This is a genomic window from Antiquaquibacter metalliresistens (assembly GCF_029211225.1).
Classification (GTDB): domain Bacteria; phylum Actinomycetota; class Actinomycetes; order Actinomycetales; family Microbacteriaceae; genus Rhodoglobus; species Rhodoglobus metalliresistens.
The window spans coordinates 333,475-501,201 of the sequence record NZ_JARGEM010000003.1 but is presented as its reverse complement, the minus strand read 5'-3'; the positions used below and the strand labels follow the sequence as shown (position 1 = coordinate 501,201).

The window sequence follows — 167,727 nt, the reverse complement described above, 5'->3', positions numbered from 1 at the left end:
ACCTACGAAGCCGCCTACGCGGCGACCGCGTCCGCTACCCTCGCGGAAGCGGCATAACCGAACCGACACCGTGTCCACGATCAAGGGTCAAGGCCCGAATTCGGGGCGGCAACTGTTCGCCCCACTGACACAGTCTCAGTACCAGCATGGTGCGCAAAAGATCAGGTAGAAGGTTGCCCGGAAGCCGGACGCCCACCGGAACTCCTGCCGCGGAATGACACACCGGTGCCGACGCGTGCGGTTCCGGCAGGCGGACATTCCCGTAAGACCCACCCGAGAAAATGCCCGATCAAGGGACGCTATACGCTACAGCGGATCCGGTGATGAACTACTCGCCGGGTCCGGCCAGTCTGCTTACTTACCCGTGCCCCGCGCGTGGGTGTTCTTCGTGTGGGCGAGGCTGTCGGAGTCGCTGCCGGTTTCGATGTTGTTGCCACCGAAGGTGAGACGGTCCACGATCGCAGCACAAAGCGCGGATCAGTGAGAGTCTTCGTTCAGGCGGAGAACGAATCGAACCCCAACGGGTTCCCCACGAAGCTGGTCGGACTATCTCGACTGTGACCGATCTGCGGGCGGTGATTGACTCCTTTGACGCACAGCGATAGCACGCGGTCTAGCCTGGGCTCCCCCGGCGAACGATCAAAGCCAATACGAGAATCCTCGGTCCGGAAGTTGTAGACGTGACCGTCGACGGTCACGCCCAGCCCGTACCTGGAGTGCATGGAGCAATGGCGCGAGTACCCGCGCACCTCTATGGCATGAGCAATAGCCCTGCAGGAACGCCACCCGGATCGCCCATCGCTTTCCCCCTCGCAGTCATCACGGTCAGCGAGCGCGGAACCATGAACGTCAGCTGCAATGGGCGCGACTTCCCGCCTCCAACGACGGATGCCTCTTGGAGTCGGGCACGCTTTGGTGATCTTCTCGACGCAATCTCCGAACACCGCTCTCGCACCGTTCGAGTTGAGGTGCACGAGTTCGATGGCTCGGTGTTCACCGACATCGTCCATGCGGTGCGACGAGAGCAAGCCATCGCGGACGTTCAGTCGCCCAGCACGATACGGCGAGCGCGTCATCGCCCACCGGATCAGCTGATCGAGGTCACCGGGTCCGGATTCGTCCCTGGCGAGGATGTCACCGTCGCGCTGTCGGTCTCCAGTACTGAAGGATCCGCTGACGGGAGCGCTCGTGCGGTGATCGATGTGAGGCAACTCGTGGATCACCGATCGGAGATATTGCTCATCGGACGCGTCTCCGGCGTCATCGTCACCGAATCTTTGCGATCGTGAGCACCCCAGACGGTCAGGGTCGGGGTTTCGGCGATGAGTTGACCAACTTCCTGATGATCGCGTTGATCGCAGTCTTCGGGGTCGCCGTCGTCTTGCGGGCTGCGGGTTCCGTTGCGGCATTTCTCTCTGGCGCTGCGCAACCTCAGGTCGGGATTGCAGGCGGGGTCGCCCTGCTGTTCAATCCGACGAACCCGGCCGAGGTGCTGCAGGCGCACGATCTGAATGCAATTCTCTACTGGTCGATTGCAGTACCGCTGCTCCTCATTCTCGGCAGCGCTATCGGGTGGGCTTGGGTCCGTTGGCGTCGGCACTCACACAACGTCGATACCGATCCACGTCGGCTCGCGGGAACTGCCAGCAGTCACGAAGTCGTAACCAGTGCGTCGGCGAAGGCGCTCCTGCGCCGAGCCGTGACGCTTCGCCCTTCACTGGAACAGCCAGAACCCGCGGACGTGGGCTACCTGCTCGGGCGCTCGCACGGCAAGCAGGTGTGGGCCAGCGTCGAAGACTCGATCCTTCTCATCGGCCCGCCGCGTTCGGGTAAGGGTCTGCACATTGTGATCCCGGCGATTCTCGATGCGCCGGGCGCAGTGGTGACGACGTCGACCCGGCCCGATAACCTGACGGCAACGATGCGCGCACGCGAACGGGTCGGTCCGGTCGCCGTCTTTGATCCTCAGCATCTTGCTGAAGGCGTCTCCTCGGGGCTGCGGTGGTCGCCCATTCGGGGGTGTGAAGACCCGCTGACCGCGATGATTCGCGCGACGGGTCTCGCTGCGGCCACCGAGCTGTCAGCTGGCGGCGTCGAGGGTGGAGGATTCTGGGAGGGAAAGACGCGCATCGCTCTGCAGGCGCTCCTTCACGCGGCCGCGCTCGATCATCGAAGTCCGGCTGAGCTGTTCCGATGGACTCTCGACCCATCGGCAGCCGCCGAAGCTGTCGCCATCCTGACGGGCTCATCGCTGGCAGCCACGGGGTGGGCAGATTCGCTGGAGGCAACGCTCGACGCCGACCCGCGCACGCGCGACAGTATCTGGCAGGGTGTTTCGCTCGCATTGTCGGCGCTGGCCGACCCCAGAGTGCTGGATGCTGTCAGCCCGGCGGAAGGCGAGCAGTTCGATCCCGAGAGTTTCATCCGTGACCGTGGCACGCTTTATCTTTTGGCGACCGGCGTTGGGGCCGGAAACAGTGCAGCTCTCGTCGCAGCTCTCGTTGAAGACCTTGTCGAGACCGCCCGTCGCATGGCTGCTCGATCACCCGGCGCACGGCTCGACCCGCCACTGCTGTTTGCGCTTGACGAGATCGGAAACCTTGCGCCGCTACCTTCGCTGCCCACACTCATGGCGGAAGGAGGGGGCACAGGCATTACAACGATGCCGGTGCTCCAATCCCTTGCTCAGGCGCGGGACAAGTGGTCAGAGAACAAGTCGGCAGCGATCTGGGACGCCAGTATCGCGAAGATCATCCTCGGCGGCGCCTCGAACTCACGAGATCTCCAAGACCTTTCCACGCTGATCGGCGAACGCGACGAGTTCACCGACTCCGTCACGCTCGGTGACCATGGCTCGCGCTCGAACCAGCGTTCCATCCGTCGCGTACCGATCCTGCCGCCCGACCGCATTCGCATGTTGCCGTTTGGCACCGGGGTCATCTTGCTCCGGTCGGCGCCCCCCATCATCACTGACCTCCACCCCTGGCCCAAGCGCTCCGACGGCCAACAGCTCAAAGCAGACCGTGCGGCAGTTGAGTCGCTGTTGGAACGCCCTGCAACGCCATGATCCGCGCTGGGGCGCAGCGCGCACCTGTCTGTTGCAGCAGCCATCACATCCGATGGCCACCCCAACAGATCAAGGAGTCGTCATGTCCATCGACACCCAGCAAGCCATCACAGGATTCATCGCGACCGAGCCCCGTCTGACCTACACCGAGGACGGCACCGCGCGGTTCTACGCGCGGATCGGCATAGAGCATTCGCAGCAGACGCCAGACGGAAGTTTCACGCAGCTCGACCCGTCCTTCCACGACATGAGTGCCTTCCGCCGCGCAGCCGAAGAAGGAGCCGCGCGATTCCACAAGGGCGACAAGTTCATCGCCACCGGGCGCGTGCGCGAGTACAGCTACGAGAAGGATGGCCAGAGCGTCGCAGCCGAGGAGTTCATCGTGTCCCGCTTTGGTCACGACGTAGCGCGCACCCAATACGAGGTCGATCGCGGACCCCATCGCGACAGCAACATGCGTGAGTCGACCGGTCGTGATGCCTCCCCTTTTGAATCCCCCGCCCGAACACGAGCGCAGTCAGATGTCGCTCCTGCGGTCAGCATCTGAGCAGGAGCGGTCATCATGAGTGACTTCGTTCCCACAGCTGAAGCACACGAAGGGCGCGACGAAGATGACTACGACGAATCGCTGGTCGCTGAACCACCGCATCCGATCAACTGGAATCTCCTCACCGCGAACGACGCGGAAGTCGAGTGGCTGGAGCTGAATCGCTGGGTCGACTGGCTCCGCCGCAGGTACGGACTCCCAGCCGCAGTGATCCCGCCCTACTGGCATCGTCACCCCGAGCTCGTGTGGGAGCTGTCAGCGCTGCATCTGCACTGGCTGTGCGCCTACGACCCCAACCAAAACGGATCCGCACCGCTGGGGTGGCATCGCGACTTTGCGGATGCTCGCCTCCGCCTCCGGGACTGGGTAGCTACTTCCGGGACTCGACTCGATCGTGATCGCCCCACACGGCAAGCCACCTGGCCCGGGGAAGAGCCGCCTACTCCCTCCGAAGAAGCGATGATCACCGACCGGGAAGCCGACTTCGTTGAGTTCGTCGTTGATGACGTTCAGCGACGTCAAGCGGCTGAGGACGAGTTCTACCGTTCGCTCGGCGATCCTCCGCAGGAGGAGTCATGAGCAACGCAGCCGAAGCGACCGCGCCCGTCTCGCCATTGCTGGATAGTCGAGAAGTCGCCTCGTACCTGAAGGTCTCCGAATCGACACTGTCTCGATGGCGCTCCGCGGAGACCGGACCACCATTCATCAAGCTCGGCGGTATTGCCCGGTACCGGCTCGAAGCGATCGACGAATGGCTGCAGAAATTGGAGCCGCACCATGGCTCGCCCAACTGAGCCAATGCCTGAGTCCTCACCCCGACCGGTGCCGCCGATCGGGGTGAGGATCTCCACCGACATGGAACGACGCTCCTACGGGATTCGAGCGCGGGCACGCTGGACCGATCCGCTCAACAAGCAGCGAGTGATCCGTACCGAGATCGTGAAAGACGAGGCAACCGCACGGGCATTCTTCGAAACGCTCCGGAACTCTTCGGTCAAGGGCATGGACATCTCCATGACCCTCCTGGAGTTCTTCACCTCGATCGACGATCGATGGGCACGAGGCCTCGATATGACCTCAACCGGCGACAACTACCGGTACGGTCTTCGGCTCCGAGTGCTCCCGGCGCTCGGCCATCTGCCCGTCACGCAGATCACGGCTGGAATGATCGACCGCACGATTGATGACTGGGAGAAGCAGTACGGCGCATCGACGATCAAGAACACCATCGCGCCACTCGTGCGGGTGCTCGACGAAGCCGTTCGCGATGGCCTGATCACAATCAATCCCGCCAAGCACCGTGCGAAGCGGAGTCTCCACAGAAACGCCTTCCGAATCCAACCGGCCGAAGATGCTGCCCCGCGCACGCACGCGATCCCTGACCTGCAGAAGCTGAACCAGCTCGCCTCCGCCTGCGGCACCGTCCACCAGTCCTATTCAGACTTCGTGATGCTCGCCGCTCTACTGGCAGCACGTTCTTCAGAAGTCTCCGGACTTCAAGTCGGAGACGTGGACTTCACAAAGAACCTCGTCATCATCAGACGACAGGTCTTTCCCGGCAGGGGCGGCCTCATCACCAAACCAACCAAGAGCCGCAAGGAGCGTCGCGTGCCGATTCTCGACCCACTCCGGCCGGTCCTGAAACGACTCTGCGCGTTCAAGCAAGCGGACTCACCACTCCTCGTCGGTCCACGGGGCGGCTTCCTCACGACGGCCACCGTTCGCGACGCCACCAGCTGGGACCAGGTTGTTGCTGACCTCGGCCTGCCGAACCTCACCCGACACGGTCTCCGACACACCGGCGCCACCTGGCTCGCCGACGCCGGGGTTCCCCTCCATGTCCTCCAAGAGATCCTCGGACACGCCTCAATCGAGACCACTCGCGGCTACCTCCACCCCGATGACCGCCACCTCGCCTCCGCCGCAGAACAGGCCAACGCCTTCCTCAGCAGAGACACTCCTCGGAACCCATCGCGACGATCACGGCAGGGCACGGGACGCGGGCTATGAGCGGCTCCGTCGCCGATTTTTACCGTTCTGGTCCCCTTTTGGTCCCCTTATCCACAGACAGGGCATCGCGACGGATTCTGTCATCCACAGGTCGACCACGCCTACCTGTCCAGGGGGACCAGAGGGGGACCAGAGAAAACGACGTTCAGAAACAACAAATCCCTGATGAAAATTGCTTCTCATCAGGGATTTTCTGTCGGGCTGACAGGATTTGAACCTGCGACCCCTTGACCCCCAGTCAAGTGCGCTACCAAGCTGCGCCACAGCCCGTGGCATCATTTTTCAGTTGTTCGGGCCGACCGAAGAGTGGTAAACCACTTAACCCCCAGTCAAGTGCGCTACCAAGCTGCGCCACAGCCCGTGACAACCCGTCGAGTCTAGTCGATGCGAGGAGGGTCGTTGTGCGTGCAGAATGGGCGGGTGCTGCCACGATTCATGCGACCCGCCGTGTCCGCGATGTCGCGCACGTGGGTGTTCCGCACGGTGGGGCCCCGGGTGATGCCGACGCTGGAGCGCGGGGCGCGGGTGTTCACGCGCGGACGCACGCCGATCAGCGGGGCGATCGTGCCATCCCTGGTACTGCACACGCTGGGAGCCAAGACGGGTGAGCCGCGGCGCATCGAGCTGATGTACTGCCCCGACGGGGTGGACATGCTCGTCACCGGCAGCAACTTCGCGCGCGACACGCACCCGGCCTGGACGTTCAACCTGCTCGCCCACCCCGACGTGTTCGTCGAGGTGAAGGGCAAGCGCATCGACGTGACCGCGGTGCCGGTGCCTGCGGAACTGCGCGAGGAGACTTGGGTGCTGCTGGAACGCAACTGGCCCGGATATCGCGGCTACGAGCGCACGGCCGGTCGCGAACTGCGCATCTTCCGTCTCACCCCGCGCTGAGTTCACCCGATGTTCGCGCGAGGCGAACGCATCCGGGCCGAAACCGCAACACCGATGTCGGGGGAATACGACAGGATGTTCACAACGTTCACTTCCGAGCGGGCCGGGCTGCCCGCATCCCCATTCCTCGCTCCATCTCCACCACTCAACACACCGACGGGACCGTTTTGACCGATCACGCCATGTCCACCCAGCCAGAGACCGAACTGGCTCCAGACCACCGCGGCCGCAACCGCCTCGTCATCAACCTCATGCTCGTGGCGACCTTCGTCGTCTTCCTCAACGAGACCGTCATCGGTGTCGCCATCCCCAAGATCATGGTGGCGCTCGACATCGAGGAGAGCACCGCGCAGTGGCTGTCCACCGCGTTCATGCTCACGATGGCCGTCGTCATCCCCACCACCGGTTGGCTCATGCAGCGCCTGAGCACCCGCACCGTGTTCATCCTGGCGATGAGCCTGTTCACCGCCGGCACCGCGATCGCCGCGATCGCACCCGGCTTCGAGGTGCTGCTCGCGGGCCGCATCGTGCAGGCCTCCGGCACGGCGATCATGATGCCGCTGCTGATGACCACCGTGATGACCCTCGTGCCGCCGCACGAGCGCGGCAAGACCATGGGCAACATCTCCATCGTCATGTCGGTGGCACCGGCCGTCGGCCCCGCCGTCGGCGGACTGATCGTGCAGGCGCTCGAGTGGCGCTTCATCTTCATCCTCGTGCTGCCGATCGCCATCTTCGCGCTCGCGCTCGGCGCCGCCCGGGTGAAGAACGTCACCGAGCCGCGCACGGTGCCGCTCGACGCGCTCTCGGTCGTGCTCTCCGCGTTCGCGTTCGGCGGGCTGATCTTCGGGCTCTCCAGCCTCGGCGAGGCCGTCTCCGGGCACGCACTCATGGCACCGTGGATCCCCCTGACGGTTGGCGGCGTCGCGCTCGCGCTCTTCATCCTGCGCCAGGTGCAGTTGCAGCGTCGGGAGCAGGCCTTCCTCGACCTGCGCACGTTCCGGGCCCGCGGATTCAGCGTCTCCATCGTGCTGATGGTGATCATGATGGGTGCGCTGTTCGGCACCATCATCATCCTGCCGATCTACACGCAGGACGTGCTCGGGCTGGAGCCCGCCGTCAGCGGCCTGATCCTCGTGCCCGGCAGCCTCATGATGGGCTTCGCGGGGCCGATTATCGGCCGGCTCTACGACAAGGTCGGCCCGCGACCGCTCATCGTGCCCGGCGCGATCATCGTCAGCGCCGCACTGTGGACCATGACCACCTACGGCGAGAACACGCCGTGGGGCCTGGTGCTCGCCCTGCACATCGTGCTCTCGGTCGGGCTCGCGCTGATGTTCACGCCGCTGTTCACCACGGCGCTCGGCTCGGTCAAGCCTGAGCTGTATTCGCACGGCTCCGCCACCATCGGCACCGTGCAGCAGCTGGCGGGCGCGGCCGGCACCGCGCTGTTCATCGCGCTGCTGACCATCGGCAAGGTGGGCGCGGCCGAAGCGGGCGCAGGGGATGTCACGGCCCTGGCCACCGGAATCCACACCGCATTTCTCGCCGGCGCGATCATCTCGCTGGCGGCGATCGTCGCGGCATGGTTCGTGCCGAAGCCCGAGAGCGAGTTCGGCCCGCAGCCCGGAGCGCACTGACGTCGGCGGGCGTGCCCGGCCATGCGCTGGGCACGCCCGCCATTCCGGGCACGCCCGCTGTTCCAGGCACGCCCGACCCTCACTCCTCGCACCCGACGTCGCACCCGACGTCGCGTGGCCACACGTCGCTCGACCCGCCTCGCCGGCGTTCCCTCGCCTCGCCCGGCCCACGCATCACGCACGTCGTCGCGACTCTCGCTTCGCCGACCCACGCCTCGCACACGTCGGCGCGACTCGCCGTACTCAGGACTGTCTCCTGAGTTCGGTACCGCGACGTGGCGTCTAGTGCTGCGGCGCCGCGGGTGTGGTGCGGATCTGCGGTCGCCGTGGTGGACGCTGAGCGCCGAATGCGGGCACCGCGCGCAGATGTTCAAGAGCTGTACTCAGGAGAACGTCCTGAGTTTCGCGAACGATCTCAGGGCATGCACCGGGCACCGGGCACGCGCTGGGTGCCGTGCCTTCCCGACGTGCCGACTCACGGCCCCAGACCGAGTGTGCGCGACCGGTCCGGCCCGCTGCGGGATGCGGGCCCGAAACAGCCCTAGACCAAGTGCTCCCGCAGCGCGGGCCACGACGCCGCGAATCCGGGGTGCAGCGGCATCCCGGCCACGTCGTCCAGCCCCACCCACGCCAGCTCCTGGCTCTCCGCGTCGGCGATCACCGGCTCGAAGAACTCGGTCGCCTCCACAATCACCGTCGTGTAGCTCCAGAATCCGAGGTCGTGCACGGACTCGTGGATGACCCGCAGCCCATCCCGAGGCACGGTCGCCTCCTCCGCGGCCTCACGCACCGCCGCATCCACCGCCGACTCGTCGAGTTTGCGCGCTCCGCCGGGCAGGCCCCAGGTGCCGCCGAAGTGGCTCCAGACCGCACGCAGTTGCAGCAGCACGCCGGCATCCCGATGCCACGCCAGCAGCCCCGCGGCCCCGAAACGTCCCCAGAACTTCTCGCCGTTCGGGCCGTGCACCCACTCGTCGCCGAGCTCGTGCTGCCTGCGCGGCAGGTTGTTCGGGGCGCCGCTCACCGCTTGCGCCTCTCACGCACCCGCATGTTCACGTTCACGGGACTGCCCTCGAAGCCGAAGATCTCCCGCAGCCTCCGCACGATGAACCGGCGGTACTGCGGGTCGAGGAAGCCGGTCGTGAACAGCACGAACGTCGGCGGGCGGGTGGCCGCCTGGGTGCCGAACAGAATGCGCGGCTGGCGCCCGCCGCGCACCGGGTGCGGGTGCTCTTGGGTGAGCTCGGCGAGCAACGCGTTGAACTTGCCGGTGGGGATGCGCGTGTCCCAGCTCGCCAGCGCCACCTCGAGCGCGGGCACGAGCTTCTCCAGGTGCCGGCCGGTCTTCGCGGAGATGTTCACGCGCGGCGCCCAGGAGACGTGGGCGAGGTCGCGTTCGATCTCCTTCTCCAGGTAGATGCGGCGTTCCTCGTCGAGCAGGTCCCACTTGTTGTAGGCGATCACGAGGGCGCGACCGGACTCGAGCACGAGGTCGATGATCTTCAGATCCTGCACGCTGATCGGCTCGGTCACGTCGATGAGCACGACGGCGACCTCCGCCTTCTCCAGCGCCGCACTCGTGCGCAGCGTCGCGTAGAAGTCGGCACCCTGTGCCAGGTGCACGCGGCGGCGGATGCCGGCGGTGTCGACGAAGCGCCACACCTTACCGCCGAGCTCGATCTGCTCGTCCACTGGGTCGCGCGTGGTGCCGGCCATCTCGTTGACGACGACCCGCTCCTCCCCCGCGGCCTTGTTCAGCAGGCTCGACTTGCCCACGTTCGGTCGACCCAGCAGCGCCACGCGACGCGGCCCGCCGACCTCCTCCTTGGCGACCGCCGAGACCTCCGGCAGCACCGTGAGCACAAGGTCGAGCACGTCGGCGACGCCCCGGCCGTGCAACGCGGAGACCGGATGCGGCTCGCCGAGCCCCAGGGACCACAGCGCCGCCGCCTCCGGCTCCTGCCGGACGTCGTCCACCTTGTTGGCGACGAGGATCACGGGCTTCTTCGTGGAGCGCAACAGCCGCACGACGCGCTCGTCGGTCGCGGTGGCGCCGACCGTGGCATCCACCACGAACAGCACCGCGTCGGCAAGGTCGATGGCGATCTCGGCCTGCGCGGCGACAGCGGCGTTGATGCCCTTCGCGTCGGGCTCCCAGCCGCCGGTGTCGACGATCGTGAAGCGCCGGTTGTCCCATTCCGCCTTGTAGTTCACGCGGTCGCGCGTGACGCCCGGGGTGTCCTCCACGACCGCCTCACGGCGGCCCAGAATGCGGTTGACGAGCGCGGACTTGCCCACGTTCGGCCGGCCCACGATCGCGAGCACGGGGAGGGCGGGCAGGTAGACGATCGCGTCGGGGTCGTCGGTCGCGGCGTCCAGGATGTCGAGGTCTTCGTCGTCGAGGTCGTACTCGGCAAGCCCCGCCCGCAGAGCGTCGGCGCGCTGCGCGGCCTGTTCGTCGTCGAGCGAGCGCACGCGCTCGGCGAGCTCGGTGTCGAGCTCTGGGAAATCGTCGTCCTCGTCGTTCACGAGGCCTCCTTCACGAGGTTTACGACGGCCTGCACGGTTGCGTCGAAGTCGAGATCGGTCGAGTCGAGAGTCGTCACGCCGGTTGCTGCTGTCATGAAGTCCACCACACGTGAGTCCTGTTGGTCACGCGCGGCGATCGCCTGGCCTGCCGCGGCGGCGTCCGCGCCGGTCAATTCCGCGGATCTGCGGGCGGCCCGCGCCTCCTCCGAGGCGGTCAGCAGGATGCGCACGGTCGCGTCCGGAGCGACGATCGTGGTGATGTCCCGCCCCTCCACCACGATGCCGGGCCGCGGGGTGCCCGCGATGATGTCGCGGAAGATGCCGGTGAGATGCGCGCGCACCTCGGGGATGCGCGCGACCGCGCTCACCCGGGCCGTGACGCGCGGCTCGCGGATGTCGCCGGTGACGTCCTCCGCACCCACGCGCACGAAGTAGCCGTCGGGATCGGTGCCGATCGCGTAGGCGAAGCCGGGCAGCGCCTCCACCACCTCGGCAGCATCGAGTGGGTCGAGACCCTGTTCGATGCAGTACCAGGCGAGCGCGCGGTAGGCCGCGCCGGTGTCGAGGTAGTCGAAGCCGAGCACGCGCGCCGCGGCACGCGACACGCTCGACTTGCCACTGCCGGCCGGTCCGTCGATGGCTACCACCGTGGTCATGCGTACGCCTCCGCGATCTTCCAGCCGCGCGCCGTCAGCTCGGTCGCGAGCCGCTGCTCGACCTCCGGCAGCACGGCGATCTCCGCCAGGCCCACCTGCGCGCCCGGCGAATGCTCCAGGCGCAGGTCCTCCATGTTCACACCGAGCTCGCCGATCTCGGTCAGCAGCCGGGCGAGCTCGCCCGGCCGGTCGTCGACGAGGATCACGAGCCGACTGAAGTGCTTGGCCTGCCCGTGCTTGCCGGGGATGCGCGCGACCCCCGTGTTGCCTGCGGCGAGGGTCTGCGCGATCGCCCGGCGGGCGCCGGCGGCCTCGGGGTGCTCCAGTGCGGCGAGCACGGCATCCAGGTCGGCGCGCAGCGCGGTGAGGATCTCGGCGACGGGGGCCGCGTTCGCGCCCAGGATCTGCACCCACAGTTCGGGATCGCTGGCGGCGATGCGGGTGGTGTCGCGCAAGCCCTGCCCGGCGAGACCCACTGCCGCATCGCTCGCGCCGGTCAGTCGGGCGGCGAGCAGGCTCGCGACCACCTGCGGGGCATGCGAGACCAGTGCGACCGAGTCGTCGTGCTCCTCGGTGCTCATCGACACCGGGATGCCCCCCAGCTCGAGCACGAGGTCTTCCACCGCACGGCGGCGTGCCCCCGCCCCACCGGTGATCACCCAGGGCCGCCCGAGGAACAGATCGGCGCGCGCGGAGATCGCTCCCCCGCGCTCCCGGCCGGCCAGCGGATGGCCGCCGATGTACCGCGCGACGTCGGCGCCGGCCGCTTCGAGCTCGGCGAGGATGCCGGACTTCACGCTCGCGACATCCGTCACCGTGGCGTTCGGCCAGGCCGCGAGTTCGGCGGCGATGACCTCGGCCGCGGCATCCGGCGGCACCGCGACGACGACGAGTGCTGGGTCGTCCCCCGCGGCGGCGGCGCGACCGGCGCCGTAGTCGATGGCCAGTCCCAGGGATGCCCGGGAGGCGTCGTGCAGGATCACGTCGACCCCGCGCGCGGTGAGGCCGTGGCCGATGCTCGCACCCAGCAGTCCGGCGCCGACGACGCGCACCTGAGCGTCGATGCGGCTCTCGGTCACTGCTGGTCTCCGTGCGGTCGGGGTTCGGCCTCCCTCGCGATGGTGAGGAGTTCGCCGAGTTCGAGTGTAGTGAGGTCGCGAGTGCGCCCGATCCCGAGGCTGCCGAGGTGCAGCGGCCCGAAGGAGCGGCGCACCAACTCGAGCACGGGGTGTCCGACCGCGTCGAGCATACGGCGCACGATGCGGTTGCGACCGGAGTGCAGGGTGATCTCGACCATGGAGGTGCCGCCGGATGCCGGGGCCAGCATCCGCGCCTTGTCCGCGGCGATCGGGCCGTCGTCGAGTTCGATGCCCTTGACCAGCTTCGCGATGGTCTGCGCGCTCACCGCGCCGGAGACCTTCGCGATGTAGGTCTTGGCGACGCCGAAGGAGGGGTGGGCGAGCACGTGGGCGAGCTCGCCGTCATTGGTGAGCACCAGCAGGCCGGACGTGTTCGCATCGAGGCGTCCGACGTTGAACAGCCGCTCCTCGTAGTCACGGGTGAACTCGCGCAGGTCGGGTCGGCCGCTCTCGTCGGCCATCGAGCTGACCACGCCGACCGGCTTGTTCAGCATGATGTAGCGCCGAGTGGGGTCGAGCTGGATCGCCGTGCCGTCGACCGTGACGCGATCGGTGGGCAGCACCCGGCGGCCCGGCTCGCGCACGACCGCGCCGTTCACGCTCACCCGGCCCTGGGCGATGAGGTCCTCCGAGGCGCGCCGGGATGCCACACCCGCCGCCGCCATCACCTTCTGCAGTCGCTCGCCCTCCGCCGAGGCACCGAGCCCGCTAGCGTCGCTCATCGAAGCCTTCCGAACCGTCTTCGAGCAACGGCGAGATCTTCGGCAGCTCGTCGATCGAGTTGATGCCCAGCTGCACGAGCAGCAGATCGGTGGTCTCGTAGTGGATCGCGCCGGTCTCGGGGTCGGTGAACGCCTCGGTGATGAGCCCGCGGCCCAGCAGCGTACGCACCACCGAGTCGACGTTGACGGCGCGGATGGAGGCGATCGCGCCGCGGCTGATCGGCTGCTTGTAGGCGATCACGGCGAGCGTCTCGAGCGCGGCCTGACTGAGTCGGCTGGGGCTCTGGGTGAGCACGAAGTCCCGCACGATGTCGTCGTGCTCGGCACGCACGTAGATGCGCCACCCGCCGCCGACCTCGCGCAGCTCGAAGCCGCGGCGCGGCCCGCCGGCCTCCCCGTCGTAGTCGGCGACGAGTCGTTCGATGGTCTGCCGCACCGCGGGCACGGGCGCGCTCAGCGCGGTGGCCAGCGAGACGAGGGTCTGCGGCTCGTCCACGACCATGAGGATCGCCTCGAGCGCGCGCTCCAGGTCGGCTGCGGTGCGCTCGGGGGCGTCGATCTCGTCAGTTTCCATAGTCCGCTCCGAGGTTGGCGAGGCTGTCGTCCGACCAGTGCTCGGCGGACCAGTGGATGGTCAGGTCGCCGAGCGGTTCCAGCTGCTCGAATCCGATGAACGCTCCACGGTACAGCTCGAGCACCGCGAGAAAACGCGCGATGATCACGCCTTTCTGGTCGGCGCCGGCGATCAGCTGCCGGAACGTCATCGGCTCCCCGCGTCGCAGCATCGCGACCACGTGGGCGGCCTGTTCGCGGATGCTCACCAGTGGCGCGTGCAGGTGGTCGAGTCCGACCGAGGGGATCTCCCGGGGGGCGAAGGCGAGCGCGGCAAGCGCGGCGAAGTCGTCCACCGTGAGCGTCCAGACCAGCTCCGGAGTCTGGGTGCGGTACTGGTCTTCGAGCCGCACGGAGCGCACGTGACGCGTCGACTCGGCCTCGAGGTGACCGTGGAACCACTGCGCGACCTCCTTGAACGCGCGGTACTGCAGCAGCCGGGCGAACAGCAGGTCGCGCGCTTCGAGCAGCGCGACATCCTCGGCGTCCACGAGTTCGCCCTGCGGCAGCAGGCCCGCCACCTTCAGGTCGAGCAGGGTCGCGGCGACCACGAGGAACTCGCTGGCCTGCTCGAGCTCCTCGTCGGTGTCGAGACCGTGCAGGTAGGCGATGAACTCGCCGGTCACTTTCGACAGCGACACCTCGGTGATGTCGAGCTCGTGCTTGGCGATGAGCGAGAGCAGCAGGTCGAACGGACCGTCGAAGTTGGACAGCGAGACGGAGAACCCGGCAGCTTCGGCCTCGGCGCCGCCCGCGTCATCCACTCGCGTGTCGCTAGGCGACGGCGCCACGGTGGATCAGTTCTCTGGCCAGTTGGCGATAGGACTCCGACGCCGAATGGTCGGGGGCGAAGCTCGTGATCGGCGTGCCCGCGACGCTCGCGTCCGGGAACTTCACGGTGCGCCCGATCACCGTCTCGAGCACCTCGTCGCCGAAGGTCTCGACCACCCGGTCGAGCACCTCGCGCGAGTGCAGCAGGCGCGGGTCGAACATGGTGGCCAGGATGCCGTCGAGCTTGATCGCGGGATTGAGCCGGTCTTTGACCTTCTCGATCGTCTCCACGAGCAGGGCGACGCCGCGCAGCGCGAAGAACTCGCACTCCAGCGGGATGAGCACGCCGTGCGCGGCGGTGAGGGCATTCACCGTGAGCAGACCGAGCGAGGGCTGGCAGTCGATGAGCACGACGTCGTACTGGTCGCTCACCTTGCGCAGCACGCGGGCGAGGATCGTCTCGCGGGCGACCTCGTTCACGAGGTGCACCTCGGCCGCGGAGAGGTCGATGTTGGCCGGGATCACGTCGAGGCCCGGGGTAGCGGTGTGCACGATCGCATCGGCCGGGTTCGCGACCGTGCCCAGGAGCAGGTCGTAGATCGTCGGCACGTCGTGGGTGGGCACGCCCAGGCCCGCGGAGAGCGCGCCCTGCGGGTCGAAGTCGACGGCGAGCACCCGCCTGCCGTACTCGGCGAGCGCGGCACCGAGGTTGATCGTGCTCGTGGTCTTGCCGACCCCGCCCTTCTGGTTGCACAGGGCGATCACGCGCGCGGGGCCGTGGCCGCGCAGCGGCGGGGGCTCCGGGAACTTCGTCTGCGGACGGCCGGTGGGCCCCATCACCACGGGCGCTTCGGGTGCCGACGCCTCGAGCCCCGGCAGTACCGCCGAGTCGTCGCGTTGGGCCGTCATGCATCGAGTGTACGTCCGCGCCCCCGGCGTACCCCGGGCGCACACGCGCGGGGTGCACGGGGTCGTCTCACCCTCTGGTTGAGGTTTGGACTCGGTATCCGCCCGTGCCCTTGCCTGTCGCTGCAGCACTCACCGCGCCCGCGGGTGCGACACCTGGTACATGTCGCGCAGGGTGTCGGCGGTGACCATCGTGTAGATCTGCGTCGTCGCCACCGAGGAGTGCCCGAGCAACTCCTGCACCACGCGCACGTCGGCACCGCCGGCCAGCAGGTGCGTCGCGAACGAGTGCCGGAAGGTGTGCGGCGAGATCTCGATGCCGAGCTTCGCGCGCTCTGCCGCCGCCCGGATGATCAGCCACGCGTTCTGCCGCGACACCCGCTGCCCGCGCACTCCCAGGAACAGCGCGGGCGTCGCCACACCGCGCACCGACAGCACCGGCCGGGCCCGCACGAGATAGGCCGCGATCGCCGCCTGCGCGAAGCTGCCGACCGGCACGATGCGCTGCTTGCCGCCTTTGCCGAACAGGCGCACGACATCCGGCTCGATCATGTCGTCGACGTTCAGCGCCACGGCCTCGGAGATGCGCGCTCCGGTCGCATAGAGCAGCTCGAGCAGGGCCTTGTCGCGCAGCGCCACCACGTCGTCGCCATCGGTGGCGGCGAGCACGGCGGCCATCTGCTCGATCGAGATCGCCTTCGGCAGCCGCATCGGCAGCTTCGGCGGCTTGGCATCGGCCGCGACATCCACCTCGACGATGCCCTCCTCCGCGAGGAACCGATGCCAACCGCGCACCGACGAGAGCATGCGGGCGACGGATGACGCGGCCAGCGGCACCTCGCGCGTGCGCAGTTGCGCGGCGAACCCGGTGACCTCCGCCGCGGTGATCGCCTCGGGCGCCGACACCGACCGCTGCGTCAGCCACTCGAGGTACGCCTCGAGATCGCGCCGGTAGGCCTGCACGGTGTTCGCGGAGAGCCCGCGTTCGATCGCGACATGCCGCAGGTACTTGTCGACCGCGACCGCGAGCTGCATGGCGCCGCTCAGATCCCGCGGTTGAGCGGATGCCACGGCCACGGCGCGTCCGCGGGCGCGAGCGTCGACCACTCGCGTGCGCGGCCCGCCTGCGCCGCCAGCAGCGCGATGGAGGTGATCGCGTTCTGCACGCGCCGCTCGAGCACAGCATCCACCGCATCGTCAAGGCTCACCCACCGCAGCTCGATGCCGGCCTCCTCCTCGGTGCGGGCGTGCACCTCGGGGGCCGCGCTCAGGCCGCGGGCCAGGTAGACGCGCAGCACCTCGGAGTTGCCTCCCGGCGAGGTCCAGAAGTCGCTCAGCACCGCCCAGTGCTCGGCGACGAGGTCGGCCTCCTCGGCGAGCTCGCGGCGCGCCGCCGTCAGCGGCGGCTCTCCGGCGATGTCGAGCAGGCCCGCCGGCAGTTCCCAGTCGCGTGCGCGAATCGGATGCCGGTACTGCTTGATGAGCAGCACCTGCCCCTCGTCGTCCATCGCCAGCACGGCGACCGCACCGGTGTGCGCGACGAACTCGCGCACGATCTCGGCGCCGTCGAGCACGAAGCGCTCGCGTCGCACGTCCCAGACGGCACCCTCGAACACGCGCTCGCTCGAGAGCACATCGACCTCGACCGGGTCGTCTTCCAGCGGCGGCCGCTCAGACATGCACGTGCTCAGACATCCGCCGACTCGGGCACCTCGGGCACCTCGAACAGCCGGCTCGCCTGCTGGCGCTCCAGTGCCGCGGCGACGAGCCCGCGGAACAGCGGGTGCGCCCGGTTCGGGCGGGAACGCAGCTCCGGGTGCGCCTGGGTTCCAACGTAGAAGGGGTGCACCTCGCGCGGCAGCTCGACGAACTCGACGAGGGTGCGGTCGGGCGAGATTCCGGAGAACACGAGTCCGGCATCCGCGATCTCGTCGCGGTAGGCGTTGTTCACCTCGTAGCGGTGACGGTGGCGCTCGGCGATGCGCTCGGAGCCGTACAGTTCGGCCACGATCGACCCGGGTGCCAGCGCCGCCTCATAGAGGCCGAGCCGCATGGTGCCGCCGAGGTCGCCGTGATCGATGATGTCCACCTGCTCGGCCATCGTGGCGATCACCGGGTACTCGGTCTCCGGGTCGAATTCGCTGGATGACGCGCCGGTCAGCCCCGCGACATCCCGCGCATACTCGATCACCATGCACTGCAGGCCCAGGCACAGCCCGAGGGCCGGAATGCCGTTCTCGCGGGCGAACTTCAGCGCCCCGAGCTTGCCCTCGATGCCGCGCACACCGAAGCCGCCCGGTACGACGATGCCCTCGAGGTCGGCGAGCGAGCGCGCAGCGCCCTCCGGGGTCTCGCACTCGTCGGAGGGCACCCAACGGATGTTGACCTTGGCGTGATTGGCGAAGCCGCCGGCCTTCAGTGCCTCGGTGACCGAGAGGTAGGCGTCGGGCAGGTCGATGTACTTGCCGACGAGGCCGATCGTCACCTCGTAGGTGGGGTCGTGCACCGTCTTCAGCAGGTCGCGCCAGCCGTCCCAGTTCACCTCGCCGGCGGGCAGACCGAGCTGCTCGATGATGTACGCGTCGAGGCCCTGGGCGTGCAGCATGGTGGGGATGTCGTAGATGCTCGGCACGTCGACGGCGTTGACCACGGCGGCCTCATCCACGTCGCACATGAGGGCGATCTTGCGCTTGTTCGATTCGGAGACGGGCCGGTCGCTGCGCAGCACGAGCGCGTCGGGCTGGATGCCGATGGAGCGCAGGGCCGCGACCGAGTGCTGGGTGGGCTTGGTCTTCTGCTCCCCCGAGGCGTTCATGAACGGCACGAGGCTCACGTGCACGAAGAACACGTTCTTGCGGCCGAGTTCGTGGCGCACCTGCCGGGCCGATTCGATGAACGGCTGGCTCTCGATGTCGCCGACGGTGCCGCCGATCTCGGTGATGATCACGTCGGGGGCGGTCTCGCCGTTCGGGCCGGGTTGCGCTTGCAGTCGCATCCGTCGCTTGATCTCGTCGGTGATGTGCGGGATGACCTGCACGGTGTCGCCGAGGTACTCGCCGCGGCGCTCCTTCGCGATCACCTGCGAGTAGATCTGGCCGGTGGTGACGTTGGCGGCCTGATCGAGATTGATGTCGAGAAAACGCTCGTAGTGGCCGATGTCCAGGTCGGTCTCGGCGCCGTCGTCGGTGACGAAGACCTCGCCGTGCTGGAACGGGTTCATCGTGCCCGGGTCGACGTTCAGATAGGGGTCGAGCTTCTGCATGACCACTCGTAGTCCGCGAGCGGTGAGGAGGTTGCCGAGACTGGCGGCGGTGAGGCCCTTACCGAGAGAGGACACCACCCCACCGGTGACGAAGATGTGCCGCGTTGTGACCGTGTCCGTTTTGTTCACCACGGGGTTTCATCCTATCCCGACAGATCGTCGCGGTGCACCGACGCGCGGTGCGCCGTGGGCGAAACCCGGTGCACACCCCACGATCAGACCTGAGTAGCATTCACCCATGAGACCGTACCGGTTGGCGACACTCCTCGTCGCGCTGCCGCTGCTGGCGGGCTGCACCACGAACGTGGCCACGACCACGACGCCGGGCGTGCCGGAGGGCCTCGACGCCGACCAGAGCCTGCTCAACGGGCTGCCGCTGGCCGCCTGGCTCGACGACGAACGGGCGGCCCTCGCGGTCGTCACCTTCGGCTCGAGTTCGTGCCCACCGGTCCCGACCTCGATCGCTCGCACGGATGACGCCACCATCACCATCTCGTTCGTGCGCTCCCCCAACACGCCGTGCACCGCCGACCTCGCCGCGACGACGCACGAGTTCGCCACCCCCGACGGCATCGCACCGCAGGTCGACGTCACCGCCGAGCTGAACTTCGAGAACAATCAGGTCTACACCGTGCAGGTGCAGGGGCGGTAGCGCTCAGCCCGCGTGCGCGGCATCGAGCAGCTCGCGCGCGTGCGCCAGCGCCGACTCGGAGCCAGGCTGACCGGAGAGCAGTCTCGCCATCTCGGCGGTGCGCTCCTCCGCGTGCACGAGCCGGATGCTACTGGCCGTGACCGACCCGTCCGTGCCCTTCTCGACCACCAGGTGGTTCGTGGAGAACGCGGCCACCTGGGCGAGGTGGGTGACCACGATCACCTGCGCGGTCTGCGCGAGGCGGGCCAGCCGTCTGCCGATCTCGGTGGCGCTCGCCCCGCCGACACCGGCATCCACCTCGTCGAAGACGAAGGTCGGCACCGGGTCGCTCGCCGCCAGCACGACCTCGATCGCGAGCATCACCCGCGAGAGCTCGCCTCCCGAGGCACCACGACCCAGCGGCCGCGGTTCGGCACCGGCGTGGGGCTGCAGCAGGATCGAGATCTCGTCGCGGCCGGTGACGCCGAACTCCCGCTCGGCGACCTCCACGACGATGCTCGCGTCCGGCATCGCGAGGGCGCCGAGCTCGGCCGACACGGCCTCCTCGAGACGCACCGCCGCCGCACGACGCAGCTCGCTCAGGCGATCGGCCAGGGCCGCGAGTCGCTCCCGGTCGGCTTCCACCTCGAGCCCGAGGCTCTCGATGCGATCGGAGTCGCTGTCGAGCTCGAGCAGCCTGCTGCTGCCCGACTCCAGGTAGTCGATCACCTCGTCGAGGCTCGAACCGTACCGGCGCATGAGCCCGTTGAGCACGGCCCGACGCTCCTGGATGCCCTCCAGTTCGCGCGCGCCATCCGTGTCGAGGGTGCCCAGGTAGCTCGACAGCTGACCCGAGATCTCAGAGAGCGCGAAGGATGCCGCGGTCGCCGTCTCGAGGATCGCACCGAGCGCGGGGTCGTGGCCCACCATCCGCTCCAGGGAGCGCCGTGCGGCATCGACGAGGGCGAGCGCATCCACGGCCTCACCGGCGCTGAGCTCCTGGCTGGAGATCGCCTCCCGCGCCTCGGTCGCCGCGATGCGCAGGTCTTCGACGTTGGTGAGCCGTTCGGCGAGCTCGGCGAGCCGCTCGTCCTCCCCGCGCTCCGGGGATGCCGCTTCGATCTCGGCCATCGCGATGCGCAGTTCCTCGGCCTCACGCGCCCGCCGATCGCGCTCGGCGACCAGCACGTCGAGCTCGCCACGGTGTTCGTGCCAGGTGCGGTATGCGGCGGCGTAGTCGGAGAGCACGGCGGCGAGCTCGGGCCCGCCGAAGCGGTCGAGCGCCTCGCGCTGTGCGACCGTCGACCTCAGCCGAACCTGGTCGGACTGACCGTGCACCACCACCAGCTGGCGCCCGATCTCGTTCAGCACGCCGACGGGGGCGGCGCGGCCGCCGACCGTGGCGCGGCTGCGCCCCTCCGCCGAGACGGAGCGACCGAGGATGAGCTGCGCCCGGCCGTCGCCGGTCTCGTCGAGGTCACCGCCGGCATCCCGCACCCGATCGGCGACGGCGCCGGTCGCCGGCACCACCCAGTGCCCCTCGACGACGGTCTGCTGGCTGCCCGAACGGATCGCCGCGCTGTCGGCGCGTTCGCCGAGCAGCAGGCCGAGCGCCGTGACGACCATGGTCTTGCCTGCACCGGTCTCGCCGGTGAGCGCGGTGAAGCCCGGGCCGAGCGGCAGGCGGGCCTCGCCGATCACGCCGAGGTCCCGGATGGAGATCTCCTCGATCACGACGTCGACGCCTCCTCCCCGACGGGGCCGCGCCAGCCGTGCACGGGAAGATTGAACTTGCGCACCAGACGATCGGTGAACGGGCCCTGGTTGAGACGCGCGAGGCGCACCGGCACCGGTGAGCGCCGCACGACCACGCGAGCGCCGCGCGGCAGGTCGCGCGTGCGACGACCGTCGCACCACAGCACTCCCGTGCCCTGGGTGCGATCGAGCACCTCGACGGCGAGGGAGGAATCGGGGCCCACCACCAGCGGGCGGCCGAACAGCGCGTGCGGACTCAGTGGCACCATGAGCATCGCGTCGAGGGCGGGCCACACCACGGGGCCGCCGGCGGAGAAGGCGTAGGCGGTCGAGCCGGTCGGGGTGGACATCACGATGCCGTCGCAACCGAACGAGGTGAGCGGTCGACCGTCGACCTCGATCACCACCTCGAGCATCCGCTCGCGGCTCGCCTTCTCGACGGTGGCCTCGTTGAGCGCCCAGGTCTCATAGACCACCGCGGCGTCGACCTTGACCCGCACCGAGAGCGTCATGCGCTCCTCCACGAGGTAGTCCCGGGCGAGGGCGCGCACCACCGTCTCGGTCAGGTCTTCGCGCTCGCTCTCGGCGAGGAAGCCCACGTGACCGAGGTTGACGCCGAGCAGTGGGGCGGAGCATCCACGGGCGAGTTCCGCCGCGCGCAGGATCGTGCCGTCGCCGCCGAGCACGATCACGAGCTCGAGGTCGCCGATCTGCACGCGGTCGCCGAGCAGGTCGACCGGGCCGAGATCCGGCGCCGAGGCCATGATGCTCGAGAACTCGTCCTGCGAGAGCACGGGGGTCAACCCCGCGGCGATCAGCTGCCGGCACACCTCGATCGCGGCGTCGAGCGAGTCACCCCGCCCGGTATGCGCGACGACGAGGATGTGGCGATCGGATTCCATCGAACCACTCCCATCACGCGACCGCGGAAACCCGCGCACTCCATTCTGTCTGATCGCCGCCGGGCCCGGCAGCACCGCGACCAATCTGCGCCGAGCCTCGGGGCGTCCGGCGCTGGGGAGGACTAGCGGATCGCGGCCACGATCGCCGCAGCGAGGTCGTTCGGCCTTGTGAACTGGGGCCAGTGCCCGGTGGGCAGATCGACGAGCTCAAGGTTGCGCATCGACGTGAGCTCGCGGATCCACGACCGGTGCTCGGCCATGAACTCGCGCATCGCGGCGCTCGGGACCGAGCAGCAGATCACGGTGGTCGGCACGTCGTATCGACGCTCGTCGGTGAGCCTGAGCGGGTCGATCGCGACGTGCTCGGCCTCCGGGATCGCCCGCGCCCGGAACTGCTCGCGCAACTCCGGCGTGAGGTCGATGAGGTCGCTGTCGTCGAACGCGCCCCACTCCGGCAGCGGCACCTCCCCGTGCTCGGCGGGCAGCTCATCGTTGATGATCGCGCCGTCGCCGGTGGGCCAGGAGTCGACGTAGATGGCGCGCGCGACGAGATCGGGGCGGGCATCCGCCGCCGCGTGGATCATCGGTCCGCCGCCGGAGTGCCCGACCAGCACCACGGGCCCGTCGGCGGCGTCGATGCGCGCGATCACGGCATCCACGTTGTCGCGCAGGGTGATGCTCGAACGGTCGGCGGCGCGAGAGTGCATCCCGGGGCGGGTGAGCGGCTCGGCGACGTGGCCGGCGGCCTCGATGCCGCCGATGACGTCATCCCACGACGATGCGTCGAGCCAGAATCCGGGAACCAGGATCACCCTCATGCCTCGACGCTACGCCGTCGCGCCGACATCAGGTGAGCGCGGTGACCCTGGCCGCCCACTCGGTGGGGTTGACGCCCCCGGTGCTGAGCCAGGCCAGGTACTCCCGGTTGCCCGCGCCCCCGGCGATCGGGGAGGCGATCACGCCCGCCGTGCCGAGGCCGAGGTCCCAGGCGGCCCAGAGCACGCCCATGACCGCATCGTCGCGCAGTCCCGAGTCGTGCACGATGCCCTCGCGGATGCCCGTACGCCCGACCTCGAACTGCGGCTTGATCAGCAGCACGAAGTCCGGCTCGACCCCCACGGCGCCGACGACGGCCGGCAGCACGAGCTTCAGCGAGATGAAGGACACGTCGGCGACCACGAGGGTCGGCAGCTCGCCGCCCCCCATCTGCTGCAGCCCCGCGGCATCGAGCTCTCGCACATTGAAGCCCTCGATCACCACGACGCGCGGATCCGAGCGCACGAGCGGGGCGAGTTGCGCGTGTCCGACGTCCAGTGCGATCACGCGACGCGCTCCGCGCTCGAGCAGCACCTGTGTGAAACCGCCGGTCGAGGCTCCGACGTCCAACGCGAGCCGCCCCGACGGATCCACTGCGAAGGCGTCGAGCGCGGCGATGAGCTTGTGCGCGGCGCGGCTGACGTAGTGGTCGAGCCCCGCGAGCACGATCACCGCGGACTCCGCGACCTTCGCCGACGGCTTGAGCACCGGCACCCCGTCGACGGTCACCAGGCCGTCGGCGATGAGCTTCGCCGCGACGGTGCGGGAGCGGGCGAGACCGCGCTCGGCGATCGCCGCGTCGAGCCGCGTGAGCTCAGGCAGACGCGTCGCCGCCCTCGAGGATGTGCTGCAGCTCGTCGTGCACCTGTGTGTAGGCGGCGGCTCGCGACTCCAGCGGCTGATCCTCGATCAGGCGCAGGCGCGAGAGCAGCGCGTCGGTGTCGGCCTCGTCATCCATGCGTCAAGAATAGAGTTCCGGCGGCACCTGCAGCGCATAGATCGCCATGCCGGAGTTCCAGATCGCGGCGGCGCCGGCACGCAGCAGGTCGATGCCCTCGCCGCGCTCCACCGTGAGCACCTGGCCGTCGCGGCGCACCGCGGCCCCGCCCACGATCGTCAGCCCATCGCGCTCGACGGTCTGCGGGTACTCCTCATGCAGTCCCCGCAGGTCTTCGAGCAGGTAGGTCGGGCGCTCCTGCGGCACCGCAGCGAGCACCTGCTTGGCCTGGTCGATACCGGTGAGCACGAGCGCGGAGCGGATGCCTGCCCGGTTCGCTCCGAGAATGTCCGTGTCGAGGCGGTCGCCGACCATCAGCGCCGTCGTCGCCCCGAAGCGCGACATCGCCTCCCGGAAGATCGCCACCTCGGGCTTGCCCGCCACGACCGGCAGTCGCCCGATGGCCGTGTGCACCGCGGAGACGAGCGTGCCGTTGCCCGGCGCGGTACCGCGCGCCTGGGGAATGGTCCAGTCGGTGTTCGTCGCGACCCACGGGATGTCGGCACCCGCGCCCTGCAGGGCGAATGCCGCCTCGGCCAGGTCCGTCCAGCTCACGTGCGGGGCGAATCCCTGCACGACCGCGGCCGGACCGTCCTCGGCCGACGCGGTGACGGTGAAGCCCGCGCGACGCACCTCGCTGACCAAGCCGTCGCCGCCGACCACCAGGATCGTGGATGCCGGCGGCACCAGCTCGGTCAGCAGCGCCATCGCCGCCTGCGGTGAGGTCACCACGTCCGTTGGCGCCACGTGCAGCCCGAGGCCTGTCAGATGCTCGGCCACCGAGACGTCGGTGCGCGAGGCGTTGTTCGTGATGTAGCCGACACGCACCGGCGGGCGAACTGCGTTGATGCTCTCCACCGCGTGGTCGATCGCACCGGGCCCCCGGTAGACCACGCCGTCGAGGTCGGCCAGCAGCAGGTCGACACCGCTCAGCGGGGTCGGACTCATTGCTCGTCCTCTTCGGGATGCTGCGCGAGCTCCTCCTCGATCACCTCGATGATCTCGTCATCGTCCGAGCCGAGCGCCGCGGTCGCGATGTCCGCGCGGCGGAACCACTCGTCGGCCTCCGACTGCCGGCCGAGCTCCTCGAGCACCGTCGCGTAGGCGTCGAAGAGACCGGGGCTGTACGAGAACGCGGTCGACGGGTCCAACTGCGGAATCTCGAGTTCGCGCAGTGCGGCCTCGGCATCCCCGAGATCGAGGCGCGCGCCCGACATGGCGATCGCGAGCTCGACCTGCACCGGCACCGGCAGCGAGGCGCGCGGCACGGAACGCCCGAGTTCGAGCGCACGATCGGGGCGACCGAGGCCGCGTTCGCTGTCCACCATCATCGGCAGTTGGTCGTCGCGGCCGGAGATCCGACGATAGGTGCGCAGCTCGCGCAACGCGAGGGCGTAGTCGCCGGTGGCATAGGCGGTGATCGCGAGGGTCTCCCGCACGATGCCGATGCGCCCCGCGCGCCGTGCCGCCGAGATGGCGTGCTGGTGGGCCAACTGGGGGTCGTCGTCGATCAGGCGCGCCACCATGGCCAGGCGTCGCGCCACGATCTCCTGGTTCTCGGGCGCGAGCGTCTTCAGCTCGTTGCGGGCCAGGCGGTCCAGGTCTTTCGCGGTGACCTTGTCCGGGATCGGCGGATCGTCGTGGCGGGTGCGCACCGACTTCGTGCCGAACGGGTCCGGATCCGGTCGGGACTCCGGGATGCTCGCGCGGGCGTCATTGCGCGCCGGCTTGCCATCGCGGGTCCACAGTCGCTGCTCCCCCGCCCGGGCGGGTCGACCGTCGCGCCCCTTCGCCCCGGCCGGGCCGCCGGACGTGCGCTCCCGCCCTCCGGCTGGCCTTCCGGTGCCGGTCGGCTTGCCGCCGCCCGGTCGCCCATCGCGCGACGCGCCCGAACGTGGCGCACCGGAGCGCGGCGCGTCCGAACGCGGCGCACGGCCGCCGTCCCTCGCACCATCCCGACGCGGGGGTCGGTCGTCGTTCTCGTCCCGTGGTGGCGTCTGGCTCACGTGATCTCCTGGTCGTTAACGCAAAATGGCCACCCATTGCTGGGTGGCCATTTCACAAAGAAGTCCGGCGGTGTCCTACTCTCCCACAAGGTCCCCCTTGCAGTACCATCGGCGCAGAGAGTCTTAGCTTCCGGGTTCGGAATGTAACCGGGCGTTTCCCTCTCGCTATGGCCGCCGAAACACTATTGATCTATCAATCGTTTCTGGCCAGTTCAGTCGAAGACCGTGTCTTCTCCCTAGCTGGGCGCAGTTCCCGTCCGTAGATCGGGAACCACAAAGTGGACGCAAGCACAACTCATTTGTCTCTCACCTGGCAAGCCAGGCACTGGACGGAAGTGTTATCAATTTATCGGCTTATTAGTACGGGTCAGCTACACGAGTCTTTAGTCCTCGCTTCCACATCCCGCCTATCAACCCAGTAGTCTAGCTGGGAGCCTCTCGACCGAAGTCATGGAAATCTCATCTTGAAGCCGGCTTCCCGCTTAGATGCTTTCAGCGGTTATCCGTTCCGAACGTAGCTAATCAGCGGTGCTCCTGGCGGAACAACTGACACACCAGAGGTTCGTCCATCCCGGTCCTCTCGTACTAGGGATAGCTCTTCTCAAATTTCCTGCGCGCGCAGAGGATAGGGACCGAACTGTCTCACGACGTTCTAAACCCAGCTCGCGTACCGCTTTAATGGGCGAACAGCCCAACCCTTGGGACCTACTCCAGCCCCAGGATGCGACGAGCCGACATCGAGGTGCCAAACCATGCCGTCGATATGGACTCTTGGGCAAGATCAGCCTGTTATCCCCGAGGTACCTTTTATCCGTTGAGCGACAGCGCTTCCACAAGCCACTGCCGGATCACTAGTCCCGACTTTCGTCCCTGCTCGACTTGTCAGTCTCACAGTCAAGCTCCCTTGTGCACTTACACTCGACACCTGATTGCCAACCAGGTTGAGGGAACCTTTGGGCGCCTCCGTTACTTTTTGGGAGGCAACCGCCCCAGTTAAACTACCCGCCATGCACTGTCCCTGAACCGGATCACGGTTCGAAGTTAGATATCCAGAGTGACCAGAGTGGTATTTCAACAATGACTCCACCTGAACTAGCGTCCAAGCTTCACAGTCTCCCACCTATCCTACACAAGCCACACCGAACACCAATACAAAGTTGTAGTAAAGGTCACGGGGTCTTTCCGTCCTTCTGCGCGTAACGAGCATCTTTACTCGTAGTGCAATTTCGCCGAGTTCGCGGTTGAGACAGCTGGGAAGTCGTTACGCCATTCGTGCAGGTCGGAACTTACCCGACAAGGAATTTCGCTACCTTAGGATGGTTATAGTTACCACCGCCGTTTACTGGGGCTTAAATTCGCAGCTTCGCTTGCGCTAACCGCTCCTCTTAACCTTCCAGCACCGGGCAGGCGTCAGTCCGTATACATCGTCTTGCGACTTAGCACGGACCTGTGTTTTTAGTAAACAGTCGCTTCCCACTGGTCTCTGCGGCCTTCAAACGCTCCGGAAGCAAGTTCCTTCACGCCTCAGGCCCCCCTTCTCCCGAAGTTACGGGGGCATTTTGCCGAGTTCCTTAACCACGATTCTCTCGATCTCCTTGGTATTCTCTACCTGACCACCTGAGTCGGTTTGGGGTACGGGCAGCTAGAACCTCGCGTCGATGCTTTTCTTGGCAGCATAGGATCACCGAATTCGCCCGTGAGGGCTATGCATCAGATCTCAGGCTATGTGAGAGACGGATTTGCCTATCTCTCGCCCTACGTCCTTACACCGGGTCAACCATCGCCCGGTACGGCTACCTTCCTGCGTCACACCTGTTAATACGCTAGCCGCACCAGCATGGGGTCGAGCGTTAGACCGGTCGCTTCACCCCGAAGGGATCCGTCGTCCGGGTTAGGACTCTTAGCACTACTGGATTAGCTTGGGCGGTTCTTCGCCGGTACGGGAATATCAACCCGTTGTCCATCGACTACGCCTGTCGGCCTCGCCTTAGGTCCCGACTTACCCAGGGCGGATTAGCCTGGCCCTGGAACCCTTGGTCTTTCGGAGGACGGGTTTCTCACCCGTCTTTCGCTACTCATGCCTGCATTCTCACTCGTGTGGCGTCCACGGCTGGTTTACACCGCCGCTTCACTCGCCACACGACGCTCTCCTACCACTCCGTGCGCCTGGACACTAGGTGCCTGGCTATTACACGAAATCTACAACTTCGGTGGTGTGCTTGAGCCCCGTTACATTGTCGGCGCGGAATCACTTGACCAGTGAGCTATTACGCACTCTTTCAAGGGTGGCTGCTTCTAAGCCAACCTCCTGGTTGTCTGTGCAACTCCACATCCTTTCCCACTTAGCACACGCTTGGGGACCTTAGTTGGTAGTCTGGGTTGTTTCCCTCTCGACGATGAAGCTTATCCCCCACCGTCTCACTGCTGCGCTCTCACTTACCGGCATTCGGAGTTTGGCTAACGTCAGTAACCTTTTGGGGCCCATCAGCTATCCAGTAGCTCTACCTCCGGCAAGAAACACGCAACGCTGCACCTAAATGCATTTCGGAGAGAACCAGCTATCACGAAGTTTGATTGGCCTTTCACCCCTATCCACAGCTCATCCCCTCCATTTTCAACTGAAGTGGGTTCGGTCCTCCACGACGTCTTACCGTCGCTTCAACCTGGCCATGGATAGATCACTTCGCTTCGGGTCTAGGACCAGCGACTCAATCGCCCTATTCAGACTCGCTTTCGCTACGGCTACCCCTCTCGGGTTAACCTCGCCACTGATCGCTAACTCGCAGGCTCATTCTTCAAAAGGCACGCTGTCACCCCTACTAAGGAGGCTCCAACGGTTTGTAAGCAGACGGTTTCAGGTACTATTTCACTCCCCTCCCGGGGTACTTTTCACCTTTCCCTCACGGTACTTGTCCGCTATCGGTCATCTGGGAGTATTTAGGCTTACCAGGTGGTCCTGGCAGATTCACACGGGATTTCTCGGGCCCCGTGCTACTTGGGATACTTCTCGGGCCATTGCTACATTTCGACTACGGGGCTGGCACCCTCTATGGCGTGGCTTTCAATCCACTTCGTCTATATAACGTTGTAACCCTTGCGGTACGGCAGTAACCGCTGAAAAGTCCCGCTACCCCGACCATGCAACGCCTGCCGGCTATCACACATGATCGGTTTGGCCTGTTCCGGTTTCGCTCGCCACTACTAACGGAATCACGGTTGTTTTCTCTTCCTGTGGGTACTGAGATGTTTCACTTCCCCACGTTCCCTCTACCCGCCCTATATATTCAGGCGGGAGTCATCAGGTCGTCTTGCAACGCCTGACGGGGTTTCCCCATTCGGAAATCCTCGGATCAAAGTTCTGTTATCAACTCCCCGAGGCTTATCGCAGATTCATACGTCCTTCTTCGGCTCCAGATGCCAAGGCATCCACCGTCTGCCCTTAGAAAATTGATCTCACATGAGTTTTGGAATCGATCGCCGACGACTTGCGTCGCCGGAGATTGACCAATGATTGTCGTCGCAGCTCCGAAGAGCTGCGCCTTGATCATCATTTGAGAAAACGATCTTTCGATCGCTTTCTAAGATGCTCGCGTCCACTGTGTAGTTCTCAAAATACGGGCGGTACCCCGTGCGCCTGACTCGTGTCTTTCGACAACTCATGGTCAGTCACAACAAGGTCCAGAGGTCCGTTCCCGCTCTCTCGAGCGAGGCCCGGTCCCTCAGGACCCAACAGCGTGCAGAAGGCCAGGTGCGTCATCCGGATCCGTTCCTATCCCCCGAAGGAGACGTACTGAGAGCCGAGGTCTGCGCCTGGCCACAATGTCAATGTTCCACCCATGAGCGCTGCCTGACCCGAACAGGTCAGTGCAGCTTGGCAGTTGTTATCTCCCTGTATACAGAGGAGAACTGCACGTGCTCCTTAGAAAGGAGGTGATCCAGCCGCACCTTCCGGTACGGCTACCTTGTTACGACTTAGTCCTAATCACCGATCCCACCTTCGACAGCTCCCTCCTTGCGGTTGGGCCACTGGCTTCGGGTGTTACCGACTTTCATGACTTGACGGGCGGTGTGTACAAGGCCCGGGAACGTATTCACCGCAGCGTTGCTGATCTGCGATTACTAGCGACTCCGACTTCATGAGGTCGAGTTGCAGACCTCAATCCGAACTGAGACCGACTTTTTGGGATTCGCTCCACCTTACGGTATTGCAGCCCTTTGTATCGGCCATTGTAGCATGCGTGAAGCCCAAGACATAAGGGGCATGATGATTTGACGTCATCCCCACCTTCCTCCGAGTTGACCCCGGCAGTCTCCTATGAGTTCCCACCATGACGTGCTGGCAACATAGAACGAGGGTTGCGCTCGTTGCGGGACTTAACCCAACATCTCACGACACGAGCTGACGACAACCATGCACCACCTGTTTACGAGTGTCCAAAGAGTTGACCATTTCTGGCCCGTTCTCGTATATGTCAAGCCTTGGTAAGGTTCTTCGCGTTGCATCGAATTAATCCGCATGCTCCGCCGCTTGTGCGGGCCCCCGTCAATTCCTTTGAGTTTTAGCCTTGCGGCCGTACTCCCCAGGCGGGGAACTTAATGCGTTAGCTGCGACACAGAAACCGTGGAATGGTCCCTACATCTAGTTCCCAACGTTTACGGCGTGGACTACCAGGGTATCTAATCCTGTTCGCTCCCCACGCTTTCGCTCCTCAGCGTCAGTTACGGCCCAGAGATCTGCCTTCGCCATCGGTGTTCCTCCTGATATCTGCGCATTCCACCGCTACACCAGGAATTCCAATCTCCCCTACCGCACTCTAGTCTGCCCGTACCCACTGCAGGCTGGAGGTTGAGCCTCCAGTTTTCACAGCAGACGCGACAAACCGCCTACGAGCTCTTTACGCCCAATAATTCCGGATAACGCTTGCACCCTACGTATTACCGCGGCTGCTGGCACGTAGTTAGCCGGTGCTTTTTCTGCAGGTACCGTCACTTTCGCTTCTTCCCTACTAAAAGAGGTTTACAACCCGAAGGCCGTCGTCCCTCACGCGGCGTTGCTGCATCAGGCTTGCGCCCATTGTGCAATATTCCCCACTGCTGCCTCCCGTAGGAGTCTGGGCCGTGTCTCAGTCCCAGTGTGGCCGGTCACCCTCTCAGGCCGGCTACCCGTCGTCGCCTTGGTGGGCCGTTACCTCACCAACTAGCTGATAGGCCGCGAGTCCATCCTTGACCGAAATTCTTTCCACGCGCAGAAGATGCCTTCGCGCGTCGTATCCGGTATTAGACGTCGTTTCCAACGCTTATCCCAGAGTCAAGGGCAGGTTACTCACGTGTTACTCACCCGTTCGCCACTAATCCACCAGAGCAAGCTCCGGCTTCATCGTTCGACTTGCATGTGTTAAGCACGCCGCCAGCGTTCATCCTGAGCCAGGATCAAACTCTCCATAAATGTTTGATTGCTCGAGACGCAAGCGTCTCGGCACATCTAGCGCCACCCGCATCCGGAATGGGATGTCGAGGTGACAAGTTTGAAACTGACAAGAGACAAACATCATTGCTGACATTTGCTTGTTGTCTAATCTTTTTCCAAAGGAATCTCTTACGCGGTTCTCAGCTAGAAACTGAGCCTACGCACGAGGTTTTTGGCATTTGACATTGTGCACGCTGTTGAGTTCTCAAGGATCGGGCGCTCCTGACACGTGACCTCACGGCCACGTTCTCAGGGCAACTGCTCAAACCTACCACCGGGGGTCTCGGCGTCTTTCGACGCACCGGAACCAGGGGTTCCGGCTGACCGCACCAGGTGGGTTTTCCATCTTAGTCACATCGACAGCTTCCTACAAGAGGATTCGCTGTGAGCGATTCGGATTCGGTCCCGCTTGAGGCCGGTGAGCGCTTCCGCTCTTCCGCACCTTTGGGGTGACAAGGGATTACATTACGCGGATTGTTGCGGCTCGTCCAAATCTGGCTGCATCCCGGGCGTGTCGCGCTCTCGTTCACTCCACGAAGACGCCCGCGAGGGTCTTCTTTCCGCGCCGCAGCACGACCATGCGACTCGACGAGACGGCGCTCTCCAGCGTTGCCGCCTCATCCTCGACCTTGCGGTTGTCGAGGTAGACACCGCCCTGCGCGATCGCGCGACGGGACTCCCCCAGGCTCGAGGTCAGGCCCGTGTCCACGAGCAGCTGCGCCACCGTGGTCGTGGCCGGCGAGGTGGTGTTGGGCAGCTCGCGCAACGCCGATTCGAGGGTCGCGGCATCCAACGCGGCGAGATCGCCTTGCCCGAACAGCGCCTCTGCGGCCGCGAATGCCGCCAGCGTCGCGGCCTCACCGTGCACGAGCGTCGACACCTCGCGGGCGAGCACGCGTTGCGCCTCGCGTTTGTGCGGTTCGGCGAGCACCGCCACGGCGAGCTCGTCGATCTGGGCGCGGCTGAGGAACGTGAAGACCTTGAGCCGGTCGATGACGTCGGCGTCGTCGGTGTTGAGCCAGAACTGGGTGAATGCGTAGGGACTGGTCATCGCGGCATCCAGCCAGACCGCGTTGCCCTCCGATTTGCCGAACTTCGTGCCGTCGGAGTTGGTGATCAGCGGGGTGCCGATCGCATGCACGCTCACCCCCTCGACCCGATGGATGAGATCGGTGCCGCTCGTGAGATTGCCCCACTGGTCGCTGCCCCCGGTCTGCAGCACGCAACCGTAGGCGCGGTGCAGCTCGAGGAAGTCCATGCCCTGCAGGATCTGGTAGCTGAACTCGGTGTAGCTGATGCCGGCATCGGAGTTCAGTCGCGCACTCACCGCCTCCTTCTTGAGCATCGTGCCCACTCGGAAGTGTTTGCCGATGTCGCGCAGGAACCCGATGGCGCTCAGCGGCGCCGTCCAGTCGAGGTTGTTGACCAGCCGGGCGGCGTTGTCACCCTCGAAGCTCAGGAACTTCGCGACCTGGGCCTGCAGGTAGCCGACCCACTCCGCCACGGTCTCCTCGTCGTTGAGGGTGCGTTCGGCGGTCGGGCGCGGGTCGCCGATCAGTCCGGTGGAACCGCCAACCAGACCGAGGGGTTTGTGGCCGGCCAGCTGCAGCCGGCGCATGAGCAGCAGTTGCACGAGATTGCCCAGGTGCAGACTCGGCGCGGTCGGGTCGAAGCCGCAGTAGTACGTGATCGGCGGCCCCGCGAGCAGGGCCTTCAACTCGTCGGTGCTCGTGGACACGTGCACGAGGCCACGCCAGAGGATCTCCTCCCAGATGTCCTCGAAGGTCTCGTCGTTTTGCTGCGGTGTTGGCACGGATCAACCGTAGCGGAGGCTCGCCGCCATCCCCGGTGGCCTCGGGCGGTACACCCACGTGACGAGCACGACGGAGATGATCATGAGCAGGAACCAGGAGACGAACTTGGTGAGGGAGACCGGCTCCCAGCCGCTCTCCTGGTTGGGGTAGATCCACGCGTTCGACCAGGTCGCGACGTTCTCGGCGATCCAGATGAAGAACGCCACGAGCGCGAAGGCCGCCAGCAGCGGCATCCGGAACCGGGCTCGGAACACGCGAACGTGCATGACGCACCGGCCGAAGACGGCGACCACCGCGGTGAGCAGCACCCAGCGGGCGTCGGGGATGACGTGGTGGGAGAAGAAGTTCGCGTAGATCAGCGCGGCGAGGATCGCGGTGATCCAGCGCGGTGGGTAGCGATCGAAGCGCAGGTCGAACAGTCGGTAGACCCGCACCAGGTATGAGCCCACCGCGGCGTACATGAAGCCGCTGTAGAGGGGCACCGCCCCGAGGTGCAGCACGCCCCCGCCCTCGTAGCTCCACGAGCCGACGTCGGTCTTGAAGAGCTCCATGGCCGTGCCGACGATGTGGAAGAGCACGATGACGATGAGCTCTCTCGGGGTCTCGAGTCCCGAGAGCACCATGACGACCTGGATGACGACGGCCGCGATGACGAGGAAGTCGTTGCGGGCGAGGGCCGCGTCATCCGGGTACCAGAACCTCGTGGCCACGAGCACGACCAGGAGCGCGGCGCCGAAGACACACGCCCAGGCCTGTTTGGCCCCGAACACGAGGAACTCGACCAGAAACGACCGGGCGCCCCGCAGGGGCGGCGCGCCGTCGAGCACGCGATGGGCCAGCGCATCGATGCGTTGCTCGACGTGGGTGAAGCGGGCCATGCTGTCCAGTATCCCGGGTAACGGCAAGCCGCCTGCCTTGACTTCTCTGAATCAAGTCCTTAGCCTTGATCTACAAGGAATCAAGTTTCCAGCCTTGAGATGGGATCCGGATGTTCGTCGTCACCGCAGACCAGATCAACAGCCGCCACAGCGTGGATGCCGTTGCCGAGGTCATCGAAGGCCTCAGCGCAGAACTCGGCGAGGGTCTCACCCTCCCCCCGGACCGCAGCGCGGGCGACGAAGTGCAGCTGCTGACCGCCGACGCATCGACGGCGCTGCGAGCCCTGCTGCTGCTCACCCGCACCAGGCGATTCAGCGTGGGCCTCGGGGTCGGAGCGGTGCGCCGCCCACTCGGGAACAGCATCCGCGAATCCACGGGTGAGGCGTTCATCGCCGCACGGACCGCCGTGGGACGAGCCAAGGGCAAGCCGAGCCGATTCGCAGTCGAGGGCGCCGAATCGGCCGCGGACGTCGAGGCGCTGGTCGACCTGCTGCTGCTGCTTCGCAACCGACGCACCGAGGAGGGCTGGCAGCTCTACGACCTGCGGGTGGCCGGGCTCACGCAGGCCGAGGCGGCGAAGCGCTTGGCGATCTCGCCGCAGGCGGCCAGCGATCGGGCCCGCGCCGCCGATCTGAAGGCTGAGTTCGCCGCGACGGCGCCCCTGGCTAGGCTCGTAGCCAGGCTCGGGGAGGAGACGTCATGACCATCGCAGTGATCGTCGCCATCGCTGCGACGCTCGCCCTGGTGATCGTCGCCCTGGTCACGAACCGGCAGTGGTTCGTGCTGCCCGCGGTGGCCGTCGTCGCCGTCGTGATCGTGCTGTCGCTCGCGCTGCCGTTCCGCGCCGAGGGCGCATGGCTGTCGATCGCCGTCGCCATCGGTCTGGCCGGCCTCGGTGTGCTCGGCGGCAGCCCCATCGTGGGTCTCGTGCTGCGGTTCGCGCAGGGCGGCGTCGAGCTCGGCGACCACGGCGGCATCGTGGTGGACGACAGCCGCACGACGCGCAAGGAGATTCTGCGGGGCGGGGCGACCATCGGCATCCTGGAACGCCTGGCCCTGATCGGCGCGGTCGTCGCCGGCCAGGCCGCCGCGATCGCGATCATCGTGGCCGTCAAGGGCCTCGGGCGCTTCTCAGAGCTCGACGACAGTCAGGCGCGCGAGCGATTCATCATCGGCACGCTCACCAGCCTGATCTGGGCCGGGGCGTGCGCCGCGGCGATCATGCTCGCCGCCTGAACGCCGGAACAGCGGGCTAGAACAGACTGAACCCGTTCGCGAAGGCGAACCCGAGCGCGACCACGATGATCAGCACCGCGACGACGATCACGATCGTCTGCCCGCGCTTGGTCATGCCACGACGCCACCAGCCCGGGTCCTGATCCTTCTGCAACGTCATGTCGTGCTCCTTGTCGTGAGGCTACGGATGCGAGCGGTCAACTCCGCGCGCTGCTCGGCGACCCGCACCGGCGCTGTACCGCCCACCCCGTCGCGGGAGGCGACGGAGCCTTCCACGGTGAGCACATCCCGCACCTCGGCGCTCAGCAGCGGCGACACCGCCCGGTACTGCTCGTCGGTGGGCTCGTGCAGTTCGAGTCCGTGCTCCTCGCAGAACCGCACGAGCGCGCCGGAGATCTCGTGCGCCTCGCGGAACGGCACGTGGCGGCGCACGAGCCAGTCGGCGACGTCGGTGGCGAGCGAGAAACCCTGCGGAGCCAGCTCGGCCATGCGGTCGGTATCGAAGCGCAGCGTCGCGACCATGCCGGTGAAGGCGGGCAGCAGCACCTCCAGCGTCTCGACGGAATCGAAGACGGGCTCCTTGTCCTCCTGCAGATCGCGGTTGTAGGCCAGGGGCAGACCCTTGAGCGTCGCGAGCAGACCCGTGAGGTTGCCGATCAGGCGGCCGGACTTGCCCCGCGCGAGCTCGGCGATGTCCGGGTTCTTCTTCTGCGGCATGATCGACGATCCGGTCGAATACCCGTCGTCGAGCCGCACGAACCCGAACTCGCGCGTGTTCCAGAGGATGATCTCCTCGGCGAAGCGCGAGAGGTCGACGCCGAGCTGCGCGGCGATGAAGGCGAACTCGGCCACGACATCCCGACTCGCGGTCGCGTCGATGGAGTTCTCGCTCGGCCCGCTGAGCCCGAGCTCGGCGGCCACCAGGCGCGGGTCCAGCCCCAGGCTCGACCCGGCGAGCGCGCCCGCGCCGTAGGGCGAGGTGGATGCCCGCACCCGCCAGTCCCGCAGGCGCTCCAGATCCCGTACCAACGGCCAGGCGTGCGCCAACAGGTGATGGGCCAGCAGCACCGGCTGCGCATGCTGCAGGTGCGTGCGGCCGGGCATGATCGCTCGCTCGTGCTTCTCGGCCTGGGCCGCGATCGCGTCGACGAGATCGACCACGAGATCGCCGATCACCGCGGCGTGGTCGAGCAGGTAGAGCCGGATGAGGGTGGCGATCTGGTCGTTGCGGCTGCGGCCGGCGCGCAGCTTGCCTCCGAGCTCCGCACCGGCGAGCTCGATGAGCTGGCGCTCGAGGGATCCGTGCACATCCTCGTCGGAATCGAGCGGCTGCAGCGTGCCCTCCGCGAGTCGGCCCTCGAGGGTGCGCAGCGCATCCGTCATCGCCTCGAGCTCCTCGGGCGTGAGGTAGCCGGCGGCCGCGAGCGCGGCGGCGTGCGCCCGCGATCCCGCGAGGTCGTAGCCGGCGAGCTGCCAGTCGAAGTGCGTCGACCGGCTCAGGCGCGCGAGCTCGGGCGACGGTCCGCTCGCGAAGCGTGCGCCCCAGAGCGAGCCTTCGCCGGTCTTCGCCACGGTCTAGCCCTTGAGGTCTCGACGGGCCGAGATCTTGGAGGGCAGCGACCAGATCTCGATGAAGCCCTTCGACAGCGACTGGTCGAACGTGTCACCGGTGTCGTAGGTGGCCAGCGAGAAGTCGTACAGGCTCTCCTCGCTCTTCTGCCCCGTAACGGTCGCCCGGCCGCCCTGCAGCTGCAGACGGATGTGGCCGCTGACGTGCTCCTGCGTGTGATCGATGAACACGTCGAGGCTGCGCTTGAGCCCCGAGAACCACAGTCCGTCGTAGACGAGGTTCGCCCACTCGGATTCGACCCCGCGCTTGTAGCGGTTGACGTCGCGCTCGAGGGTGAGCGACTCGAGCGCCTCGTGCGCGGCGATCAGGGCGATCGCGCCGGGGGCCTCGTAGACCTCGCGGCTCTTGATGCCGACGAGCCGGTCCTCGACGACGTCGATGCGACCCACGCCGTGCTTGCCCGCGTAGGCGTTCATCACCTCGACGATGGCCAGCGGCGAGTACGGCACGCCGTTGACGTGCGTGGGGATGCCCTTCTCGAACGTGAGCAGCAGCTCGTCGGCCGGGCGCGAGATGCTCGGGTCTTCGGTGTACTCGTAGAGGTCCTCGATGGGCGCGTTCCACGGGTCCTCGAGGAAGCCGGTCTCCACGGCGCGGCCCCAGACGTTCTTGTCGATCGAGTACGGGTTCTTCGCGCTCTGCCGGATCGGCAGGTTGTGCTCCTCGGCGTAGACGATCGCCTTGTCGCGCGTGAGCGCGAGATCCCGCACCGGCGCGATGCTCGTGAGCTCCGGCGCGAGGGCGGCGACGGCCGCCTCGAAGCGCACCTGGTCGTTGCCCTTGCCGGTGCATCCGTGCGCGACGCTGTCGGCGCCGAGCTCGAGCGCGACCCGCGCGAGGTGCTTGGAGATGAGCGGGCGGCTGAGCGCCGAGACGAGCGGGTAGCGCTTCTGGTAGAGCGCGTTGGCCTTGAGTGCGGGCATGAGGTAGTCGCTCGCGAACTCCTCCTTCGCGTCGACGACGATGGACTCCACGGCGCCGCAGTCGAGCGCGCGCTGGCGGATGTCCTCCATGTCCTCGCCGCCCTGGCCGACGTCGACCGCGAGGGCCACGACCTCCTTGCCGGTGGCATCCTTCAACCAGCCGATGCCGACCGAGGTGTCGAGTCCACCCGAGTAGGCGAGGACGACGCGTTCTGACATGTGAGTTGCTCCTTGGGTTCGGTTCTCAGTCTAGGGATGGGTCTCGACGGGCTCGACCAGTGGATCAGGGCTGCGCGAGTAGCCAGGTGAGCAGGGCCTTCTGGGCGTGCAGGCGGTTCTCCGCCTCATCCCAGATCACCGATTGCGCTCCGTCGATGACCTCGCTCGTCACCTCGTAGCCGCGGTCGGCCGGCAGGCAGTGCAAGAAGATGGCGTCGGGCTTGGCCAGCGCCATCATGTCCGCGTCGACCTTGTACGACGACAGGGATGCCACGCGCGCCGCCTTCTCCTCCTCCTTACCCATCGACACCCAGGTGTCGGTCACGACGACATCCGCTCCCGCGGTCGCCTCGTACTGGTCGGTGAAGAGCGTCACGGATCCGCCGGTCTGCACGGCGACGGCGTCCGCGTCCGCGACGACCTGCGGGTCGGGCATGTAGCCCTCGGGGCACGCGACGCGCACGTGCATGCCGGCCGTCGCGCCCGCGAGCAGGTAGGAGTGCGCCATGTTGTCGCCGCCGTCGCCGAGGAAGGTCACGGTGAGACCGGCGAGCGTTCCCTTGTGCTCGCGGATGGTCAGCAGGTCGGCGAGCAGCTGGCACGGGTGGAACTCGTCGCTCAGCGCGTTGATCACCGGCACGGTCGTCTCGGCGGCCATCTCGACGAGACCGGCCTGACCGTAGGTGCGCCACACGATCGCCGCGACCTGGCGCTCGAGCACGCGCGCGGTGTCGGACGGGCTCTCCTTGCCGCCGAGCTGGCTCGACGCCGTCGAGATGATCAGCGGCTGGCCGCCGAGATCGGCGATGCCGACCGCGAACGAGACGCGGGTGCGCGTGGAGGACTTGTCGAAGATCACCGCGACGGTCTGCGGGCCCGCGAGCGGCTTGCTCCCCCAGCGGTCGGCCTTCATCCGCTCGGCGAGGTCGAGCACCGCCGTCTGCTCGGCCTGGGTCAGATCGTCGTCGCGCAGAAAGTGCCGGGTCATGCGTTCGCCTCCAGGGCTCGGGTGAATCGCTCGACGAACTCCGCGATCTCGTCGTCACCGATGATCAGCGGCGGGGCCAGTCGGATCGAGGTGTCGTTGGGCGCGTTGATGATCAGGCCGTCGGCGAGTGCTGACGCCACGACCGCGTTCGCGACGGGTGCGGCGAGGCCGACGCCGATGAGCAGCCCCTCCCCGCGCACCTCGGTCACGAGCGGCAGTGAGGTGATCGCCTCGCGCAGTTGCGCGCCGCGCGTTGCCGCGTTCTGCACCAGGCCGGCGCGCTCGATCTCGGCGAGCACGGCGTCGGCGGTCGCGGTGGCGAGCGGATTGCCGCCGAAGGTCGAGCCGTGCTGGCCAGGGGTGAGCAGGTCGGATGCCGCGCCGAAGGTCACGAGCGCCCCGATCGGCACTCCCCCGCCGATGCCCTTCGCGAGCGCGATCGCGTCCGGCACGATGCCGTGTCGTTGGAACGCGAACCAGGAGCCGGTGCGCCCAGCCCCGGTCTGGATCTCGTCGAGGATCAGCAGCACGCCGTGCTTGGCGGTGAACTCCCGCGCCGCGACGAGGTAGCCCTCGGGGAGGTCGATCACCCCCGCCTCACCCTTGATGGGCTCGACGAAGAGGGCCGCGACATCCGGGCCGATCGCGCGCTCGAGCGCGTCGATGGTCGAGTCGATGTGATCGACGTTGGGCAGCAGCGGCTCGAAGGGCTCACGCAGCACGGCCTTGCCCGTGAGCGAGAGCGAGCCCATGGTGCGGCCGTGGAACGAGTTCTGGAGCGCGAGGATGCGCGGACGTCCGGTGCGGCGGGCGAGCTTGATCGCGGCCTCGATCGCCTCGGCGCCGGAGTTGCCGAAGAACACGCGACCGGTGTCGCCCGCGCCCGTCAGGCGCAGCAGCCGCTCGGCGAGCGCCAACTGCGGAGCGCTGGCGAACAGGTTCGAGACGTGCGCGACCGAGGAGGCCTGGGCGGTCAGCGCCCCGACGAACACCGGATGGGCGTGGCCGAGGGAGTTGACCGCGATGCCCCCGAGAAAGTCGAGGTAGCGCTTGCCGGTCTCGTCCCACACCACCGCGCCCTCGCCGCGCACCAACTGCGCCGGTGGCACCGCGAAGGTGCGCATCATCGTGTCCGCGTAGTCGTCGCGCCAGGTCATTCCGGAACCACCTCCGTGCCGATGCCGCCTCGAGTGAAGATCTCCAACAGGATCGAGTGCGGCACCCGACCATCGATCACCGCGGCGGTCGGCACGCCGGCGCGCACCGCATCCAGGCACGCCGTCATCTTGGGGATCATGCCGGACTCCAGACTCGGCAGCAGCGCCGCCAGTTCGTCGACGGCGATCACCGAGATGAGCGAATCGCGGTCCGGCCAGTCGCGGTAGAGGCCGGCGACATCCGTGAGCACGACGAGTTTTGCCGCCTTCACGGCGATCGCCAGGGATGCCGCGGCCGAGTCGGCGTTCACGTTCAGCAGGCTGTCCGGCCCGTTCGCCACCGTGGAGACCACGGGGATGCCGCCGACGTCGAGCACCTGCAGCACCCGAGTGGGATCGACCGCGGTGACCTCGCCGACGAGCCCGAGGTCGACGACCTCGCCGTCGATGATGGTACTGCGGCGCTCACCGGTGAACAGCCCGCCCTCGTCGCCGGAGATGCCCTCCGCGATCGCTCCGTGCTCGTTGATCAGCCCGACGAGCTCGCCGCCCACCTGCTCGGCGAGCACCTGACGCACCACCCCGATCGATTCCTCGGTGGTCACGCGATACCCGCCCCGGAACTCGCTCGGGATGCCGCGGCGTGTCAGTTCCGCGGTGATCTGCGGTCCCCCGCCGTGCACGACCACCGGGCGCAGCCCGACCGTGCGCAGGTAGACCATGTCCTCGGCGAAGCTGCGCTTGAGCTCGTCGTCGATCATGGCGTTGCCGCCGAACTTCACCACGATCGTGGCGCCGTGATAGCGCCGCAGCCAGGGCAGGGACTCGATGAGCACGGCGGCCTTGGCCGCGGCGACGTCTTGGCTGACCATCAGCTGGAGTACGCGCTGTTCTCGTGCACGTAGTCGTGCGTGAGGTCGTTGGTGAGAATCGTGGCAGCGGCATCGCCGACCTTGAGGTCGATGAGCAGATCCACCGCGCGCGGCGTGAGGTCCACCTCGGTGCGCGGGCGGTCGGGTCCGCCCGCGTGGCAGACCCGCACCCCGTTCATGCTCACGTCGACGTCGTAGGGGTCGAACGCGGCATCCGTGGTGCCGATCGCGGCGAGCACCCGGCCCCAGTTGGGGTCGTTGCCGAAGATCGCCGCCTTGAAGAGGTTGTTCCGCGCGACGGCCCGGCCCACCTCCACGGCGTCCTCCTCGCTCGCGGCGTTCACGACCCGCACCGCGATGTCGTGGCTGGCCCCCTCCGCGTCCTGCTGCAGCTGGGTGGCGATGTCGACGCACACCTCGGTGAGCTGCGCCGTGAAGGCCTCGAGCGACGGCGCGACGCCCGAGGCTCCGGAGGCCAGCAGCGAGACCTGGTCGTTGGTGGACATGCAGCCGTCCGAGTCGAGCCGGTCGAAGCTCACGCGGGTCGCTGCCCGCAGCGCGGTATCGAGATCGGCGGCGCTCAGCACGGCGTCGGTGGTGATGACGCAGAGCATGGTCGCAAGGCCCGGCGCCAGCATCCCGGCGCCCTTGGCCATGCCGCCGATCGTGTAGCCATCGCCGGTGCGGATCGAGCGCTTGGGCTTGGAGTCGGTGGTCATGATCGCCAGGCTCGCCGCCTCGCCGTGATCGCCGAGGTCCGCGGTCGCGGCACGCACCCCGGCCAGCAGCTTGTCGAGCGGCAGCTGCTCGCCGATGAGCCCGGTCGAGCACACGAGCACGTCCCCCGCGGAGACGCCGAGCGCCTCGCCGACCGCCTCCGCCGTGGCGTGGGTGGCCTGAAAGCCCTGCGCGCCCGTGAAGCAGTTCGCGCCGCCGGAGTTGAGCACGATCGCGCTCACGGTGCCGTCGGCGATCACCTGCTTCGACCAGATGATCGGGTTGGCAAGTGCGCGGTTAGTGGTGAACACGGCCGCCGCGTGCTGCAGCGGGCCGCGGTTGACCACGAGCGCGACGTCGAGGCCGCCGCTGGCCTTGAGTCCGGCCGCGACGCCCGCGGCCTCGAATCCTGCCGCCGCCGTCACGCTCACGGTGCCACTCCATCCACGGTCAGTCCTGCGGTCTCGGGCAGACCGAGGGCGAGGTTCGCCGACTGGATCGCCGCCCCCGCCGTGCCCTTGACGAGATTGTCGAGCGCGCTGACCACCACGACCCTGCCTGCGGCCTCGTCGACCGCGAGGCCGATCAGCACCGTGTTGGCGCCCGTGGTGTCGGCGACGCGCGGAAAGGTGCCAGCGGGCAAGACGTGCACGAACGGTTCGTCAGCGTAGGCGGCCTCCCAGGCGCTGCGCACCTGGGCCTCGGTGGTGCCCGCCGCCAGACGCGCCGTCGAGGTCGCGAGGATGCCGCGGCTCATCGGCACGAGCACGGGAGTGAACGACACGCTCACGTCCACCCCGCCCGCCGCGGTCAGGTTCTGCCGGATCTCCGGATTGTGCCGGTGCACGCCGCCGACGCCGTAGGCGCTCGCGGAACCGAGCATCTCGCTGGCGAGCAGGTCGACGCGCAGGCTCTTGCCTGCGCCGGAGGGCCCCACCGCGAGCACGGCGACGATGTCGCGCGCCTCGATGACGCCCGAGTGGATGCCCGGGGCGAGCCCGAGCGTAACGGCCGTCACGTTGCATCCCGGCACCGCGATGCGCTTGGCCCCGGCCAGCACCTCGCGCTGGGTGGCGTCGCCCGCCAGCAGCAGCTCGGGCATGCCGTAGTGCCACGCGCCGAAGAACTCGCCCCCGTAGAAGGCGGCCCAGTCCGCTTCGCTCGTGAGCCGGTGGTCGGCCCCGCAGTCGACCACGAGGGTGGATTCCGGCAGGTGCTTGGTGACCTCGCCCGACTTGCCGTGCGGCAAGGCGAGGAAGACGACATCGTGACCGGCGAGGGTCTCGGGCGAGGTCTCCTGCAGAGTGAGGTGCGCAAGCGAGCGCAGGTGCGGCTGCGTCGCGATCAGCGGTTGGCCCGCGTTCTGGTTGGCGGTCACCGTGGTGACCTCGAAATCGGGATGCGCGGAGAGGAGCCGCAGAAGCTCCCCGCCGGCGTACCCGCTGGCGCCGGCGACGGCGACCGAGTAAGACATGGCTCTACCTTATTGACGAGGTGGACGAGGGACGTCGTACGGCGGCGTGCGCGCGCGACCCGTCGGGTCGTCGCGAACGTCGCCTAACGTCGCTCGTCGGTGCCGCGTCGACGCAGCACTCGGCGCAGCTCGAGGCTGTCGTCGGTGGTGCGGATGCCGGTCACGGTTTCGAGCGTAGTGCACTCCCCAGCGGCACCGCGAATCGCTACCCTGGCTGTGCACTCGGCGAATGGTTCCTGGGGGCATCGAGAAGGAGAACACCAATGGCAGACCTCAGCGGACTGATCGACCTCATTCCCGTCGGCGACATCGCGAAGCAGCTCGGCATCCCGGAGGAGGTCGCGGAGAGCGCGGTCAAGACCGCGATCCCGGCGATCATCAGCGGCATGGCCGCCAACGCCTCGGACAGCGCCGGGGCCAAGTCCCTCGAGGGTGCGCTGAGCAACCACGGCAAGAAGGTTCCGACGGGCAAGGCGAAGGTCGAGACCATCGACACCGCCGACGGCGAGAAGATCGTCAAGAACGTGTTCGGTGCCAAGACCCCCGAGGTCGAGGCCGCCGTCGCGAAGGCGAGCGCCGGGGATGTCACGAAGGACATCATCGCGAAGGTGCTGCCGATCATCGCCCCGATCGTGATCGCCTGGGTCGGCTCGCAGTTCCTCGGTCAGAAGCAGGAGCCGGCCAAGGAGACGAAGGCGGAGGCCCCGGCGTCCGACGGCGGCATCGGCGATCTGCTCGGCGGACTGCTCGGCAGCTCGCAGGGCCAGGAGATCATCGGCTCGGTGCTCGGCGGACTGCTCGGCGGCGGCAAGAAGTAGTCGTCGGCGCAGTTCGCCGGCGCGCCCGGCCCGCCGCACCGGGTCGGGCGCGCCGGGTCCGACGCACTAGCCCGACGCACTAGCCCGACGCACTAGCCCGACGCACTCCCGTTATGAAGGACCTCCTTCATAACGGGAGTGCGCACACATGACGGGGTGCGCACGCACGCAACGACGAACCGCGGGAGCATGCGACCGAAAGCAGCGCAACCTACTCGCGCAGCACCGCTCCGTACTCGCTCGCCGCGAGCGCGACCGCCGCGTGCTTCGCCTCGGTCGCCTCGGCCGCGGTGAGCGTGCGGTCGGGGGCGCGGAACCGCAACGCATAGGTCAACGACTTGCTGCCGTCCGGCACGCCGGGGCCGCGATAGTCGTCGACGAGGGTGACGTGCTCGAGCAACTCGCCGCCGCCCTGCTTGAGCAGCGCCAGCAGCTCGCCCGCGCGCACGCTGATCGGCACCACGAGCGACACGTCCTGCGTCGCGGCCGGCATCGAGGCGATGGGGGTGGCCGCGACATCCCTGGCCCCGGCAGCGACGAGCGCGTCGAGGTCCAGCTCGAGCACCGCGACGACGCGCGGCAGATCGAACTCGGCGGCCAGGGCCGGGAGCAGCTCCCCCGCCCATCCGATCGCGACGCCGTTCGTAAAGAGCTCGGCGGTGCGGCCGGGATGCAGTGCCTGATGCATGCCGGTGCGGATCTCCAGCGGCGCCGCGACCACGCTCGCCAGGTGCCGTGCCGCGTCGAGGGCGTCCGCGATGCCCGAGGGCACCGCCGGCCGACCGGGTGCGCGATCCACGGCGTCACCGAGGAACAACGCCCCGACGTGCCAGGGCTGCGGCGGGATGCTGGCGCGCAGCGCGGCGAGTGCCTCATCGCTGGGCAGCGCGTCGCCGACCGGCAGCGGACCGCTGCCGTAGGCTCGCCCGGCCTCGGGCAGGAACACCTCGCCGAGCTCGTAGACGGCCAGATCCGTGAGCCCACGGGACAGATTGCGGCGCGCGATGGCGATGAGCCCCGGGATGAGCGAGGTGCGCAACCACGCCGCCTCGGCATCCAGCGGATTGGCGATGCGCATCGCCGGCACGGTGCCCGCGTCGGCCGAGCCGAACAGGTCGTTGCTGGACTGCGGCAGGAACGGGTACGACAGCACCTCGGTCAGTCCCGCGGCGGCGAGCGACGCCGCGGTCAGCCGGCGCAGGCGCTGCTCACGGCTGAGTCCGCGCCCGGGCGGGGCGACCGGCAGCACCGAGGGGATGCGGTCGTAGCCGACGATGCGGGCGACCTCCTCGGCGAGGGTCGGCGCATCCGTCAGGTCCGGGCGCCAGCTGGGCGGGGTGACCGACCAGCCGGAGTCGGTCGCGACGACGTCGGCGCCGATCGCCTCGAGCGAGCCGGTGATCTCGTCCGCCGAGAACGGCACACCGATGAGCCCGGCGACGAAGTGCTCCGCGAGCGCGATCGGCTCGACGGCAACAGCCTGGTCGAGCACGGAGCCGAGAGGGTCGGCGGTGCCGCCGCCCAGCTCGACGAGCAGTTCCACGACGCGCGCGGCGGCGTAGGGCGCCACGCGCGGGTCGACGCCGCGCTCGAACCGACGACTGGCCTCGCTCGGCAGCTTGTGGCGGCGGGCGGAACGCGCGATCGACACCGGGTCGAAGTTGGCGGCCTCGACGAGCACGTTCGTGGAGCCGGAATCGATCTCGGTCGTCGCACCGCCCATGACGCCCGCGATGCCGATCGGCCCGGACTCGTCGGTGATGAGCAGATCCTCGGGATCGAGGGTGCGCGCCTTGTCGTCGAGGGTCGTGATCGTCTCGCCCGGACGCGCGCGACGCACGGTGATGCCGCCGGTGAGCTTGTCGAGGTCGTAGGCGTGGGTCGGCTGACCGAGCTCGAGCATCACGTAGTTCGTCACGTCGACGGCGAGCGAGATCGAGCGGATGCCGGCGAGCGCGAGCCGGGACACCATCCAGGCGGGCGTGGGCCGGCTCGGGTCCACCCCGCGCACCACCCTCGTCACGAAGACCGTGCAACCGGCGCGCCCGTGGATGGGGGCCGCGTCATCCACCACGACGGAGAAGCCGCTCGGCGCGGTCGCCGGCAGGGTGATGCGCTCCACCGGGTCTCGGAAGGTCGCGCCGGTCGAGTTCGCGTACTCGCGGGCGATGCCGCGGATCGAGAAGGCGTAGCCGCGGTCCGGGGTGACATTGACCTCCACCGCGAAGTCGTCGAGGCCGAGCAGCGCGATCGCGTCGCTGCCCACCTCGGGATCGAGCCCGAGCTCGGTCAGGCGCAGGATGCCCGAGTGCTCGTCGCCGAGACCGAGCTCGCGCGCGGAGGCGATCATGCCGTCGGAGACGTGACCGTAGGTCTTGCGCGCGGAGATCGGGAAGGGACCGGGCAGCACCGCGCCCGGCAGCGAGACCACGACCTTGTCGCCGACGACGAAGTTCGAGGCGCCGCAGACGATGCCGCGCGGCTCTGCCTCCCCCACATCCACCTGGCACCAGCGGATGGTCTTGCCGTTGGACTGCGGCTCCTCGTCGAAGGAGAGCACCTGGCCGACGACCACCGGGCCGGTGAGGTCGAACGTGTGCACGTCCTCCTCCTCGAGCCCCACCTTGACGAGCGCGGCGTGCACCTGCTCGTGGGTGACGTCGGCGGGGACATCCACGAACTCGCGGAGCCAGCTGATCGGGATGCGCATCAGACCACCATTCCGAACTGCTTCGAGAAGCGCACATCGCCCTCGACCATGTCACGCATGTCGTTCATCTCGTTGCGGAACTGCAGGGTGCGCTCGATGCCCATACCGAAGGCGAAGCCCTGATACTCGTCCGGATCGATGCCCGCCGCACGCAGCACGTTGCGGTTGACCATGCCGCAACCGCCCCACTCCACCCAGCGCGCGCCGCCCTTGGCGTTCGGCTGCCAGACATCCATCTCGGCGCTCGGCTCGGTGAACGGGAAGTAGTTGGGGCGCAGCCGGATCTGGGCGCCCTCGCCGAACATCGCGCGGGCCAGGTGCTCGAGCGTGCCGCGCAGATGCGCCATCGTCAGTCCCTTTTCGATGGCGATGCCCTCGAGCTGATGGAACACGGGGGTGTGCGTGGCGTCGAGCTCGTCCTTGCGGAACACCTTGCCCGGCGAGACCACGTAGACCGGCAGGGGCCGGTCGAGCAGCGAACGGATCTGCACCGGGCTGGTCTGCGTGCGCAGCACGAGGTGGCTCTCCACGGGCTCGATGAAGAAGGTGTCCTGCTCGCTGCGCGCCGGGTGGTCCTCGTCCATGTTGAGCGAGTCGAAGTTGAACCACTCGTTCTCGAGCTCCGGTCCCTCCGCGACTTCCCAGCCCATGGCGATGAAGACGTCGCTCATCTGCTCCATGAGCAGGGAGAGGGGATGCCGCGCGCCGGCCTTGAACCGGGACGGCACCGCCGTGACATCCACCGCCTCACTCGCGAGCCGCTCGGCCTCCTCGGCCGCAGCCAGCTCGCCCTCACGCGCGGTCAGCGCCTCGGTGACGCGGGCCCGCGCCTGACCGATGAGCTTGCCCGCGGCGGCGCGATCCTCGGCGGGGATCGACTTCAGGCTCGCATTGAACTTCGCCAGCGGCGAGGTCTCCCCCACGTGCTCGGCGCGGGCGGCCCGCAGCTCGGTCACGGTCGACGCCGACGATATCGCGGCGATCGCGGCATCCGCCGCCTCGGTCACCGCCGCTTCGGTGATAGGGGTCTCTGACACAAGGTTCGAGTTTAGTCGGGGCCGCTCGTGCCGCCCGCACCCGGCTGGTACCCGCTCGCGAAATCGGAGGTCGCACCGTGCACGTTGAGCGGCTCGCGGGCTCCCGCCATGCCTGCGCCGCCGAGTTGTGCGACGACACGCGCCGCACGCCTGGCCTGCATCCCGCCTCCGCGCCCCGCGGCGGTGCGACGGGCGACGAAGCGCGCGATCCACGACAGGAGCAGGTTCACGCCGAGGTACACGCCCCACACCACGAAGAACAGGGTGAAGAGATACTTCGCTCCGAAGGTGGTCGGACCTTGCCGCAGCCCGATGTTGAGCAACTCCTGGTAGCCGATGATAAAGGCAAGCGAGGTGTCCTTCAGCAGCACGATGAGCTGGGCGATGATGATCGGCAGCATCTGCCGGAATGCCTGCGGATACTCGATCTCGAATCGCACCTGCAGCGGCGTGAGCCCGACCGCGAGTCCTGACTCACGCTGTCCCCTCGGCAGCGACGCGATGCCGGCGCGCAGCGCCTCGCCGATGACCGCGCCGTTGTAGAGCGCGAGCGCGCCGACGCCCGCGGCGAATGCACCAGACGAGAACACCAACAGGATGAACAGCATCATCAGCAGCACCGGCATGCCGCGCAGGAACTCGACCACCACCGTCGCTGGCACCCGGACGACGGTCGAGCGAGCGGTGCGGGCCATCGACAGCACGACGCCGATCACCAGGGCGAGCACCGCCGCGACGCCCGCCATCTGCAGGGTCGCCGAGAGCCCGCGCCAGATCGAGCGCCACAGTGCGACATCGAGCAGGATGTCCCAACGGCTGGGATCGAAGATGCCCGGTTGCGGCACGCCAGCGGCGTTGAGCCGCGGCATCGCGAGGAACACCACGATCGCGATCAGGCCGGCGGCGATCACCGTGCCGCCGACGATCGAGAAGATGAGGGAGAGCCGGCGGGTTCGCGGCCCGGGCACGTCGTAGAGCACGTTCGTCATCGCAGCACCCGCACCCGTCGTTCGAGGGCGTTCGCGGCCTGACCGAGCGGCACGGTGATCACGAGGTAGAACACCGCGACGGCAACCAGGATCGGGATCGTCGCCTGCCCGTTCAGCTGGATGACCTGTCGTGAGACTGCGACCAGCTCGAACACCGCGAAGCCCGCGGCGACGGAGGTGTTCTTGGTCAGCGCGATGAGCACGTTGATGAGGGGCGGCACGACCATACGGATCGCCTGCGGCAGCACGATGAGACCGAGGGTCTGGCCGAATCGCAGCCCGATCGCGCGCGCGGCCTCGGCCTGCCCGACCGGCACGCCGTTGATGCCGGAGCGCACCGCCTCCGCCACGAACGGCGAGGTGTAGAGCGTGAGTCCGATCGTGGCGGCGAGGACGTAGTCCAGGCGGATGCCGAGTTGCGGCAGCACGAACGCGCAGAAGAAGAGCACGAGCGTCAACGGCGTGTTCCTCAGAATCTCCGTGTACGCCGTTGCGAAGCCGCGCAACGCGGGGACCGGTGAGATGCGCAAGGCAGCGACGACCGTGCCGATGACGAGCGCCCCGGCGCCCGAGACGACCAGCAGGCGCAGCGTCACGAGGAAGGCGTCGACGAACCGGGGGAAGTTCTCGATGATGACATCCACCTGCGCTCCTCTCCCTCCTTCAGTTCAGCCCCACCGCGCCGAGGGGCCGCAACATGCCGCCTGGCGCACGCCGTGCGCGGCGCGTCGCGACCCCTCGTCGATGCTCAGTAACGGTCGACCGTCGGCGGGTCGGGAAGCGGCAGCACCGTTCCGGCGGTCGATTCCCAGGCGGCGGCCCAACTGCCGTCCGCGAAGGCCTCCTCGAGCACGTCGTTGATGAACATGCGGAAGTCGGTGTCGTCCTTGGCGAGGCCGATGCCGTAGGGCTCTTCGGTGAACGGGTTGCCCACCACCTCGAACTCACCGCCGCTGTTCGCGGCGAGACCGGCGAGGATGACATTGTCCGTCGTGAGCGCTACCACCTGGCCGGAGCTGACCAGCGGCAAGCACTCCGAGTAGCCCGCGAGCGAGGTCACCTGGTCGGTGTACTCCATGATGTTGGTCTCCGAGGTCGAACCGGCGACCGTGCACACCGGCTTGCCCGCGAGATCCTCCGGTCCCGTGATGCCCTCGGGGTTTCCCGCGAGCACCAGGATGTCCTGCCCGGCGTTGTAGTACGGCCCGGCGAAGGAGATGACCTCCTTGCGGGCATCGTTGATCGTGTACGTCGCGACCACGATGTCCACCTCACCGGACTGGATGAACGGCTCCCGGTTCGACGAGACGGTCTCGGTCCAGGTGATCCCGGACTCCGGGATGCCGAGCTTCGCAGCGATGATCTTGGCGATCTCGACGTCGAAACCCTGCGGGTTGCCGCTGGCGTCGACCTGACCGAAGAGCGGCTGGTCGAACTTCGTACCCACGGTGATGGCACCGGCCTCGTTGAGCCGGGCCATGGTCGTGCCGGCCTCGAACTCGCCTCCTCGACGGGCGCCGACTCCTCCGGAGCGGGCGCTCCCGAATCGACGCACCCGGTGAGGGCGAGCATGCCGGCAGCCGCGATGGCTGAGATCATCAGAGGTCTCGTGAATCTCATTCGTTCTCTCCTTGCGCTGTGCTTCTCCCCCACCGGTCAGTGGGTGAGGACCTTCGAGAGGAAGTCCTTCGCTCTCGGGCTCTGGGGGTCGGTGAAGAACGCCTCGGGCGTCGCCTCTTCGACGATCTCGCCGTCGGCAATGAACAGCACCCGGTCGGCGGCCTTGCGGGCGAAGCCCATCTCGTGGGTGACGACGACCATCGTCATGCCGTCGGCGGCGAGTCCCACCATGACGTCGAGCACTTCGTTGATCATCTCGGGGTCGAGCGCCGAGGTCGGCTCGTCGAAGAGCATGATCTTGGGATCCATGGCGAGGGCGCGAGCGATCGCCACGCGCTGCTGCTGCCCGCCGGAGAGCTGGGCCGGCATCTTCGCCGCCTGATTCGCGACGCCGACCCGGTCGAGGATCTCCATCGCACGCCGATCGGCCTCGGCTCGCGAGCGCTTGCGCACCTTCACCTGGCCGAGGGTGACGTTCTGCAGCACGGTCTTGTGTGCGAACAGGTTGAAGGACTGGAACACCATGCCGACATCGGCGCGCAACCGCGCGAGGGCGGCGCCCTCCGCAGGCAGCGGCTTGCCCTCGATCGTGATGGTGCCGTCATCGATGGTCTCGAGCCGATTGATGGCCCGGCACAACGTCGACTTGCCCGAACCGCTCGGCCCGATGACGACGACGACCTCGCCGCTGCCGACGGCCGTCGTGATGTCCTTCAAGACGTGCAATTGCCCGAAGTGCTTGTTCACGTGATCGATGACGACAAGCGCTTCCATCTGCCCACACAAGCACACCCCCGAACGGGGGTCAACGCATCGCCCAAGCCGTTACGTGCCCGTAACGCGATCAGGAGCGCTGCGCGAAGGCGCTTTCGTACAGGCACACCGAGGCGGCCGTCGCCAGATTCATGGACTCGGCGTGCCCGTAGATGGGCACGGTGATCACCCAGTCCGCAAGCGCCGAGTGCTCGTCCGCCAGCCCTCGAGCCTCGTTGCCGAACAGCCAGGCCGTCGGGGCGGCGAGGGCCCCGGCCTTGCGTGCAGCAAGCAGATCCTCGCCCTTGATGTCCGCGGCGATCACCTGCAGGCCGGTGGACTTCGCGAGCGTCACCACTTCGTCCAGGTCCGCACCGACCGCCACCGGGAGGTGGAACAGCGAGCCCGTCGTGGCCCGGACGACCTTGGGGTTGTAGGGGTCGACGCTGCGCCCGGTGAGGATCACGGCGTCCGCACCCGCGGCATCCGCGGCCCGGATGATGGTGCCCGCGTTCCCGGGATCCCGCACCTCCTCGAGGATCGCGATCAGCTTCGGTTCGGCGGCGAGGATGTCCTTGAACGATGTCGGGAACTGGCGGCAGACCGCGACGATCCCCTGCGGCGTGACGGTGTCGGCCATCGCATCGACGACTGCCTCGGTGACGAACTCGACCTCGAGTCCGGCCTCCGCGGCGGCGGCGCGCAACCCGGAGTGCCGCTCGAGCGCGGTCGGAGTCGCGAAGAGGTCGACCAGCAGCTCCGGACGGTAGGCGAGCGCCTCCGACACCGCTTGCGGGCCCTCCAACAGAAAGAGCCCGGTCTGCGACCGGGCGTCTCTCTTGGCCAGTTTCGCCACCGCGCGGACGCGGGGCGAACGTGGATTGTCGATCACGCGACCCAGTTTACGTGGGCCGAGTGAACGGCAGGTTGCGTGCTACGCGGCCGGCGCGTTCACGTCCTTCGGCAGCGCCGCCTTCGCGGTCTTCACGATCGCCGCGAAGGTCGCGGGCTCGGTGACCGCGAGGTCTGCCAGGATGCGACGGTCGACCTCGATGCCCGCCAGGTTGAGGCCCTGGATGAAGCGGTTGTAGGTGAGGCCGTTGGCGCGGGCCGCGGCGTTGATGCGCTGGATCCACAGACGACGGAAGTCGCCCTTGCGCGCACGACGGTCACGGTACGCGTAGACGAGGGAGTGGGTGACCTGCTCCTTCGCCTTGCGGTAGAGCCGCGAACGCTGTCCGCGGTAGCCGGATGCGCGCTCGAGGATGACGCGACGCTTCTTGTGGGCGTTGACGGCCCTCTTCACTCTTGCCATTGCTGTTCTTCCTGAATCCCGTTATCCCGGCCTACTTGCCGAGAAGCCTCTTGATGACCTTGGCGTCCTGCGGAGCGAGCACCTGCTCCTGGTTGAGCGAGCGCTTGCGCTTGCCGCTCTTGACCTCCAGGTTGTGGCGCATACCGGCCTGCTGCTTCATGACCTTGCCGCTCCCGGTGAGCTTGAAGCGCTTCTTGGCACCGGAGTGCGTCTTCTGCTTAGGCATCGTTCTTCTCTTTCGTGTCCTCGGCGGGGGTTTCCGCCGATGAGTTCTGGGGTGCCGCCGTACGCGGCGCCTTGTTCGCGGCCTTGCGGGCCTCGGCTTCGGCCTTGGCCGTCGCCTTCGTCTTGTGGGGTCCGATCACCATCACCATGTTGCGCCCGTCGATCGTGGGGGTCGACTCGACCGAGCCGAACTCCGAGACATCCTCAGCGAAGCGCTGCAGCAGACGCACACCCTGCTCGGGCCGGGACTGCTCGCGGCCACGGAACAGGATCATCGCCTTCACCTTGTCGCCGGCGAGGAGGAACCCCTCGGCGCGCTTGCGCTTGGTCTCGTAGTCGTGCTTGTCGATCTTCAGGCGGAACCGCACCTCCTTGAGGATCGTGTTCGCCTGGTTGCGCCGGGCTTCCTTGGCCTTCTGGGCCTCTTCGTACTTGAACTTTCCGTAGTCCATGATCTTGGCGACCGGGGGCTTGGAATTGGGTGCAACCTCGACCAGATCCAAGTCGGCCTCTTGGGCCAGGCGCAGAGCGACGTCGATGGCGACGACACCGACCTGCTCGCCGCCGGGTCCGACGAGTCGGACCTCCGGAACACGGATTCGGTCGTTAGTACGGGGATCGCTGATGCGGAGCTCCTTCAAATCGTGGATTCGTGTGCCCAGCGCGATCTGCACGCGAGCACGGCATGCACGAAAGAAGTTCTCATCCAAACACCCTGACGCTGCCGACGGATCGGCGGGGTGCTAACTACCCGGTAACCTTAAGAGGCGGTCAACAGGTGGGAGGTATCTCCACTTTCGTACCGGGACTGACGCCCCGGAGCCTGGACAAGGATAGCAGAGACCGCCCCCGAACGTAAGGAACCGCCATGCCCGACGCCCCCGGAGTCAGCGACGACGAGATCCGCGACATCTCCGAGGTGCCGGCGGTCGAACTCATCAACACCGTCGCGGTACATCTGATGAGCGCGGCGGCCGTCAAGCTCGGCCTCGCCGACAGCCCGGACGCGCGCAGCGAGATCGACCTCGACGAGGCGCGCAAGCTCATCACCGCGCTCGCGGGACTCGTCACGGCCGCCGCCCCGGAGATCAGCGACTCGCACGCACGACCGCTGCGCGACGGGCTGCGCAGCCTGCAGCTGGCGTTCCGCGAGGAGTCCGCGTTCCCGGACGCGCCGGGCGCCGGCCCCGGCGAGAAGTACACGGGCTCGGTGATCTAGACCCGCTCCACGCGCACCGTGGAGGACATGCCCTCGTGTCCTACGCTTCAGGTGTGACGGAAATGGGCAGTCGCACCGTCCTGCTGGTGGAAGACCACCCGCTCATGCGTGCGCTCATCGCCGAGTCCCTCGAGTCCGCCGGCTTCGTGGTGAGCGCGCATGCCGACGCGACATCGGCCCTCGACGCACTCGACGATGTCGATCCGGATGCCCTGGTCACCGATCTCGATCTGGGATCGCGTCCGGACGGCGCAGAGGCTGCGCTCATCGCGCGCCAGCGGGCACCGTATCTCGCCGTCGTCTACCTGAGCAACTACCCGCGGGCGGCCTCGGCACCACACTCGGTCAAGGCACTCACCGATGCCCACTTCGTCAACAAGGCGTCCCTCACCTCGGGTGCCGAGCTGGCTCGCGTGGTCGATGTCGCCCTCCGAGCAAGTCCCCGACGCCTGGGTGGCACGAGCGCCGAAACCGACGGCGAGGGAGAGCTGATGCAGTTGACCCGCACCCAGCTGGAGGTCCTGGCGCTGATCGCGCGCGGTCATTCCAACGCGGAGATCGCCCGGCGCAGTGGACGAGGACTGAGAGCGGTCGAGCGCACGATCACTCGCATCTTCGACACCCTGGGGGTCGGCTCCGACCCGACCGTGAATCCTCGAGTCGCGTCGAGCAACCGCTACATCAGTGCATTCGGCACGCCCGTCGACGACGCAGCCCCGTGAGCTTGCACCCATCGTCATCTGTCCGCGCGCTGTGGCCCGCCATCGCGGGCGGCGGCGTGTTCACGATCTGGGCGTGGCTGGCGATGGCCCCCGTCTGCGTCACCGTGCTCGGTGGCTACGATGCGGCGGCGACTGCAACAGAGCGCGTGACTGGGGTGACGATCGCCGCGACGGCCCACGGCTTCACCGGCATCCTGATCCTCATTGCCGCACTGGTCGAACGACGGATCTCCCGCCCCAACCCACGCGGTGTCTTCGCCATCGCCGCGATGGTGGTGATCGGCGCCGTTCGCCCACTGACTGTGGACGGCATGCAGATCCTCGTGGGACGGCAGGTGTTCGACGGGTCGATGTCAACACGGATCGCGACCAATGTGATCTTCACCGTGGTCTCGCTGACGCTCTGCGGTGTCGTCGTGCACGGTGTGCGGCGCTACCGCGAGGTGCAGTCGCGGCTGAGGCGAGTGGAACGGGCGCTCGACGAGGCTCGCCAGGTCGACGAACGTGATCTCGGCGCGCTCGCCCGCGATCTCCTGGCGGAGGCCGAGCGCGTCGTCGTGGCCGCCCTCGCGTCCTCAGCGACGAAACCGTTCGATGCCGACGAAGAGGCTCGAACACTGCGCGAACTCTCCAACGACGTGGTGCGTCCGCTCAGCCATCGGCTGTTCGAGCAGGAGTCCCATCCCGATGAGCGTGCGGCGTGGGATGCCCTGTCCACAAGCGCCGGCGAGAACCAGCCCCCGCCGGGGCTGGCGCTGCGTCCGAGCCCGATACCAGCCTGGCTCGCCCCCGTGCTCTACCTGGCGGTGACGCTGCCCGCGCTCGTTTCGAATGCCGGGCCGTCCACCGCGGCCGCGATGGTCGGCGCGGGCCTGCTGATCGGCGTGTTCGGCGGCATGGCCGTGGGGCGGCTGAGTCCGCGGCGGTGGGGTTTCGGGGTCTGGTTCGGTGCGATCATCCTCGGCTCCGCGGCGGTGGGCGCCGTGATTGGGCTCAGTTCGACGGTGCTCGGGAGCCTGTTGGGACACGACGGACCGTACTTCGCCGTGAACCTCATCGGCTACCCGCTCGTGGCCGCCGCGACGGCGCTCGGCAGCGCCGTGGTGCTGGGCTTGCGGGAGGCCGAGGCGAGCCTGGCTCGCGCGATCGGCGAGCGGGATCGGCACGCCGCCCACGCTCGGGGGCGACTGGTTGACGCGCGCGAACATGCCGCCCGGATTCTCCACTCCGAAGTGCAGGGCGAGCTCATAGCGACCGCGCTCAGACTCCAGCGCGGACTCGCGGGAAGCGACGACCTCGACAACAGCCGGGATCGGGTTCTCGAGATGCTCCGACGCCCGGAGGCGTCCATCTCGAGACGTCCCGCGGCGGTTCGCGAGAGCACCCTGCGGGTGGTGGCGGCCTGGCGCAGTGCGATCGACCTCGACTTCGAAGCCGCCCCGGAAGCTTGGGACCTGCTGGCCACGGACAGTGTGCGCAGCGCCGTGACCATCGACGCACTCTCCGAGGCGCTCAGCAACGTGGTGCGGCACGCAAGCGAACCGAAGGCACACGTGCGCCTGCTCGTGTCGCAGCAGACCCCAACTGAGGTGCGGTTGGTGGTGCGCTCCCCCGGAACGCTTTCGGCACCGGGCGCGGCCCCGAGCGAGCCCGGTGTCGGACTCGCCGATCTGGGCAGACGCGCCACCGTGACACTTCGCGAGCAGGACGTCGACGTCGTGTTGACCGTCACGATCCCAGCACCGTGACCGTCACCGTGTCGTAATACCCGAACATCGTCGAGCCCCGGGCATGCCAGATCGCTACCGTGAGCGCCGGGGGAATTGGGGGAACGGCAGACGTCGATGAACCCGATTCGAGCACCGAATGGGGACGGAGCCTGACCGTGGACGAGCTGATACAGCAGTTGCCCCCTCTGGCGATGGCGATCATCATCAGCCCTTTGCCGATCGCTGCCATCATCGCGGTGCTGCTGTCCCCGCGTGCGAGGCTCAATGGCATCGCCTTCACCCTCTCGGCGCTGGCGGTCATCTTCGCGGTGACCGTTGTCGCGGCCCTGACGACGCACAGCGTGGGCACGCAATCCGCCACCGGGGATGACACGGTCGTGCTCGTGCTGGGCATCGTGCTCTCGATCGGCTTCCTCATCCTCGCGGTGGTGAGTTGGCGCTCGCGTCCCGGGCCGGGGCAATCCGCGAAAGAGCCGAGCTGGTTGAGCGCGATCGATTCCATGTCGGGGCTGCAAGCCGCTGGACTCGCCGCGCTCATGGCCATCACCAACGCGAAGAACCTTCCTTTGGAGTTGAAGGCTGGAGCCCATATCGGTGCGGCCGGCCTCGGCGCTGGCGCGTCCGTGATCATCAGCCTGATCTTCGCTCTGGCCGCATCTCTTGGAATGATCGTGCCCACGGTGCTGGCGGCGAGCGGCTCCGTGAAGGTGACTCGCGCACTGCGCTCGATCAAGGTCGAACTCATCGCCCACAATGCCGTGATCATGACGGTCGTCTTCGCGCTGCTCTTCGCCGTTCAGGCGGGCAACGTGCTCCACCTCGTCCTGAAGTAGCTGGCACGCCGAAAAGGGGAACACATCCATGGCCGAGCAGAACACCCTCGAGACTGATCCCAGCCTCATCGTCACCACCGGGTCTGGTCCGGTGAAAGGTGCCGACGACGGACTCGTGCGCGCCTGGAAGGGCGTGCGCTACGCGGCACCACCCGTCGGAGAACTGCGCTGGCGCTCACCCCGACCGCCCGAGCCATGGACCGAGATCGTCGATGCCACCGAGTACGGCGCGGTCAGCCCTCAGCCGGCGAACGCGATCATCGACCTGAGTGCCGGCGCGGTGCAGAGCGAGGACTGCCTGACCCTCAACGTCTTCGCGCCGACGGCGAGTGAGTCACCCGAACCACGCCCGGTCATGGTGTGGCTGCACGGCGGTGCCTACATCTTCGGGGCCTCGAGCCAGAGGATGTTCGACGCGCACCACTTCGTGACTCGCGGCGATGTGATCGTCGTGACCGTCAACTACCGCGTTGGAGCCCTCGGGTTCCTCGACCTGTCCTCGTTCGACTCCGGCGAGCATGTCTTCGACTCCAACCTGGCGCTTCGCGATGTGTTGCTCGCCCTCAACTGGGTGCAACAGAACATCGCCGCGTTCGGCGGCGACCCGAAGAACGTCACGCTGTTCGGCGAGTCCGCGGGCGGTGGGCTCGTGACGACATTGATGACCACGCCGAGCAGCGAGGGCCTGTTCGCGAGAGCAATCGCAGAGAGCTCCCCCGCGACATCCGTGTACGACACCGCGAGGGCCGCGACGGTCGCGCAGATGTTCCTCGACACGGTGTCGATCACGGCAACCGCGGTTGCGCGGCTGCGCGAACTTCCCGTCGAGCAGATCGTGGATGCGGGCTTCGCCGTGTATCGCGAGGTGCCGACCGAATACCCGGGAACACTCGCTTTTGCACCGATCGTGGATGGCGATCTCGTTCCCGACTATCCCGTGACCCGCTTCCGCGACGGGCTTGCGCACCCCGTGCCCCTGATCATCGGCACGAACAAGGACGAGGCCGGCTTGTTCAAACTCATGAAGTCGCCGCTGATGCCGATTCAGTCGGAGACGATCATGAAGATGTTCGCGGGGATCGCCGCCGAACATCCCGAACTGACCCTGCCCAGCGAGGCGCAAGTTGGATCGGCGTACAGCGGCCTGAGTCTGAAGGCAAAGGGGTTGGGCGTCGCCCGAGATGTCGGATTCCGGATGCCCACGCTGTGGCTCGCGGAGGGCCACAGCCGCGTCGCCCCGGTGTACCTCTACCGCTTCGACTGGGCCACCCCCATGCTGCGGCTGCTGGGCATCGGTGCGACGCACGCCACCGAACTGCCCTACCTGTGGGGCAATCTCGTGAGCGGCCCCAAGGACATCACGTTCAAACTCGGTGGCCTCTCCACCGGAAAGGCCATCTCGGAGCGGATGCAGACGCGTTGGCTGACCTTCGCGGTGGACGGGGTGCCCAACGGCCCGCACGGCGAACCCGAGTGGCCCAGGTACGAGACCGGCGCCGATGGCGCTGGCGAGCGCGCGACGCTCGTGATCGACAAGCGGGACAGCGTCGTCGATGACCTCGACCGAGAGGTGCGGCTCGCCTGGGGCGACGAGGTGTTGAGCTTCCTATGACGACCACGCAACGCACACGGACGGCGCAGATCCTCCTCCTCGGGCTGCTCGGCGCCATTCAGGTCGCCGACCCCCTGATCACCACGCTCACGCTCGTGAAGGTCTCGGACGAGCTCAACTTCACGGCCTCGCTCCAGTCGCTCGCTGCGGGCATCTCGACCTTCGCGCTCGCGGCAACCGTCATCCCCGGCGGAGTGCTCGCCGATCGGCTCGGTCGGCGCAAGTTGCTGGCGATGTCGCTGATACTCGCCTCGGTCGGGCAGATCATCACGGCCCTCGGCCCCGATTCGATGCTGTTCCTGCTGGGCAGGGTCATCACCGGGGTCGCGCTCGGAACCACCTTCGCGGCGGCGTACGGCATGATCAAGGACATCGTCTCGGTGGAGGACCGCGGCCCGGCTCTTGCCAAGTTCAACATCGTCAACACGGTCTTCCCGCTGCTCGTGGTCGTGATCACCGGCCCGCTTGCCGCCATCAACTGGCGCTTGGCGTTCCTGATCCTCCCCGTGGTGTCGCTCATCGTGTTCCCGCTGACCTTGCGCATGCTGCCCGATGTCGCCCGAGTGGCCACCGGCAAGGTGGACTACGTCGGAATGCTGCTCATCGCCCTCGGCGTGGCCGGGCTCCTCGTGGGCATCAGCGCCGCCAGCTCCGGGCTCGAGAACCCGCGATTCTGGCTGCCGATCGCGCTGGGAATCGTTGCCCTCGTCGCGTTCGGCATCTACGGCGCCCGCGCGGCGAACCCGGTGTTCCCTGTGAAGTTGCTCACCCATCCGGCGTTCTTGGCCGCGGTGCTCATGGGCGTCATCTTCAATTTCGCCAGTTCGGCATCGAGCCAGACCGCAGTGAACTTCTGGCAATACATCATGCACATGCCCACCGCCCTGGTCGGCATCGCCAGCCTGCCGACCGTGGTCGTCGCCGTCATCGCTGCGATCGTTGCGGGCCGGCTGATCAAGGCGGGGATGTCGGCGGGAGCCATCTGCCTCATCGGATGCGTTCTCATCGTTGCCGCGCTGCTCACGCTGCTGCTGGTGCGGGCCGACTCGAGCTATCTCGTCTTCGTCCCCATGCTGCTGCTGAGTGGATTCGGCGTGACGATGGTCGCAATGGTGCAGGGCAACCTCTACCTGAGCCTCGCGCCGGCGCGATTCTTCGGCCCCGTGACCTCGAGCAAGACCGCCGTGGGCCAGTTCGGCTATTCACTCGGCCTCACCGGAACGACGGTGCTGGTGAGCATCTTCACGCTCAACGGGGTGCACACCGCGAGCGCTGGAGCGATCTCCGGGGACGGGTCGTGGGACGCGATCACCTCATACCTGGCCACCGGAACCACGACGGACTCGACCCTCGGCGCGATCGACCACGCGAGCCTTGCGGACATCTACGCCCAGGCGTTCGTCTCGACCGCGGTGGTCAGCGCCATCGTGATCGCGGTGGCCGCGGCAGCGATCGTGCTGTTGTTGCGGCGACGCCAGGCGACGCTGCCGGTCGACGAGTTCCTCGGGCTCGCCGACGAACCAGCTCCCTCCCACATGATTGGCTGAAGCCATGACAGAGACGATTCTCACGGCCGGCTCGATCATCACGATGGATGACCGATTGCCTCGGGCCCAGGCGGTCGCGGTGTCGGGCGACACCATCGTCGCCGTCGGCACCCTCGAACAGTGCCGGGCGGCACTTCCTGGTGCGACCGTGGTCGATACCCGCGCCCAGGTGCTGCTGCCCGGGTTCGTCGAGCCGCACAGCCACCCGTTCGTCAGCGGGGTGACCACCCAGGCGCCCGCGGTCTCGATTGCCCCCTGGGTCGCATCCACCTGGGCCGATGTCGTGACCATCTTCACCACGACGGCCGCGGCGAGCGAGCCCTCGCTGCCCCTGGTCTTCAACGGATTCGACGCCCTGCTGCACGGCCGACCGGCACCGGACGCGGCCACCCTCGACGAGATCTTCGGCGACCGGGTCGTGGTCGTCGCGGACAACTCCGGACACGGAACCTACTTCACCTCGGCCCTCATCGCCAAGAACGGCTGGGATGTCGCGGTGCCCGCGGATCCCGTGGGCGGTCGCTTCGGGCGGACAGCCAGCGGCGCGCTGGACGGCAAGGCCTACGAGGTGCCTGCGAACACCCTCGTACTCGGGCCAGTGCTCCTGGAACTGGGCGGGAACATGCTCTCCAGCGCGGCGCAGTACTACGCCCTGATGGCGCGAGCGGGCATCACCTCGACCTCGGACATGACCTACTCCGCCGACCTCATGGCCGGGTACGAGGCGCTCGCCGCCCTTCCCGGCGTACCGTTGCGGGTCAGCATGTGGCAGGTTTCCACCGCGGAGGGATACACGGAGCCGGTCGCCTTCGATGCCGGCGATCGCCTGCTCGTCAAGCAGGGCGTGAAGCTGTGGACGGACGGCTCCCCCTGGATCGGCAACGTGGCGATCTCGTTCCCGTACCTCGCAACCGAGACGACCCATCGTGCGGGCATCGATCCTGCGACCGCCGGCGGCGAGGCTTCGATGAACTACGGTCGGCACGATGTCGATGCGATTCTCGACGAGTGCGCTCCTCTTGGCTGGCAGATGTCGTTCCATTCCAACGGCGACCTCGCGATCGATTTCGCCCTCGACGCCTACGAGCGCGCGCTCAGCGAGCACGGCCTGCTCGGCACCGATCATCGCTGGCGAATCGAACACGTCGGCGCTGGACGTCGCGACCAGTTCGAGCGCGCCGCCGCCTTGGGCGTTCACCTCTCGATGGCTCCGTTCCAGTACTACTACTGGGGCGACCTCCTCGATGGCGAGATGTTCGATTCGACGCACGGGGCTCGCTGGCAGGCCTTCAGTGACGCGGTCGCGTCTGGGGCGTGCGTGTCGTTCCACAATGACGGTTCGGTCTCGCCGCCCAGCCCACTCCTCAACGTGCAGACGGCCGTCACACGCCAGACCAGCAGCGGAACGGTGCACGCGCCCGAGCAGCGCATCGACATCGACGCGGCCCTGAGAGCGCACACCATCGACGCGGCCAGAACCCTCAACCGCGACCGCCTTGTCGGCTCGCTCACTCCGGGGAAGCTCGCGGACTTCGTCGAGTTGAGCGCCGATCCCTATGAGGTCGACCCCGCCACGCTGACCACGAACGTGACCGTGCTCGGCACCTGGCTCGGCGGCGAGAGAGTCGATCTCGACGGGTTCCTCTTGGCGGCCAGCGACGAGAACCCGGCGACACACGCCCACCTCGCCGCGAAGGCCCACGCTGGGCACACGTGCTGAAGCGCGCGGCTCGCTACGCCGTCACGACCTGAACCCTCATCGAATCCACCCGATCCGCGATCACGTCGCTCGCGCTCCAGCGCTGCCGCAGGCGCGCCATGACGGCGTCATAGCGGGACCGATCCAGTCCCTCCTCGAGAGCGAGGCGCACCACGAGTTCCGGTCCGGTCAGGCGAGCGTCGGGGTCCCCCGGGGCGAGGGTGACGGCCAAGACGGCGGCTTCGGGCGCCGCGGCGGCCAGGAACGCCTCGAGCACGGTCTCGTCCTCGTAACAGGGCAGCCACGGGATGCCCGTGGCCAACGACTCGAGCGCCGGCCGTCGCACGGCGAACTCGGTCGGCGATCCGGGGTCGAGCACGATCAGCGGAGTGGACTCGGCAGCGGCGGCGATGGCCACCCGGGGTGCGGCGATCGGGATGGGGCGGGCGGCAGCATCCCACACCCGCATCGTCTCGACCGAGCTGAACACCGGCAGCACCGAGCGGCCGTCGGGACCGGCGACGGTGACGATGGAGAGTTCCTGGGTCTTGTCGACCAGCTGGCCGTGCGCCCCGATGCCCTCGTCGCCGCGCACCGTCACGAGCGGCAGCAGCAGGCGAGCGTCGTGCATGGCGAGCACGACCTGCAGTGCGCCGAGCTCACCGGCGCGGAACCGCCGCACCGCCTCGATCAGCCGCGGGTCGGCCGAGCCGTCGTCGTCGGCGCTCGGGTTGGGTTCGAAGCGACGACCTTCCCACGGAACGCCCGCGGAATCGGTCATCAGTTGCCGGCGACGTCGAGGGCTTCGGTGAGCGTGAACGCACCCGCGTAGAGGGCCTTGCCGACGATGGCGCCCTCGAGCCCGCCCGGTACCAGCTCACGCAGATCTGCGATGTCGTCGAGACTCGCGACGCCGCCGGAAGCGATCACCGGACGGTCGGTGCGCTCGATCACCTGGCGCAGCAGGTCGAGGTTCGGGCCCTTGAGCGTGCCGTCCTTGGTGACGTCGGTGACGACGTAGCGGGCGCAGCCCGCCGCCTCGAGCCGATCCATGACCGACCAGAGGTCGCCGCCCTCCTTCGTCCAGCCGCGGGCGGCGAGCGTCGTGCCGCGCACATCGAGGCCGACGGCGATCGCATCGCCGTACTCGGAGATCACGTGGGCGGCCCACTCCGGATTCTCCAGCGCCGCGGTGCCGAGGTTGATGCGCTTGGCACCGGTCGCGAGCGCGGACTCGAGGCTCGCGTCATCCCGGATGCCGCCGGAGAGCTCGATGTTGATGCGCCGAGGGCAGGACTTGATCACCTTGCGGATGACGCTGCGATTGTGACCGCGCCCGAACGCCGCATCGAGGTCGACGAGGTGGATCCACTCCGCACCCTGATCGACCCACTCGCGCGCGGCATCCACCGGCTCGCCATAGCTCGTCTCGGTGCCGGCCTCCCCCTGGGTCAGCCGCACCGCCTTGCCGTCGGCGACATCCACCGCCGGAAGCAGGATCAGTTCGGGCGTCCTGTTGAACTCGCTCATTGCCGTCTCTCTCGCGGCTCGATGCCGCGCACAAACAACCGATAGTAGTCGCCCGGCCGGGCGCCGCGTTACAGCGTGCCGAGCCAGTTCTGCAGCAGGCGGATGCCCGCGGGCCCGGACTTCTCCGGGTGGAACTGGGTGGCGGCGAGCGGACCGTTCTCGACCGCCGCGAGGAAACGGGAGCCGTACTCGCACCACGTGAGACTCGGCTGCGGGAATGGCGCATCCACCTGCAGCTCCCAGCGCTGCGCGGCGTACGAGTGCACGAAGTAGAAGCGCTCGTCGCGGATGCCCTCGAAGAGCGCCGAGTGCTCGGCCGCCTCGACCGTGTTCCAGCCGATGTGCGGCAGGATCGGCGCATCCAGCTCCGTGACGACGCCGGGCCACTCCCCGAGTCCGGGCGTGTCATTGCCTCGCTCGACACCGTGCTCGAAGAGCACCTGCATGCCGACGCAGATGCCGAGCACGGGGCGACCGCCGGCGAGTCGGTGTTCGATCATCGCACCACCGCGCACCGCGCCGAGCTGGGCCACGACGGCCTCGAAGGCGCCGACCCCGGGCACCACGAGCCCATCGGCGGACTCCACGATGGAGCGGTCGGCCGTGAGCGTCACGTCGGCGCCCGCGAGTTCGAGCGCCTTCGCCGCGGAGTGCACGTTGCCGGAGCCGTAGTCGAGCAGTGCGACGGTTGGGCGGGCCACGATCAGAGCTTGCCCTTCGTCGACGGCACGCCGCTCACCCGAGGATCGGGCTGCACGGCGAAGCGCAGCGCCCGCGCGAAGGCCTTGAACTCGGCCTCGGCGATGTGGTGCGGATCGCGTCCCGAGAGCACGGTCACGTGCACCGTGAGCGCTCCGTTGAAGGCGATCGCCTCGAACACGTGCCGCACCATGGAACCGGTGAAGTGCCCGCCGATGAGGTGGTGCTCGAAGCCGGCCGGCTCGCCCGAGTGCACGAGATAGGGGCGGCCCGAGACATCCACCACCGCCTGGGCGAGCGCCTCGTCGAGCGGCACGAGCGCGTCGCCGTAGCGGGAGATGCCCGCCTTGTCGCCGAGTGCCTGCTTGAGCGCGGTGCCGAACGCGATGCCGACGTCTTCGACGGTGTGGTGCACGTCGATGTGGGTGTCGCCCGCGGCCTTGACGTTCAGGTCGATGAGCGAGTGCTTGGAGAGCGCCGTCAGCATGTGGTCGAAGAACGGCACGCCCGTGTCGATCGACGACGTGCCGGTGCCGTCGAGGTCGATGCTCAGCTGGATGCTCGACTCGCTCGTCTCGCGCGCGATGGTCGCCGTTCGTTGTGCGGTCACCGCTCGATCCTACCGAGCGCGTCGAGGAAGATCGTGGTCTCGGCCGCGCTGCCTGCGGTGACGCGCAGGTGGTGCGGGATGCCGACGTCCCGGATCAGGATGCCCTGCTCGAACAGCTCCTGGAACGTGCGCTGCGGATCGGACACCCCGCCGAATAGCACGAAGTTGGCCGCGCTCGGCAGCGGCGTGTAGCCGAGCTCCGGCAATGCGGCGATCATGCGGTCGCGCTGGGTCTTGATGTCTTCGACCATCGCGAGCATCTCGGGGGCGTGGGCGAGCGCGGCGACGGCCGCCGCCTGGGTGAACGCCGAGAGGTGGTAGGGCAGCCGCACGAGGCGCAGCGCGTCGATCGCCGCCGGATCGGCGACGAGGTAGCCGACGCGGGCGCCCGCGAAGGCGAAGGCCTTGCTCATGGTGCGGCTCACGAGCAACCGCGGACGGCCCGGCAGGAGGCTCAGCGCCGTCGGCTGATCGCCGGCGAACTCGGCATAGGCCTCATCGACCAGCAGCATGCCCTCGTGCGCGTCGTAGGCGGCGGCGATCGTCTCGAGCGCCAGCGGCGTGCCGGTCGGGTTGTTCGGCGAGCACAGGAACACGATGTCGGGCTGCTCGCGCTCGATCGCCGCGACGACGGTGGCCGGGCTCAGTTCGTATCCGGCATCGCGCTCGGCGGCGATCCACCGGGTTCCCGTGCCGCTGGCGATGATCGAGTGCATCGAGTAGGTGGGCGGAAAGCCGAGCACACTGCGGCCGGGCCCGCCGAACGCCTGCAGCACGTGCTGCAGCACCTCGTTCGACCCGTTCGCCGCCCAGATCTGCTCGGGCAGGATGCCCCCGCCGAGGTACCCGGCCAAGGACTCCCGCAGCGCCGTGAACTCCCGATCGGGGTACCGGTTGACGCCGAGCACCGCGGCGGCGAGGGCCGTGACGATGTCGGTCGCGACCGCCTCGGGAATCGGATGCGTGTTCTCGTTGACGTTCAGCTGCACACGCACGTGCTCCTGCGGCGCACCGTAGGGCTTCAGGCCCCGGAGGTCGTCACGAATGGGCAGGTCGTCGAGCGAGGTCACCCGACAAGCCTAGGCTCCGCCGAGGGCGTCTCAGCGCGCGAACTCCGCGGGGATCGCGAGTTGCTGCCCCGGGAACACCTCGGACGAATCGAGCTGGTTCAGCTGCACGATGCGCTCGATGACGTCGCGCGGGTCCGCCCCTGGCGCGATGGTCTCGGCGAGTTGCCACAGCGACTCACCGGAATCGACGGTGACGTACTGGAACGCGACATCCGAGCCCTCGAGACTCGCCGTCGCGCCGCCGCCGTTGAGCGCGAACACGAACGCCGCGACGACCAGTGGTGCGGCCGCGAGCGTGGTGAGCACGCCGCGGCCGCGCTTGGTGAGGCGAAGGCGCGGTCGCGGTGCACGGAAGGCGTCGTCGCCCACTCCGAACCCGATGCTCACTGCGCTCATGATCTCCGCCTTCCGAGGTTTTCGTATCCGGCCGCTCGGCCGGGAGGGCCGGATACGAAGTCTTAGAATCTGTGTTCCGAACATATCTTCGATTGCGCCGAAGATCAAGCATCATGTTCGAACCAGCCACCGACATTGGCGTGACACGCTCGAACAGGTGTTTGTTTCTCGCCCTGCAACCGGATACAGTTTCGAAGGAACCACCGACATCGGGAGGAACGGCATGGACGAGGACATCAAGGCGGGCGGCACCAGGCGCCGTACGAGCCTCAGCGACAAGCAGCTGGCGATCCTCGACGTCATCCAGCGCTCCGTGTCCACCCGCGGCTACCCGCCGAGCATGCGCGAGATCGGCGACGCCGTCGGCCTCGCCTCCCTCTCGAGCGTCACCCATCAACTCGGGCAGCTCGAGCTCAGCGGCTACCTGCGCCGCGACCCGAATCGGCCGCGGGCGATGGAGGTGCTGATCGACCTTCCCTCCAGCGCCGAGGATGCCCCGGAGAACGCCCCGGCGGTGGGCGACGCCGTGATGGTGCCGCTCGTCGGCCGCATCGCGGCGGGCATCCCGATCACCGCGGACCAGCAGATCGACGAGGTGTTCCCGCTCCCCCGTCAGCTCACCGGCAAGGGCGAGCTCTTCATGCTGAAGGTAGTCGGCGACTCCATGATCGATGCCGCGATCTGCGACGGCGACTGGGTGGTCGTGCGTCAGCAGAAGAACGCCGAGAACGGCGACATCGTGGCCGCCATGCTCGACAACGAGGCGACCGTGAAGGTCTTCCGTCAGCGCGACGGCCACACCTGGCTGCTGCCGCGCAACTCGGCCTTCGAGCCGATCCTGGGCGACCACGCCGAGGTGCTCGGCAAGGTCGTCACCGTGCTGCGCGCGCTGTAGCGACGGTCACCGCAGCCACGGCGCTGCGGACAGCGGTTTCAGGCGGTCGCGCGCCGGGCTGGGACGAGTCCCACGCCCTCGAGCACCGCCAGCACCGCCTCGTGCTGGTTGAAGGTGTACAGGTGCAGCCCGGATGCACCACCCTCGAGCAGCTGCGCACCCAGCCGCGTCGCGTGCTCGATGCCCACGGCGGCCTGCGCTCCGGGGGTCTCGGCGGCACGCAGCGCGCGATCGAGCCCCACCGGATTCGCTTCGCCCGTGAGCTCGAGGATGCGTTCGAGGCGCTTCGAGCTGAGCACCGGCATGATGCCCGGCAGGATACGCATGGTCACCCCGGCAGCGCGAGCCTTCTCGACGAACCCCAGGTACTCATCGGCGTGGAAGAACAGCTGCGTGATCGCCAGGTTCGCGCCCGCCGCCTCCTTCGCCAGCAGGGTGTCGAGGTCCTGCTCCACCGAACGCGAGCGCGGATGCCCGTTGGGGAACGCCGCGACCGCGATGGTGATCTTGTGACCCTTCTCGACCCGCTTGGCCGTCGGGAACCCCGGAACGGCCTCGAGCGAGAACGGAACGCGTTCGGCCTGCACGCGGTGGATGAGCTGCACGAGCTCGCCGGCGCTGCGCAAGTCGCCCAGGAACTCGTCGTCCTCCTTGGTGCCCTGAGGCGGGTCTCCGCGCACGGCGAGGAAGCTCGTGACCCCGACATCCAGGAACTGGCGGATGAGACGGCTCGCCTCGGCGGTCGACGAACCGACGCACGTCAGGTGCGCCATCGCCGTGAACGACGAATGCTGCAGCAGGTGCTCCAGCAGGGCGAGCGAGGTGCTGCGAGAGGATCCGTTCGCGCCATAGGTGACCGAGATGAACTCGGGACCGGATGCGATCAGGTGCTCGAGCGAGTCGAAGAGCGCCGCTTCGGCCGAGGGGCTGCGCGGCGGGTACAGCTCGTACGACAACGTGGGCTTGTGCGCGGGCTCTGCGCTCACTGCGGCACCCTTCGGTCGAGAACCATCCGAATGGGCGGGTGCCGGGCTCGGCGGTCGCTCCTGCCGGGCACGATGCCCGACCGTTCAAGTCTAAACACCGTGCCCGACAGCCGCGACGCTACGCGCGGAACTCCTCGAGTTCGGCCACGCGCGACGGGTGCACGAGCGCCGTCACCCGCGTGCCGGCATCCTCGTAGTCCGTGGCGAGCACGCGGCCCTGCACGTGCAGCCGCGAGATCACCTCGCCCCGGTCGTACGGCACCAGGAGGGTCATCTCGACCTCCGGTGCGGGCAACTCCTCCGCGATCCTGGCGAGCAGTTCCTCGATGCCCTCGCCCGTGCGCGCGGAGACGAACACACCGCGCGGTTCCAGCCCGCGCAGCACCATCCGCTGCTCGTCGTCGGCGAGATCGCTCTTGTTGAACGCGACGATCTCCGGGATGTCGCGGGCACCGACCTCGCCGATCACGTCGCGCACGGTCGCCAGCTGCGCACCCGGATCGGGGTGGGAGGCGTCGACCACGTGCACGATGACGTCCGCCATGCCCACCTCCTCGAGCGTGGAGCGGAACGCCTCCACGAGCTGGTGAGGCAGGTTGCGCACGAAGCCCACAGTGTCGGCGATGGTGAAGACGCGTCCGTCGGCGGTCTGCGAGCGACGCACGGTGGCATCCAGGGTCGCGAACAGCGCGTTCTCGACGAGCACGCCCGCCTTGGTGATGCGGTTGAGCAGGCTCGACTTGCCGGCGTTCGTGTAGCCCGCGATCGCGACCGAGGGCACCTCGAAGCGATTGCGGTTGGCGCGCTTGGCCTCCCGCGCCGGTGCGAATCCCTTGATCTGCTTGCGCAGCTTCGACATGCGGGTGTGGATGCGGCGGCGGTCGAGCTCGATCTTCGTCTCACCCGGTCCGCGGCTGCCCATGCCCGTGCCGGAGCCGACCTGGCCACCGGCCTGCCGCGACATCGACTCGCCCCAACCCCGCAGGCGCGGCAGGAGGTACTCGAGCTGGGCGAGTTCGACCTGCGCCCGACCCTCGCGGCTCTTGGCGTGCTGGCTGAAGATGTCGAGGATCACCGCGGTGCGGTCGATCACCTTGACCTTCACGATGTCCTCGAGCGCGCGCCGCTGACTCGGAGCGAGCTCGGTGTCGGCGATCACGGTGTCGGCCCCCGTGGCGGCGACGACGCCCGCGAGCTCCTGCGCCTTGCCCTTGCCGAAATACGTGCTGGGGTCGGGATGCGGGCGCCGCTGCAGCAGAGCGTCGAGCACGACCGCGCCCGCCGTCTCCGCGAGGGCCGAGAGCTCGCGCAACGAGTTCTCGGCATCCTGCAGATTGCCCTGCGAGTAGATGCCGATGAGCACCACGTTCTCGATGCGCAGCTGCCGATACTCGACCTCGGTGACATCCTCGAGCTCGGTCGAGAGCCCGGAGACGCGACGCAGCGCCTGGCGTTCCTCGCGATCGAACTGCTCACCGTCTCGGGCCTGCTCGTAGTGGTCGTCCTGCTGCAGCGCCTGGGCACCGCTCGTGCCGAATCGGGTGACGGCCGAGTGCGTCTCGGACGTCGCGAGCACGCGATCGACCGCGGCATCGGTGCTCGCGGTGCCGGTCGGCTCGTCATTGATGCTTGTTTTCGTCATTTTCGTCAACCTTAGTTCTGTCGTAGCGCCTGGGTTCCGTGTACGTTCTCTGCATGAGCAGCGAGCACTACTTCTCGGCCGCCCCCGGAAGTGAGCTGAAGCTGCGGACGATCCACACCCGCATCGCGGGGCGCGATGTCGACGTGACCACCGCCGGCGGCGTGTTCAGTCCTGAGCGGGTCGACACCGGGACGCAGGTGCTGCTCGCGAGCGTGCCCGCCCCGCCTCCCGGCGGAAACCTGCTGGATCTCGGCTGCGGTTGGGGTCCGATCGCCCTCACGCTCGCGCTCGAGTCACCTCATGCGACGGTGTGGGCCGTGGACGTCAACGAGCGCGCACTCGATCTGGTGCGGGCGAACGCCGAGAAACTCCACATACCGAACATTAAAGCAGTTACGCCTGAGAATGTTCCCGAGGATGTCGGATTCATGACGATCTGGTCGAATCCGCCGATCCGCGTGGGCAAGCACGAGCTGCACGGACTGCTGGAGCGCTGGCTGCCGCGCCTGGAGCTCGGCACGGACGGTTGGCTCGTCGTGCAGCGCAACCTGGGTGCCGATTCGCTGCATCGCTGGCTGCAGGCGACGTTCCCCGATGACTTCAGCTTCGTGCGCGCCGCGACCAACAAGGGCTACCGCGTGCTGCGCTGCCGACGGCGGTCCGGCACGGGCATGACGCAGCCGATCGACATCGTGCGCTGACGCGTCAAAGGCCGGCGGCGGCGCGTTTCAGACCTCGAGCGCGCCGTTGAAAACGAGCTCGGCCGGTCCGCTGAGCCAGACGTGCTCACCGTCGTCGTCCTGGATCATCCGCACGCCGACGGTGCCGCCGGCCACCTGCACCTCCCAGCGGTCCGGAGCGCCCGGCCCCGCCCAGTACCGCGTCGCGAGGGCGGCGGCCACGGCGCCCGTGCCGCACGAGAGCGTCTCGCCGCTGCCGCGCTCGTGCACACGCATCCGGATGCGACCGACACCCTGCTGCACCAGCGGCTCCCCCGCGACCACGAACTCCACGTTCGCACCGTCGGGCGGGGTCGGTTCCAGCACGGGGATGTAGCTCAGGTCCGCGGCATCCAGCTCGTCTTCCGTCGCGAGGGCGACGACCACGTGCGGGTTGCCGACGTTGATGCCCAGGCCCGGGCGGGCGACCGGCAGCTCCTTCGCCCGCACGAGCGGCTCGCCGCCGTCGAGGCGCCAGGTGCCCAGATCGGCCTCGAAGCCGTCTGCCGCCGCGCGCACCTCGTGCACGCCGCTGCGGGTGCCGATCGGCAGGCTGCCGTCGGGCCCGAACTCGGCCAGCCCGTTGTCGAGCAGGTAGCGGGTGAACACCCGGATGCCGTTGCCGCACATCTCCGCGATCGAGCCGTCGGCGTTGCGATAGTCCATGAACCACTCGGCCCCGGCCGCCGCGGCGGCGGCCCCGTCGGAGAGGCGCTCCGAGCGGACCGCGCGGAGCAGGCCGTCCGCGCCCACGCCGAAGTGACGGTCGCAGATCGCCGCGACCTGCGATTCGCTGAGCTCGACGGCGCCGTCCGGGTCGGCGAACAGCACGAAATCGTTGCCGGTGCCGTGCCCCTTGGTGAAGTGCAGGGTGGTCATCTCTCAATCCTCGCGCATGGCGAGCGAGGCCGCGGTCGCGAACCGTCCGGGGTCGTCGGCGTTCAGCCAATGGACGTCGCGGTAGCGCTTGAACCACCCGACCTGCCTGCGGGCGTACCGGCGGGTGAGCGCGGCCGTCTGCGCGATCGCGTCCGGCTGCGTCAGGGTGCCTGCCAGCTGCGCGAGGGCCTGGGCGTACCCGATCGCGCGGCTCGCGGTGACCCCCAGTCCGGTTCGCTCGAGCTCACGCACCTCGTCGAGCAGGCCATCCGCCCACATGCGCTCCGCGCGCGCATCGAGCCGCGGCACCAACTGCTCGCGTGGCAGGGTCAGGCCGAGCACGAGCGTGGGGCGCCAAGGCTCGCCGCTCTCCGGAAGGCCGGAGCCGAACTCGCCGCCGGTGATCTCGATCACCTCGAGCGCCCGCACCAGGCGCCGGCCGTTGTGGGTGCCGATCGACTCCGCGGCCGCAAGGTCGAGCTCCCGCAGCCGTGCGTGCAGCTGCCCCGGACCGAGCACCTCCAGCTCGGCCTCCAGGCGGGCGCGCACCTCGGGGTCCGTACCGGGGAAGCGGAAGTCCTGGATGACGCTCGAGACGTAGAGTCCGGAGCCGCCGACGAGGATGGGGCGCGCACCGCGACGCTCGATGTCCTCGATCGCGGCGCGGGCATCCGCCTGGTACCGCGCGACGCTCGCCTCCTCCGTGGGTTCGAGCACATCGAGCAGGTGATGCGGGATGCCGCGACGCTCGCTCTCGGGAACCTTGGCGGTGCCGATGTCCATGCCGCGGTAGAGCTGCATGGCGTCGGCATTGACGATCTCCGCGGGCCGGCCGGCCGAGCCGAGGCGCTCCGCGAGTTCGAGGGAGAGTTCGGACTTGCCGGTGCCGGTGGCCCCGACGATGACGACGAGCGAGGCGCTCAGCGTTGGCCGTCGCTCACGTCGTAGATGGGCAGGGTCGCCACGCGCAGTCCGGGGAGGCCGAGCGAGACCCGGCCCTCGGTCACCGACGCCGACGGAACGGCGCAGGACTCCGCCTCCGCGCGATCCCAGGCGTCGCCCGCGCGGGTGGCCCGCACCTGCAGCGGCGCGCCGTCGACCGAATCGGCGATGAGGTGGAACGGAGCTGCGTGCGTGATCTCGACCGTGACCACGTCACCCGGGCGTGGGATGGCGCTGCCGCTCGGCACCTCGAAGTGCACGAGACGGCTGTCTTCCGCACGCCCCGTGAGGCGATCGGTCTCGGCGTGCTTGCGGCCGTCGGCGGCGGTGACCAGCACCTCGACCTTGCGACCGACCAGACGCTGGTTCTCCTCGAGGGAGATGCGGTCCTGCAGGGCCGCAAGCCGTTCGTAGCGCTCCTGCACCACGGCCTTGGGCACCTGATCGGGCATCGTCGCCGCCGGTGTCCCCTCGCGGATCGAGTACTGGAACGTGTAGGCCGAGGCGAAGCGCGCCTGCTCGACGACGCGGAGGGTCTCGGCGAAGTCCTCCTCGGTCTCGCCGGGGAAGCCGACGATGATGTCGGTGGAGATCGCCGCGTGCGGGATGCGCGCGCGCACCCGGTCGAGGATCCCCAGGAACCGCTCGGAACGGTAGGAACGGCGCATCGCCTTGAGGATGCGGTCCGAGCCGGACTGCAGCGGCATGTGCAGCTGCGGCATGACGGCCGGCGTCTCCGCCATCGCCTCGATGACGTCGTCGGTGAAGGCCGCGGGGTGGGGGCTGGTGAACCGGATGCGCTCGAGCCCCTCGATCCGCCCCGCGGCGCGAAGCAGTTTGCCGAACGCCTGTCGGTCGCCGAACTCGACGCCGTAGGAGTTCACGTTTTGACCGAGCAGCGTCACCTCGATCGCACCGTCGTCGACGATCGCCTGGATCTCGGCGAGGATGTCGCCCGGGCGACGGTCCTTCTCCTTGCCGCGCAGCGCGGGCACGATGCAGAAGGTGCAGGTGTTGTTGCAGCCCACCGAGATCGACACCCACGCGCTATGGGTGGACTCGCGGCGCGTGGGCAGCGTCGACGGGAAGGTCTCCAGCGACTCCAGGATCTCCAACTGCGCCTCGCCGTTGTGGCGGGCTCGCTCGAGCAGGGTCGGCAGCGAGCCCATGTTGTGCGTGCCGAAGACGACATCCACCCACGGAGCCTTCTCGAGGATCGTCGCCTTGTCCTTCTGGGCGAGGCATCCCCCCACCGCGATCTGCAGGTCGCGGGTCTTCTTCGCATTGCCCAGGATGCCGAGATTGCCGTAGAGCTTATTGTCGGCGTTCTCACGCACCGCACAGGTGTTGATCACGACGACGTCTGCGTCGCCGTCGACGGCACGCACGTAGCCGGCCGCTTCGAGTGAGCCGCTGAGCCGCTCGGAGTCGTGCACGTTCATCTGGCAACCGAAGGTGCGCACCTCGTAGGTGCGCGGGCGGTCCAGCAGGTCGGTCATGGCGTCAAGCCTAACCGCGGCGTCGAGCGCGCGAGCTCAGCGGAACCGCGGCCCGCTCGGCTCGAGCGCGCGCGCGACCGCCGTGGAGACGACCGACCCCGAATAGCCCTTGCGCATCAGGAATGCGCCGAGCCGCCGCTTCGCCGTCTCGGCGTCGTAGGAACGCAGCTGCGGGGCTCGGCGCTCGGCGATCGCGATGGCGCGGTCGAGTTCATCGTCGCCCTCGACGACCGCGAGCGCCGCCTCGATCGCATCGGGATGCAGCTTGCGGCGCTTGAGCTCGCCGACGAGCGCCGCACGCCCCAGCCCCTTGCGCTCGCGCAGGGTGCGCACCAGCGTCTCGGCGAGAAGTCCGTCGTCCAGCAGCCCGACGGACTCCAGTCGATCGATCTCCGCGACGATGTCGGCCTCCTCGAACTCCCGCGCCAGCAGGAGATCGTGCATCTCGCGCGAGGAGACGCCGCGTCTGGCCAGGGCATGCATGCTCACGTTGCTGATGCGGGCGAAGGAACCACGGGCTGCCGGTACCGGATCGGCGACCGACTCTGCCTCCGCCTCGTTCAGCGCAGCACGTGCGGTCGCGAGCCTCGCCGACGGCGAGGGCTCCCCCGAGTCAGCTGGTTGCGGCGAGCCGAACAGCCAGGTGACCGGAGCGAGCCGCTCGCCATCGCTCACGAGCTACTCCCCGACGGCCTGGAGCGCGGGCTCCGGCTGTGCTGCCGCGGCGGGGGCGGCCTTGGCCGGGGCAGACTTCGCAACCGGTGCGGCGGGCGCCTCCACGAGCTTCGGCACGCCGATGCCGAGCTTGGTCATGATCTTCTGCTCGATCTCCTTGGCGATGGCCGGGTTCTCGATCAGGAAGTTGCGCGAGTTCTCCTTGCCCTGCCCGAGCTGGTCGCCGTCATAGGTGTACCAGGCACCCGACTTGCGCACGATCTCGTGCTCCACACCGAAGTCGATGAGACTGCCTTCGCGCGAGATGCCCGTTCCGTAGAGGATGTCGAACTCCGCCTGCTTGAAGGGCGGAGCCATCTTGTTCTTGACGACCTTGACGCGCGTGCGGTTGCCCACCGCGTCCGTGCCGTCCTTCAGCGTCTCGATGCGGCGGATGTCCAGGCGCACCGACGCGTAGAACTTGAGCGCCTTGCCGCCGGCGGTGGTCTCCGGGCTGCCGAAGAACACGCCGATCTTCTCGCGGAGCTGGTTGATGAAGATCATCGTGGTGTTGGTGGAGCTGAGTCCACCGGTGAGCTTGCGCAGCGCCTGCGACATGAGGCGGGCCTGCAGGCCGACGTGCGAGTCGCCCATCTCGCCCTCGATCTCGGCACGCGGCACGAGGGCTGCGACGGAGTCGATGACGATGAGGTCGATCGAGCCGGAGCGCACGAGCATGTCGGCGATCTCGAGCGCCTGCTCCCCCGTGTCGGGCTGCGAGACGAGCAGCGAGTCGATGTCGACACCGAGCTTGGCCGCGTAGTCGGGGTCGAGGGCGTGCTCGGCGTCGATGAAGGCCGCGATGCCGCCGTTGCGCTGCGCGTTCGCGATCGCGTGCAGGGTCAGCGTGGTCTTGCCGGAGGACTCCGGGCCGTAGATCTCGATGATGCGACCGCGCGGGAGTCCGCCGATGCCGAGGGCGACGTCGAGGGCGACGGAGCCGGTGGGGATGACCTCGACCGGGGCGCGCTCGTCGCTGCCGAGGCGCATGACGGAACCCTTGCCGAACTGGCGGTCGATCTGCGCGAGGGCGGTCTCGAGGGACTTCTCGCGGTCTGCTGCTGATGCCATGTGCTTCTTCTCCGGTCTCGGCGACTCGCGTCGCTGGTTGCTGCCCATAGGCTGTCGCTCCTCCACCGCCCGGTGTTGCAAGGGCGGCAGCCTCCCGACAAAGGCTGGTGGTGCTTGGTTGTCACGCTACGCTCGGCGGCCGACATCCGGCCGAAGCACCTCGCGTGTTGTGGATGAAACCCGTCTTCGAAGAGACGTTATGGAGAAGCTAGCACCGTTCGAACAGATCTTCGAGTGTGGCGCGCGGCGTGTCAGCGGCGCGGCTCGCGCAGTCCCACGCCGTAACGGCGCTCCGGCGGCACGTCGGCGGCCTCGCAGAGGGCCAGCCAGATCTCGCGCGGGGAGACGCCCTTGGCGATCGCCTCGTCGGCGGTCAGGCCGCCCACCTGCGTGAGGGCGAGGTCGCGCACGATGACGCGACCGTAGTCGCCGAACTCGTCGGCGACGGCCGTCCGGAACTCGCTCAGCCGCATCATCCCAACCTAGATCATTCGTTCCTCGGGCCGAGCTGGCCGAGGGCGTGGACAGACGACGAACGCCCCGGCGGTGAGGCCGGGGCGTTCGTGATGCTCAGGGACTAGCGCGAGACCAGATCCGCGTCGAACTCGGCGACGAGGTCGTCCGGCAGCGTGTCCGGGATGGGGTTGACGCCCTCGATCACGGCGAGCCGATCGCCGACCTCGCGCATGATCACGGAGATGGGCGTGTCGAGCGCGTCCGCGACGGACGCGAGGATCTCGGAGCTGGCCTCTTTCTGGCCGCGCTCCACCTCGCTCAAGTAGCCGAGCGCGACGCTCGCCTTGCTCGCGACCTGACGGAGGGTGCGACCCTTCTGCAGGCGGAAGTCACGGAGAACGTCACCGATTTCCTGACGAACCAGAACCATGTGGGACCCTCCTTTTCGCAACTGTCTCGTGGCTAGCTTACGAGTACCCTAGCCACTGCAGTCTGTGTGGTGCTTGTGAACTCGACAGATGTAACGCGATCGAAACGAGTGCTATTCCCGCCTCACGGCTCGAGCAGGTCGAGCAACTCCGTGAGTGCGGCGTCGACCACGGCGGCACGGATCTCGGCCCGCGACCCCGTCAGTTGCAGGTGCGTCGTGCGCACCTCGCTGCCGATCGCGAAGCCCAGGTAGACGGTGCCGATCGGCTGTCCATCCTGCGGATCCGGCCCCGCCACCCCGGTCGCGGAGACGCCGACGTGGGCGGGACGACCGTCGACGGCGAGCACGGCTCGCACACCGCTGGCCATCTGGGCCGCGACATCCGCGTGCACCGCACCGTGCGCCGCGAGCACCTCGGCATCGACGCCGAGCACGCTGTGCTTGATCGAGGTGTCATAGGCGACCACGCCCCCGCGCACCACGGCCGAGGCGCCCGGGATGCTCACGAGCTCGGCCGTGAGCAGACCGCCGGTCAACGACTCGGCGACCCCGATGCTCCAGTGCCGCGCGGTGAGCGTGGCGATGATGGATGCCGCGGCGTCAGCCACGACGGTTCTGCCGCCAGGCCTGCACGAGGTAGTCGACGCCCGTGACCACGGTGAGCACCAGCGCGAGGCCCATCACCGACCAGTTGACCCAGAGCACCCAGTCGCCCAGCAGCGTCCACAGCGGCACGAGGAACAGGGAGATCGCGACCGCCTGCACGATCGTCTTCAGCTTGCCGCCGCGGGAGGCGGGGATGACCCGCTTGGAGAGCACCGCGAACCGGAACGCCGTGATGCCGAACTCGCGCACCAGGATGACGATGGTCACCCACCACCACACCTCACCCAGGATCGACAGCGTGACGAGTGCGCCGCCGATGAGCACCTTGTCGGCGATCGGGTCGAGGATGATGCCGGCATCCGTGATGAGGTTGCGGTTGCGGGCGAGGTGCCCGTCGAGGCTGTCCGTCGCGATGGCGACGATGAACAGCCCGGCGGCCACATAGCGCAGCACGCCGTTCTGGCCAGCGTCCTGCAGCAGCAGCCAGATGAACAGCGGTGCCAGCAGGATGCGCACCACGGTGATGATATTCGCGACGTTGCCGCTGGAGGCCGGGGTATCCCCCCTGCTCGCGACGCGGCCCTTCATGGAGTCGCGCACGGCGTTCGCGGCGTCCTGCGCTGACTGCCGCTTGGTCGGACGGGACTCCGGGCTCGACTGCGGCTCAGGATCCACTTCGGTCACTCCCGATCGGTCAGACTCCAGGCGTCCTCGTCCGAGTCACCATCGACTTCATCGTACTGCGCCGCGCCGGGCTCGTCGTCGCCGCGCAGGCGCGCGAGCACCCCAGGAAGCTGCTCGGCGGTGACGAGCACGTCGCGCGCCTTCGAGCCCTCCGAGGGACCGACGATCTCGCGAGATTCGAGCAGATCCATCAGGCGGCCCGCCTTCGCGAAACCGACGCGGAGCTTGCGCTGCAGCATCGAGGTGGAGCCGAACTGGGTGCTCACCACCAGCTCGGCGGCGGCCAGGAGCAGTTCGAGATCGTCACCGATGTCGGCGTCGATGTTCTTCTTCTCGGCGGTGACGGCGACGTCCGTGCGGTACTCGGGACGGGCCTGGGCGATCACGTGCTGCACGACCGCGTTCACCTCGGCTTCGGTGACCCAGGCACCCTGCACGCGGATCGCCTTCGAGGCGCCCATCGGCATGAACAGGGCATCGCCCTGGCCGATGAGCTTCTCGGCGCCCGGCTGGTCCAGGATGACGCGGCTGTCGGTCATGCTCGACACCGCGAACGCGAGCCGCGACGGCACGTTCGCCTTGATCAGGCCGGTCACGACATCGACGGACGGGCGCTGGGTGGCCAGCACGAGATGGATGCCCGAGGCGCGTGCGAGCTGGGTGATGCGCACGATCGAGTCCTCGACATCCCGGGGGGCGACCATCATCAGGTCGGCGAGCTCGTCGACGACGACGAGCAGGTAGGGGTAGGGGCTGAGCTTGCGCTCGCTGCCGGCGGGCAGCACGATCTCGCCCGCGACGACGGCGCGGTTGAAGTCGTCGATGTGACGGAAGCCGAACGACGCGAGGTCGTCGTAGCGCATGTCCATCTCCTTCACGACCCACGCGAGCGCCTCCGCCGCCTTCTTCGGGTTCGTGATGATGGGGGTGATCAGGTGCGGCACGCCCGCGTAGATCGAGAGCTCGACGCGCTTGGGGTCGATGAGCACCATGCGCACCTCGGCGGGCTTCGCGCGCATGAGCACCGAGGTGATCATCGAGTTCACGAAGCTCGACTTGCCCGACCCGGTCGAACCCGCGACGAGCAGGTGCGGCATCTTCGCGAGGTTGGCGACGACGAAGCCGCCCTCGACGTCCTTGCCGAGGCCGATCGTCATCGGGTGCTCGGACTTGGTGGATGCCCCGGAGCGCAGCACGTCGCCGAGCGAGACGATCTCGCGGTCCTTGTTGGGGATCTCGACGCCGATTGCCGACTTGCCGGGGATCGGGGAGAGGATGCTCACCTCGTTCGAGGCGACCGCATAGCTGATGTTCTTGGCCAGCGCCGTGACCCGCTCGACCTTCACGCCCGGGCCGAGCTCGAGCTCGTAGCGGGTGACCGAGGGGCCTCGGCTGAACCCGGTGACCGCGGCATCCACCTGGAACTGCTTGAGCACCTCCGTGATCGCCGCGACCACCTCGTCGTTGGCCGCCGAACGCGCCTTGGGCGGGGTGCCGGGGGTGAGCAGGGATGCCGCGGGCAGACGGTACACCGTCGTGGTGCGCGGCTTCGTGGCCGGCAGATCGAACTCCCCCGCCGCGCCCTTCTCCGACGCCTTCTCGGTGAAGCCCGGCAGCAGCCCGGCGCCGTCTTCGCGCAGGCCCGTGGCACCCGGCTCGATCTCGCCGGTGAAGCGCTTGACCGCGTCCTCGGCCTTGAGCAGGTCTTCCAGCAGGTCGATACCGAACTCCCCCTCGGCGGGCACCCGAGCCACGACCTCGGTCTCGAGTTGGTCGGCCGGTACCTCGCGCGCGATCACGGGGCTGTCGAACGCCGGCTCTCCGGTGCGGTTGGCCTTGTTGCGCCGCCACCACGGCAGCGAAGCCGGGTCTTCGTCGCCGAGACCGAGGTCGGTCATCGAGCCGAAGTCGAGCGACTCCTCGATCTTCGCGGCCCTCGCCGCGGCACGCTCCTCCTCGGTCGCCAGCTGCGCGCCGAACAGGTAGGCGTAGAGCTCCCGCAGACGCGAGCCGATGCGGTTCGGCGGGGTCTTGGTGATGATGAACAGCGACAGCACGAGCAACGCGACGATCACCGGGGTGGCGAGCGCCGCGGAGCCGATCGTGATCAGCGGGCTGGCAACCACCCAGCCGATGAGACCCCCGGCCTTCGCGAGCATCTCCACGCCTGCTGAGGGCTGCGGCTGCCCGCCGAAGGTGTGCAGCAGGCCGCTGACCGTCACCAGCAGCAGGCCGAGCCCGATGCCGATGCGACCGTTGTCGTGCACGCTCGAGGGATGCCGGAACAGCCATGCCGCGAACAGCAGCATGATCACCGGCAGCGCGAACGCGACGCGACCGAACAGTCCCCCGAAGGTCCAGGCGTCGAGCGCGATGGCGACCGGGTCGTTGGGGTTGAACCACTCCACGACCGCACCCGCGATCGCGAGCACGAGGATCAGGAACGGCACGCCGTCACGGCGCTCCGACTTGTCGAAGGTCTCCTTGCCGAGCAGGCGGAAGGCGCCTCCGGCGGCGTGCGCGAGACCCATCCAGGCCTTGACGAGCGGGCCCGGCTCCTCGATCACGACCTGCTTGCGGGCGGGCATCCGCTTCGTCGGCTGGTTGCCGCGGCCACCCTTCGACGGCGTGCGAGCACGCGAAGTCGACCTGGTGCTCGTAGCCATGGCGTCCACGGTACCCGCGGCCCCCGTCGACGGGCCGGAACGACACCCGGCTCAGCGGTGCAGCATGGTCGTCGCGTCGCCGAAGCGGCCCACCGCTTCGAAGCCCTCGGAGCGGTACAGCTCGATCGCCGGATTGCCGTCCTCGACGCTGAGGCTCACGGGGCCGTCCGCGCCGTCGATCGCGGCGCGCAGCAGTGCGCGGCCGATGCCGCGCCCGCGGTGGCCCGGCCACACCGCGATGCCGAGCTCGGGGGTGCGGTCGTCGACGAAGCCGTAGCCGGGATGCTGCGCGCTGAACAGTCGCATCCAGAGCACCCCCACAACCCCGCCATCGATCTCGGCGACGTAGCCCGAATCGCCCGGACGCATCCAGCCCTCGACGTAAGGCGCGAACGTCGGATCCGCGCGCCAGAAGGCCTCGCCCCGCACCCGAGCGGGATTCCAGTCCGCGGTCAGCACGAAGGCCCGCTCGATGGACGCGCGGTCGTCGTCCCGTGCCTGCCGGATCTTCACGCGCACATCCTGCCAGGTCTAGTACCGGATCGCGTCGATCACCTTCACCCGCACGGCCACGAGTGCGGGCAGCAGCCCGGCGAGAGCACCGACGAGGGTCGCCGCGCCGAGCCCCATGAGCGCCGCCTCCACCGGGAAGGGCGGCACGTCGACGAGCCCCGGCGCGATGAAGTTCTGCACGATCGGGCTCTGCACGAGCGCGATCGCCAGTCCCACGCCGACGGCGCCGGCGACGAAGGTCGCGACGACGCTCTCCATCATGACCGCGAAGAAGACTCGGGGCGCGGTGGCACCGAAGGCGCGGCGGATGCCGATCTCCCGGATGCGCTGCCGCACGGTCACAAGCGAGATGTTCACCAACCCCAGCGCGCCCAGCATCAGGATCAGCACGGCGATCCCCGCGAGCACGAGACGGATCACGGCGGTCGGGTCGTCGTTGCCCCAGGCGAGGTAGTCCTGCCGGTTCACATCGACCTGCCAGTCATCGCCGAATGCCGCGGCGATGTCCCGCTTGATCAGCGTCGTCAACTGCTCCGCCAGGTCGATCGGCACCCAGAACTCCACCTGGGGGAAGGCCTGGGCGACCGCGGCGGGCCCCGCCAGCGCCTCCCACGCGCTGCCCAGCATGAACATCGAGTAGTAGCCGTCTTCATAGGGCATGGGCGGTGTCACGCCGACGATCACCGCGGTGACATCCTGGTCGCCGAGGATGGTGACCGTGGGGTGGCTCTCCAGCGGCGGGGAACCGATGCGCTCCCAGAACTCGTTGTTGACCACGAGCGCCGGCGCGAAACGCAACTCGTCGCGGTCGGTGAACCAGCGGCCCTCACCGAGCTCGATTCGGTGCATGACGCCGAAATCCACGTCGACGGCCTGCGTGCCCACCGAGGTCGCGCCATCCGGGAACTGCACGGTGCTGTCCACCCAGACGTTCGAACTCGAGTACTCGATGGCGTAGCGCTCGACCGCGGTCGCGACGGCATCCCTGAAGCGCCCGGCGTCCGCTTGCGCGCCCGAGACCGGGTCATACGGCGTGCCGAGCACGAGGGTCGCGGGACGCCCGGATCCGCGCTCGAGTTGCTCGACCTGGGCCTGCTGGGCGATCGCGCCGATGCCGAGCACGCTCGTCAGGGCGGCGACGGCGACCCCGACGCCGATGAGGCTCAGCAGCACGCGACCGCGATGCACTCGCAGCTCGTCCCATGCCTCGACGACCGAGCCGACGAGCGCGCTCGTGGGTCCGCCGCGCTCGGCCGCCAGCGCTCGTCGGGCGAGCGCCGTGCTGCGGCGCGGTGCGGGCTCCAACTCGGTGCTCACAGCGTCGCCTCCGGCAGCGAGATCGCGAGCACGCGGTTGACGTCGACGGGTGCGAGCACGCCGCGGTCGAGACGGTAGTGACGGCGCGCGAGCGCGGCGACGTTCGCGTCGTGCGTGATCGTGATCAGGGCCGCACCCGAGTTCTCGGCGACCTCGTCGAGCAGGGCCATCACCGAATTGCCGGTCTCGATGTCGAGAGCCCCGGTCGGCTCGTCCGCGAGGATGAGCCGCGGCCCGCGCACGAGCGCGCGTGCGATCGCGACGCGCTGCTGCTCGCCCCCGGAGAGTTTGTCGGGGGTCGAGGCCATGCGGTGTTCCAGCCCCACCCGCTCCAGCATCTCGGCCGCCAGCGCGGTGCGGCGCCAGAACTGCCGTCCCTTCGAATAGAGCAGCGGCGTGACGACGTTCTCGAGGGCCGTGCGACCCTGCAGCAGGTTGAACTGCTGGAAGATGAACCCGATGTCCTTGCCCCGCTTGCGGTCGCGTCGGCCGCCCGAGAGCTTCTCGAGCGGCTCGTCGTCGAAGCGGATGCTGCCGCTCGTCGGCGTGTCCAGCAGTCCGAGCAGGTTCAGCAGCGTCGACTTGCCCGATCCGGACCGGCCGACGATGCTCACGTGGTCGCCGACCTCGACGTCGAGGTCCACGCCCTTGAGAATCTCCAGGCGCTCACCATCCGGCAGTTCGACCGAGCGGGTCACCGCCTCGAGCGAGAGCAGCGTCATCCCTGGCAGACCGTTCCGCCGTCGGGCAGCATGGTGCAGTTCTCGCCCTTGATCCCGCCCATCGGATCCGATGGAGCACCCGGCACGAATTGCAGGATCAGGTCACCTTCCTCGAGCCCTCCGGTCACCTCCACGTTCTGACCGTCACTGAGCCCGAGGGTGACCTCACGCAGTTCGGTGGAACCGTCCGGGAGCACGAAGTAGACGTTGCCCGTGCCACCGCCGCCCTCGACCGCGGTGGTCGGCACGATGAGCACGCCCTCGGCGATGCCGCCCGCGATCACCACCTCGGCAGTCAGACCCGCGAAGACGGTCACCTCGGCGGGAACCGCGCAACGCACGACCGGTCCGCCGGTGGACCCGGTGCCGCCCGTGCCCGTGCCGGGTCCCGCGCCCTCGCCGGATCCTTCGCCCGCGAGCGCCGTCGTGATCGTCAGTCCGGTGCAGGTGAACGGTGCCGGGCCGCCGTTGATGGTGACCTGGGCATCCGCCGGTCGCTCGATGAGTCGATAGAGCTGTTCGGGCGGGATGCTGCCGCTGACGTGGAAGCTCGGAGGCGCGACCTGCCCGATCGTCCCGCCGATCTGGTACTGCTGACCGACGAGCACCGCGAAGCTCGACAGCACGCCGGAGGCCGGCGCCGTGACGATCGACCACTTCGTGCCGCTCGTGCCATCGGGATAGACCACCTCGGCGCGCAGCTTGAGCAGCTCCTGCCCGGCCGAGACCGATTGGCCCTGGCCCGCGAGCACCTCCCGCACCTCGCCCGTGAGCGTCGCGATGATCGGCACCGCCTCGTCGGCGGCGACGGTGCCACTGAGGGTCACGTCGTTGCGCACGTCACCGCGCACGACCTCCCACTGCGGCTCGGTGATCTCCGCGCCGGGCTGCGGCGGGGAGCTCGCCTCGGACGAGTCGGGGAAGAACGCGATCTTCACCAGCGCCGCGGCGATGGCGGCGAAGACGACGATCCAGACGATCGGAAAGACCCATTTGCGTGCGATAGCCACGTAGCGACGACTCCAGTGCTCGGAACAACGACCCGTCAACGCTATGCGGGCGCGGGTTCCAGAACATCACACCCGAGGATGATTCGAAAGCCCAACGTTCCGCGTGGCTGGAACGTCAAGCGCGATCGATCCGGCGAGGCCGGATCGACGAATCACAGCGCCACCGGGTGATCGAGGCTACGCCTCGATCGATCCGGCGAGGCCGGATCGACGAATCACAGCGCCACCGGGTGATCGAGGCTACGCCTCGATCACCACCGGCACGATCATCGGGCGGCGGCGGTGCTGGGTGTTGACCCAGCGGCCGACCGTGCGGCGGATCACCTGTGCGAAGGCGTGCGTGTCGCGAGTGCCGTTCTCGGCGGCATCGGTGAGCGCCTTCACGACCTGCGGCAGCACGGTGTCGAAGACGTTCTCATCCTCCGCGAAGCCGCGGGCCTGGATCTCCGGGCCGACGATCACCTTGCCGGTCTGCGGGTCGACGGCGACGAAGATCGAGATGAAGCCCTCCTCGGCGAGGATGCGGCGATCCTTGAGGTCGGCATCCGTGATCTCGCCCACGCTCGAACCGTCCACGTAGACGTACCCGAGATCGAGCTGCCCCACCACCTTCGCGATGCCGTCCCGCAGATCGATCACGGTGCCGTCCTCGGCGATGATCGTGTTGCTCTCCGGCACCCCGGTGAGCATCGCGAGGTCGGCGTTCGCGACGAGGTGACGCTGCTCGCCGTGCACCGGCAGCACGTTCTTCGGCTTGATGATGTTGTAGCAGTAGAGCAACTCGCCCGCGGCGGCGTGCCCGGAGACGTGCACCTTCGCGTTGCCCTTGTGCACCACGGTCGCACCGAGCTTCATGAGCCCGTTGATCACGCGGTAGACGGCGTTCTCGTTGCCGGGGATGAGGCTCGAGGCGAGGATGACCGTGTCGCCCTTGCCGATCTCGATCTGGTGTTCCAGGTTCGCCATGCGGGCGAGCACCGCCATCGGCTCGCCCTGACTGCCCGTGGACATGTAGACGATGCGGTCGTCGGGCAGGTCGAGGGCCTTCTTCGCGTCGATCAGCACGCCGTCGGGCACCTTGAGGTAGCCGAGCTCGGCGGCGATCCCCATGTTGCGCACCATGGAGCGCCCCATGAGCACGACCTTGCGGTTGTTGGCGACCGCGGCATCCAGCACCTGCTGCACGCGGTGCACGTGGCTGGAGAAGCTCGCGACGATCACCCGGCGCGGCGCCTTCGCCATGACCGCCTCGATCACCGGGCCGATGTCGCGCTCGCTCGGGGTGAAGCCGGGGACATCCGCGTTGGTGGAGTCCGGCATGAACAGGTCGACGCCGGCCTCGCCGAGGCGTGCGAAGGCGCGCAGGTCGGTGATGCGGTCGTCGAGCGGAAGCTGGTCCATCTTGAAGTCGCCGGTGTGGAGCACGACGCCGGCGCGGGTGGTGATGGCGACGGCGAGCGCATCCGGGATCGAGTGGTTGACCGCGACGAACTCGAGCTCGAACGGACCGAGGCGTTCGCTCTGCCCCTCCGCGACCGTGAGCGTGTACGGCTTGATGCGGTGCTCCTTGAGCTTGGCCTCGATGAGGGCCAGCGTGAGCGTCGAGCCGATGATCGGGATGTCCTCGCGCAGCTTCAGCAGGTATGGCACCGCACCGATGTGGTCCTCGTGCCCGTGCGTGAGCACGATGCCGAGCACGTCGTCGAGACGGTCCCGAATCGAGCTGAAGTCCGGCAGGATCAGGTCGACGCCCGGCTGGTTCTCCTCGGGGAAGAGCACACCGCAGTCGACGATGAGGATCTTGCCGTCGATCTCGAACGTCGTCATGTTGCGTCCGATCTCACCGAGACCACCGATGGGGGTGACGCGCAGCGTGCCGGCGGTGAGGACGGGCGGATCGGAGATTGAGACTGGCATCGGTTCCTTGTGCTTGAGTGTGTGGGGCCTCGAGCCCCCGGTTGAAGCGTTTAGCGGGTGGTGCCCGCGACCTTCGGGAGTGCGCCGCCCGCGGCGGCATTGCGGTCGGGGCGGAAGTTGTCGAAATCCACTCCGGGGATGTTCTTGACCAGGTCGAGATCGTCCTCGATGATCGCCGCCTCGAAGTCCTCCGGGCCGACGAGTGGCAGTCGCACCCGCGGACTGGCGATGCGCCCGAGGCCGTGCAGGATGTACTTCGCCGCGACGGTCCCGGGCACGTGGGTCATCACTGCGCGCACGAGCGGCTCGAGGGACTTGTGGGCCGCGGTGGCGGTCGTCAGATCCCCGGCGTTGACGGCGTCGACGATCTGCCGGTACGGCGTCGCGGTGATGTTGCCGGTCACGCCGACGAGTCCGGTCGCACCGATCGACAGGTGTGGAAGCACGTTCGCGTCGTCACCGGAGAAGTACAGCAGGTCGGTCTGGTTGAGCACGCGGCTCACCTCGGCGAAGTCACCCTTGGCGTCTTTGACGGCGAGGATGTTGGGGTGCTTCGAGGCGCGCACGAGCGTCTCGAAGCGGATCGGCACACCGGTGCGCCCCGGGATGTCGTAGAGCATGACGGGCAGGTCGGTGGCGTCGGCCACCATGCGGAAGTGTGTAAGGATGCCCGACTGGGTCGGCTTGTTGTAGTACGGCGTGACGACGAGAGCGCCGTCGGCGCCGGCCTTCTCGCTGGCCTTGTACAGCTCGATCGCGTGGGCGGTCTCGTTCGAGCCGCCACCGGTGATGATCGTCGCCCGCCCCGCCGCGACGGCCTTGCCGACTCGCACGAGCTGGATCTTCTCCTCGTCCGTCAGGGTCGAGGTCTCGCCGGTCGTTCCGGTGACGACGATGCCGTCGGCACCCGCGGTGATGACGTCATCGATGTGCCGCTCCACACCGGCCCAGTCGACTTCGCCGTCGGAGGTGAACGGAGTGACGAGCGCGATGAGCACTTGGCCGAAGGGATTGGTCGTTGACACGGTGTCCAGGCTACCGCGTGAGGCCTACCGGCGGCCCCCGCGGCACCGCGCCGACTGGGCCAAGGCCGGGCCGACGCCGACCACCAGCCTCGTTCCTTCGGCGGGCGTGCCCGCCCAATGCAGCACGACGCTGCCCGTCGGCGCACGCAAGCGTGACGCGTTCGCAGCCACTTCGACGTGGAGCGCGTCGTCTGCCCGGTGGATGATCCCGTGGAAGGCCAGGGCGCTCACGCAGGTCAACCGACCACCGATCCGTGACGCCTCGAGGATCTCGGGCGGGAGCTCCCGCAACGCGTACACGCCCCGGCGGACCCGGATCACCCGGCCGTACCCGACGACGGCCTCGAATGTTTCGCCTGCTGTAGCCCGAGCTCAGCAATTCCGCCGTGGTCGCGATGCCGCCCAGTTCCTGAACCCGTCGAGTGATCATGACGCGATCCTTCCGCGTCGGCGTCTTCCCCGCTCCCCCCTCGCCGAACCCGTCGGCTCTCGATGGATCCGACACCCGTGGAGGAGCAGTCAGACCGTCACACGCCACGCGCCGTTCGCCACTCGCTGCTCGCTGCTCGCCACTCGCTGCTCGCCACTCGCTGCTCGCCACTCGCTGCTCGCCGCTCGCTGCTCGTCGTGGGCCGCTCGTCGCGCGCCGACCGATGCTCACCACACCATCGGACCATCCCCTTGGCCTCCTCGCCGAATTCAGGAGACCCTCCTGAGTTCGGTACAGCGACCTCGGAAGCGACCGGCGCCAAGGCGCCGCTCTGAGCGGTACGCCGCCGCCAGCGGGCGGCGCAGGAGCTGCCGAGTGGACATGTCCGGCGTGCCACCAGCGAGTGAGAGCGCTACCACGCGGCGCGCAACTCAGGAGGTCCTCCTGAGTTGCGCGAGTCCCGCAGAAGGGAGTGCTTCGCGCCGTCAGGAAGAGCGTGCCGAGGGCTGCGGCTGCAGCTGGTGCTTCCGCCGCTGCTGCGGCTGCGGCTGCGGCTACGTTGCGGCTGCGGCTGCGGCTGCGGCGAGCGGGGAGGCTCGGGGCGCCGCCGGGCCGCCGCCGGTCAGCGGCGGTAGCGGAGGAAGCGGAAGCGGGGTCCGGAGCGCGAGTCAGTCCAGGGCGTTTCGGCGTCCAGGTGCCAGTGGGCATCGATCGTCGGCGCGTGGGTGTCGCCCGCGTAGTCGCCGGCGACCTCGGTGACCTCGAGCACGCTGGCCCGGTCGAGGAGAGCGGCGTACAGCGAACCGCCGCCGATGATCCACGCATCGACCGGGGCCTCGATGCCCTGTTGGGGCGGTGCGGGCGACGAGGACGGTGCGGGCGACGAGGACGCGACCAGGGCGAGCGCGGCATCCAGGTCGTGAGCGACCTCGGCGCCGTCCGGCGTCCAGTCGGTCTGCCGGGTGACGACGATGTTGCGGCGACCATCGAGCGGACGGAAGCGCTCCGGAAGCGACTCCCACGTGCGGCGACCCATGATCACCGGATAGCCCATCGTCACGGCCTTGAAGTGAGCCATGTCCTCGGGGATGTGCCACGGCATCACACCGTCGACGCCGATCACCCCGTCCGCTGCCTGGGCCCAGATCATGCCGAGCCGCGGCGCGCTCATACCGCGACGGCTCCGCGGATGGCCGGGTGGTGCTGGTACCCGATGATCTCGAAGTCCTCGTACTCGACATCGAAGATCGAATCGCGCGAGCGGTTCAGCGCCAGGCGTGGGGCGGGATACGGCGCCCGCGTCAACTGCTCGGTGACCTGCTCGACGTGGTTGTCGTAGATGTGGCAGTCACCGCCGGTCCAGATGAAGTCCCCGACGGCGAGCCCGGTCTGGTCGGCGATGAGGTGGGTGAGCAGGGCGTAGCTCGCGATGTTGAAAGGCACCCCGAGGAACATGTCGGCGCTGCGCTGGTACAGCTGACAGGAGAGCCTGCCGTCCGTCACGGAGAACTGGAAGAGCGCGTGACACGGTGCGAGCGCCATGTCCGGGATGTCCGCCGGATTCCAGGCGGAGACGATGAGCCGACGCGAATCCGGATTGGTGCGGATCTGGTCGATCACCTCGCTGATCTGGTCGATGTGCCGACCATCGGGTGTGGGCCACGAACGCCACTGCACCCCGTAGATCGGGCCGAGCTCGCCGTCGGCGTCCGCCCACTCGTCCCAGATCGTCACGCCGTGCTCGCGCAACCACTCCACGTTGCTGTCGCCGCGCAGGAACCACAGCAACTCGTACGCGAGGGACTTGAAGTGCACCCGCTTCGTCGTCACGAGCGGGAAGCCCTGCGAGAGGTCGAAGCGGATCTGGCGACCGAACACACTGCGGGTGCCGGTGCCGGTGCGATCGGACTTGTGCACGCCATGGTCGAGCACGTCGCGCAGCAGGTCTTCGTACGGGGTGGGGATCGCGGCATCCATCGACTCAGGCTACCGCCGCCCACCCGTAACAGACCGCAACACTCCCCCGCGTCGGGCGCCGGGAACCTATCGTTTGGCCATGGAACCGATCGGCGTGGCCCTGACCCTCTCGGGTCTGGTCGTGCTCGCGACGGCGCTCGGCCTGGTGTGGCGTTCCCGCCAGGGCCGCGTGCGTCACACCGACGGCCGCACCACGGTGCGCGTCGCCGACGTGCCCGGCGTGCGCCGCTTCGCGCGCGGCGCGACCCTGCTGCAGTTCTCGACGGAGGTCTGCGCACCCTGTGCCGCCACCCGCACGGTGCTCGGGGATGTCGCGCACAGCCGCACCGGCGTGGCCCACATCGATCTCGACGTGACCCAACGCCCCGATCTCGCGAGCCGCTTCCACGTGATGCAGACCCCGACGACGCTCATCCTCGACGGCCGGGGCGTCGTGCGTGCCCGCATCGGCGGCGCCCCGAGACGCGACGCCGTGCAGGCCGAACTCGACCGCATCCTCACCACTGCGTAACCATCAGCCCAGGAGCCACGCATGTCGACCACCAGACCCACCCTCGCCGCCAAGCCCGGCCAGCAGGGCATCGACCCCCGCAGCCCGCGATTCGGGGCCGGCATCACCGCGGTGCTGCTGCTCATCGTGATCGGCCTCGGCCTCAGCACCCCGATCGGCGGCACGCTCGCCGCCCGGGCCACCGAGCCGGCGTTCCTGCTGTTCGTCATCATCACCGCGCTGTTCGGCTGGGGCGCCTTCGCAGGCGTTCGACGCCACCCCTACGGCGCGCTCTACCGCGCGCTGCTGCGACCCCGTCTGCAGGCGCCCGCCGAGCTCGAGGATCCGATCCCGCCGACCTTCGCGCAGGGCGTCGGCTTCGTGATCTCGCTCATCGGGGTGGTGCTGCAGCTGGTCGGGGTGCCGTACGGGCTCGTGATCGCCGCCGCCGCCGCGTTCGTGGCCGCGTTCCTCAACTCGGTGTTCGCCTACTGCCTGGGATGCCAGATCTACCTCCTGCTCGTGCGCGTCGGCATTCTCGGCCGCAAGGGTGCCGCTGCCGCCTGAGCCCGCCTAGGGTGGAACCGACGAAAGGCGGATCCCATGGCAGTGACCAGCGAAGCGACCACCCTCTGGTTCGGCGACCTCTTCACCGGCTCCGGCACGACCTCGCTCGACTCCTCCGACGCGGGCGAGTTCCCCGTCACCTGGGCCGCGCGCTCCGAGGGCGCCGTCGGACTCACGAACCCCGAGGAGTTGCTCGGGGCCGCCCACTCGGCGTGCTACTCGATGGCGTTCTCCAACGCCCTCGCCGGCAACGGCACCCCGCCGGAGAGCCTGCAGGTGACCGCCGCCGTGACCTTCGTTCCCGGCGAGGGCATCACGGGCAGCCACCTGCTCGTGAGCGCGAAGGTTCCCGGCCTGGCCGAGGCCGACTTCCAGCGGCTCGCGGAGGAAGCGAAGACGGGTTGCCCGGTGTCGAAGGCGCTCGCGGGCATCCCGATCACCCTCGAAGCCAGTCTCGCCTGACGTGCGCGTACTCGTCGCGGGTTCGACGGGCTTCATCGGCACCGAGCTGTGCCGACAGTTGGAGGAGCACGGCCACACCGTGCTGCGGCTGACCCGCGGGCAGCCGAACGGGTCGAACCGGTTCGGCTGGTCGCCGCAGGAGGGCACCATCGACCCTCGAGCGGTCGAAGAGGCGGACGCGGTGGTGAACCTCGCGGGGGCGACGACCGGGCGCATCCCGTGGACCAGGTCGTACAAGCGCGAGATCCTGCACTCCAGGGTCGACGGCACCCGCACGCTCGCGGAGGCGATGGCGGCCGCGGCGAACCCGCCGGCGGTCTTCCTCAACGGCTCGGCGGTCGGCTACTACGGGGATCGCCCCGGGGAGCCCCTCACCGAGGCCTCCGCCAAGGGCGAGGGGTTTCTCAGCGACGTCGTCGAGGCCTGGGAACTCGCGGCGAGGCTCGCGCCCGAGGGCACGCGAGTGGTCACCTTCCGCACCGGTCTCGTCGTGGGCCGCGGCGGCGCGTTCACCCCGCTCATCCCGCTGACCCGCCTCGGGCTGGGCGCTCGCCTGGGCACCGGGCGGCAGCACTGGCCCTGGATATCGCTGCACGACGAGGCCGCCGCCATCCGGCACCTGCTGGGCTCGGCCCTGTCCGGCGCGGTCAACCTCGCGGGTCCGACTCCTGCGACGGCCGACGAGGTGACGCGCTCGCTCGCGGAGGCATTGCATCGCACGCAGCGACTGGCCGTGCCGGAGTTCGCGATCCGGATGCTCGGCGACGCCGGCCGGGACCTGCTGCTCGCGAGCGAACTCGTCGTTCCCACCCGCCTGGTGGAAGACGGCTTCGTCTTCCGGCACGCCACCGTGCGCGAGGCAATGGCGGCGCTAGCGGCCTGAGCGTTCGAGCGCGATCGCGCGACGGGTGGCCCAGCGGGCACGACGCCGGTCGCCGCTCGCATCGTAGGCGAGCCCGAGCCGCAACCACGCCCGCCAGGAGCCCGGATCGGCCTCCACCTCGGCCTTGTAACGTGGGAACTCGGCGTCGGCCGCGACCGGGTCCGGCCGCCCGCTCGGCAACCGCGGCAGGTCGTCCACCGGCAGCCCGCCCTCGGCGCCCAGCATGCGCACCAACCGCTGCCCACGGCGCACGAACACCAGCTCCGAGACGAGCGTGAAGGCACCGAGCAGCGGCAACACCGCGAGGGCGATGCCGAGCGCTTTCGCCGCGGGCGCGTCCGAGGTGATGAGCAGGACCGCGTATTGCGCGACGAACGCCAGATACAGGGCGAGCAGCCCCGCCATCACGAGCGCGCCGATGCGGCTCGTCATGTCAGGTCGATGAGCTTGTCGAGCCCCACGACGACACCCTGCACCCCGGGCACTGCGCGCAGGGCGAGAGCGATGCCCGCCTCGTAGGCGCTGGGCGAGAGGGTCTCGTGCGTGATCGTGAGCACCTCGCCGGTGCCGCCGAAGAACACCTCCTGCTTGGCGACGACGCCCTGCAGCCTCAGGCTGTGGATCGGGATGCTCGCCACCTGCTGCCCGCGGGCGCGCTGGTCGACGTGCGGAGCCGCCACCGGCCCCAGCTCGCCACGGGCCTCGCCCATCAGCTCGGCGGTGCGCACGGCGGTGCCGGACGGGGAGTCGAGCTTGCTGGCGTGGTGCGCCTCCACGATCTCGATCGACTCGAAGAATCTCGCGGCCTTCGCCGCGAACGAGGTGGCCAGCACCGAGCCGATCGAGAAGTTCGGAACGATCACCACTCCCGCGTCGCCGTTGTCCGCCACCAGACGTTCCAGGGCGACGATGCGCTCCGCCGTCCAACCGGAGGTGCCGACGAGCACCTTCAGCCCGTTGGCGACGGCGTGCTCGACGACGGTCGGCGAGATGGCGGGCACGGTGACATCCACGGCGATGTCAGCGTCGTTCATGCCTGCCAGGTCGTCACGGGAGCCCAGGCTCGCGACGAGCTCGAATCCGGGCTCGGCCTCGACGATGCGGCTGACGAGGGCACCCATGCGGCCGGTCGCGCCGACGACGGCGACTCTCGTGGTCATCCCGCAAGGCTACCAAGCCGCCTACGCTGGCATCGTGCTCGGCTTTCGTGAGACCCCGGTGACGGATGAGGCGGCCCACGCCCTGCTCGCCGAGTACTTCGCGTTCCGCGCCGCGACCTTCCCGAGTCCCGGGGGGTATCGCACGACGTTCCCGGAGCCGGAGGCCTTCGAACCGCCGCGCGGGGTGTTCCTGGTCGCAGAACTCGACGGCGACGCGGTCGGCTGCGGCGGCATCCGTGCCCTCGGCGGCGGGGTGTTCGAGGTCAAGCACCTCTGGCTGCGACCCGCGGTGCAGGGTCGAGGGTTCGGGCGAGCTCTGCTGGCCGAGCTGGAGCGCCGGGCGATCGGCTTCGGTGCGAGCGAACTGGTGCTCGACACCAACGCGTCCCTCGAGGCCGCGGGCGGCCTGTACCGTTCGAGCGGCTACGACGACACCGAGCCCTACAACGACAACCCCAACGCCACGAACTGGTATCGCAAGTCGCTTCAGTAAGGCTGCTCGGCCGGCAGTCCCGTGCGCAGTTCCGCAGGCAGGTGCCCGAGGTCGTTGTGGGTGACGAGCACGGGCGGCTTGGCGCTGCGCACCCGGATGATCGTCAGCCCGCAATTGGCCTGGTTGAGCCCGAGCCACCGCCAACTCGGCGCGCCGAACACCTCGCGCACGAACCAGGCGATCACGAAGTTGTGGGTGATGAGCAGGTCGTGGCGATCCTCGCGGGCGGGTGCGAGGAACTCCGCGACGGCGTCGGCCATCTGCGCCTCCCCCGCCTCGATCTCCTGCTCCGTCACGCCGCCGAAGAACGGCTCGAAGGCGGGCGGCAGGTCGACCGTGGGTCCGCTCGGGATGCAGTCCATGAGCAGGGCGCTCGGCTGAGACTCGAGCGCGGGCATCCGTTCGGTCATGATCGCCGCGGTCTCGGCCGCGCGCTGCAGCGGCGAGTGCCAGGCGCGTGTGAACGGCACGCCGCCGAGACGCTCCGCGATGGCGTGGGCCTGACGGATGCCGCGGGCCGAGAGGGGACCGTCGGGCAGGCCGTGTTCGGCGTCCTGCTGCTCGCCGTGCCGCACGAGGTAGACGTAGTGGGCCATAGTGCTCCCTTGCACGTTCTGGTGGATTTCGGGGTTACGGGGTCGCCGCGGGCGCGACCGTCAACGCGTCGAGCGCGGAGTCGCCCAGCGTGCCGACGGCGGCGATCGACAGCGGCCGTGCCGCCAGCTCGGCGGCGAGTTCGCGCACCCCGTCGACGGTGACGAGGGAGAGACGCCGCAGGGTCTCATCGAGGTCCGCGAACTCGCCGAGGGTCAGTTCGGCACGGCCCAGGCGCGACATGCGCGTGTCCGAGTCCTCGAGGGCGAGGGCAGATGACCCGCTCAACTGCCCGACCGCCCGCTCCAGCTCCTCCTGGCTGACGCCGTCCGACCCGAGCCGCGCGAACTCGCCGAGCATGAGCTCGGCGACCTGCGGAGCCTTGGCCGGGCTGCAACCCGCGTAGAGGCCGAACAGGCCCGCATCCGAATAGCTCGCCGCGAAGGAGTAGACGGAGTAGGCCAGCCCGCGCTTCTCGCGCACCTCCTGGAACAACCGGCTCGACATGCCTCCGCCGAGAATCGAGTTGAGCACGGTCAGGGTCGGCCGCCGGTCGTCGGCGGCGGCGATGCCGGGAACGCCGAGAATCAGGTTCGCCTGCTCGATCGGACGCTGCACGACCACGAGCGGACTGCCGCGATCGATGGTCACGGCGCCCGGGTCGCGACGCCCGATGGGATCGGCGAGCACGCCGAGATCCCAGCCCGCACGGGTCAGGGCCGCGGTCACGGCCAGCACCAGTTCGTCGTGATCGACCGCCCCGGCGACCGTGATCACCAGATCCTGCGCGCGGTAATTCTCGCGATAGTGGCTCCACACCGCGTCGCGCGTGACCGCCTGGATCGTGCCCGGGTTGCCGCCGATGGGCCGCCCCAACGGATGCTCGCCCAGCACCGCCTCGAAGAAGCGCTCGCTCGCGACATCCGAGGGATCGTCGTCGGCCATCGCCAACTCCTCCAGGATGACGCCGCGCTCGTTCTCGAACTCCGTCGCCTCGAGCAACGAAGAGGTGAACATGTCGGCGAGCACGTCGACGGCCATGGGCAGATCACGATCCTGCACCTTGGCGTAGTAGCAGGTGTACTCCTTGCTCGTTAGCGCGTTGTGCTCGCCGCCGACGGCATCGAAGGAGACCGCGATGTCGAGGGCGCTGCGCGTGGGAGTGCCCTTGAACAGCAGGTGCTCGAGAAAGTGCGTCGAGCCGTAGGTCTCCGGGTGCTCGTCCCGCGAGCCGACCGCGACCCAGTACCCGATCGTCGCGCTGCGCGCGCCCGGCACCGCCTCGCTGAGGATCCGCACTCCGCTCGGCAGCACGGTGCGTCGCACGAGGCTGTCGCCGGATGCCGTGAACGTCAGTTCGGTCAGATCGAGCGGGAGTGCCACGGCGCCATTCATCACCCCGAGCCTATGTCACGACTCCCCTGTGGTGGTGGCTCGGGCATCCTGCACGACGGATCCCCCGAAGTGGGGACCACCGTTCGGGGAAAATGTGGACAAACAGACTGGTCTGTCTGTCCTCATGTGCTACTGTCTTTCTCGGGCACACCCGATGCCCACGCCAAACACCAACCCGAATGGTGTGCAGCACCCCATCTCGCCGACCCCCCAGTGGGCGAGAACCCCCGTTAGGAGCGCGCTGTGTTGGTCGCCGAGTCCCCCACTCAGGCCCCACAGCGCGCTCCAGCGAAGGGCCGCATCCTCGAGGTCGCGAACGACCTGTTCTATGGGGATGGCATCCGCAACGTCGGCGTCGACCGCATCATCGCGGCATCCGCGGTCACCAAGGCCACGTTCTACAAGCACTACCGTGCCAAGGACAATCTGATCGTCGAGTACATCTCGTCGCGACACGAGCGCGTGCGTGCCAACCTGTCGCGACTGATCGCCGATGCTCCGGATGCCGAGACGGCCCTGCAAGACTTCGTCGCCGCGATCGCGGCCGAGATCGCCACTCCCGGATTCCGCGGCTGCCCCTTCATCAACGCGGCCGCCGAGTTCCCCGACGCCAGCCACCCCGTGCGCCGCGTCGTGACGGACCACCGCGATTGGTACGTGGAGACGCTCGCCGACCTGCTGCGTACGATGGGACATCCCGCACCGGGCGACGGGGCCGACGAGCTGCTGTTGGCCCGCGACGGCGCGCTCTCCGGCGGCTATGCCGGCGATGCCATCGCCGCGACTGCGGCCCTCTCCCGCATCGCGAGCCGCGTGCTCGCTGAGGCGCACCGGGCGTAGCACAGCGGGTCGGGCCGAGTACACCCCCGACCTTCGAGGTGCGCTCCCGCTAGGGTTGACGCGCGCCGCGACCCCCGCGGCAGCCGCACCCGACGAAGGAGATTCCTCCCGTGGTCACCATCAACCTGTTCTTCATCATCACCGTGCTCGCCGGCGGACTCTCGCTCTACGACGGCATCGCGCGGTTGCGTGGTCGTCGCAGCGGCGCCACCATCGTCGCCGTCGCGGAGATCGTCTTCGCCGCCCTGCTGCTGCTGTCGCTCTTCATCGCCTTCCCCGCACCGCTGGGCCTGCTGACCTGGGCGCTGCTGCTCGAAGTCGCGTTGATCGTCGCGCTCGTGCTCAGAGGCAAGGTGCGCCGCGGATCCTGGGTGATCACGATCATCGCCCTGGTACTCACCACGATCGTGGTGCTGGTGAGCCTCGGCTGGCTGCACATCCCCGGACTCTTCTGATCCCAGGTATGCACGATGGCCCGGCGCCTTGAGGCACCGGGCCATCGGCGTTCTAGGAGGACACTCGGTCCAGTTCCGCGATCTGGTGGCGGGTGAGCTGCACCGCGGCGGATGCGGTCAGATCGCCGACCTGGTCCGCGCTGCTGGCCGAGACCACGGGTGCGACCACGTTCTCTCGAGTGAGCAGCCAGGCGAGCGCGACCGAGGCGACCGAGGTGTCGTGCGCGGCGGCGACCGAGTCGAGCGCGGAGAGGATGCGCAGGCCCCGCCGATTGAGGTACTTGGCCACCGTGCCGCCCCGTTCGGTGCGCGGGAGATCCGACTTCTGCCGGTACTTGCCGGTGAGGAATCCGCTCGCCAGGGCGAACCGGGGCATCACGCCGAGACCCTGTCGGGCCGCGACGTGGGCAAGGTCGCCCTCGTACTCGCTGCGGTGCACGAGGTTGTAGTGATTCTGCAGGGCCACCATGGGCGCGACGCCGAGCTGCGCCGAGGCGATGCGAGCCTCGATGAGACGGTTGCCGGTGTGATCGGAGCCGCCGAAATACCGCACCTTGCCCGCCCGGATGAGTTCGTCCACGGCCAGCAGGGTCTCCTCGAAGTCGACGTCGAGATCGTCGATGTGGAGGTAGAGCAGGTCGATGTGCGCGACGCCGAGCCGCGAGAGCGAGGCGTGCACGGCGCGGGTGAGCACGCGGGCCTTCAGCCCGGGGTTGTCGGCGGACTTGCCCACCTTGGTCGCCACGACCATCTGGTCCCGATTGCGCCGGGAGCGCATCCAGTTGCCGATCATCGTCTCGCTCCGGCCTGCGGCATAGGAATCGGCGGTGTCGATGAAGTTGCCGCCGCGCTCGACGAACGCGTCGAGGATCTCGTTGGTCGCCGCGTCATCGGCCGTCCACCCAAAGACATTGCCGCTGATCGCGAGCGGGAACACCGAGAGATCGGAGTCACCGATGGGCCGGTGGCGGGGGGCCGGAAGCGCCGGGACAGCGGCGCTCGGCGCGGCTTCGTCGAGCTGCGGCGCTCGCTCGTCCAATTGCGTCATGTCTGACTCCCCATGCCTTCACAGGATATTTGGTCGGCGGCCGGGAGCCACGACGAACACTCGGATCGTTACACGGTCGTGCTCGAGGGATACCGTGGTCCCAACGTTCGGGCACTGCTCGGCGTCTGAAGTCTTCGAGACCGAAAGGAAACCGCCGATGTCGACCGATCGTGTTCCCATCGCCCGACCGCGGGTGTGGCTGGCCATCGCCGCCGTGCTCGCCGTCGTCTCCATCGCCGTGCTCTGGCCGCTGCAGCAGGTCGGGCAGGTGTGCATCATGATCTACCCGCCGCCGCCGGGATGCGGTGCCGAGGAGCCGCGCTGGGTGCCGCTCGTGGCGATCGGGCTCATCATCGCGGCGCTCGCCGCCGCGATCGTCGTGTACTTCACGGTCGACGCGCCGCGCACGGTGATCGTGGCGCTGTGCGGCGCGATGCTCGTGGTGCTGCTGGTGGCGGGCGCCGTCGTCGCGCTCTCCCAGACCGGCATCTGGGATCCGGTGTACCCACCGGCGACCGTCGACTGAGGCGCGGCGAGCGACGATAATCGTCAGGACGACCGACAGGAAGCTCCCATGACGAACGACCCCAACTGGCGGCTGCCGGAGGTTCCCGCCTTCAGCCTCACGAGTCCGGACTTCGCCGAGGGCGAGACCCTGCCGCAGTGGGCGCGGTCCGGCATCGCGGGCGCCGGCGGCGAGGACCGCTCCCCCACGCTGCACTGGGATGGTGCGCCCTCCGGCACCCGCAGCTTCGCTCTGACCATGTACGACCCGGACGCGCCGACCGGCAGCGGCTGGTGGCACTGGGCGGTCTACAACCTGCCGGCCAAGCTCTCATCGCTCCCCCAGGGCGCCGGCGACCCGGAGGCGGGCCTGTTGCCGCCCGGGGCCGTCACCCTGCCGAACGAGGTTCGACTCGAGCGCTACCTCGGCGCGGCACCACCCGCGGGGCACGGCGAGCACCGGTATGTCTTCACGCTGAGCGCACTCGACGTCGAGCGACTCGAGCTCGCGCCGGATGCCACGCCCGCCGCGCTCGGTTTCGCGATGCGCGACCACGTGGTCGCCCGCGCCCAGCTGACGGGGGTCAGCGAGACCGACTGAGTTCCGGTCCCGATCTGCGGTACTGCGGCGCGCGCGCCCGAGCCCGGGCGCGCACCTTGCTGACGGTCACGGTCACCACCACGAGCGCGATCGCCGCGGCCATCGAGGCCCACACGAACCAGGCACCGTCGAGCCACGCGATGAGATCGGACATGAACCCATCGAAGGGAGTGATGATTCGGGTTATCACGGAATATCACACTAGAGGTGCAAGCGATTGCCCGCTCGTCCCCCGGTCGGGGGACAATTCAGGCCCGCCCCGTTTCCGGGACGGGCCTGAATTGTTGTGAACTAGTCCTCTTCGGGCGCTTCCGGCGCCTCGGGGGCGTCCTGCGCACCCTCGGCCTCGTCGCTCACCGGGGCGAGCGAGAGCTTTCCGCGGTCGTCGATCTTGGTGATCTCGACCTGGATCTTCTGGCCGACCGAGAGCACGTCCTCGACGTTCTCCACGCGCTTGCCACCGGCGAGCTTGCGCACCTCGCTGATGTGCAGCAGGCCGTCCTTACCCGGGGTGAGCGAGACGAACGCGCCGAACGTCGCGAGCTTGACGACGGTTCCGAGGAACCGCTCGCCGACCTCCGGGTTGAGCGGGTTCGCGATCGCGTTGACCGCGGCACGAGCCGCCTCGGCCGAGGGGCCGTCGACCGCACCGATGTAGACGGTGCCGTCGTCCTCGATGGAGATGTCGGCGCCGGTGTCATCCTGGATCTGGTTGATCGTCTTGCCCTTCGGGCCGATCAGCTCGCCGATCTTGTCGACCGGGATCTGCACGCTGATGACGCGAGGCGCGGTCGGCGCCATCTCGTCGGGCGCGTCGATCGCCTGGTTGATGACCGCGAGGATGGCCGTGCGGGCCTCCTTCGCCTGCGTGAGCGCACCGTCGAGCACGCTCGAGGGCAGGCCCGCGAGCTTCGTGTCGAGCTGGATCGCGGTGACGAACTCGGAGGTGCCCGCGACCTTGAAGTCCATGTCGCCGAGCGCGTCCTCCGCACCGAGGATGTCGGTGAGGGCCGCGTAGCGCGTGACCCCGTCGACCTCGTCGGAGATGAGGCCCATCGCGATGCCCGCGACCGGAGCGCGCAGCGGCACACCGGCGTTCAGCAGCGACAGGGTCGAGGCGCAGACCGAGCCCATGGACGTCGAGCCGTTGGAGCCGAGAGCCTCGGACACCTGACGGATCGCGTAGGGGAACTCCTCGCGCGGCGGCAGCACCGGCACGAGGGCGCGCTCGGCGAGGAAGCCGTGCCCGATCTCGCGACGCTTCGGCGAACCGACCCGGCCGGTCTCACCGGTCGAGTAGGGCGGGAAGTTGTAGTGGTGCAGGTAGCGCTTCTTGGTGACGGGGTTCAGCGAGTCGATCTGCTGCTCCATCTTGAGCATGTTCAGGGTCGTGACACCCAGGATCTGGGTCTCACCGCGCTGGAAGATCGCGGAACCGTGCACGCGCGGAATGACCTGCACCTCGGCATCCAGGGCGCGGATGTCGCTGAGCCCACGGCCATCGATGCGGATGCCCTCGGTGAGCACGCGCGTGCGCATGACCTTCTTCGACACCGACTTGTAGGCGGCGGACACCTCGTCGAGCGCGGACGCGGGCAGACGCTCGGCATCCACCTCGCTGGCGACGTGACCCTTGACCCGGTCCTTCAGCGCGTCGTCGGCGTTCTGCCGCTCCTGCTTGTCGGCGATCTGGTAGACGCCCTTGAGGTCGTCGTAGGCGAGGCCGGCGACGACGTCGTAGGTCTCCTGCGTGTACGGCGGGAACAGCGGGAAGTCCTGGATGGGCTTCGCGGACTGCGCCGCGAGCTCCATCTGAGCCTTGATGAGCTGCTTGAGGAACGGCTTCGACGCCTCCAGGCCCTGGGCGACGACCGCCTCGTCGGGCTTGGTGGCACCGGCCTGGATCAGCTCCCAGCTGCCCTCGGTGGCCTCGGCCTCGACCATCATGATCGCGACATCCTCGTTGCCGTTCTCGTCGGTGACGAGTCGGCCGGCGACAGTGAGGTCGAACACGGCCTCCGCGAGCTGCGAGAACTTGGGGAACGCCACCCACTGGTCGCCGATGAGGGCGAGGCGGATGCCGCCGACCGGGCCGTAGAACGGCAGGCCGGAGATCTGGGTCGACGCGGATGCCGCGTTGATGGCCAGGGCGTCGTAGAACTCGTCGGGCGCGATCGACAGCACGGTGATGACGATCTGCACCTCGTTGCGCAGACCCTCGACGAAGGTCGGGCGCAGCGGACGGTCGATGAGACGGCAGACCAGGATGGCCTCCGTCGACGGGCGACCTTCACGGCGGAAGAACGAGCCGGGGATCTTGCCGGCCGCGTACGAGCGCTCCTCGACGTCCACCGTGAGGGGGAAGAAGTCGAAGCCGTCGCGCGGGTGCTTGCTGGCGCTGGTGGCGCTCAGGATCATGGTGTCTTCGTCCAGGTACGCGGCGACCGCGCCCTGGGCCTGCTGCGCGAGCCGGCCGGTTTCGAACCGTACGGTGCGCTTGCCGAACTTGCCGTTGTCCAGAACGGCTTCGGCGAACTTGATTTCGGGACCCTCCAAGGGGTGCTCTCCTTTGTTTACCGTCGTCGACCCGTGTGGTCGGCGACACTCCAAGGAGCAAGACGGATGCGAAGAACGCGTTTCCGGCGCATAGCGAGGGGCCCCAGAGGGGGCGCTGCCCTGGTCAACAGTAGAAAAGCACTGAATGATCGTTCAGTAGTTCACCACCGGTGACCAGCTTCGTGCCAGCCTGCTCCGGTTCCCCAGCGTACCAGTACGGGCTCTCAGGGGCCTAGCGACGCGCGAAGGAGCCTCAGTAACTGACGGTGTTCGCGTCGCTCGTGTCGCCGATGATCGCGATCCCGGCGCTCGTGCCGAGCAGCACCGCGCCCGCCTCCAGCAGGTCGATGGCCTGGTCGTAGTGCTTGATCGAACCGCTGGCCTTCACGTACACACCATCCGGCGCACGCTCCACGAGATACCGGATGCTCTCGGGATTGGCGGTCTCGATCTGGCCGCTGCTGGCGTTCTTGAGATACGCGGCGCCGGCCTCGATCGAGAGCTGCACTGCGGCCTCCTTCTCGTCCGGGGTCAGCAACGGCAGCTCGAGCATGACCTTGATCGGCACGCCGGCGGCGCGCACGACACCGGCGATGTCCTCGCGGAACTCGTCGAACATGCCGCTCTTGAGCCAGCCGATCTGCACGCCGATGTCGATCTGCGCCGCTCCCGCCTTCACGAGCTGCTCGGCCTCGAACGCCTTGCCCGCGCTCGTGGTGACGCCCACGATTGGGAAGTCGAGCGCGGATGCCACGAGCACCCCGGTGCCGGCGAGCTCGCCCGCCACCAGCGGCACCCAGGAGCCGGGCACCATCGCGGCGTTGAACCCGAACTCCACGCTCTGCCGCGCATGCTCGATCATGTCGTCGCGCGTGAGCCCGACCTCGATGCGGGTGTGCTGGATGTATCGCGCGAGCTCACGCGGGGCGAGGGCACGGAAGTCGACGGCTGATTCGGTCACGTCACCCATCATCCCCCGTGAGCAGACGTTCCAGTACCGCGCGGTCGGGCAGCGCGTCGATGACGCCCTCGATGGTGACCGCGTGCGCGCCCGCGGAGGCGGCGAACCGCACGGCCTCGGGGATCGATCGCGATTCGGTGAGCGCGACCGCGAGCGCTGCCGTGAACGCGTCCCCGGCGCCTGTGGTGTCGACGACCCGGGCCGGCGCGACGGCGGGCACAGTGTGCATCGTGTCGCCGTCCAACACGAGGGCGCCCTCGGATCCGAGCGTCATCACGATGGTGGCGGCGGTGCGTTCACGCAGGGCGCGTGCGAGGTCGACGGGGGCCGCGGCATCCCGCGGATCGAGGCCCAGCAGGATCGGGGCCTCGGTGCGATTCGGGGTGAGCACGTCGATCCACGGCCAGACCTCGGGTGGCAACGGCGAGGCGGGCGCCGGATTGAGCAGGGTGCGGGTGCCCTCCTCGTGCGCGATCCGCAGGGCCGCGGAGACCGCATCCAGCGGGATCTCCATCGAGACCACGAGCAGATCCGCCGCGGCGATGGTGGCGCGGAAGGTCTCCACGTGCTGCGGTGCGAGCTGCTCGAGGGCGCCCGGTGCGATGACGATGCTGTTCTCGCCGTGCTCATCGACGAGGATGAAGCCGACCATGGTCGCCGCAGTGCCCGTGATCACGTGCCTCGAGTCGACGCCCTCGCGGGACCAGAGGGCACGGGCATCCCGACCCAGGGTGTCGTCACCGACCGCGGTCAGGAGCGCGACCTCGGCGCCCAGCCGTGCTGCACCGATCGCCTGGTTCGAGCCCTTGCCGCCCGGGCCGGCCGAATACCGACCGCCGGAGAGGGTCTCGCCGGGCAACGGAAACCGGGCCACCCGCATGGTCATGCCGACGCCGTAGCTGCCGACCACCGCGATGCTCATGGATGTCATCTAACCCTGCCGTTCACCTGAACGCGGTAGGACAGAGCCGTGGATGCGATCACCACCTGGCTCGATCAGGCCGCCGCGAGCCCGTGGCTGGCCCCGGTGCTGTTCGTGCTCGTCGTCGCCGACGCCTTCCTGGTGGTGCTGCCGAGCGAGACCTTCGTGGTGGCCCTGGGATCGCTCGCCCTGTCCACCGGGTCTCCCCCGATCGCGCTCGTGCTCGTGGTGGCGGCCCTGGGGGCCGTGGTCGGCGACAACGCGTGCTACTGGATCGGGCGCCGCATCGGCACCGAGCGGTTCCGTTGGATGCGACGTCCGCGCATCGCGGCCGCGATCGAGCACGCGCGTGTCGCGCTGGGCCGACGGCCGGCGGCCATCATCCTCACCGCGCGGTACATCCCGTTCGCCAGGATCGCGGCGAACCTGACTGCGGGCGCGACGCGGTTCGCCTATCGGCGCTACCTGCCGTTGACCGTGATCGCCGGGGTCGGATGGGCGCTCTACAACTGCCTGATCGGCGCGCTGTTCGGCGTCTGGTTCTCCGCGAACCCGGTGCTGGCCATCGTGCTCTCCGTGATCGTGGCGATCGGACTGGGCATCGCGATCGACACGATCACGGCCAGGCTCACTGCGCCGAGAACGCGCCCGTCGGACTGAAGCCCTCGGGCAGGGCGAAGGGGTCGCGCACGCGCCGCTCCGCGTGGCCCACAGCGGTCGCGAGCTCACTCGCGGCGCGCTCGATGCGCTGCGGAAGTCCGGAATCGTTGCCCCAGTCCCCCGAGGCGGCGTAGACGCCGGTCGGCACCACGTTCGCGTGCAGGTAGCTGAACAGCGGCCGCATCGCGTAGTCGATCGCGAGCGAGTGGCGCTCGGTGCCGCCCGTCGCGGCGAGCAGCACCGGCATGCCGGTGAGCGCCTGCGGGTCGAGCACGTCGATGAACGACTTGAACAATCCGCTGTAGCTCGTCGTGAAGATCGGCGTGACGACGATGAGCGCGTCGGCGCTGGTGATCGACTCGATGGCGGCGGCCAGCCGCGGGCTCGGGAATCCGGTGAGCAGGTTGTTCGTGACATCCGTCGCGTAGTCGCGCAGCTCGAAGACCTCGACCTCGGCCCCGCCGAGCGCGCCCGCCGTGGCATCGGCGAGACGGTCGGCGAGCAACCGGGTGGACGAGGGCTGGCTGAGGCCCGCGGCGACGACGGCGATGCGCTTGGCGGTCATCACTTCACCTCCGCGGTCTCGGCGGCCAGGGCCGCGTCACGGGCGGCGACGAGGGATGCGTGGGTCGGCGCATCCGGCACGTCGGCCGGGCGGTTCGCGGCCAGCTCCTTACGCAGCACCGGCACGACCTCCCCACCGAGGATGTCGAGCTGCTCGAGCACGGTCTTCAGCGGGAGCCCAGCGTGGTCCATGAGGAACAGCTGGCGCTGGTAGTCGCCGAAGTGGTCGCGCATCGCCGCATAGCGGTCGATGACCTGCTGCGGGCTGCCGACGGTGAGCGGGGTCATCTCGGTGAAGTCCTCCATCGAGGGCCCGTGACCGTAGACGGGGGCGTTGTCGAAGTACGGGCGGAACTGGTTCACCGCGTCCTGCGAGTTCTTGGCCATGAACGCCTGTCCACCGAGCCCGACGATCGCCTGCGCGGCGGTGCCGTGACCGTAGTGCTCGAAGCGCTGACGGTAGTAGCCGATGAGCTGCATGTAGTGCTCCTTGGGCCAGAAGATGTTGTTCGCAAAGAAGCCGTCACCGTAGAAGGCGGCCTGCTCGGCGATCTCAGGGCTGCGGATGGATCCGTGCCAGACGAACGGCGGCACGCCGTCGAGCGGGCGAGGGGTCGACTGGAAGCCCTGCAGAGGTGTGCGGTACTTGCCCTGCCAGTCCACGAAGTCCTCACGCCACAGGCGGTGCAGCAGCGCGTAGTTCTCGATGGCCAGCGGGATGCCCTCGCGAATGTCCTGGCCGAACCACGGGTACACCGGGCCGGTGTTGCCGCGGCCCATCATGAGGTCGACACGTCCGTCGGCCAGGTGCTGGAGCATGGCGTAGTCCTCGGCGATCTTCACCGGGTCGTTCGTGGTGATGAGCGTCGTCGAGGTGGACAGCTGCAGCGTGGAGGTCTGCGCGGCGATGTACGCGAGCGTGGTGGTGGGGCTGGAGGAGAAGAACGGCGGGTTGTGGTGCTCACCGAGTGCGAAGACGTCGAGGCCCACCTCCTCGGCCTTCTTGGCGATCGCGACGATCGCCTTGATGCGATCGTTCTCGGAGGGGGTGGTCCCGTTGGTGGGGTCCTCCGTGACGTCGCTGACGGTGAAGATGCCGAACTGCATCGTGTGCTCCCGGTTCGATCCGATAGTCAATGCGTTTGCATCGACTAATGCACTCAACTGTAGAGCACCGACGAGTATTCCCGCGCCTCAACAGTCGGATTCGGAGTCGCCCCGCAGCACGCCCTCGAACCACCCGAGCAGGCTCGGCAGCGACGCGAGCGCGGCGAGCGCGTGGGTGATGCCGTTGAACTTCTCGAACTGCACGGTCTCACCCGCCGCGCACAGGCCCGCGACGTAGCCCTCCGTCGCGGACGGCACCACGAGCTTGTCCGCGAGGCCCTGGCCGACGAAGATCGGCACCCCGATCGGCGCGCCCCCGGCACTGTTCTCCCGCAGCATCGTCGCCCAGGGCTCCGTGGTCGCTGGGTCGGACGTCACGAACCCGCCGACGAGCGGATCGGCGATCTTCGCGATCTGGGGATGCTCGGTCAGCAGGCAGTACGAGGCGATCCGGTTCACCGCGCCGGCTCCCGCCGACGTGAGGATCGCCCCCATCGACTCCTTCGAGTACTGGTCCGCGTATGCGGCGGTGAACGCGGGGATGGCATACGACGCGATCGTCACCCCGGAACTGTCGATGATGTCGTCGGTCATCAAGGCGTTGAGGTTCGCGGCCGGCGCCGCGACCGCGACGCCCTCGAGGGTGAGCTCCGGCGCATACTCGCTCGCTCGCTGCGCCGCGAAGAGCGCAGCATGGCCGCCCTGGGAGTGGCCCCACAGCAGCAACCGGTCGCCGGCATCCGTACCCTCGAGGTTGCGTGCGGCACGCGCGGCATCGAGCACGGCATTGGACTCGGAAACGCCGAGCAGGTATGAGGACGGACCCTCGACGCCCATTCCCGGGTAGTCGGTCGCGGCGATCGCGAAGCCGGCGAGCAGCAGGTCGTCCATGCCCTCGATGCCGCTGAACGGCGCCACGCCGAGGGATGGCGCGCACTTGGCGGCCGATCCCGTCGTCGGATGCGCCCAGGACACGATCACGCGACCGTCGGCCGGTGCGGGCAGGTCGGGCACGATCACCATGCCGGAGACGACGATGTCGGCGCCCGACTGGTCGGTGGAGTGATACAGCACACGCCAGGCGCGCGCACCGGCCGGCGCCTCGGAAATCGACTCGCTGCGCACGATCTCACCGGGCTCCCCGGGCGGCAGGTCGGCCGACACCTCGTAGAACGCTCCCTGGGTGAGCTCGTCTTCGATGCCCTCGACGATGCGGCGCTCCAGACAGCCGGAGAGCCCGACCGCGAGCAGCGCGCCGACGACGACCGTCGCGAGCACGCGGGGCATCAACGTGTCTGTCCGATCAGCAACTCCACCCGGTAGAGCCCGCCCTTGCGCACGATGACCGCGGGGATGCGGGGCTTGCGACCGGCCATGTCGAGCCGGGAGAGGGCCTCGTCCACGACCGACTCGAATCCTCGCGGCACCCATCCGACCGGCCCGACCACTCGCGACCCGGTGAACAGGCGCACCTCGATCGGCGCGTCGACCGCCTCGTCCTTCTGGGAACGGCGGCTGATCGCGCTCTCGGCCTCGGCATCCGCGATCTCCGCCAGCAGGGGCTGCACGGCGTTGCTGCCGGCCAGACGCAGGCGGACTCGGGCATTCGACGGCACCAGCACGCCGCGGTACTGGTGCAGCGAACCCTTGCCGCGATCGTTGCGGTCGAATTCGGGCATCTCAGTGGCCATGCATGGATGGTATCCGCCCTTTACAGGTCGGCGATGCCATGCGACGGTGGGCTATGCCCAGGGTTGTGATCTTCGCCCCCTCGCCGGTGCTCACCGTCACCATCGAGGACCATCCGGATGGCCCCGAGGTGCACCTGCACGCGGGCGGGCAGGGCGTGTGGCAGGCGCGCATGCTGCTGCGCATGGGGGTCGAGGTGACCATGTGCAGTGTGCTCACCGGCGAGAGCGGCCGCATGCTGCACCACCTGCTCGAGGACGAGGGCATCGGCGTCGTGGCGGTCGACCGCACCGGCCGCGGTGCCGCCTACGTGCACGACCGACGCGGGGGCGAGCGCCTGAAGATCGTGGAGACCGGGGGCGAGCCGATCTCGCGGCACGACCTCGACGAGCTCTACGGCATCACGCTGGGCCAGGGCCTCGGCGCCGATCTCGTGATCCTGAGCGGGCCCGCGAGCAAGAACGCACTGCCCGCAGACGTCTACCGGCGGCTGGCGGCCGACCTCCGTTCCGGCGGTCGTCGGGTGATCGTCGATCTCGCCGGCGACCGTCTCACGAGTGCGCTCGCCGGTGGCGTCGAACTCGTGAAGGTCAGTGACGAAGAGCTGGTCGACGACGGCCGCATCAGTGCCGCCAACACCGCGAACATCGTGGCGGCGATGCGCGAGCTGCGACGCGAGGGTGCGGATGCCGTGATCGTGACGCGCGCGCACGAACCGTCGCTCGTGATGACGGCGGACGCGGTGTGGGAGGTCACGACGCCCACGCTCATGGTGACCGACATGGCCGGGGCGGGCGACTCCCTCACCGCAGGCATCGCGGCCGCGCTCGCCGCCGGCGAGGAGCTCCGAGAGGCCGTCGCCCTCGGTGCCGCCGCCGGGGCGCTCAACGTCACCCGTCACGGCCTCGGCACGGGTGATCCGCAGACGATCGCGAAGCTGCGCGAACTCGTCAAGGTGCGCACGATCGATGCGCCGGTGACCTCGATCACCCAGTCGATCAGCCTCGACGAGCTTGCCGCGAAGGCCCGGGAGCAATGACGACGGCGCTCATCACCAACGATGACGGTGTGGGGTCGGCGGGCCTGTGCGCCCTCGCCAGGGCGGCCGTGGATGCCGGACTCGACGTCGTCATCGCCGCACCCCGACGGCAATCCTCCGGCTCCTCGGCGTCGATCGTCGCGTCCGAGGCCGACGGGCGCATCCGTATCGAGCGCCGCGAGCTGGAAGGACTGGAGTCGGTGACCACGTTCGCGGTGCACGGCGCTCCCGGGCTCATCGCCCTCATCGCCGCGCACGGGGCGTTCGGCGCGGTGCCCGACATCGTGCTCTCGGGCGTCAACCACGGGGCGAACGTCGGGCGGGCCATCCTGCACTCCGGCACGGTCGGCGCGGCGCTGACCGGCGGTCTGAACGGGGCGCGCGCCATGGCCGTGTCGCTCGACGTCGGCATCTCGCCCGAGACCTATGAGTGGGATGCCGCGGCCCAGCTCGCGCGACAGGTGCTGCCGACCCTGCTGGAGCATCCAGCAGGCACGGTGCTGAACCTGAACGTGCCGAACCGTCGACAGCCCGCGGAACTGCGGGAGGCGCACTTGGCCCCCTTCGGCATCGTGCAGACCACGATGGAGCACGAGGACGAGCACCACGTGACCCTCGCGGTCGAAGACCTGCCGAACACCCCGGAGCCGGGCAGCGATGCCGCGCTGCTCGCCGAGGGATTCGCGACGCTCACGAGCATCACCCCGGTGGGGTCGGTGCCGCTTCTGGCGCAGTTGCGGCGCTAGGGCTTCTCGCCCGGCAGCGGCGCGCGCGCCGGCATCCGCTCGCGCTGCTCGGCGACGATCGCGGCATTGCGCACGTCCGGCCGGTACAACTCGTCGACGACACCGAGCACCCCGGCGGTGGCCTTACGGCCGAGGGTGCGTTTGGCGCGGGGCAGCATCCACGGCAGCGCGACGAGCACAGCCAGGATCGGCACGAAGATGGCGAGCGAGATGAGCAGGTCGACCATCAGGCGCTCCGCCGCGCGAGTAGACCGCGCAGCGCGAAGTAGACGAGCACCGCGACCAGCCCGACGATGATGAGCTTCGCGACGAACCAGACGATCTGCAGCACCACGCTCACGAACACCCACGCGAGCACGACCGCGACGACGACGCCGACGGTGGTGAGGATGCTGGCGTTGCGGGTCATGGAGCAAGCCTAGGCTCGGCCGGTCAGTGTTGAGCTCTCAGTCGATGGATGAAGGCGTCGTGGCGGTTCGGGTCCTGTGCCTTGAGACGAGCCAGAAGAGCGCGGTGTTCGTCCATGAGGGTGATGAACTCTCCGTGAGATTCTGGGTCCGTCTCGATCTGCTCACTGAGCTGGGCGATGCGTTCCATGATCGATTGCGCACGGGCCTCGGTCTCACGAAGAGCGTCATCGAGCGCGCGGATCGCTGCGGCCTGATCGCTCATGTCGGCCTCCCGCTCGCGCACGCGTTGCAGCGCGAGGTCCGCGGCGAGCGAATCCTCGAGCACCTCACCATGGGACTCCGCCCGCGCCTTCTGCACCATGGGCAGCAGGATGTTCGCGATCACGACCGCGCTTGCGCCGTGCGGCACTGCGCCCCGCGTCGGCAGACCAACGAGGTCCAACTCCTTGGCGAATCGTCCCGAGGAACGGAGCACGTCCACGAGGTTCTCGAAGGCACGGTGCCATTCCTCCGTGCTGCGGTCGAATCGTGCGACGGCCATGTCAGCAGCGTCGATGGCCTGCGTGAACTGGCCGAGGAAGCGGTACGCCCTGGATAGCCCGATCTCGGCCCGCCCCAGAGTCTGACGGGCTTCGATGCCATACTCCGGCAACAGACGCTCGGCGATGTCGATCGCGCGCAGAAAGAGTCGCACCGCTTCCTGGCCCAACTCGGTGTCCTTGATGGCGATCGCCTGATCGCGTGTCGTACGTGCCAGGGACACGAGCGATTTGGAGAGTCCACGTTCATCGACCAACTCCTCGCTGATCTGCACTGAAGCGACGAGATAGTCGAGGGCGCCCTGCCAGTTGCGGCGCTCGGCCTCGAAGAGTCCGACAAGTTGCGCGCACATCGCGTCGATGGTGTCGCGCCGTTCGTCTGAATAGATCGCCCGCAGAATGCTCGTTGCCTTGGCATGCTCCCCCGAGTTCCACGCGTCGACACCATCGATGAACGCGAGCAGACGATCCCCGGGGTCGAGGAAGCGCCCCAGCACCTCACGGGCTGCCGCAACATCCGATGTTCGGCCGAAGCCGCGTGCCGAGAACAGGTGGTGCGACAAGTCAGCCGTGCTCGCCTGGCGGGCCGCCGAGTCGGCTTCCTCGGCCACGACGGCATAGCTGAGGCGAAGCAGTTGCGATGCTCGGAGCCCGAGAACCGATACCAGGGGGGCGCGCATGGTCGAAGAGGCGTGCTTGACGAACAGCGAGGCCGCGAGCCGTTGGAACTCACGCCCCGGCGAGTTGCCTCCCGATCGCACGATCTCCTGCACGGTCTCCGGGATCGCGAGCAGGTCGTACACCGGTTCGACGCCACCGATCGCATGGATGCCATCGATTGCGGCCTGGGCGCGATCGGCGCTGTGAGGACGCCCCGCAGCCTTGAGCACATTCTCGACGACCTCCGTTGCCAACGGCAGGTCGAAGTACGGCAGGAGATCCAAGGCAGAGAGTGCAAGCGACTCGTCGTGCCTGCCTTCCGTGATCAAGCGCTCGCCGCTTCCGCATAGAGATTGAGGCGGTACCAGCGGGCGTGGGAGTACGTGATTCCGGGCGGAACCGTCTCACCCGATGCCCAGTGTTTGGCGAGGTAGGCGTGCAGATCGCGTACCGCCGTCTTCCGCACGGCCTGCTGTGCCCAAAGACCCTCCAGGTGCGCCGCAGGTATCCGGGCATCTGCGGTGATCAACAACCGCACACCCGGGAGAGCATTGAGCTTGGGGATCGCCTCTGCGAGAAACCACGAGCGCACCTCCTTCGAGAGGGCGCCGATACTTGAAAGCGCTAGCGTTGTCGGACCTGCTGAGCGCAGCAGCTCGTTCTGAAGCGCGGCCAGGAAGAGGTCTCGGCGCACCGTCTCATGCTGCTTGACGGTCTTCTGTTCGAGGTTGGGGTTCTGGAGCCACGGAGCGAGAAGATCCGAGGCCGAGGTGTGCGGCTTCGACTGATGGCGGGTGATCACCCGGACGTCACTGCCTGCGACGCGTTCGTAGGCGCACAACAGCTCGAACACGTCTTCACGGCTGTCGTTGTCCTGCTCCGACATCTTGCCGACGACCACCACAGAGGTGCCGCTCTCCAGGTGGCTACGACATGTCGCCGTGCACTCCTCATGATTGATGAGGTCCGCTTTGGCATTGTCGGCCCTGATGAGTGCAAGCACTTCCGGTCGCGCGCTGCGGCAGTCCATCGTCGGACTATCCCTGAGCGAGATGTCGACGCGTCGGTCGAAGCGGTACTGCCCGTCGTAGCTTGCGATCATCTCGGATTCCGTCAATGCGATCTGTGAGATGAGCTTGTCCCGAATCCACTCGCCGACCGCACGGGCATCCGCCTTAGGCAGATTGCGATAGGTGCGAATCTTGACCGTGAACCCGACGACCTTGCCCTCGTCCGGTTTGGAGCGCTCGGTGATCGCGATGTCCTCGACGACCTCATGTTTGAGCCAATGCGCACTCGAAAGCGTGCTGAGCTGGTAGGCGGCGGCCGCCTTGGGAACTCGCTCCATGCAAAGGTCGAGTTCATCCGCCATCAGGAGCAACGCGGCAAGTCGCTCCCCGCGTATCGGGAAGTTCAAGAAGCTCGTGATCTGTCGGAGCTCCCGCACGCCTTCTTTGTAGGTATGGGTCCCATGCGAGTACGCAAGCCAGGCGATCGCGGATGAGCGTGGAGAATTCATCCGGAATGCCGTGATCAAGCTGGAACCCATTCGCGAGCGGCCCCAGCACCGCGTCGCGTGAGACACGCGGATGCGCTTTGCGCACCTCGTCGGGATCGATCGTGACCGGCCCCCGCGAATCCGGTGCGCCGATGTGTTGCATACCGATGTCGTGCACCCATGCCGCCTGCTCGAGAACGTAGCGCTCGAGCAGATTCAGTCTGATGACCTTGCCTGCATTCTTGCGCGCATTCGCGAGTGTGTTCGCGAGACTCGATACCCGCCGAGAGTGCTGATGGCTGTGATCTGTGAAGTGCTCGAGGCGGTTCGAGTGCTTCCAGAATGCCTCGACCTGTGAGCGAGTGCGCGCGAGTGTGGGGACGAGCGTAGGGAACCTCTTCTCGAGATCGGCTTCGAGTTGCAGCGCATGTGGTTCGACGAACAAGTGCACTCCCGGACGCGCGGATAGGCAAAGTTGAGGAAAGGTGAGGAGCTTCCCAGATACTAGTGGCTCTTCACCGCCGAAAATGCGAAACGGGCCGCCATCCCGAAGGATGACGGCCCGTCGTCAAGTCGCGCGCTGGAGCTTGGAGGATTGCGCAGCAATCCCGCGACGCCAGCGCCGACGAAGTTGCGCTTCGTCGGAACGAACGATGGTTAGCGGCGCAGACCCAGACGCTCGATCAGCGAGCGGTAACGCTCGATGTCGATGTCCTGCAGGTAGCCCAGCAGGCGGCGGCGCTGGCCGACCAGGAGCAGCAGACCACGACGTGAGTGGTGGTCGTGCTTGTGCTCCTTGAGGTGCTCGGTCAGGTCCTTGATGCGCTGCGTGAGCATCGCGACCTGGACCTCAGGGGAACCAGTGTCACCGGGGTGGGTAGCGTACTCATCGATGATCGCCTTCTTGACATCGGCTTCAAGAGCCATAGAAGTGATCCCCTTTCTCCTCGTTGCGCGGCGCCCGTGGCAGAATGCCCGAGCTCTCTTTGTCCGCGGCCGTTTGACGGCAACCTTGGGAGTTTAGCAGAGGTCGAGGGGTCACGACCGGGGAGGGCATCATGGATGCCATGCCCACCCTCACCATCCACGTGAAGCCCGGCAGCAGCAAGGGGCCGCTCGTCGAGCAGACCGGCGAGCGCGAGTTCACCGTCTACCTGCGTGAGCGCGCGGTGGACGGCAAGGCGAACGAGGGGCTCGTGACGGTGCTCGCCGGGCATTTCGGCGTCGCCAAGAGCCGGGTGGAGATACTGCGCGGACACGTCTCGCGCACCAAGATCGTGGCGGTGGACGAGTAGGCCTTTCGTCCCTCGCGCAACCGCGGCATCCGCGATTGACTACGCGCATGACCTTCTTCGAATCCATCAAGACCGTATTCCGCAAGTACGCCGAATTCGAGGGTCGGGCATCCCGCTCCGAGTTCTGGTGGTTCGCGCTCTTCAGCACCCTCGTCAGCGCCGCGCTGGGCAGCCTCTTCGTGCCGTCCTTCGGTGGCGGCGGCTTCGACAACGGCATGTACACGATGCCGATGGTCGGCGGCTACCCGAACCTCGCCGGGGTGTGGGGCATCGCCGTGCTGCTGCCGAGCCTCGCCGTGACGGTGCGCCGATTGCGGGATGCCGGACACAACTGGGCCGAGATCTTCTGGATTCTGCTGCCCATCGCCGGTCTCATCGTGCTGATCGTGCGCCTGGCGGACCCGAGCGTTCCGGCGCCCGCCGCACCGGCCGCGCCTGCCGCAGCCGCACCCGCCGCTCCGGTCACCCCCGCGGTGCCCGCGGCCCCCGCCAAGGCCCCGGCCAAGCGCCCTGCCAAGAAGCCCGAGGCCTGATCGTGGAGGGCATCGCGGAGCTGACCGCCGACCAGTGCTGGGAGCGGCTGCGGTCCGAGCAGCTGGGACGCCTTGCGATGTGCGCGGGCGGAGAGATCGACATCTTTCCGATCAACTTCGTCGTGGACGGGCAATCGTTGGTGTTCCGCACCGCGCCCGGCACGAAGCTCGTCGAGACGGTGATCGCCTCCGAGGTGGCGCTGGAGATCGACGGCTTCACCGAGCAGGACGCGTGGAGCGTCGTGGCGAAGGGGCCGGCCCAGCGGCTGGAGCAGCAGGACGAGATCGATGCCGCCGACCGCCTGCCGCTTCGGCCCTGGGCGCCGACGCTGAAGTACACCTACGTGCGCATCACCCCCGCCCACGTCACCGGGCGCGCGTTCGTCCGCGGTCCGGAGCCCGACCGCGGCATGTTCTGACGCGACCCGGCGCAGCGCGCTCAGACGAAGGTGGCGGCCACGGCGGCCACGAGCAGTCCCGAGGCTCCGAGCAACCATGCGGTGCGGCGCAGCACGGCGGTCTGCACCGCGTGCTGCAGCCGCGCGAAGCGGGCCTCGTGACGCAGGGTCTCGTCGAGCATGCCGGTGGCGGGATGCCAGGCGCGGGTGTGCTCGGCGGCGGCGACCAGGGCGCAGGCCGCGGCATCCGTGAGCCGGTGCTTGCGGCGAAGCAGAGTGCGCGCCAGCTGGGTCGACACGAGCACGATCGCATCGAGCGGTGCCGGGCGACCGAAGTGGAGTGACCCGGGGTCGACGATGGCGATGACGGGGGTGACATCGACCGTCTCGCCGACCCCGGTGCTGAGGAGCCGTGAGGCGCGGATCGCCTCGTGTCGGGCATTGGCCAGGTGGTTGGTGCGTCGTCCGTTGACGAGCACACGGCCGTGCTCCACGGTCACGCGCTGGCCGACGTGATCGTGGATGTCGATGGTGAAGACCCCCGCGGGTCCGATCAGCAGCTGGGCGGCGTCCGGGTCTCCCGAACGCAGCACGGTCCAGGTGCCGGGCAGTGCCTGCAGCAGCCTGGCGGCGTGCAGCTCGCCGATGGCTCCGCGATACCAGTCGCGGGCATCCGCACTGAGCGGGCTCAGCCCGAGCAGCCGAGCCGGCCAAGGCTGCGGTCGCGCCGACGCCTGGATGCGCAGACACTCCGTGATCGCCGGGTAGGCGGGCGGGCGTACGCCCACGGCAGGGCTCGGCCCCGCGCTCCCCCGAGCCAGCAGATCGGTCATCGTTTCCCCCCGGATGCGATTGCCTCGAACCTAGTGATCGCACGGATGCCACGGCAGCCCCACAACGGGGCGCGGGTTCCGCGGGACCTTCGACCCCGCATCCCGCGCAGGTTCGCGCTGTAGCGTCGGATCATGAAAGCACTCCAGTACATCGAAATCGGCACGCCGCCTCAGGTGGTCGATGTCCCCAAGCCCACGCCCGGCCCCGGGCAGGTACTGCTCAAGGTGACCGCGGGCGGAGTGTGCCACTCCGACGCGTTCGTGATGAGCCTTCCCGCCGACCAGTACGACGTCTTCGGGTTCGGCCTGCCGCTGACCCTCGGCCATGAGGGTGCGGGCGTCGTCGCCGAACTCGGCGAGGGCGTCACGGGCATCGCGATCGGCGATGCGGTGGCCGTCTACGGTCCGTGGGGCTGCGGTCGCTGCCACAACTGCTCGCAGGGCAAGGAGAACTACTGCACCGAGGCCGCCCGCCTCGGCATCAAGCCCCCGGGGCTGGGTGCCCCCGGCTCGATGGCCGAGTACGTGCTCATCGACGATGCGCGTCACCTCGTTCCGCTCGGCGGGCTCGACCCCGTGAAGTACGTGTCGCTGACGGATGCCGGGCTCACCCCCTACCACGCGATCAAGACCTCGCTGCCGAAGCTCGGTGCGGGCACGACCGCCGTGGTGATCGGGGCCGGAGGACTCGGCCACGTCGGCATCCAGATCCTCAAGGCCATCTCCGGCGCCACCGTCATCGCCCTCGACGTGAGCGAGCAGAAGCTCGATCTGGCCCGGGAGGTGGGTGCCGATCACGCCCTGCTCAGCAACGACGACGCGGTCACGGCGGTTCGCGAGCTCACGCACGGGCTCGGCGCCGACGCGGTCTTCGACTTCGTGGGCGCGCAACCGACGGTCGAACTGGCCGGCAAGCTCGCCGCGATCGAAGGCGATGTGACGATCGTGGGCATCGGCGGCGGCGCGCTGCCCGTCGGCTTCGGCGCACTCCCCTACGACGTCGCGGTTCGCGCACCGTACTGGGGCAGCCGGGCGGAGCTGATCGAGGTGCTCGACCTGGCACGCGCGGGCAAGATCACCGTCGAGACCGAGGTCTTCAGCCTCGACGACTCGCCGGCGGCCTATGAGAAGCTGCACGCCGGCACCATCCGGGGGCGCGCCGTCATCGTTCCGGAGTAGCCGCAACCTAGGGTGAACGCGTGAACGAAGCGCTCGCCCTGGACATCTTGCTCGGGCTGGTGCTGCTGGCGTACGTCGTCTACGGCGTACGCCACGGCCTCTCCCGGGCGGTGTTCGTGATCGCCGGCGTGATCGGTGGCGTGATCGCGGCGTACTTCTTCGCGCCGGTGATCGGAAACTGGGTGCCGGTTCCCTTCCTGCGGCTCGGCGTGACCATCCTCGCCGCCATCGGTCTCGTGATCGCCGGGCACGCCCTCGGCAGCGCGATCGGTCGAGCCGTGCGGCGCGGCGTCGAGCAGACCCCGCTGAGCGGAATCGATCGACTGCTCGGCGGCATCGTCACGGGCGTCGCGGCAGCGCTGGTCGCCTCCATGCTCGCCTTCAGCGTCGCCCAGCTTGGCGTGCCCGTGCTCTCCCGCGCGATCCTCGGGTCGACGGTGCTGCGCGTCATCACGGCCGTCACGCCGGATCCGGTCGAGGCGTTCCTGGCGCAGATCCGCGGGGCCGTGATGGCCGGCAGTCTGCCCGTGATCCAGGGCGCGATCGGCATCACGGAGGCGCCCAGCATCCCGCAGGTCGACACCGGCAGCGCAGCCCTGAACGCGGCGGCAGCCTCGGTGGTGCGCATCACCGGCAATGCCTACGCCTGCGGTCAATCCCAGACCGGCACCGGCTTCGTCGTCGCCGACGACCGCGTGGTGACCAACGCGCACGTGCTCGCCGGCGTGACCGAACCGGTGATCGAGGTGCCGGACGGCGCGGTGCTCACCGGCAGCGTCGTCTACTTCGACCCGATCGACGATCTCGCGGTGATCGCGGTTCCCGGCTTGGATGCCGCGCCCCTGCTCGACGCCTTGACCCTCGGCGCGGGCACGGATGCCGCGTTCCAGGGCTACCCCTACGGTGGTCCGTTCACCTCCGGCGCCGCCCAGGTGCTCTCCGTCTCCACGGCCCGCGTGCTCGACATCTACAGCGCGTCCAGTTCGCCGCGGGAGATCTACACGCTCGCCGCGGACGTGCGGGAGGGCAACTCAGGCGGTCCGCTGCTCACGCTCGACGGGAGGGTGGCCGGCGTGGTCTTCGCCCGCAGCGGCGACACCGCGAACGTCGGGTACGCCATGACGATGAGCGAGCTCGATCCGGTGACCGCGCAGGCCTCCGCGCTCAGCACGCCGGTGGGCACCGGAGAGTGCATCCGCGGCTAGCGCCGACCCACGAACTCCAGCCACTGGTCCGGTGCGGGGCACGAGTCCAGTTCGGAACCCGTCGCCGTGCCGAACGCCCGCCATCGCCAGCGGTCGCCGAGACGGTCCAGCTCGTCGTCCGGGAACACTGCGGTGATCGTCGTGCCCGCGACGACGACATCGTCGAGGTCGAGCTCTCGCTCGTCATCGCCGTCCCAGACGAAGTAGCGGTCGAGGCGCCCGTCGACGAAGCCGATCGACACCTGGTACGTGTCCCGCTTGCCCCGACGCTCCGCCAGGATTCCGACGCCGGACTGGCCCGCCGGCAGCGCCGTCGCGAGTTCCAGGCGCACGGTGAGTTCGCCGTCGCGCTGCTCGAGCGTCACCGTGTCGAGGTCGACCGCGCCATCGCCGAGGTCGTCGACGCACTGGTTCGGTCCGGCCTCCGGCCGGGGCTCCGGCGGGGGCGGCGGGGCCGGCTGCTCGGAGCCCGGCGTGGTTGGCGTAAGCGGTGGTGTCGTCGTCGGCGAGGCGGCAGGGCTGGTCGGTGCATCCTGGCGGTTGAGCGTCGCCACGAGCGTGACCGTCACCGCGATGAGCGCGACGGCCAGTACCCCGACGATCGTCGGCCACAGCGGGAAGGAACGGCGGGTTCGCGCACGACGCGGTTCGGGCGCGGGGTCGAGACGTGCCGTGAACTGCTCGGTCGGCTGCTCGTCGGTCACCACCCCACGCTAGGTCAGGAGCGCGTGACCCACCAATCCGTGTACTCGCTCGCGCGGCCGTCCTCGGCGAACCGCACCACCCAGAGGTTGTCGTAGACCGTGTCGGGGTAGGTGACGAGGCACTGGAGCACCGCGGCATCCCCGTCGACGGCGACGATGTGCCAGGCGAACTGCGTGGTGCCCGGCCCGTCCGCGTGCTCGAGCCAGTCGGCGACGATCGCCTCGATCCCGACCGCCGGATGCGGGTCGTGCGGACGATGGGCGTAGATCGCATCTTCGGTGAAGATCGCGCGGATGTCGACGGGGTCGTTCGACTCCCACGCCTTGCGATAGCCATGCACCCACGCCGTCACGATGTCTCTGTTCGTCATGACTCCTGCATACCGGCTACCCCGGACATGGCGCGAGCCGTTGCTTCGCACGCCGACAGCAGGCAGTGTTGAACCATGACGGTCGACGCGGGCTGGCACATTCTGCAGTCCACGATGCTGCGTGCCATCGCCTACGACCCCGCCACCCGCGAACTCAGGGTGCGCTTCCACTCCGGCGGGATGTACCGCTATCACGGCGTTCCCCCGGAGGTCGTGACGAACCTCCTCGATCCGCCCGACGGCTCCCCCGGCCGCTACTTCAACGACACCATCCGCGACGGCTACGACTACGACGAGGTGCGCCCGGCCGACTAGGCGACACGCGCGAGGCGTGCCCGGCGCAATCGCCTGGCCTTCGACGCCGTGAGCAGCAGTGCGAGCACCGTACCGACGACGGTGCCGATCGAGTTCGACAGGATGTCCCGCGGGTCGGAGACCCGATTCGGGATGAACTGCTGCGCGAACTCGATGCCCACCGTCATCGCTACCCCGAGCAGGATGGCCAGCCACCACCGCCCCCGGCCGAACAGCAGCACGAAGAACATGCCGAAGGGCAGGAACAGCAACACGTTCGCCACGAACTCCAGCAGGTTGAACGTGATCCATTCCGTCGCGGCGTGACGGTCGAAGAGCAGCGCGAGCCGCCACAGCCAGCCCTCCTGCTGCGACTCCACCTGCGGGCTGAGCGTGATCCAACCCACGACGCCGAGATACCCGAACGTCAGCACGCTCAGGATCGGGTGCCGGCGGAACATAGCCTCCATCGTGCCCCACGTTGCCGGAGAATCCTCGGTGAACGTCCCGAGCGAGTTGCCCCTACGAGCGCAGTGCGGCCGTGACCACGACCGCGACCAGCGCGCAGATGCCCCCGTACCCCACCACGAACGCGGTCACCGCCCAGAACACGCGTCGGGCGATCGCGTGCCGAACGAGTGTGCGCAACTCGACGAACTCCCGGTGCAGGGCGCGGGTGTCGGCGGCGGCCGCATCGGCGAGGGGCCAGGTATCGGTGCGGTCCGCCGCGTCGGACAGGGCGGCCACCTGCTCGCCGGAGAGCACGTGCGGGCCGCGGGTGAGCATCCGTTCGAGTTCGCGCACCGCGACCACGCGCACGGCGTCCGCCGGCACGCGCTGCACGATGCGCCGGGCCTCCACGGTGACCAGCAGCGGGCTCACCCGCACCGGCTCGCCGGTGCTCTGCTCGAGCACCCGTGCCACCTCGTGGGCCTCACCGCGCGCGCGTGCGAGGTCGTCGTGGACGACGCCGCCCACCGTGAGCCCGGCACCGTCGATCACCGCATCGCGTCCCCCGCAGTACACGGTGCGCAGGGCGAAGACGCCCGTCGGACCGATCACGAGATGATCGAGCGTGCCCTCCGCCAGCGGCAGATCGTGCAGCACGTCCCACCGCTGCCCCAGGCCGTCGAGCACCTCGCCGGCCTCCAGCTCGGCGAGCGCGGCGCGGTAGTCGTGGCGCAGTTCCGGCCGCAGCGGGCTGGCGCCGAGGAACACCGCGAGAGGGGTACGCGGCGGCGACGCCGACTGCGCCGTGATCACCCGGCTCATCGCGGACTGCGCAGGGACCCGCTGTCGCGCCGGGCGGATCTGCGCCATCGTCACCTCTCGCTGCGAGGGACGCCGTTAAGGACGTTGGGCCGGAGGCTCCCCCGCCTCCGGCCCCACTCGCCGCGGACGAATCCGCACCCGATCGAACCTTCCCTCCCCCGAGGAGAAGTTCGTAGGTCCATACTGGTCAACCTGTGAAAGTCCTGCAAACCCCCACTGAGGGGTACATCCGTGGGGCTGCTGTGACTGCTGTGATCAACGGATGCCGCGGGGCACGTCCCCCGTCGACACCACCTGCAGGCGCTGGGTCGGCCTGGTCATCGCGACGTACAGAGCGGCGGCACCCCGCGGAATCTCGCTGACGATGCGCCCAGGTTCGGCGACGACCACCGCGTCGAACTCCAGGCCCTTCGCCTCCTGCGGCGTGAGCACGGCCACCGCGCGACTGAGGCCGGCCGCGCCGAGACCGATGTCGCGACCGAACTCGGCGGCCAGACCGGGGTACAGGGCGGGCAGCAGGGAGTCGCTCGCCACGACCGCGATCGTGCCGAGCGCGGCATCCAGGTCGGAACGTACGGCGTCGCGAACGCCGACCGCGAGGTCGTCGGTGACGAGCACCTCGACGGGCCACTCCCCCTCGCGCACCGAACGCGAGCGCGTCACCTGCACGCCGTGCGCGAGCGCCATGCGCTCGGCGACCTCGACCACCTGGGCGGGGGTGCGGTAGTTGACCGTGAGTTCCTCCAGGCGCCACGCGTCACCGACGTGCGGGCGCAGCGCCTCCGCCCAGCTCGAGGCACCGGCCGCCGCGGAGGCCTGGGCGACATCCCCCACGATCGTGAACGACTTCAACGGGTTGCGGCGCACCAGCAGCCGCCACTGCATCGGGGAGAGCTCCTGCGCCTCGTCGACGACGATGTGCCCGTAGGTCCACTCGCGGTCGGCGGCGGCGAGCTCGGCCGTCGTACCGCGATCGGCGACGGCCTCGAAGCCGTCGGCGAGCGTCTCGGCGTCGACCAGGCCCTCCACCCCCATGTTGCGGATCGCGGCCTCGGCGTTCTCGATGTCCCGCTTGCGCTGCTGCTTGCGCTCCCGATCGGCGGCGCCCGCGGCGAGGTCCATCTCGCCGAGCAGTTCGGCGGCCTCGTCGAGCAGCGCCACGTCGCTCACCGTGAACGCGGCATCCCGGTCGCGGCGCAGCAGCGCACGTCGCGCTGGGCTCCAGCGCGGGGTGAGCGAGGCCAACCACTGCGGCCGGGCGTAGAGGTCTTGCAGCAGCTTCTGCGGCGTCAGCGGCAGCCAGGCGGTGTTCAGCAGCACCTTCACGTCGTGGGCGGTGCGCAGATCCTCCCGCAACCAGGCCTGGTCGGAGTCCTCGATCGTATTGCCGTGCGAGCGCAGCTGATCCGCCAGCAGGCGACCGAGCGCGGCGAGCGCGGCCTTGTTGAACGTGACCCGGGCGACGTTGTGGGGCTTGCGGGTGTCCCACGCCCGCTGCATGGCGGACTGGATGAGCTGCGGTGGCACCGTGAGCAGCTCGCCGTTGACGTCGACGACCTGCGGCTGCGTCGGCACCACCTGGCGCGACTTCACCGCACGCGCGAGCAGCGACGCCATCTCGAGGGAGCCCTTGAGCGCAGCGACGTCGCCGTCGTCCTCGGTGGCGACATCCACACCCGGGAAGAGCTGGCCGACGCTGGCGAGCACCACCCCCGTCTCGCCGAGCGAGGGCAGCACGGCCTCGATGTACTGCAGGAACGAGCGGGATGGCCCCACGATGAGCACCCCGGACTTCGAGAGCGTCTCGCGGTGCGAGTAGAGCAGATACGCCGCCCGATGCAGCGCGACCGCCGTCTTGCCGGTGCCCGGCCCTCCTTGCACGACGAGCGTGCCGCGCAGCTCCGACCGGATGATCGCATCCTGCTCCGCCTGGATCGTCGCGACGATGTCGCCCATGCGGCCGGTGCGCTGCGCGGTGAGCGTGGCCATGAGGGCGGCCTCGCCCTGGAGGCCGCTCACGTCGCCGTCGAGCAGCTCCGGGTCGAAGATCTCGTCGTCGATGCGCACGATCTCGCGGCCCTGGCTCTGCAGGTGTCTGCGCGCCCGCGCACCGAGCGGGGTCGCAGCGGTGGCCTGGTAGAACGCCCGGGCCTGGGGAACGCGCCAGTCGAGCAGCAGGGGCTGCTGATCCTCGTCGCGCAGCCCGATGCGGCCGATGTAGTGCAGCGCACCGTCGTCCATGGCGAGCCGCCCGAACGCCAGGCGTTCGTCGATGCCGCGCAGCTGGCCGACGCGATCCTCGTAGATGCGCGCGAAGGCGTCCCGCTCGGAGCGGTTCTGGTGGGTGCCCCCCGGGTTGCTTCGCCGCACCTCCTCCAGACGGCGCTGCGCATCGTCGCGCAGCGCGTCGAGGCGCGCGTACAACCCGGCGACGTAGTCGCGTTCCCGCGACAGTTCGCTCGACGTCATGCGTGCTCCTGCCTCGGGATGACGCCCGCGATCCGCGGGCAAAACCGGCTATCGAGTCTAGACGACCCGGCATCCGCTCTTGCACACGGTCGGCACCGGTGGCACCCTAGGCAATGGAACAACTCATCGCCCAGAAGCGCCGGAGGCAATGCCCCGCCACTGGGCGATGAGTCTGTGAACCGGGGTGCCGGTCAGCTCGCCGTGAGGCCCGTGAGCGCCTTGCGGGTGTCGAGGATCGACGTCAGCAGCACCGCCTCGTCCGCCTGCGCGTGCTCCCGGCCGCGGCCGGTGATGATGCGCTGACGGGCGAACGCCAGGCGTGTGGCATCCCGGATGTAGGCCCGCATCTCGCGCGACTTGCCGTGGCGTGCCGCCCAGGCCTTGGCCGTGCGGCGACCGTTCGGGGTGGCGATCGCGGCGACCTCGGCAGGGTTGAACCACCCGGCGCTCGCATACTCGCTGAGCCGATCGAACGTGAGCTTGGACTCCTGGCGTCGCAGGTAGAGCACGAGCACGATCGCGATCACGAACAGTGGCACCTGCACGATGGCGTAGTAGCCGAAGAAGTCCGAGACGAAGAACAGGGCGCCGTTCCACAGCGCGTGCAGCAGGATCGCCGGGATGAGCCCCAGCAGGAAGAACCCGATCGCGCCGAGCGGGCCGGTGCGCCGGGCGGCGAATCCGAGCGCGATGCCGATGAAGGCCGTGAACATGACGTGCGCGAACGGGGACATGATGCCGCGGATCAGGAAGATCTCGAAGACGCTGGCATCGAAGCCGCCGGAGTCCAGCAGCTGCGAACCGAAGTAGAGGATGTTCTCGGTGAACGCGAAACCGCCGGCGACCCAGGCCGCATAGACGAGCCCGTCGACGGGGCCGTCGAAGTACTTGCGCGCGGCCCAGAACAGGATCAGCACCCCGAGCCCCTTGCCGGTCTCCTCCACGATCGGAGCCTGGATCGCGGCCCCGATGAACTCGTAGGCGAACTCGCTCCCGTCGGCGATCGCGACGATCACCCGATCGAGCTCCGCCCCGACCAGGAGCGCGATGAGCACGGCGACGGCGGCACCCCAGAGAAAGGCGAAGACCACCGCGAGCCTCGGTTCCGGCTCCCAGCGGTCGATCCAGCGCACCCCGAAGAAGACGATCGCGAGCGGGATGAGCGCCATGATGCCGCCGAGCGCGAAGGCGTCGCCGCCGAGCCCGCCGATCAGGTACACGACCACGAAGAGGGCCAGCAGCGACAGGATCGCGACGCCGACGATGCCGAGCACCAGCAGCCCGGCGCTGCGGCGCGGGGCCGCCGTCGGCATCGGCGTCGCCGCGGTCTGCGCCGCGACATCGGCGGGTGCGGAACTCGGCGCCGGCGCGTGCACACCCGCCGACGCGGTGTAGTCCGTGGTGTTCGACGTGGGGTTGGGCGAGGTCATGGGACGACCCTAGCGGCTGGCGCGGGCGCGGCGCCCACCGCTCAGCCCTGCTGCTCCCGCAGGATCTGCAGCGCGCGGCGCACGCGGTCTCCGAGGCCCGCGACGGGCACCCGGGAAGACTTGGCCGCATCCCGCAGCAGTTCGTCGATCTCCGCGCGCTGGCTGTCGCGCACCACCGCGCGCGCGCCGGCGGCGGCGACGGAGGCACGCGCGGCGGCGAGGGCGAGCACATAGGCCGTGACCGGCAGCGCGAGCGAGAGCACCGCCGCGAGAGGAACGGATGCCACCAGCCCGACGAACGGCACGAGCGCGAGCACCACCGGCAGCAGCCGCCACGGTGTACCGCGCCACAGCTGCGCGTTGGCTCCCCGCCCGAGCGGGACCGCGCGGGCGGACTCGAGCTCGTCGAGGGCCGCGAGCCGGTCTCGGTAGCCGGCGAGCTGCTCGGCGGAGAGCCGCGCGCCGGCGGCGTCCTCGAGCTCATCCCGAATCGCGGCGTAGGCCGAGAGTTTCGGCACGCGACTCGCGGTCAGCGAGAGGTCGGCGAGCTGGAGGGCGACGAGGCCCACCCACACCGCGACGCCGAGCAGGGGGTACAGCAGTGTCGAGTCCACGCAGCGAGCCTAGCCGGGGGTGGTCACCCGCTCGGGAACGTCTTTGGGGCGTCGCGCGATCGTGGCGCTCATCACCGCGGCCACGATGCACAGGCCGGCGGCACCGAACCAGGCGATCGTGTACTGCCCGGTGGTGTCGCGCACCACCCCCGCGACCGTCGCCGCGATGGCCGCGCCGACCTGATGTGACGCGAACACCCAGCCGAAGACGATCGGCCCGTCGGCGCCGAAGAGCTCGCGGCAGAGCGCGACGGTGGGCGGCACGGTCGCGACCCAGTCGAGACCGTAGATGACGATGAAGACGATCATGGGCGGCTGCACGGTCGCCGACAGCAGGAACGGCAGGGCGAGCAGACCGAGACCGCGGCCGGCGTAGTAGACGGCGAGCAGGATGCGCGGGTTGTACCGGTCGGTGAGCCACCCGGAGGCGATGGTGCCGACGATGTCGAAGATGCCGACGACGGCGAGCAGGCCGGCGGCGACCGTCTCGTGCATACCGTGGTCGTGAGCGCTCGGGATGAAGTGGGTGCCCACGAGACCGTTGGTGGTCGCCCCGCAGATCGCGAAGCCCGCCGCGAGCGCCCAGAACGTGCGCTGCTTGGACGCGCGCACCAGCGTGTCGATGGCGCGACGGGCGGCGTTGCCGGTGGGGCGCGGGGTCGGCGCCCAGTCCGCGGGCGCCCCGTAAGGGGCGAGCCCGAGGTCCTCCGGGCGGTTGCGCAGGAACAGCAGCACGAGCGGCACCACCGCGAGGGCGGCGGCAGCGACGAGCAGCGTCGCCTGACGCCAGCCGCTCGACTCGACGAGGCCGGCGACGATCGGCAGAAAGATCAGTTGACCGGTGGCGCCGCCCGCGGTCAGCACGCCGACGACGAGGCCGCGGCGCCGAACGAACCACTGGTCCGCCACGGTCGCGGCGAACACGAGCGCCATCGACCCGGTGCCGAGACCGATGAGCAGGCCCCAGGTGACGACGAGCATCCACGGCTCCGTCGCGAAGATGCTGAACGCGGCGCCGGCGGAGACCAGCAGCAGTGCGGCGGTGGTGACCTTGCGCATGCCGAACCGGTTCATGAGCGCCGCGGCGAACGGCGCGGTGAGACCGTAGAGCAGCAGGTTGACGGTGACCGCCACCGAAAGCTCGGTGCGCGACCAGCCGAACTCGTCTTCGAGCGGCAGCATGAGCACGCTCGGTGCCGCCCGGAACCCGGCCGCACCAATCAGCGCGAGGAAGGCGACGCCGGCCACGATCCAGCCGGGATGGATGCCGCGGCGGCGGCGCGTACGATCGCTCACCGCTCGAGTATCCCCCGCTGCGTCGCTCGGCACCGTGGATCTCGCGCCAGCCTGCGACGGGAACCTGCCGGTCAACCCGCCGTGCGGTCGTCCCCGGGTCGGCGGAAGGGCAGCAGCGACTCGTCGAGCGGAACCCGCCCGGCGGTGTTCACGAGGTTGGTGGCGACCATGAGCCCGGTGAAGCGCAGCAGCAGCGAACGCAGGGCAGGGCTGAACGCGCGCTCGAAGCGGGCCGCGATCTCCGCAGGAACCGCGTGCGGGTCGACGGCGACGATCCGGGCCCAGTCGAGCATGAGCTGCTCGGTCTCGGTGACGTGCGGTGCATCCGGGTCTTCGCCGTTGTCGACGAGGGCGCGACGGAAGAACGTCGAGGTGACCAGGCAGTCGTTGGCCTCCGCGATCGCGAAGCACAGCAGCGACACGGCGCGCTCGCCCACGAGGGGGGCGAGCTCGTCCGACAGCGACGCCCACTGGGGGTAGACGCTCAGCGGCGGAAAGGACATGCCCTCCAGGGTAGTGGGCGAGCCCGGCTACGCCGCCAGCGAGACCTCCGCGGGGTGCAGCACGCGTCCTGAGGGCCCGACCTCGTCGAAGGCCCCGGCGCGGATGGCGGCGTACACGTCCGCGGCCGCCTGCTGGGCGAGTCCGTGGACCGGGCGGGCCGCGCGGGCGATGGCGATGTCGGTGGCGGTGATCGCGGCATCCGCCGGTCCCTCGGTGACCACCTCGGCACCCAGATACTCGGCCCAGGCGGCCACGTAGGCACCGACGACCGCGGTATCGGCGGCGACGCGGATGCGATCGCCACGACGCACCGGACGCACCTGCTTGACCACGGTGCGAGCCAGGCCGGCGCACGGCATCACGCCGACCGCTGCGTCGAGGCTGACGTCGGCCGGCACGCCGACCAGATCGTGTTCGGGCACGATCATGCGGGTGGCGGTGGGCCGTTCGGTCGCGCGGAAGGTCACACGGTCGCCGCGGGCGAAGCCGGCGCTGTCGGGTCCGGCCGCCTCGACGATGCCCGCAACCTGCGTGCCGAGCGGGCCGACGCCGATGGCGACGACACCGATCCGCACCTCACCGGTGGCGGGACGAAGGCTCTGAGGGCGAGTCACTGGGGTGTTGCTCCAATCGGGTTACATTGAGCAAAACACCCGGTCGCCCACCGCTATTCCCTAGAACACCTTGCCCGGGTTGAGAATGCCGAGGGGGTCGAAGACGGACTTGATCTGCCGCTGCAGCTCGAGTTGGTCGTCGCCGAGCTCGTCACGAAGCCAACGCTTCTTGAGGATGCCCACGCCGTGCTCGCCCGTGAGCGTGCCGCCCAGGCGCAGCGCCGCGAGGAACATCTCGTCGGCCGCCGCCCAGATGTGATCGGGCACCTCCTGGCCGTCGAAGACGAAGTTGGGATGCAGATTGCCGTCACCGGCGTGCGCCACGGTCGGAATCTGGATGCCGAACCGCTGTTCGATGTCGGCGATCGCCGCGAACATCGCCGGCAGCCGGCTGCGGGGCACGCTCACGTCTTCGATGAGCGTCGTGCCGCGCGCCTTGAGCGAGGGGTGGAACGCGCGCCGCACCGCGAACAGCCGCTCGCCCTCCTCGGGATCGGTGGAGAGCACGGCGGCGCCGCCGAGCGAGGTGATCACCGCGAGGATGCCCGCCGCCTCGGTCTCGGCGGCCGGGCCGTCGGTCTGGATGATCAGTTGCGTGCCGCCGGGATGCTCGAACCCCAGGTGCTCCGCGATGGCCGACATAGCGCTCTCCCCGACGAGCTCCATGATCGCGGGGCGCAGGCCGGCGGCGGTGATCACCGCCGCGGCGCGCGCCGCGTCTTCGACGTCGGCGAAGGTGGCGCTGACGATGCCGACCGTGCCAGTGACCCGCGGCAGGAGCTTGAGCGTCGCCTCCACGATCACCCCGAGAGTCCCCTCCGAGCCGACCATGAGCGCCGTGAGGTCGAGGCCCGTGACACCCTTGACGGTGCGATGGCCCAGTTCGAGCATCCGGCCGTCAGCGAGCACGACCTTGAGACCCAGCACGGCCTCCCGGGTCACCCCGTACTTCGCGCACAGCAGACCGCCCGCGTTGGTCGCGATGTTGCCGCCGATCGTCGAGATCGCCCGACTGGCGGGGTCGGGGGCGAACCACAGGCCGCGCGGCTCGAGCTGCCGATTGAGTTCCGCGTTGAGGATGCCCGGCTGCACGACGGCGAGTTCGTCGTCGACCGACACCTCGAGCACCGTGTCCATGGCCAGCGTCGACAGCACGATCTCCCCGGCCGAGGCGATCGCTCCGCCGGCCAGACCGGTGCCGGCACCGCGAGTGACCACGGGCGTGCCGGTCTCGGTCGCGATGCGCATGACCGCCTGCACGTGCTCCACGCTGCGGGCCGTGACGACGGCCAGCGGGGCGCCTGGTGAACGGTGCCCGGAGCGGTCCTCACGGGTGGCGTCGAGCAGGTCGGCATCGGTGGTGACGGCATCGCCCACCGCGGCCCGCAACGCCTGTAGCACCGCGGACTCGTCATCGTCGATGGTGCGGGTGGTCGGCGCCGTGCTGGTCACGACAGCGATTCTCTCACGGGCTTCCGGGGGTCACGAGTCCGGTCTCGTAGGCGATGACCACCAGCTGCACCCGGTCGCGCGCGGCGAGCTTGGCCATGATGCGCGAGACGTGCGTCTTGGCCGTCAGCGGGCTGAGGAAGAGCGCCCGACCGATCTCCTCGTTGGTCAGTCCCCGTCCGACGAGGGCGAGCACCTCGCGCTCACGGTCGGTGATCGCGTCCAGGCGCCTGGCGTCCGGGGCATCGCGCAGGATCGTCGAGACCCGTTCGAGCAGTCGTCGCGTCACGCTCGGGCTCAGCAGCGCATCGCCGGATGCCACCACCCGCACCGCCCTGATCAGCTCCACCGGCTCGGTGTCCTTGACCAGAAAGCCGCTCGCACCCGCCCGGATGGCCCGCGCGACGTACTCGTCGAGCTCGAATGTCGTCACGATCACGATGTGCGTGCCGGCGAGCTCCGGGCGCTGCACGATCTGCTCGGTCGCCCACAGCCCGTCGCCCTCGGGCATGCGGATGTCCATGAGCACCACGTCCGGACGGGTCGCCGTCACGAGCGCCACGGCCTCCGACCCCGTGCCGGCCTCCCCGACGATCTCGATGTCGGGCTCCGCCTCGAGCAGGCTGCGGAAGCCCGCGCGGATGAGTTGCTGGTCGTCGGCGAGCGCGAGCCGGATCATGCCGAGGTCTCCTTCGTGGGGATGCGGGCGGTCACGAGCGCGCCGCCGAGGCTCGAGCGCCCCGTGGTTAGGGTGCCGCCGAGCAGCTCGGTGCGCTCGTGCATGCCCAGAAGGCCGCGCCCGCCCTCCGCGAGCGGGTCGAGGCCGCGACCATCGTCGGCGATCTCGATGACGGTGGCGTCGGCATCCGATCGGATCGACACGATCGCGCGGTCGGCGCCGGCGTGCCGGACGACGTTGGTGAGCGATTCCTGCACGATGCGATAGATCGCCAGCTGGGTGGCTTTCGGTGCATCCTCGATGCCCATCTCGAGCGTCACGTCGAGCCCCTGGGTGCGCACCGAGTCGATCAGCCCGGGCAGGCGGGCGAGATCCGGCTCGGGCACGAGGGGCGCATCCTGTCCGCTGTCGGCGCGCAGCACGCCGAGCAGGGAGCGCACCTCGTCGAGTGCGGACTTCGAGGAGTCCTTGATGCTCGCGAGCGCCTCCTTGGCCTTCTCGGGGTGCGCATCCATGAGGTGCAGACCCACACCGGCCTGCACGTTGATCTGGCTGAGCGAGTGGGCGAGAACGTCGTGCAGTTCGCGGGCGATGCGCGTGCGCTCGGCCTGCACCTCGTCGTGGCGGCGCTGGATGAGCGCCTGCTGGTACTGCGCGTAGTGCTCGCTGCGCGTGCGGATGGCCTCGCCGATGCCGAACACGATCAGGATCAACAGCGTCGTCGCCGCGATCCGCGCCGGCTGCAGCTCGGCGCCGACCGCGAGTCCGATCACGATGGTGATCACCCAGGTGGCGCCGACGGAGATCCACGCCCAGAGGCGGGCACCGCGCACGATCGCGCCGACGATGGCGAAGGTGAGTGCGATGTAGGGCGGACTCGGCAGCGCTTGGGCCACGCCGACGTCGAGGGCGGCGATGACCGCGATGACGGCGACCGTGGGTCCCGGAAACCGACGGGCACCCAGCAGCACGAGTGGCCCCACGATCGCGAGGCCGAGACCGACCACCGACATCCTGTCCACGCCGCCGCGCACGAGGGCGAACGCCGCGAACGGCACCTGGATGAGTAGCGAGACGAAGACCGGCAGGAGCAGTCTGACGCGCGCCGACGAGCGGGGCGGGCCGGCGGGCCAGTGGTCCTGACCCCATCGCCCGCGATGCCACGGTGCGTGGGGATCCTGCACTGGGGCCGACATGCTCCGATGCTAGTTCCGCGGGCACTGAGTGCGCGTCGGCCCGCGGGGGGCGCCGGGGTACTCCGGTCGGAGTACCCCGGCGCGATCCTACGGCTTCGGCGGGTAGGGGTTGTTGGCGCGCAGCACCTCCAGGCGCGCGCGGTACTCCTTCTCGTCGATGTCGCCGTTGGCGAAACGCTCGGCGAGCGTCGACTCGGCGCTGCGGCCCGCGTGATTCCACGGACCGCCATGGGCCCAGGCGGCACGCATGCCGCGCCGCCGGGCGAGCCCGACGATGAGCGCGATGACGGCGATCCAGAACAGCGGGATCAGAATGAAGGGGATCCAGTGGAATCCGACCCCCCAGGCGCCGACGTGGGCGGCGAGTGCGGTGATGAGCATCGAGGTGTCCTTCGCTTGAGGTTCCGGCGGAACCGTTGGCTCAAGGCTGGACCGGACCGCACGGGAGCGAATCCGCCCTGCGGCGGCATCCGGGTACTCCCCCGGGTTCACGAAAAGAAAGAACTCCGCACCTCCCTGGGAGGTACATAGCGTTGGGTCGCAGATAGGGCCTTTGGCGAGGCAGGCACGAGAGCGGGACCGTTCGCGAGACAATGAGCCCGCCCGTCCGAACGATTCAGGGAGTCGTGACATGCAACTTTCCGGCAAGTACAGCTACAAGTCTTTCGAGTCGTTCAGCGAGACGCCGCTTCCGAACTTCGTAGTCATCACTGGACCCAATGGCGCGGGGAAGTCCCACCTCCTCGAGGCAATCAAAGAGGGGCGTATCGTCGACCTGACCTGGCCCACCGATCCGACGTCTCGACGTCTACTCACATCGGTGGATCTCGCCTCGTCCATCGCCGAGCTCAACTCTGGGGAGTCTAGAGATTCCCGGATAGACGAATTCCAGCGACTCATCCACTCGTTCACAAGATTCGATCACGATACCGCCCCCTCGCCACAGCTAACCCCTAGTTATCGGCAAAATGTCGTCAAGACCGGAACCATGAGTCTTGAAGGGATCATTCGGGCTGAAGCCATGGCTGGAAAGCCTCTCTACGAGTGGGAACGCGACGAATTCGTGAAGTTCGCACCGAACGAGTTCGGGAGCCGCGACCCGTTCGCTGTGTCAGTCGGGAGTTCATTCGGGCTATACCAACAGACTCGCACGCTCAATCGCTTCAATCGCTGGCAACACGAGGAGTTCGGCACTGAACTGCCTTGGCAATCGGAGGATGACTTCCTTGCGATCCACGGTAGGCCGCCGTGGGAGCTCCTGAATGGAGTGCTGGAGTCGCTCAACCTAGGCTTCCGTTTCGATGAACCCGCGTCGTCGATTGCTCCGGGCAGCGCCAGAGCAGTGATGCGGAATGCCGATGGGGTCGAGCTGCCCCTCACAGAGCTGTCGTCAGGCGAGAAGACGCTCATGTTCATCGCGCTCGCGATGTACTCGGGGCGAAGACGACCTGAAGTTCTCGTGATGCCGAGCGTGTTACTTCTCGATGAGCCGGACGCTGCGCTTCATCCATCGATGATTCGCAACCTCTTGGATCTGCTAGTGGAAGAGTTCGTGGGCAGGCACGGCGTGTCTGTCATCATGACGACGCACTCGCCAACAACCGTTGCACTGGCACCAGAAGAGTCGATCTACCTCATGTCGAGCGGCCAGCCAAGGTTGTCCAAGGCCACCTCGCGCGACGCGGCGCTCTCACGGCTGCTCATCGGGGTGCCGAACGTAAGCGTTCGGGCCGAGCACCGGCGCGCGATCATCGTTGAGAGCGCGAACGACGAACGACTCTACTTCGCAATCGAACGCGCACTCTCTTCGCGCATAGTGTCGGAACGTTCTCTCTCGTTTCTCCAAGCCGGTGGCGACTCCCGCGCTGACGGGAAGGCAGCCGTGCTCGAGCTGGTCGCAAAGCTCCGCGGACAGGGGGTTCCTGTATGGGGATTGGTCGACCGAGATGACGAAATGTCCGAGCCTCATCAGTACGTCTTCTTCGATCCGAGTAGGTACACGTTGGAGAACGTCGTCCTAGACCCTTTGGGGCTCGGGCTGATGTTGTTGCAGGAAGCCACACCCGGGCTTGCGGAGGCAATCGGGACCACTTACCTCGAGTTCGAGATCGACAAGCACGGTCAAGCGACAGTCGACTTCTTGACGGCGGTGGTGGTCCCACCGGGCGCGGCCCGTGGCGAGTCGGTCGTGAAGTACCTTGATGCGGAACTCCGCGTCGATAAGTACTGGCTTGAGGTGAACGGCAAGGCAGTACTGGACAGTGTGCTTGCGACCTATCCGGCATTGAAAGAACACCGAAGCAGACTCATGGACCGGATCGTTGAGCGCGTCTGGCAGCCTCGACCGGGTGTGATTCCACGAGCCACCGCGGACCTACTCGGGCGCTTTCGGGCCGACTGAGCAGAGCCTCTCGGCCGAATGACCGAAAGATGAATCGCGACGCGACGCGCGCTCCAGAGTCGCTTCTCGCCGGATCGCCCGCGGTGATGAAACGGCGAGAGGCCCGGAACCTCAGGGATTCCGGGCCTCGGTGGCTCCCCGACTTGGACTCGAACCAAGAACCTATCGGTTAACAGCCGATTGCTCTGCCAATTGAGCTATCGAGGATCACTGCCCCGCCGAAACGAGGCTCAGCTACTTTATCAAAGGTTGCCGGGCTCCCGCGACGTGGCTCAATAGCCGAGCGCGGGGTCGACGACGCCGACGAAGGCGCCGTCCCCGAGGAGGGCTTCGACGTTGAGCCGCACGCGCTCGGCGAGCAGCGGCGCGATCATCTCGGGGGTGTCCGCGGAGTGCGAGGTGATGACGCAGCGCGGCGCCGTCCACAGCGGATGCCCGTCCGGCAGCGGCTCCGGCGCGGTGACGTCGAGCCCCGCCCCCGTCAGGTGCCCGGCGTGCAACGCGTCGGCGAGGGCGGAGGAATCCACGAGCGTGCCGCGTGCGATGTTGACCAGCACGGCATCCTCGCGCATCGCGGCGAGCTCGGGGGCGCCGATCAGGTTCTTCGTCTCACTGGTGGCCGCTGCGGCGAGGATCACCACGTCCGCCTCGGGCAGCACCTCGAGCAGGCGATCGGTGGTGACGGTGCGAGCGACCCCCGGCATCGGCACCGGGCTGCGGCGCACGACGGTGATGACGGTGTGGAACGGCTCGAGCAGGCGGAGCAGTTCCGCGGCGATGCCACCGGCACCGACGATGAGCACACGCCGGCCGAACAGCGAGAGCCCGGTGGGTGGCGAGGCCCAACTCGTGGACCGAGCCTTCTCGGGCAGCCCGCGCAGGGTCGCGAGCGTCAGGGTGAGGGCGTGCTCGGCGACGGGCTCGGAGTAGGCGCCCTTCGCGCTCGTCCAGAGCGGGAACGCGCGGTCGGCGTGTCGGGCGAGCACGTCGGCGAAGGCGTCGACGCCCGCCCAGGGCAGCTGCACCCAGCCGACGCTGGGATGCTCGCGAAGGGCCTGCTCGAGCGGTGCCGAGCTGCTCGAGTCGAGCCAGATGATGCCGCGCGTGGCATCCGAGAGCTCGCCGACGGTGCCACCGCCCGCCTCCACCGCCGCGACGAACCGCGGCCGCGGCTCGGGCAGGATCGCGATCGGCCCCGGTTCCGGGCGTCGCTCGGCAGGCAGTGGCGTCGCGGACGCGGCGACCGGATCTCGGTGGTCGCCGGGTTGCCGATCAACGGACACTGAGATCCTCTCTCTCGATCACCGGTTCGAGCGCGACGAACGGGCCGTGGCCCGCGGTGAGCTGTCGCGTCGTGTCGATGGATGCCGCGAGCGACTTCACGTAGGGATGCTGCGGGTCGCCGAGCACGGTCTCCAGGTCGCCGTAGCCGACGATGACCCCGCGGTGCATGACCGCGACCCGGTTGCTCACCCGGCGCACCTCGCCCAGATCGGCGGTGACGATGAGCGCGGAGAACCCGCGCTCCTGCTGCAGCGAGACGATGATGTCGAGAATGGCCCCACGCACGGTGACGTCGATGCCCGCGGTGGGGTCGTCGGCGACCAGCAACCTGGGCTCCAGGATCATCGCGCGCGCGATCGCGACCCGCTGCCGCTGGCCCTTGCTGAGTTCGTGCGGGTATTTGTTCATGCTCGCCAGCGGCAGCCGCACCGCATCGATGAGCGTGGCGACCGCCTGACCCGCCTCGTCCTGATCGAAGTGCCGGTCACGGGAGAAGATCGGCTCCGCCACGTTCTCGCCGATCGTCAGCCGCGGCGAGAGATCGTCCCCGGCCTCCTGCGGCAGGTAGCCGACGTAGAGGCCGAGCCGGTCGCGACGGCGCCTCGAAATGCCGCGCACCTGGTGGCCGAGCACGGTGACCCCGCCCCCGGTGATCGCCGGACTCGCGGCGCCGCGCTCGGCCTGCAGGGCCACCGTCTTGGCCAGCGTGCTCTTGCCCGAGCCGGTCTCGCCGACCACCGCGAGCACCTCACCGGGCGCGATGTCGAAGGAGACCCCATCGACGGCGATCGAGCGGGTCTGCGGGTTGTCGGAGTGGTAGCGCAGCGAGAGGTCGCGCGCGGCCACCGCGGGCCCAGCGGTGTCGATGATCATGCGCTACGGCCTCGTGATCGAGCCGAAGCGGATCTCGAGCGGGCGGTCGAGATCGAGTCCCTCGACGCCATCCCGCACGCCCACGAACCGCAGACCCTGCAGCAGCGGGATGGTGGACAGCTGCACCGCTTCGGCCGCCTCAATGCGTTCGATGATGCCGTCGCGCGCGTCCGCATCCGCGGCGGCGGCCAGCTCCGCAACGAGTTGCTGCAGCTCGGCGGTCGAGCCGTCGTTCGCGAGCACGCTCGGCGGGCCGATGTAGGGCGCTAGGTACGCCAAGGCGTCGGGCGTCGCCGGGGACCAACCGAAATAGAACGTCGGGTATCCGTCGGCCACGCGCTGCTCGTCGAACACCGACCACTCACTGGAGGCGAGGGTCACGTCGAAGAGGCCGGACGCCTCGAGCTGCTCCTGCAGCTGAGCGAGCACCTTCTGCGAGGATGCCCCGAAGTGCTCGTCCGGATACTGGATGCCGAGCGAGACCGGAGTCGCGACCCCCGCCGCGACGAGCAGGTCCGTCGCCTGATCCTCGTCGGGACCGCCGCGGCCATCGCCCCATGTGTCGCCGAGGGCATCCTGGGCACCGGACACCCCGTCGGGCAGGAACGAGACGAGCGGCTCGAATGCGGGGCCCGCCGCCTCGGCGAGCGAATCACGGTCGACGAGCGCTGCGACCGCCTGCCGCACCGCCTGCGCCTTGGTCGCGTTCGGCTCGGCCGACGCGGTGCCGAACGGCTGCGTCGCGAAGTCGAACACCAGCGAGCGGATCGCGCCGGAAGGTCCGTCGAGCAGGCGGACCGAGGTGTCATCCCCGAGCCCGTCGAGGTCGGCGGGCCTGACGCCGTCGAGCGCGACATCGACCCTGCCCTGATCGAGCGCCCCAAGCAGCGCCGCGGCGTCGGCGAAGGTGGTCAGCTCGACGCCGACGTTGCTGACCGCGGGGAGGGTGCCGCCATAGGCCGGGTTCGGCTCCAGGGCCAGCGGGGCCTCGGGGTCGGCATCGAGGTCGGGGATCAGGTACTGCCCGGCGAATCCGGCGCCGGCGACGATGTCGTCGACCTGACCGCACTCGTCGGCCGGGAAGGTGTGCTCGTCGACGATGGAGCCGGCACTCGATGCCAGCAGCGTGGGGAACGCGGCGTCGCCGGCCGTGACCAAATGGAAGACGAGGGTCGTGTCGTCGACCGCATCGACCGATGCCAGATTCGACAGTGCGGCGTTGCCATCGCCGATGTCGAGTTGCCGTTCGAAGCTGAATGCGACATCCGCCGAGGTCAGCTCGTTGCCATTCGCGAACTCGAGGCCCGACTTGAGAGTGACGGTGAAGTCGCCGGGTGCGGTGAACGCTGCGGTCTCGGCGAGCTCGGGCTCGACCACGTCGGAGTCGTCGGTCGCGACCAGCAGCCTCGGGAACACCTGACGAACGACCTGCAGGTCGCCGGGCGCCGTGGCGCAGACCGGGTCGAGCGCCGAGAATTCGAGGGTGGTGCCGACACGCACCGGCTCATCGGTGGCCGTCTCGGGCTCGCTCGCGGCGCATCCCGCCAGCGCGGCCAGCGTCGCGAAGCTCAGAGCGAGCGCGAGGGCGGGGGACCTCCAGGTAGTCGATCGCACGAGTGCAGCCTACCGTCGCGGCCGGTCGAGCTCCCCGTCACTCCTGCCGCAGCGCCCGGCGTTCGTTCTCGATGCGCACCAGATCGCGCTGCACCTGGGCGTACCGCTCCGGCTCCGCCGCAGCATCCAGCCGCTGCGACGCCCCCAGCAGCTCGACCTTTCGGCGCAGCAGATCGCGATCCACGAAGTCGGCGATGAGGCGCCTGCAGTACACGGCGAGCTTGTCCTCGCGCTCCGGAATCGGCGCCACGGCGAGCTGGCCGACGAGCGTCGCGTAACGCTGCGGCACCTCGGCGGTCACCCGCGAGACCCAGTCGTGCCCTCCGGGGTCGCCACCGGTCGCGGCGATGCCATCGCGCACCACCGCGAGCGACGGCTCGGTGAACGGCACGCTCGCGGCGAGCGCGGTCAGCGGCTGGCCGACATGCTCGGGATGCTGCAGCAACGCCATGAGCACGTCGCGCTCCGTGCGCGTGGTCGGGTCCGTCGGCAGCCTGGTCAGGGACGGTTCGCTCTCGGTGCTCGAGCCCGTCGAGACCTCGCTCTCCCGTCGCTCCGGCGACGCCGCCGGCGGCGGCTGCTGCTCGCGCCGGCGTGCGGCCTCCACCGCGCCCTGCACCTCGCTCGGCTCCATGCCGAGCCAGCCGGCGAGGTTGCGCACGTAGCCGATGCCGAGCGCCCGATCGCGGATGCCGGCGACGACCGGCGCGGCCGCGCGCAGCGCCGCGACCCGCCCCTCGACGGTCTCCAGATCGTGCGCGGCGAGCTCGCGCCGGATCTTGAACTCGAACATCGGCTTGCGGGTCTTGATGAGCCGACGCACCGCCTCGTCGCCGCGGTTCAAGCGCAGGTCGCAGGGGTCCAGGCCCTCCGGGGCGACCGCGACAAAGGTCTGCGCGGCGAAGCGGTGCTCCTCCGCGAAGGCGCGGCTGGCGGCCTTCTGGCCGGCCTCATCGGGGTCGAAGGTGAAGATCACCTCGCCCGTGCCAGTGGTGTCGGCGTTCTCCACGTCGCCGATCATGCGGCGCACGACCTTGATGTGGTCCACCCCGAACGCGGTGCCGCAGGTGGCGACCGCGGTCGTGACGCCCGCGAGGTGGCAGGCCATGACATCCGTGTAGCCCTCGACGACGACGACCTGGCGGCCGCGGGCGATATCGCGCTTGGCGAGGTCGATGCCGTAGAGCACCTGGCTCTTGTGGTACACCGGCGTCTCGGGGGTGTTGAGGTACTTGGGGCCGTTGTCGTCGTCGAGCAACTTGCGGGCACCGAAGCCGAGGGTCGCGCCCGTGACATCCCGGATCGGCCAGACCAGCCGGCCGCGGAACCGGTCGTAGACGTCCCCCCGCTCGCCGCGGCCGAGCAGGCCGGCGGTGACCAGCTCGTCCTCGCTGAAGCCCAGGGTCTTGAGGTGCTTGCCGAGGGCGCCGCCGCGCGGGGCGAAGCCGACCCCGAACCGCTCGGCGGCAGCGGGATCGAAGCCGCGCTGCCCGAGGAAGATCCGCCCGGGCTCGGCTTCGGGCGTCGTCAGCTGCGCCGCGAAGAACTCGGATGCCGCGGCGTTGGCTGCGAGGATGCGGGCCCGGTTGCCGTGGTCGACGGCGGAGCCGCCGTCTTCGTAGTGCAGCTGGTAACCGATGCGGGCGGCCATGCGCTCGACGGCCTCGGCGAAGGACACCGAGTCCATCTTCTGCAGGAAGCTGAAGACGTCGCCGCCCTCGCCGCACCCGAAGCAGTGGTAGCGGCCCACCTGCGGGCGCACGTTGAAGCTCGGGCTGCGCTCCTCATGGAAGGGGCACAGGCCCTTCATGGAGCCGGCACCAGCGCTCTTGAGCGTCACGTAGTCGCCGATGATGTCCGCGATGTTGGTGCGCGACCGGACCTCGTCGATGTCGCTCTTGCGAATGAGGCCTGCCACGGTGTCGATTGTAGGCGGGCTAGCCGACGAGCCTCTCGTGCCAGGACATCGCGCTCTGATCGGTGAGCGAGGCCACCTGGTCGACGACGGCGCGTTTGCGCTCCGCGTCGGTCTGCGCGGCATCCCAGTCGGCACGGAACCCGGCGTCGAGGTTGCGCGGCGCCGTCCACAGCAGCACGTCGGCGAGCTCGCTCAGGATGTCGCGCTGCTGCTGGTAGATCGGCTTGCGCGAGTTCGTCGACATCACGTTCGCGGCGACGATGCCCTTGAGCACCGCGATCTCGGCCTGGGTCTCGCGCGGCACCACGACATCCGCCCCGAACCGAATGAGGCTGCCGCTCGGATGCCGGGCCCGGGTGGCATGCACCGCCTCGTGGGCGAAGCGCCCGATCAGCTGACTCGTGAGGTTCTTGAGCTTCGCGTGGTCGATGCGACTGCCGTTCCAGCTGTCGATCCAGGCGTCGAGGTTGTCGAGCCGGTCGAAGGCGGCGATGAGTTCGTCGTGGCCGATCTCGCCGCCGATCCACTCGAACATCGACTCCACGAGCTCGTCGTGCTCGACCCGGGCCCCGAGGGCGGGCACGTCGAGGTAGCCGCTGACGATCGCATCCTCGAAATCGTGCACCGAGTAGGCGATGTCGTCGGAGAGGTCCATCACCTGCGCCTCGATGCAGCGCTGCCGCTCGGGAGCGCCGATGCGCATCCACTCGAAGGCCGCGGTGTCGTCGTCGTAGAACCCGAACTTGCTGCGTCCGCCCGGGTCGGGAACGCCTTGTGCGGCCGGCCACGGGTACTTGCAGCTCGCGTCGAGCGAGGCGCGGGTGAGGTTCAAGCCGTACGAGCGGCCGTCCTCGCCGAACACCTTCGGCTCGATGCGGGTGAGGATGCGCAGCGTCTGCGCGTTGCCCTCGAACCCCCCGATGTCCTCAGCCCAGGCGTTGAGGGCGCGCTCGCCGTTGTGCCCGAACGGCGGATGCCCGAGGTCGTGGGCCAGGCACGCGGTGTCCACGAGGTCGGGGTCCAGGCCCAGGCTGACCGCGAGTTCGCGGCCGACCTGCGCGACCTCGAGGGAATGGGTGAGCCGGTTGCGCGCGAAGTCGAGTCCGGCGGTCGGCGAGAGCACCTGCGTCTTCGCGGCCAGGCGCCGCAGCGCGCTCGAGTGCAGCAGGCGCCCGCGGTCACGGGCGAAGTCGCTGCGCCGGGTGAGGTGCTCCTCGGGCAGCCAGCGCTCCCGGTCGAACTCGCTGTACCCGGTCGGATCGGTGCTAGCCGCCACGGCGCGCTGGAGCTATAGGAATCGCGAAGCGATTCTGCGACGCCAGCGCCGACGAAGCTGTGCTTCGTCGGGCATTAGCCTTACCCGCCACTTGTATTAACCTCCGCGTCGTACAACTCGTCCCGGTGCGTCTCCTGCAACTCGCGGCTGTCGAGCCAACCCTGCGGCAGGCTCGGGTTCTTCGGGGTGCCGGCTCGGCCGCGCTGGCCCTCCGCGTCCGCCCCGGGGTAGGGCTGGTCGCGGTCGAGCTGCGCTAGCAGCTCGTCCAGCTGGGCGAGGTCGTGCACGGTCGCGAGCGCCGCACGCAGATCGCCGCCGACCGCGTAGCCCTTGAAGTACCAGGCCACGTGCTTGCGGATGTCGCGGCAGGCCCGATCCTCCTCGCCGAAGAACTCGACGAGCAGCTCCGCGTGCCGCTTGAAGGCGTCGGCGACCTCGCCGAGCGTGGGCTCCGCCTTGCGGGACTCACCGCGGAAGGCCGCGGCGAGGTCGCCGAACAGCCACGGGCGACCGAGGCAGCCGCGACCGACGACCACCCCGTCGCATCCGGTCTCCGCGACCATGCGCAGGGCGTCGTCGGCGCTCCAGATGTCGCCGTTGCCGAGGATCGGAGTGTCGGTGATCGTCTCCTTCAACCTGGCGATCGCCGACCAGTCGGCGGTGCCGGAGTAGAACTCGGCCGCCGTGCGGGCGTGCAGCGCGATGCTCGCCACCCCGGCGCCCTGAGCGGCCCTCGCCGCCTCCAGATAGGTGAGGTGATCGGCGTCGATGCCCTTGCGCATCTTCACCGTGAGTGGGACGTCGCCGGCCGCCTTCACCGCACCCTCCACGATGTCGCGGAACAGGTCGCGCTTCCACGGCAGTGCCGCACCGCCGCCCTTGCGGGTGACCTTGGGCACGGGGCATCCGAAGTTCAGGTCGATGTGGTCGGCGCGATCCTCCGCGACGAGCATGGTCACCGCCTCGGCGACCGTCTTCGGGTCGACGCCGTAGAGCTGGATGCTGCGCGTCGTCTCCGACTCGTGGTGCGTGATGAGCCGCATCGACTCGGGTGTGCGCTCGACGAGGGCCCGGCTGGTGATCATCTCGGAGACGTAGAGCCCGGCGCCGTATTCGCGGCACAGCCGCCGGAACGCGGTGTTCGTGATGCCGGCCATGGGCGCGAGCACGACCGGCACATCGAGCTCGAGCGGCCCGATGCGCAGCGCGGGGGCCACGCTTGAGTGCGCAGCGGCGAGAATGGTCACGTGACGATTCTCCCAGACATTCCCGGCCGAGACCGGGTCGCGGCCGATGCGGCGGCCCGCGGCATCCCGATCGACATCGTGAAGCGCCCGCGTGCCTCCTCCCTCGAGGAGGCCGCAGCCCTGCAGGGCATCACCCCGGCGCAGATCGTGAAGTCGCTCGTGGTCAAGCGGCACGACGGCACGTTCCTGTTCGCCCTCATCCCGGGCGACCGGCAGATCTCGTGGGCCAAGCTGCGCGCGGTGGTCGGCGTGAACAAGCTCCAGCTGCCGGATGCCGCGGTCGCTCTCGATGCCACCGGCTACGAGCGCGGCACCATCACGCCGTTCGGCTCGACGACGGCGTGGCCCGTGTTCGCCGACGCCGCCATCGCGGGGCGGGTCTCCATGGGCGCCGGCGAGCACGGCTACAGCCTGTGGGTGTCCACGGACGATCTCGTGCGCGGATTCGACGCCACCGTCGCGGACATCAGCGACTGATGGGGCTCGAGGATCACCCCAACGTCTTCCGCTACGAGGGCCGGCTCTGGGTCTCGCCCGCACCGCGCGAGGAGGCTCGTGCCGCGCTCGTCGCCCAGCGGGCGTGGGATGCCGCGACCGCCCGCGCACAACGCTGGTGGGTCGCGATCGTCATCGGTGCCGTGCTCGGCGTCGGGGTCGTGCTCGGACTCGGCGTGCTCACCGGAGCCCCGCCGTTCCTGTACCTCATCGTGCTGCCGATCGGCTTCGCGTTCGGCGCCGTGCTCGGCGCCATGGTGAACAAGCGGTTCAACCCCGGCGCGGGCGCGACGCAGGCGACCCCGCGGCCGCAGGTTCCGGAGTTGACCCGGGTGCGGGCATCCCTCGCGCGTCGCATCTCGCCCGACGCGACCGCGGCCGAGATCATCGACCTCGCGCGCGGCTAGACGTCGTCGTCGTCCAGCAGGCGGTTGACGACCGCCTGGGTGTGATGGTCGGGGATGGCGCAGAAGTCGCCCTCGCACACCGCCGCGCCGGGATCGCCGAGCGCCTCGAGCTTGATCACGGGCAGTGGGGCCGTCATGGCATCCATGTTCTAGGCGTCTCTCTCGGATTGGACCTGTGCGAGCACGTTAGCGAAGGTCTCGGCCTCCTGCGCACCGGACACCCCGTACTTGCCCTCGAACACGAAGAACGGCACCCCGTTGATGCCGTACTCGCGCGCCTGCGCCATGTCGGCCTTGACGTCGGCCAAGAACCGATGGCTCTCGAGCGCCTCGGTGACCTCGTCGCGGTCGAAGCCGAGCTCCACGGCGATCTCGACGAGATCCGGGATGCGGCCGACGTGCTCGCCGTTGAGGAAATACGCCTTCAGCAGGCGCTCCTTCACCTCGAGCTGGCGGCCCTTCGACTTGGCGAAGTGCAGCAGTTCGTGGCTGATGACCGTGTTGGTCTGGTGGATGTGCTCGTAGTCGTAGTCGAGGCCCACCGCGTTCGCGATGCCGGTCACCCGGTCGATCATCGCCTTCGCCTGCTCCGGAGCGACGCCCTTGCGCTCGGAGAGGTACTGCACCGGCGTGCCCTCGTAGTCGACGGGAGTGTCGGGTGCGAGCTCGAAGGAGTGGTACTCGACCTCGACCGGGATGCCGGCCGCGGCCGCTCCCGCCTCGAACTTGCGCTTGCCAATGAAGCACCAGGGGCACTGCACGTCTGACCAGATGTCGACCTTGATGGGACTGTTCACCTTGACTTCAACGCGTGGCGACCGCCGGTATTCCGCCCCGCCGCCGGTAGGCGGCTGCCGGAATCCGGTAGGTGTCGCACCCCGCGGATGCCGCAACTCATGGCTGTCGCAACTCATGGCTGCCGCAACTCATGGGATGGCGTGCGACACTCCGCGGGGAGGGCGGCAGAGCGGCGTGTCACGCGCCATCCCATGAGTTGCGCACCGGGAGGCACCGGGAAGCACCGGGAAGCACGGGAGCAGAGCGCACCGGGGCGGTCAGGCGCCCGCGCGGCGGAAGCGGTGGTCGCCGCGGTCGAGGATTCGGGCCAGCGCGGCTGCGACGCTCGACCAATCGTCCATGACCTGCGCGTAGCTCAGCCGCAGGACCTCGTAGCCGAACGCCTTGAGATAGAGATCGCGACGGCGATCCCGCTCGAAGGCCGCCGGGTCGGCATGATGCGCGCGGCCGTCGACCTCGATGACGAGCCGGTCCCCCACGAGGAAGTCGACACGGATGCCGTCGGCCAGTCGAACCTGCGACTGCGGGGTCGCGCCGGCGGCCTTCATCCGCAGCCTCACGATCGACTCGATACCGCTCTCGGCGGCCGGGTCCACGTCGTGCCGCCACGCACGGTACTTCGCCGGGAGATTGTCGAAGAGCGACACCATCCGGTCCGTCGTGAGAAGGCCGCGGTTCATCGCGGAGTCGATCGCGACGAGCGCACGCTCCCGATCGCCGTGAGCGACCACCTCGGCGAGTGCCTCCTCGAGCGAGACCCGCAGTCTCGTCGACAGGATGATGTGCGAGACCCGCTCGCGGTGGACACACGTCCCGGCCGCGATCCGATCGCCGAGCGGCGCGGAACGGTCGTGTCGCGAGCGGAGCCGGCTCCCCGACTCCGGCACATGCACGTGCAGCCGCCCGTCGTCGAGCACCCACACCCCGAACGAGCGCAGCGCCGTGAGGCACGCCATCCGTCCACCGACTCGCACGCTCTGCTCGAGCGCCTCCTCCGCGTCGGGGAGCACGTACCAACCCCGGCGAGCGCGGATCGCCGCGCCCGAGTTCACACCGGCTGCGAGCTGCGTGACCGTGAGTCCGGATGCAAGCAGCTCACGCCGTGTCGCGGCCCCCTGCCACGCGATGAGCGCCGAGCGAACCGACATGCTCCAGGTTGACGGCACCCCGGTGGCCGCGACCCCGGGCGAGGGAAGGACGGGTGTAAGTGCAGGTCACGCAGGCTGTGGAGGAACAGTCGGCCCGCGGCATCCCCCCTTCGCAATTCATGGTCTGCGAGGATGACACGCGCGACGCGAGCAGATCGTCGGCGGGTCGGACCTCAAACCATGAGTTGCGAGAACCCAGGGGGCGCGGGGGCCTAGGCGCCGATGAGGCGCTCGGCGAGGTAGGCGCGCAGGGCGGCGATCGGGATGCGCTCCTGCTCCATCGTGTCGCGCTCGCGCACGGTCACGGCCTCGTCGTCGAGCGAGTCGAAGTCGACGGTGACGCAGAACGGCGTGCCGATCTCGTCCTGACGGCGGTAGCGGCGGCCGATGGCGCCGGCGTCGTCGAAGTCGACGTTCCAGAGCTTGCGCAGGTCCGCGGCCAGCCCGCGAGCGAGCGGCGAGAGCTGCTCGTTGCGCGACAGCGGCAGCACGGCCACCTTCACGGGCGCGAGCCTGCGGTCGAGGCGCAGCACCGTGCGCTTGTCGACGCCGCCCTTGGCGTTGGGGGCTTCATCCTCGGCGTAGGCGTCGATGAGGAAGGCCATCAGCGCGCGCGTGAGCCCGAACGCGGGCTCGATCACGTACGGGATCCAGCGCTCGTCCTTGGTCTGATCGAAATACGACAGGTCGGTGCCGGATGCCTCGGAGTGGGTCTTCAGGTCGAAGTCGGTGCGATTGGCGACACCCATGAGCTCGCCCCACTCGCTGCCCTGAAAGCGGAACCGGTACTCGATGTCGACGGTGCGCTTGGAGTAGTGCGACAGCTTCTCCTTGGGGTGCTCGAAAAGCCGCAGGTTCTCCGGGTTGATGCCGAGATCCAGATACCACCGCATGGACTCGTCGATCCAGTACTGGTGCCACTCTTCATCCGTGCCGGGCTCGACGAAGAACTCCATCTCCATCTGCTCGAACTCGCGCGTGCGGAAAATGAAGTTGCCGGGCGTGATCTCGTTGCGGAACGACTTGCCGACCTGTCCGATACCGAACGGCGGCTTCATCCGCGCCGCACCCATCACGTTGGCGAAGTTCACGAAGATGCCCTGCGCGGTCTCGGGCCGCAGGTAGTGCAGGCCTTCCTCGTTGTCGACGGGGCCGAGGAAGGTCTTCAGCAGGCCCGAGAAGTTCTGCGGCTCCGTCCAGGCGCCGGGCTGGCCCGTGTCGGGGTCGCGGATGTCGGCGAGGCCATTGGCCGGCGGATGCCCGTGCTTCTCCTCGTACGCTTCGAGCAGGTGATCGGCGCGATACCGCTTGTGGGTGTGCAGCGACTCGACGAGCGGGTCGGAGAATACCTCCACGTGACCGGAGACCTCCCACACCCGACGCGGCAGGATCACCGCGGAGTCGATGCCGACGACGTCGTCGCGACCCTGCACGACGGTCTGCCACCACTGCTTCTTGATGTTCTCCTTGAGCGCGGTGCCGAGCGGCCCGTAGTCCCACGCGGACCGGGAGCCGCCGTAGATCTCTCCCGACTGGAAGACGAACCCCCGACGCTTGGCGAGGTTGATGACGGCGTCGAGATTGCTGGGGGTGGCCAAGAGCGCTCCTGTGTCGTGTCGGCCGAGCTGGATGCCCGGCGAAGGCCTCACAAGCCTACCGACGCTTCGGCGGCTCAGTGACCGAGGGTGCGCAGCACCGCCTCCACGTCGCGCTCGTCGTTCCACAGGTGGAACGACGCACGCAGCCGCCCGGCGCGGCCCGACACACGGATGCCCGCGTCGATGAGCCTGCGCAGGTCGTGGCCCGAGGCATCCGGCCAGGTCACGATCGCCTGGCCCTGCGGCGGGATGCCGACGCCCTCGCAGAGCGCGTCGCCGAGCGAGGTGGTGCGCTCCCACACCTCCGCGATGTCGAGGCCTGCGAACAGTGCGATCGACTGCTCGGCGCCCACCCACGCCTGCCAGGCCGGCGACACGTCGAAGCGTCGCGCATCGCGGGCCAGGTGCATCTCGGGCCCGTACACGCTCTTCCACGGGTCCTCCCCCGCGTACCAGCCGGCCTGGGTCGGGGTCATGAGCTCGCCGAAATCGTCGGTGACGGTCATGAAGGCGACACCGCGCGGCGCACACAGCCACTTGTAGGCGTGGCAGACGGTGACGTCGAATCGAGCCGCGTCGACCGGCAGCACCCCGGCGGCCTGCGTGACGTCGCACAGCGTGCGCGCACCGGTGCGCTCGGCGGCCACCAGGATCGCGGCCGTGTCGGCCACCACCCCGGTCGCTGACTGCACGAGCGAGAACGCCACGAGCCACGTCTCGTCGGTGATCGACTCGGCGAGCGCCTCGAGCGGCACGACCCGGGTGCGGATGCCCGACCGCTGCTCGAAGGGAAACATGATCGACGAGAAGTCGCCGTCGGGCAGGAGCACCTCGGCCCCCTCCGGCACGGCCGCCGCCACCATGGACGCGAGCACCGAGGTCTGCGACCCGATCGCCACCTGCGACTCGGGCACCCCGACGAGCGACGCGTACGACGCGCGGGTGCGGGCGACGATCGGGTCGTAGCCCTGCGGATCGCGGTCGGCCGCCGCCCAGGCCGCGAGGTCCGCGGTGAGTGCCTCCACCGCGTTCAGCGGCGGCAGGCCGATCGAGGCGACGGCGAGGTATCCGCGCGCGGAGGGGAACTGGGCGATCGCGGCGGCGAGCGCGGATGAGGTCATGGCCCCAGCATCCACCCCGCGTCCGCGACGGACAAGGTGCCGATCGGGTAGCCCTGGACCGGCTCAGCGCCCGCGACCGATGCCGAGGGCGTCGGCCGCGTCGAGCGCCTCGCGGCGATTGCCCGCGTCGAGCTTGCGGTAGATGCTGCGCACGTGCGACTTGACCGTGTTGGACGAGAGGAAGAGACGGTCCGCGATCTCGGCGATCGTCTCCCCCGTGCGCAGCATCGACACGATCTCCACCTCACGCGGCGACAACGCGACCGGAACGGGCTGCGTCGTCGGCACCGACTCCGGCACGGCGCGGAAACGCTGCGTCACCTCGGCCAGTGCGGGGTTGTCGCGCTCGAGCCGGTGCCACAGCGGGTCCAGCCGTTCGGAGTGCAGGTTCAGGAAAGGTGCGCGGCTCGGCATCGCGAGCAGGTGGGCAAGGGAGTCGGCGAAGGTGACGTCGGCGGCCCTGGTCATGCCGAGCTGATCCTGCGCGATGGCGCGACGCAGCAGCACGGGCACCAGGGTGCGCGTCACGTGCTTCGCCCCCAGCGCCATGCAGTCGTCGGTGACCGAGAGCGCGCGGCGGGCATCGCCGAGCAGCAGCGCGGAGGTCGCGCGTCGCGCACCCTGACAGAATGCGTGCTCCGCGGTCTCCTCCACGTCGTCGAGCACGGTCATCGCGGCGCCCGGCCGGCCGAGCAGGTTGAGCGCGTCGACCATCGCGGCGGCGATGAGTCCCCGCACGATGTGCGGGACGCCGGCGGCGCCCACGAATCGGCCGACCGCCCGGGCTTCGGCGAGCGCCCGCACCGGTTGTCGGTCGAACAGATGCGCGTACGCCCGTGCCACGTGCGCGACCGTCCACCATCCGTCGGCGCGGTCGCGGCGATCACCGAACGACTCGGCTGCGGAGCGCATGGCCGCCGGATCCACTTCGCCGCTGGCGACGAGCACCCGCGCGAACCCCAGGATGCGCAGCTTCGTCGAGAAGGGCCAGCCGCCCCGGCGCTGATTCGTCTCTGCGCGATCGATGAGGGCCGAGGCGTGCCCGAAGTCGCCCTCGATCGCAGCGGATGCCGCGGCGACCGCCGCCGCGTGCAGCTCCACGAACCCCATCCCCGGGTCGTCGGTCGCGGAGAGACTCGCTTGCGCGAGCGCGGCCGCGGGTCGCACGTGGCCGCTCGACAGCTCGGCCTCCGCCTGTGCCACCCAGAGCACCGCCGCGGCACGGCGGATCGTGCGCAGTTCGGGCCACGGCATCGCCTGCAGCTCCGCCGCGAGCGCGCCGCCGAATCTCCGGGCCTCCGAGTACCGCCCGCGCCCGTTGAGCACCGTGACGGCGGCGGCGGCCACGTAGGCACGGGACTCCGGCGGCAGCGCCCCGACCCGATCCCGCGGGATGGCCAGCAGCGATGTCTCGAGCCCGGCCCGTTCGCGGGGATCTGTCACCGGCGGTACGTGCGCCAGGACCACCGCGATCGCGTGCACGTGCGGATCGGAGGCGAGCTCGGAGACCGGTATGGCCGCGACGGCGTCGCGCAGGTCGTAGAGCGCCGGCGTGCGTTCGCCCCGGCGCGGCGGGGCCTTCATCAGCTCGATGGCCTCGCGCAGTCGCCCTGCCGTCGCGAGGTGGTGCACCGTCTCGGCCCGAAGACCGAGCGTCGAGAAGACCTCGGCGGCCCGTGCGTGCATGGCTCTCACCGCGGAGCCCGCCGGTGGCTCGACGGCGGCGAGCGCGAGACGGTCCTCGCGGCTCAGGCGTACGATCTCGAGGCCGTTCGCGACGGATCGCTCGATGAGGCCCTCGCAGAGCAACCAGGGCAGCAGTCGCGAGGCCTCCGGCACCCCGAGCAGGTGCAGCCAGCGCTCGGGGAGTGACATGAACTGCGCGAGCGCGAGCATCGTGCGCCGCGCGCCGCCCGGATCGCGCGCCTGCGACACGCGCTCCAGCAGATAGCGCGATCTCCAGCCCCCCGGCGAGGCGGAGTGCTCGTCGTCGAACCCTCGGCGGAAGTAGTGCATGATCGCGGCCGGGTGCCCACCGGAGACCCGGATGAGGTCATCCATGCGCATGCGCGGCACCGAGGCCAGCGCGAGGTCGCCGAGCACGGCACGGGCATCCCGATCCGTCCAGGCCAGTTCCCTCCGCCCGATGCACGCGGGGGGCACGCTCAGGTCGTCCGAGGTGTGCGCCTGGGCTCCGCCGGATCCGATCCCGATGAGCCGCAGCATCGGGAACCGCGCGGCCTCCCGCTGGATCACCTCGAGCTGGGCAGACGGGGTGAGCTCGTCGACGCCGTCGATGACGAGGATGATCGGTGCCTCCAGGCGCTGCAGGGCGACGTAGAGCTGGCTCGTGTCGGTGATCGATTGCCGCGTCGTGGCGTCGATCAGCCCGAGATCGTGCATGCCGTCGGCGAACGCGAGCATGACCTGGCCCCAGTTGCGGAAGAGCAGGCTCCCCCCGACCCAGACCACGGGCTCCGGTCCCGCGCGTTCGGTGAGCCACGCCGCGACGGCGCTGGTCTTGCCCCACCCGCGGGGGGCGCAGACGCGCAGCATGGTCTCGGTCGAGGCGATCCAGCGATCCAGTTCCTGTGCCGCGCGCGCGGGCACTACGAGCCGCGGACCGACCGGGGGAATGCCCCAGTGCGTCCCCCCGGCCGTACTGTGGTTGCGTCCTAAGGACATGTAGTGGCGACTCCGCGATATCGCTTCGGGCATTACTACGCTAAGTGGGTGCCACTCATCATGTCGGCGACTCTGCACAAGCCGCGCCGCTTGTACCCCTAAACCGAAGCGGGCTCATCCGCTCCATCACCCGCTGTGCGAAACCCTGTGACGTATTTGAGTGCGACTCGATCGGGGGCCAGCGGAAGCGGGCCCCATCGGGTGGGGCCCGCCCCTTGGTGCGGGGCGCCGACCGCGGACTCGACCTGACCCCACCGGGATACTGCGACCGATGAACCGGGCGCGAGATGTGGGGGACATTGCGCACCGGCGGTCCGGCGTGTCGGCACTCCCGAGGTCGGCGCCGTGGCCATGGAACCAGATGCCGCGACGATCGCCGACCGAATCGGCGGCGCTCATCCGCCCGTTCACCCCGCTGCCCCCCGATGTGGAGACATCGTGGGGCTATGACATCGCTTGGCTGAGCGCGTGCGCGCGCTCCAGGATGCGCACGACCTCGAGCGCCTCCTTCGGGTCGACCGGCGACGGCGCACCCTCGAGGATGCTCGCCGCGACTCCCGCGTAGAAGGCCGGGTAGTCCCCCGCCTCCGTGGGCACGGGCTCGAGCGCCTCGCCCAGGCCGAGCCGGCCCCACTCCGATTGCGCAGTGACGCCGTAGCCCTGCGAACCGGGCCAGCGCCCCTCGCGAAGGAAGGGCTCCTGATTGTCCAGCCCGGAGACCGTGTACGCCGACTCGGAGCCGAGCACGCGCATGCGCGGTCCGCTCTGGCCGGCCACGCGGCTGACGGTCACGTGCGAGCGCACCCCGCTGGCGTGCAGCAGCGAGATGAACGCGTCGTCGTCGCTCATCGACCCCGGTCGCACGGTGCGCACCTCGGCCTGGTCGAGTTCGGCGGGGCCGAAGAGCTGCAGCGCCTGGTCGACGAGGTGGCTGCCGAGGTCGTAGACGATCCCGGCACCCTGCGCGACGGTCGTCGTGTCCTGCCAGCGATCCTGCGCCGGCCCCGACCAGCGCTCGAAGGTGGACTCGAAGCGGTGGACGTCGCCGAGCCACCCCTCCTCGACCAGCCGGCGCACCGTGAGGAAGTCGCCGTCCCACCGCCGGTTCTGGAACACCGCCAGAAGCCGCCCACGCTCCTCCGCCTTCGCGATGAGCTTCTTGGCGTCGAGCACGGTCGGCACGAACGGCTTGTCGATCACCAGGTGCGCACCGGCCTCGAGCGCGGCGAGGCCCTGCTCGAGATGCGTGTGCGCCGGTGAGGCGAGCACCACGAGGTCGAGTTCGTCGGCGCGGGCGAGCAGCTCCTGCGGGGTTCCGACGATCGTGGCGCCGGGATGCTGCGCGGCCGCGTCGGCGGCCCGCTGCGGATCGCTCGTGGCGATCAGGTCGATGCGGAAGGCGGGGTTGGTCGCCAGGAACGGCGCGTGGAAGACGCGACCGGACAATCCGAACCCGATGATCCCGGCCCGGATGACAGTGGTGGTGGGCATCCGCAAAGCCTAGTCAGCGCACGCCGATCCCGCGTACGGCGGCGTGGGACTCGACGAGGGCCCGTACGACGTCGCGCAATTGCTCGGGCGTGGTGTCGGCATCCCAGCTGAACCGCACCGCGGTCTGAGCCACCTCCGGCGCGTAGCCCATCGCCAGCAGCACCGGGGAGGGCTCGTCGCTGCCCGCGGCGCAGGCCGACCCCGAGGAGCACACGATCGAGCGACGCCCGAGTTCGAGCAGGATTGCCTCCCCGCTCGTGCCCGGGAAGCAGAACGACGCGTGCCCCGGCAGTCGCTGCCGGTCGGAGCCGGTGAGCAGGGTCCCCGGCACCGCCTCGAGCACCTGCCGGATGAACGCGTCACGCAGTTCCACGGATGCCGACGGGCGCGCCGATGCGAGCGCCGCGGCGAACCCGACCGCCCCGGCGACGTTCTCCGTGCCCGAGCGTCGCCCCCGCTCCTGCCCACCGCCGTGCATGAGCGGCTCGACCGGCACCCCGGAGCGCAGCAGCAGCGCGCCGATGCCCTTGGGCGCGCCGAGCTTGTGCGCCGACACGCTCAGCGCGTCCACGCCGAGCGCGCCGAGGTTCACCTCGATCGAGCCCGCCGCCTGCACGGCGTCGGTGTGGAAGCGCGCTCCGACCGCTCGGGCGAGGCGGGCGAGCTCGGCGACCGGTTGGATCGTGCCCACCTCGTTGTTGGCGAGCATGATGCTGACGAGGGTGGTGTCGGGGCGCAGCGACGAGGCTAGCTGTGCGGCATCCACCAGCCCCTCCCGGTCGACGGGCACCACGGTGACCTCGAAGCCGTGATGACGCGCGAGGTAGTCGCAGGAGGCGAGCACGGCCTCGTGCTCGATCGCGCTCACCACGAGGTGCCGGCCGCGCGGGACGGCGAGCGCGATCCCCTTGATGGCGAGATTGTCCGCCTCGGTGCCGCCCGAGGTGAACACCACCTCGGAGGGGCGGCACCCGAATCGCGCGGCGACCGCGGTGCGTGCGGCCGCCAGCGCCGCCGCCGCCGATTCGCCGAGCTCGTGGCTGCTCGAAGGATTGCCGAACTCCCCCGTCAGATGGGGCCACATGGCCTCGAGCACCTCACGACGCACGGGGGTGGTCGCGGCCGCATCGAGGTAGATCACGCGACCTCGATGTCGAGGCCGAGGTCGAGGGCGCGCGCGCTGTGGGTGAGCGCCCCGACGGAGATGACGTCGACGCCCGTCGCCGCGATCGCCGCGACCGTGTCGAGGTTCACACCCCCGCTGGCCTCCACGAGCGCGCGGCCGGCCACGATGCGCACTCCCTCGCGCAGTTCATCGAGGGTGAAGTTGTCGAGCATGATCGTGTCGACGCCCGCCGAGACCACCTGCTCGATCTGCTCCGGCCGGTCGACCTCCACCTCGAGGTGTGCGGTGTGGCCGATGTGGGCGCGCGCCGTGCGAATCGCCTCGTCGATCGGGATGCCCTGAGCCGCGAGCACCGCGAGATGGTTGTCCTTGGCCAGCACCGCGTCCGAGAGCGAGAAGCGGTGATTGCGCCCGCCGCCGTCGCGCACGGCCTGGCGCTCGAGCATCCGCAGCCCGGGCGTGGTCTTGCGGGTGTCGACGATGCGCGCGCCGGTGCCGCGCACGGCGTCCACGTAGCGGGCGGTGAGGGTCGCGATGCCGCTCATCCGTTGCGCGAGGTTCAGAGCGACCCGCTCGGCGCGCAGCACCGACCGCGCCGAGCCGGTGATGCGCGCGAGCGCCGTCCCGGCCCGGAAGACGTCGCCGTCCTCCGCGAACCGCTCGACGACGATCTCCTCGTTGACGAGGGCGAACACCCGGGCGGCGACCTCGATGCCGCTCAGCGTGCCGGGCTCCCGCGGCACGAGGGTCGCCACGGCGCGGGCGGTGGCGGGCAGAAACGCCTCCGAGGTGATGTCGCCCCACGGAGCATCCTCCTCGAGCGCGCGGAGGATGAGCGCGTCGGTCTGGGCGTTCATCGCGCCACCTCCAGCACGGGACGGTGCGCGGGCTGCACCCAGGCGGTGGACCGCCCGGACTCGCCGTTCGTCGCCGGGAAGTCGGCGCGGGAGTGCGCTCCCCTGGACTCCTCCCGTTGCAGGGCCGCGGTGACGATGAGCCTCGCGAGGTCGAGGAGGTTGCGGTCCTCCGCCTGCTCGACGGTGGCGTGGTCGTCACCGGGCGTCCGCCACTGCGCAAGCGTCCGCGCCGCCGCCCGCAGCCCATCCGCCGTGCGGATGAGCCCGACCTCACGCCACATCAGCTCCTGCAGCTGCGCCCGCTCGAACGGCACGTCGCCATCGCGAACCGGGTCGAGCGGCCGCAGCACGGTCGGTCGGCCCGTCGGCAGCGGGTCGTCGTCGAGGCCGAGCGCATCCGCGGCACGCCATCCGAACACCAGCGACTCGAGCAACGAGTTCGAGGCCAGACGATTGGCGCCGTGCACACCGGTGCAGGCGGCCTCCCCCACGGCGAACAGACCGGGAAGCGAGGTGCGCCCCGAGATGTCGGTGCGGATGCCGCCCATCCAGTAGTGCGCGGCGGGGGTCACCGGCACCGGGTCGCGCGACCAGTCGAAGCCGTGCGCGGCGGTCACCCGGGTGATGCCGGGAAAGCGCGTGGCCAGCAGCGCTGCGCCGAGTCCCGTCGCGTCGAGCAGCACTGGCCTGCCGCCCTGGCGGGCCATCGCGGCGGCGATGCCGCGGGCGACGACGTCGCGCGGTGCGAGTTCGGCCTCCGGGTGCAGGTCGCGCATGAAGCGCCGACCCCGCTCGTCGAGCAGCACGGCGCCCTCGCCACGCACCGCCTCCGAGACAAGCGGGTTGCCCTCGACCGCGAGGGCGGTCGGGTGGAACTGCACGAACTCCACGTCGGCGAGCTCCGCTCCGGCGCGCCAGGCGGCCGCGACCGTGTCTCCGGTCGTGACCGCCGGGTTGGTGGTGTGGCGATAGAGCTGGCCGGCGCCGCCGCCGGCCAGCACCACGGCATCGGCGGGGATGCGGCGGCCGCCGTCCCGGGCGAGCACGTCGACTCCGACGACCCGGCCCTGCTCGAGCACGAGGTCGATCATCGCGGTGTGCTCGTGCACCTCCACGGCCAGCGAGCGCACGACGCGCAGCAACGCGACCTCGATCTCGAGGCCCGTGGCATCCCCGCGGGCATGGATGACCCGGCGCGCCGAATGCGCCGCCTCGTGCCCGCGCGCCAGCTCGCCGCCCGTGCGATCGAACTCCACGCCGAGCGCGATCAGGTCGCGGACCCGCTGTGGACCCTCGCCGCAGAGCACCTCGACGGCCACCGGATCGCACAGGCCGGCGCCGGCGCGCAGCGTGTCCGCGACGTGCGCCGCGACACTGTCGTCAGGAAACAGCGCCGCCGCGATGCCGCCCTGCGCGTAGCGGGTGTTGCTCTCGGCCAGCTGCGCCTTGGTGACGAGCACCACCTCGTGGTGCCTGCTGGCTCGGTAGGCGGTGATCAGCCCGGCGATGCCGGTGCCGACGACGACGACCCTCATGGGCGGGCCGCCAGCATCCGCTCGAGGGCCACCCGGGCGTCGGAGGCGACCTCCGTCGGCACCGAGATGCGGTTCGTGACGCGCCCGGCGACGAGTTCCTCGAGCACCCAGGCCAGGTATCCGGGGTGGATGCGGTACATGGTCGAGCACGGGCACACCACCGGGTCGAGGCAGAAGATCCCGTGCTGCGGAAACTCGGCGGCCAGCCGGTTGACCATGTTGATCTCGGTGCCGATCGCGAAGGTCGTGGGCTCGGCCGCCGCGGCGACGGCCTTGCGGATGTAGTCGGTGGAGCCCGCCTCGTCCGCGGCATCCACGACCTCCATCGGGCACTCCGGATGCACGATCACCCGCACCCCGGGGTGCTCGGCCCGCGCCCGCGCGATCTGGTCGACGCTGAAGCGCTTGTGCACGCTGCAGAACCCGTGCCAGAGCACGACGCGCGCGTTCTCGAGCTCGCTGGCCGAATTGCCGCCGAGCGGCTTGCGCGGATTCCACAGCGGCATCCGCTCGAGCGGAACCCCCATCGCCTTCGCGGTGTTGCGCCCGAGGTGCTGGTCGGGGAAGAACAGCACGCGGTGCCCGCGCTCGAATGCCCACTCGAGCACCGTGGCGGCGTTGGAACTCGTGCACACGATGCCGCCGTTGCGGCCGCAGAAGCCCTTCAGCGCGGCCGAGGAGTTCATGTACGTGACGGGGATGATCGGCACCCTGCCGTCGGCGTCGGGCGCAGTGCCGTAGATCGCCGACAGCTGCTCCCACGCCTCCTCCACCGAGTCGATGTCGGCCATGTCGGCCATCGAGCATCCGGCGGCCAGGTTCGGCAGGATCACGCTCTGGCCGTCGCGAGCGAGGATGTCCGCGGTCTCGGCCATGAAGTGCACGCCGCAGAACACGATCGCCTCGGCATCGGGCACGGTCTGGGCGGCGTTGGCGAGCTGGAACGAGTCGCCGAGGAAGTCGGCGTGCTGCACCACCTCGTCGCGCTGATAGAAGTGCCCGAGCACCACGACGCGATCGCCGAGCATCCGCTTCGCCGCGCGGATGCGCTCGTGCAGCTCCTCGTTCGTGGCGCGCTGATACTCCACGGGGAGGGCGCCCTGGCGGGGCGCGCCGGTGGGGATCACGTCGCCCATCGAGGCGCCGGGTCCGTAGCCGGGGGCGGCGAGATCGAAGACCCACGGCCCCTCGGCCAGCTCGGGCGCGCACGTGGCGCCGGGCGCGTTCGCGATGATGGTGTCAATCGAGGGCACGGATGCCTCCTGCCGTGTCATGCCCGAGCGGGCCGTTGTCGACGAGTTGGATGCTGTGGTCGTAGCGGTAGAGCCGCGGCGGTCGATGCCGCCCGCCCGCGACCTTCGTCTCGGTGGGCACGACCGCGCCGGAGGACTCGACCTGCCGACGGAAGTTCGCCGGGTCCAGCGGCTTGCGCAGCACCGCCTCGTACACCTGGCGCAGCTCGGTGAGTGTGAACTCCTCGCCCAGGAAGGCGTGCGCGATCCGGCTGTACTCCACCTTGGTGCGCAGGCGCCACAGGGCGTACTCGACGATGAGGTTGTGGTCGAAGGCGAGCTCGGGCAGGTCATCGGCGGGATACCACCGCACGTTGTCGCCCTCGGCGGTGCGTTCGGCCTGCTCGGGCCGCACGAGTGCCCAGTAGACGATCGAGATCACCCTCCCGGTCGGCGTGCGGTCCACCTCGCCGAACGCGTAGAGCTGCTCGAGGTAGGTCGGTTGCAGCGCGGTGGTCTCGAGCAGGTTGCGGGCCGCGGCATCCTCGAGCGACTCGGTCGTGCCCACCCAGCCACCCGGGAGGGCCCAGCGCTCGCGGTACGGCTGGGTGATGCGGCGCACGACGGGGATCCACGGCGCGCTGAGCCCGGTGGTGGGGTGAGGTCGCAGCGCGAAGATCACGGTCGACACCGCGACCGCGATGTCCTGAGGTTGCCGCTCCATGGCCCGCCGATCAGTAAGTGTCAGAGTGACTTGAACTGATCTTAGCAGTTCTGGTCATCTGCACCCCAATTCGAGGCGGAGAGGCACGGTGGTCGCGCATTTACCCGATGAGCGACCACCGTGCAGGTGCCATCCGTTTCGCTGCAACGCACACCCGAAGTGCGATGAGCCAGACGGAACCCGGGTTCCGGGAGTTCCACCAAACCTGGGGGGCCCTTGAAGAACTCCCGGAGTCCCCAGTAAAGAGCACGCCCGCGCCGCGCGGCGGCGCTTCGCGCTCACCTCACCCGCGCAATCATCACCGTGCCCCCCGCACGGGGCGGGCCACACCCCTCAGGCGCTCGGTGCGTCGATCGCGCCGCCGAAGCGGCGATTGCGTTGGGCGTAGATCGTGATCGCCTCCCACAGCTGCTCGCGCGTGAAATCCGGCCACAGCGTGTCGAGGAACACCATCTCGGCATAGGCGCTCTGCCACAGCATGAAGTTGCTCGTGCGCTGCTCGCCGGAGCTGCGCACGAACAGGTCGACATCGGGCAGGTCGGGCACGTAGAGATGCTTCTGGATGCTCTTCTCCGAGATGCCGGAGGGCTTCAGCCGTCCGGCGGCGACGTCCTCGGCGATCGCCCGCACGGCATCCGTGATCTCGTTGCGGCCCCCGTAGTTGACGCACATCGTCAGGGTGAGGGTGGAGTTGTGCGCGGTGAGCCGCTCCGCGAACTGCAGTTCGTTGATCACCGAGCCCCACAACCGCGGTCGACGCCCGGCCCAGCGGATGCGCACGCCCCAGTCGTTGAGCTGGTCGCGGCGGCGGTGCAGCACGTCGCGGTTGTAGCCCATGAGGAAGCGCACCTCCTCGGGCGAGCGCTTCCAGTTCTCGGTGGAGAACGCGTAGACGCTCAGGTGCTTGACCCCGATCTGGATGGCGCCGGCCACGACATCCAGCAGGCTCGCCTCCCCGGCCTTGTGCCCTTCGATGCGCGTCAGGCCCCGACCGTTGGCCCAGCGTCCGTTGCCGTCCATGACGATCGCGACGTGGTCGGGCACGGCGCCCCTGGGAAGCTCGGGCGGATACACACCGGTCCAGTCGATCGGCTTGAAGTCGACGGCGTTCTTGTGGGTCTTGGCGACGTGCACCCGGCCGTCGCTCACGCGCTGCGGTCCACGTGCTGCAGGGAGCGCAGGCTGCGCTCGAGGTGGAACTGGGCGTAGGCGGCGATCACGCCGCTGGCCTGGTTGCGGTGACGCTCGTCGGCGGCCTCGGCATCCGGCCACCGGCCCTCGATGAGCGCACCGAGCAGGGCGAGGGTGTCGAGGTCGAGTCGCGGCGCGCCGGGTGGCGCCACCTCGTCGGCGACCACGCCGCCGAGCTGCGGCACGAACACCGTGTGAGGCCCCGGCGCGCCGGTGACCGCGCAGTCGACGAAGCTCGGCGCCCAGCCCGCGATCGCGAGGCTGCGCAGCAGGTAGGAGTCGAGCGTGAGGCTGGGGTGGTGTTCCCGGCGCGAGAGCGAGCGCAGGGCGCCGACCAGCAGCAGGTATTGCTGCAGGCTGCCGTCGTCATCCGTGATCTTGTCCGCGGTCTCGACCATGACGCTGCCGGCGGTGTAGCTCGCGTAGTCGTCGGCGATCTCGGCGCCGTAGCTGCCGAGCGATTCGGCCTGTTGCACGATGTCGAGGGAGCGACCGACGTAGCACTGGATGTCCGCGACCATCATCGGTTCGAGCCGGGACCCGAATCGGGACCCGGTGCGGCGCACGCCCTTGGCGACGGCGCGGATCTTGCCGTGCTGTCGGGAGAGCATCGTGACGATGCGGTCCGCTTCACCCAGTTTGTGGGTGCGCAGCACGACGGCTTCGTCACGGTAGGTCGGCACCTACCCAGTATCCCCTCCTCCACCGTCGGGGAGCCGTCACCGCCCTGTGAACTCGTCCATCGAGTTGTAGGTGCGGAAGATGCGGCCTGCCACGAAATCCCACGCTCGCAGCGGCAGCACGCCCTTGGTGAACTTCGCCACGTGCACCATCGCCGGCATCATCAGCAGCGGCCGGCCGCGCAGCATCGCCTTCCACACCCGCGCCACGACCGTCTCGGGCGACATGAGCGGCGTCAATCGCGGCCCCTTCGCCCCCTCGAACATGCCGGTCGTGATGAAGCTCGGGCACACCGTGGTCACGCGGATGCCGCTGCCGCGCAGTTCGAGCCGCAGCGAGTCGCTCCAGCCGACCACGGCCCACTTCGAGGCGCTGTAGACGCTCATCCTGGGGTTGGAGACCAGACCGGCGGCCGAGGCGATGTTCACGATGCGGCTCTCCCCCGTTGCCTCGAGCATCCCCGGCAGGAACTCCCGCGTGATGTGCATCGGTGCGAGCGCGTTGATCGCCATCGTCGCGGCGATGTCGGCGCGCTGGTCGTGCTCCACGAAGAGCTTGCCGCGGATGATGCCGGCGTTGTTGATCAGCAGACCGGGGGCTCCGATCTCGGTGCGCACACGCTTCGCGGCGGCCTCGATCGCCGCGAGATCGGCGACGTCCACGGCCATCGGGTGCGCGGTCGGTCCCAGCTCGGCGGCGACCTCGGCGAGCAGCGCGGCGTCGACATCCCACAGCACGACGGCCTTCGCACCGGCGGCGACGGCGCGACGTGCATACAGCAGACCCATGCCGCGAGCGGCACCCGTGATGAGCACGACGGCTCCATCGACCTCGAACATGATCCGAGCGTAGAGGCAGAATGGGCACGTGGCATCCGTCGAGATCTTCGAGCAGCACCGGGGGCGACTGTTCGGCATCGCCTACCGCATGCTCGGCTCGGCGACGGAGGCCGAGGACGTCGTGCAGGACGCCTGGCTGCGCTGGGACGCCGCCGATGGGGATGCCGTGCGCGAGCCCGCCGCCTACCTCGCGACGATCACCACCCGGCTCGCCCTCACCGCCCTGGACTCGGCCCGCGCGCGCCGCGAGGTCTACGTGGGCCCCTGGCTGCCCGAGCCCGTCTCGACCGCGACCGACCCGGAGCTCGGCGCCGAGACCACCGAGGCGCTCTCCCTCGCGATGCTGCTGCTGCTGGAACGCCTGAGCCCGGCCGAGCGCGCCGCCTACGTGCTGCACGAGGCGTTCGCCTACCCGTTCCGGGAGGTGGCGCAGGTGCTGGAGACGAGCGAGGCGAACGCGAGGCAGCTCGCCTCGCGCGCCCGTGCCCACCTCGAGCGCGAGCGGGCCGGCGCGGTGACCGCCGCCGAGCGGGACCGACTGCTGGCCGCCTTCCTGAGCGCCGCACAGTCCGGTGATCTCGCGAGCCTCGAGGCGACGCTCACCGACGACGTGGAGTCGATCTCCGACGGCGGAGGCGTCGTCGGCGCGGCCCGCAGGGTGGTGACCGGTCGCGCGAAGGTGGCGCAGTTCATCCTCGGCGTGCTCGAGAAGTTCGGCCAGGGCATCGAGACGAGCGCCGTCGTCGTCAATGGCGAGACCGCGATGCTCGGCACCCGCGACGGCGAGCCCGTCGCGCTCTGGACGGTCGAGGTGGGCCCCGAAGGGGTGCGGCGGCTGCTCATCGTGCTCAACCCGAACAAGCTCGCGTGGTTCGCGAACCACGCCCTGTCACATTCCGAGGAGCTGTCCAGTCGTACCTGGTGAACCTCTGCGAAAGGACACCATGACCATCCTCGTCACGGGCGGCACCGGCACCCTCGGTCGCCCCACCGTCGCCCTGCTGCGCGCCGCCGGACGCGACGTGCGCGTCTTCAGCCGCACCCCCGGAGCCGACCGGGCGGTCGGCGACCTCACCACCGGCGAGGGGCTCGCCGAGGCGCTCGTCGGCGTCGACACCGTGTTGCACCTGGCGACCACGGCGGGCTCGAAGGATGTCACGCAGACCCGCAACCTCGTCGAGGCGAGCCGCGCGGCCGGCGTCCGGCACCTCGTCTACATCTCGATCGTGGGCGTCGACGTGGTGCCGTACTCGTACTACCGCGCCAAGCTCGCCAGCGAGCGCCTCATCGAGGGCTCCGGCATCCCGTTCACGATCCTGCGGGCCAGCCAGTTCCACTCGTTCCTCAGCGGGTTCGTGACGCTGCAGCGACGGCTGCCGGTGATCCTCGCCATCGACGCCCCCGACCAGCCGATCGCCGTCGAGGAGGTCGCCGAGCGGCTCGCCGACCTCGCGCTCGGCGAGCCCGCGGGGCGCGTCGCCGACATCGCCGGGCCCGAGCAGCTGCGCCTGAAGGATGCCATCGCGACCTGGCAGCGCCACGCCGGCACCCGCAAGCCGGTGTGGACCATCCCGTTGTTCGGACGCACCATCCGCACCTTCCGCGACGGCGCACACATGACCGGCCTGCCGGGCTTCGGCCGGGAGACCTTCGAGGAGTTCGCGAAGCGCGAGGCGCGGGCCGGGGCGTGATACGAATGAGCGGTGACCCCGCTCTTCGTGATCCCGTTGTGGGCCGACCTGTTGGCCGTCGGCATCGGCTCGGTGCAGGGCGCGCTGTTCGCGGCCCAGTTCCGTGACCGCAGACTCGACCTGCTCGGGGTCGCGATCATCGGCATCGCGACCGGGTTCGGCGGCGGTATCCTGCGCGACGTGCTGCTCGCGGAGGTGCCGGCGGCGCTCACCAGCAACTGGTACCTCGTCGTCGCGACCGCGTCCGCGCTCGTCGGCATGCTGCTCGAACGGCTCATCGCGCGGATGGGCCCGCTCGTCAACGTCCTCGACGCGCTGACGATCGGGCTGTTCGGCGCGATCGGCACCACCAAGGCCCTCGCCACCGGGCTTCCGGAGGTGCCGTCGATCTTCGTCGGGGTGCTCTCCGCGGTCGGCGGCTCCATCCTGCGCGACCTGCTGCTGAACCGCCCGATCGCGCTCATGCACGTCGGGTCGCTCTACGCCGTCGCTGCGGTCGCGGGCACGAGCTCGCTCGTCGTTCTGCTCGAGCTCGGCGTGCCCGTGTTCATCGCGGCGACCGTGTGCGTGGCGATCACCTTCGGCGTGCGCGTGCTCGCGGTGCTGTTCAACTGGTCGCTGCCGGAGCAGAAGGCGATCCAGAAGCTCCCGCGCATCAGGCGGCGCTAGCCGCCGCCCTCAGGCCCACGTCGAGCGCCGCGACGAGGCGCTCGAACGTCGCGTCCAGGGACTGCGCGAGGCCGAAGCCGCCCGCCGCCTCGAGGGAGACGAAGCCGTGGAGCGCGCTGCGCAGGATGCGCGCCTGGTGCACGAGCTCATCCGGATCATGGATGCCGTACCCGCGCACGAGCGCGAACAGCGGCTCGGTGACCTCGGCGGCCGCGCGTGTGAGCTCGTCGTCTCCCGCCGGAGCGCGCACGAGGGCCATGGCGAGCCCCGGTCTCTCGAGCGTGAACCGACGGTAGGCGGCGGCGAGGTTCGCCAGCGCATCGCCCGGTGCCTCGAGCGCCGCCCTGAGCAGCGCGCCGATCTCCCGGTACGCGTGCAGTGCGAGGCGTGCCCGCAGGTCGTCGAGGCTGGCGATGTGCTTGTAGAGCGACGGCGGTCGCACTCCCACGCTGTCGGCGAGGGTCGTGAGGCTGAGCGACTCGTATCCTCCCGCGTCGGCGAGGGCCGCAGCCGACTCGACGAGGGATGCCGCGCTCAGGCCAGCGCGCGGCACGTGCGCTCCACGAACTCGACGATGACGGGCAGCACCAGGTCGGGGCGCTCCGCGTGCGGATAGTGGCCGAGACCGGGCAGGATCAGCGATTCGGTCGGGCCCGCGAATCGTTCCTGCGCGTAGGCGACCTCGGCGGCGACATCCGGGAAGTCCGCGTCCTTGTCGCCGTAGATCACGAGCGCGGGAACGGCGACCCGGTCCACCAGGGCGTCCGTCGCCGCGTTGTCGGAGGCGAGCATCGCCCCCAGCGCGGCCCAGCGCCCTGGCTCCTTGAGGTTCGCGGTGAGCACGTCGAGGTGCTCGGCGAAGCCCTCGGGCTTCACCGAGGGGTAGAGGCCGCTGTAGTACGGTCGCCACAGCAGGCGCCCGGGTGCGGAGGCGACGATGCGCAGCATCAGTCGCCCCATGAACCCCGGCGGCACCGTGCGGATGACACCGCCCAGCAGCACGATGCCGCGCACGCTCGCGGGCTCGAGCACCGCCGCTGTGGTCGCGGCACCCGCGGAGTACGAGCTGGCGACGAGTACGGCGGGCCCGGCATCCAGGTGGTGCACGAGGGCGAGGTAGTCCTCCGCCAGGGCCTGCTTGCGGTAGTCGTTCCAGTCGGCGCTCGACTCACCGAAGCCGCGCGCGTCGACGGTCACGATGCGGTAGCCGGCGGCGACGAGCGCATCGGCGAGCGCGTCGTACTGCGAGCGCAGAGCGCCCATCCCGGTCATGGCGATGACGAGCGGGCCGGTGCCGCGGTCGTCATAGGCGAGACGGCCGGAGGGCCGCTCCAGATGCAGTGTGTCGGTCATGTGGCTAATGCTAATAGCTTTAGCCACATGACCGCAAACCCGATCAGGCCTCGACGAGCTCCCGCTCCCCCACCTCGCTGCGCACCGCGCGGTTGACCGCCGAGACGACGGCCTTCAGCGAGGCCGTCGAGATGTCGGCGTCGATACCGACACCCCACAGGCGCTTGCCGTTGACGTTGAGCTCGACGTAGGCGGCGGCGAGGGCATCTCCGCTGGCACTGAGCGCGTGCTCGACGTAGTCGTAGAGCTTCACCTCCACGCCCTGGCGCTGCATGATGCCGAGGAACGCCGCGATCGGCCCGTTGCCGGTGCCCGACAGCGACTCGATCTCGTCGCCGATCCGCAACCGGATGTCGAGGTTCACCGTGCCCGAGAGGTCACTGGAGGTCGCGGTCGACAACAGCTCGAACCTCCCCCACTTCTCGCTGGCCTCGTGCGCCGGCAGGTACTCGTCGTGGAAGATCTCCCAGAGCTGGTCGGAGGTGACCTCGCCGCCCTCGGCATCCGTCTTCGCCTGCACGACACCGGAGAACTCGATCTGCAGCTTGCGCGGCAGGTCGAGGTTGTGGTCGGCCTTGAGCAGGTAGGCCACGCCGCCCTTGCCCGACTGCGAGTTCACGCGCACGACGGCCTCGTAGCCGCGACCGAGGTCCTTCGGGTCGACGGGCAGATAGGGCACCGCCCATTCGAGCTGCTCGACCGAGACACCCTCGGCCTCGGCCCTGGCCTCCATGGCCTCGAAGCCCTTCTTGATCGCATCCTGGTGCGATCCGCTGAACGCCGTGTAGACGAGGTCGCCCGCCCACGGGCTGCGCTCCGGCACCGGCAACTGGTTGCAGTACTCGGCGGTGCGCTTGATCTCGTCCAGGTCGCTGAAGTCGATCTGCGGGTCGATGCCCTGCGTGAACAGGTTGATGCCGAGCGCGACCAGGTCGACGTTGCCGGTGCGCTCACCGTTGCCGAACAGGCAGCCCTCGATGCGGTCGGCGCCGGCGAGGTAGCCCAGCTCCGCCGCCGCCACCGCGGTGCCGCGGTCGTTGTGGGGATGCAGCGACAGGATCACGTTCTCGCGGTGGTTGAGGTGGCGCGACATCCACTCGATCGAGTCCGCGTAGACGTTGGGGGTGGCCATCTCGACCGTCGCCGGCAGGTTGATGATCACCTTGCGCTCCGGGGTGGGCTCGAAGACCTCCAGCACCTGGTTGCAGACCTCGAGGGCGAACTCGAGCTCGGTGCCCGTGTAGCTCTCCGGGGAGTACTCGTAGAAGATCTCGGTGCCCGCGGCGATCGGCTCGGCCGCCTTGCACAGCCGCGCCCCGTTGAGGGCGATGTCGACGATGCCCTGCTTGTCGGTGCGGAAGACGACCTCGCGCTGCAGGATGCTCGTGGAGTTGTAGAGGTGCACGATCGCGCGCTTGGCGCCCTTGAGCGACTCGTACGTGCGGTTGATGAGCTCCTCGCGCGCCTGCGTGAGCACCTGGATGGTCACGTCGTCGGGGATGAGGTCCTCTTCGATGAGCGAGCGCACGAAGTCGAAGTCGGTCTGGCTCGCCGACGGAAAGCCGACCTCGATCTCCTTGTAGCCCATGCGCACGAGCAGATCGAACATGATGCGCTTGCGCTCGGGACTCATCGGGTCGATGAGGGCCTGGTTGCCGTCGCGCAGGTCGACGGCGCACCAGCGCGGGGCGACCGTGATCTGCTTCGCAGGCCAGGTGCGGTCGGGCAGATCGATGCCCAGAGTTTCGCGGTACGGGCGGTACCGGTGGATCGGCATTGCAGAAGCCGTCTGTGTGTTCTTCATGGTCCTAACGCTTTCGTCGTGGGTGGGTCGGCCGATGACGAACTCCGCGACGAGTGAGGCCTGGGTTAGGACTCGTCGCGGCAGCGAAGAAGGAGAAGACCTGAGAACACGGATTCAGGGTAGCACCCTCACGGCACCCCAGAAGTGCAGAACTAGGGTGAGCGGCTCTCGGCACGCCCGTTCGGGGGGCACGACACTGTGATCGGCCCGGAGTCAGGTGCACTCCGCCATGGAAGGAATTCGCATGTCCAGAACACAGCGCAGCGCTCGCGGCCGGATCCCGGTGGCGGCCATGGTCGTCGCGACGACCCTCGCCCTCTCCTCCTGCTCCCTCGGCGGTCCGACGCCGGTGGGATTCGAGAACGTGCAGTCGGCGACGATCCAGATTCAGGCACAGGGGACGTTCATCGACCCGGGCACGACGCAGGCCTCGGAGACCGCCGGACGCGGCTCCGGCTTCATCATCGATCCGAGCGGGATCGCGGTCACCAACAACCACGTCGTGGTCGGTGCCGGCACCCTCAAGGTCTGGGTCGGCGGCGACACCGCGAAGCAGTACAACGCCACCGTGCTCGGCGCTTCCGAATGCCTCGACCTCGCGGTGATCCAGCTCGACCAGGGCAGCTACCCGTTCATGGGATGGTACGAGGGCGAGATCAAGACCGCGCTCGACGTCTACTCGGCGGGCTTCCCGCTCGGTGACCCCAACTTCACCCTCACGCGGGGCATCGTCTCCAAGGCGGACGTGCCGCAGAACGACTCGTGGGCATCGCTCGATCACGTCATCGAGCATGATGCCCGCATCCGCGGCGGCAACTCGGGCGGGCCTCTCGTGGCCGACAACGGCCGAGTGGTCGGTGTGAACTACGCCGGCAATGACGAGCTCGACTACAACTACGCGATCCACCGCAACGAGGTGGTCGGCGTGCTCGACGACCTCAAGGCCGGGCGCCCCGTGCTCTCGCTCGGCATCAACGCGCAGGCGCTCGCCCCGGAGGACGATGGCACCGCCAACGGCATCTGGGTCTCGTCAGTGCAAGCGGGTGGGCCCGCCGACAAGGCGGGCATCGGTGCCGGCGACGTGCTCATCAGCCTCGCCGGCATCACCCTCGGTGCCCGCGGCACGATCGAGGACTACTGCCAGGTCATCCGCACGCAGGGCGTCGCGGCGACGATCGATGTGACCGTGTACCGCCCGTCGACCGACGAACTGCTCGAAGGTCAGATCAACGGCAGCGCGCTCGCCGTCACGGCCTCGGGAGTGCTCGGCGGGTCGCAGGAGGCGATCGGCTCGTTCGTGACCGTCACCGACGACACGGGTTCGGTCTCGGTCACCGTGCCCAACACCTGGGTCGACGTCGACGGCGCCGGCTTCAGCGATGCCCAGGGCAACAACTGGATCTCGGTGACCGCGACGCCGGACCGCGCGGGATACGACGGCACGTGGGGCGTTCCCGGCGTGAGCGTCGCGGCGACCGCGTACGGCGCGATGACGGTGGATGCCGCCCTCGCCCTGCTCTCGGAGGGCCTCTCCGCGGAGTGCACCCCGGTGGATGTCGCGCAGCCGTACTCGGACGGCGTCTACACGGGGCAGTTCAACTCGTGGACCGGATGCGGCGGCGCCGCCGACTACGTCGTGCTCGCCGCGACCGATCCGACGCAGACCTACCTCGTCGCAGTCATCGCCCAGTTGGTCTCGGAGTTCGACAAGTCGACCGTGCTCGAGAACATCGTGAACTCGTTCCAGGTCGTGTAGGGACGAAACGGCTCTCGGCCAGCCCTGTGGCGCGAGAGGGCGGGGCGGGCGCTTCGGCGCTCCGCCCCGTCTCACTCGGCGGCGGGCTCGTCGAACGCCGCGACGAGCGCCCGGCGAGACTGCACGCCGAGCTTGCGGAAGATCCTTGCGAGGTGGAATTCCACGGTCTTCGGGGTCACGAAGAGCTCGCGCGCGATCTCCCGGTTGCTCAGTCCGGCCGCCGCGCGCATGGCCACGCGGAGTTCCGCCGGCGACAGGGACTGCTTGCGGCGCTCCATCGCACTCGGGATCGGTTCGCGGCCCATCGACTTGAGCGCGGTGCGGACCCGGCGCTCGAGCGACTCGACGGCCTGCTCCTGAGCGCAGGTGAGCGCCAGCATGAGGTGCTCGTGGGCCGCCTGGGCTTCGCCGCGCGCGATCTCCATCTCCGCCAGGCGCTCCGCGACGAGCGCGCGTTGCCAATGGTGACGCTGCGGGAGCGCTCCGAAGTAGCTCGAGAGCCGTGTGTGGGCCTCGTCGTGATCGCTGAGACGGGCGCGCAGCAACTCCGCCTCGAGCCTTGCGGGCAGTGGGATGCGACGGCGGGCCAGCAACTCGAGTTCCTCCGCGTTCAGTGCCGCCGCCCGCTCGCGATCACCGAGGTCGAGCGACGCGGCCGCGATAGTGCCCCGCCAACTGAAGGTCCAGGCGAATCCGCCCTCGGGATCGAGGCTGCGAGCCTGGGCTGCGAGCCGCAAGGCCTCCTCGGGTTCCCCTGCTGCTCGGGCGTGCTCCGCGCGACCGAGCAGCCAGACCGCCTCGTGGGACGGCGTGAGGTCGAGGTCTTCGAGGCCGCGCACGGCGGCCGCCGCGGCATCCCGGTCGCCGGTCACCGCCGAGGAGCGCAACAGGAGCGCCGCCGGAAGCACGTGATACAGCCATGGACTCAGCCGACCGCGGTTCACCGCGATCTGGAGGTCGTCGATCCCCGAGCGCAGGTCGCCAGCGAGCACGCGGATGGGCCCGCGAACGCCACGCGCCGAGACCTCGCTCGCCAGGCGGTTGCGGCTGCGGGCATCCAGCACGGCCCGATCGAGGAGGTCGAGCGCGTCGTCGAAGCGGCCGACGAGATACAGCGCACCGCTGAGCAGATAGGTCGTCGGATCGTCCGCGAATCCCTCGGTCGCGAAGGCGCCTCCGCCGAATGCGCGCACGGCCAAGTGCTCGGGATCGGCCTCCCATGCCTCACTCGTGTGGGCGGAGAGCGCCGCGATCGCGAGGAAG

At 68.9% G+C, this 167,727-nt stretch carries 167 protein-coding genes, 2 tRNA genes, 3 rRNA genes and 1 pseudogene (1 of these 173 only partly in view); 46 read left to right on the top strand and 127 right to left on the bottom strand.

Annotation, left to right across the window (positions count from 1 at the left end):
- The first annotated feature begins 680 nt into the window (after positions 1 to 680).
- From PYV02_RS08085 to PYV02_RS08060, 6 genes are all read left to right on the top strand, one after another.
- Positions 681 to 1,289, top strand: a complete 609-nt coding sequence (locus tag PYV02_RS08085; protein ID WP_275757933.1) for a hypothetical protein — start codon at positions 681 to 683, stop codon at positions 1,287 to 1,289.
- Complete coding sequence (locus PYV02_RS08080; protein ID WP_275757930.1) at positions 1,286 to 3,067, top strand: type IV secretory system conjugative DNA transfer family protein; 1,782 nt, start codon at positions 1,286 to 1,288, stop codon at positions 3,065 to 3,067. The genes PYV02_RS08085 and PYV02_RS08080 overlap by 4 nt, the downstream gene beginning before the upstream one ends.
- Positions 3,068 to 3,149: 82 nt before the next feature.
- A complete protein-coding gene (locus PYV02_RS08075) occupies positions 3,150 to 3,614 on the top strand; it encodes a single-stranded DNA-binding protein (protein WP_275757929.1) in 465 nt (154 codons plus the stop codon).
- A 15-nt stretch (positions 3,615 to 3,629) separates the two neighbouring features.
- Positions 3,630 to 4,193 carry a hypothetical protein gene (locus PYV02_RS08070; protein WP_275757927.1) on the top strand — a complete coding sequence of 188 codons (564 nt, stop codon included), beginning with the start codon at positions 3,630 to 3,632 and terminating at the stop codon, positions 4,191 to 4,193.
- Positions 4,190 to 4,408, top strand: a complete 219-nt coding sequence (locus PYV02_RS08065; protein WP_275757925.1) for a helix-turn-helix transcriptional regulator — start codon at positions 4,190 to 4,192, stop codon at positions 4,406 to 4,408. Before PYV02_RS08070 ends, PYV02_RS08065 begins: the two co-directional genes overlap by 4 nt.
- A 61-nt stretch (positions 4,409 to 4,469) precedes the next feature.
- Positions 4,470 to 5,624, top strand: coding sequence for a tyrosine-type recombinase/integrase (locus PYV02_RS08060; RefSeq protein ID WP_275757923.1), 1,155 nt, complete (start codon positions 4,470 to 4,472; stop codon positions 5,622 to 5,624).
- A gap of 196 nt (positions 5,625 to 5,820) precedes the next feature.
- On the opposite strand, the gene PYV02_RS08055 is transcribed toward PYV02_RS08060, so the two are convergent.
- Positions 5,821 to 5,894, bottom strand: a tRNA-Pro gene (locus tag PYV02_RS08055).
- Positions 5,895 to 6,044: 150 nt separating this feature from the next.
- On the opposite strand from PYV02_RS08055, the gene PYV02_RS08050 reads away from it, so the two are divergent.
- A complete protein-coding gene (locus PYV02_RS08050) occupies positions 6,045 to 6,518 on the top strand; it encodes a nitroreductase family deazaflavin-dependent oxidoreductase (RefSeq protein WP_275757921.1) in 474 nt (157 codons plus the stop codon).
- 182 nt (positions 6,519 to 6,700) lie between these two features.
- The gene (locus tag PYV02_RS08045; RefSeq protein WP_275757919.1) at positions 6,701 to 8,158 is read left to right on the top strand and encodes an MDR family MFS transporter; all 1,458 of its coding nucleotides are present in this window, start codon (positions 6,701 to 6,703) and stop codon (positions 8,156 to 8,158) included.
- A gap of 541 nt (positions 8,159 to 8,699) precedes the next feature.
- On the opposite strand, the gene PYV02_RS08040 is transcribed toward PYV02_RS08045, so the two are convergent.
- From PYV02_RS08040 to PYV02_RS07990, 11 genes are all read right to left on the bottom strand, one after another.
- Entirely contained in the window at positions 8,700 to 9,182 is a 483-nt protein-coding gene (locus PYV02_RS08040) for an NUDIX domain-containing protein (protein WP_275757917.1), read from the bottom strand.
- Positions 9,179 to 10,687: a ribosome biogenesis GTPase Der gene (gene der / locus PYV02_RS08035; RefSeq protein WP_275757915.1), complete on the bottom strand. Its 1,509-nt coding sequence runs from the start codon at positions 10,685 to 10,687 to the stop codon at positions 9,179 to 9,181. Before der ends, PYV02_RS08040 begins: the two co-directional genes overlap by 4 nt.
- Entirely contained in the window at positions 10,684 to 11,343 is a 660-nt protein-coding gene (gene cmk, locus PYV02_RS08030) for a (d)CMP kinase (protein WP_275757913.1), read from the bottom strand. Before cmk ends, der begins: the two co-directional genes overlap by 4 nt.
- Positions 11,340 to 12,422: a prephenate dehydrogenase gene (locus PYV02_RS08025; protein ID WP_275757911.1), complete on the bottom strand. Its 1,083-nt coding sequence runs from the start codon at positions 12,420 to 12,422 to the stop codon at positions 11,340 to 11,342. The genes cmk and PYV02_RS08025 overlap by 4 nt, the downstream gene beginning before the upstream one ends.
- Complete coding sequence (locus PYV02_RS08020; protein WP_275757909.1) at positions 12,419 to 13,204, bottom strand: pseudouridine synthase; 786 nt, start codon at positions 13,202 to 13,204, stop codon at positions 12,419 to 12,421. The genes PYV02_RS08025 and PYV02_RS08020 overlap by 4 nt, the downstream gene beginning before the upstream one ends.
- Positions 13,191 to 13,778 (bottom strand): SMC-Scp complex subunit ScpB, encoded by a 588-nt coding sequence (scpB, locus tag PYV02_RS08015; RefSeq protein ID WP_275757907.1) that lies wholly within the window; start codon positions 13,776 to 13,778, stop codon positions 13,191 to 13,193. The genes PYV02_RS08020 and scpB overlap by 14 nt, the downstream gene beginning before the upstream one ends.
- Entirely contained in the window at positions 13,768 to 14,607 is an 840-nt protein-coding gene (locus PYV02_RS08010; RefSeq protein WP_420833602.1) for a segregation and condensation protein A, read from the bottom strand. Before PYV02_RS08010 ends, scpB begins: the two co-directional genes overlap by 11 nt.
- Positions 14,591 to 15,496, bottom strand: coding sequence for a ParA family protein (locus PYV02_RS08005; RefSeq protein ID WP_420833601.1), 906 nt, complete (start codon positions 15,494 to 15,496; stop codon positions 14,591 to 14,593). Before PYV02_RS08005 ends, PYV02_RS08010 begins: the two co-directional genes overlap by 17 nt.
- A gap of 129 nt (positions 15,497 to 15,625) precedes the next feature.
- Positions 15,626 to 16,528, bottom strand: coding sequence for a site-specific tyrosine recombinase XerD (xerD, locus tag PYV02_RS08000; RefSeq protein ID WP_275757972.1), 903 nt, complete (start codon positions 16,526 to 16,528; stop codon positions 15,626 to 15,628).
- 8 nt (positions 16,529 to 16,536) lie between these two features.
- Entirely contained in the window at positions 16,537 to 17,172 is a 636-nt protein-coding gene (locus tag PYV02_RS07995; protein ID WP_275757903.1) for an NUDIX domain-containing protein, read from the bottom strand.
- Positions 17,173 to 17,180: 8 nt separating this feature from the next.
- Positions 17,181 to 18,887 carry a CTP synthase gene (locus PYV02_RS07990; protein ID WP_275757901.1) on the bottom strand — a complete coding sequence of 569 codons (1,707 nt, stop codon included), beginning with the start codon at positions 18,885 to 18,887 and terminating at the stop codon, positions 17,181 to 17,183.
- 106 nt (positions 18,888 to 18,993) lie between these two features.
- On the opposite strand from PYV02_RS07990, the gene PYV02_RS07985 reads away from it, so the two are divergent.
- Positions 18,994 to 19,407 carry a hypothetical protein gene (locus PYV02_RS07985; protein ID WP_275757899.1) on the top strand — a complete coding sequence of 138 codons (414 nt, stop codon included), beginning with the start codon at positions 18,994 to 18,996 and terminating at the stop codon, positions 19,405 to 19,407.
- Between the two features lie 3 nt (positions 19,408 to 19,410).
- Here PYV02_RS07985 and recN read toward each other — a convergent pair whose 3' ends face one another.
- The 12 genes from recN to PYV02_RS07925 all read right to left on the bottom strand — a co-directional run bounded on the left by recN (position 19,411) and on the right by PYV02_RS07925 (position 34,021).
- Positions 19,411 to 21,120, bottom strand: coding sequence for a DNA repair protein RecN (recN, locus tag PYV02_RS07980; protein ID WP_275757897.1), 1,710 nt, complete (start codon positions 21,118 to 21,120; stop codon positions 19,411 to 19,413).
- Positions 21,117 to 22,043 carry an NAD kinase gene (locus PYV02_RS07975; protein WP_275757895.1) on the bottom strand — a complete coding sequence of 309 codons (927 nt, stop codon included), beginning with the start codon at positions 22,041 to 22,043 and terminating at the stop codon, positions 21,117 to 21,119. Before PYV02_RS07975 ends, recN begins: the two co-directional genes overlap by 4 nt.
- 122 nt (positions 22,044 to 22,165) lie before the next feature.
- Positions 22,166 to 22,861: an alpha/beta fold hydrolase gene (locus PYV02_RS07970; RefSeq protein ID WP_275757893.1), complete on the bottom strand. Its 696-nt coding sequence runs from the start codon at positions 22,859 to 22,861 to the stop codon at positions 22,166 to 22,168.
- Positions 22,862 to 22,889: 28 nt separating this feature from the next.
- A complete protein-coding gene (locus PYV02_RS07965) occupies positions 22,890 to 23,681 on the bottom strand; it encodes a TlyA family RNA methyltransferase (RefSeq protein WP_275757970.1) in 792 nt (263 codons plus the stop codon).
- Positions 23,674 to 23,817 carry a hypothetical protein gene (locus tag PYV02_RS07960; protein WP_275757891.1) on the bottom strand — a complete coding sequence of 48 codons (144 nt, stop codon included), beginning with the start codon at positions 23,815 to 23,817 and terminating at the stop codon, positions 23,674 to 23,676. The genes PYV02_RS07965 and PYV02_RS07960 overlap by 8 nt, the downstream gene beginning before the upstream one ends.
- A 3-nt stretch (positions 23,818 to 23,820) precedes the next feature.
- The gene (locus PYV02_RS07955; RefSeq protein ID WP_275757889.1) at positions 23,821 to 24,804 is read right to left on the bottom strand and encodes an HAD-IIA family hydrolase; all 984 of its coding nucleotides are present in this window, start codon (positions 24,802 to 24,804) and stop codon (positions 23,821 to 23,823) included.
- Positions 24,801 to 25,862 carry a hypothetical protein gene (locus PYV02_RS07950; protein WP_275757887.1) on the bottom strand — a complete coding sequence of 354 codons (1,062 nt, stop codon included), beginning with the start codon at positions 25,860 to 25,862 and terminating at the stop codon, positions 24,801 to 24,803. The genes PYV02_RS07955 and PYV02_RS07950 overlap by 4 nt, the downstream gene beginning before the upstream one ends.
- 62 nt (positions 25,863 to 25,924) lie before the next feature.
- Positions 25,925 to 26,041, bottom strand: a 5S ribosomal RNA gene (gene rrf / locus PYV02_RS07945).
- A gap of 158 nt (positions 26,042 to 26,199) precedes the next feature.
- Positions 26,200 to 29,315, bottom strand: a 23S ribosomal RNA gene (locus PYV02_RS07940).
- A gap of 470 nt (positions 29,316 to 29,785) precedes the next feature.
- A 16S ribosomal RNA gene (locus tag PYV02_RS07935) occupies positions 29,786 to 31,308 on the bottom strand.
- The 16S, 23S and 5S rRNA genes sit together here, the layout of an rRNA operon.
- 547 nt (positions 31,309 to 31,855) lie before the next feature.
- Entirely contained in the window at positions 31,856 to 33,142 is a 1,287-nt protein-coding gene (gene tyrS / locus PYV02_RS07930; protein ID WP_275757885.1) for a tyrosine--tRNA ligase, read from the bottom strand.
- A gap of 3 nt (positions 33,143 to 33,145) precedes the next feature.
- Positions 33,146 to 34,021: a DUF817 domain-containing protein gene (locus PYV02_RS07925; RefSeq protein WP_275757883.1), complete on the bottom strand. Its 876-nt coding sequence runs from the start codon at positions 34,019 to 34,021 to the stop codon at positions 33,146 to 33,148.
- A 110-nt stretch (positions 34,022 to 34,131) separates the two neighbouring features.
- On the opposite strand from PYV02_RS07925, the gene PYV02_RS07920 reads away from it, so the two are divergent.
- Both PYV02_RS07920 and PYV02_RS07915 read left to right on the top strand, forming a co-directional pair.
- Positions 34,132 to 34,725 (top strand): DNA-binding protein, encoded by a 594-nt coding sequence (locus PYV02_RS07920; RefSeq protein WP_275757881.1) that lies wholly within the window; start codon positions 34,132 to 34,134, stop codon positions 34,723 to 34,725.
- Positions 34,722 to 35,258 carry a hypothetical protein gene (locus tag PYV02_RS07915; protein ID WP_275757878.1) on the top strand — a complete coding sequence of 179 codons (537 nt, stop codon included), beginning with the start codon at positions 34,722 to 34,724 and terminating at the stop codon, positions 35,256 to 35,258. The genes PYV02_RS07920 and PYV02_RS07915 overlap by 4 nt, the downstream gene beginning before the upstream one ends.
- Positions 35,259 to 35,274: 16 nt before the next feature.
- On the opposite strand, the gene PYV02_RS07910 is transcribed toward PYV02_RS07915, so the two are convergent.
- The 8 genes from PYV02_RS07910 to argC all read right to left on the bottom strand — a co-directional run bounded on the left by PYV02_RS07910 (position 35,275) and on the right by argC (position 43,238).
- Positions 35,275 to 35,418, bottom strand: coding sequence for a hypothetical protein (locus PYV02_RS07910; RefSeq protein ID WP_275757876.1), 144 nt, complete (start codon positions 35,416 to 35,418; stop codon positions 35,275 to 35,277).
- A complete protein-coding gene (gene argH / locus PYV02_RS07905; RefSeq protein ID WP_275757874.1) occupies positions 35,415 to 36,830 on the bottom strand; it encodes an argininosuccinate lyase in 1,416 nt (471 codons plus the stop codon). Before argH ends, PYV02_RS07910 begins: the two co-directional genes overlap by 4 nt.
- Positions 36,831 to 36,833: 3 nt before the next feature.
- Entirely contained in the window at positions 36,834 to 38,030 is a 1,197-nt protein-coding gene (locus PYV02_RS07900) for an argininosuccinate synthase (RefSeq protein WP_275757872.1), read from the bottom strand.
- A 64-nt stretch (positions 38,031 to 38,094) separates the two neighbouring features.
- Positions 38,095 to 39,018 carry an ornithine carbamoyltransferase gene (gene argF, locus PYV02_RS07895; protein WP_275757870.1) on the bottom strand — a complete coding sequence of 308 codons (924 nt, stop codon included), beginning with the start codon at positions 39,016 to 39,018 and terminating at the stop codon, positions 38,095 to 38,097.
- Entirely contained in the window at positions 39,015 to 40,175 is a 1,161-nt protein-coding gene (locus PYV02_RS07890) for an acetylornithine transaminase (protein ID WP_275757868.1), read from the bottom strand. The genes argF and PYV02_RS07890 overlap by 4 nt, the downstream gene beginning before the upstream one ends.
- Positions 40,172 to 41,047 carry an acetylglutamate kinase gene (argB, locus tag PYV02_RS07885; RefSeq protein WP_275757866.1) on the bottom strand — a complete coding sequence of 292 codons (876 nt, stop codon included), beginning with the start codon at positions 41,045 to 41,047 and terminating at the stop codon, positions 40,172 to 40,174. The genes PYV02_RS07890 and argB overlap by 4 nt, the downstream gene beginning before the upstream one ends.
- Complete coding sequence (gene argJ / locus PYV02_RS07880; RefSeq protein ID WP_275757864.1) at positions 41,047 to 42,195, bottom strand: bifunctional glutamate N-acetyltransferase/amino-acid acetyltransferase ArgJ; 1,149 nt, start codon at positions 42,193 to 42,195, stop codon at positions 41,047 to 41,049. The genes argB and argJ overlap by 1 nt, the downstream gene beginning before the upstream one ends.
- Entirely contained in the window at positions 42,192 to 43,238 is a 1,047-nt protein-coding gene (argC, locus tag PYV02_RS07875; protein WP_275757862.1) for an N-acetyl-gamma-glutamyl-phosphate reductase, read from the bottom strand. Before argC ends, argJ begins: the two co-directional genes overlap by 4 nt.
- Positions 43,239 to 43,501: 263 nt before the next feature.
- Between argC and PYV02_RS07870 the strand changes: the two genes are divergently transcribed.
- Positions 43,502 to 44,056 (top strand): DUF937 domain-containing protein, encoded by a 555-nt coding sequence (locus PYV02_RS07870; protein WP_275757861.1) that lies wholly within the window; start codon positions 43,502 to 43,504, stop codon positions 44,054 to 44,056.
- Positions 44,057 to 44,267: 211 nt separating this feature from the next.
- On the opposite strand, the gene pheT is transcribed toward PYV02_RS07870, so the two are convergent.
- The 10 genes from pheT to infC form a co-directional block, all read right to left on the bottom strand.
- On the bottom strand, positions 44,268 to 46,766 hold the full coding sequence (pheT, locus tag PYV02_RS07865) for a phenylalanine--tRNA ligase subunit beta (protein ID WP_275757859.1): 2,499 nt from the start codon (positions 46,764 to 46,766) through the stop codon (positions 44,268 to 44,270).
- Positions 46,766 to 47,803: a phenylalanine--tRNA ligase subunit alpha gene (gene pheS, locus PYV02_RS07860; RefSeq protein ID WP_275757857.1), complete on the bottom strand. Its 1,038-nt coding sequence runs from the start codon at positions 47,801 to 47,803 to the stop codon at positions 46,766 to 46,768. Before pheS ends, pheT begins: the two co-directional genes overlap by 1 nt.
- Before the next feature lie 11 nt (positions 47,804 to 47,814).
- A complete protein-coding gene (locus PYV02_RS07855; RefSeq protein ID WP_275757855.1) occupies positions 47,815 to 48,792 on the bottom strand; it encodes an amino acid ABC transporter permease in 978 nt (325 codons plus the stop codon).
- A complete protein-coding gene (locus PYV02_RS07850) occupies positions 48,789 to 49,436 on the bottom strand; it encodes an amino acid ABC transporter permease (RefSeq protein WP_275757853.1) in 648 nt (215 codons plus the stop codon). The genes PYV02_RS07855 and PYV02_RS07850 overlap by 4 nt, the downstream gene beginning before the upstream one ends.
- Before the next feature lie 104 nt (positions 49,437 to 49,540).
- A complete protein-coding gene (locus PYV02_RS07845; protein WP_338056610.1) occupies positions 49,541 to 50,272 on the bottom strand; it encodes a glutamate ABC transporter substrate-binding protein in 732 nt (243 codons plus the stop codon).
- A gap of 176 nt (positions 50,273 to 50,448) precedes the next feature.
- Positions 50,449 to 51,186: an amino acid ABC transporter ATP-binding protein gene (locus PYV02_RS07840; RefSeq protein ID WP_275757851.1), complete on the bottom strand. Its 738-nt coding sequence runs from the start codon at positions 51,184 to 51,186 to the stop codon at positions 50,449 to 50,451.
- 70 nt (positions 51,187 to 51,256) lie between these two features.
- On the bottom strand, positions 51,257 to 52,057 hold the full coding sequence (locus tag PYV02_RS07835; RefSeq protein ID WP_275757849.1) for a TrmH family RNA methyltransferase: 801 nt from the start codon (positions 52,055 to 52,057) through the stop codon (positions 51,257 to 51,259).
- 42 nt (positions 52,058 to 52,099) lie between these two features.
- Positions 52,100 to 52,480, bottom strand: a complete 381-nt coding sequence (rplT, locus tag PYV02_RS07830) for a 50S ribosomal protein L20 (RefSeq protein WP_275757847.1) — start codon at positions 52,478 to 52,480, stop codon at positions 52,100 to 52,102.
- Between the two features lie 31 nt (positions 52,481 to 52,511).
- The gene (gene rpmI, locus PYV02_RS07825; RefSeq protein ID WP_275757845.1) at positions 52,512 to 52,706 is read right to left on the bottom strand and encodes a 50S ribosomal protein L35; all 195 of its coding nucleotides are present in this window, start codon (positions 52,704 to 52,706) and stop codon (positions 52,512 to 52,514) included.
- Complete coding sequence (gene infC / locus PYV02_RS07820; protein WP_420833600.1) at positions 52,699 to 53,379, bottom strand: translation initiation factor IF-3; 681 nt, start codon at positions 53,377 to 53,379, stop codon at positions 52,699 to 52,701. The genes rpmI and infC overlap by 8 nt, the downstream gene beginning before the upstream one ends.
- A gap of 194 nt (positions 53,380 to 53,573) precedes the next feature.
- Between infC and PYV02_RS07815 the strand changes: the two genes are divergently transcribed.
- The 7 genes from PYV02_RS07815 to PYV02_RS07785 all read left to right on the top strand — a co-directional run bounded on the left by PYV02_RS07815 (position 53,574) and on the right by PYV02_RS07785 (position 62,088).
- Complete coding sequence (locus PYV02_RS07815; RefSeq protein ID WP_275757843.1) at positions 53,574 to 53,924, top strand: DUF1844 domain-containing protein; 351 nt, start codon at positions 53,574 to 53,576, stop codon at positions 53,922 to 53,924.
- Positions 53,925 to 53,986: 62 nt separating this feature from the next.
- Positions 53,987 to 54,646 carry a response regulator gene (locus PYV02_RS07810; RefSeq protein ID WP_275757966.1) on the top strand — a complete coding sequence of 220 codons (660 nt, stop codon included), beginning with the start codon at positions 53,987 to 53,989 and terminating at the stop codon, positions 54,644 to 54,646.
- On the top strand, positions 54,643 to 56,394 hold the full coding sequence (locus tag PYV02_RS07805) for a sensor histidine kinase (protein WP_275757841.1): 1,752 nt from the start codon (positions 54,643 to 54,645) through the stop codon (positions 56,392 to 56,394). Before PYV02_RS07810 ends, PYV02_RS07805 begins: the two co-directional genes overlap by 4 nt.
- A 137-nt stretch (positions 56,395 to 56,531) precedes the next feature.
- A complete protein-coding gene (locus PYV02_RS07800; RefSeq protein WP_275757839.1) occupies positions 56,532 to 57,209 on the top strand; it encodes a GAP family protein in 678 nt (225 codons plus the stop codon).
- A gap of 28 nt (positions 57,210 to 57,237) precedes the next feature.
- Positions 57,238 to 58,821 carry a carboxylesterase/lipase family protein gene (locus tag PYV02_RS07795; protein ID WP_275757836.1) on the top strand — a complete coding sequence of 528 codons (1,584 nt, stop codon included), beginning with the start codon at positions 57,238 to 57,240 and terminating at the stop codon, positions 58,819 to 58,821.
- Complete coding sequence (locus PYV02_RS07790) at positions 58,818 to 60,368, top strand: MFS transporter (RefSeq protein ID WP_275757835.1); 1,551 nt, start codon at positions 58,818 to 58,820, stop codon at positions 60,366 to 60,368. The genes PYV02_RS07795 and PYV02_RS07790 overlap by 4 nt, the downstream gene beginning before the upstream one ends.
- Positions 60,369 to 60,372: 4 nt before the next feature.
- The gene (locus PYV02_RS07785; protein ID WP_275757833.1) at positions 60,373 to 62,088 is read left to right on the top strand and encodes an amidohydrolase; all 1,716 of its coding nucleotides are present in this window, start codon (positions 60,373 to 60,375) and stop codon (positions 62,086 to 62,088) included.
- Between the two features lie 13 nt (positions 62,089 to 62,101).
- Here PYV02_RS07785 and PYV02_RS07780 read toward each other — a convergent pair whose 3' ends face one another.
- The 6 genes from PYV02_RS07780 to PYV02_RS07755 all read right to left on the bottom strand — a co-directional run bounded on the left by PYV02_RS07780 (position 62,102) and on the right by PYV02_RS07755 (position 66,372).
- Positions 62,102 to 62,848 (bottom strand): SseB family protein, encoded by a 747-nt coding sequence (locus PYV02_RS07780; RefSeq protein ID WP_275757831.1) that lies wholly within the window; start codon positions 62,846 to 62,848, stop codon positions 62,102 to 62,104.
- Entirely contained in the window at positions 62,848 to 63,597 is a 750-nt protein-coding gene (priA, locus tag PYV02_RS07775) for a bifunctional 1-(5-phosphoribosyl)-5-((5-phosphoribosylamino)methylideneamino)imidazole-4-carboxamide isomerase/phosphoribosylanthranilate isomerase PriA (RefSeq protein WP_275757829.1), read from the bottom strand. The genes PYV02_RS07780 and priA overlap by 1 nt, the downstream gene beginning before the upstream one ends.
- Positions 63,598 to 63,665: 68 nt before the next feature.
- Positions 63,666 to 64,301 carry an imidazole glycerol phosphate synthase subunit HisH gene (gene hisH / locus PYV02_RS07770; protein ID WP_275757964.1) on the bottom strand — a complete coding sequence of 212 codons (636 nt, stop codon included), beginning with the start codon at positions 64,299 to 64,301 and terminating at the stop codon, positions 63,666 to 63,668.
- A complete protein-coding gene (gene hisB, locus PYV02_RS07765; protein ID WP_275757827.1) occupies positions 64,301 to 64,906 on the bottom strand; it encodes an imidazoleglycerol-phosphate dehydratase HisB in 606 nt (201 codons plus the stop codon). The genes hisH and hisB overlap by 1 nt, the downstream gene beginning before the upstream one ends.
- Entirely contained in the window at positions 64,903 to 65,976 is a 1,074-nt protein-coding gene (locus PYV02_RS07760; RefSeq protein ID WP_275757826.1) for a histidinol-phosphate transaminase, read from the bottom strand. The genes hisB and PYV02_RS07760 overlap by 4 nt, the downstream gene beginning before the upstream one ends.
- Before the next feature lie 30 nt (positions 65,977 to 66,006).
- Positions 66,007 to 66,372, bottom strand: a complete 366-nt coding sequence (locus PYV02_RS07755) for a LysM peptidoglycan-binding domain-containing protein (protein WP_275757824.1) — start codon at positions 66,370 to 66,372, stop codon at positions 66,007 to 66,009.
- A 223-nt stretch (positions 66,373 to 66,595) separates the two neighbouring features.
- On the opposite strand from PYV02_RS07755, the gene lexA reads away from it, so the two are divergent.
- Positions 66,596 to 67,267 carry a transcriptional repressor LexA gene (lexA, locus tag PYV02_RS07750; protein ID WP_275757822.1) on the top strand — a complete coding sequence of 224 codons (672 nt, stop codon included), beginning with the start codon at positions 66,596 to 66,598 and terminating at the stop codon, positions 67,265 to 67,267.
- 38 nt (positions 67,268 to 67,305) lie between these two features.
- On the opposite strand, the gene PYV02_RS07745 is transcribed toward lexA, so the two are convergent.
- Together PYV02_RS07745 and hflX are read right to left on the bottom strand one after the other, a co-directional pair.
- On the bottom strand, positions 67,306 to 68,253 hold the full coding sequence (locus PYV02_RS07745; protein ID WP_275757820.1) for a methylenetetrahydrofolate reductase: 948 nt from the start codon (positions 68,251 to 68,253) through the stop codon (positions 67,306 to 67,308).
- A 118-nt stretch (positions 68,254 to 68,371) separates the two neighbouring features.
- Complete coding sequence (gene hflX / locus PYV02_RS07740) at positions 68,372 to 69,895, bottom strand: GTPase HflX (RefSeq protein ID WP_275757818.1); 1,524 nt, start codon at positions 69,893 to 69,895, stop codon at positions 68,372 to 68,374.
- Positions 69,896 to 69,948: 53 nt separating this feature from the next.
- Between hflX and PYV02_RS07735 the strand changes: the two genes are divergently transcribed.
- The gene (locus tag PYV02_RS07735) at positions 69,949 to 70,596 is read left to right on the top strand and encodes a class I SAM-dependent methyltransferase (RefSeq protein ID WP_275757816.1); all 648 of its coding nucleotides are present in this window, start codon (positions 69,949 to 69,951) and stop codon (positions 70,594 to 70,596) included.
- 27 nt (positions 70,597 to 70,623) lie between these two features.
- Here PYV02_RS07735 and dapF read toward each other — a convergent pair whose 3' ends face one another.
- From dapF to PYV02_RS07645, 18 genes are all read right to left on the bottom strand, one after another.
- Positions 70,624 to 71,493, bottom strand: coding sequence for a diaminopimelate epimerase (gene dapF / locus PYV02_RS07730; RefSeq protein WP_275757814.1), 870 nt, complete (start codon positions 71,491 to 71,493; stop codon positions 70,624 to 70,626).
- Positions 71,494 to 71,496: 3 nt separating this feature from the next.
- Positions 71,497 to 72,417: a tRNA (adenosine(37)-N6)-dimethylallyltransferase MiaA gene (miaA, locus tag PYV02_RS07725; RefSeq protein WP_275757962.1), complete on the bottom strand. Its 921-nt coding sequence runs from the start codon at positions 72,415 to 72,417 to the stop codon at positions 71,497 to 71,499.
- Positions 72,414 to 73,934: a tRNA (N6-isopentenyl adenosine(37)-C2)-methylthiotransferase MiaB gene (gene miaB, locus PYV02_RS07720; RefSeq protein ID WP_275757812.1), complete on the bottom strand. Its 1,521-nt coding sequence runs from the start codon at positions 73,932 to 73,934 to the stop codon at positions 72,414 to 72,416. Before miaB ends, miaA begins: the two co-directional genes overlap by 4 nt.
- Positions 73,935 to 73,970: 36 nt before the next feature.
- On the bottom strand, positions 73,971 to 74,609 hold the full coding sequence (locus PYV02_RS07715) for a regulatory protein RecX (protein ID WP_275757810.1): 639 nt from the start codon (positions 74,607 to 74,609) through the stop codon (positions 73,971 to 73,973).
- Positions 74,610 to 74,612: 3 nt separating this feature from the next.
- A complete protein-coding gene (gene recA / locus PYV02_RS07710) occupies positions 74,613 to 75,719 on the bottom strand; it encodes a recombinase RecA (protein ID WP_275757808.1) in 1,107 nt (368 codons plus the stop codon).
- A 251-nt stretch (positions 75,720 to 75,970) separates the two neighbouring features.
- Positions 75,971 to 76,192: a DUF3046 domain-containing protein gene (locus tag PYV02_RS07705; RefSeq protein ID WP_275757806.1), complete on the bottom strand. Its 222-nt coding sequence runs from the start codon at positions 76,190 to 76,192 to the stop codon at positions 75,971 to 75,973.
- A 104-nt stretch (positions 76,193 to 76,296) separates the two neighbouring features.
- Positions 76,297 to 76,605 carry a helix-turn-helix domain-containing protein gene (locus PYV02_RS07700; RefSeq protein WP_275757804.1) on the bottom strand — a complete coding sequence of 103 codons (309 nt, stop codon included), beginning with the start codon at positions 76,603 to 76,605 and terminating at the stop codon, positions 76,297 to 76,299.
- Positions 76,606 to 76,727: 122 nt separating this feature from the next.
- A complete protein-coding gene (locus PYV02_RS07695) occupies positions 76,728 to 77,213 on the bottom strand; it encodes a CinA family protein (RefSeq protein ID WP_275757802.1) in 486 nt (161 codons plus the stop codon).
- Positions 77,206 to 77,799 carry a CDP-diacylglycerol--glycerol-3-phosphate 3-phosphatidyltransferase gene (pgsA, locus tag PYV02_RS07690; protein WP_275757959.1) on the bottom strand — a complete coding sequence of 198 codons (594 nt, stop codon included), beginning with the start codon at positions 77,797 to 77,799 and terminating at the stop codon, positions 77,206 to 77,208. The genes PYV02_RS07695 and pgsA overlap by 8 nt, the downstream gene beginning before the upstream one ends.
- Positions 77,800 to 77,891: 92 nt before the next feature.
- Complete coding sequence (locus PYV02_RS07685; RefSeq protein ID WP_275757800.1) at positions 77,892 to 80,561, bottom strand: FtsK/SpoIIIE family DNA translocase; 2,670 nt, start codon at positions 80,559 to 80,561, stop codon at positions 77,892 to 77,894.
- Positions 80,562 to 80,612: 51 nt separating this feature from the next.
- The gene (locus tag PYV02_RS07680) at positions 80,613 to 81,074 is read right to left on the bottom strand and encodes a GNAT family N-acetyltransferase (protein WP_275757798.1); all 462 of its coding nucleotides are present in this window, start codon (positions 81,072 to 81,074) and stop codon (positions 80,613 to 80,615) included.
- Positions 81,075 to 81,092: 18 nt separating this feature from the next.
- On the bottom strand, positions 81,093 to 82,391 hold the full coding sequence (locus PYV02_RS07675) for an ABC transporter permease (RefSeq protein WP_275757797.1): 1,299 nt from the start codon (positions 82,389 to 82,391) through the stop codon (positions 81,093 to 81,095).
- Positions 82,388 to 83,113 carry an ABC transporter ATP-binding protein gene (locus PYV02_RS07670; RefSeq protein WP_275757795.1) on the bottom strand — a complete coding sequence of 242 codons (726 nt, stop codon included), beginning with the start codon at positions 83,111 to 83,113 and terminating at the stop codon, positions 82,388 to 82,390. Before PYV02_RS07670 ends, PYV02_RS07675 begins: the two co-directional genes overlap by 4 nt.
- Positions 83,110 to 84,123 carry an efflux RND transporter periplasmic adaptor subunit gene (locus tag PYV02_RS07665; protein WP_275757793.1) on the bottom strand — a complete coding sequence of 338 codons (1,014 nt, stop codon included), beginning with the start codon at positions 84,121 to 84,123 and terminating at the stop codon, positions 83,110 to 83,112. The genes PYV02_RS07670 and PYV02_RS07665 overlap by 4 nt, the downstream gene beginning before the upstream one ends.
- A 240-nt stretch (positions 84,124 to 84,363) precedes the next feature.
- Complete coding sequence (locus PYV02_RS07660; RefSeq protein WP_275757791.1) at positions 84,364 to 86,040, bottom strand: ribonuclease J; 1,677 nt, start codon at positions 86,038 to 86,040, stop codon at positions 84,364 to 84,366.
- A gap of 50 nt (positions 86,041 to 86,090) precedes the next feature.
- Positions 86,091 to 87,065, bottom strand: coding sequence for a 4-hydroxy-tetrahydrodipicolinate synthase (gene dapA / locus PYV02_RS07655; RefSeq protein ID WP_275757789.1), 975 nt, complete (start codon positions 87,063 to 87,065; stop codon positions 86,091 to 86,093).
- 1,052 nt (positions 87,066 to 88,117) lie between these two features.
- A complete protein-coding gene (locus PYV02_RS07650) occupies positions 88,118 to 88,666 on the bottom strand; it encodes a dihydrofolate reductase (protein ID WP_275757788.1) in 549 nt (182 codons plus the stop codon).
- Entirely contained in the window at positions 88,663 to 89,472 is an 810-nt protein-coding gene (locus PYV02_RS07645; RefSeq protein WP_275757786.1) for a thymidylate synthase, read from the bottom strand. The genes PYV02_RS07650 and PYV02_RS07645 overlap by 4 nt, the downstream gene beginning before the upstream one ends.
- A gap of 79 nt (positions 89,473 to 89,551) precedes the next feature.
- On the opposite strand from PYV02_RS07645, the gene PYV02_RS07640 reads away from it, so the two are divergent.
- The 4 genes from PYV02_RS07640 to PYV02_RS07625 are packed head-to-tail and all read left to right on the top strand — an operon-like array spanning position 89,552 to position 91,874.
- Complete coding sequence (locus PYV02_RS07640) at positions 89,552 to 89,983, top strand: TlpA family protein disulfide reductase (protein ID WP_275757784.1); 432 nt, start codon at positions 89,552 to 89,554, stop codon at positions 89,981 to 89,983.
- Between the two features lie 21 nt (positions 89,984 to 90,004).
- Positions 90,005 to 90,529, top strand: coding sequence for a DUF4395 domain-containing protein (locus tag PYV02_RS07635; RefSeq protein ID WP_275757782.1), 525 nt, complete (start codon positions 90,005 to 90,007; stop codon positions 90,527 to 90,529).
- A 36-nt stretch (positions 90,530 to 90,565) separates the two neighbouring features.
- Positions 90,566 to 90,991 (top strand): OsmC family peroxiredoxin, encoded by a 426-nt coding sequence (locus PYV02_RS07630; RefSeq protein ID WP_275757780.1) that lies wholly within the window; start codon positions 90,566 to 90,568, stop codon positions 90,989 to 90,991.
- Between the two features lies 1 nt (position 90,992).
- Complete coding sequence (locus tag PYV02_RS07625; protein ID WP_275757778.1) at positions 90,993 to 91,874, top strand: TIGR01777 family oxidoreductase; 882 nt, start codon at positions 90,993 to 90,995, stop codon at positions 91,872 to 91,874.
- Here the strand turns inward: PYV02_RS07625 and PYV02_RS07620 are convergent.
- Positions 91,863 to 92,306, bottom strand: coding sequence for a hypothetical protein (locus PYV02_RS07620; protein ID WP_275757776.1), 444 nt, complete (start codon positions 92,304 to 92,306; stop codon positions 91,863 to 91,865). The two genes, PYV02_RS07625 and PYV02_RS07620, sit on opposite strands and share 12 nt — an antisense overlap.
- Complete coding sequence (dapB, locus tag PYV02_RS07615; RefSeq protein WP_338056609.1) at positions 92,303 to 93,034, bottom strand: 4-hydroxy-tetrahydrodipicolinate reductase; 732 nt, start codon at positions 93,032 to 93,034, stop codon at positions 92,303 to 92,305. Before dapB ends, PYV02_RS07620 begins: the two co-directional genes overlap by 4 nt.
- Before the next feature lie 34 nt (positions 93,035 to 93,068).
- Between dapB and PYV02_RS07610 the strand changes: the two genes are divergently transcribed.
- Positions 93,069 to 93,527: a GNAT family N-acetyltransferase gene (locus PYV02_RS07610; RefSeq protein WP_275757774.1), complete on the top strand. Its 459-nt coding sequence runs from the start codon at positions 93,069 to 93,071 to the stop codon at positions 93,525 to 93,527.
- On the opposite strand, the gene PYV02_RS07605 is transcribed toward PYV02_RS07610, so the two are convergent.
- Together PYV02_RS07605 and PYV02_RS07600 are read right to left on the bottom strand one after the other, a co-directional pair.
- Positions 93,521 to 94,123, bottom strand: coding sequence for a histidine phosphatase family protein (locus PYV02_RS07605; RefSeq protein WP_275757772.1), 603 nt, complete (start codon positions 94,121 to 94,123; stop codon positions 93,521 to 93,523). The two genes, PYV02_RS07610 and PYV02_RS07605, sit on opposite strands and share 7 nt — an antisense overlap.
- A gap of 34 nt (positions 94,124 to 94,157) precedes the next feature.
- Entirely contained in the window at positions 94,158 to 95,516 is a 1,359-nt protein-coding gene (locus PYV02_RS07600; protein WP_275757770.1) for a M16 family metallopeptidase, read from the bottom strand.
- A gap of 243 nt (positions 95,517 to 95,759) precedes the next feature.
- On the opposite strand from PYV02_RS07600, the gene PYV02_RS07595 reads away from it, so the two are divergent.
- On the top strand, positions 95,760 to 96,356 hold the full coding sequence (locus tag PYV02_RS07595) for a TetR/AcrR family transcriptional regulator (RefSeq protein ID WP_275757768.1): 597 nt from the start codon (positions 95,760 to 95,762) through the stop codon (positions 96,354 to 96,356).
- Positions 96,357 to 96,466: 110 nt separating this feature from the next.
- The gene (locus tag PYV02_RS07590; RefSeq protein WP_275757766.1) at positions 96,467 to 96,811 is read left to right on the top strand and encodes a hypothetical protein; all 345 of its coding nucleotides are present in this window, start codon (positions 96,467 to 96,469) and stop codon (positions 96,809 to 96,811) included.
- 52 nt (positions 96,812 to 96,863) lie between these two features.
- Here PYV02_RS07590 and PYV02_RS07585 read toward each other — a convergent pair whose 3' ends face one another.
- Entirely contained in the window at positions 96,864 to 97,859 is a 996-nt protein-coding gene (locus PYV02_RS07585) for an aldo/keto reductase (RefSeq protein WP_275757764.1), read from the bottom strand.
- Positions 97,860 to 98,016: 157 nt separating this feature from the next.
- Here PYV02_RS07585 and PYV02_RS07580 point away from each other — a divergent pair, with 157 nt between their 5' ends.
- Together PYV02_RS07580 and PYV02_RS07575 are read left to right on the top strand one after the other, a co-directional pair.
- Positions 98,017 to 98,385 carry a hypothetical protein gene (locus PYV02_RS07580; protein ID WP_275757762.1) on the top strand — a complete coding sequence of 123 codons (369 nt, stop codon included), beginning with the start codon at positions 98,017 to 98,019 and terminating at the stop codon, positions 98,383 to 98,385.
- Positions 98,386 to 98,433: 48 nt separating this feature from the next.
- The gene (locus tag PYV02_RS07575) at positions 98,434 to 98,964 is read left to right on the top strand and encodes a YbhB/YbcL family Raf kinase inhibitor-like protein (RefSeq protein ID WP_275757760.1); all 531 of its coding nucleotides are present in this window, start codon (positions 98,434 to 98,436) and stop codon (positions 98,962 to 98,964) included.
- Here the strand turns inward: PYV02_RS07575 and PYV02_RS07570 are convergent.
- The 4 genes from PYV02_RS07570 to PYV02_RS07555 form a co-directional block, all read right to left on the bottom strand.
- Positions 98,948 to 99,118: a hypothetical protein gene (locus PYV02_RS07570; protein WP_275757758.1), complete on the bottom strand. Its 171-nt coding sequence runs from the start codon at positions 99,116 to 99,118 to the stop codon at positions 98,948 to 98,950. The two genes, PYV02_RS07575 and PYV02_RS07570, sit on opposite strands and share 17 nt — an antisense overlap.
- 137 nt (positions 99,119 to 99,255) lie before the next feature.
- Positions 99,256 to 101,520, bottom strand: a complete 2,265-nt coding sequence (locus tag PYV02_RS07565) for a polyribonucleotide nucleotidyltransferase (RefSeq protein ID WP_275757756.1) — start codon at positions 101,518 to 101,520, stop codon at positions 99,256 to 99,258.
- A gap of 253 nt (positions 101,521 to 101,773) precedes the next feature.
- A complete protein-coding gene (deoC, locus tag PYV02_RS07560) occupies positions 101,774 to 102,481 on the bottom strand; it encodes a deoxyribose-phosphate aldolase (RefSeq protein WP_275757754.1) in 708 nt (235 codons plus the stop codon).
- A 1-nt stretch (position 102,482) separates the two neighbouring features.
- Positions 102,483 to 103,403: a ribokinase gene (locus PYV02_RS07555; protein ID WP_275757752.1), complete on the bottom strand. Its 921-nt coding sequence runs from the start codon at positions 103,401 to 103,403 to the stop codon at positions 102,483 to 102,485.
- Positions 103,404 to 103,451: 48 nt separating this feature from the next.
- Here PYV02_RS07555 and PYV02_RS07550 point away from each other — a divergent pair, with 48 nt between their 5' ends.
- The gene (locus tag PYV02_RS07550) at positions 103,452 to 104,063 is read left to right on the top strand and encodes a DedA family protein (RefSeq protein ID WP_275757751.1); all 612 of its coding nucleotides are present in this window, start codon (positions 103,452 to 103,454) and stop codon (positions 104,061 to 104,063) included.
- Here the strand turns inward: PYV02_RS07550 and PYV02_RS07545 are convergent.
- The 4 genes from PYV02_RS07545 to PYV02_RS07530 form a co-directional block, all read right to left on the bottom strand.
- A complete protein-coding gene (locus tag PYV02_RS07545) occupies positions 104,032 to 104,628 on the bottom strand; it encodes an FMN reductase (protein ID WP_275757749.1) in 597 nt (198 codons plus the stop codon). The two genes, PYV02_RS07550 and PYV02_RS07545, sit on opposite strands and share 32 nt — an antisense overlap.
- Positions 104,628 to 105,734 (bottom strand): LLM class flavin-dependent oxidoreductase, encoded by a 1,107-nt coding sequence (locus PYV02_RS07540; RefSeq protein ID WP_275757957.1) that lies wholly within the window; start codon positions 105,732 to 105,734, stop codon positions 104,628 to 104,630. The genes PYV02_RS07545 and PYV02_RS07540 overlap by 1 nt, the downstream gene beginning before the upstream one ends.
- 87 nt (positions 105,735 to 105,821) lie before the next feature.
- The gene (locus PYV02_RS07535) at positions 105,822 to 107,021 is read right to left on the bottom strand and encodes a lipase family protein (RefSeq protein ID WP_275757748.1); all 1,200 of its coding nucleotides are present in this window, start codon (positions 107,019 to 107,021) and stop codon (positions 105,822 to 105,824) included.
- Complete coding sequence (locus PYV02_RS07530; RefSeq protein ID WP_275757746.1) at positions 107,021 to 107,425, bottom strand: hypothetical protein; 405 nt, start codon at positions 107,423 to 107,425, stop codon at positions 107,021 to 107,023. Before PYV02_RS07530 ends, PYV02_RS07535 begins: the two co-directional genes overlap by 1 nt.
- Before the next feature lie 53 nt (positions 107,426 to 107,478).
- Between PYV02_RS07530 and PYV02_RS07525 the strand changes: the two genes are divergently transcribed.
- Both PYV02_RS07525 and surE read left to right on the top strand, forming a co-directional pair.
- Positions 107,479 to 108,462 carry a PfkB family carbohydrate kinase gene (locus PYV02_RS07525; RefSeq protein ID WP_275757744.1) on the top strand — a complete coding sequence of 328 codons (984 nt, stop codon included), beginning with the start codon at positions 107,479 to 107,481 and terminating at the stop codon, positions 108,460 to 108,462.
- A complete protein-coding gene (gene surE, locus PYV02_RS07520) occupies positions 108,459 to 109,208 on the top strand; it encodes a 5'/3'-nucleotidase SurE (protein ID WP_275757741.1) in 750 nt (249 codons plus the stop codon). Before PYV02_RS07525 ends, surE begins: the two co-directional genes overlap by 4 nt.
- Here surE and PYV02_RS07515 read toward each other — a convergent pair.
- The 5 genes and pseudogenes from PYV02_RS07515 to rpsO all read right to left on the bottom strand — a co-directional run bounded on the left by PYV02_RS07515 (position 109,205) and on the right by rpsO (position 113,242).
- The gene (locus PYV02_RS07515; protein ID WP_275757739.1) at positions 109,205 to 109,435 is read right to left on the bottom strand and encodes a hypothetical protein; all 231 of its coding nucleotides are present in this window, start codon (positions 109,433 to 109,435) and stop codon (positions 109,205 to 109,207) included. The two genes, surE and PYV02_RS07515, sit on opposite strands and share 4 nt — an antisense overlap.
- The gene (locus PYV02_RS07510; RefSeq protein ID WP_275757737.1) at positions 109,435 to 109,617 is read right to left on the bottom strand and encodes a hypothetical protein; all 183 of its coding nucleotides are present in this window, start codon (positions 109,615 to 109,617) and stop codon (positions 109,435 to 109,437) included. The genes PYV02_RS07515 and PYV02_RS07510 overlap by 1 nt, the downstream gene beginning before the upstream one ends.
- A 23-nt stretch (positions 109,618 to 109,640) precedes the next feature.
- Positions 109,641 to 111,101, bottom strand: coding sequence for a coiled-coil domain-containing protein (locus PYV02_RS07505; RefSeq protein ID WP_275757735.1), 1,461 nt, complete (start codon positions 111,099 to 111,101; stop codon positions 109,641 to 109,643).
- 41 nt (positions 111,102 to 111,142) lie between these two features.
- Positions 111,143 to 112,766: pseudogene (locus PYV02_RS15385) on the bottom strand (HD domain-containing protein).
- Between the two features lie 206 nt (positions 112,767 to 112,972).
- A complete protein-coding gene (gene rpsO / locus PYV02_RS07490; protein WP_275757728.1) occupies positions 112,973 to 113,242 on the bottom strand; it encodes a 30S ribosomal protein S15 in 270 nt (89 codons plus the stop codon).
- A gap of 140 nt (positions 113,243 to 113,382) precedes the next feature.
- On the opposite strand from rpsO, the gene PYV02_RS07485 reads away from it, so the two are divergent.
- From PYV02_RS07485 to PYV02_RS07475, 3 genes are read left to right on the top strand one after another with little or no spacing between them, the layout of a single operon-like run.
- Positions 113,383 to 113,610 carry a DUF167 domain-containing protein gene (locus tag PYV02_RS07485; protein WP_275757726.1) on the top strand — a complete coding sequence of 76 codons (228 nt, stop codon included), beginning with the start codon at positions 113,383 to 113,385 and terminating at the stop codon, positions 113,608 to 113,610.
- Between the two features lie 47 nt (positions 113,611 to 113,657).
- Positions 113,658 to 114,143 carry a DUF805 domain-containing protein gene (locus PYV02_RS07480; RefSeq protein WP_275757724.1) on the top strand — a complete coding sequence of 162 codons (486 nt, stop codon included), beginning with the start codon at positions 113,658 to 113,660 and terminating at the stop codon, positions 114,141 to 114,143.
- A gap of 2 nt (positions 114,144 to 114,145) precedes the next feature.
- A complete protein-coding gene (locus PYV02_RS07475; protein ID WP_275757722.1) occupies positions 114,146 to 114,562 on the top strand; it encodes a pyridoxamine 5'-phosphate oxidase family protein in 417 nt (138 codons plus the stop codon).
- A gap of 20 nt (positions 114,563 to 114,582) precedes the next feature.
- On the opposite strand, the gene PYV02_RS07470 is transcribed toward PYV02_RS07475, so the two are convergent.
- On the bottom strand, positions 114,583 to 115,374 hold the full coding sequence (locus PYV02_RS07470; protein ID WP_275757720.1) for a nuclease-related domain-containing protein: 792 nt from the start codon (positions 115,372 to 115,374) through the stop codon (positions 114,583 to 114,585).
- Positions 115,375 to 115,506: 132 nt separating this feature from the next.
- Here PYV02_RS07470 and PYV02_RS07465 point away from each other — a divergent pair, with 132 nt between their 5' ends.
- Together PYV02_RS07465 and PYV02_RS07460 are read left to right on the top strand one after the other, a co-directional pair.
- Positions 115,507 to 116,553 (top strand): NAD(P)-dependent alcohol dehydrogenase, encoded by a 1,047-nt coding sequence (locus tag PYV02_RS07465; RefSeq protein ID WP_275757718.1) that lies wholly within the window; start codon positions 115,507 to 115,509, stop codon positions 116,551 to 116,553.
- Positions 116,554 to 116,573: 20 nt separating this feature from the next.
- Entirely contained in the window at positions 116,574 to 117,758 is a 1,185-nt protein-coding gene (locus PYV02_RS07460) for a MarP family serine protease (RefSeq protein WP_275757716.1), read from the top strand.
- On the opposite strand, the gene PYV02_RS07455 is transcribed toward PYV02_RS07460, so the two are convergent.
- Both PYV02_RS07455 and PYV02_RS07450 read right to left on the bottom strand, forming a co-directional pair.
- Positions 117,755 to 118,462: a hypothetical protein gene (locus PYV02_RS07455; RefSeq protein ID WP_275757714.1), complete on the bottom strand. Its 708-nt coding sequence runs from the start codon at positions 118,460 to 118,462 to the stop codon at positions 117,755 to 117,757. The two genes, PYV02_RS07460 and PYV02_RS07455, sit on opposite strands and share 4 nt — an antisense overlap.
- A gap of 14 nt (positions 118,463 to 118,476) precedes the next feature.
- Entirely contained in the window at positions 118,477 to 118,833 is a 357-nt protein-coding gene (locus PYV02_RS07450) for a nuclear transport factor 2 family protein (protein ID WP_275757712.1), read from the bottom strand.
- Positions 118,834 to 118,908: 75 nt separating this feature from the next.
- Here PYV02_RS07450 and PYV02_RS07445 point away from each other — a divergent pair, with 75 nt between their 5' ends.
- Positions 118,909 to 119,148 carry a KTSC domain-containing protein gene (locus PYV02_RS07445; RefSeq protein ID WP_275757710.1) on the top strand — a complete coding sequence of 80 codons (240 nt, stop codon included), beginning with the start codon at positions 118,909 to 118,911 and terminating at the stop codon, positions 119,146 to 119,148.
- Here PYV02_RS07445 and PYV02_RS07440 read toward each other — a convergent pair.
- From PYV02_RS07440 to PYV02_RS07385, 12 genes are all read right to left on the bottom strand, one after another.
- Positions 119,145 to 119,588 (bottom strand): VanZ family protein, encoded by a 444-nt coding sequence (locus PYV02_RS07440; RefSeq protein ID WP_275757709.1) that lies wholly within the window; start codon positions 119,586 to 119,588, stop codon positions 119,145 to 119,147. The two genes, PYV02_RS07445 and PYV02_RS07440, sit on opposite strands and share 4 nt — an antisense overlap.
- A 61-nt stretch (positions 119,589 to 119,649) precedes the next feature.
- Positions 119,650 to 120,447: a nuclease-related domain-containing protein gene (locus PYV02_RS07435; RefSeq protein WP_275757707.1), complete on the bottom strand. Its 798-nt coding sequence runs from the start codon at positions 120,445 to 120,447 to the stop codon at positions 119,650 to 119,652.
- Between the two features lie 207 nt (positions 120,448 to 120,654).
- Positions 120,655 to 122,868: a UvrD-helicase domain-containing protein gene (locus PYV02_RS07430; RefSeq protein WP_275757705.1), complete on the bottom strand. Its 2,214-nt coding sequence runs from the start codon at positions 122,866 to 122,868 to the stop codon at positions 120,655 to 120,657.
- Between the two features lie 191 nt (positions 122,869 to 123,059).
- A complete protein-coding gene (locus PYV02_RS07425) occupies positions 123,060 to 124,298 on the bottom strand; it encodes a PrsW family intramembrane metalloprotease (protein WP_275757703.1) in 1,239 nt (412 codons plus the stop codon).
- A gap of 41 nt (positions 124,299 to 124,339) precedes the next feature.
- Positions 124,340 to 124,912, bottom strand: coding sequence for a hypothetical protein (locus PYV02_RS07420; RefSeq protein WP_275757702.1), 573 nt, complete (start codon positions 124,910 to 124,912; stop codon positions 124,340 to 124,342).
- Positions 124,913 to 124,921: 9 nt separating this feature from the next.
- The gene (locus PYV02_RS07415; RefSeq protein WP_275757700.1) at positions 124,922 to 126,208 is read right to left on the bottom strand and encodes an MFS transporter; all 1,287 of its coding nucleotides are present in this window, start codon (positions 126,206 to 126,208) and stop codon (positions 124,922 to 124,924) included.
- Positions 126,209 to 126,279: 71 nt separating this feature from the next.
- The gene (locus tag PYV02_RS07410) at positions 126,280 to 126,711 is read right to left on the bottom strand and encodes a hypothetical protein (protein WP_275757698.1); all 432 of its coding nucleotides are present in this window, start codon (positions 126,709 to 126,711) and stop codon (positions 126,280 to 126,282) included.
- Positions 126,712 to 126,738: 27 nt separating this feature from the next.
- Positions 126,739 to 127,326, bottom strand: coding sequence for an MDR/zinc-dependent alcohol dehydrogenase-like family protein (locus tag PYV02_RS07405; RefSeq protein WP_275757696.1), 588 nt, complete (start codon positions 127,324 to 127,326; stop codon positions 126,739 to 126,741).
- 60 nt (positions 127,327 to 127,386) lie between these two features.
- On the bottom strand, positions 127,387 to 128,778 hold the full coding sequence (locus PYV02_RS07400) for an FAD-binding oxidoreductase (protein WP_420833599.1): 1,392 nt from the start codon (positions 128,776 to 128,778) through the stop codon (positions 127,387 to 127,389).
- 13 nt (positions 128,779 to 128,791) lie between these two features.
- Entirely contained in the window at positions 128,792 to 129,454 is a 663-nt protein-coding gene (locus PYV02_RS07395) for a response regulator transcription factor (protein ID WP_275757695.1), read from the bottom strand.
- Positions 129,451 to 130,650 carry a sensor histidine kinase gene (locus PYV02_RS07390; RefSeq protein WP_275757693.1) on the bottom strand — a complete coding sequence of 400 codons (1,200 nt, stop codon included), beginning with the start codon at positions 130,648 to 130,650 and terminating at the stop codon, positions 129,451 to 129,453. Before PYV02_RS07390 ends, PYV02_RS07395 begins: the two co-directional genes overlap by 4 nt.
- An 87-nt stretch (positions 130,651 to 130,737) precedes the next feature.
- Entirely contained in the window at positions 130,738 to 131,031 is a 294-nt protein-coding gene (locus tag PYV02_RS07385) for an SHOCT domain-containing protein (RefSeq protein ID WP_275757691.1), read from the bottom strand.
- 250 nt (positions 131,032 to 131,281) lie between these two features.
- On the opposite strand from PYV02_RS07385, the gene PYV02_RS07380 reads away from it, so the two are divergent.
- Positions 131,282 to 133,051, top strand: a complete 1,770-nt coding sequence (locus PYV02_RS07380; RefSeq protein ID WP_275757689.1) for an AAA family ATPase — start codon at positions 131,282 to 131,284, stop codon at positions 133,049 to 133,051.
- A 131-nt stretch (positions 133,052 to 133,182) separates the two neighbouring features.
- Here the strand turns inward: PYV02_RS07380 and PYV02_RS07375 are convergent.
- From PYV02_RS07375 to dusB, 7 genes are all read right to left on the bottom strand, one after another.
- A tRNA-Asn gene (locus PYV02_RS07375) sits at positions 133,183 to 133,258 on the bottom strand.
- A 65-nt stretch (positions 133,259 to 133,323) separates the two neighbouring features.
- Positions 133,324 to 134,334: a D-isomer specific 2-hydroxyacid dehydrogenase family protein gene (locus PYV02_RS07370; protein ID WP_275757687.1), complete on the bottom strand. Its 1,011-nt coding sequence runs from the start codon at positions 134,332 to 134,334 to the stop codon at positions 133,324 to 133,326.
- Complete coding sequence (locus tag PYV02_RS07365) at positions 134,324 to 135,208, bottom strand: ABC transporter ATP-binding protein (RefSeq protein ID WP_275757685.1); 885 nt, start codon at positions 135,206 to 135,208, stop codon at positions 134,324 to 134,326. The genes PYV02_RS07370 and PYV02_RS07365 overlap by 11 nt, the downstream gene beginning before the upstream one ends.
- A 3-nt stretch (positions 135,209 to 135,211) precedes the next feature.
- Positions 135,212 to 136,822 carry an ABC transporter substrate-binding protein gene (locus PYV02_RS07360; protein ID WP_275757682.1) on the bottom strand — a complete coding sequence of 537 codons (1,611 nt, stop codon included), beginning with the start codon at positions 136,820 to 136,822 and terminating at the stop codon, positions 135,212 to 135,214.
- A gap of 37 nt (positions 136,823 to 136,859) precedes the next feature.
- Positions 136,860 to 138,740 (bottom strand): DNA primase, encoded by a 1,881-nt coding sequence (gene dnaG, locus PYV02_RS07355; RefSeq protein WP_275757680.1) that lies wholly within the window; start codon positions 138,738 to 138,740, stop codon positions 136,860 to 136,862.
- Positions 138,741 to 138,759: 19 nt separating this feature from the next.
- A complete protein-coding gene (locus PYV02_RS07350; protein WP_275757679.1) occupies positions 138,760 to 140,016 on the bottom strand; it encodes a deoxyguanosinetriphosphate triphosphohydrolase in 1,257 nt (418 codons plus the stop codon).
- Positions 140,017 to 140,096: 80 nt separating this feature from the next.
- Entirely contained in the window at positions 140,097 to 141,263 is a 1,167-nt protein-coding gene (dusB, locus tag PYV02_RS07345) for a tRNA dihydrouridine synthase DusB (protein WP_275757677.1), read from the bottom strand.
- Here dusB and PYV02_RS07340 point away from each other — a divergent pair, their 5' ends adjacent.
- Together PYV02_RS07340 and PYV02_RS07335 are read left to right on the top strand one after the other, a co-directional pair.
- Positions 141,264 to 141,740 (top strand): aminoacyl-tRNA deacylase, encoded by a 477-nt coding sequence (locus PYV02_RS07340; RefSeq protein WP_275757675.1) that lies wholly within the window; start codon positions 141,264 to 141,266, stop codon positions 141,738 to 141,740. It abuts the gene before it with no gap.
- The gene (locus tag PYV02_RS07335; protein WP_275757673.1) at positions 141,740 to 142,165 is read left to right on the top strand and encodes a hypothetical protein; all 426 of its coding nucleotides are present in this window, start codon (positions 141,740 to 141,742) and stop codon (positions 142,163 to 142,165) included. Before PYV02_RS07340 ends, PYV02_RS07335 begins: the two co-directional genes overlap by 1 nt.
- Here the strand turns inward: PYV02_RS07335 and PYV02_RS07330 are convergent.
- From PYV02_RS07330 to PYV02_RS07260, 15 genes are all read right to left on the bottom strand, one after another.
- Entirely contained in the window at positions 142,162 to 142,302 is a 141-nt protein-coding gene (locus PYV02_RS07330; protein WP_275757671.1) for a hypothetical protein, read from the bottom strand. The two genes, PYV02_RS07335 and PYV02_RS07330, sit on opposite strands and share 4 nt — an antisense overlap.
- 12 nt (positions 142,303 to 142,314) lie before the next feature.
- Positions 142,315 to 142,962 carry a DsbA family oxidoreductase gene (locus PYV02_RS07325; RefSeq protein ID WP_275757669.1) on the bottom strand — a complete coding sequence of 216 codons (648 nt, stop codon included), beginning with the start codon at positions 142,960 to 142,962 and terminating at the stop codon, positions 142,315 to 142,317.
- A gap of 258 nt (positions 142,963 to 143,220) precedes the next feature.
- A complete protein-coding gene (locus PYV02_RS07320) occupies positions 143,221 to 144,111 on the bottom strand; it encodes an endonuclease domain-containing protein (RefSeq protein WP_275757667.1) in 891 nt (296 codons plus the stop codon).
- A gap of 212 nt (positions 144,112 to 144,323) precedes the next feature.
- Positions 144,324 to 145,709, bottom strand: a complete 1,386-nt coding sequence (locus PYV02_RS07315) for a glycine--tRNA ligase (protein ID WP_275757665.1) — start codon at positions 145,707 to 145,709, stop codon at positions 144,324 to 144,326.
- Between the two features lie 74 nt (positions 145,710 to 145,783).
- Entirely contained in the window at positions 145,784 to 146,830 is a 1,047-nt protein-coding gene (locus PYV02_RS07310; protein ID WP_275757663.1) for an aminotransferase class V-fold PLP-dependent enzyme, read from the bottom strand.
- 63 nt (positions 146,831 to 146,893) lie between these two features.
- Positions 146,894 to 149,440: a helix-turn-helix transcriptional regulator gene (locus PYV02_RS07305; protein ID WP_275757661.1), complete on the bottom strand. Its 2,547-nt coding sequence runs from the start codon at positions 149,438 to 149,440 to the stop codon at positions 146,894 to 146,896.
- A 519-nt stretch (positions 149,441 to 149,959) separates the two neighbouring features.
- A complete protein-coding gene (locus tag PYV02_RS07300; RefSeq protein WP_275757660.1) occupies positions 149,960 to 151,006 on the bottom strand; it encodes a Gfo/Idh/MocA family protein in 1,047 nt (348 codons plus the stop codon).
- Between the two features lie 13 nt (positions 151,007 to 151,019).
- Positions 151,020 to 152,147: a cysteine desulfurase family protein gene (locus PYV02_RS07295; RefSeq protein ID WP_275757658.1), complete on the bottom strand. Its 1,128-nt coding sequence runs from the start codon at positions 152,145 to 152,147 to the stop codon at positions 151,020 to 151,022.
- Positions 152,144 to 152,989 (bottom strand): carboxylating nicotinate-nucleotide diphosphorylase, encoded by an 846-nt coding sequence (gene nadC, locus PYV02_RS07290; RefSeq protein ID WP_275757656.1) that lies wholly within the window; start codon positions 152,987 to 152,989, stop codon positions 152,144 to 152,146. Before nadC ends, PYV02_RS07295 begins: the two co-directional genes overlap by 4 nt.
- A complete protein-coding gene (gene nadB, locus PYV02_RS07285) occupies positions 152,986 to 154,524 on the bottom strand; it encodes an L-aspartate oxidase (RefSeq protein ID WP_275757654.1) in 1,539 nt (512 codons plus the stop codon). The genes nadC and nadB overlap by 4 nt, the downstream gene beginning before the upstream one ends.
- Positions 154,521 to 155,798, bottom strand: coding sequence for a quinolinate synthase NadA (gene nadA / locus PYV02_RS07280; protein WP_275757652.1), 1,278 nt, complete (start codon positions 155,796 to 155,798; stop codon positions 154,521 to 154,523). Before nadA ends, nadB begins: the two co-directional genes overlap by 4 nt.
- Positions 155,764 to 156,480: an NUDIX hydrolase gene (locus PYV02_RS07275; protein WP_275757650.1), complete on the bottom strand. Its 717-nt coding sequence runs from the start codon at positions 156,478 to 156,480 to the stop codon at positions 155,764 to 155,766. The genes nadA and PYV02_RS07275 overlap by 35 nt, the downstream gene beginning before the upstream one ends.
- Before the next feature lie 333 nt (positions 156,481 to 156,813).
- Positions 156,814 to 157,629 carry an isoprenyl transferase gene (locus PYV02_RS07270; protein ID WP_275757649.1) on the bottom strand — a complete coding sequence of 272 codons (816 nt, stop codon included), beginning with the start codon at positions 157,627 to 157,629 and terminating at the stop codon, positions 156,814 to 156,816.
- Positions 157,626 to 158,354: a DNA repair protein RecO gene (recO, locus tag PYV02_RS07265; protein WP_275757647.1), complete on the bottom strand. Its 729-nt coding sequence runs from the start codon at positions 158,352 to 158,354 to the stop codon at positions 157,626 to 157,628. Before recO ends, PYV02_RS07270 begins: the two co-directional genes overlap by 4 nt.
- Positions 158,355 to 158,390: 36 nt before the next feature.
- On the bottom strand, positions 158,391 to 159,191 hold the full coding sequence (locus tag PYV02_RS07260) for an SDR family NAD(P)-dependent oxidoreductase (protein WP_275757646.1): 801 nt from the start codon (positions 159,189 to 159,191) through the stop codon (positions 158,391 to 158,393).
- A gap of 28 nt (positions 159,192 to 159,219) precedes the next feature.
- Here PYV02_RS07260 and PYV02_RS07255 point away from each other — a divergent pair, with 28 nt between their 5' ends.
- Genes PYV02_RS07255 through PYV02_RS07245 form a run of 3 tightly spaced genes read left to right on the top strand, consistent with a single transcriptional unit; the run spans position 159,220 to position 161,551 of the window.
- Complete coding sequence (locus PYV02_RS07255) at positions 159,220 to 160,116, top strand: RNA polymerase sigma-70 factor (RefSeq protein WP_275757644.1); 897 nt, start codon at positions 159,220 to 159,222, stop codon at positions 160,114 to 160,116.
- Positions 160,117 to 160,135: 19 nt separating this feature from the next.
- Positions 160,136 to 160,882 carry an SDR family oxidoreductase gene (locus PYV02_RS07250; RefSeq protein ID WP_275757642.1) on the top strand — a complete coding sequence of 249 codons (747 nt, stop codon included), beginning with the start codon at positions 160,136 to 160,138 and terminating at the stop codon, positions 160,880 to 160,882.
- A gap of 12 nt (positions 160,883 to 160,894) precedes the next feature.
- The gene (locus PYV02_RS07245; protein WP_275757640.1) at positions 160,895 to 161,551 is read left to right on the top strand and encodes a trimeric intracellular cation channel family protein; all 657 of its coding nucleotides are present in this window, start codon (positions 160,895 to 160,897) and stop codon (positions 161,549 to 161,551) included.
- Here the strand turns inward: PYV02_RS07245 and PYV02_RS07240 are convergent.
- The 3 genes from PYV02_RS07240 to leuA are packed head-to-tail and all read right to left on the bottom strand — an operon-like array spanning position 161,538 to position 164,708.
- Positions 161,538 to 162,104, bottom strand: a complete 567-nt coding sequence (locus PYV02_RS07240; RefSeq protein WP_275757636.1) for a TetR/AcrR family transcriptional regulator — start codon at positions 162,102 to 162,104, stop codon at positions 161,538 to 161,540. The genes PYV02_RS07245 and PYV02_RS07240 overlap by 14 nt on opposite strands.
- Positions 162,086 to 162,904 (bottom strand): alpha/beta fold hydrolase, encoded by an 819-nt coding sequence (locus tag PYV02_RS07235; protein WP_275757635.1) that lies wholly within the window; start codon positions 162,902 to 162,904, stop codon positions 162,086 to 162,088. The genes PYV02_RS07240 and PYV02_RS07235 overlap by 19 nt, the downstream gene beginning before the upstream one ends.
- A 43-nt stretch (positions 162,905 to 162,947) precedes the next feature.
- Positions 162,948 to 164,708, bottom strand: a complete 1,761-nt coding sequence (gene leuA / locus PYV02_RS07230) for a 2-isopropylmalate synthase (RefSeq protein WP_275757632.1) — start codon at positions 164,706 to 164,708, stop codon at positions 162,948 to 162,950.
- A gap of 244 nt (positions 164,709 to 164,952) precedes the next feature.
- On the opposite strand from leuA, the gene PYV02_RS07225 reads away from it, so the two are divergent.
- Positions 164,953 to 166,464 carry a S1C family serine protease gene (locus PYV02_RS07225; protein ID WP_275757630.1) on the top strand — a complete coding sequence of 504 codons (1,512 nt, stop codon included), beginning with the start codon at positions 164,953 to 164,955 and terminating at the stop codon, positions 166,462 to 166,464.
- Between the two features lie 71 nt (positions 166,465 to 166,535).
- Here the strand turns inward: PYV02_RS07225 and PYV02_RS07220 are convergent, their stop codons facing one another.
- Positions 166,536 to 167,727, bottom strand: the 3' portion of a protein-coding gene (locus PYV02_RS07220) for a helix-turn-helix transcriptional regulator (RefSeq protein ID WP_275757628.1). It continues 1,562 nt past the right edge of the window; only the last 1,192 of its 2,754 coding nucleotides appear in the window; the start codon falls outside the window, past its right edge; it ends in the stop codon at positions 166,536 to 166,538.

What these genes read in the sequence shown, in the direction of transcription:
- PYV02_RS08075 (WP_275757929.1), top strand. Translation starts at nt 3,150, where the DNA reads ATGTCCATCGACACCCAGCAAGCCATCACAGGATTCATCGCGACCGAG.
- PYV02_RS08070 (WP_275757927.1), top strand. Translation starts at nt 3,630, where the DNA reads ATGAGTGACTTCGTTCCCACAGCTGAAGCACACGAAGGGCGCGACGAA.
- PYV02_RS08065 (WP_275757925.1), top strand. Translation starts at nt 4,190, where the DNA reads ATGAGCAACGCAGCCGAAGCGACCGCGCCCGTCTCGCCATTGCTGGAT.
- PYV02_RS08060 (WP_275757923.1), top strand. Translation starts at nt 4,470, where the DNA reads ATGGAACGACGCTCCTACGGGATTCGAGCGCGGGCACGCTGGACCGAT.
- PYV02_RS08045 (WP_275757919.1), top strand. Translation starts at nt 6,701, where the DNA reads ATGTCCACCCAGCCAGAGACCGAACTGGCTCCAGACCACCGCGGCCGC.
- cmk (WP_275757913.1), bottom strand. Translation starts at nt 11,343, where the DNA reads ATGACCACGGTGGTAGCCATCGACGGACCGGCCGGCAGTGGCAAGTCG.
- PYV02_RS08020 (WP_275757909.1), bottom strand. Translation starts at nt 13,204, where the DNA reads ATGAGCGACGCTAGCGGGCTCGGTGCCTCGGCGGAGGGCGAGCGACTG.
- scpB (WP_275757907.1), bottom strand. Translation starts at nt 13,778, where the DNA reads ATGGAAACTGACGAGATCGACGCCCCCGAGCGCACCGCAGCCGACCTG.
- PYV02_RS08005 (WP_420833601.1), bottom strand. Translation starts at nt 15,496, where the DNA reads ATGACGGCCCAACGCGACGACTCGGCGGTACTGCCGGGGCTCGAGGCG.
- xerD (WP_275757972.1), bottom strand. Translation starts at nt 16,528, where the DNA reads ATGCAGCTCGCGGTCGCGGTCGACAAGTACCTGCGGCATGTCGCGATC.
- PYV02_RS07995 (WP_275757903.1), bottom strand. Translation starts at nt 17,172, where the DNA reads ATGTCTGAGCGGCCGCCGCTGGAAGACGACCCGGTCGAGGTCGATGTG.
- PYV02_RS07985 (WP_275757899.1), top strand. Translation starts at nt 18,994, where the DNA reads ATGAGACCGTACCGGTTGGCGACACTCCTCGTCGCGCTGCCGCTGCTG.
- PYV02_RS07975 (WP_275757895.1), bottom strand. Translation starts at nt 22,043, where the DNA reads ATGGAATCCGATCGCCACATCCTCGTCGTCGCGCATACCGGGCGGGGT.
- PYV02_RS07970 (WP_275757893.1), bottom strand. Translation starts at nt 22,861, where the DNA reads ATGAGGGTGATCCTGGTTCCCGGATTCTGGCTCGACGCATCGTCGTGG.
- PYV02_RS07960 (WP_275757891.1), bottom strand. Translation starts at nt 23,817, where the DNA reads ATGGATGACGAGGCCGACACCGACGCGCTGCTCTCGCGCCTGCGCCTG.
- PYV02_RS07955 (WP_275757889.1), bottom strand. Translation starts at nt 24,804, where the DNA reads ATGAGTCCGACCCCGCTGAGCGGTGTCGACCTGCTGCTGGCCGACCTC.
- PYV02_RS07925 (WP_275757883.1), bottom strand. Translation starts at nt 34,021, where the DNA reads ATGGCCCGCTTCACCCACGTCGAGCAACGCATCGATGCGCTGGCCCAT.
- PYV02_RS07920 (WP_275757881.1), top strand. Translation starts at nt 34,132, where the DNA reads ATGTTCGTCGTCACCGCAGACCAGATCAACAGCCGCCACAGCGTGGAT.
- PYV02_RS07915 (WP_275757878.1), top strand. Translation starts at nt 34,722, where the DNA reads ATGACCATCGCAGTGATCGTCGCCATCGCTGCGACGCTCGCCCTGGTG.
- PYV02_RS07910 (WP_275757876.1), bottom strand. Translation starts at nt 35,418, where the DNA reads ATGACGTTGCAGAAGGATCAGGACCCGGGCTGGTGGCGTCGTGGCATG.
- PYV02_RS07900 (WP_275757872.1), bottom strand. Translation starts at nt 38,030, where the DNA reads ATGTCAGAACGCGTCGTCCTCGCCTACTCGGGTGGACTCGACACCTCG.
- argF (WP_275757870.1), bottom strand. Translation starts at nt 39,018, where the DNA reads ATGACCCGGCACTTTCTGCGCGACGACGATCTGACCCAGGCCGAGCAG.
- PYV02_RS07890 (WP_275757868.1), bottom strand. Translation starts at nt 40,175, where the DNA reads ATGACCTGGCGCGACGACTACGCGGACACGATGATGCGCACCTTCGCG.
- argB (WP_275757866.1), bottom strand. Translation starts at nt 41,047, where the DNA reads ATGGTCAGCCAAGACGTCGCCGCGGCCAAGGCCGCCGTGCTCATCGAG.
- argC (WP_275757862.1), bottom strand. Translation starts at nt 43,238, where the DNA reads ATGTCTTACTCGGTCGCCGTCGCCGGCGCCAGCGGGTACGCCGGCGGG.
- PYV02_RS07870 (WP_275757861.1), top strand. Translation starts at nt 43,502, where the DNA reads ATGGCAGACCTCAGCGGACTGATCGACCTCATTCCCGTCGGCGACATC.
- pheT (WP_275757859.1), bottom strand. Translation starts at nt 46,766, where the DNA reads ATGCGCATCCCGATCAGCTGGCTCCGCGAGTTCGTGGATGTCCCCGCC.
- PYV02_RS07855 (WP_275757855.1), bottom strand. Translation starts at nt 48,792, where the DNA reads ATGACGAACGTGCTCTACGACGTGCCCGGGCCGCGAACCCGCCGGCTC.
- PYV02_RS07845 (WP_338056610.1), bottom strand. Translation starts at nt 50,272, where the DNA reads ATGGCCCGGCTCAACGAGGCCGGTGCCATCACCGTGGGTACGAAGTTC.
- PYV02_RS07840 (WP_275757851.1), bottom strand. Translation starts at nt 51,186, where the DNA reads ATGGAAGCGCTTGTCGTCATCGATCACGTGAACAAGCACTTCGGGCAA.
- rplT (WP_275757847.1), bottom strand. Translation starts at nt 52,480, where the DNA reads ATGGCAAGAGTGAAGAGGGCCGTCAACGCCCACAAGAAGCGTCGCGTC.
- rpmI (WP_275757845.1), bottom strand. Translation starts at nt 52,706, where the DNA reads ATGCCTAAGCAGAAGACGCACTCCGGTGCCAAGAAGCGCTTCAAGCTC.
- PYV02_RS07815 (WP_275757843.1), top strand. Translation starts at nt 53,574, where the DNA reads ATGCCCGACGCCCCCGGAGTCAGCGACGACGAGATCCGCGACATCTCC.
- PYV02_RS07810 (WP_275757966.1), top strand. Translation starts at nt 53,987, where the DNA reads ATGGGCAGTCGCACCGTCCTGCTGGTGGAAGACCACCCGCTCATGCGT.
- PYV02_RS07795 (WP_275757836.1), top strand. Translation starts at nt 57,238, where the DNA reads ATGGCCGAGCAGAACACCCTCGAGACTGATCCCAGCCTCATCGTCACC.
- PYV02_RS07790 (WP_275757835.1), top strand. Translation starts at nt 58,818, where the DNA reads ATGACGACCACGCAACGCACACGGACGGCGCAGATCCTCCTCCTCGGG.
- PYV02_RS07785 (WP_275757833.1), top strand. Translation starts at nt 60,373, where the DNA reads ATGACAGAGACGATTCTCACGGCCGGCTCGATCATCACGATGGATGAC.
- PYV02_RS07780 (WP_275757831.1), bottom strand. Translation starts at nt 62,848, where the DNA reads ATGACCGATTCCGCGGGCGTTCCGTGGGAAGGTCGTCGCTTCGAACCC.
- priA (WP_275757829.1), bottom strand. Translation starts at nt 63,597, where the DNA reads ATGAGCGAGTTCAACAGGACGCCCGAACTGATCCTGCTTCCGGCGGTG.
- PYV02_RS07755 (WP_275757824.1), bottom strand. Translation starts at nt 66,372, where the DNA reads ATGAGCGCAGTGAGCATCGGGTTCGGAGTGGGCGACGACGCCTTCCGT.
- lexA (WP_275757822.1), top strand. Translation starts at nt 66,596, where the DNA reads ATGGACGAGGACATCAAGGCGGGCGGCACCAGGCGCCGTACGAGCCTC.
- hflX (WP_275757818.1), bottom strand. Translation starts at nt 69,895, where the DNA reads ATGACGAAAACAAGCATCAATGACGAGCCGACCGGCACCGCGAGCACC.
- PYV02_RS07735 (WP_275757816.1), top strand. Translation starts at nt 69,949, where the DNA reads ATGAGCAGCGAGCACTACTTCTCGGCCGCCCCCGGAAGTGAGCTGAAG.
- dapF (WP_275757814.1), bottom strand. Translation starts at nt 71,493, where the DNA reads ATGACCACCCTGCACTTCACCAAGGGGCACGGCACCGGCAACGATTTC.
- miaB (WP_275757812.1), bottom strand. Translation starts at nt 73,934, where the DNA reads ATGACCGACCTGCTGGACCGCCCGCGCACCTACGAGGTGCGCACCTTC.
- recA (WP_275757808.1), bottom strand. Translation starts at nt 75,719, where the DNA reads ATGGCATCAGCAGCAGACCGCGAGAAGTCCCTCGAGACCGCCCTCGCG.
- PYV02_RS07705 (WP_275757806.1), bottom strand. Translation starts at nt 76,192, where the DNA reads ATGCGGCTGAGCGAGTTCCGGACGGCCGTCGCCGACGAGTTCGGCGAC.
- PYV02_RS07700 (WP_275757804.1), bottom strand. Translation starts at nt 76,605, where the DNA reads ATGGTTCTGGTTCGTCAGGAAATCGGTGACGTTCTCCGTGACTTCCGC.
- pgsA (WP_275757959.1), bottom strand. Translation starts at nt 77,799, where the DNA reads ATGAAGGGCCGCGTCGCGAGCAGGGGGGATACCCCGGCCTCCAGCGGC.
- PYV02_RS07685 (WP_275757800.1), bottom strand. Translation starts at nt 80,561, where the DNA reads ATGGCTACGAGCACCAGGTCGACTTCGCGTGCTCGCACGCCGTCGAAG.
- PYV02_RS07670 (WP_275757795.1), bottom strand. Translation starts at nt 83,113, where the DNA reads ATGACGCTGCTCTCGCTCGAGGCGGTGACCCGCTCGGTCGAACTGCCG.
- PYV02_RS07660 (WP_275757791.1), bottom strand. Translation starts at nt 86,040, where the DNA reads ATGCCAGTCTCAATCTCCGATCCGCCCGTCCTCACCGCCGGCACGCTG.
- PYV02_RS07650 (WP_275757788.1), bottom strand. Translation starts at nt 88,666, where the DNA reads ATGAGCGCGCCGCGGCTCGGCATGATCTGGGCCCAGGCAGCGGACGGG.
- PYV02_RS07645 (WP_275757786.1), bottom strand. Translation starts at nt 89,472, where the DNA reads ATGGATGCCGCGATCCCCACCCCGTACGAAGACCTGCTGCGCGACGTG.
- PYV02_RS07640 (WP_275757784.1), top strand. Translation starts at nt 89,552, where the DNA reads ATGGAACCGATCGGCGTGGCCCTGACCCTCTCGGGTCTGGTCGTGCTC.
- PYV02_RS07635 (WP_275757782.1), top strand. Translation starts at nt 90,005, where the DNA reads ATGTCGACCACCAGACCCACCCTCGCCGCCAAGCCCGGCCAGCAGGGC.
- PYV02_RS07630 (WP_275757780.1), top strand. Translation starts at nt 90,566, where the DNA reads ATGGCAGTGACCAGCGAAGCGACCACCCTCTGGTTCGGCGACCTCTTC.
- PYV02_RS07620 (WP_275757776.1), bottom strand. Translation starts at nt 92,306, where the DNA reads ATGACGAGCCGCATCGGCGCGCTCGTGATGGCGGGGCTGCTCGCCCTG.
- dapB (WP_338056609.1), bottom strand. Translation starts at nt 93,034, where the DNA reads ATGACCACGAGAGTCGCCGTCGTCGGCGCGACCGGCCGCATGGGTGCC.
- PYV02_RS07605 (WP_275757772.1), bottom strand. Translation starts at nt 94,123, where the DNA reads ATGGCCCACTACGTCTACCTCGTGCGGCACGGCGAGCAGCAGGACGCC.
- PYV02_RS07600 (WP_275757770.1), bottom strand. Translation starts at nt 95,516, where the DNA reads ATGAATGGCGCCGTGGCACTCCCGCTCGATCTGACCGAACTGACGTTC.
- PYV02_RS07585 (WP_275757764.1), bottom strand. Translation starts at nt 97,859, where the DNA reads ATGACGCAATTGGACGAGCGAGCGCCGCAGCTCGACGAAGCCGCGCCG.
- PYV02_RS07580 (WP_275757762.1), top strand. Translation starts at nt 98,017, where the DNA reads ATGTCGACCGATCGTGTTCCCATCGCCCGACCGCGGGTGTGGCTGGCC.
- PYV02_RS07575 (WP_275757760.1), top strand. Translation starts at nt 98,434, where the DNA reads ATGACGAACGACCCCAACTGGCGGCTGCCGGAGGTTCCCGCCTTCAGC.
- PYV02_RS07570 (WP_275757758.1), bottom strand. Translation starts at nt 99,118, where the DNA reads ATGTCCGATCTCATCGCGTGGCTCGACGGTGCCTGGTTCGTGTGGGCC.
- PYV02_RS07555 (WP_275757752.1), bottom strand. Translation starts at nt 103,403, where the DNA reads ATGAGCATCGCGGTGGTCGGCAGCTACGGCGTCGGCATGACCATGCGG.
- PYV02_RS07545 (WP_275757749.1), bottom strand. Translation starts at nt 104,628, where the DNA reads ATGACCGCCAAGCGCATCGCCGTCGTCGCCGCGGGCCTCAGCCAGCCC.
- PYV02_RS07540 (WP_275757957.1), bottom strand. Translation starts at nt 105,734, where the DNA reads ATGCAGTTCGGCATCTTCACCGTCAGCGACGTCACGGAGGACCCCACC.
- PYV02_RS07535 (WP_275757748.1), bottom strand. Translation starts at nt 107,021, where the DNA reads ATGCCCCGCGTGCTCGCGACGGTCGTCGTCGGCGCGCTGCTCGCGGTC.
- PYV02_RS07530 (WP_275757746.1), bottom strand. Translation starts at nt 107,425, where the DNA reads ATGGCCACTGAGATGCCCGAATTCGACCGCAACGATCGCGGCAAGGGT.
- PYV02_RS07525 (WP_275757744.1), top strand. Translation starts at nt 107,479, where the DNA reads ATGCCCAGGGTTGTGATCTTCGCCCCCTCGCCGGTGCTCACCGTCACC.
- surE (WP_275757741.1), top strand. Translation starts at nt 108,459, where the DNA reads ATGACGACGGCGCTCATCACCAACGATGACGGTGTGGGGTCGGCGGGC.
- PYV02_RS07515 (WP_275757739.1), bottom strand. Translation starts at nt 109,435, where the DNA reads ATGGTCGACCTGCTCATCTCGCTCGCCATCTTCGTGCCGATCCTGGCT.
- PYV02_RS07510 (WP_275757737.1), bottom strand. Translation starts at nt 109,617, where the DNA reads ATGACCCGCAACGCCAGCATCCTCACCACCGTCGGCGTCGTCGTCGCG.
- rpsO (WP_275757728.1), bottom strand. Translation starts at nt 113,242, where the DNA reads ATGGCTCTTGAAGCCGATGTCAAGAAGGCGATCATCGATGAGTACGCT.
- PYV02_RS07485 (WP_275757726.1), top strand. Translation starts at nt 113,383, where the DNA reads ATGCCCACCCTCACCATCCACGTGAAGCCCGGCAGCAGCAAGGGGCCG.
- PYV02_RS07480 (WP_275757724.1), top strand. Translation starts at nt 113,658, where the DNA reads ATGACCTTCTTCGAATCCATCAAGACCGTATTCCGCAAGTACGCCGAA.
- PYV02_RS07470 (WP_275757720.1), bottom strand. Translation starts at nt 115,374, where the DNA reads ATGACCGATCTGCTGGCTCGGGGGAGCGCGGGGCCGAGCCCTGCCGTG.
- PYV02_RS07465 (WP_275757718.1), top strand. Translation starts at nt 115,507, where the DNA reads ATGAAAGCACTCCAGTACATCGAAATCGGCACGCCGCCTCAGGTGGTC.
- PYV02_RS07450 (WP_275757712.1), bottom strand. Translation starts at nt 118,833, where the DNA reads ATGACGAACAGAGACATCGTGACGGCGTGGGTGCATGGCTATCGCAAG.
- PYV02_RS07445 (WP_275757710.1), top strand. Translation starts at nt 118,909, where the DNA reads ATGACGGTCGACGCGGGCTGGCACATTCTGCAGTCCACGATGCTGCGT.
- PYV02_RS07440 (WP_275757709.1), bottom strand. Translation starts at nt 119,588, where the DNA reads ATGTTCCGCCGGCACCCGATCCTGAGCGTGCTGACGTTCGGGTATCTC.
- PYV02_RS07435 (WP_275757707.1), bottom strand. Translation starts at nt 120,447, where the DNA reads ATGGCGCAGATCCGCCCGGCGCGACAGCGGGTCCCTGCGCAGTCCGCG.
- PYV02_RS07430 (WP_275757705.1), bottom strand. Translation starts at nt 122,868, where the DNA reads ATGACGTCGAGCGAACTGTCGCGGGAACGCGACTACGTCGCCGGGTTG.
- PYV02_RS07425 (WP_275757703.1), bottom strand. Translation starts at nt 124,298, where the DNA reads ATGACCTCGCCCAACCCCACGTCGAACACCACGGACTACACCGCGTCG.
- PYV02_RS07410 (WP_275757698.1), bottom strand. Translation starts at nt 126,711, where the DNA reads ATGTCCTTTCCGCCGCTGAGCGTCTACCCCCAGTGGGCGTCGCTGTCG.
- PYV02_RS07395 (WP_275757695.1), bottom strand. Translation starts at nt 129,454, where the DNA reads ATGATCCGGCTCGCGCTCGCCGACGACCAGCAACTCATCCGCGCGGGC.
- PYV02_RS07390 (WP_275757693.1), bottom strand. Translation starts at nt 130,650, where the DNA reads ATGTCGGCCCCAGTGCAGGATCCCCACGCACCGTGGCATCGCGGGCGA.
- PYV02_RS07385 (WP_275757691.1), bottom strand. Translation starts at nt 131,031, where the DNA reads ATGCTCATCACCGCACTCGCCGCCCACGTCGGCGCCTGGGGGGTCGGA.
- PYV02_RS07380 (WP_275757689.1), top strand. Translation starts at nt 131,282, where the DNA reads ATGCAACTTTCCGGCAAGTACAGCTACAAGTCTTTCGAGTCGTTCAGC.
- PYV02_RS07365 (WP_275757685.1), bottom strand. Translation starts at nt 135,208, where the DNA reads ATGATCATCGACACCGCTGGGCCCGCGGTGGCCGCGCGCGACCTCTCG.
- PYV02_RS07335 (WP_275757673.1), top strand. Translation starts at nt 141,740, where the DNA reads ATGGGGCTCGAGGATCACCCCAACGTCTTCCGCTACGAGGGCCGGCTC.
- PYV02_RS07330 (WP_275757671.1), bottom strand. Translation starts at nt 142,302, where the DNA reads ATGACGGCCCCACTGCCCGTGATCAAGCTCGAGGCGCTCGGCGATCCC.
- PYV02_RS07320 (WP_275757667.1), bottom strand. Translation starts at nt 144,111, where the DNA reads ATGTCGGTTCGCTCGGCGCTCATCGCGTGGCAGGGGGCCGCGACACGG.
- PYV02_RS07310 (WP_275757663.1), bottom strand. Translation starts at nt 146,830, where the DNA reads ATGACCTCATCCGCGCTCGCCGCCGCGATCGCCCAGTTCCCCTCCGCG.
- PYV02_RS07300 (WP_275757660.1), bottom strand. Translation starts at nt 151,006, where the DNA reads ATGCCCACCACCACTGTCATCCGGGCCGGGATCATCGGGTTCGGATTG.
- nadC (WP_275757656.1), bottom strand. Translation starts at nt 152,989, where the DNA reads ATGAACGCCCAGACCGACGCGCTCATCCTCCGCGCGCTCGAGGAGGAT.
- nadB (WP_275757654.1), bottom strand. Translation starts at nt 154,524, where the DNA reads ATGAGGGTCGTCGTCGTCGGCACCGGCATCGCCGGGCTGATCACCGCC.
- nadA (WP_275757652.1), bottom strand. Translation starts at nt 155,798, where the DNA reads ATGACACGGCAGGAGGCATCCGTGCCCTCGATTGACACCATCATCGCG.
- PYV02_RS07275 (WP_275757650.1), bottom strand. Translation starts at nt 156,480, where the DNA reads ATGGAGCGGCAACCTCAGGACATCGCGGTCGCGGTGTCGACCGTGATC.
- PYV02_RS07260 (WP_275757646.1), bottom strand. Translation starts at nt 159,191, where the DNA reads ATGTTCGAGGTCGATGGAGCCGTCGTGCTCATCACGGGTGCCGCTCGC.
- PYV02_RS07250 (WP_275757642.1), top strand. Translation starts at nt 160,136, where the DNA reads ATGACCATCCTCGTCACGGGCGGCACCGGCACCCTCGGTCGCCCCACC.
- PYV02_RS07235 (WP_275757635.1), bottom strand. Translation starts at nt 162,904, where the DNA reads ATGACCGACACACTGCATCTGGAGCGGCCCTCCGGCCGTCTCGCCTAT.
- leuA (WP_275757632.1), bottom strand. Translation starts at nt 164,708, where the DNA reads ATGAAGAACACACAGACGGCTTCTGCAATGCCGATCCACCGGTACCGC.
- PYV02_RS07225 (WP_275757630.1), top strand. Translation starts at nt 164,953, where the DNA reads ATGTCCAGAACACAGCGCAGCGCTCGCGGCCGGATCCCGGTGGCGGCC.